This is a genomic window from Rubrivirga marina (assembly GCF_002283365.1).
GTDB classification, from domain to species: Bacteria; Bacteroidota; Rhodothermia; order Rhodothermales; family Rubricoccaceae; genus Rubrivirga; species Rubrivirga marina.
The window spans coordinates 3,099,793-3,281,279 of record NZ_MQWD01000001.1; the positions used below are offsets into that span (position 1 = coordinate 3,099,793).

Here is a 181,487-nt window from a genome sequence, read left to right on the forward strand (position 1 = left end):
CTGCGGAGGTAGAAGATGTGCTCGGGCTCGATGGCGCCGGTCGTCGAGCCGTGCGAGCACTTGACGTCGTCGGCGTAGATCTCGAGCTCCGGTTTCGAGTAGTGGTGCGCGTCGGGGCTGAGGACGACGCCCTGGCTCTGCTGGTAGGCGTTCGTCTGCTGGCCCTCGCGCTGGACGAACACCTTGCCGTTGAAGACGCCCGTGCCCTGGTCGTAGATGATGCCCTTGAACAGCTCGTTCGACTCGCAGCCCGGGGCCACGTGGTCGATCAGCGTGTTCGTGTCGACGTGCTCGGCGCCGTGGCAGATGTAGAGTCCGCCGATCGTCGCGTTGCCGCCCTGGCCGGCCGGCACCATCACGGAGTTGTTCCGGACCGTCCCGGCCGCGAACGTGAACGTCAGCGTGGAGACCGTCGAGTCGCGCTCCTGGTAGCTCTGGACGTGGGTGACCGCGTTGGCGTCGTCGCCCTCGTCCTGGATCCGGACGTGCGTGACGTTCGACGCAGGGCCGGCCACGATCTCCGTGAGGTCGTTGCGGAACGTCGGCGCGTCGCCGCGGACGACGTAGGTCTCGATCACCTTGACCTCGGCGGTCTCGCCGACCACGAGGAGGTTGCGGCCCTGCACGAACGTCGGCCCGTCGGCCGTGAGGACGTTCACCACGTGGATCGGCCGCTCGACGGCGACGCCGCGTGGGACGTGGAGGTAGACGCCGTCCAGCGAGAGCGCGGCGTTGAGGGCCGCGAACGCGTCGCGCTCGACGCGGACGTGGGCGCCGAACGTGTCGGCGAGGGCGTCGGGCGACTGGCGAGCCGTCTGGGCCAGCGACGCGACCGTCACGCCCTCCGGCAGCCCGCCGAGGTCCGAGGCCTCCGCGTCGAACCGGCCGTTGACGATCACGACTCGGACCGCGTCGAGCCCGTCGATCCGGGCCGCGGCCAGGTCCGCCTCGGTCGCCGAGGCGGGGGGGGCGGGGGCGTAGTCGGGCTTGAGGGCCGGGCGGAGGTCGGTGTACTTCCACGCCTCGTCGCGCGTCGACGGCAGGCCGGCGGCCTCGAACGCGTTCTTCGCGGCGGTGCGGCGGACGGCGAACGGGTCGGGCGCGCCGTCGCCGGAGAACGCGCCCTCCAGCGCCTCCGTCGCGTGGCGGAGCAGGGCGGGGGCCTTTTCGAGGTCGATCATGGGGTGGGGGATGGGGTAAGGGTGAAGAGCGAGGGGCTCGTCGCCCCCCACGCGTCACTCGTTACGCCGCGGGGGCAGCTTCCTCGATGAGCCAGTCGTAGCCCTTCACTTCGAGCTCCTCGGCCAGCTCCGGACCGCCGGACCGGACGATGCGGCCGTCGACGAGGACGTGCACCTTGTCCGGCGTGATGTAGTCGAGGAGGCGCTGGTAGTGCGTGATGAGCACGAACGCGCGGTCCTCCGAGCGGAGCTTGTTGACGCCGTCGGAGACGACCCGGAGCGCGTCGATGTCGAGGCCGGAGTCGGTCTCGTCGAGGATCGCGAGGCGCGGGTCGAGCATGGCCATCTGGAAGATCTCGGCCCGCTTCTTCTCGCCGCCCGAGAACCCCTCGTTCACCGACCGCTGCGTGAGCTTCGGGTCGAGGTTGACGAATGCGGCCTTCTCGCGCATCAGCTTGATGAAGTCGCCGACCGGCAGCGGCTCCTGCTTCCGGTGCTCGCGGACCGAGTTGACGGCCGTCCGGAGAAACTGGTGCGTGCTCACGCCGGGGAGCTCGACCGGGTACTGGAACGCCAGGAAGAGGCCCTCGCGGGTCCGCTCCTCCGGGTCCATCTCGAGGAGGTCCTCGCCGTCGAACTCGACGGAGCCCTCGGTGATCTCGTAGTCGTCGCGGCCGGCGAGGACGCTGGCGAGCGTCGACTTGCCGGACCCGTTCGGGCCCATGATGGCGTGGACCTCGCCCGAGTTGACGTCGAGCGAGAGCCCCTTGAGGATCTCGTGGTCCTCGACGGAGACGTGGAGGTTGTGGACGGAGAGGAGAGACATGCGTCGTTCGGAGTGCGGCGCCCGCGTCGGGCGCTCGTTCGGGAGAGTCGTTGAGTCGGTCCGCCTCGGCGTCGAGGCGGACGGGGTCGGCTAGCCGACGGAGCCTTCGAGCTGGACCGAGAGCAGCTTCTGGGCCTCGACGGCGAACTCCATCGGCAGCTTGGCCAGGATCTCCTTGGCGTAGCCGTTGACGATGAGGTTCAGGGCGTCCTGCTCCGAGATCCCGCGGGCCTGGCAGTAGAACATCTGGTCCTCGCCGACCTTCGAGGTGGTCGCCTCGTGTTCGACCTGGGCCGTCTCGTTGTGGATCTCGATGTACGGGAACGTGTGGGCCCCGCACTGGTCGCCGATGAGGAGCGAGTCGCACTGGCTGAAGTTCCGCGCGTTCGCCGCCTTCTTGTTCACGCGGACGAGCCCGCGATACGAGTTGTTGGACCGGCCCGCCGAGATGCCCTTCGAGATGATCGTGCTCCGGGTGTTCTTGCCCAGGTGGATCATCTTGGTGCCGGTGTCGGCCTGCTGGAAGTCCTTCGTGAAGGCGACCGAGTAGAACTCGCCGACGGACCCGTCGCCCTTGAGGATGCAGGACGGGTACTTCCAGGTGATGGCCGAGCCGGTCTCGAGCTGGGTCCAGGTGACCTTCGAGTTGCGGCCGGAGCAGAGGGCCCGCTTGGTCACGAAGTTGTAGACGCCGCCCTTGCCCTCGGCCGAGCCGGGGTACCAGTTCTGGACCGTCGAGTACTTCACCTCGGCGTCGTCGTGGGCGATGATCTCGACGATGGCCGCGTGGAGCTGGTACTCCTCGCGCATCGGGGCCGTGCAGCCCTCCATGTACGAGACGTAGCCGCCGTCCTCGCAGACGATCAGCGTCCGCTCGAACTGGCCCGTGTTGGCCTCGTTGATCCGGAAGTAGGTCGAGAGCTCCATCGGGCAACGGACGCCCTTCGGGATGTAGCAGAAGCTCCCGTCGGAAAACACGGCCGAGTTGAGCGCGGCGTAGAGGTTGTCCGTGTAGGGGACCACCTTGCCCATGTTGGCCTTGACCAGCTCGGGGTGCTCCTGGACGGCCTCGGAGAAGGAGCAGAAGATGATGCCCTGCTCGGCGAGCTCCTTCTTGAACGTGGTCCCGACCGAGACGGAGTCCATCACGGCGTCGACGGCGACGCCGGCGAGGGCGGCCTGCTCCCGGAGCGGGATGCCGAGCTTCTCGAAGTCCGCCAGGATCTCCTCCGGCACATCGTCGAGCGAGTCGTACTTGGCCTTCGAGCCCGGCGCGGCGTAGTAGTACGCGTTCTGGTAGTCGATCTCCGGGACGTTGAGGTGGGCCCAGTTGGGCTCCTTGCCCTCGTCGAGGAGCTTGAAGAAGTGCCGGAGCGCCTTCAGCCGGAACTCCAGGAGCCACTCGGGCTCCTCCTTCTTCATCGAGATGAACCGGACGATGTCCTCCGAGAGGCCCTTCGGGGCCTTCTCGGACTCGACGTTCGTGGTGAAGCCGTACTTGTAGCCCTGCTCGGCGACGTCCTCGAAGAAATCGTGCTCTGTGTAGGTCGGCATGGGCGGTAGATCGTGTCCGGAGCGAACCGGGCGTAGAGGGGGCTGTTCCACCAAGACGGGGCGAACCGGGCCAGTCGCACGTCGGTCCCGATGAACCCCGTCCGAAGTCGGATCGGGGGGGGAGGTACGAAGTTCGGGTCACTCGCCGTCTCCTGCCCGGCTGAGGGGTGAAACGTCCCCGAAGGCCTGGTGTCACAGCCCCCCTTCACTATGACCGAGTCTCTCCCGTTCGCCATCACCGAGCGCGCCCGCCAGCGGCTGGCATCCGTCGCCGTCGCCGAGGGCGTCGACCTTGGTGAAACGTTCCTCCGGGTCGCCGTGGTACCCGGCGGCTGCTCGGGCCTGACCTACGACCTCGGCTGGGACACCGTCGCCGGCCCGGCCGACGAGACCGTCGAGGTCGACGGGCTCCGCCTCGTGCTCGACCCGCGTTCGCTTGTGACCGTCGAGGGCACGACGCTCGACTTCACGGATGGCCTCGAGGGCAAGGGCTTCCACTTCGACAACCCCCAGGCTGTTCGGACGTGCGCTTGCGGCGAGTCGTTCTCGCTGTGAGAGGACCGCTCGTCGTCGTCGTCCTCGTCGGCCTCGGTGCCTGCGCCGATGACCCCGGTGCGTCGGCCCCGACCGTCCCGAACCCGACGGCTTCCGAGACGGTCAACCCCGCACCCGGCCTCGAGGCCGACGCGATGGCGCCGGCCGTCCAGGCCTCCGACCCGACGAGCGCCGACGCGGCGACCGACCGGCTCCTCGCCTACATCGGCGCCCACGCCGAGGGCTCTGCCGAGGCGGACACCTTCTGGGCGCCCGAGGGGCTCCCAACGGGCGCCGACGTCTCGACCGAACCCTTCCGCCAGTCGGGTCAGCGCGTGGCGGGAGCGACCGTCGACGAGCCGAGCCGGCCGGAGGGCGCAGCGGGATCGGTCTACGTGACGGTGCCCGCGACGCTCGTCGTCCGCACCGAGGAGGGGGCGACGGAGACGGTCCGTCTGGCGTACACACTCCGCAGAGTCAACGACATACCCGGTGCGGAGCCGTGGTCGCTCCGGTGGCACATCGATCGCGTCGAGGCCGTCCGGCCCTAGAAGCCGTCGCTACAAAGAAGCCCGCTGGCCTTACGGGGCCAGCGGGCTCAAGGGTGGGACGTGGGACGGCACGTCATCACCTGTGCCCAATGAACGGCAGATACGGGAAACGTGTGCCCCGTCTGTCACGCTTTGGACCGTCTTCACGACACGTGTAGGGAATCCCTGATCAGGGGGTGTCGTGAACCACTAAAACAACGGCGCAGTGAACGGCTTCGGTCACTATCTGGAGATAGTGTGAACTGGGCGGGCTCGGTATCCTCTCGGCCCTAACCAGGCATCGCCGGGTCGTTCATTCATCGAGTGGTCCACGTGATCCTGTCGCCGGGGACGAGTCCGATCCGACGGGAGTAGCCCGCCGGGACCTCGACGACGAACTGGGCGGGACCCTCGGAGAGCACGTTGTCGAAGGAGTACGGTGTCGTGTTCTCCACCACGTTGAGGAGCGTCGAATCGGCCCCGTAGAACTGGATGTCGAGCGACCGCGGCGTGTTCGCCATGTAAAACGCCTGGTCCTCCGCGGCGGGGAAGACGAACAGCATCCCCGTGTCGTCAGGAATCTCGCTCCGCTGCATCAGCCCTCGGCTCCGGGTCGAGTCGGTGTCGGCGATCTCGATGTCGATCGTACGGAGCGTGTCGGTGCCGCGAACGAAGCTCAGGGTGCCCTCGATGTCGAACGGAATCGAGGCCCGAGAGCTGGGCGCTGGCTGCGGCTCGTCGGGCTCGGGACAGCCACACAGGACGAAGGCCAATACGAGAAACGGGATGGCGCGCATGGACTCAGGGGGGGACACCCGAAAACTAGCCCACGAGCCGCAAGGCCACGGCGTCGGCGACCGCGGCGCCCTCGACGGTGAGGCGGACCCGCCCGGGGCGGACGTCGACGAGGCCTGCGCCTTCGAGCGCCGCCAGTTCCGCGCGGCGGTCGGTGAGGAGGTCGACGCCGTAGTCTCGTTCGAGGACGTCGAGGTCGAGCCCGTCCACGAGGCGGCGGAGGCCGAGGAGGACGGCCTCGTCGGCGAGTTCGTCGGGGCCGATCTGCTCGCGCCACTCGATGGGGCTCTCGCCCCCGAGGAGGAGACCCTGCCAGCGCCCGAGGTGGGCGACGTCGGCCCAGCGCCAGCCGCGGCTTCGCGTCTCGCGCCAGAACGAGTGCGCGCTCGGCCCGAGCCCGAGGACCGTCTCGTGCGCCCAGTAGCTCTGGTTGTGCTGGCTCCGGTGGCCGGGTCGGGCGAACGAGGAGATCTCGTAGTGCTCGAAGCCCTGGCCGAGGAGGTACTCGTGCGTGAACAGGTAGCGCTCACGGAGCGTCTCGTCGCCCTCGGGGACGACGCGGCCGAGCGCCACCATCTTGTGGAGGGGGGTCCGCTCTTCGACCGTGAGGCTGTAGGTCGAGACGTGAGCCGCGCCGAGGCGGACGGCCTTCTGGAGGTTGGCGCCCCAGTGCTCGAACGGCTGATCGGGCACGCCGAAGATGAGGTCGACGGAGACCTCCCCGATCGCGGCCACGGCCGCCTCGACGCCGGCCTCGGCCTGCGCGGCGTCGTGGGCCCGGTTCATGAACACGAGGTCGTCGTCGAAGAACGACTGGACCCCGAGCGAGAGCCGCGTCACGCCGAGGGCGCGAGCCGCACGGAGCCAGTCGGCGCCCTCCGGTCCGACCAGGTCTTCCGGGTTGGCCTCGACGGTCACCTCCTCGAGGGCCTTCGTGTCGAAGTGGCCGTGCGCCGCGCCGACGACGGCCGCCAGCGCGTCGGGCGTGAGGAGCGACGGCGTCCCGCCGCCGAGGTAGAGCGTCCGTAGCGGTGCCTTCCCCTGGTACTCATGGCCGAGGCGCTCGGCCTCGACTTCGATCGCCCGAGTGAACGGCCCCTCGTCGCGGCGCGTCGTGGTAAAGTAGAAGTCGCAGTAGACGCAGCGCTGCGAGCAGAAAGGGACGTGGATGTAAAGGCCAGCCAAGGCATGCTCGATATTCAGGGCCCCCTGTACCGCCGACCCCCACCATGGGTGCCCTCGCCGACCGAGTCATCGTCGCCGCCGAACGTCAGACCGGCTGCGAGATGCCGTACCTCCGCACGCTCGCGGACGCCTCCGGCGGCGCCTTCGCCCGGTGGATGCTGGCCATGCCCGCGGCCCAGTTCCGCCAGCGGGCGCCCCGCGACGCCTGGCACCTCGCCCGCCTCGGCGCGACCGTCGCCCAAGACTGCGGGACGTGCGTCCAGATCGTCGTGACGGTCGCCCAGCGGGACGGCATGTCGGTGACGACGCTCCGCCAGGCCCTCGATGACCCCGGCGCGCTGTACGACGACGCGCGTGCCGCGTACGCGTTCGGCTTCTCCATCTCCTCCCAGGCCGACGACGTGGCCGACCGGGTCGCCGAGGTGGAGGCCCTGTTCGGCCACGAAGCCCACGTCGAGCTAGCGATGGCCGTCGCCACCTGCCAGCTGTTCCCAGTCCTCAAGCGAGGGCTCGGCCAGTCCTTGGCGTGTTCACTGGTGACGATCGAGATGGAGTGAGGGCGCGCGAATCGGGCGGATTGCGGGGCGCGGAGTCCTTACCCTGAGGCGTCCCCCCGACCGATCTCGTGCTCGACTTCGCCCGCCTCGCCGGTCAGATCTCCGACTTCGCGACGTACCGCGTGCAAGAGGACCGCGCCCACGCCGGCCGCCTCGACCGTGCGCTCGCCGCCCTCGACGACTGCGCGCCGACGTGGGAAGCCCTTCGCGACCGCGCCACGCACGCGACGGGCGGCCCGCTCCGGGCGCTCCCCCGGACCCGCCCCGACGAGAGCCATGCCTGCGGCCCCCGTCCGGCGACCGTGACCGTGGTCGCGACGGATGGCTCCCAGATCTTCCCGGACCGCCACGTCGACCCGGCGTGCTACCTCCTCAACGTCGGGCGCGTCGCGATCCACTACGGCACGCTCGACCCGCCGCTCATCCGCGCCGAGCCGACGCTCCGCTACCGCCAGCAGGACCTGGCCGATCTTGCGGACGATGACGCCGAGGCGTCCCCGCTCGACCTCACGTCCGAAGTCGTGTCCGCGCTCCGCGACGAGCTCGAACTCCGCTGGCTCTTCGACACGGCCGACGAAGAGCGCCGCAGCGGCCGCGACGTCGTCGCGATGGCCGACGGGACGCTGATCCGGTGGATGCTCCGCGGGATGAAGAACCGCCGCCTCGAGACCCAGCTCCTGAGCCGCTACGTGGCCGAGCTGGACCGCTTCCGCGGGGCCGGCATCCCCGTGTGCTCGTACGTCTCGCGCCCGGCCAACGCCGAGGTCGTCAACCTCCTCCGCCTCCACCGCGACGAGCCCGACTGGGACGTCTCACCGGACTCGATCCGCGGGGTGCAGGACCGGCACGTGTTCGCGTCACGGCTCGAGGTCGGCGAGCGGTCCGCGGTGTTCCTCTCGCGGAGCGAGGTGCTCAAGCAGTACGGCGATCACCGGATCGTCGCGTTCTACGTCCACGGGTGCGCCGAGGTGGGCCGGGTCGAGATGCCGGAATGGGTGGCCGACGTGCCCGGCTGGCTGGACCTGATCCATGCCGTCGTGCTCGACCAGTGCGAGAAGGGGGGAGGGTACCCGATCATCCTGCAGGAAGCCCACGAGCGGGCCGTCGTGCGGGCCCGCGAAAAGGACGTGTTCTACCGGATCCTCGCGCGGCAGGCTCGGGGCGCGGGCGCCGAGGCGGGGACGTACTCCGGCAAGGCGGCCTCGAAGCGCGCGCCGCGCGTCTGACCGTCCGTACGTCCCGATCTTCTGAGGGCGTGCGCCTCGGGCGTCCAGTTCTGTCCTCCACCTCCCGCCCCATGTCCGTTCCCGTCGCCGAAGTCATCGCGTCCAGCACGCGCGAGATCGTGGCCGAGGTCTACGCCGAGGCGGAGACGCCCGCGTTCGGGTCGTGGGTCGAGATCGAGACCGACGACGGGACGGTGCTGTACGGCCTCGTCAGCCACGCCGAGACGGGCAGCGTCGAGCCCGGCCGCCAGGCCGTCGCCCTCGGCGCCGACTACGACCGCGACCGGATCCGCCGCGAGATGCCCCAGATCCTGGAGCTCGTCCGCACGACGGTGCGCGCCCAGGTCCTCGCGTATTGGGACGGCCAAGCGCGGGTCGACGGCCGGCCCCACGTGCGGCAGACGCTCCCGCCGCGGCCGGCGGCGCTCCACGACCGCGTCCGCCCGTGCGGCCCCGACGCCGTGGCCGCGCTGGCAGCGCCCTTCGACGTGCTCCGGACGCTCGCGCGGCACCCCGACCCCGCGGTGCCCGCCGACGACCTCCTCGCCGCCGTGCTCCGCAACCTCCACGCCGCGCACGGGGGAGGGGACGACGGGGAGACCATCCTCGTCGAGGCCGGCCGCGCGCTCGCCCGGCTGCTCGACGACGACCACGAGCGGCTCCAGTCGATCCTCCGGCGCGTCCGATGACCGCGGCCCCCTCCGCCTCGGCACCGAGGCGGGGGTAAGAGTCGGATGGCCCGTTATTGCAACCTAGAAAATCACCCCACTGCGAAGCGCGATCACGGGAACGGCCTCCCGCTCTCCGACCACCAGCGACGGGTTGATCTCCACGAACAGCGACGTCTCCGTCAGCGGGATCGCCCAGCCGTAGCCGGCGTGGAGCGAGGGGCCGCCGCCGCCGTCCGAGAGCGGGATGAACCCGCCGAACCCGCCCAGCACGTACCGCGCCGAGTGCCGCGACGGGAGCGTGACGATGACCGACGCCTGTGGGTTGAGCACGTAGCGCGCCTGGTCGGCCCCCTCGAACAGGTGCGCGCCGATGCCGAGGCTGGCGGCGACCGACACGTCGGCGTTGACCGGGAGCGCGACGCGGCCGCGGACGCCCAGCGAGGGCCCATTCGGGATCACGTTCTGGTCGAGGACGGCCGTCGCGACGTCGAAGCTGGCGCCGATCCGCGGCTCGACGACGTCGTAGCGCTGGGCGAGGGCGGCGGGCGCGAGGAGCAGGGCGAGGAGAAGAACGCGCATGGGGGGAGGAGAGAGGGGCGTAGCTTGGGCGGACACGAGTCAGCCGCCCCGAGCGCCGCCAAAGTAGCGTCCGTCATGTCCCAGTCCCCCGACGTCATCCGTACCCCCGAGCTCGCCGCCGCCGGTGACGGCGCGCCGACCCACGATCGCCAGGATGCGGGTCAGTCCGGCGACCCCGCCGCGTTCCGCCCGCTCGGCCACACGCCGGCCGGCATCGACAACGGGCGCTACGACCCCGCCGCGTTCTCGGCGCTGGACTTCTACCGCATCGACGACCTCCTCACGGACGACGAGAAGGCCCACCGCGACCGCGTTCGCGCGTACGTCACGGCCGAGGTCTTGCCGGTCATCGAGCAGCACGCACAGGCGCTGACGTTCCCGGTCGAGGTCGGGCGCGAGCTGGCCGCGCTCGGCGTCATCGGGCCGACGATCCCGACCGAGTACGGCGGCCTCGGCGCCTCCTCGGTGACCTACGGCCTGATGATGCAGGAGGTCGAGCGGGCCGACAGTGGGCTCAGGTCGTTCTGCTCCGTGATGGGCTCACTCGTGATGTACCCCATCCACACGTACGGTTCCGAGGAGCAGAAGCGCCGCTGGCTCCCGAAGCTGGCCACGGCCGAGGCCATCGGGTGCTTTGCGCTCACGGAGCCCAACGTCGGCTCGGATCCGGGGTCGATGCAGACGCTCGCGACCCGCGACGGCGACGGGTTCGTGATCACGGGTCACAAGCGGTGGAGCACGAACGCCTCGATCGCCGACGTCGCCGTGGTGTGGGCCAAGGACGACGATGGCGACGTCCGGGGCTTCCTCGTCGAGACCGACCGGGAGGGCGTCTCGACGCCGCGGATCATGGACAAGTGGTCGCTCCGGGCGGCCGTGACCAGCGAGGTCGTCCTCGACGAGGTGCGCGTGCCGGCCTCGGCGATGCTGCCGAACGTGAAGGGGCTCAAGGGGCCACTGTCCTGTCTCACCCAGGCGCGCTACGGGATCGCGTGGGGCGTCCTCGGCGCCGCCCTCGCGTGCTACGACGCCGCCATCCAGCACACGACCTCGCGCGAGCAGTTCGGCCGGCCCGTCGCCGGCTTCCAGCTCGTCCAGAACCACATCGCCGACATGCTGGCCGACATCACGAAGGCGCAGCTCGTGGCATGGCGGCTCGGCCGGATGAAGGACGAGGGCACGATGCGGCCCCAGCACGTCTCGCTCGCCAAGCGCGACAACGTCCGCACGGCGCTGGCCGTCGCGCGCCAGAGCCGCCAGCTGCTCGGGGGCAACGGCGTCCTCGGCATCTACCCCGTGATGCGCCACATGGCCAACCTCGAGTCGGTGGTCACCTACGAGGGGACCGACGAGGTCCACACGCTCGTTCTCGGGCAGGAGGCGACCGGCATCAACGCGTTCTCGTAGGCGCAACGTCCGACGCCGTCACGCGTATTCGAGCCCTCACCACCCGACACCTTACCGCCATGGGACCCGGAGAGGTCATCGCCGCACTCGCTCTCTTCGTGGGCATGCCCTGGGCCGTGTTCTCGGGGATCGCCAAGATCAAGGCCGCCAGCCACGGCGGCGGGGGGAGCCGCGAGGGGGCGAGCCTCCGCAAGAGCGAGCTGGAGGCGATCATCGGAACGGCCGTGGAGGACGCGACCGCGCCGCTCATCCGCCGCGTCGAGACGCTCGAGGCCATCGTCACGCAGGAGGAGGCCGCGATGGACCGGATCGACCCGGCCGTCCTGGCCGACGCGCTCGATCACGACGCCGAGGCGGACGCCCCCGCGGGGGCCCGGCGCCGGACGCGCGAGTAGTGGCCTCCGTCCGACCGGAGCACGACGACGCGTTCTGGGAGGCCCTCGCAGATCGGGACTGGCGGCGCGTCCGCTGGCGCCGCTCGCGGTCGCCCGACGTCCCGCCCGAGGGGGCCGTGTGTGCCGCGTACGGCACGCCGATCCACCGGCGCGGCACCTACTACGTCCGCCCCGCCTACACGGACGGGACGGATTGGCTCAGCCAGCAGGCGTACGACACGATGGTCCGCAAGACGCGTGGGCGCCGGGCCTCCAGGCGCTCGGGCACGCGCTGACCCCGCCCGCCTCGGTCTATTCCCCGAGGCCGAAGGGGAGGTCGAGGCGGGCCCCGCGGCGGAGCGGGACGTCGGCCTCGTAGACGAGCCGCCGGTCCTCGTCGTAGCCCTGGACCGTCATCCGGCTCCGCGTCATGGAGACGGCCATGAACCCGGGCACGCGGAGGGCGAACAGCGTATTCGGCGTCTCGACGACCTCGCGCGTGAGCGATCCGGCGCCGGAGACGAAGTAGTCGACCGTCGATCCCTCGGGGCGGTGGTGCTGGAGGTTGTGGTCGTGGCCGGCGAAGTAGGCCTGGACGCCGTACTGCTCGAAGAGCGGCACGAGGCGCTCGACGAGGCGCTCGTTGTCTGAGTAGGCCGTCGAGCCGACGTAGATCGGGTGGTGGCCCACGACGATTTTCCACGCCGCGTCCGAGTTCTCCAGCGTCCGCTCGAGCCACTCGAGTTGACCGTCGTGGTCCCAGTCCCCCGTGTCGGAAAAGCGGCGGCGGTAGTCCTCGGGGTAGGCGAGGGGGTTCGTGTCGAGGAACACGAAGAGGGCCCGGGTCTCGTCGTCGACGGCCAGCGTCTCGGCGTAGTACTGGGCCGGCAGGTACCACCGGTCGCTCGTCTCGGTGTAGGCGATCTGGGCCGGCACGTTGCCCTGCCAGTCGTGGTTGCCGAGCGTGACGTACCAGCGGCTCTGGAGCGCCGGGGCGGTGTAGATCCGCTCGAACGACCGGTCCCACTTGACGTCGTCCACGCCGGTGACGCCCGAGAGGTAGAAGTTGTCGCCGGTCGAGATGGTGAACTTGCTCCGGACCCGCTCGCCGATGACGCCCATCGACTCGGCGACCTCGGCTTGGTTGAAGAACCCGTTCCGCCCCCAGTCGCCGACGATGAGGTAGTTGAGCGCGGTCGAGTCGAACGGGGCGGGCTCGCCGGACGCGAGGGCCTCGTAGTCCGGGACCCGCTGGCCAACGGGCTGGGGCGTCCCGCAAGCCCAGAGGAGGGCGAGCGCGGAGAGGAGGGCGAGCGGGAGGCGGAGAGACGTCACGCCAGGCCCAACGCGCGAGGGCCTGACCCGCGTTCCCTCGGCCGCCGTCTCACCGGAGGATTTCGATCGAGGCGCCCACCGGGACGCGGAACCGCGCGGATCCGTCCCACACCACCTCGATCTCCTCGCCGACGGCCGCGACCCGGGCGGGCGCGGCACCGAGGCCGTGGACCTCGACGTCCCAGGCGGTCCATTCGGGCGTGTGGGCGCCCGATACGGCACACCCGATGTGGACCGCCTCCCCGTCGTCCTCGAGGTCGAGGCGGCCGAGCCAGGCGTCGCCATCGCCGTCGCCCGCGTCCTCGTAGAGCCACGACGTGTGGCGCCCGGGCGCGGGGTACACGTGGAGCGTCAGCCGGTCGACCGGCTCGCCGGTGTGCTGGCGGACCGGTCCGAGCGGCAGCACGGAGCCGCCGCGGACGTAGAGCGGGACGTGGTCGAGCGGGGTCTTCGTCCGGATCGTCTGCCGCCCCTCGAAGGGCTCGCCCGTCCAGAAATCGAACCAGCCCGCCTCGGCGTCCGGGAGGTACACCTCGCGCTCGGTCTGGCCCTCCTCGAGGACGGGCTGCGCGAGGAGCGTGTCGCCGACATAGAACCCGAGCGGGCTCGCCCGGCGGACCGTCTGGTCGCCGGGGTGGACGAGTGGGAGCGGGCGGAGGATCGGCGTGCCGTGCGTGGCGGCCTGCCAGAGCGCCGTGTAGAGGACCGGGAGAAGGCGGTACCGGAGCTCGATGGCTTCGCGGCACACGCGCTCGACCTCGTCACCGAACAGCCACGGCTCCTGGCGCGGCGTGTCGACGGCCGAGTGGTTACGGAAGAGCGGCGTGAGCGCGCCGACCTGGGTCCACCGCGCGAGCAACTCGCCCGTCGGCTCCCCGACGAACCCGCCCACATCGGACCCCGTGAACGTCATGCCCGAGACGCCGAGCGAGAGGCACGTCTGGACGGCCAGCGTGAGGTGGTCCCACGTCGCCGAGTTGTCGCCGGTCCAACTCGTCCCGAACCGCTGCGCCCCGGCGTACGAGGCCCGCGTGATGGTGAACGGCCGTCGTCCGGGCGCGATCTCACGCAGGCCCTCGAACGTCGCGCGCTGCATCTGCATCCCGTAGACGTTGTGCGCCTCGGCGTGCGAGCCGCCCTCGCCCTCGAACGCGTGCCGCGCCTCGTCGGGGATCGTCCCGACGCCCTCCTCGGCCTCCATCGAGCCCTCGACGTGCTTGACCTCGAAGATGGCCGGCTCGTTCATGTCGTTCCACACCCCGTCGATGCCGTCGCGGACTAACTCGTCGTGGAGCGATCCCCACCACGCGCGGACGTCGGCGTCGGTGAAGTCGGGGAAGGCGCACGGGCCGGGCCAGACGTCGCCGTGGACTTCGGAGCCGTCCGGGTACAGGACGTAGGCGTCGCGCTCTTCGCCCTGACGGTAGACGTCGTAGTCCGGGTCGTCGGCCTTGACGCCGGGGTCGATGATGACGACCGACTTGAACCCGTCGCGTTTCAGGTCGGCGAGCAGGCCGGGTGGATCGGGGAACCGCTCGCGGTCCCACGTAAAGACCCGGTACCCGTCCATGTAGTGGATGTCGAAGTACAACGCGTCGCACGGGATGCCGCGGTCGCGGAAGCCGGCGGCGACGTCGCGGATCTCGCCCTCGTCCATGTACGAGTACCGGCACTGGTGGTAGCCGAGCGCCCACCGCGGCAGCATCGGCGTCCGCCCCGTGAGCCGGGCGTAGGTCTCGACCACGCCGAGGGGCGTAAGGCTGTGGAGGACGTAGAGGTCGAGCACGCCGCCGTCGGCCGACCACGTCATCCGGTCGCTCTCGGCGGCGCCGAGGTCGAAGCGGCTTCGGAACGTGTTGTCGTAGAACAGCCCGACGGCGCCGTCGGTGCCCTGCTTGAGCACGAACGGGACCGACTTGTAGAGCGGGTCTGTTCCCCGGCCGTACTTGAAGGCGTCGGTGTTCCAGAGCTCGACGGCGTGGCCGCGGCGGTCGAGCGCGAGCGCCTTGTCGCCTAGCCCGAACAGCCGGTCCTCGGGCTCGAGCGCGACGGCGTGGGCGACGCCCTTCGTAGGGAGGGCCTCCGCCTCGGCGAGCACGCGGCCGTGCCGGCGGTCGGTGACGACGAACGCGCCCGTCGCGACCGTGACGCGGATCCGGAGCGCCGCCGTCTCGACCTCGACGACCTCGTCGGCGTCACGGACGCGCCAGTGCGACGGGCCGCCCCACCGGGCGTCGGGGTCGAGGGCGTACGACGGGCGCTCGCGCGGCGCCTCGCCATCGCGAAGGAGCCGGACGCGGACGACCTCGTCGGCGAGCGCGTCGAGGCGGAGGGTGCCGGCGTGGGTCGGAAACGTCAGCACGCCGGCCGTGATGGCCGGCGCGTCGGGGAGGGGGGACGACATGAACGATCGGGTATGCTGGCGGACCTCAAGGCGCTCCACGTCTGCGCGGGCCCGGACCACGACCACGCGCCGCCTCCGGGCGCAGCGGTCTCGGCCTTGCCGGGGTCGCCGGAGAGCGGGATCTCCGTGCCGTCGACCACAACGGTGTGGGGGTTAGCCGAGCCCGACGACGGGGATCTGCATTCAAGACGATGGTGCGGCACGCCGTGCGACCCCCCGCGGCGGACCGTCGCCGTGGCGTCCAGGTCGCGGTCGGCGGGGCTCTGGCGCGCGCGGAGCATCATCGGGTTTGACACGACGAGCTCCGTGTCACTGTCTGCGGCGAGCGCGGAGGAGCGAACGGGTGCGGGAGGGTGGGGCGGGAGCAGGTGCGGGAGCTCATGGGGCGTAAGCGCTTACCTGGCCCGCATTGTAACCCATCGCGGGGGCTACGGACGCCACCGTGTCGGCCGTCTCCGCCGACGCTCCTCAACTCGAGACGGCCTGGCGGATCCGCTCGGCAACCTCCTCGCTGGGCGTCACCGCCGAGAAGATCATGGCCCGCTGGCGCCACGTGACCACGAACTGGCCGTCGACCACGCGGGAGTCGACCGGCGTGGGCTCGCTGAGCGCGGCGTAGGACCCTTCGGGAAGGTCGAAGGAGGACCGGACCCGGTCGAGCAGGATGTAGTCGTACGCAAAGACCGTCGCGCGCTCGCCGTCGGTCCCCTCGAACCGGAACGCGGGCACCTGGACCTCCGACGGCGACGTGTTGGCCGAGGGCTGGACGGTCCCGATCGTCGGGATGCCGACGCCGACGATCGCGAGGGCCGGCAGGTCCGGCGGGGCGACGTGCCAGCCGAGCGCGTCGAGGACGAGCGCCTGGGCCTCCTCGGGCTGCGTCGTCCCGAGGTCCGGCACGAAGGCGTCGGCTGTCGTGACGAGGTGCTGGAGCACGCTGTCGGGGTCGGACTCGTCGGGCAGCACGCCCCACACCAGGAACGCGACGCCGGCGATCACAGCGAGGATGACCGCCAGGAGGCCGGGGCGGAGGCGGCGCGGCGGCTCGGGCGTCGGGCCCGGCCGGTCCTGGACGCGGTCGAAGGCGGGGAGATCGGTGACCCGCTCCGCCTCGGCAGAGAGCTCGGCCATCAGGCGTTGGTGGCGACCGTCGCGTCGCGCGACGGCGTGCGGGCCAGCGCGTCGAAGACGAGGTGGACAGTGTCGCCGCGCTCCACGGACAGGAGCTCGGAGGCGTGGCCGCGATTCACGGCGATCTCCAGCAGCCCGGCGCTGCCGAAGAGCGTGAGCGGGTCGCCCGCGCCGACCTCGGCGTACGTCCGGGCGTGGTTGCGGAAGACGGTCGAGCCGGCGAAGCACTTGAAGGCCCGGCCGGCGCGCTGGCCCTCGACGTCGTCCCGCGTGATGTTCGTCACGCAGTTGCCGAAGTGGTCGACGTGGAGGACCATCCCGAACACGCCCTGCTCGTCGACGCGCGGGAGCGGCCAGTGGAGCGGTGTGAGCTTGTGGACCGGCTCGCCGAGGTCGGCGAGGTCGGCGCCGGCGGCGAGGCGCGCGGCGGCGGGCCCGAACACGTCGCGGCCGTGGAACGTGGCGCTGGCCGCGTCGTCGGTCGGAAGCGCGACGGCCTCTACGACGGCCTCGGACCCGACCACGAGCGGCAGGAGCCCGTTGTCGGCGCCGACGAACATGTGGGGCGCCCCGTCCACGTCGAACCGCGCGGCAAGGGCTTGGCGCTCAGTCCCGACCGTCGGGTCGACCACGACGAGGTGGACCGTCTCGGCGGGAAAGTGTGGGACGACCTGGCGGAGCGTGAACGCGGCCGTCATCACGTCCTGCGCCGGGATCTCGTGGGTCACGTCGATCAGGCGCACCGCGGGCTCGGCGCGCAGCATCGCGCCTTTCATGGCCGCGACGTAGCCATCGCGGAGGCCGAAGTCGGTGGTGAGCGTGACGATCACGGCGGGGGGAGGCGACATGTGCAAGGTACGGCGGCCCGCTTCGCCCGCCCTCTCCGCTATCTTCGCCGATCCCGACCGTCCGCCCGTGCCACCGAACGACTCCCCCCATTCCGACGACGCGCTGAGCGACCGCGGCCGACGCGCGCTCGACGAGTTCGTCCTCCTCTGGGGCGAGATGGCCTCGCACTGGGGCATCAACCGGACGATGGCGCAGATCCACGCGCTGCTCTACGCGACGGCCCGGCCGCTCGACACGGACGAGATCATGGAGCAGCTCCAGATCAGCCGCGGCAACGCCAACATGAACCTCCGGGCCCTCGTGGACTGGAACCTCGTCCGCAAGACCCACCAGATCGGCTCGCGGAAGGACTTCTTCGTCGCCGAGGAGGACGTCTGGACCATCACGACCACGATCATCGAGGAGCGCCAGCGGCGCGAGATCAAGCCGGTCCAGCGGGCGCTCGACGGCGTCGCCAGCGGCCTCCGCGAGGGCGGCGAATACGGGGAGGACGCCGCCCTCGCGGACCGCGTCGAGGCTTTGGTCGAAATCATGGAGGTGTTCGACGCGTTCACCCAGGCGCTCCTCCCGCTCGTCCGGGGTCGGAGCACCGAGAAGGTCCGCCGGGTCGCCACGTTTGCGTCGAAGCTCCGCCGGCAGCGGGGCGAGGGGAACTCCTGATGGCGTCGCCGGCCGAGATCGGGCGCCGCGGCGAGGATCTCGCCGTCGAACACCTCGAAGCGAAGGGCTACCGCGTCCTCGAGCGGAACTACCGGTTCGGGCGCGAGGAGGTCGACATTGTCGCCTTCCAACCGACGCCGAAGGACGACGGTGGGATGATCGTGTTCGTCGAGGTCAAGGCCCGCAGCGGCGCCGGCTTCGGCCCGCCGGAGGCCGCGGTCGACAAGCCGAAGCAGCAGGCCATCCTGCGCGTCGCGGAGGCCTACCTCCACGAGCGCCGCCTCATCCCGTCGCCGACCCGGTTCGACGTGGTCGCGGTCCAGTTCGATGGCGGCGAGGCCGAGCTGACCCACTTCGAGAACGCGTTTGGCTATTTCGTCTAGCGTCGTCGCCGGCCGCGTCCCGGGCGACGGCCCGCTCGTTCTCGTCCACGGTGGCGCGTGGGACATCCCCCAGGACGAGACCGAGGCGCACCTCGACGGGCTGGACCGCGCGCTCCGCATCGGCCAGCGGGCCCTCGAGCGCGGCCTCGCCAGCCTCGACGTGGTCGTGGAGGTGGTCGCGGCGCTCGAGGACCACCCGGCATTCGACGCCGGACGCGGCGCCGTCCTCGACCGCGACGGGCAGCCGCAGCTGGACGCCGGGGTGATGGACGGGGGGGACCTGACCTGGGGTGCCGTCGCCAACGTCCGACGGTTGAAGAACCCCATCCGCACGGCCCGCGCGCTCGTCGACGAGGACGGCCAGGCGCGGCTTCTGGTGGCCGACGGCGCCGAGCGGTTCGCGGCGGAACTCGGCCACGCAGCGGTGTCGCCCTCGTCGCTCGTGGTGGAGCGGGAGGTCGCGCGCCACCGGCGAATCGCGGAGCACGCGGCGTTTCATACGAGCGCGGCGTTCGCGGGAGCGATGGACGTGCCGCGCGGGACCGTCGGCTGCGTCGTCCGCGACGGGGCCGGTCGTCTGGCGGCCGCGACGTCGACCGGCGGGGCGCCCTACACGCGCGCCGGCCGCGTGGGCGACTCGCCGATCCCCGGGGCGGGGTTTTTCGCGGACGCCTACGGTGCGGCGTCGGCGACGGGCTGGGGAGAGGCGATCCTCACGACGCAGCTCGCCGCGCGGGCCGTCGCCGCCGTCGAGCGGGGGGAGTCCCCCGACCGAGCCGCCGAGGCGGCGGTCCTCGACCTCGGGGCCCGCGTGAGGTGGGCGGAGGCGTCGCGTGCGACCGCCGGCCTCATCCTCGTGGGCGCCGACGGGACAGCCGGGTGGGCCTTCTCGACGCCGCGGATGGCCCGGGGCTGGTGGCGGCCCGGGGAGGAACGGGTCGCGACGCTCGACCGCTAGCCTACCAAGCGGTGCGACGAGCCGATGTCCGCCCCGCGGCCGGCGTGTCCGGGGTGGGTGCCGGGGTAGGCATCACCGTCGAACCCGACGGCGGAGGGAACGTCGCCGGGCGCTCGGCGCGGACGTCCGCTTCGCGGGCGATGTGGCGCGGCGTGGGCCAGCGGCGGGCGGTGGCCGGGTGGTAGCGGGTCCGCAGGGCCGAGGGCTCGCGCGGTACCGCGGCGGCACGGGTGCCGGCCTGAGGCGGTGCGTGGGACGCTACGAGGACCGGGGCTACAAGCCCGCCGTTCGAGGTCCGCACCTCGGTCCCGACGAAGTAGTAGGCCAGGATCTCGCGGTAGGTCCGCCCGGCGCGGGCCTGTCCGAGCGCGCCGTACTGGCTCATCCCGACGCCGTGCCCGTAGCCGCTCCCGCGGAACACGTACTGGTCGCCCTCGACGGAGACGTCGAACCGCGTGCTCCGCACGGTCCGCGCCCCTGCGACGGCGTTAACGGCATTCCTGAACTGGACGCCCGTGATCCTCCGCGATCCGCCGATCAACTCGATGTCGAGGACGCGGCCGGAGCGTGACCGGCGCAGGATCTCGATGCCCTCGACGCGTCCGCCGTACTGGCGCGAGAGGGCGTCGAGCACGGCCGTGCGGGACGCTGAGGTGCGCCACGAGTGGTCCGGAGCGGCACTGTCGTACGGGTCCGGCACGCCACGCAGGTAGGGGACCGGGTCGCCATCCCACACCAGGTCGTTGTCCGCCGTGTGGCCGCCCGACGACGAGAAGTAGTACGCGTCGGCCAACTCGCCTCGGTACATGAGCACTTCGCCCTGCGTGTCGAGCGCGGCCCGAAGGCTCACGTCACGGGTGACGCCGGAACCCTTGTAGACCTGCGCACTCGTGTCGTCGTCGAGGTCGTAGGTGGCGTGTGACCCGACTCGACGGAGGGCGTACGTGCGGGCAAGAATCGCCTGCGCCTTGGCGCCCTCTGGCGAGGCGAACCCGAATTCCGCCTGGACGACGCTCGCGACGTACGGCTCTAGCGGGGCGTGATTGACGAGTTCCATCTGCCCCCCTGCGATGCGGGCGGAGAGGTCGCCGGGGTACACCCGGTCGATGCGGCCGGCGCGGAGACGGAACTCGGCGCCGTCGAGGCGGAGGGACCGGGCCGAAACGTCGGCCCCGCCGAAACGGGCGCGGACATCGGCGCCGATGCGCGTCAGCGTCATGCTCTCACCCGTCTGCAGCGCGCCCGATTCGACCCCGTCCAGCACGATTCGGACCGGCCCGTCGGTCGCCTCGATGCGAACCTCGGCGGGGCTCTCACGATTCAGAATCCGGATCCGTACGTCGGAGTCGACGGGCTGTGCGAGGACTGGAGCCGCAAACAGAACGGCAAGCAGACCGTAGCGAAGGGTCGTCATGTGGTGGGACGGGAGAGTCAGGGCTGCATCGGGTCTCCGGTGCCCACTCGTCAAACGGATCCCCAGAATGGCTACCAATCGTTACAGGGCCAGCCGGCTGCGGAGCTCCCGAGAACGCGCCCGGCTGGCCGTCACTTCGTGCCCCGTCGTCAGGACCAGCTTGTAGCGGCCGGAGAACCAGGGGATCATCTCGCGGATGGCCGAGAGGTTGACGAGCGCGTTCCTGTGAACCCGCATGAACAGGTCGGGGTCCAGCCGGCTCTCCAGCGCGTCGAGCGTGAAGCTTACGATGTGCCGCTGCGCCGTCTTCCCCTCGCTGACGACGTAGAGGCTCGTGATCCCGTCGTGGACCTCAGCGGCGATGACCTCGGCCGCCTCGACGACGAGGAGCCGGTCGCGGCCCTGGACCGTGAACCGTTCGATCGGCGGCCCGTCGGCGGCGGGTGTCGGGACGACCTCGTCGAGCGTGTCGAGAAGGTCGGCGAGGCGGGCGTCCGGGTCCTCATCCCGGCGGTCCTCGACCCGCGAGACGGCTTTTTCGAGTCGCTCCGCGTTGATCGGCTTGAGGAGGTAGTCGGTCGCGTTGGCCTCGAACGCCTGGATGGCGTACTCGTCGTAGGCCGTCGTGAACACGACGTCGGGTCGGCGGCCGGGGGGGATCCGCTCGATCACACCGAACCCGTCGAGCTCGGGCATCCGGACGTCGAGGAACGCGAGGTCGTAGTCGGTCTCGCTGAGGGTCTCGACGGCCTCGACGCCGTCGGCGGCCTCGTCCACGGGTCCGAGGCGGCCGGCCTCGACGAAGGGGTCGAGCAGACGGCGGAGGCGGGAGCGGGCGGGCGATTCGTCGTCGACGATGAGGACGCGGAGGGAGCTCATGGAGCGGGAGGGGGGAGGAGAAGGGTGGCGCGCGCGCCGTCGGGGGTCGGTTTGACCGTCAGCGAGGCCGAGGGGCCGTAGAGGAGCCGGAGGCGGTCGGCGACGTTGCTGAGGCCGACGCCGTAGACCGCGCCGCCGGGTGGGAGGCCGGCGCCCGTGTCTTCGACGGCGATCTCGACCCCGTCGGCCGCGCGTCGGGCGCGGACCGTCACGGTGCCGCCGCCGCGTTTGCGCTCGACCCCGTGTTTGACGGCGTTCTCGACGAGCGTTTGAACGGCGAACGCGGGCACAGGCGTGTCCTCGACGCCGTCCTCCACCTCGAGTTCGACCCCGAGCGCGTCGCCGAACCGGGCCTCCTCGACGTGGAGGTAGCGGCGGACGAGGCGGAGCTCGTCGCGGAGCGGGACGAGGGCCTCGCCGCTCGCGTTGAGGACGTCGCGGAAGAGGGCCGCGAGGTGTTCGACCGTCGCCTCGGCCCGGTCCGGCGTGTCGCGAATCAGCGCGGCGACCGTGTTGAGCGCGTTGAACAGGAAGTGCGGGTTGATCTGCGCCCGGAGGGCGGCCATCTCCGCCTCCGACGTCTGGCGGATGAGGGCCCGCTCGCGGTCGATCAGCCGCAGCCGCTCGACCGCGAGCGCGAGCTGGCCGGCGAGGGCCCGCAGCTCGGCCACGTCCTCCGTGTTGTAGACGGCGAGCCGCCGTGCCTTCCGCCCGAGCACGAGGAGGCCGACCGGCGTCCCCCGGCCCGTCGTCACCGGGACCGCCAGCGCGGCGCCGAGGCGGGCGAGCCGGTCCGACACGCCGCGCGGCAGGTCGGCCTCGTTGAGCTCCTCGTTCCGCGACCACACCCGGCCTTCAGTCCGGAGCCGGTCCCACACGCGGTCGAGCTCGACCTGGGTGAACGACGGCGGCTCCGGGCGGAACGTCGCCCGGGCCCACCGCTCGTCGGGCGTGCCGTGGGCCGCGTGGAGAAAGACGACGGCCGAGCGGACCCCGAGCGCCTCGCCGATCGCCGCCGCCGCCCCCTCGGCGAGCGTGTCGACGTCGAGGAACGACCCGAGCTCGTCCCCGAACCGGTCGAGCCGCTGGCGGGCGCGCTGGCGGCGCGTTCGGAACGCGCGCTGGACGCTGTCGCGGAGCGCCGGCGCCGCGCGCTCCGCCAGCAGGAGAAGGGTGACGACCAGGAGGCCGAGCGCGAGCGGGTGCGACCCGCCTGGGAGAACCGCGTCGAGCAGCGCCGACCCGAGGACGATGACGGCAAACGCCAGCGCGAGCATCGATACCGTCGTGAGGCCCTTGAGCAGGAGCGCGTCGAACGGCCCGTACCGGAGCGTGGCGTACGAGACGAGGGCGACGGGGAGCAACGAGAGGAGCTGGAACGCGACTACGAACCACGCAGTGACCACCTCCGCCTCACGCGGCCCCGGCCCGAGGCGCGTCAGGACGAGCCCGGCGCCGAGGACCGCGACCCCGCAGACGAGCGCGCTACCGACGCGGCTCCATCGCTGGGGCGCCGCCCCTGGTTCGGCGAGGGCCTCGGGGGGCTGTGCCGCCACGAGGCCCGTCGCCGCCGCGACGTACACGCAGACGTAGAACAGGATCGGGACGGCGAATCCGTCCGCGGGGAGTGGGCCGGCGTGGCCGGTGAGGGTGGCCGTGAGGACGCCGAGGCCGAGGACGACGGCCGGGACGGCCAACAGCCACCGGCTCCGTCCGAGCGCGACGATGGCGTCCCGGGTGCGGAGGCTTTGGTCGAGGAGGAGCGCGGGGTACGTGATCCACCCCGCGAGCGCGGCCAGCGTGAGGATGTCGAAGGCCACGCGTTCGAGCGTCGCGTCGGCGGGCGGGGCGCCGAAGAGCGACGCCCACACCCACCGCACGAGGTTGACCCCGACCCACGTGAACGCGGCGCCGATGAGCCGGCGGGACCGCCGGGCCCGGGGGCTTCGGGGCGCGAGCGGGGCGACCGTCAGGTACGCCAGGAGGTGGAAGAAGGCGACGACCCCGAACCCCCACCCGGTCGCCAGCCAGATCGACGTGCTGAGCGGGTAGAGAAACGTCGGGTACCGCTCGATGCGGACCTCCGTCGTCTCCTCGACGCCGCCGCGGTCCAGCACGTAGGTCAGCACCGCGCCGGTCGCCCTCTCGATCTGCGTCCGCGCCTCGGCCGAAGTCCGGACCTCCAGGTAGTCGATCGCCTCGAGCCGGTCGCCCTCGCGGATGCCGGCGCGACTGGCCGAGGCGCGGGGCAGAACGTAGGCGGCCACGACCCCTCCGTCGGCGTCAGCCCAGCGGACCCCGTCGTAGCCGGGCGCGGTCGTCTGGGTGAGCGGAAGGCCGACGTCGCGGAGGTATTCGGCCCAACTGAGGGCGAGCGACGCGAGCGGGAGGAGGGCCAGCCCGGCGAGGGCCAGGGCCAGCCCGCGGGCGAGCCACTGGCGCGACGGTCGGGTCATGTTCGGAATCTAGAGCGGCGCCGAAGCGTGGCAGGGGCATGACTCCTGCCCTCGTCGACACCCACGTCCACCTCTACGCCGACGCCTACGACGCCGACCGCGACGCCGTCGTGGCCCGCGCCCGCGCCGCGGGCGTCGCCCAGATGATCCTGCCCGCCGTCGACCTCGCCTCGGTCGACGACGTGCTCGCGCTGTGCGATCGTCACGTCGGCGTGTTCGGGATGGCGGGTCTCCACCCGACCTACCTCGGCGACGCGCCGGAGGAAGCGGCCGAACGGATCGGTCCGTTATTGCAAGACCGACACATCATCGCCGTGGGCGAGACCGGCCTCGACTATTACTGGAGCCGCGAGCACGAGGAGCGACAGCGTGCCTCGCTCGCCGCGCACGCCCGCCTGGCCGCTGCCCACCGCCTGCCGCTCTCGCTCCACAACCGCGACAAGAAGGACAGCGACGACGCTTCGCGCGACCTCGTCGCCATCCTTCGCGAGGTCAAGGCCGAGGCCGGGGACGCGCTGACGGGCGTGTTCCACTGCTTCGGCGGGCCGACGTGGCTGGCCCACGAGGTCCTCGACCTCGGGTTCTTCGTCGGACTAGGCGGCACGCTGACGTTCAAGAACGCGGGTGTGCCCGACGCCATCGCGGACGTCCCGCTCGATCGGATCGTGCTCGAAACCGACGGCCCCTACCTCGCGCCCACACCGCACCGCGGCTCCCGGAACGAGCCCGCCTACGTCGCGCTCGTCGCCCAGACGCTCGCCAGAGTTCGCGGGCTGACAGTCGGGGAGGTCGCCGAGGCGACCACGGCCAACGCCCGCCGGCTGTTCGGGCTGCCGGACTCCTGACTCAGTCGAAGTCGCTGCAGGACATGAAATAGCCGCACCGCGGGTCCGGGCACCGGCGCTTGCAGCGATGGTTGTAGAGCCGACAGCCGCAGTTCGGGCAGTAGTTCCAGTGGTCGGCGGCCTGCTTGGTCTCTCTGGTGCCGTTATTGCACACAGGGTTCCCAACTCCCTGGGCCTCCGGGAAGGGGAGGGAGGGCTCCGTCAGCTTGGGGCGGCGCGACGGGTTCATGGCTCCGAGATCTCCAACAACCGGTGGCCCTCTGCGGCGGACGCCCGGAACGCGGCGACGAGCGCGTCGAAGTCGGGCCAGTCGGCCGGCTCGAAGGTGACGACGGTGTCACCGAGGCCGACCGTCAGCTCGCCGTGCTGGAGCCGGGCCGACGACACGGGCGCGAGCGCGCCCTCGGGCGGCGTCGCCGCGGCCTGCCACACGGAGTGGACGGCCGCGAACGGACCGCGGACGTCGACCTGCGCCTGGGTCGAGAGCAGCCGGCCCTGCCCCACGATCACGGCCACGCCGTAGGCCACGGCCGTGCCGCCGACGAACGGCCACAGGATGTCCTCCCCCTGCATCGCCGCCGCCAGCCCGACCGTCATCACGGCGAGCAGGGCGAGGGCGACCGGCCGCGCCTGCGCCTGGAGGGCCAGCCACGGGCGTGACGTGTCGCCGGGGTGATGGACGCTCTTGAACGTCATCGGCAGTCGGGGGGACGCCTCAGGTTACGCCTCGTCGTCTGAACCCAGGAACGGGTACGTGAAGTGCGTGGCCGGGACGAACGTCTCCTTGAGCGAGCGGAGGCTGGCCCAGCGGAGGAGGTTCAGCTTCGAGCCGGCCTTGTCGTTCGTGCCGGACCCGCGGGCCCCGCCGAACGGCTGCTGCCCGACGACGGCGCCGGTCGGCTTGTCGTTGAGGTAGAAGTTGCCGGCGGCGTCGGCGAGGCGGTCGGTGGCGTGGGCGAGGACGGCCCGGTCGCGGGCGAAGACGGCGCCGGTCAGCGCGTACGGGCTGGTCGAGTCCACGAGGTCGAGGAGGTCGTCGAACGACCGGTCCGAGACGAACACCGAGGCGACGGGGCCGAAGATCTCCTGCTCCATCGTCTCGTAGCTCGGGTCGTCCGTGAGGAGGACTGTCGGGTCGACGAAGTAGCCGTCCTCCTTCGAGTGAGTCCCGCCGTGGACTACCTCCACGTTGTCGGCTTGGGCGGCGCGGTCGACGTAGCCGGTGATCTTGTCGTACGCCTTCTCGTCGATGACGGCGTTGACGAAGTGCGAGAAGTCCTCGACCGGCCCGACCGTGATCTCGGCCAGCTGGGCCTCGAGGGACTCGCGGACGGCCGGCCAGAGCGCCTCCTCGACGTAGATCCGGCTCGCGGCCGAGCACTTCTGCCCCTGGTACTCGAACGACCCGCGCACGATGGCCGTCGCGACCGCCTCCGGGTCGGCGCTCTCGTGGGCGACGATGAAATCCTTCCCGCCCGTCTCCCCGACGATCCGCGGGTAGGCGTTGTAGTGGTCCAGGTTGTTGCCGATCTCGCGCCAGAGGTGGTTGAAGGTCTGCGTCGAGCCGGTGAAGTGGAGCCCGGCGAGGTGCTCGCTGGCGAGGACCGGGTCCCCCACGTCCGGCCCGTCGCCTGGGAGGAACTGGATCACGCCCGGCGGGAGGCCGGCGGCTTGCAGCAGCTCGACGATGACCTGCGCCGAGTACGTCTGCGTCGGCGCGGGCTTCCAGAGGACCGTGTTGCCGAGGAGTGCCGGCGCCGTGGGGAGGTTCGCGGCGATCGACGTGAAGTTGAACGGCGAGACGGCGAACACGAAGCCCTCGAGTGGCCGGTACTCGGTCCGGTTCCAGACGCCGGCCGGGCTTTGAGGCTGCTCCTCCATCATCTCGCGGTAGAACGCGACGTTGAACCGGAAAAAGTCGACCATCTCGCAGGCCGCGTCGATCTCGGCCTGGTACGGGTTCTTCGACTGGCCGAGCATCGTGGCCGCGTTCATCCGGTCGCGGAACGGGCCGGCCAGCAGCTCGGCGGCCTTCAGGAAGATGGCCGCGCGGTCCGACCAGTCCATCCGGCTCCAGTCGTGGCGCGCGTCGAGGGCGCCCCGGATGGCCCGCTCGACGTCCTCCGTCCGGGCCTTGTGGAACGTGCCGAGGGTGTGGCCCAGGTCGTGCGGCGGGCGAATCGTCTCGGTTCGCCCGGTCTCAACGCGCTCGCCGTTGACGACGGGCAGGACCATCATCTCCTCGCCGCGCATCGCGGTAAGCGTCTCGCGGAGCGACGCGCGCTCGGGGCTGCCGGGAGCGTAGTCACGGACGGGCTCGTTTCGGGGCGGTGGCGGGGTGGCGATCGCGTTGTGCATGGCGGGGTCGGATCCGAGAAACTGGGGACGGGCAGAGAGGGGTGCCTGCCGAAAGCTAGGGAGCCGGCGGCGAGCGTTCGAAGGGCTTCCGGTCAACTTCCCGATGGCTCGCCACGAACGGAGCGACCTTTCGGCCTCCGGCGTAGGCGTCGGCCCGCCCGCCTCGGCACCGAGGCGGAGGAGGCCGGCTCCTGGATCCCCTTTCCCCGCTCTCGATGATCGGCCCCTTCGAACGCACGCTCGCGCTCCGCTACCTCCGTGGGGCCGAGGGCCGCGACGAGCGGCGCGGGTTCCTGCGGTTCGTCGTCGTCGCGGCCATCGGAGGCGTGGCGGTCGGCACGGGCGCGCTGCTGCTCGCGCTGATGATCGTCCGCGGGTTCAGCCGCGAGATCGAGGCCAAGATCGTCGGGTTCGGCCAGCACGTGCAGGTCGAGACGTACCTCGGCGAGCCGATCCAGAACGTCGACAGCGTGGCGGCAGCCGTGGCCGGCCTCGAGCATGTCGAGAACGTCGCGCCCGCCATCGTCGACTTCGCCCTCCTCAGCAGCCGCGGGTCGGGCAACGAGTCGGTGGAGGGCGTGCTGCTGTGGGGCACCGAGGCGGAGGACCAGCCGTTCGTCGCGGAGCGTACCGAGGCCGGCGCCTTCGACCTCGGGGAGGACGCCGAGGGGCGGCCCGGGGTCGTCCTCGGGCTCCGGCTGGCGGAGCGGCTCGGGCTGTCGGTCGGCGACCGAATCACGGCGTACTCGACCCGGGGCCTCGGCGCCGGTCAGATCCAGTCGCGCCCGCGGGTCCGTCAGTACCACGTGGCTGGCGTCTTCGAGACCGGACTCGGCGACTTCGACGAGCGGTTCGCATTCGTCGGCCTCGACGCGGCGGCGCAGTTGTTTGCGTACCCACCCGGTCAGGTCTCCCGCCTCGACGTCACGCTCGACGACCGGATGAACGCTCGGGCCGTGTCGGACGCGGTGACCGACAAGATCGGGCCGCCGCTCTTCGCGCGGTCGATCGAGGAGGTGTACCGCGGGCTCTTCGCCTGGGTCGAGCTCCAGCAGAGCATCGTCCCCCTCGTGATCTCGATCCTCGTGGTCGTCGCGGCGTTCAACATCGTCGGGGCCCTGCTGATGGTGGTGCTCGAGAAGGCCCGCGAGATCGGAACGGTGCTGGCGATGGGCGCCAGCCGGGCGTCCGTGCGGCGGCTGTTCTTGGTGTTCGGGTTGATGGTGGGCGTGATCGGCGCTGCGATCGGGACGGCCGTGGCGGTCGCGTTTGGCGCGATCCAGGCGCGGTTCGCGATCATCCGGTTGCCGCAGGACGCGTACTACCTCGACCGGGCGCCGGTGGAGATGAGCGGGGTCGACATCATAGCGACCGTTATTGCAACTGTACTTATCTGCACCCTGGCTGCTTACCTCCCCGCCCGCGCCGCAGCGAGCGTCGAGCCCGTCCGTACGATCCGGTTCGGGGGGTAGGAGGAGGGGAGGGGCACCCTTCCACGCGTTCTCGAGACGAGGGGAATTCAGCGGATTCGAGCGGCTCCGCCCCGCGGGTCGTCGGTCTTCCGTCCGGGTCCCGCGAACCGCGCACGGGCACGGTCGTAGCCCGAAGCCCTCCGTCCCCCCAAACCTTCCCATGGCCCTCTCCGCCGGCGACGCCGCCCCCGATTTCTCGCTCTACGACGACGCCACTGACGAATTCTCTCTCGCCGAGGCGCGTGAGGACGGCCCGGTCGTCCTCCTGTTCTTCCCTGGCGCGTTCACCAGCGTCTGCACGACCGAGCTCAACACCGTCGGCAACGACTACGACCGGTACACCGACCTCGGCGCGCAGGTCGTCGGCATCTCGACGGACTCGCCGTTCGCCCTCGCCGAGTTCAAAAGCGTCAACGGCTTCCCGTTCCGGCTCCTCTCCGACCACGACGGCGAGGTCTCGGCCGCCTACGGCGCGAAGTATGACAACGATTTTACCCCGATGGGCCTCGACCGGATCTCGAAGCGCGCGGCGTTCGTGGTCCGGCCCGACGGGACGCTCGCCTACACCGAAGTCCTCGAGAACGCCGGCGAGCAGCCCGACTTCGACGCGATCCTCAACGCCCTCCATGGAGCCTCCGAGTGACCGCGATTGGTGGTCGGCGCTGACCGAGGAGCCCCTCGACGTCGGCGCCGTCCACGCGTTTCTGGCCGACGAGCGTGCGGGTGGGACCTGCGTGTTCGTCGGCACCAGCCGGCGGTGGACCGATGGCGCCGAGACGGACCTTCTGACGTACGAGGCGTACCCCGATATGGCCGAGGCGGAGCTCGCCCGGCTCGCCGTCGTCGCAGCCGAGCGGTGGGACGCCGTGAAGGTCGCCGTCCTGCACCGGACGGGCGCCGTGCCGCCCCCCGAGGCCAGCGTCGCCGTCGGCGTCGCGTGCCCGCATCGGGCCGAGGCGTTCGAGGCCGCGCGCTGGCTCATCGACACCCTCAAGGAGTCCGTCCCCATCTGGAAGACCGAACACGCCGACCGTGATGCCTGACCGCTTTTCGTTTTCCGACCTCCATGACCGTGCGCGCGCGCTCAAGAAGCGGATCGCGCTGCCCGAAGGCGAGGACCCCCGCACGATCCGCGCGGCGGCGTGGCTAGCCGAGCACGAGGTCGTCCGCCCCCTCCTGATCGGCCGGGAGGCTCAGATCCGCGCCGAGGCCGACCGCCTCGGCGTCTCGCTGCCCCACTCCGTCCCGATCGTCGACCCGGCCCAGAGCGAGCGGTCTCAGACCTATGCGCAGGCCCTCTTCCAGAAGAGGAAGCACAAGGGGCTGACGTACGAGCAGGCCGGCGAGTGGACGCAGGACGTCCTCTACTTCGGCGACCTCATGGTCGACGCGGGCGACGCCGACGGCTGCGTGGCCGGCGCGGCCCACCCGTCGCCCGACGTGATCCGCGCGGCGATCCACGTGCTGGGCGTGGCCGAGGGCTCGGCGCTCGTCTCGTCGTTCTTCCTGATGGTGCTCCCCGACGGTCGCCCGCTCACGTACGCCGACTGCGGGGTCAACGCCGACCCGTCGGCGGAGCAACTCGCATCCATCGGCCTCGACGCGGCGGCGAACCATCGGTTTCTGACCGGACAGGAGCCAGTCGTCGCGTTCCTGTCCTTCTCGACGAAGGGCTCGGCCGATCACCCGGATGTCGACAAGGTCCGGGAGGCCGTCGAGATCGCGCGGAGGAAGAAGCCGGACCTCGCCCTCGACGGCGAGTTCCAGTTCGACGCGGCCTTCGACGCGGGCGTGGGCGAACGGAAGGCGCCAGGAAGTCCGGTCGCCGGGAAGGCCAACGTGTACGTCTTCCCCGATCTCGGCGCGGGCAACATCGGCTACAAGATCACCCAGCGCGTCGGCGGGGCCGAGGCGTTCGGGCCTGTGCTCCAGGGGCTCCGGTTGCCGGCGAACGACCTGTCGCGAGGGGCCGACTGGGAGGACATCGCGAACGTGGCGACGATCACGGCGATTCAGGCCGGAGCCGTATAGCTGTTATTGCAATGATCATCTCTTGCATTCAGACCGGGCCAACAAAAGGCCACACGCAGGCCAACAAGGATGCTGTGGAGGAGAGGGTCCTCGCTGCCGACGCTGACCTCGTCGTCCTGCCCGAGCTGTTCGCGAGCGGATATTTCTTCGACTCGACGGAGCAGGCCGCCGCACTCGCCGAGTCGGTCCCGGACGGGCCGACGACGCATCGGCTCCACTCGTGGGCGCGAGCGACGGGCGCGACGATCGTGGCTGGGCTCCCGGAACGCGATGGCGACGCCCTCTACAACAGCGCCGTCGTCGTGACCCCGAACGGCTGGCTCGGGACGTACCGAAAGACGCACCTGTTCTACGAGGAGACCCTGCACTTCGAGCCTGGGGCGGACGGCTTCAAGGTGTGGACCGTCACGGACCGGAACCGCCGGAGCTACCGGCTCGGCGTCATGATCTGCTTCGACTGGTTCTTCCCGGAGTCGGCGCGGACGCTCGCGCTGAACGGCGCGGACGTCATCGCGCACCCGTCGAACCTCGTCCTGCCGCACTGCCCAACCGCCATGCCGATCCGCGCCCTCGAGAACGGCGTGTTCACGGCCACGGCCAACCGCGTCGGGACCGAGTCGAACGGCGCGGAGTCGCTGACGTTCATCGGCCGCAGTGTGATCTGCTCGCCGTCGGCCGACGTGCTCGCCTCGGCGCCCGAGGCGGAGGAGGCCGTGATCCGGGCGGAGATCGACCCGCACGCAGCGCGGGAGACGGCGCTCAACCCCTACAACGACCGGCACCGGGACCGCCGGCCACAGCTGTACGTCCGCTAATGCAACCCGTCAACTCAACGCCTCCAGCGCGTACCGGATGCGCGCTTCCGGCTCCGGGCTGAGGTCCGGCTCGAAGCTCTCTCCCGTAACCGTCTCGTAGAGTTCGACATAGCGCGCGCTGACCTCTTCGACGAACGAGGGGGGCAGATCAGGGAGCGCCTCGCCGCTTCGTCCTTGGAAGCCGTGGTCCATCAGCCACTCGCGCACGAACTCTTTCGAGAGCTGACGCTGCGGCTCACCAGCTGACAGGCGCTCTTCGTACCCCTCGGCGTAGTAATACCGGGACGAGTCGGGGGTGTGGACCTCGTCGATCACGTGGAGGCGACCGTCCGGGGCGCGACCGAACTCGTACTTGGTGTCGACGAGAAGCAGGCCTCGCTCGGTCGCGATCTCGGTTCCCCGCTGGAACAGCGCCAGTGCGAGAGCCGCTGCCTCGTCCAGGGTCTCCTGATCGAGGAGCCCGCGAGCGACGATGTCGGCTCGGCGGATGTCCTCGTCATGGCCCTCCTCGGCCTTCGTCGCCGGCGTCAGGATCGGCGCCGGGAGCCGTTCGGACTCGCGGAGGCCGTCGGGCAGCGCCTCGCCACAGAGCTCACGCCCTCCGCCTCGGTAGACGCGCCAGGCGTGTCCGGCGAGGTAGCCGCGGACGACGAACTCGATCGGCAGGGCCTCGCACTTCACCCCAACCGTCACGTTCGGGTCGGGGACGCTCAGGACGTGGTTCGGCGCGACATCGCCCGTCCGCTCGAACCAGTGCGCGGCGAGTCGGTTGAGCACCTGGCCCTTGAGTGGGATCGCCTGACGGAGGACGTGGTCGAACGCCGAGATCCGATCGGTCGTGACGAGCACGAGCCGGCCATCGCCGAGGTCGTAGGTGTCGCGGACCTTGCCCTGGTACTTCGGACCGAGGTCGAGGTCGGTCGTCGCGAGCGGCGGCGGGAGCGTCACGTCGAGGGCACGGCGCCGGTGGAGCCGCGGACGGCGAGCGACAGCGGGAGCTGGATGTCGATCCGGTCGGCAACGTCGCGAGAACGGAGCCGCGTCAGGAGGCGCTTCGTGGCGTCGAATCCGGCCTGCTGCATCCCCTGCGTGACGGTCGTGAGGTCGAGGAAGCGGCTGAGCTTGAGGTCGTCGTAGCCCACGATCGAGACGTCGCGAGGGACGACGAGGCCGTGGTCACGCGCCCACGACCAGGCGCCATAGGCCTGGACGTCGGCCGACGCGAAGACGGCCGTGGGCCGGTCGTCCAAGCCCATGAGCTCTTCCATCGCTTCGGAGCCGGATTCCTCCGAATAGCCAGCGTGCTTGGTCGTCTGGCCGGTGACGACGAGGTCCGGATCGTACGGGATGCCGGCCTCTTCGAGCGCGGCCTTGTAGCCGTCGAGGCGGGGGCTCGCGTTGTAGCTCCAGGCCTGCGCCGTGACGAGACCGATCCGTCGGTGCCCCTGTTCGATGAGGTACGTCGTCGCCATCTGGGATCCCTCGCGGTCGTCCCACCAGTAGGCGTCGAGCCCCGTGCAGCGGCTCCCCAAGAGGACGACCGGCGCCTGGAACGAGAGGAGCTGCTCGGCGATGTCGCCCTCGACGGGAAGCGACATCAGTAGGAGCCCGTCGACGGCCCCGCGGTTGAGGAACCGCTGGAGCGTCGGGTAGGGCTGGCCCGAACCGAGGTTGCACAGGAGGAGGTCGATGTCCTCGTCCCGGAGCGCGTCCTTGACGCCCTTCAGCATCTCCACGAAGAACATCGAGGTGGCCGAGGGCAGCGCGACGGCGATCGAGGTCGTCGACTGCTGGGCGAGCTTCCGGGCGATCCGCTGGGGCTGGAACTGGAGCTTGCGGATGGCGGCCTGGACGCGGCTCCGGGTCGCGTCGGAGACCTCGTTGGACCCGTTGAGAACCCGGGAGACCGTGGAGATGGCGACGCCGGCCTCGTCGGCGACGTCGTAGATCGTGGGCCGCGTGTTCGGGGAACGATCGGGCATGGCGGGGGGCGCTGGGAACCCTAAAACTACGGGAGCGCGCCCGGACTGGTATTACGAATGTGAAGAGGGCCCGACGTGCAGCCGAGGCGCGTGTCCCTCCACCTCGGTCGCGTGCCGGACCGCGTCGGTCGCGAACCGCTTCGCGAGTTGGAGCGCCTCCTCGACCGGTCGGCCGGAGACGAGGCCTGACAGCGCCGCGAGCGCGAACGCGCTGGACGCGCCGTCGGGGTGGGCGTCGAGCAACGGTGCCTCGAAGAGCGCGAAGTCCTCGCCGTCGTAGTAGAGGTCGGCGAAGAACGGACGCCCGGCGTCGGAGCCGGGGTCGTCGGCGGCGTCGTAAAAGCGATAGGGAAGACTCCCACACCGGATCACGACGGCCGCCGCGCCGCGGTTGTGGAGCCGCTGGGCCGCGACTTGAGCGTCGTCCAGCGACTCGATCTGCGTGTTCGTGACCAGCTCGGCGTCCGCCTTCGAGAGCGTCACGAGCGTCGCCGCACCGAGGCGGTCGGCGACGGCGTCGATTCCGCGCGCTTCCAGGACGGTCTCCCCACTCGGCCCCGAGGCGACCACGTCCAGAACGACCGGCACGTCCATGCTCCGGACCCGGTCGAGGACCGCGGCCGCTGTTTTGTCGCTGCCGAGCACGCCGATCTTGACGCCCCGCACCGGGCCGGCCGCCTCGAGGTGTTCGAGTTGCGCGATCACGGTGTCGACCGGGACGTCCGTGACGTCGGTCACCCGTCCCCCGCTGGCGACGACGATCGACGTGCAGATCGGGAGGGGAGCGAGACCGAGCGCCCGGGCGGCGAGCACGTCGGCCGCGAGGCCGCGTTCGCTGACGGTGTAGGTGGCGCCGACGACGGCGACGGGGGAGAGGGGCATGAGCTCGGAAGGGGGAGGCCGAAAGCTACCGGGAGGTCGGGCAGCGATCCGTCTATCTTCCGCCAACCCTTCATCCCCGCCGATGGCCCGCGTCACGCTCGACAAGCTCCGAAAGGTCTACGACAACGGCTACGAGGCCGTCCACGACGTGAGTCTCGACATCGACGATGGCGAGTTCGTCGTCCTCGTCGGCCCCTCGGGCTGCGGCAAGAGCACCACCCTCCGGATGGTGGCCGGCCTTGAGTCGATCTCATCGGGCACGCTCCAGATCGGGGACCGCGTCGTGAACGACGTCGCGCCGAAGGACCGGGACATCGCGATGGTCTTCCAGAACTACGCGCTCTACCCGCACATGGACGTATTCGACAACATGGCGTTCGGGCTGAAGCTTCGGAAGCTCCCGAAGCCAGAGATCCGCCAGCGCGTGGAGTCCGCAGCGGCGACGCTCGGTCTCGAGGGCGTCCTCGACCGGAAGCCGAAAGCCCTCTCGGGCGGTCAGCGCCAGCGCGTCGCCCTCGGCCGCGCCATCGTCCGTGACCCGGCGGTCTTCCTGTTCGACGAGCCGCTGTCGAACCTGGACGCCAAGCTCCGGGTCCAAACGCGGACGGAGATCTCGAAGCTCCACCGTGACCTCGGCGCGACCATGCTGTACGTCACGCACGACCAGGTCGAGGCGATGACGATGGGCGACCGGATCGTCGTGCTCCACGACGGGTTCGTGCAGCAGGTCGCGCCGCCGTTGGAGCTGTACAACCACCCGGCCAACATGTTCGTCGCGGGTTTCATCGGGAGCCCCGCGATGAACTTCGTCTCCGGGGCACTCGATGGCTCGCGTTTCACGTCCGACTCAGGGACCGTTATTGTTGATGTCGGCCCCAACCCGCCCATTCAGGGACCCGTGACGCTCGGAATCCGGCCCGAAGACCTCTACACACCCGAGGTCTCGCCCGCGGCGAAGCGCCTGTCGGACCCGTTCAGGGGGACCGTCGAGGTCGAGGAGCCAATGGGCAACGAGGTGGTCGCGTATGTGCGGCTCGATCCCGATAATCGCTTGGTCGCCAGGCTAGAGCCCCAGCAACTACCGGGCGGAGATCGCGCGGCTGAACTCCGGATGGACCTCGACAAGATTCACCTCTTCGACCCGGAGACCGGGCAGGCACTCTCGGCGTAGAAGGCGCTCACCGCCTGCGACTGTCATGGCCAACGCCTCGACGCCAGCCCGTCTCCTTGCCGTTCTCCTCGCGCTCGCCGTTCTGTTCTCTGGTCAACTCGTCCTGTCCGGATGCGAGGTCGACCACGAGACCGAGGCCGACGGAGACAAGTCCGTGCGCGTGACGGTCGACGGTGAGGCCGTCGACCGGGCGCGTGACAATGTGGAGGCTGCCGGCGAGGCCATCGAAGACGCGGCCTCGGACGCCGCCGAGACGATCGATCAGAACGTCGACGTCGGAGAGAACGCCCGAGATGGGGATGGCTGAGCTCGATCGGAGGCGGCTGCGGCCTGGCCGCAGCGTCCGTCCGAGGGTCTCACTCACGATAACAGTAATTATCGAACCGACCTGGAGCGAGCTCTGTCGCCTCGATCCGTCGACGCCCGAGGCCGGCCGTTCGTAACGTGCCATTCCCCCGGACCTGACGATGGACTCTCACGATCGCGCCCTCCCGGCGAGCGTCGACGCCGGAACCCACGCTAAGCTGGGCCGCGCCTTCACGGCCCAGTCCGACCTCGTTCCGCTGTACCTGTTGCGCTACGACCGGGAGAACACCCGGCGCGCGTATGCCAAAGACCTAGAGACTTTCTTCGGGTGCGAAACGGTCACGCTGGAGATGGCGGCGTCCGTCACGTTTACGGACGTAAACGAAGCGCTGCAGACTCTAGAATCTGACGGCAAGAGCCCCGCGACACAGAGGCGATTCCTCGCGTCGCTCCGGGGGTTCTTTGGCTGGCTGGCCGCGCTGGGATTCATCGACTTGAATCCGGCCGACCGGCACCTGGTCCGCCGCATTCCCAAAACGTCCGATGCGGACCAGCTCGTGACGGTGCTGACGCGCGAACAGGCGGCGCGAATGCTCGGTGCGATCGACATGACGAAGCCTTCGGGTGCCCGCAATTTCGCTCTCGTGACGACGCTGCTTCACTGCGTACTGCGTCGTTCGGAGGCCTCGGACATGGATGTTGAGGATATCGGCATGGCTGGCGAGCACACAATTCTTCGGCTCAAGCGTGCCAAGGGCGGCGCGAACCAGACGGTCAAGGTTCCGGACCACGTAGCCGGAGTGCTGCGTGACTTTATACGGTCAAGTGGATACCACAGTGGACCGGTGTGGCGCTCGTTGTCAACAAACCATAGTCACGGCAAACGCCTGTCTGGATCTGCCATCTATAAGATTGTCCGGTCGCTCGGCCGGCAGGCTGGGATCCAGGAACGAGTCGGTGCTCACACCCTCCGTCACACGGGCTGCACGCTCGCCATTGAGGGCGGCGCATCTCTGCAGCAAGTTCAGGCTCACGCTCGCCACAAAAACATAGAGACCACCATGCGCTACGTTCATCAACGGGACCGGCTGGCGAACAGCGCCGCGGACTTCATCGACCTTTAGATGGACTACGACCTGATCGTCGTTGGCGCCGGCCACAACGCGCTCATCTCCGCAGCCTATGCGGCGAAGGCGGGCTACCGGGTCGGCGTCTTCGAACGGCGGTACATCGTCGGCGGCGCCGTCTCGACCGTCGAGCAGGTGCCTGGGTACCAGTTCGACCTCGGCGGTTCTGCTCACATCCTCATTCGCCTGACCCCGATCGTCGAGGAGCTGGGCCTCGACGAGTACGGACTCGAGTACCTCGAGCTCGACCCGCTGTTCTTCGCTCCGTACGAAGACGGGTCGTCACTCTTCATCTATCGAGACGTCGACCGGACCTGCGAGCACATCGAGGCGCAGTTCCCCGGAGAAGGCGATCGCTACCGGCGGTTCGTCGAGACGTGGGCGCCGTTTTCCCAAACCGTGCGAGACGTTTTTCTGTCGACGCCCAGCCCACTCGAGCTTGGGAAGCGGTTCGCGTTCGGGAGTTCGGCCCAAGTCGACTGGCAGAACGCGTTGTCTGTGATCATGCGGCCATACGGTGAAGTCGTCGATCAGTACTTCACGGAGGAGAAGGTGAAGGCGCCGCTCGTGTGGATGGCTGCGCAGAGCGGCCCCCCTCCTACCGAGGCCATGAGTGCGCCCTTCCTCTTGTGGCACCCCTTGTATCACGAGAGCGGGATCGCCCGGCCTCGGGGCGGATCTGGAGGGCTCACGAAAGCGCTGGCGGCGATGATCCGTGCTCACGGGGGTGAGGTCCGTACGTCGTCCCCAGTGGACCGTCTTCTCGTTCGCAACGGGCGTGCCGAGGGCGTGGAGGTCGCTGGCGAATGCATTACCGCTCGTGCCGTTCTATCGGGGACCCACATCCTCGAGACGCTCGACCGGCTCCTGCCGAGCGAGCACCGTCCCGCCGAGGCCGACCAGATGCGGGTTGGAAACGGGTTCGGGGCCATCCTTCGCCTCGCGCTCGACAAACCTGTGGAGTACGCGGCGGCGCCGGGTATCGAGTCGCGGACGGCGCTCCAACTCATCTGCCGAGACCGCCAGCAGATCCATGACGCCTACGCCGATTACCTCAAGGGCCAGCCGGCCGAGGATCCTCCGATCGTCGGGATGAGCTTCTCCGCAGTCGACCCGACGCTGGCGCCGCCGGGCGGGGAGGTGTTGTGGCTCTGGGCCCAGTACTTCCCTTATGAAATGACCGGCGGTCGGACGTGGGACGCCATCGAGGAGGAGGTGGCCGATCGGATCCTGGACACGTTCGAACCCTACGCACCCGGCACCAAGGCGTCGGTGGTCGGTTCCCTCTTCCAGCACCCCCTCTGGCTGGAGCGCGAGCTCGGGCTGTTCCGCGGGAACGTGATGCACCTCGAGATGACGATCGACCAGATGTTTGCGCTGCGCCCCTCGATGAATCTTAGCGACTATCGGGGCCCCGTCGACGGGCTCTTCCTCACCGGGGCCAGCATGCACCCGGGAGGTGGCATAATGGGGGCATCTGGACGGAATGCCGCCCGGGTGGTTCTTAACTTTCTCGAGTCGAAGCGATGAGTTCCACAGACTCCCTGCGCTACTCGCGACAGATCCGCCTCCCGGACGTAGGCCTCGAGGGTCAGAAACGGCTCGCCAAGGCCGCCGTCCTCGTCGTCGGCGCCGGCGGGCTGGGCGCGCCGGCGTTGCACCAACTGGCGGCATCCGGCGTCGGGCGTGTGGGGTTCGCCGAGTTCGACCACGTCGACGTCACGAACCTCCACCGACAGACGCTCTACTCGACGAGCGACGTGGGCCGTGCGAAAGCGGACGCGGCCCGGGAGCGGTTGGAGGCCATCAACCCGGAGGTCACCATCGAGGCCCACTCCCTCCGCCTCGGCACCGACAACGCCGAGGCGCTCCTCGCGGGGTACGACCTCGTCCTCGACGGCTCGGACACGTTCGCGACACGCTACGTCGTGAACGACGCCTCGGTGCGGACGCAGACGCCCAACGTGTTCGCCTCGGTCAGCCAGTTTTCGGGGCAGATCTCCGTCTTCGGGACGGAAACCGGGCCGTGCTACCGGTGCCTGTTTCCGGAGCCGCCCCCTCCAGACCTGATCCCCAACTGCGAAGAAGGCGGGGTCTTGGGCGTCGTGCCGTCTCTTTTCGGGACGCTTCAGGCGGCGGAGGCGCTAAAGTGGATCCTTGGAATTGGGGACCCGCTGGTGGGCCGCCTGCTCATGATCGACGCTCTGGCGATGGAGGTCCGAGAGATCGTGGTAGACCGCGATCCCGAGTGCTCCGCTTGTGGCTCCCCGCAGCACCGCCGCACGTCGGTGGCAGCAGATCCGGGCCCTGCAGAGATCACGGTCCCAGAACTTCGGTCCCTTCTCGACTCGGCGCCCCCCGTCCTCGTTGATGTGCGCGAGGCAACCGAACACCACGCAGGCAACATCGGCGGCCGACTGATCCCACTCGGTCAGCTCGACGTCCGCGCATTTGAGCTCGACGACGTACGTGACAGCGACATCGTGGTGTACTGCGCCTCCGGGGGGCGCTCTGCGGTCGGGGCCCGGATGCTCAGGGAGCGCGGCCTTCGTGCACGATCGCTCCGTGGCGGTATGGAGGCGTGGAACGCCCTCTCGTGACTCAGGCAAGGAGTCTCGTCATCGCCGGCCCCACTGCCGTCGGCAAGTCCTCGCTGGCTCACCGGCTGGCCCAGCGAGTTGGGGGCGAGATCGTTTCTGCCGATAGCCGTCAAGTCTACCGCGGCCTCGACATCGGGACGGCGAAACCGACGGAGAAGGAACGGGGGGAAGTTCGCTACCACCTGTTGGATCGGCTGGACCTTGGGGCTCGTTGTTCTGCCGGGCGATTTTTCCGATGGGCCTTAAACGCGATAACGGACATCCAGTCGCGAGGAGCACCTGCCATCGTCGTGGGCGGGTCAACGCTCTACGTCCACGCTCTCGTCGAGGGGATGCCCGATGTGCCTCCGATCCCTGAGGAGCTCGAAGGGGAGCTCCTGCGTGAGGCCAGGACTCCAGACGGCGCGGCGCGCCTGTTCCGAGAGCTGACAGCCGTAGACCCTGAGGCGGCCGCGACGCTGGACCCAACGAAGACGCATCGGCTCGTGCGCTGGGTCGGTGTGTTGCGCCACACGGGGCGTCGCCCGTCTGAGGTCTGGACCGACCGCCCCTCGGCTCTACCCCTGACCTGCCTAGTGGTGCTCGAGCGGCCCAGGCCTGAGCTTTACTCGCGAATCGAGGCCCGGGTCGACCAGATGATGGCGGAGGGCCTGCTCGACGAGGCGGCTGGCCTCGCGGCGCGTAGTGCCGAGGCTAAGAGGACGCTAGAGGCGACCATCGGCTACCGGGAGCTGCTCCCGGTCCTCGCCGGCGACCGATCCCTCGAGGAGGGCATTCGGCTCATCAAACGGAACACGCGCCGCTACGCCAAGCGACAACTCACGTGGTACCGACGCTATGACGACGCGCTCTGGCTGCCGGCTGCCTCGACGGATCTCGATGACCTGCTTGGAGGCGTCGCTCCCTGGCCGTGATGCGAGGCGTGGCGGTTCCTCGAATGGCGAAACAGGAGGAGGGCAGCTCCCCCCCATCCGATCAGGGTGGCGACGTCGAAGAACGCATGCCACTCGTACCCGAGGTACGTGGTTGTGCAGAGTGCTGCCAACCACAGGAGCCAATTGGGAGAATCCAATAACGGAATCAAAAACAGGAGCGGGAGCCCGTACCACGGGTGGAAGGTCGCAGTGACGAGACCGAACCCAACCACCACGACCAGCACCACCCGGTGGAGCCCACGGGGTGTCCCGTCGTCCACTGAGAAGGCCCGTGCGACCGCGGCACCGTACCCGACGGTCAGGGTAACGCTGGCCGCCTGCCCGGCCTCCTCCCCGAGAACCGGGTATGCGACCGCTTTGAGCAGGCGATACGGTCCAGCGTAGACATCAAACGTGCCGAAGAACAACTCCAGAGACTCCCCGGCGTTCGCCGCAGCGCCGGGCGTCCAGACCAGAGCGGACAGCGCTCCCCCCAGAAGCACCGAGGCCGCCACCCCTGCCCACCCCTCCCGCCGCCACGTCGCCGGCAGAAGCGCGAGCGGGTAGAGCTTGGCCAGCCCTGCCACCGTCGCGCCGATCGATCGCAGCGGAAACCGGGACCCAGCGGTCGCGATGACGAGCCCGATCCCCCCGACCACCAGCGCCTCGGTGTGTCCCTGGCCGGCGACCTCCACCACGGCGAGTGGGCTCCACGCGTAAAGCGCCGCCCCGTGCGCCCCTACCACGCGGGCCAGCAGGATCACGCCCCCGAGTTCGACGATGACGAGCAGGGTCTTTAGAAGCCACCAGCTACCCGTCCACCCGAGCTCGCGGTAGACCGACGCCGCCACCCGGAACACCGACTGGGAGGCCGGGGGATACACCGAGTAGTAGCCCGGAGAGTTCATTCGCGCGTACACCCTCTCGTCCTGCCACGCACGCAGGGCTGGATCGTTTGGGCGGAGCGCGTAGGGGGACACGCTGGCCTCGGCTGCGATCACCCCGTCCCAGATGTACCGGTACCCGTCGTCCGAGAGGGACGGAAGCATCGGCAGCGCGGCGAGACGAAACAGAACGGCGCCGAGTAAGAGACGGCGCGTGGAGACCTGGGCGCGACGGAGGTAGGCGATGAGGAGGACGAAGCCGAGCCCGTAGGCACCGACAAACGCGAGGCGCCACTCCAGCCCGCTGCCTGCCGGACGCGCCGCCCAGACCATCGCGACGACCACCCCGATCCCGACGACGATCGGGAAGGCGCGGCGGATCACCCCGTTGGCCGGATGATGAAACGCAGGGCCCCCGACGCGTCCACGTCGACGTCATCGGTGACGTGCTGGAGGATGAACAGGCCCCGGCCACACGTCGCCGCCGGATCATCGGGGAGCGCCGCGCGGTCGAGTCGCTCGGGGGCAAGCCCAGGGCCGCCGTCGGCGACCCGAACCGCCAACCGTCGCGCGTCGGCGTCGAACTCGACGAGGACCTCGTCCCCCCCGCCGTGTTCGACGGCGTTGGCGACCGCCTCCCCGATCGCCAGCGCCACCCGCGTGACGTCGTGCTCCGCCCACCCCGCCTCGCGGACGAGCTCGACCGCGGCCTCACACAGGTCGGCCACGGACTCGATGTGCCGGGGGCGGCGAAGCTCAGGCACGGTGTGCGGCTCGGAGGGCGGTGGCAGCCAGAAGGTACCGTACGGCTCGACGGCGAAGGGCTCCACGGGGCAGGACCGAAATCGCCGATGCCAGAACCCATGGAGCCGCCGCCGCGGCCCGCCCCACCCACGTCGGTGCTCGGACGCGGTCGACGGCGCCGCCCGGGCACGGTTCGTCGAACGACGCTGCCGCGGCGCCGAACTGTCGGGCGTGGCCGACTGCCCGGGCGAGGTCTCCGAGGTCATGCAGCCGGACCACGGTCCGGGCGAGTCGCAAGCCGTCGGGTGCAACACGCGCGAGCCGGCACCCGAACGCCACGTCCTCGCCGTAGGGCACCGCCTCGGGGAACCCGCCGACCCGTTCGAACGCCTCGCGCCGTACGGCGCTCGCGCCAGACAGGAAGTACCGCCAGTCGATCGGCTCGCCAGGCTCGACGGCCGCCGCCGGGCCCCGGGGGTGGTTCGCCACGTAGTCCTGGTACGGGTCCCCAGGGTCGGTCACGACCGGCTTGAGGCGGGCGACGCTGGCGACCGCGCCGGGCGCTCCGAGCCCAGCCGCAAGCGCTCGGGCAGCGCCGGGCGGAGGCTCGACGTCGGCGTCGAAGAACGCGAGGACGTCGCCCGTCGCGGTGGCGACACCGGCGTTCCGTGCGGCTGCCCGGCCGGCGTTCTCGCCGAGAGTGATGACCCTGGCGCGCTCCTGGCCAGCCGTGGCGTCCGCCAGCAGCCGCGGCGTGGCATCGCGGGAACCGTCGTCGACCCACAAGATCTCGTCCGCGTCCAGCGCGAGGACCGCCGGGATCGTCGTCGGCAGGATCGCGGCGCCGTTGTAGACCGGGATGATGACGGAGGTCACACCGGTCGCTGACTCGTGAGGATCGATTCGAGGCGGGCCGTCGACTCGTCCCACGAGAACCGAGCGACGTCGACTTGGGCCGCCTCGGCGAGACGAGCGCGGCGTTCGACGTCCCGGAGCACCGACTCTGCGGCATCGGCAAGCGCGGCGGCGTCTCCAACGGCGACTTCCATCATCGATCGCTCTGGCTCGAGAAACTCCCGGGGCCCGCGGCTCGCCGTCGCGACGACCACGGCCCCGCAGGCGGCGGCCTCCATCGGGACGAGCCCCCACCCCTCGACCCGGCTCGTGTGGAGGCAAACCGCTGCCCCGTCGTAGAGCGCCCGGAGCGTCTCGCGGGAGGGCCGGATCGAGACCTCCACCCAGTCCGGCAGCCGGTGGCTGGGCGGGCGAGCGGCGAAGACGGACGCCTCGAGCGTGGGGATCCGCTTGCGGAGCCGACTCAGCGCGTCGATCAGCACCTCCGGTCCCTTGACCGGATGGCGATGGTAGAGCGCGACGACTCGCGCAGGCCGGTCCCTCGGCGGCGTGGTCGCGAACAGCTCCGACGGGTCGACGGCATTGGGGACGACGCCCTCGACAGGGTGCCCCGCCGAGGCCAAGAGTTCTGCGAGCCATCCGGCGACCGTGAACCGACGGAGGGGGAGCGCCCAGGTCGCCTCCGCCCGTTCGCTGAGGGAGCGCTCATCGCCCTGGATAAAGTAGAACGGGTTCGGATGGCTACCGTGGTGGACCCAGGGGGCAGTTTGATGGCCAGTTGCAATAACGGCATCGAAAAAAGAGAGGTCAATCGACTGGAGGGTCGGGGGCTCCAGGGTCTCGACAAGCCTACCCGCCTCGGGGCCGTGCCCGAGAACCCCGTGGACGGCGTCGCGTGCGAAGACCGCCCACTCGCGAACACGCGGCCACAGTCCCGGCGCCCGCCGCGGGGCGATCACCGACACGTCGTGCCCGCGGTTGACCAGCCCCTCAGCGTGCCGCATGACCACCGACACGCCGCCCATCGGCACGCGGGCCGGCGCCGGGAGCACGAACGCGATGCGCACTACAGCACCACGAGTTCCGTCAGCAGCGGCGTCAGGTTCTCGCAGCCCCCTTCGCGAAGCACGATCACGTCCTCGATCCGGATGCCGAACCGCTCGGGGAGGTACACGCCCGGCTCGATGGTGACCGTCGCCCCGGGCGGAAGCACGTGCGCGACCTGCTGCGAGAGACGGGGCCACTCGTGGACCTCGATCCCGACGCCGTGCCCGAGGCTGTGGGTGAAGTACTCGCCCAGCCCGTCCGCTTCGATCACGGATCGGGCCGCGGCGTCGAGGTTCCGCCCGGTCATGCCGGCCTCGGCGGCGTCGATCGCCGTCCGCTGCGCCGTGCGGACGGTTTCGTAGGCCGCTCGCTCGACCTCCCCCGGCTCACCGATCGCGACCGTCCGGGTGAGGTCGGAGCAGAACCCGTCGAGCACGCCGCCCATGTCGATCACCACGAGGTCGCCCGGGTTGAGCGTCCGCGACGAGGGGCGCGCGTGCGGGAGGGCCCCGTGCGGCCCAGCCGCGACGATGGGCTCGAACGACATCGCCGAGGCGCCCCGCTTGAGGTGCTGGTAGACGATCTCGGCCGCGATGTCCTGCTCCGACATCCCCGGCGCGAGGTAGGGCAGGATGGCGTCGAACACCTCGCACGTCAGCGCCTGCGCTCGGCGGACCGCCTCGATCTCCGCTTCAGTCTTCGACGCCACGGCCTCGGACAACAGGTCCCGGACCGCCACCAGGTCGACATGAAACGCCTTCCGCAGGTCGTCCGAGGCGGCCAGGGTCACGTGCTCGGCCTGAACGACCGCTCGCGAGGCGTCCTCGAACAGGCCGTGCTCGCCGGCCCACGCCGCGAGGGCGCCATCAGCCACGTGGACGTCGGCCCCGTCGACCTCGGCGCGGGCCTGCGACGTGTAGCGGCCGTCCGTGACGAAGTGCGCCGCCGATTCCGTCACCAGCAGCAGCCCGTTCGAGCCCGTGAAGCCGACCGCCCACCGGAGGTTGGGGGGGTGCGCCAGGATCGCGGCATCGGCGCCGCACGTGGCGGCCAGTTCGCGGAGCGTGTCGACGCGCGAGATCACGAGCGCGTCGAGTAGTTGGGCGACTCCTGCGTGATCGTCACGTCGTGGGGGTGGCTCTCGCGGAGGCCGGCGCCGGTGATCCGGACGAACTGGCCGCGCTGTTGGAGCGCCTCGACCGAGTCACAGCCGCAGTAGCCCATCGCCGCGCGGAGGCCGCCGACCATCTGGTAGGTGATCTCGGAGAGCGTGCCCTTGTACGGGACGCGGCCCTCGATGCCCTCCGGCACGAGCTTCTTGAGGTCGTCCTCCGCGTCCTGGAAATAGCGGTCCTTGGAGCCGGCCTCCATGGCGCCGAGCGAGCCCATGCCGCGGTAGTTCTTGTAGCGGCGGCCCTCGTAGAGCACCGTCTCGCCCGGGCTCTCGTCCACGCCCGCGAACAAGCTGCCGATCATGACGGTCGAGGCCCCGGCCGCAAGCGCCTTCGGGATGTCGCCTGTCTGTTTGATCCCGCCATCTGCGATCAGGGGCACGTCGTAGCGGCGGGCGGCCTCGGCGCACTGAAGGATCGCCGTGAGTTGGGGCACGCCGACGCCGGCGACGACGCGGGTCGTGCAGATCGAGCCCGGCCCGATCCCGATCTTGACGGCGTCTGCGCCCGCGAGGATGAGGTCCTCGGTCCCCTGCGGCGTCGCGACGTTGCCCGCGACGACCTCGAGGCCGTCGAAGTCGGCCTTGATCCGCTCGACCATCCGGAGCACGCCCTCCGAGTGCCCGTGCGCCGTATCGACCACGACGAAGTCAGTCCCGGCCTCGGCCAGCGCTGACACCCGGTCGTGCGTGTCCGGCGTCACGCCGACGGCCGCCCCGACGAGCAGCCGCCCGAACTCGTCCTTGGCGGCGTCCGGATGCCGCTTCTTTTTCTGGATGTCCTTGAACGTGATGAGTCCCTTGAGAAAGCCGGCCTCGTCGGTCACGGGGAGCTTCTCGATCTTGTGCTCTTGGAGCGTCGCCTCGGCTTGCTCGAGCGTCGTTCCGACCGGCGCCGTGATGAGGCCCTCGGTCGTCATGATGTCCTGCAGGAAGACGGCGTTGTCGGGTTGGAACCGGAGGTCGCGGTTCGTGACGATCCCCACCAACCGACGCTCGTGGTCGACAACGGGGATCCCGCCGATCGAGTAGCGCGCCATCCGCTCCCGCGCGTCGCCGACCGTGTCGCCGGGCCGAAGCACGATCGGGTCGAGGATCATTCCGGACTCGCTCCGCTTGACCCGCCGGGCCTCCCGCGCCTGCAACTCGGCCGGCATGTTCTTGTGGAGCACGCCGACGCCCCCCTCCCGCGCGATCGCGATCGCCAGGTCGGCCTCGGTGACGGTGTCCATGGCCGCGGCCACGAGCGGGATGTTGATCGTGAGGTTCCGCGTCAGCCGCGTCTGCGTCCGGACCTCCCGCGGCATGACGTTGCTGCGGGCTGGGACCAGCAGCACGTCGTCGTATGTGAGGCCCTCGTAGGCGATTTTGTTCATGGGGTTCGGGGTTCGCAGTTCAGGGTGCTGGGGTCGCTGGGTCGGGGCTCCCGTCAGGCCGGCGAGCTCTGAACTCCGATTCAAAAGACCACGGGCTTGAGCTTGACGGAACGGCGGAGGGTGTTGACCTCGTGCGGTTCGAGGCGGCGCCAACGGCCGCGACGGAGCCCATCGAGGTCGAGGCCCGCGTAGCCGACGCGGTCGAGGGAGACGACGCGTCGACCGAGCGCCTCGACCATCCGGCGGACCTGACGGTTGCGGCCCTCGTGGAGTTGGAGCCCGAACCGGCGGTGGTCGTCGTCGACGAAGGACGCGTTGTCGGCCGAGGCCCGACCGTCGTCGAGATCCACGCCCCTTTTGAGTCGCTCGATGTCCGCCTCGGTGAGCGGCTGGTCAGCCTCGACGAGGTAGAGCTTGACCGCGCCGTGGCTCGGGTGCATCAGCCGATGGGCCAACTCCCCGTCGGTCGTCAGGAGGAGCGCGCCTGTGGTGTCTTTGTCCAGGCGGCCGACCGGGAAGAGGGCGTCCTTGAGGCGCTTCGGAATCGTGACGAGGTCGAGGACGGTCTTCCGCCCGCGGTCGTCGGAGACGGTCGTGAGCGTGTCGACCGGCTTGTTGAGGAGGACGTAGGCGAGGTCGGTCGGCTGGATCGGCTGGCCGTCGACCTCGACCGCGTCGTGGTCGGACACCTTGACGCCCATCTCGGTTGTGACCGCGCCGTTGACCTTGACGCGGCCCGCGGCGATGATCTCGTCGGCGTCGCGACGCGAGGCGACGCCGGCCCGCGCCAGGTAGCGGTTGAGCCGCATCGGCCCCGCGTCGTCCGGCCGGGACGCCGTCTCCAGCGAGTCCGACTGGCGCTGCTTCCGCTCGGCCTGGTGGCGCCGGCGGACCGAGTCATTCTTGGTCCGTTTCGACATCGTCGGGATCGGTTGCGGGCGTGACGAGGGAAGGGGCGGTCATCTCGGCGAGGAGCTTCGCCCGCTCCCGATTGAACGCGGGATCGGCGAGGAGGTCCTCGATCTCGCGCGGAGTGGGCAGCGCGTCGAGCGCGTCGAGGCCGAACTGCTCCAAGAAACGGTCGGTCGTGGCGTAGAGCAGCGGCCGGCCGATCCCCTCTCCCCTGCCCGCGATCGTCACGAAGTCGCGCTCCAACAACTGGCGGAGCGCGTAGTCCGAGCTGACGCCGCGGACGTGGTCGACTTCGGGCCGGGTGACGGGTTGCTTGTATGCAATAACGGCCAACGTTTCCAGGAGCGAGCGCGACAGCCGCTTGGCCTCGTCGTCTTCATACAGGGCGCTCACGAACGGGTGGACCTCCTCGACGGTCGCCATCCGCAGCCCGCCCGCCCAGCGCTGGATCCGGAAGGCCCGCCCCCCCGTCCGGTAGGCCGCGTTCAGCCGGCCGACGGCCTCCTCCACCTCAGCAACCGTGTGCTCCGTGCCGGTCACCTCGCCGTAGGCGCGCGCCACGTCCTCGGGCCGGAGCGGCACGTCGCTCGCGAAGATCAGCGCCTCCACGGCCTGATCGAACGGGTCGGCGGTGAGGACGGGCTCCATCACGCGGCGGCAGAAAGCGATTCGTCGGACCGCGTGTCGTCGACGGACGTAACGGCCTCGACGGGCTCGACGGCGAAGTCCTGCGGGTCGAGCCCGAAGACGAGGCGGATCGCCTGACGCTGCGCGAGGTCGAGCACAGCAAGGAACGTGACGATCACAAATGACTTGCTACGGCGGGCGACCAGCGCCTGAAACGAGGCGCCTCCCCCCTCCACCCGACTCAGCACCCAGGACCTCTGCACGTCGATGGCGAACGACTCGCGGGCCACCTCGTGCCGGATGATCTCGGACTCGGCCGCGGCCCGCTCCACAGCCGCTCCCAGAGCCGCGACGAGGTCGAAGATGGTCGCGCGGTACGTCTGTTCGACCGGTGGTGCCAGCTCGTCGCGTTGATCCGCCGCCTGGCCCCGGGTGCGGAGACGCTGACGCGCCTCGAATCTCCCCTCCAGGTTCCCGGCGGCCTCCTTGTAACGGACGTACTCGATCAGCCGCTCGACGAGCTCCTTCCGTGGGTCGATGGGCTCGCCCTCGTCGTCCAGCTCGGGCCGCGGCATCAGCATCCGGGCCTTGATCTGGATCAGCAGCGCGGCCGTGTAGATGAAGTCGGCCGCGGCGTCGAGGTCGACGTGCTCCAGCACACGGACCGCCTCGAGGTACTCGTCCGCGATCCGCGCGATCGGGATGTCGTGGACGTCGATCTCGTCCCGCCGGATAAAGAAGAGCAGGAGGTCGAGCGGCCCTTCGAACTGGTCGAGCTGGACGCGGTGCATGCGGGGGGACGGCTTTGCCAAAGCTACGGCCGTCCCGCCCCGCCTCGCGCGCTGGCCGCGGGTTTTTCCCGTGTCCCTACGCCGCGGCCTCGCGCTCCTTGAACCACTCGACGGTCCGCCCGAGGCCGGCCTCCACGTCCACCTCGGGCCGCCAGTCGAGCGACTCGGATGTGTGGGAGATGTCGAGGACGCTCCGCTGCTGCTCGCCCGGCTTGGCCGGCCCGTGGACCTCCTCGGCGTCGGCGCCGGTGAAGCGGTTGATGTGACGGAACAGCGCGTTCACGTCGGTCTCGACACCCGTGCCCACGTTGTAGACGCCCGAGCCCTCGCGGGCGAGCGCGGCCACGAACGCGCGGACGACGTCGCCTACGAAGACGTAGTCTCGGGTCTGCGTGCCCTCGCCGTTGATCGTGACCGGCTCGCCGCGGAGGAGCCGCTGCGCGAAGATGGCGACCACGCCGGCCTCGCCGTGCGGGTTCTGCCGCGGGCCGTACACGTTGCCGAACCGGAGCGCGGCGTAGTCGAGCCCGTAGGTCTGGCTGTAGAACCGGAGGTAGTGCTCGCTGACGAGCTTCGTGATCCCGTAGGGCGACATCGGCCGCGTGGGGTGGCTCTCCGGCTGGGGGCCGCCGTCGTTGACGGTCGGGTCCGGCTCGCCGTAGATCGCGCCGCCCGTGGAGGCGAACGCAACCTTCTCAAGGCCCGTCTGGCGCCCGGCCTCGAGGAGGTTCAGGAACCCGAGGACATTGACGTCGGCGTCGAACCGCGGGTCGGCCACGGACCTACGAACGTCCATCTGGGCCGCGAGGTGGCACAGGGCGGCGAACTCGTGCTCGGCGAACAGCGCGGCGGCCTCCGGCGACCGGATGTCGACTTCGTGGAAGACGGCGCCGTCCGGCACGTTCTCCCGCACCCCGCCGGTGAGGTCGTCCATGACGTGGACCTCGCAGCCCTCCGCGAGCAGCCGATCCGCGACGTGGGAGCCGATGAACCCGGCGCCGCCGGTGACGAGGACGGGACGGCCAGCGAACGGGAAAGCCATGAAGGCGGGAGTCGAGAGGACGGTCGGAAGGAGGCCAGCGATGGCCAGTGGGATCGGAAGATCGGGCCGACGCTGCGAACAGACGGTGAGATCCGACGCTGAATCAGCTACGCGTCGGACGGGAGAATCAGCGCGGACGAGAAGCGGCCGGGCGCGAAGAGCTCGGCGGCCAGGTCTCGGACGCCGTCGGCCGTGACGGCGTCGATCTCGGCCACCACCTCGTCGACCGGCACGATCCGCCCCGTCGTCAGCTCGACGCGACCGAGGCGCTGCATCCGGTTCGTCGTGCTCTCCAGACCGAGGACGATGGAGCCCTTCAGCTGATGCTTGGCCCGCGACAACATCCGGTCGCTCACCGAGCTCTCCGCCAGCTTGCCGAGCTCGCGCTCGATGAGCGTGCGGGAGCGGTCCACCCGCGAGGCGTCCGTGCCGATGTACACGCCGAGGTCGCCAGAGTCGGTCTGGACGTTGACGAACGAGTAGACCGAGTAGCACCACCCGTACTTCTCGCGGATGTTCTGGTTGAGCCGGCTCGACATCCCCCCACCGAGGATCGTGTTGAGGACCGACAGGGTCGTCCGCCTCGGGTCGTTCGCCCCGAAGGCCCGCGTGCCGAGGACGAGGTGGGCCTGCTGGATCGGGCGCTCGACCGTGAAGTCGACCGGTGAGTAGGCCTCCGAGGGGACCCGCTCAGCCGGCTGCGGCGCGCGCTCGAACCCGGCCAGCAGCCGGTCGACGTGGCGGACCACGTCGGCGTGCTGCACGTTGCCGGCCACGGAGATGACGAGCCGGTTCGGCACGTAGTGCCGGCCGATGTACCGTTCCAGGTCGTCGCGCGTGAACGAGCGGACCGACTCGGGCGTCCCGATCACCGGCCGCCCGAGCGGGTGGTCGGGGTAGAGCGCGGCCTCGTAGTGGTCGAAGACGTGGTCCTCGGGGGCGTCCTCGTACATCTTGATCTCCTCGACCACGACGTCCTTCTCCTTCTCGATCTCCCGCGGCGGCAGCGTCGGTTGGGTGACGAGGTCGAGAACCGACTCGAGGCCGCGGCCGAGGTGCTCGCTCAGTCCACGCGCGTAGAAGCACGTGTGCTCCTTCGAGGTGAACGCGTTGAGGTAGCCGCCGACGGATTCCATCCGCTGGTTGATGAGGTACCCGCGGCGGCGGCGGGTCCCCTTGAACACCATGTGCTCGATGAAGTGCGTGATGCCGCCCTCGGCGGGCGTCTCGTCGCGGCTCCCGGCGTCCACCCACGCCCCGACGGCGACGGAGCCGACGGACGGGATGGTCTCGGACAGAACGCGGACGCCCGAGTCGAGGTCGGTGCGATCGATGGAAGGAGTCAAAGAGATCTGATCGTTGATAACCGGCGGCCCGTATCCCGAGCCGCGGAGACGGTTCCGCCTGGTCGTGCGATTCGCCACGTCTCCGCTACCGGCTGTCCCCGGCCTCCTGCGCCGCGCGCTCCACCGCACGCTGCGCCCGCTCCAGACCGTACGCCGACTGGCGCCGATTGGGCGCGCGCGACAGCGACGTGCGATAGGCCTCGGCCGCCTCGGCGGGGTCGTCGCCGTACTCGAGGAGGAGCAGGCCGAGGAACTCGTGCGCGGGCGTCGTCGGCGTCGGCGGGCCGAAGGTGAGCGGTGCCGCCGCCTCGAGCGCGGCGGCCTCGCGGACGAGGTCGAGCGCGCGGTCGGGGTCGCCGTCGAGGAGGTCGAGGTAGGCCTCGAGTTGGAGCGCGGACGCGCGGGCCTGCCAGCCGGGGTCGTCGTCGGCTGCGATGGCCGCCTGGAGCGCGGCGAGGACGGGCCGGGCGGCAGCGCTCCCCTCCGTGTCCGCCAGCCGCTCCCCGCGGGCGAGCGCGTCGATGGCGAGCGTGCTCAAGCTCTGGGTGTCCGGCGGCTCGTGGCTGAGGATGGGGTCGGCCTCGTTTGACGGCTGCTGCTGGGCCCGGATGCGGACGACGTGCGCGAGCGGGGTGTAGGAAGCCGAGTCCTCGGCGTAGTGCGCCTCGGCGAGGGCGTAGAGGCTGTCGGCGAGCGGCTGGTCCTGAAGCTGGTCCGCGGCGTAGTGCCACCACCAGAGGGCGTGCCATCCGTGGCCGTTGAGCGGCTCGCCGCGGCGGTCGGTGCCGGCCTTGGCGGCGGCGTAGCTCCGCCGGTTCATCCGCTCCACGTCCTCCCACATCCCGAGCGCGAGGTAGATGTGCGACGGCATGTGGAGCGCGTGGCTGGCGGCCGGGGCCACCTCGGCGTACACGCGGGCCGGGCGGAGCCCGAGCGGGGCGTGGACCGGGTCGTCATAGGCGTGGATGAGGTAGTGGGCCGCGCCCGGGTGCTGGGGGTTCTCGTCGAACACCTCCTCGGCGACGGCCGCCGCCGTCATGTAGGTCGTGAAGTCGCGCCCCTCGTGGGCCGTCCCCAAGACCGAGAGCGCGTGGAAGGCGCGGGCGTCGAGGTCGTCGGGATAGGCCGCGGCCAGCTGGCGCATGGCCTCGGCGTATGCGTCGTCGCGGTCCTCCTTCGACGCGTCGCCCCGGTAGAGGGCGTCGAGCGTCGCCAGGTAGGCCCGCTCGCGTGCCGAGGCCGGCATGGCGTCGACACCGTCGAGCGCTTCGAGCGCGGCGTCGCGGTCCTGCTGCATCCACACCGGGTGGTTGTGGGTCATCGCCTCGCCCCAGGCCGCCATCGCGAAGTCGGGGTCGATCCGGCGGGCTTCCTGGAAGGCCTCGCGGGCGTCGTCGTACTCGAACGAGTGGAGCAGGAGGAGCCCGCGGAGAAACGGCTCCTGGGCCTCTTCGGCTCCGGTATTGGCGAACTCGGTCTCGCCGAGGTCCTGCGCCGCGACCGGCACGACGGCGACGAGGAGGAGCAGGACGAGCGTGCGCATGGCGGCGGGGGCTGGCGGTCTCGGAAGGTGCTACGGCCGTGCCGCCGACGCCAGCCGATGACATGGATCCGCGCGGAATACCGCCTCCCACGCCCGCCCGGCCCGAACGTGCCGCGCCCCCGCCCGCCTCGGCGTCGAGGCGGGCGGGGGCGCTCGGGGGTCCCTCGGAGCCTAGGCCTTCACCGGCTTGGCCGCCTTCACGGCGCCGTCGCCCGTCGGTGCGGCGCCGTCGGGGCGCGGGGTGTACGGCGCGCCGTCCTCTGGGAACTGCTTGATGTAGGCCTCTTGGATCGGGTGGCCCGTCCCCTTCGCGATCGGCGACGACTCGTGGATGTAGTAGTCCTCGTTCGGGAGCGTCTCGACCCAGTTGAGCGCGGCCTCGGCGGCCCGGAGCATCGAGTCGTCCGAGTTCTTGTGGAGCCCGCGGACGTTGGCCTCGATCCGCTCGTGGGCGAGGTGCATGAAGTGGAGCCCGGCGAGCTTGTCGCGCTCCCACTCGGCGTCGTGGGCGCCGCGCGCCAGCTGCTGGTCGAGCTTCGAGAGGACGCAGCTCCAAGCGAACATCAGCACCGCGTTGTCGGCGAGGCGGGCCTGGACGGCCTGCCGCGACACGATGGCCTCCTCCAGTTCCTTCGAGGCCAGCTTGAATTCGCGCGTGTGCGTCTGGACGTGCGACGCGAGCCGCTCGGCGAACGACCGGAGCGACGGGTGGACCCGCGTGACGTCCGGCTTCGCCTTCTTGACGCCGAGGAAAATCTCCGTCGCGAGGGGCGTGCCCTGGCGGATCGTCGACGGCGTGAAGGCGCCCTTGAGGATGCGGGAGACGTTCTCCCCGACCGTCTCGTCGTCGCTCCACTCGACCGTATTGAGCACGCCGAGCATGTACTCCGCGAGTTGCTTGCCGCCGTAGGCGAAGATGAACGACTGCATCACCTCGTTCGAGCCCTCGACGATCCGGTGGATCCGGTTGTCGCGCCAGAGCCGCTCGAACTCGTTCTCGGTCACGTAGCCCTCGCCCCCATAGATCTGCATGGCCGAGTCGATGACGTTCCAGCCCTCCTCCGAGCAGAAGTACTTGCAGGCCGCCGTCTCGACCATGATGTCCGGGTCGTGCCGGTCGAGCATGCCGCAGACGGCGTAGAGCATCGAGTCCATGGCGAAGCAGAACGCGTGCATCTCCGCGACCCGCTTCTGGACGAGTTCGAAGTCGGCCAGAGGGCGCTGGAACTGGTACCGCGTCTGGACCCACTTCGTGGCCTGCTCGGCGGCCTGCTTGGCCGCGCCGGTGACGCCGGCCGAGAGCGTGCACCGCCCGTAGTTCAGGCACGTAAGGGCCACCTTGAGTCCCTGGCCCTCGCGGTGGAGCAAGTTCTCCTTCGGCACCTTCACGTTCTCGAACCGAATGCGGGCCTGCCACGTCCCGCGGATGCCGGCCTTCGAGCGGTTCTTCTGGAAGAACGAGACGCCCTCCATGTCCGGCGTCACGATGAGTGCGGAGACGCCCTTCTTGACCTTCCCCGTCTTCGGGTCCGTCACCTCCTGGTTGGCCATCACCGTGAGGAGGCCGGAGAGCGCGCCCGAGGTGATCCACTTTTTCTCCCCGTTGAGGATGTAGACGCCCTCGTCCTCATTCCACTCGCAGGTGGTCTCCTGGCCGGCGGCGTCGGACCCGACCTGGGGCTCGCTCAGGCAGAAGCCGGAGAGCTTCTCCCGGGCCACCATGTGGAGGAAGCGGGCCTTCTGGTCGTCCGTGCCGAACAGCATGAGCGCCTTGCACCCGATCGACTGGTGGGCCGAGACCATCACGGCGGTCGACCCGCACCGCCGGCCGATCGCCTCCAGCACGCGGTTGTAGGACGCCACGCCGAGGCCGAGGCCGCCGTACTCCTCGGGGACCGTCATCCCCATCACGCCCATGTCGAACAGGCGCTGGATGACCCAGTCCGGGATCACCTGCTCCTGATCGATCTGGATCGAGGGGTGCTCGGTGTCGAGGTACGTCTCGAGCTCCTCGAGGAGCGCGTCGGCCTTGGCCTTCTCGTCGGGCGAGGCCTCTGGGTACGGGAAGACGAGCTCCTCACGGATGCGCCCCCAGAAGAGGTTCTTGATGAACCCCATCTCGTCGGGCTCCGGACCGAACATCGTTTCGGTCTCGCGGATCATCTGCTGGTCTCGGGCGGAAACGCCCTTCATCGAAGAAAGGAGGGACATGGGGGAAGGGTGGGTTGGAAGCGCTTTTCTGACAGCTCAAGGTAGGTCCCGGGCCGTCGGTCTCGGTTGGCGTGCGTGCGAAGGCGGGGCGAGATTCCCGCCATGCCCGACCTGAACGCGCCCGCCCCGTTTTCCGTTCGCCTCCGCGACGCGGTCGCCGAGGCCGGCGCGCCCCTGTGCGTCGGCCTCGACCCGGACCCGGACCGTCTCCCCCCCCGGTTCGCCCGAGGTGGAGCGGCTGGCGCTGTTGCGTTTTGCCTTGCAATAACGGATTCGACCCAAGCCGTCACCGCGGCCTACAAGCCCAACCTCGCCTTCTTCGAGGCGTACGGGCCGGACGGCTGGGACGCGCTGGCGACCGTCTGCGACGCCGTCCGTCGGTCGGGCCGGCTCCTCGTGCTCGACGGGAAGCGCGGCGACATCGGCAACACGGGCCGGCGCTACGCCGCCGCCCTCTACGACCGCCTCGGCGGCGACGCGGCCACGGTGGCCCCGTACATGGGCACCGACAGCGTCGCCCCGTTCCTCGAGCACGCCAGGCGCTGCGCGTTCGTCCTCGTGTCCACCTCGAACCCCGGCGCGGCCGACCTCCAACACCTCGACGTCGGCGGGATGCCACTGTATCGCCACGCCGCTCGACTGGCGGCCGACGCCGCGCGCGACCTCCCAGGCGAGGCCGGGTTCGTCGTCGGCGCTACGCGTCCTCAGTTGCTCGCCGATCTCAGGGAGGAACACCCGGAGGTGCCGTTCCTCGTGCCGGGCGTCGGCGCGCAGGGCGGCTCTGTAAACGACACGCTCCGTGCGAATGCGGGCGGCCCCATCCTGGTCAACTCGAGCCGCGGGATCCTGTACGCCTCGTCGGGCGACGACTTCGCCGAGGCGGCCCGGGACGCAGCCGAGCGGCTCGCATCGTCGCTCGCCGACTCGGCGATCCGCTCGGCCGGCTCGATCTGACACGAGCAGACCGTGGCGGGGCGCGTCGGGTCTCTAAGGCTCCGCAACACGCGGTCAACCGAGGATGAGGTGGAACCGCTGACGGTCGCGGCGGCCGGTGTCGACGTCGCCTGCTGAGACCCGCTACCCGCCGACGACCTCGCCACCGTTGACGTGGATCGTCTGGCCGAGCACGTACGACGAGTCGGCCGCGGAGGCGAGGTAGACGTAGGCCGGCGCGACCTCCTCGGGCTGGCCGGGGCGCTCGAGCGGAACGTCCTTCCCGAACTGACTCACCTTCTCCTCATCGAAGGACGACGGGATGAAGGGTGTCCAGATCGGGCCGGGGGCGACGCAGTTGACGCGGATCTTCTTGTCGAGAACCTCCTCGTTCTGAGCGAGCGACCGGGTGAACGCCAGGATGGCCCCCTTCGTCGAGGCGTAGTCCAGGAGACCCGGGCTGCCCCGAAACGCGGTCACGGACGTCGTGTTGATGATGGCGCCGCCCTCCGAAAGGCGCCCCAGCGCCGCCTTCGTCATGAAGAACTGGCTGTAGATGTTGGTCCGGAACGTCCGGTCGAGTTGCTCCGCGGTGATGTCGCCGATCCGCTCCTGGGGGACCTGGACGGCCGCGTTGTTCACGAGCACGTCGAGGCGGCCGAACGCGTCGACGGTCCGCTGTACGGCGTCGTGGCAGGCCGACTCGTCTCGGACGTCGGCGCGGATGGCGAGGCAGCGCTGGCCCTCGGCCTCGACCGCCTCGACGGTCGTCTGGGCGTCCTCGTCCTCGTCGAGGTAGACGATGGCGACGTCGGCGCCTTCGCGGGCGTAGAGGACGGCCACGGCGCGGCCGATGCCGCTGTCGCCGCCCGTGATGAGAGCCGCCTGCCCGTCGAGCTTGCCGCTGCCGCGGTAGTCCGGGGCGTCGAAGTCGGGCTCCGGCGTCATCTCGTGCTCGTCGCCCGGGTGCTCGTCTTGATGCTGCGCGGGGAGGTCGTCGGGGTAGTCGCGCGGGCCGGTCGTCATGGGAGGGGTGGAGAAGAAGGGAGTCGGCCAACGAGATGAATGGAGGCCGGTTCGGGCGCCTGTAACCTTTGGGGGATCGCCCGCGTCGTCGGGATGAATCGCCCCCGACCATGTCTCCCGACGCCCTCGTCCGTCAACACGCCGACCTCGTCTACCGCGTCGCCCTCCGGGTGACCGGGACGCCCGACGACGCGGCCGACGCGGCGCAGGACGCGCTCGTGAAGGTGTGGAAGGGGATCGCCGAGATCGACGCCGAGCGCCGGCGCGCCTGGGCCGCCCGCGTGGCCCGCAACGCCGCGCTCGACCTGATCCGCCGACGGAAGGTCCGCCCGGAGCCCGGCCGCGGCGAGCCGGTCCTCGAGCCGGCCTGCGCGTCCCCGCTCCCCGACGACCACGCCGAGGCGGGCGACCTCCGCGCCGAGCTCGCTCGCGCCGTCGGGACGCTCGACGACCCCTACCGCACGATCCTCCTCCTCCGCGACGTCGAAGGCCTCGCCTACGCCGAGATCGCCGACGCGCTCGACCTCCCGCTCAACACGCTCAAGGTCTACCTCCACCGCGCCCGGCGCCGCGCCCGCGCCGCTCTCACCGCCTCGGCCCCCGAGCTGGTCCCATGACTGCCCCGTGCTCCCGTCTCGACGACTACCTCGACGGCCGGCTCTCCGACGCTGACGCCGAGGCCTTCGAGACCCATACCCTCTCCTGCTCCACCTGCGACGCCGCGCTCGACGAGGCCGCGCTCGACCTTTCGGCACTGGGTGCCGTGGCGTGCCCGCCCGAGGTCGTCGAGGCCGCGCTCCGCACCGCTCGGCGGGCGCCAACGCTCGCCCCCGACCGGGCGCCCGCCATCCGTCAACGGGCGCGCCGTCGGTTCTCGGTGGTCCCGCTCGCCCTCGTCGCGGCCGTCGCGATCGCCATCGGGGTAACCTGGGACCGCGGAGAAGACGGCCCGGTCGCACCGATCGCCGAGGCCGTCGTTCCCGCCGACGAGCCGGACGCGCTGCCGGCCGAGGTCGCCCCCTCCGACCCAGCGGTGTCCGCCTCGGACACAACGGTCGAGGCGGAGCCCCTCATCCCGACGCCGCAACCGGCGACGCCGGCTCCGCGCCGCTCCGCGCCCCCCCCGGCGCCCGAGCCCACCGCTCTGCCCTCGGACGACCTCGTTGCGCAGGCCGACCCTACGCCCGAGCCCGCAGAGGCCGAGCCTGCAGAGGCCGAGCCCACACCCGCCGAGATCGAAGCCGCGCGGGACGACCTCGCGCTCGCCTTCCATCTCGTCGCCGACGCGCAGACGCAGGCCCGCGCCGCCGTCCGCGCCGAGGCGACCCCCCTGTCGCACACCATCGACCGAGCTCTCCCCTTCTAGTCCCCCACGACCATGAGATCGCTGATTCTGAGCGCGCTCGCCGCGCTCGCCCTCCCCCTGGCCGTCCAGGCCCAACCGCGCCCCTTCGTGGTGGCCGACCTGGACGCCCTGTTCGACTCGGAGCCCCGCGTGGAAGTCAACCTCCGCGGCGCGCTCCTCCGCCTCGCCGCCGAGGCCACGCGCTCCGACGAGCCGGAGACGGCCGCGCTCATCGACGGGCTCCGCGGCGTCACCGTCCGCATCTACCCGGCCCCCCCGGCCGATCGGATCGCAATCGTTTCCCGACTCTCCGACATCGGTCGCCAGTTCGAGGCGGACGGTTGGCTCACGCTCGTCCGCGTCCGCTCGCTCCCCGACGACCCCGACAACGAGGGCGACGTCTGGGTCTACGTCCGCGAGGCCGGTGACCTCTTCGACGGGCTGGCCGTCCTCGCCGTCGACGAGGACGAGGAGAACGCCGTGTTCGTCCACATCGACGGGACCATCAGCCCCTCCGACATCGGCTCGCTCACCCGCCGCTTCGGCGACGTGGACATCGACGTCGACGCGGACATCGACCGGGACGTCGACATCGACGATGAGTAGCCGAGTCCTTGCCCTCGGCCTCGCGGCGGTGCTCGTGCTCCCGGGCTGCGTCTCGCTCGAGATGGGCCGGATGAAGCGGGAGATCGAGCGAGACGTTGAGGCCGCCGGGACCGCCGAGGTCGGCCGCGGCTTCGCCGTCGCACTCGGCCGCGGGACCATCGGGTCGAGCCGGTTCCTCACCCGGCTGTTCGCCCCGAGCGCGACGGAGCCGTACCGCGCGCTCTCGCGCCACGTCCGCCAGGTGAAGGTGGCGCGGTACGACGTGACCGGGTCGTTCGACGGCCGCGACGTCGGTCGTCCGTCGGCGCTCGACCGGTACGAGGCCGACGGGTGGGTGTCGCTCGTGACGGTCCGAGACCCCGAACAGGCCGTCTGGGTCCTCTACCGGGAGGACGCCCGACGGCTCGCGCTCACCGACCTGCTGGCGATCGCCCTGACCGACGAGGACCTCGTGCTGACGCGGCTTCGCGGCGACCTCTCGTCGCTCGTGCTCGACGCGGCCGCGATGGGCGCAGAGGGCGACCTGTTCGGCGGCGCGTTCGACGAGACGGGCGTCTTCGGCCCGCGCGACGACGAGGAGGCCGATCGTGAGGATTCGACCGTCGACGCCGCCCCGTGACCAATTCGCTCTTCGACCCGATCCTCGACTCGGCCCGCTCGATCCCCGGGCTCGCCGTAGGCCTTCTCGCAGCGAGGTTCGAACGGCCGCTGGCGGAAACGCCGACGACGCCCTCGATCACGGACTCCCTCCGCCTCGACGCCGAGGCGGTCCCCCTCGAACGGGACGAGGCCGTGCGGGCAGCCGTCCGCGACCTCCTCCGCCGCGACGGCTACAAGCCGACCGGCCGCGGCAAGCCCGCGTCGGAGTACCTCGTGAAGGCCGCTGAGGGCGGATTTCTACGCCCGATCAACGCGGCCGTCGACGCCTGCAACGTGGTGTCCCTCCACAGCGGCCTCCCGATCTCGGTCGTGGATCTCGACCGTGTCCGCCTGCCGCTCTCGGTTGGCGTCGGTGGGCCGGATGATGCGTACGTGTTCAACACGAGTGGGCAGGAGATCCGACTGGCCGGCCTCCTGGGCCTCCGCGACGCCGACGGGTTCTGCGCCAACCCGGTGCGCGACAGCCAGCGGACCAAAACGCACGACGGCACCACGCAGGCGCTCTCCGTGATCTGGGCACCCGACCAGCTGTCAGGTCGACTCGAGGCCGCGCTCGCCTGGTACGCCGACCTCGGCCGAGCGGCGGGCGCCGTCGTGGCCGTCGTGACGTCCGACGATTGAGGCCGCCGCGATAGCTTCCCGGCCATCCCCCTCTCGCCGCTATGCGCCGCCCCTCCCTCCTCTTCGCTGCCGTGCTACTCGCTGCCTGCGGCGGCGCCTCCGACGACGCCCCGCCAGCCGACGCCATCGCACCCGCTGACACCGCCGGCCCCGAGACCACACGCCACGGTGGATCGCTCGAGGACGGTGACGAGACCCTCCAGACGGGCGAATACCTCGAGCGGTTCGAGGTCGTCGCCCGCGCGGGCCAGTGGATCCGCGCCGAGGTCGTCTCCGGCGACTTCGACCCGTACCTCCTCATCCTCAGCCCGTCCGGCGAGCAGACCGACGTGGACGACTCCGTCGAGGGCAACACGTCGATGACGGAAGCGGTCCTCGCGGTCGCCGAGGGGGGCGAGTGGACCGTCGTCGTGACGACCTACGAGCCCGGAGAGACCGGAGACTTCGACCTCACGATCGAGGTGTGGGACGAGCAGCCGCCGGGCGCCGTGCCCACGGAGACGCCGGCCGACACGACCTCGACGGTCTAGAACGCGAGCACCCGGCGCGCGGCGCCCAGCAGACGCGCCTGGGCCGAGTACACGTCCGCCTCGATCGCCTTCGAAAAGGGGATCGGCAGGTCCGCGCCGCCGACCCGGACCGGCGGGGCGTCGAGGTGGACGAAGGCGGCCTCCGCGACCTCGGCGGCGACCTCGCCCCCGAACCCGCCCGTCCGCCCGGCCTCGTGGAGCACGAGGAGCCGGTTCGTCTTGCGGACCGACGCGAGCACCCTCTCGCGGTCCCACGGCACGAGCGTGCGGAGGTCGACCACCTCGACCTCGGCTCCCTCGTCGGCGAGGACGCCGGCCAGGTCGAGGGCCCATTGGACGCCGACGCCCCACGTCACGAGCGTCAGGTCGGCACCCTCCCGGACGACGCGTGCGTGCCCGAGCTCGACCCAGTGCTCGCCGGTCGGCACGGGGCCGCGGAGCGAGCGGTAGAGCGCCTTGTGCTCGAACACGAGGACCGGGTTGTCGTCCTCGATCGCGCTCCGGATGAGGCCCTTCGCGTCGGCCGGCGTGGCCGGGACGACGACCTTGAGGCCGGGCACGTGGCAGAACCACGCCTCCGGGCTCTGGCTGTGGAACGGCCCGGCGCCGATGCCGCCGCCGAACGGCGCGCGGATCGTGACCGGCACCGGCACGCCCCACCGGTAGTGCGTCGTCGCGAGGTTGTTGACGATCTGGTTGAACCCGCATGTGATGAAGTCGGCGTACTGCATCTCGACCACGGGCCGGTAGCCGTCGACGGCGAGGCCGAGGGCGCACCCGAGCGCGCCGCTCTCGATGATGGGGGTGTTCCGGACCCGGTCGGCGCCGAACCGCTCGGCGAAGCCGGCCGTGACCTTGAACACGCCGCCGTAGTCGGCCACGTCCTGGCCCATGAGGAGCGTGGTGTCATCGGCGTCAAGGGCGTCGGCGAGGCCCGCGCTGAGGGCGTCGATAAAGCGGACGTCGTCCTCGACCAGCGTTCGCCCGGCCGGCGAGGGCGCCGGCTTCGAGGGAGCGAACACGTCGGCCGCCTCGCGCTCCGGAGTCGACGTGACCTCGGGTTGGGTCAGGGCCCACTCGGCCACCTCCTCGATCTCCGCGGCCACCTCGGCGTCAATCCGGTCGAGGCCGGCGGGGTCGACGCCCGACTCGACGAGTCGCTCGCGGTAGCGGTCGATGGGATCGCGGCGGCTCCACTCCGTGATGAGGCCGTCCGGGACGTACCGCGTGCCCGAGGCCTCCTCGTGGCCGCGGACGCGGAACGTCTTCATCTCGAGGAGGGTCGGCCCCTCCCCTCTCCTGGCGCGGCGGATGGCGTCGTCGACGACTGCAATAACGGTGTCCAGATCGTTCCCATCCACGACCTCCCCAGGCATCCCGTACCCCGCCGCAGCGTCGGCGATGTCTTCGACCGGGAGCGCGTCGGCGGTCGGCGTCGAGAGCCCATAGCCGTTGTTCTCGACCACGAACACGACGGGAAGCGTCCAGACGGCCGCGAGGTTCAGCGCCTCGTGGAAGTCGCCCTCCCGCGTCGCCCCCTCGCCCGTGAACGCGATCGCGACGGCGTCGTCGCCGCGAAGCTGCGCGGCCAGCCCGAGGCCGTCGGCGACTGGGAGCATCGCCGCGAGGTGCGAGATCATCCCGACGATCCGCTTCTCAGGCAGGCCAAAGTGGAAGGTCCGGTCGCGGCCCTTGGTGAAGCCGCCCTCCCGTCCCATAAGCTGGCAGAAGAGCGGCCGGAGCGGCACGCCACGCGTCGTCCACAGGCCGAGGTTCCGGTGCATGGGGAGGAGCCAGTCGCGCTCCTCGGCCGCCAGGGCGCACCCGACCGCGATGGCCTCCTGTCCGTAGCCGCTGAACCACTTCGAGAGCCGGTTCTGGCGGATCAGCCGGAGCATCTTGTCCTCGACCGCGCGCGGCACGCGGAGGGCGCGGTACCGCGCGAGTCGGTCGGCCTCGGTGAGAGGACGGGGCATGGCGGCAGACGGGGCGACGGGCATCGGTCCGGAGAGGGGGGCCGAAAGCTACCCCGCCCTCCGCCCCGAGGCGGGCCTACTGCCCCTCGCCGGCGAGGGCCGTCCGGACCGTCCGGAACAGGATCTTCGCGTCGAGCCCGAGGCTCATCGTCTCGATGTAGAACAGGTCGTACTTCAGCTTCTGACGGACGTCGTCGAGGTCGGTGTCGTAGCGCCACTTGACCTGGGCGAGGCCCGTCACGCCGGGCTGTACGCGGTGCCGGCGGCTGTAGAGCGGGATCCGGTCAACCAGCTGCTCCACGAAATAGGGGCGCTCGGGGCGCGGCCCGACGAGGCTCATCTGCCCGACGAGGACGTTCCACATCTGGGGGATCTCGTCGAGGCGGAGCTTGCGGAGCCACCGCCCGACGGGCGTGATCCGCTTGTCGCCGTGCTCGGCCCAGACCGGCCCCGTGTGGCGCTCGGCGTCGTCGACCATCGTCCGGAACTTGAGCATCGTGAACGGCTTGCCATGCCTCCCGACGCGCGTCTGGCGGAAGATGGCCGGGCCGGGCGAGGTGGCCCGCACGAGGCCCGCGAGGGCCAGCCAGACCGGCGCGCCGACGACGAGCACGAGCGCGCTCACGACCGCGTCGACGATCCGCTTGGTCCGCCGCTCCCACGCCGGCATCGGCTCCGGGAGGACTTCGATGAGTGGGAGGCCATACGTGTGCTCCGTCCGCGCCATCCCGCCGACGGCGGCGTAGAAGTCGGGGACCAGCTTCAGGGTGACCGGCTTGCCATCACAGACGCGGAGGACCTCGTCGAGCGTGTCGTGGTCCTCCGTGCCCAGCGCGATGATGACGTCCTGTACGCGGAGCCGATCGATGAGGCCGGGGAGCTCCGCGACGGCCGCGCGCGGGGCGCCGGCGGCCGTCACCTCGATGGCGCCGGCCGGGAGCGCATCCCCGCCGGGGAAGCGCGCGGAGATGTGGACGGGCGCGTCCTCGAGGTCGTCGTAGCCCGCCTCGGCGAGGACGGGGACTGAGGTGGGCGCAGTCAGGCGGACCGCCCCGACGATCTCGATGTTGGCCGCCGGATACCGCGCGAGGTCGTGGTAGAGCGTCTCGACGCGGTCCGACCATCCGACGACGACGGCCCTGTGTCGCCCGTAGCCGCGAACGACGAGGGCCCGCTGGACGGCGCGGACCACCATCCGAGCGCTCCCGACCGCCACGAACTGCGCGAGCGCGTAGCCGCCGATGGCGACGCGCAACTCGCGGGCCTCCAGCTGATCGACGACCAGGCCGAAAAGGAGCGCGAGGCAGCCGAATACGACGACCTTGGCGAGCGTCCCGAGTTCGTCGAGTCGGCCGCGGGCGTAGCGCTCGGCATAAAGGCCCGAGAAGGCGAACAGCAACAGCCACGACACGACCAGCAGCGCACCCGTGACGAAACGGGTGCCGGCGACGGCCGGGAGCCAGTTCCAGGCCGGTTCTCCGCCCACAACCACGGCGAGCGCGGCGGCGGTGGCGAGGGCGTCCCCCAGGACGAGGGCGAGGATCTCAATGCGACGAGACAAGCGCGGGGAGCGAGGTGCGCGTAACGGAAAGAGTCTCGGGGCACTGGGGGCGTGTGACAGGGCGAAAGTAGGCGCCCTCACTAGACGGCGCAAGCCGGGACTGGAGGGGCGGTAGTTTTGCACCATGCGCTGGACCGCCGCGGTCGCCCTGCTCCTCCTCCCGCTCGCCGCGCGCGCTCAGCCCGAGATCGTCCCCGCCGAGCACCGCGTGTACGACTGGCTAGCGGACCAGCGCGCGGCCGGCGCCCTCCCCGAGTACCGCCACGAGACGCTGCCATTCGACCGGGCCGAGGTCCGCCGCCATCTCGACAGCCTCGCGGCCCACCCCGCCCGCCTCGGGGCCTCGGGCCGGTTCTGGCTCGACGAGTTCCGCCGCGAGTTCTTCGAGCCACTCGACCGCGTCCACAGCTACGCCGGCGACGGGCGGGCCGCGTTCCTCGACCCCGACGCCGAGCGGACGTTCGGCTTCTTCCGGGACTCGACGTGGCGCGTGTCGATCTGGGGGGAAGGTGTCGTCGAAGGCCGGGCGGCGGACGACGACCTCACGCCCGGCGGGCTCGCCCGCAGCGCCCAACTCACGTTCGAGGCGAGCTACATGAATCGCGTCGGACTCTACACGAGCACGCTCTCGGGCACGCAGATGACCGGGAGCGCGCAGGTCCTGGCGTCCGACCCGGTCCTCGCCCCCCTGTATTACGTCTCACGGGACCCGACCAACATCGCCGGGCCGTTCGACCGGACGACGGCGTCGCTCCGCGTGGTCGGAGGCCCGTTCTCGGCCGAGATCGCCAACGAGCGCCTCCGCTACGGAGCCTCCGTCGACGCGCCCGTGGTGCTGGCCGATGGGGCCGACTACCTCCCGTTCGTCCGCCTCGGACTGATGGGGCGGAGCGTGACGGTCCAGGCCGTGCACGCCGCGCTGAGCAGCCCGTCTCGCTTTGTGGTCGACGATCCCGTCGAGGGCGACGTGTTCCTCGACGCCCCGCAGCGCTACCTCGCGCTCCACCGTCTGGAGGTCCAGCCGACCGGCTGGTGGACGTGGGCCTACACCGACATGGCCGTCTACGGCCGCCGGGGGCCGGAGCTCGCCTACCTCAACCCCCTGTTCCCCGCGAAGGCCGCCGAGCACGCGCTCTACGACCGCGACAACACGCTCTTCTCGCTCGAGACCACCGTCCGCCCCATCCGTGGCCTTGAGGGCAACTTCACCTGGCTCGTGGACGACCTCGCGACGGCCACACTCGGCGACGGCGACTACGGTAACAAGTGGGCGATCCAGACGGGCCTCAAGCTGGCGTTGCCGCGAACCGGTGCCACTCTATTCGGAGAGTACGTCCGGATCGAGCCGTACACGTACAGCCACCGGTTTCAGGAAGACGGGTTCTATTTCAACTCGTACATCCATAATGGCTTCGGGCTGGGCCACCCGCTGGGTCCCAACGCCGATCAATGGCTCGTCGGCCTCAGCGCGTGGATGCCGTACCGGGCCCGGCTCCGCCTGTCGGGCCGCTACGTCCGGAAGGGCGAGAACTTCCTGGCGGACGACGGGACCCTCGTCAACGTCGGCGGGGACGTCCGGATCGGGGAGCCGCCCGAGGACGGCCGGAAGGCGTTCCTGGCGGGCGAGCTCTACCGAGGACCCGGGATCCGGGCCGCCGTCGAGCTCGAGCCCGCGCGGGGCGTCGCCCTTCGGTTCTACGGCGACGTCCAGTACTGGGACGAGCAGCCGACGGAGCTCTTCCTCCGCCTCGGCCTCGCCGTTCGCCCCTGATGCCCGGCCTCGCGACCTGGCGGAGCGAGTGGGGCGCCGAGGTCGAGTACGGGGAAGTCCGGTCCTGGGGCCGCGTCCGCGTCGCCGCCGGGGCGCCGTCCGGACCGGTCGAGCGGCGTCCAGAGGCGGCCGACGCGTTCGAGCGGGACGCGAACCACGCCGGCGCGCGGGTGCTGTGGTTCGCGGTTGGAGACCCGGCCGACGTCGGGCCGGACAAACCGTCCGTCGTGATCGGAGCCGAGCCGGTGTGGGACGCCGGCCGGTGGCCGGAGGTGATCCAGGGCAAAGCCTCGGTCCGCGCCCAGGTCAACCGGGCGCGCAACAAGGGGCTGATGGCCGAGGCGTGGCCGACGGCGCAGGTGCGCGCCTCGGCGGAGCTCCGGGCCGTCCTGGCCGACTGGCTCGACCGCCGCGGCCTCCCCCCGCTCGCCTTCCTCGCCGACCCGTTCGTGCTCGACGACCCCGGAGACCGCCAGTTCGTGGTCGCGACGCGGGACGGTCGGGTCGCCGGCTACCTCGTGCTCCGGCCCGGGGACGAGACGTTCATCGAGTGGATCATCCGGACTCGCGACGCGCCCAACGGGACCGCAGCGTTTCTGCTCGACGCCGCCATCCGCCGGTTCTCTCCGGACGTCCCCTTCACCCTCGGCCTCGTCCCCCTCTCGACGTTCGCGCCGCTGTCTGAACACGCGCCGGACCTCCTCGTCCGCGCGCTGCTGAAGTGGACGCGCGCCCACGCGACGCGCTTCTACAACTTCGACGGGCTCCAGCGCTTCAAGGCCAAGTTCGTCCCGGACCACTGGCGACCGCTCTACCTCGTCACCGACGGCCGGCCGATCACCGTGTTCACGTTCCACGACGTGGCGGCGGCGTTCGCGCTCCCCCGCGGCCCGACGCGATTCGTGGCGAGGGCGCTGCTGGACGCCGCCGTCGACGAGGTTCAGACCGCTCGGCGGTGGCTCCGAGAGCGCGTCAGCGGCCGGCCCTGAAGACGAACGTCGCCTGCGTCGTCTGCGGCACCTGGAGCGCGTTCGACGGCAGCGGTTGGGCCCGGCAGCGCGAGATGACCTGGCTGACGGCGCTGTTGAGCGCCGCGACGCGCGTCACCGGCCGGTCGGCGAGGTACTGGCCGTTCGGGGCGAACGTCACGCGGTGGACGACTTGGCCCTCGACGCCGCCGAAGGGGGGCGTCGGGCAGTCGAACGTCCGGTTGCCGAACTGGAAGCCGACCTCGGCGGGCGCGTCGCCGCCGGAGCCCGTGCCCGGGCCGTCGTTGTTGCCCGCCGTGGGAGAGTCGCCCTGGGAGGTGCCGGTGCCCTGCGTTGGACGCGGCTGCGTGGGCGAAGTCGGGTTGGGCTCGGGTCGGGTCGCGCGGGACGGCGGGTTGGGACGGGCTGGACGGGCCTCGTCGCTCTGAACGGGCCGGGGCAGCGGGCGCTCCGGCCGAGGCGGAGTGGGCTGGCGCTCGGGGACGCGGGCGCGCGTCGGCGCCGGCGGCGCCGGCCGCTCGGGCTCCGGCTGCGTCATCGCCTCCGACGACGCACCGGCCTCGGCACGCTCCGGCGGGCCGGTCTGGACCGGGACCGTCGGGGCCGGGCCGAACTCGATCTCCGTCAGCTGCGGCGGGTAGTCCGGGTCCGTGGCCTCGGGCGGGATGGAGATCGCGACGGCCAGCAGGAAGAGCACGACGATGTGGACCGTCACGCTGAGGAGGATTCCGTCGCGGTCGTCCGAAGAGAACACGGCTAGGGGGCGGGGGGAGCGGGCGTACCGAAACGATACGCCAGCGAGACGCGGTGTGCGTAGCCCAGTTCGCTCGCCAGGCCGCCAAAATCGCCGAATCCGTAGTCGACCGCGAGCGGCCCCAGCTTGACGCCGGCGCCGACGGCCGGCGTGATCTGCGTCCCGAAGTCCTCGCTCGTCGCCACGTCGGCGATGCCGGCGCGGAAGGCGAGGATGTCCCGGAAGGTGAGCTCGGCGCCGAGGCGCGGGCGGAACGAGACGGCGCCGTCGCCGAGGTCCAGCACGTTCGCGGACTGCCCGTCGAACCCGAGGTCGACGTCCGCGGCGAGGGTCAGGCCGACGTCGTCCGACAGCGGGGCGACCGTCGCGGCCCCGAGGCGGGCGACGGGGAGCACCCGTTCCGTCAGCCCGACCGGCCGGCTCTCCTCGTCCACCTCGGCGAACCGGTCGACGTCGACGGACCACGACTGGATCATGCCCGGGGCGTCCTGCACGTTGAGCCCGAGGCGGACGCGGCCGAGGTCGAGCTGCGCGCCGACGTCGAGCGAGTAGCCCCACGCACTGGCGAAGTCGCCCACCCCGCGGCGGATGACCTTGGCGGAGGCGCCGATGGACAGCTTGTCGCTGATCCCGCGGGCGTACGACACGAACAGCGCGTTGTCGGCCGCCGAGAAGTACGTGACGTCGTCCGGGTTGATCTGGCCCGTCGCCGGGTCGTACGCGTCGAGCGTGTTGGCGATGTCGTCGACGGCCGAGCGGACGAACGAGACGCCGATCGTGGACCGCGACGAGAGCGGGTAGGCCACCGCGGCGTAGTCGAACGCGACGGCGCCGTCGAACCGCTCCGCGTGCATGTAGGCGGCCTCTGGGGCGGCGATCCCGTCGAGGCCGGCGACGTTCCAGTAGCCGGCCGTCACGTCATTGGCATGCGCCACGTAGGCGCCACCCATGCCGAGAGCCCGGGCGCCAACACCCGAAGCGAGAAAGTCGGCGCCGTACTTGACGGTCGTCTGCGCGGACGGTGCCGCGGCGAGACTGAGGGCGACGACGGCGAGCACGCCGAGGCGCGAGAATGCGATCATGGAGTCTAGAGGGGACGACGTACCAGGATGCAGACGCGCGCGGGGTGGGGTGCAGAGTCGGGAGGGGAACGGCGTGAAAGATCCGTCATTGCCGGGCCCCGTGGCAAGGCGCTCTCAGGCGCCCCTCGTCGCGGCCACGGCGCGCTCCGCTTGGAGGACGTGACGGAGGCTGTGCTGCCCCATCGCGTCGAGAAACGCGCCGAGCGGGAGTCGAAGGAGCGACAGGAACGGCGACGCGATCTTGATCCGCCCCAGGTCGAGCCCCTCGCTCGCGTCGATCACCGCGAGGTACCGATCGACGTCGGCGTCGAACCGCTCGACGGCGCGCGCGCGGTCGATGTCCGAGCGGAGGCCGGCCGCCTCGGGCGGCTTCATGGCCCCGGCCGTCGGGAGGTTGCGCGAGCCCGGCCTGACGGAGGCGATGAACCGGCGGCTCAGCCAGCCGTAGCGGAACGGCCCCTCCCCTCTCGGCGCGCTCGGATCGGCGACGGCCGCCTCCATCACCGGGAGGTACCCCTTCGCAATTTTGTTGAGGTGGACAACGCACTCCCCAGCCGACCAGCTCTTCTCGGACGGCCTCGCATTGAACGCGTCGTCCGACAGCCCATCGATCAGCGCGTGCAGCCGGTCTCGGGACTCGACGTAGGGGGCCTTGAGATCGGGCATCAGTCGGGGGATCGGCGGAGGCGGGCGGCGAACGCGCCGTCGGTCCCATGGACGTGCGGCAGCGCGCGGTAGAGGACGTCGTCCACGAGGGCGTCCGGCACGAGGCCCTCGACGGATTCGAGCCGGAACTCGTTTCGCCGACTCAGAAAAGCCGCGACCCGGTCGTCGTTCTCCTCGGCCTCGACGGAGCAGGTCGAGTAGACGAGCAGCCCGCCCGGGCGAACGTGGCGAGCGGCTGCGTCGAGGAGCGCGTCCTGGAGCTCGGCGAGCTCGTCCAGCCCCTCCGGGCTCCGCCGCCAGCGGAGGTCCGCTCGCTTGGCCAGGACGCCCGAGCCGGAGCACGGCGCGTCGAGGAGCACCCGGTCGAAGCGGGCGTCGCTCTCCCACGTCGTCAAGTCGGCCTTGACGGGGCGAACGATGGACAGCCCGTGCCGACGGGCGGCCCCTGCGATCAGCCCGACCTTCGCTTCGCTGACGTCGAGCGCGGCGACCTCTCCGCGGTCGTGCATCCGCAGCGCGGCGTACACGGCCTTGCCTCCGGGCGCGGCGGCCGCATCGAGGATCCTCTCCTCGGGCTGCGGGTCGAGCACGTGGACCACGAGCCCGGCCGCGACGTCCTGCACCGCGACCGTTCCCTCGTCCAGGAGACCGGACCGGAGGATCGGCTGGAGCCGGTCGACGGCCAGGAAGTCGTCGGTCCATTCGGACGGCTCCGCCTCGACACCGAGGTCGGCCAACTCACGGATGACGCCCGGCACCGCCTCAGCGCCCCCCGTGACCCGGAGGGTGAAGTGCCCTGGCTCGTTGCTCGCAGCGAGGAAGGCGCGCGTGGCCTCTTCGCCCCAGCGGTCGAGCCAGCGGCGGACCGGCCACGTCGGGTGGGAATACCGGACGGCGAGGTCGTTCGCGAGGTCGCCCGTGTCGGGGTCGGGAAGCGCCCCGGCGCGGTGGGCGCGGTCGAGGGCCCGGAGGACCCCGTTCGTCAAGCCGGCGGCGCCACGGTGCAGAAGCGCTTTCGCCGTCTCGACGGCTTCGTTGACGGCCGCGTGCGGCGCGACCTCCCGCTCGATCAACTCATACGTGCCGATGCGAAGGATCTGCCGGAGCTCAGGGTCCAGTCCCTCCACGTCTCCGCGGTAGAACTCCGCGATCAGAAAGTCGAGCCACCGCTTCTGCCGCGTGACGCCCGAGACGTAGTCGACCGCGCGGCGCGAGACGTCGGGCGGGTGCGCGCCGTCGGCGAGACGGGCGACGTGGGCGCCTTCGGCCTCGACGCGGAGGAGGCGCTGGACGGCGAGGACACGAGCGGTGGGGTCGGCCATGCGGCAAGCTACCGGCCCGAACCGCCCGACGGCTCGGCCGTTCAGAGCGTCCCCTCTCCCGTTCTCCCTCCTCTCATGGCGACCTGCGAAACCTGCGGCAACGACTACCACAAGGCGTTCACCGTCACGCTCCACTCCGGCGAGACGCTCACCTTCGACTCCGTCGAGTGCGCGGCCCAGCGGATCGCGCCGACGTGCGAGGTCTGCGGCGTGAGGATCCTCGGACACGGCCTCGAAGCCGGCGAGCGGATCTTCTGCTGCGACCACTGCGCCAAGAAGGCCGGCGTCGAGGAGCTCCAGGACAGCGTTTGACCCGGCCCGCCTCGACGCCGAGGCGGGCCGGGTCAAAGTCCGACCTGCAGCCCGACGTGGACCTTGCCGCGCGACGGCCCGAGGTCCGGGTTGAGCGCGTAGCTCACGGTCGCCACACCGAGGCCGGTCGCGAGCCTCAGGCCCGCACCGTAGCCGACGAGACCACGCCGTTCGGCCGCGAATCCCGGCACGGCCGGGCGGTCGAAGCCGCCGGCGTCGACGAATGCGAACGCGAACGAGACGTCGTCCAGCAGGAGCCGATATTCCGCGAGGCCGCGGACGTACGAGCGGGCGAGGAACGCGTCTTCGTCGTAGCCGCGGAAGGAGGCCGCGCCGCCGAGGCGGACGAGGTCGCCCTCGTCCACGAGCCCGTCCAGGCCGGGCTGCTGCTGCGTCACGGTCGCGTCGGCGCCGAGGACGAGGGCTTGCCGGGCGAACGTCGGGGCGAACCACCGGGAGCGGACGGTCAGGCGGCGGCGACTCCCAGGCGCCGACTCAACGATCTCGCCGCCGCGACGGCCCTGCTCCGCGAGCACGTCGAGGGCCAGGCCGCGGCGCGGGTTCCGCGGCCGGTCGAGCCGCGCGTACACGATCCCCACGCCCACAAGCACGTCGTCCGTCCGCCGCACACGGGGCCGCCCCTCGACCAGCTGCGCGCCGAACACGCCGGGGCGGACGGACTCTCCGGCCACCGTCGCCACGAGCGCGAGCGACGGGTCGAGTGCGTATTGTAGGTCCACCGCCAGCCGCTGGCGGGAGAGGGTCGAGTCGCGCGACGTCCCTTCGAATGAGAGCCCCGCGCCGAGCGGGCTCCCGAGCACGAACGGATCCGACACGGCAGCTGCGAACGCCGACGCGAGGCCCGGCGTGCGCTCCAGCGACACGGACGCCGCTCGTCCTCCGCCGAACAGATTGCGCAGATCCACCCGACCGCTCCCGACGAGCCCGCCCGGCGCGCCGCCGTTCGGTGGGAGGTAGCCGAGCACGACGTCGAACGCGCCCGGCGGGGCCTCGACGACGGGCACCTGCAGCACGAGGTCCCCGGACGCGTCGCGCGCGAGGACGGGGTCGCCCACCTCGGTGTAGAGGCCGGACGCCTCGAGCCGAGCCCGCACGTCGGCCGGGCGGAGGCGTGAGGGCGGCGTCGGCTCCGTCACGCCGGCCTGACGCGACGCGAACGCCCGCGCCGGCGACGCCGCTCCCGCCAGTTCGACCCCGACGACGGGAGCCTCCGGACCCGCGTCGATCCGAATCGTGACGTCGACGGATCGACCCGCGTCCGCGACCGCCACCTCGGGGACGAGCCGGGCGTCCGCATACCCGAGCCGAGCGAACCGGTCCGCCGTCTTGGCCAGATCCGATTCGAGGTCCCGCGCTCGAAACCGATTCCCCTCACGCGTCCGCCAGCCCCGGGCGGGTTCGTCGACGCCCGCCCCGCCCACGACCTCGAGGGACCGGACGATCGCGGGCAGACCGGGCGTGACAAACGCCGTGTCCGAGCGCGCCGAGTCGAGGCGGGCCAGCAGATAGCCGTCCGCGGCGAGCGAGTCGACGAGGGCGTCGGCCGTGGGCGCCGCGCGCGACACGGTCGAGTCGGGGAACGAGACGGTCCACGACTGGGCCGAGGCGGAGGCGGCCACGAGGAAACCGGCGAGCCCGAGGGCCCGTGCTACCTTTCGCCACACCGTCCCCCTGAATCGTGCCTGCATTGCGTCTGGGTCTCCTGATCTGTGCCCTCGGCCTCACGCAGGCCGCCTCCGCGGAACGCGCGCCGGCCCCGCCGCCGTATGGCGCCGCCGAAGCTAGCGCCGACACCCTCCGGTACTCGGTCCGCGCGGGCGAGACGCTGATCGTCGCGCTCCCTGGCCGCGTGGCGGGCGCGGACGTCTCGTACGAGGTGATCCAGGCTCCGGCCCTGTCCTGGCTCGTCGACCGCTCGTTCATGTGGCGGACGCTCGCCCGTGAGCGCGGGACGCTCCCCGTCCGCCTCCGCCGGATCGGCGGGGGCCGCGCGGCCGAGGAGGTCGTCCTGCTCGTCGAGATCACGGGGTAGCATGGCCGACGACGGCCTCGCCGAGGCTCTCCGCGAGGCGGCCCGCTCCCCGGTGCGGGCCGCGTTCCGCGAGGCGTTGCCGGCGTGGTTCGACGGCGCCCGCCGCCCGATGCCCTGGCGTGAGCCCGGGCCCGACGGCCGTCGCGACCCGTACCGCGTCTGGGTCTCGGAGGTGATGCTCCAGCAGACGCGCGTCGAGACGGCCACGCCGTACTTCCGCCGCTTCACCGAGCGCTTCCCGACCGTCCGCGACCTCGCCGAGGCGGGCCAGGACGAGGTGCTGAAGCTCTGGGAAGGGCTGGGCTACTACAGCCGCGCCCGAAACCTCCACCGCGCCGCCCAGCAGGTCGTCGCCGACCACGACGGCGAGGTCCCGTCGGACGAGGAGGCGTTCCGGGCGCTGCCCGGCGCCGGCCCGTACACGGCCGCCGCCGTCCTCTCGCTCGCCTTCGACACGCCGCTCGCGGTCCTCGACGGCAACGTGATCCGCGTGCTCACGCGCGTCTTCGCCATCGACGCCGACGCGCGGTCCGGCCGCACGCGCCGCCAGTTGCAGGACCTGGCCGACGTGCTCCTCGACCCGGCCCATCCCGGACGGTGGAACGAGAGTGTCATGGAACTAGGCGCGACGGTGTGCACTCCGCGATCCCCGGCCTGCCCACGGTGCCCGCTCAACGACGTCTGCCAAGCCTACGCCCGGGGGGCCCCGGAGGCCTTCCCGGTCGTCTCGAAACGGGCGCCCGTGCCCCATCACACGATCGCGGTCGGGCTCGTCATCGACGACGCGAGCCGCGTCCTCATCCAGCGGCGCCCCGAAGACGCGATGCTCGGCGGGCTGTGGGAGTTTCCCGGCGGGAAGGTCGAAGACGGCGAGACGCCCGGCGAGGCGTGCGTACGCGAGCTCCGCGAAGAACTGGCGGTCGAGGTCGAGGTCAGCGCGCCGATCGCCCGTGTTGAGCACGCGTATTCCCACTTCCGCATCACGATGCACGCGTTCCGGTGCCGGCTCGTGTCGGGGGAGCCCGCGTCCGAGACCGGCGAGCCCATCGCGTGGGTGCCCATTGACGCGCTCGACGACTACGCCTTCCCTCGTGCCAACCGCCGCGTCATCGAGGCGCTGATTGAAGAGGCCCGCGCCCCGCGGCTCCTGTAGCGCATCTCGCCCCCTCGTCCGGCGTACGTTGGAGGCAAGCCCCCGACGCCGTGGAGAACCTCGTCGACCTCCTCCCGCTCCTCTTTATCGCCGCCTACTACCTCCTCTCGGGGCGGCGGAAGGCCCAACAGCGCAAGGCCGCGCGCGAGCGGACCGAGGCCCCGCAGGAAGCGCTCGTCCCGTCGAGCGGCGACGGCGCAAGGGAACGCAGCCCCACCCCGTTCGAGTCGTTCCTCTCGCAGTTGGAGACCGCGATGGCCGAGGCGAGTGGGGTCGCTGCCGAGGAGCGCGAGGTCGAGGTCAAGACCACGCCGGTCCCTCCCGCCGCCCTGGAGAGCACGCCAGCCCGCGAGTTCAAATCCGTCCCCGGCTCGTTCGACGCGCCGGACGCGGTCGACCACGGAGCCCACGGGTTCGGGACCGAGAACCCGCTCTCCGAGGAGGTCTTCGAGACCGCGCCGGCCTTCGCAGCTCGGCCGACCTCGGGCCGTCGTGACTACGACCCCCATGGCCTTCGCCCGAAGCCGACGCCGCCCATGGGGGCCTCCCCGAACTGGCGGCGCCGACTCGGCGACCCGCAGACGGCCCGCGACGCGTTCGTGCTCCAGACCATCTTCGGCCCCCGCGGCGGAATCCGCGGGGACCGACAGGGACGCAAGCGCTAGACGGCGTCGAGTTCGTCGACGGCGGCGCCCTTCTTGAACACCGACGCCGCGATCGCCCCCGCGACGGCGCCAATCAGCGCGGCGATGACCAGGTTGAGGAGGGCGCCGCCGACGCCTTGGAACATCTCACCCATCTGCATCGCCTGCTCGATCTGCTCGGGCTCGAGCCCCTGCGTGATGAGCTGCTCCCGCTGGCGGTCCATCAGCTCTGTGTCGGACGGGTACACATTGATGGCCTGGAGCAAGAGCGTGATCCCGTAGCTCACGATCCCGCCGAGGGCGATGGCCGCGGCCCCCATCCCGGCGCCGGTCCCAGCCGGGATCGTCAGCCGGTTCGTTGAGGTGTAGTGCCAGACGGCGACGAACGGGCCGAGCAGCGCCGAGACGCAGCAGAGCGCGCTGGCGAGGTACCCGCCGGCGGTCCCGCCGTTGATGGCGATGAACCCTGTGATCAGAGCGGCGACGGTGTAGACCGCGGCGCCGAGGAGGACGGATTGGGACTTGCTGGGCATCAGGTCGTGAGCGAGGGTGAGAGGGAGCGCGGCACGCGCGGGGTGAGCAGGTTGGCCGCGAGGATGCCGCCGGCGACGACGCCGAACAGGACCCCCGTCAGCGTCCGCGAGGCGGGCGTGTTGGCCCAGAGGCCGAGCGCGCCGAGCGCCCAGTCGACGGCCGTCGGGACGCCGGCGAGAATCAGCCAGCCGATCTGGCCCGAGCGCTGGATCCGGCGGAGGAGTCGGGGGCCGACGAGGGGTGCGAGCGCGAGCCCGGCGAGGAGGCCGAGCAAAATGCCCGAACACCGGTGGCAGAGGGCGATCGCCTCCCCAGCCAGGTGCGGAGAGCGGTGCGGCAACTGGTGACAGACGGTCGAGAACGCCCCGCGGACGAGGGCCCCCGGCTCGCCGCCGAGGACGGGCGGGAGCACGGCGAGCACGGCGAGCGTACCGACCGCGCCGAGCGCGACCGACCAGCCGACGGAGAGCCGAGCGGGACGTGCCATGGCCCGAACCTACGGCGGGCCTCCGGCGAGGATGCGCCACGCTTGACGACGACTTAACGCGGCGCGCGGGACCCTCCGGCAGAACCCGAGGTTGGAACCCTAGCACTCTCGCGGGGAGAGTGCTAATCTCACTCGCCGCGGCTCGACCGCACCCTCTGTACCCCCCCTTCCAATCCACACCATGGCAGCTTCCATCAAGCCGCTCGGCGACCGCGTCGTCGTCAAGCCCCAGGACGCCGAGACCCAGACGGCCGGCGGCCTCTACATCCCTGACACCGCCAAGGAGAAGCCCCAGCGCGGGACCGTCCTGGCCGTCGGCCCGGGCAAGGTCGAGAACGGGACGAAGGTCGACATGACCGTCTCCGAGAACGACACCGTCCTTTACGGCAAGTACGCCGGGACCGAGATCCAGCTCGACGGCGAGGACGTCCTCATCATGCGCGAGTCCGACATCCTCGGCATCGTCAACGGCTAGCCTTCGCGCTCGCCCGGCCGCCTCGGTACCGAGGCGGACACCCCCAACTCTAGAACCAACCAACCACAATGGCTAAGCAGATCACATTCGACGCGGACGCCCGGAACCAGCTGAAGGAGGGCGTCGACGCGCTCGCCAACGCCGTCAAGGTGACGCTGGGACCCAAGGGCCGCAACGTCATCATCGAGAAGAAGTTCGGCGCCCCGACTGTCACCAAGGACGGCGTGACCGTCGCCAAGGAGATCGAGCTCGAGGACAAGATTGCCAACGTCGGCGCGCAGATGGTCAAGGAGGTCGCCTCCAAGACCTCCGACGTCGCCGGTGACGGGACGACGACCGCCACGGTCCTCGCCCAGGCGATCATGAACCAGGGCCTCCGCTCGGTCAACTCGGGCGCAAACCCGATGGACCTCAAGCGCGGCATCGACAAGGCCGTCACCGCCGTCGTCGAGGAGCTCAAGGGCCTCTCGCGCGAGGTCGGCGGCAAGGACGAGATCGCCCAGGTCGGCACCATCTCCGCCAACAGCGACGAGGAGATCGGCAACCTCATCGCGGAGGCGATGGAGAAGGTCGGCAAGGACGGCGTCATCACGGTCGAGGAGGCCAAGGGCACCGACACCTCCCTCGAGACCGTCGAGGGCATGCAGTTCGACCGCGGCTACCTCAGCCCGTACTTCGTGACCGACCCGGACGCGATGGAGGTCGTGCTCGAGGACGCGCTCGTCCTCATCCACGACAAGAAGATCTCGGCGATGAAGGACCTCCTCCCGGTCCTCGAGAAGGTCGCCCAGATGGGCAAGCCGCTCCTCCTCGTCGCCGAGGACATCGACGGCGAGGCCCTCGCGACGCTCGTCGTGAACAAGCTCCGCGGGACACTCCGCGTGGCCGCCGTCAAGGCCCCGGGCTTCGGCGACCGCCGGAAGGCCATGCTCGGCGACATCGCGACGCTCACGGGCGGCACGCTCCTCTCCGAGGAGATGGGCTACAAGCTCGAGAACGCGACGCTCGACAGCCTCGGCAGCGTCCAGCGCGTCGTCATCACGAAGGACAACACGACGCTCGTCGACGGCGCCGGCACGCAGGAGGACATCTCGGGCCGGATCGGCCAGATCCGCAGCCAGATCGAGAACACGACCTCGGACTACGACCGCGAGAAGCTCCAGGAGCGGCTCGCCAAGCTGTCCGGCGGCGTGGCCGTCCTGAAGATCGGCGCCGCTACGGAGCCGGAGATGAAGGAAAAGAAGGCCCGCGTCGAGGACGCGCTCCACGCGACCCGCGCGGCCGTCGAGGAGGGCATCGTCCCCGGCGGCGGCGTCGCCCTCGTGCGCGCCATCTCGGCCCTCGACGACTTCCAGGTCGAGAACGAGGACCAGCAGATCGGCGTCAAGATCGTGCGTCGCGCGCTCGAGGAGCCGCTCCGCCAGATCGTCAACAACGCCGGCCTCGAGGGCTCGGTCGTGGTCCAGAAGGTCAAGGATGGCGAGGCCGACTTCGGCTTCAACGCCCGGACCGAGGAGTACGGCAACCTCCTGAGCATGGGCGTCGTCGACCCGACGAAGGTCACCCGCACCGCGCTCGAGAACGCCGCTTCGGTGGCCGGCCTGCTCCTCACGACCCAGACGGTCGTTGTGGACAAGCCCGAGCAGGAGCCGGCGATGCCCGCCGGCGGCGGGATGGGCGGCATGGGCGGCGGCATGGACTTCTAGTCCAGCCCGGCACCCCCGCCTCGGTCTCCCCACGGAGGTCCCGAGGCGGGCACCGCCACGGGGCGGCTCTCTTCGGAGGGCCGCCCCTTTTTTTGGTCGGCCTCGGAGCCGAGGACGAGAGGACGGGCCTCATCCTTCACGCGAACTCCGGCGCCGTCGGCCTACACTGACCGCCCGATGACCGTTGGCCCCTCATGCGCTGGTTGACACTCCTCTGCCTCCTCACCGGCTGCGTCCTCCCGACGCCCGAGGCGGACCGTGGAGCCCGTGCACCGGGCCGAGCGGACGACCGGCCCGACCTCGGTGGCCTCGCGGACGAGGTCCATCAGGAGGCGAACGCGGCCCGCCGATCGAGCAGCGAGGCGCCGCTGCGGTGGTCCGACGCCCTCGCGGCCGTGGCCCGGGATCACAGCCGGGACATGGCGTCCCGCGGCTACTTCGACCACGTCTCGCCAGAGGGCGCCACCGCACAGGACCGGGCTCTGGCCCGGGGCGTCGACTGCCGAGTCGATCTACGCGGCGGGCGGTCCCGGGTCGGGGTGTCTGAGAACCTGTACCAGGGCTGGCGTTACGGCCGGGTCTGGACTCGCCAGACGGCCGACGGCGCGACGCGCACCTACGAGTGGCTGTCCGCCAACGAGATCGCCCGCCAGACCGTCGGCGGGTGGCTCGACAGCCCGGGCCACCGTCGCAATCTCCTCGACCGCGTCTCGACCGCCCACGGCATCGGCGTCGCCGTGGACCGCGAGGACCGCATCTACGTCACCCAGGTTTTATGCTGAACGTCTCCTCCCGTACCGTCTCTCGCGTCGCCTGGGGTGTGCTCGGGTACACCGTCCTGGTGATCCTCTGGGGCGCGTTCGTGCGTGCGTCGGGCTCCGGCGCCGGCTGCGGCGACCACTGGCCGCTGTGCAACGGCGAGGTCGTCCCGACGGCACCGACGATGAACACGATCGTCGAGTTCGGGCACCGGATCACGAGCGCTCTGGCTGGGATTGCCGCCCTCGGGCTCGTCGCCGTCGTGTTTCGAGGCACCGCGAAGGGGTCGCCGGTCCGGAAGGCGGCCGTCGCGTCGCTCGTGTTCATGATCACGGAGGGCGCCATCGGGGCCGGTCTCGTCCTGTTCGAGTACGTCGCCTACAACCCATCGATCGGCCGGGCGGTGTGGATGGCGGCACACCTCACGAACACCTTCTTCCTCCTCGGCGCGCTCACGCTCACCGCGTGGTGGTCGGAAGGCGCCGACACGCCCCGCCTCGGAATGCGCGCCGAGGCGGGCTGGGTCGGAGCCGCGCTGCTAGCCGTACTCGTGCTCGGGGCTGGCGGGGCGATCACGGCGCTCGGCGACACCCTCGTGCTCGGCGGTGGCCTCGACCCCGAGACCGACCCGATCGTCGCAGCCATCCTCGGCGCGCGCGTGTTCCACCCGACGATGGCGTTCGTCGCCCTCGCGATCCTCGGCGCTGCCGTGTTCGCGACGCGGACCGGCGCCCGACCCACGACCCTGGGCATGACGATCCTCGGCGTGTTCCTCGGCCAGATGGCCCTGGGCGCCCTCAACGTGGCGCTGATGGCGCCGATCTGGCTCCAGATCGTCCACCTGCTGATCACCGACCTGATCTGGATCGCCATGATCGTTTGGGCCTCCGAGACGCTGGCGGCCCCCGCTTTGGAGCCGGTCGAGTCGGCTGCCGTCGCCGCCTGACCGCTCCCCCGATCTGCCCCCGAACGCCCTCCTCCTGTGTGCCTCGTCGCCTTCGCCCTCGACGTCCATCCCCAGCACCGGCTGGTGCTCATCGGGAATCGTGACGAGGCGTTCGCGCGGCCCGCCGCTCCGCTCGCATGGTGGAACGACGCTCCCGGCGTCCTCGCCGGCCGGGACCTCGAGGCCGGCGGCACGTGGCTCGGCGTGACGGATACGGGCCGGTGGGGCGTGTTGACGAACGTCCGCGACCCGCATCATCCGCGGCCGAGCACGCGGTCGCGCGGCGCCCTCGTCGCCGACTTCCTCCGCCTCGACGGCACTGCCCGCAGCTACGCCGAGGCGGTGCACGCGGAGCGCGACACGTACGACGGCTTCAACCTCGTCGTCGGCGATCCCGACTCGGTCCACGTGGTCTCGACGCGGCACGACGAAATGTTGGAGCTGGAACGGGGGGTCTACGGGATCTCGAACGACCGGCTCGACACGCCGTGGCCGAAGGTCGTCCGAGCCCGTCAGCGGCTCCGCGACGCGCTCCGGTCCGACCCGGTCGATCCGGCTGACCTGCTGCCGATCCTCGACGACCGCGAACCCGCCCCGGACGACGCCCTGCCGGACACCGGGGTCGGGCTCGAGTGGGAGCGCCGCCTCTCCCCCGTCCGCATTGTCGCCGACGGGTACGGGACGCGCGTCTCGACGGCGCTCGCGCTCGACCGCGACGGCGGCGGGCGCGTGGTCGAGCGGACGTGGCTTCCCGACGGCTCAGCCGGCACGACCACCGAGGCGGAGGTCACGCCACCGGCAGCGACCTGAACACGACGGCGGCGAACGCCAGACCGGCGGCGGTCCCGATGAGAACGGCCCGCGCCGTGACCTCCGAGATCGAGTCGAGCCACCGGCTCTCGGTGTCATCCGGCGCCGCGATCCAGCCGGTCCGGCGGTCCCACTCGGCCTCGTCGGCCTGCTGCCAGACGAGCCACAGTGCGAGGGCCGCGTAGAGGAGCAGGAGCCAGAGCGTCGGCTCGGCGTCGATCCACCCTGCGACGGCGAGGAAGAGGGCGACGGCGCCGACCGACGCGGCGGCCTGCATCGCGACCGTCAGCGCCACCCACAGCGGGACGCTCACCGCCCACGCCGGGACGAATCCGAACGCGAGGTGCTGCACGACGCGGGCGGCCCACGTCGAGAGCAGGAAGAGCGGGACCGCGATGAGGCCCAGAATCATCCGTCGAGGAGCTCGGCCTTGAAGCGCTCCGCGAGGGCGTCGGCGGCCTCGGGGGTGCCCGCCTCGGTGTAGACGCGGAGGATCGGCTCGGTGTTGGACTTGCGGACGTGCGCCCAGCCCTCGTCGAGGTCCACCTTGACCCCGTCGACGGTGGACACGCGGCCCTCGTACCTCCCCGCGAGCGCGTCGAGGAGCGCGTCGGCGTCGAGGTCGTCGGTGAGCGGCAGCTTGTGCTTGGCGATGGCGTAGGTGGGGTACCCGGCGCGGAGGTCGCTGAGCGACTGGCCCGTCTCAGCGAGGTGCTGGAGCACGAGCGCCACGCCCACGAGCGCGTCGCGGCCGTAGTGGAGGTCCGGCAGGATCACCCCCCCGTTTCCCTCCCCGCCGATGACTGCCCCCGCCTCCTGCATCGCCCGGACGACGTGGATCTCACCCACGGCCGACCGCACCACCTCTTGCCCGTGCTTGCTCGCGATGTCCTCGATGGCTCGCGACGACGACAGGTTCGTTCCGACGGGCCCGGCCTTCTTGCCGAGCAGGAAGTCGGCGGCGACGACCTGCGTGAGCTCCTCCCCGAAGAACCGGCCGCCGTCCTCGACGAACGCCAGCCGGTCGGCGTCCGGGTCCACGACCACGCCGAGGTCGGCGCCGGTCTCGGCCACACGGCTCGTGATGCCGTCGAGGTGGGCCGGAAGCGGCTCCGGGTTGTGGGCGAAGCGGCCCGTCACGTCGCCGTTGAGGACCTCGACGTCGTCCACGCCGAGCGCCTCCAGCATCGCCGGGATGGCGAACGCGCCGACCGAGTTGATCCCGTCGACCACCACCTTGAAGCCGCGCTGGCGGATCGCATCGGGGTCGACGTACGGCAGCTCGAGGATCTTCTGGACGTGGTACGGGAGGAGATCGTCGGTTTCGTAGTCGCCGAGGTCTTCGTAGCCGACCGTGTGGGCGGAGACGTCCTCGTCGGCGAGCGCCAGCACCTCGGCGCCCTCGTCGGGACCGAGGAACTCGCCGTTCCGGTCGAGGAGCTTGAGCGCGTTCCACTCGGCCGGGTTGTGCGAGGCGGAGAGGATGACGGCGCCGTCGGCCTCGTGCTTGAGCACGCCCATCGCCACGCTCGGCGTCGTCGCCAGCCCGGCGTCGACGACGTCGCAGCCGGCGGCCTGGAGCGTGGCCGTCACGAGGCGGGCGCAGACGTCGCCCGTCACCCGCCCGTCGCGCCCCACCACGACGAGGGGGCGCGCCTCGGTCTGCCGGCGGAGCCAGGCGCCGAAAGCGGAGGCGTAGCGGACGAGCGCGGCCGGGTCGAGGCCGTCGCCGAAGACGCCGCGGATGCCAGAGACGGAAGCGATGAGGGGCATGGAGATCGGGGGGCGGTCGGGTTGGAGGTCGAGGGTGACAGCCGGGGCGGCCCGGTGCGTCGGTGTCGGGAACGAGCGAAACCCTCATCCGGTCCGGGACGCGGCTCTATCCTGGAGATGCGTTCAGATCGCGCGGCGTCCTGCCCGTTTTTTGACGGAACGGTGCGGCCGTCGCGCGTTGATTCTCCGCACCCGCCCCCCACGATCGCATGAGGCCCCGTCCCTCGTCCGCCGTGGCCGTCGCCGTCGAGGCTCCGACCGCGTTCACCCTGCTCTCGGACTACAAGGAGCTCCTGAAGCCCGGGATCACGGCGTTCGTGGTCGTCATGGCCGCCGCCGGCTACCTCCTCGGCGCGACCGGTCCGATCGACTGGGTCGTCCTCCTCGGGCTGATGGCGGGCACGGCGCTGACCGGTGGCGGGGCGGCCGCGCTCAACCACGTCGCCGAGCGCCAGTTCGACGCCCGGATGGCCCGGACGGCCACGCGGCCGCTCCCGTCCGGACGCATGGGCTCGGTCCACGCGACAGTCTACGCGGCCCTCTGCGTCGTCGTCGGGGCCATCGTTCTGGCGGCCACCACCAATGTGCTGACGACGGGCCTCGCGCTCGCGACGGTCGCCCTCTACGTCGGCGTGTACACCCCGCTGAAGCGGCGGACGGTCCACAACACCCTGGTCGGCGCAATCCCCGGCGCGATCCCGGCGCTGGGCGGCGCCGCCGCGGCGACGGGCGCGCTCGACGCGACCGGCTGGGCCCTCTTCGCGATCCTCTACCTCTGGCAGCTCCCGCATTTCTACGCGCTCGCCTGGCTGCTTCGGGAGGACTACCGGCGCGGGGGCTTTCGCATGCTGCCGAGCGCGGCCGACGGCGAGCGCACGCTGGCCACGCTCGTGCTCGGCGCCACCCTCGCGCTCCTCGTGGCCGGTGTGCTCCCCGCGGCCGTCGGGCAGGCCGGGATGCTGTTCCTCGTCGGGATGATGGGCGTCGGGACGGCCTTCGCGATCCCGGCCTTCTCGTTCTTCTCGGAGCCCACCGACGACCGCGCGCGGCGGCTGCTCCTCGCCTCGATCGCCTACGTGCCGGCCTTCTTCGTGCTGGTCGTCGCCGACTTCCTCCTCCGCTAGTGGCCGCGCCCGTCGCCGCCCTCGACGCGCGCGACCTGGCCCACCGCTTCGGCGACGTCCAGGCACTCGACGGCGTCGACCTGGTGGTCAGACCGACGGAACGAGTCGCCCTCCTGGGCCCCAACGGGAGCGGCAAGACGACGCTCCTCCGCATCGCCTCCACCCGCCTCGCGCCCGAGGCGGGCCGGGTCGCGGTCGCCGGGCACGACGTGGTCGCCGCGCCCGACGCCGTCCGCCAGCGCGTCGGCGTCGTGTTCCAGAGCCCCGCCCTCGACGACGCCATCACCGCGCGCGAGGCGCTCCGCTTCCAGGCCGCGCTCGTGCGGATCCCTCGCTCGGAGATCGCCGCCCGCGTCGGCGCCGCCCTCGACGACGCCGGACTGGCGGATCGGGCCGACAGCCGCGTCGGGACGCTCTCGGGCGGCCTCGCCCGACGCCTCGACCTCGCCCGCGGGCTAATGCACCGCCCCGCCCTCGCACTCCTCGACGAGCCGACGACCGGGCTCGACCCGCTCGCTCGTGACGCGTTCTGGTCCGTCCTCGATCGCCGCCGGGCCGACGGCGCTCAGCTGATCGCAACGCACCTCATGGACGAGGCCGCGCGGTGCGACCGCGTCGTGATCCTCGACGGCGGCCGCGTCGTCGCCGACGGGACGCCCGACGCGCTCACCGCTGCCCTCGGCCCCGACGCGCTCTGGCTCGACGCTGACGACGCCGAATCCCTCGCCGCCGCGCTTCGGACCGACGCGCTTCACGCCCGCGTGGTCGGGGACCGCGTGCTCGTCCGGAGCGATCGGGCCCGGGATCTCGTGGCCTCGCTGTACGAGCGCCCCGACGTCCGCGGCGTCTCGATCCAGCCCCCGACGCTGGCCGATGTGTTCGCGACGCGCGTCGGGCGCGCACCCGAGCCGACATGACCGCGGCCGTCCTCGCCCTGTGGTCCCGCGAGATCCGCGTGTTCGTGCGCGACCGCGCCCGCGTCGTCGGCGTGCTCGCCCAGCCCGTCCTGTTCTGGGTCGTCTTCGGGTTCGGCTTCGCCGACAGCGTCTCCGTCCCCGGTTCCGACGCCGGCTACCTCCAGTACCTCCTGCCCGGGATGGTCGCGCTGACCGTCCTGTTCACCGCCATCTACTCGACGCTCTCCGTCGTCGAAGACCGCCAGTCGGGGGTGCTCCAGGCCGTGCTCGTGGCGCCGCAGCCGCGGTCCGCGCTCGTCTTGGGCATCGTGCTCGGCGGCGTGACGCTCGCCGTCGGGCAGGCTGCACTCATCGGCGCGTTCGCCCCGCTCGTCGGCTTCCGCCCCGGCCTCGGCGGCGCCGCGGTGGCCCTCGTCGCAGGCGTGCTGCTGGCCGTCACGTTCTGCGCGTTCGGGTTCGTGATGGCGTGGCGGCTCAAGAGCGGGCGGGCGTACCACGCCGTGATGAACGTCGTCCTGATCCCGGTGTGGCTGCTGTCCGGCGCGTTCTTCCCCGAGGCCGGCGCGTCCGAGGCCGTCGCGTTCGCCATGCGCCTGAATCCTGCGACCTACGGCGTCGGCCTTCTTCGATACGGGCTGGGTGGGCTGCCGGCGTCCATCCCCGGGACGTCGCTGTCGTTCGGGACCTGCCTGATCGTGAGTGTCGCCGTGGCCGCGCTCGCGTTCGCCTGGGCCGCCGGGACCGCGCGGCGGACGCCGTAGCCAAACCGTGCCGGACGTCGGGCGTTGGGCAGGCATGGCCTCCCCCTCCCGCCACCGCCTGCTGGCCGTTCTCGCGACGGTCGCCGTGATCTGGTTCGTCCGCGCCGCGGCGGTCGTGCTGATGCCCCTCGCGTTCGCGCTCTTCCTCGTCGTTCTGTTCGACCCGCTCCGGGAGTGGTTGTGCGAGCGGATGCCCGACCGGGTGGCCGTCGGCGTCGCCTTCCTCGTCGCGGCCGGGGTGCTCGGGGTCTTTGGGTGGGCGCTGTCGGAAACGTTGTCGTATGCAATAACGGGCCTTGAGGCTTACGGCCCCCAGTTCGAGTCCCTCCGCCAGCGCGCCGAGGCCCTCCCGGGACGGCTCCCCGACGAGTCCGACCTCCAGGGGCCGCTCCGCCGCGCCCTCTCGAGCGTGTGGTCGGTCGCCGGGGCCATCGTCCTCGTCTACGCCCTGTTCGCCCTCGCGCTCGCCGAGGTCCCCCACTGGGGGCGGAAGCTTCGCGACCGGTTCGACGACCCGGTCTCCACGGCGGCTGTTGACACGACCAAGCGGGTGGCCCGGCAGGTCCAGCGGTTCGTCGTCGTCCAGACGGCCACGAGCGTGGCGACCGGCGTCCTGACCGGCCTGTTCTGCTGGGCCATGGGCCTCGACCTCGCGCTCCTGTGGGGCCTCCTCGCTGGCATCCTCAACTTTATCCCGACGATCGGGAGCATCGTGTCGGTCGTCCCCCCCGTCGTCTTCGCGATCCTCCAGTTCGGCGTGGGCTGGCAGGCGCCCGTGGTCCTCGTCGGGATCGGGCTGATCCAGATCGTCCTCGGCGCCTACGTCGACCCGAAGCTACAGGGACGCTACCTCGAGCTCTCGGCGTTCGTCGTGCTCGTGTCGATCACGTTCTGGGGCTGGGCCTGGGGGATTGCTGGCGCGTTCATCGCGGTCCCTCTGACGGCCGCCATCGTCGTGGCGCTCGGCGAGTTCGAGGAGACCGAGTGGGTCGCCCGGCTCCTCACGCGCGACGCGCCGCCGGCCGAGCGGTGAGCCCGGAGTTCGTCGAGTGGGTGCAGGCCTACGGCGCGTGGGGTCTGTGTGCGGCGGCGTTCGTCGGGGCGACGCTCGTCCCCGTCTCGTCCGAGGCCGCCTTCGTCGCCGCCGTCGCGGCCGGGCTGGCCCCCGCGACCGCCCTCGGGTGGGCCAGCCTCGGCAACACGGCGGGCTGCCTCGCCAACTACGCGCTCGGCCGCTGGGCCCGCGAGGGCGTCGGCGACCGGCTGGCGGGGTCGAGAAGCGGCCGGGCGGCGCTCCGGTGGACCGACCGCTACGGCACCCCGGCCCTCCTCCTGTCGTGGCTGCCCGTCATCGGCGACCCGCTGACGCTGGCGGCCGGCGTCGGGCGCGTGCCGCTGGCGTGGTTCCTCCCGCTCGTCGCGGGCCTCCGCGTGGCGCGGTACGCCGCGCTCCTGTGGCTCGTCTAGCTACAGGCAGAACGACTCGCGCGGTGCCACCCCCGCCTGCGCCGTGTTGATCCACGATGCCGGCCGCTCGGCGTCGTGTTCGATCAGCCGGACCCACAGCTCCGTCACGGGCTGGCGAATCACCTCGACCTCGGGTCCCCCGTAGAAGCCGGGGACGAAGCCCGCGTAGATGGCCGTCCCGAAGGCGAAGTAGACCGACTCCTCGGGCCCGGCGGCCAAGACCGTCAACTCGTCGCCGCGCGACAGGCGGATGGCCTCCGACCGACCGGTCCCGAGCTGCGCACCCTGAAACCGGACGTCCTGCCGTGCGCGGACGAGCCCCGGCTCGAGGACGGCCGTGAGCGACTCGGAGTAGTCGTTGGCGTCGATCCGCCGCTCGGCGTCGATCGTCCGAAGCCGCGTGCTCACCGTTGTGGGCGCGCTGTAGGCGTGGACGGCCGAACGCGTCGACCACTGCGCGTAGCAGCCCTCAGCCCCCGCGCCGCCGGGCAGGAACGTCACGGGGAGCGGGCTGGCCGCCTGCGCGAGCGTGACGACGGGGACTACGAGGAGGGCGAGGGAGACGATTCGGCGCATGACGACGGGGGATCTGACAAAAGGTAGACGGATTCACCGTTCTGACGCGGCGCCTTCACCCCGCGTCCCGGCGCCCGTGCGCGCTCGGCCCGCGAGCGCCGTTTCTTTGGGCATGGAGACCACGCGCCCCGACCTCCGCTCGCTCGACGAGCCCGCCCTCGAAGCCCTCGCCGTCGCGATGGGCGAGCCGCGCTTCCGCGGGCGCCAGCTGTTCAAGTGGGTCCACGAGAAGGGCGCGACCTCGTTCGAGGCGATGACCGACCTCCCGGCCGCCTTCCGCGAGCGGCTCGCCGAGGCGGCCCACCTCGGGACGCTCGCCGAGGTCCGCCGCCAGCAGGCCACCGACCGGACCATCAAGAGCCTGTTCCGGCTGCCCTCTGGGCGCCACGTCGAGGCTGTCCTCATCCCCGACTTCGACGACGAGCACCAGGCGAAGCGGCTGACGGTCTGCGTGTCGTCGCAGGTCGGCTGCGCGATGGCGTGCTCGTTCTGCGCGACGGGCCTGATGGGGTTTCAGGAGAACCTCACGGCCGGCCAGATCGCCGAGCAGGTCCACGCCATGGACCGGATCGCGAAGGACACGTTCGGGAAGGGCGTGACGAACGTGGTCTACATGGGGATGGGCGAGCCGATGCAGAACTACCGCGCCGTCGCCGACAGCCTCGACCTCCTGTGCGACGGCCTCGGCCTCTCGCCCAAGCGGATCACCGTCTCGACCGTCGGCCTCGCCCGCCGCATCCGCCAGTTCGCCGACGACCAGGCCGAGGGGACGGTCCGACCGGCCGGCCTCGCCATCTCGCTCCACGCGCCGACCGACGCCCAGCGGAGCGCGATCATGCCGGTCAACCGGTCGGAGAAGACGGACCTCAAGGCGCTCGGGCAGGCCGTCCGCCACTACTACGCCGTGACGGGCCGGCCCGTGACCTACGAGTACTGCCTGTTCGCGGGCGTCAACGACACACCGGCGGACGCCGACAACCTCGCGCGGATCGCGAGTTGGGCGCCGTGCAAGGTCAACCTGATCATGTACAACCCCGTCGAGGGCACCGACTTCCGGTCGTCGGACGAGGCGACGCTCGACGCGTTCATCGCCGAGCTCGTAAAGCGGCGCGTCCGCGTGACGGTCCGCCGGAGCCGGGGACAGGACATCGACGCGGCGTGTGGCCAGCTGGCGGTCGCCGAGGGCGAGGCCTAGCTCCGTCCGCCTCGCGCGTCGCGTCACCGAGGCGGGGCAGCCCGGTGGGACGGAACCGCTTCCGTCGCTCGCGGCCTCCGCGTATCCTGCGGCGCTCCCCGCTCGCGCCATGGCCCCCCGCCCCTTCCCCGTCTCGCCGCCGGACTCGGCGTGGCTCCGCATGGAGCAGCCGACGAACCCGATGACCATCACCGGCGTCGTCGGCTTCGGGGCCGAGCTTTCGCTCGACAAGCTCCGCCGGTTCGTGGAGGAGCGGCTGTCGCGGTTCGACCGGTTCCGAATGCGGATCGAGGGCGTCGGGGCGGCCCGGCCGCGGTGGGTACCCGACGAGCGGTTCAGTCTCGACCACCACGTCTACGAGACGGAGGTGCCCGCACCGGGCGGCAAGGAGGGGCTTCAGGCTCTCGTGAGCGACCTGATGAGCCAGCCGCTCTCGTTCGCCCACTCGCCCTGGACGTTCCACCTCGTCCACGGCGTCGACCACGGCGACGGGACGTCGGGCAGCGCCCTCGTCGTCCGCGTCCACCACGTCATCGGGGACGGGCTCGCGCTGATGCACGTGCTCGTCCACGCCGTCGACGAGTACTTCGACGCGGACGTGCCGACGGGGCGCGCGCGCCGACCCAGGCGGCCGGTGTCGGAGCGCGCGCTCTCGACCCTGAAGAACGCCGGCGCGGAGGCGCTCGACCTGATCACGAAGCCGCGGCACCTCGGCGGACGGCTCAAGGCCGCGGGTGGCGGGGCCGCCAGCCTCGCCCACCTCCTGGCCATGCCCGCGGACAGCGACACGGTCCTCAAGCGAGGGACGTCGCCCGTGAAGCAGGCGGCGTGGACCGGCCCGATCCCGCTCGAGACCATCCGGGCGGTCGGCCGGTCTCTCGACGCGAAGGTCAACGACGTGCTCATGTCGTCGGCCGCGGGCGCGCTCCGGCGGTACCTCGAAGCGCGGGGGGAGCCCGTCGACGGCGTGACGGTCCGGACGGCGACGCCGTTCAACGTCCGGCCGCTCGAGAAGGCCCACGAGCTCGGCAACTCGTTCGGCCTCGTGTTCGTCGCGCTCCCGGTCGGCGAACCGACGGCCGAGGGCCGGCTGCGCCTGACGAAGGAGCGGATGGACACCGTGAAGGACACGTACGAGCCGGCGGTCGTCTACGGCATCCTCCAGTCCATCGGCCGGGCGCCGATGTGGGCCCACCGGTTCGTGGTCCGGCTCTTCCAGCAGAAGGCGAGCGGCGTCCTGACGAACGTGCCCGGCCCCACGGAGACGCTCCACATCGAGGGCGCGCCCATCACCACGCTGATGTTCTGGGTGCCCCAGGCCGGCGACCTCGGTCTCGGCATCAGCATCCTCAGCCTCGACGGAGTCGTCCGCGTCGGCATCGCGGCAGACGCGGCGATCGTGGACGACCCCGCGGAGCTGGCGCACGCGTTCGAGGACGAGTTCGCGGCGCTGGCGGAGGCGTTTGGCGCGGCAGGGTGAGGCGGCCCACCTCGGCGGCGAGGCGGACGCACCCGGAGCGACGCTACGCTTGGTCGTACGCCGTCTCGTCCGACACCTCGCCGTCGGCCTTGTAGACGATGAGGCGGCTCGGCGCGTGAGCGCGGGCCGTCTGACGGGCGTCGACCAGCGCCTCCTTCTTGGTCGGGTGGACTGCCGAGGCGCGCTCGGCGCCGACGCGCTGGACGGCCCAGCCCCGGTCGTGCTTCGTGACCTGGTACACCGTCGGGGCCTCGGGGACGAGGCCGCCCGCCCCAGCCGCCTCGGCGACCGGCTCGGCGGCCTCCGCCAGCAGCGACGCCACACGGGCCTGGAGCGCGTCGACCTGCGAGCGGAGGGCGAGGACCTCGTCACGGCCCGGCACGCCGAGCCTCCCGAGAGCGGCCTCGACCAACCCCTCGACCGTGTCCGCGACGGTGCCGACGGCGCCGCTGGCGACCCCCTTGGCCGTCGACGTCAGCGAGGAGGCCGCGTGCTCCACCTGCCCGACGGCCGACCTCGCAGCGCCCGTCCCCTTCTCGACGACCGTCGACCCGAGCGAGACGAGGGCGTCGAACGACTCGCCGCCCGTCTTCCGAGCCTGCGCCAGCGCGCCGACGCCGGCGGCCCACACGTCCTCGACCGGCTGCGGCAGGTCGCCCGTGCGGAGCGTCTTCGGGATGGCGGGCGTGGCCTTCTTCTTCGAGCCCTTGGTCTTCTTCGACTTGGCCATGGCGGACGGGGGTTGGGAGCGCCTGCTACCGCGCGTGCCCCCCGCTTCGTTCCCCGTGCCGGAAACGTGCCGCTGCCCTCCCGAGTACGAGCCCGGCCCCTCTCTCCCGTCCGATGGCTCGTTCCACCTCCAGCACCCGGTCCCTCCTCGAAGTCGTCCTCGGCTTCCTCGGCGCGCTCCTGATCGTCCCCCTCCTGTTCAAGACGGTCAGCGGGTTGCTGCGCGGGATCTTCCGCCTCGGCACGACGAGGCGGCTCGTCGGTGACCTCGTGATCGCGGGGATCACGGCGCTCCTGACCCGCGAGGACGTGCTCGACACCCTGTTCGGCCAGAAGGGGAAGAAGGGCGACGGCTTGCTCAAGCCGCCGGTCGATTAGGTCCGCCTCGGCGCCGAGGCGGGAGGAGCGGGTCGGCGGTCACCGCTAGCTTCCAGGCGGTCCCCCCTCCCGCCCCATGTCCAAGCGTGCCCGCGTCGGCGTCCTCACCCACGGCTCCCTGGCCGGCGGCGTCGAGATGAAGCTCTCGCCGGCCCGGTCGGTCGAGAGCGTGACGGCCGGGACGTTCGTCGTGATTGAAGGCGAGGCGTACGACTTCTTCTCGCTCATCACCGACCTGAAGATCGACGCGGCCAACGAGGGCATCCTGCTCCGTCCGCCCGGCGAGGACGAGGACCTGCTCCGGCGCGTGCTCCAGGGCTCTGGGACGTACGCGACCGTCTCGCTCCGGCCTCAGCTGATGGTCCAAAAGGGGCTCGACGACAACGCCCCGCTCCCCGTCAAGACGATCCCGGCCCACTTCTCCGCCGTCGGTGAGGCGACCGACGACGACGTGGCCCGCGTGTTCGGGTCCGAGGCCTCCGACGGCGGCGACCGGTTCCTCCACGTCGGCTCGCCGCTGGGGATGGACTCGCCCGTGTGCCTCGACCTCGCGCGGTTCGTGGAACGCTCGAACGCAGTCTTCGGAAAGACCGGGACGGGCAAGAGCTTCCTGACGCGCCTCCTCTTGGCGGGGACGATCGCGACGGGCCGCGCGGCGTCGCTCGTGTTCGACATGCACGGCGAGTACGGGTACGCCGTCCGCCAGGAGTCGGGCGAAGGCGAAGGCGCCTTTGTGAAGGGACTCAAGGACCTCTTCCCCACGCGCGTCCAGCTGTTCACACTCGACCCGCAAGCCCTCCGCCGTCGCAGCCAGTCGGCTGACGTCGAGCTCCACCTCTACGCCGACCAGGTCGAGCCCGAGGACGTGCTCCCGCTCCGTGAGACTCTCAACCTCAACGCGACGGCGACCGAGAGCACGTACGGCCTCAAGAAGCAGTACGGCAAGAACTGGCTCGCCCGCCTCCTCCAGGCCGAGCCCTCTGAGGTCGAGCGGATGGCCGAGGAGACCGGCGCCCACCCCGGCGCGCTCTCCGCCCTCAAGCGGAAGCTCGACCGGCTCGACGGCCTCCCGTTCTTCCACACCGAGTCGTCCGGGGGCAAGCGCGACGCGATCGACGAGCTGTTCGAGTCCCTCGACCGCGGCCGGTCGGTCGTGCTCCAGTTCGGGCGCTACAAGTCGTTGCTCGTCTACCTCCTCGTGGCCAACGTCATCACGCGGCGGCTCCGCGACCGCTACGAGCGGAAGATGGAGGACTACGAGGCGACGAAGTCCGAGGCCGACAAGCCGCAGCAGCTTCTCATCACGATCGAAGAGGCCCACAACTTCCTCGGCCCCGAGACCGCCCGCGAGACGCCGTTCGGGAAGATCGCCCGCGAGATGCGGAAGTTCTTCGTGTCGCTCCTGATCGTCGACCAGCGGCCGAGCGGGATCGACGAGGAGGTGCTCTCCCAGATCGGGACGAAGCTCGTCGCCCAGCTCAACGACGAGAAGGACATCGCGGCCGCGCTCGTGGGGACGCCCGGCGCGAGCGGGCTCCGGCAGATCCTCGCCTCGCTCGACTCGAAGCAGCAGGCGCTCCTGCTCGGCCACGCCGTCCCGATGCCGATCACGATCCGCACCCGCGACTACGGCCCCGAGTTTTTCGACGACGTCCGCGCCCGCCTCGGGGGCCCGGTGGCCGAGACTGCCGGCGCGCTCCAGTCCGAGATGGGGACGCTCTTTTAGGGCGCCCCGGCGCGGAAGCGGACCCCGTCGCCGTCGGCCGAGCGAACTATGAGCGTCGAATCGGCCACCTCGAACCGGTCGGCCTGTTGGAGCTCGGACAGCAGAATTATGGACAGACGGGCCCGCTCCTCGTACTCGCCGATGAGCGTCGTCGCGAGGCTGCCGATCGCGAGTGATCCGTCGTCGCCGGCCTCGTAGTCGCCGCCGTAGCGGTTGGCAGACGTCCTTCCACTGACGTTCCCATCGTTGGAGAACGTCGCAGTGAACAGGCTGTCCGGGAAGCGGACCGTCGCGCCGTCCGACACGGCCGCGACGGCGACCCACCGGTCGACCGCCCGGAGGGCTGCGACCTCGGTCGAGACCGCTCCGGGCCGAGGGAGCGCGTCGTCGGGTCCGAACGTGTCGCATCCGACGAGAACTGCGAGGGCGAGGAGGACGGGCAGTCGGCGCATGTGCGGTGGAACGAGTAGGTCGCCCAATCTGACGCGCCCCTTGCCGCCGGTGCGAGTCCCATCGCCCCCCCCCTTCTCCCATCGTCAAACCACAGCCGGTTCCGGATCGAGCTCCCCCACATCGGCCGCGTCGAGGACGATTTTGAACGTCGTCCCCTCACCCGGGGCGGAGGTGTCGACGGTGATCTGCCCGGCGTGGTACTCGTCGATGATCCGGCGGGCGAGGCTGAGGCCCAGGCCCCAGCCGCGGCGCTTGGTCGAAAACCCCGGGCGGAAGACGTGGCGGGCCGTCGCACGGTCCATCCCCTTGCCCGTGTCGCGGACGAGCAGCACGACCTCGCCGCTCAGCTCCGTCCCCGTCAGCGTGATCTCGTGCGGGCCGGGCACGCCCTCCATCGCGTCGAGCGCATTCTTGAGCAGGTTCTCGATGACCCACTCGAACAGCTCCACGTTGAGCCGCGCCGTGAGCCAGTCGGGTACGTCGACGTCGATGGCGACGGGCGGGCCGCTCGTGGGGACGCGGCGGCGGATGTAGTCGGCCACGGCGTCGAGGACGGGACGGACGGGCGTCGGAACGAGGGCCGGGACCGAGCCGATTTTTTCGAAGCGGTCCGCCACGCGGCGGAGGCGATCGACGTCTGCCTCCAGTTCGTCGGCGATCATCTCCGGGTCCGCGGCGTCGCCGAGGCGGAGGAGCTCGACCCACCCGATCATCGACGACAGCGGCGTCCCGAGCTGGTGCGCGGCCTCCTTCGCCATACCGACCCACAAGCTCGACTGCTCGCTCCGGCGGACGTACGAGAACCCGAGGTAGCCTACGAACACGAACAACGCGACGACCCCGAGCTGGACGTACGGGAACAGGCGGATCATCCGGGCCAGCGGGCTCTCGCCATAGTGGACGAGCTGCTCGCCAAACCCGGCGCCCTCGATCCGGATGGGCTCGTGGACGTCGTCCATCTCTCGCGCCAGCCGCAGGAAGTCGGCGTCGTCCGGCACGTTGCGCCAGAGCGAAGCCGCCGTCATGGCCGTGTCGGTGATGACGGCCGGGATCGAGAACCGGTCGGGCTCGACGATCTCCGAGAACACGAAGTCGAGCCCGTCCGACGGCGGTCCGTCCCGGAGCGTGTCGACGGCGGCGAGGAGCGAGTCTCGGCGCGACGGCGCCAAGTCCGCGGCTCGGACCGCCTCGGCGATCCCGTCCCACACCTCGGGCCCCGGACCGGCCGCCTGCGCCGAGACCTGGAACTGGAACTCGATGGCCCGCGCCCACAGCTCGACCGCCTGCTCGTCCTGGGCCTCGAGCCGGTCGGCCAGCCGCTGGGTGAACGCCAGCGACGCCACGCCGATGGCGACGGCGGCCAGGATGAGGCCGAGCTTGAGCTTCGTGCTCGTGCGGTAGGCCGACACGGTCAGGTCGGAGGGTGGGGGTCAGCGTTCGGAGCAGAAGGAAACTCCGAACGCCGAGCCGAACACTCCGAACTCGTCACGCGGCGACGAGCGTCTCCTCACGCTTCGGGCCGGTCCCGATGACCGTAATGGGCACGCCGAGGTGGTCGCTCACGAACTGGAGATAGTCGCGGGCGGCGGCCGGGAGGTCGTCCATCGACCGGGCCTCCGAGAGGTCGCCGGAGAAGCCCGGCAGGGCCTCGTAGACCGGCGTCGCGCGGCTGAGGGTGCGGAGGTCGGTCGGGAAGCGCGTCGTCGTCTTGCCGTCGACCTCGTAGGTCGTGCAGACCTGGAGCTCGTCGAGCCCGGCCAGCACGTCGAGCTTCGTGACCGCCAGCTCCGTGAACCCGTTGAGACGCGACGTGTAGCTCAGCGCGACGAGGTCGAGCCACCCGCACCGCCTCGGGCGGCCCGTCGTCGCCCCGAACTCGTGGCCCTCGGCCCGGAGCCGCTCGCCCAACTCGTCGTCGAGCTCCGTCGGGAAGGGCCCGTTGCCGACGCGCGTCGAGTACGCCTTGACGATGCCGATGACGCGGTCGATGCTCGTCGGCGGGATGCCCAGCCCGGTGCACGCGCCGCCCGAGGTCGGGTGGCTCGACGTCACGTACGGGTACGTCCCGTGGTCGACGTCGAGGAGCGAGCCCTGCGCGCCCTCGGCCAGCACGTGCTGGCCCTCCGCGAGCGCGTCGTTGAGGAAGGCGGACGTATCGGTGACGTAGGGATCGATCTGCTGGTCGAACTCGACGTACTCCTCGACGATGGCCTCCACGTCGAGCTTGGCCGACTGGTAGACCGACGAGAGGATCTCGTTCTTCTCCGCCATCGCGTCGCGGAGCTTCTTGGCGAGCCCGTCGCGGTCGAGGAGGTCGACCACCCGGATGCCGCTCCGCGCGAACTTGTCGACGTAGGCCGGCCCGATGCCGCGGCCGGTCGTCCCGATGGCCTCGGCGTCGCGCCACCGCTCCTTGGCCTCGTCGAGCGCCTTGTGGTACGGCATGATGAGATGGGCGTTGTGGCTGATCTTCAGCCGGCCCTCGACGGGGTAGCCCAGCGCCTCGATCTGGCGGATCTCCTCCATGAGCGCCACCGGGTCGATCACGACGCCGTTGCCGATCACGCACGTCGTGCCGTCGTGGAAGATGCCCGACGGGATGAGGTGGAGCACGAACGTCTCGTCGCCCCACTTGATGGTGTGGCCGGCGTTGGCCCCGCCCTGGTAGCGGGCGACGACGTCCATGGTCGGGGCGAGGAGGTCGACGACCTTCCCCTTCCCCTCGTCGCCCCACTGGGCGCCGATGACGACGGAAACTGGCATGACTGCGTAAGGGACTGGGGGACTCGGGGGACGGGCGACTAGGGTGGCGACGCGTCAGCCGGTCCCTAGTCCCGATTGTCCCTAGTCCTTGAACGAGGCGACGGCGGCGTCGACGGAGTCGAAGCGCTGGAAGACGCCGTCGAGCTGGGTGACCTGGAGGATGGCGAGGACGCGCTCGGCGACGGCGGAGAGGCGGAGGTCCCCGCCCGTGTTGCGGGCCGACGTGAGGGCGCCGACGAGCATGCCGAGGCCGGACGAGTTCATGAACCGGACGCCGGACAGGTCGACGACGGCCTTGAGGGGTCCGTCCCCGCGCGCCTCGGCGAGCGCGTCGTGGAGGGCCGAGCCGTCGGGGCCGCCGAGGACGTCGCCGTCGAGGGTGAGGACGGCGACGCCGTTCTGACTGGTGCTCTGGATCTGCATGAAAGGGAGAGGGGCGGGCCGCCCAAGCTACGGGCGCCCGCCCCTCCCGACGGCCCCGCGGGGCCGCCCGTTCCGTGAAGCGTGGGGCGGCGGGGGTTACGCGCTCGCCGTCACCACGCGCCGGGCCGGCGCGTACTTCTCACGCAGCGCCACGACGATCGGGCTCGCCACGAAGATCGACGAGTACGTCCCGACCCCGATGCCCACGAGGAGCGCCAGCGAGAAGCCCTTGAGGACCTCGCCGCCGATGAGGAACAGGATGAGCACCGCGAGGAGCGTCGTGCCCGACGTGAGGACCGTCCGCGACAGCGTCGTGTTGATCGCGCGGTTGGCCGTCTCGGCGTACGGCTCCGTCTTGAAGAGGAGCGCGTACTCGCGGATTCGGTCGAACACGACCACCGTGTCGTTGATCGAGTAGCCGACGATCGTGAGCAGCGCCGCAATGATGACCTGGTCGATCTGGAGCGAGAACGGGGTCAGGTTGTGGAACAACGCGAACAGCCCGAGCACGATGATCACGTCGTGAGCCAGCGTCAGGACGGCCGCCACGGCGTAGCGCCAGTCGAACCGGACGAAGATGTAGAGCAGGATCACGAAGAGGGCGCCGAGCACGAGCACGATCGCCTTCTCCTTGAGGTCGGAGGCGATCCGGGGCCCCACGGAGTACGTCCCCTCGATCTCCGGGTTGGAGCCGGCGAACGCGCTCGACAGCGTGTTGACGACCGACGTCCGGAGCGCGTCGGCGTCGCCGCCGGCGGCCGTCCGAACGATCAGGGTCTCGGGGTTGCCGAACTCCTTGACCTCGTAGATCTCGCCGGTCGCGTCGCCGAGGGCGGAGGCGGCCTGCGTCGAGGGGATGGCGGTGTCGGTGCCGACGATGAACTCGGTGCCGCCCTTGAAGTCGATCCCGGCCTCGAGACCGGGGTAGATGAGGGAGACCACGGCGACCAGGAGCAGGATGCCCGAGATGATGTAGCTCGACCGGAAGCTGCTCAGGAAGTCGAAGTGGGTGTTTTCGAAGATGCGCATGTCAGTGTTGGATTCAGGGTACGTGGTACGAGGTACGGGGCGGGCGCGACGCGGGGTGAGACCCCGAGCGCGCACCCAGTACCCTGACTCAGCCGAAGGCGACGTTGACGCCGCGCTCCTGGACGAGGTAGTCGATGATGAGGCGGGTCACGACGAGGGCCGTGAACAGCGACGTGAGGATGCCCGCCATCAGCGTCACGGCGAAGCCCTGGATCGGCCCGACGCCGAACGAGAACAGGATCACGCCGATCAGGAACGTCGTGATGTTGGCGTCGGCGATGGCCGAGAGGGCCTTGGAGAAGCCGCCGTCGACGGCCGCCTTGAGCGTCTTGCCGCTCTCCATCTCCTCCCGGATGCGCTCGAAGATGAGCACGTTGGCGTCGACCGCCATGCCGATCGTGAGGAGGATGCCGGCCATACCCGGCAGCGTCAGCGTGGCGCCGAAGCTGGCGAGGACGCCGAAGATGAACAGTACGTTCAGCAGGAGCGCCACGTTGGCCACGAGGCCCGCGCCGCGGTAGTAGATGGCCATGAACACGCACACGAGCACGAGGCCCACGAGCAGCGCCCGCGTGCCGGCCTTGATCGAGGCCTCGCCCAGGCTCGGCCCGACCGTCCGCTCCTCCACGATCGAGACCGGGGCCGGGAGCGCGCCCGACTTGAGGACGGTCACGATGTCGTCGACCTCCTGGCGGCTGAAGTTGCCCGTGATCTGCGTCCGCCCGTTCGGGATCCGCTCGTTGATCGTCGGGAACGTGTAGACGAGGTCGTCGAGGACGATGACGACGGGCTTGCCGCGGTTGGCGCCCGTGATCTGGCTCCACCGGCTCGCGCCGACGCCGTCCATCGTGATCGAGACCTGCGGGGCGTTCGTGTACGGGTCGAAGTCCGGGCCCGCGTCCGTGATCACCTCGCCCTGGAGCTCGACGCGCTGGTTGACGGCCACGAGGTAGTGGACGCCGTCGCCGTCGGCCGTCACGCCGGCGTCGGGGCCGGCCGTGAACAGGAACTCGACGCCCGGCGGGATGAGCCGGGCCGCGCCCGGCGCCGCGAGGAGCCGCGAGACCTCGGCCGTGTCGCTCTCGGCGACCTGCCCGACGATCGGCGAGTTCGACGACGGGTCGACCTGGATCCGCTGGAGGACGGCCGCGAGCGGGTTGCCGCCGGCCTCCTCGGACGGGTCGGCCCCGGCCGTGATGTCCCCGAGGTCGAGGACGTCGGCCGAGTCGGCGTCGCTGTCGGCGGTCGAGTCGGCCGAGGCGACCTGCGTGGCCGTCGTGTCGGCGTCGGCGGTCGCCGTCGGGTCCGCCTCGGCGTCCTCGCCGCCGTCCTCGTAGTAGGCGAACAGGTTGGCCGCGGCCTGCTGGACCTCGGCCGTCGGCGGCGTGAGGTGGAACGTGAGGCGGGCCGTGCCCTTCAGCAGCTCGCGGACGCGCTCCTCGTCGTCGACGCCCGGCAGCTCGACCACGATGCGGGACGTGCCCTGGCGCTGGATGAGCGGCTCGGTCACGCCGAACCGGTCGATCCGCTGCCGGATGATCTCCTCCGCGCGGACGAGCGCCTCCTCGACCTCCTCCTGGAGGTACGCCACGACGGCGTCGTTCTCGGAGCGGGCCGTGATGTCGGCGTCGGCGTTGCGGAAGTAGCGGGCCAGGCGCGTGCCGGGCCGCTCGGCCTCGACGGCGTTGGCGAAGAGCGTGACGAAGTTCTCGTCGGAGGTCACGGCCTGCTCGCTGGCCGCCGTGAGCGCGGCGTCGAACGTGTCGTCGGTCCGGTTGCCGGCCAGCTCGCGGAGGAGCGCGCCGGTCCCGACCTCGAGCGTCACGTGCATGCCGCCCTGGAGGTCGAGCCCGAGCTTGAGGGCCTCCTCCGACGTGGCCTGGAGGTCGTCCGCGTTCTCAGCCTCGTAGGCCTCGCGCTCGGCGGGGTCCATGGACGCGAGGTCGCGGTTGTTGAGGGAGTTCTGAATCGTCGGGAAGAGCTGCCACAGGGAGATGACGAGCAGCGCGCCGACGGCGAATAGCTTGAAGCCGTTGCCTTGCATAGGGATCGGGCGCCCATACGGACGCCGGGTTGGGTCTGGAGACACGCTCGTCCCCTTCGGACGAGCGCAAAAGCGAAAGTCGGATCGGGTCGGCCGTGAGGCCGGCGGCGCTAGGGCGCGCGCGGGCGCGACGACGGCGCCAGCGGGCGCGGCGGCGCGAGGTCGGCGGCCTCGGCGATCTCACCGACGGCCGCGATCGGGGCGACGACATCGGCGGCTGCGCCCAGAGCGGCCGCGGACGTCGAGGCGGGCGTGGCTAGCTTGGACGAGACGAACGCCTCGTCGTGGGCCGGCGGGAGGACGCCCGACATCGACGACTGGCCCAGCAGGTGGACCAGCGCCTCGACCGACACGTCGCCGACGGCGGCGGCGTAGGCCTCGGCGAAGACGACGAGCGGATCGGTACCGGCCTCGGCGTCGTGCGCCGCAGCGAGGGCGAGCTCGAACGCCTCTGCGTCGTCGATGACGACGGCCAGCGACGGCGCCCCGCCCTGTGCCCCCACGGCGGGCACCAACGGCACACCCAGCGCCGCGACGAGGGTCGCGGCGACGAGACGGCGGACAAAAGCGAGACGGTACGGGCGCACGGTGCCGAAGGCGACAGCGTGCAAACTAACGCAGGCCCCGTCCGGGCCGGGGTTCCCCCGGTGGGGAGTTCGCGGGAACTCCGTTCGCGAGACCTTCGACGACGGGCCTACGGGGTGACGTCGACGCCCTTCCAGAACGCCACGTGGTCCCGGATCTGGGCCGCCGCGTCCTTCGGCTCGCGGTAGATCCAGGCCGCCTTCTGGTTCACCTCGCCGTCTACGACCACGTCGAAGTAGCCGGCCGTCCCCTTCCACGGGCAAACCGACGTGTGGTCGGACTCACGGAGGTACTGCCGATCGAGTGCCGCTGGCGGGAAGTAGTGGTTGCCTTCCACCACGACGGTGTCGTCACTCTCGGCGATCGTGGCGCCGTTCCAGATGGCTTTCATGGGTCGCAGTTCGCTCGGGGGAGAGGGTCTCGACACCGGCCGGCCGCACCGGGATCCCCCACCTCGACGCCGAGGCGGACCGAGTCGGCACGGTCACCCCTCGTCTCGCTCCGCCCGGACGCCGGCCGAGACGTCGCGGGGCGGCGGGACCACGCAGAGGCGCCCGCCGCGGAACGGGTCCACGACGACCGGCACCCACTGGTACTGCCCGAGGTCGGCCCGCTCGCGGCCGAACCGCTCGGCGACGGCCGTTTTGAGGACCTCGTAGGCCTCGGGCCCGACCAGGATCGCGTGCGGCTCGCCCCCGGCGTCCTGGAGGTCGCGGACCTGCTGGTCGAGCGTGGCGAGGAAATCGGCGGGGTCGGGCGACGAGTCGAAGACGGTCATGAGGGGGAGATACCTTGCGGGACGCCCCTGGCGATCCATGACCCACGAGATCGGTTCCCTCATCGCGCCCGACGACGTGACGCTGTTCACGCGCCGCTGGACCCCCGACGGGCCCGTCCGGGGCGTCGTCGCCCTCGTCCACGGCATCCACGAGCACAGCGGACGGTACGCCTACGTCGCCAGCGCGCTCATGCGGCGGGGGTTCGCCGTCCACGCGCTCGACCTCCGCGGGCACGGCCGGTCGCACGGCACCCGCGGCCACGTCGACGACTTCGGCGAGTACGTCGACGACGTGCAGGCCCACCTCCTCGACGTCCGCAAACGGGTCGGCAGCGTGCCCCTCTTCCTCATGGGCCATTCGATGGGTGGGCTCGTGGTGGCCTCCTACGTCGTATCGAAGGGGACGGATGGGCTCGAGGGCGTAATCCTGTCCTCGCCCGCGATTCAGCTCCCCGACGACACGCCAGCCGTCCTCCAGAAGCTGGCGCCGCTCGTCGCCCGCTGGCTTCCGGCGGTCCCGGTGTCGAAGGTGGATCTGTCGCAGCTGTCGCACGACCCGACGGTGGCCCGGGCGTACGAGGAGGACCCGCTCAACACCGTCCGTGGCGTCCGGGCACGGACCGGGTACGAGATCCTCCGCGCCGGCGAGCGCGTCCGCCAGCACCCCGAGGCGTTCGACGTCCCGCTCTTTCTGTTCCACGGCACGGCCGACGCGATCACGGACCCGGCGGGGACGACGTGGCTCGCCGAGCACGCCGCCTCGGACGACGTGACGCTCCGCCTCTGGGCCGACCTCTTCCACGAGACGCTCAACGAGGTCGAGCGCGACGACGTCATCGCAGCCCTCGCCGACTGGCTCGAGGCCCACATGCCCGCCGAGGCGACCTGACCCGGCCCGCCTCGGGAGTCAGTCGGTGGGCCCCGGGAAGCTGTCGACGTACTCGATCTTGACGTCCGGGAAGCTCTCCACGAACGTGACCGTGTAGTCGGGGAAGTTCTCGACCATCTGGCATTCCCCGGGGTCGTCGGCGAAGCTGTCGACGAGTTGGACGCGGAGGTCGGGAAACGACTCGACAGCCTGGACCTCGCAGTCGGCGAAGCTTTCGACGACCTCAATCCTGCCGTACAGCTTCGCAGCTCCGGGGCAGTCGTCGCTCTCGGCGAACGGGCTGAGGAGGGCGATGATGAGCCAGAACGGGGTCATGGCGGTGCGGCTGGCGGCGCGTGTGCCCACGGCTGGAATCGAACCAGCGACCTGCGGTTTAGGAAACCGACGCTCTATCCCCTGAGCTACGTGGGCGTCCCGAAAAGATAGTCTGGCCGCATCAGGGGCGTCTCGGGGGCGCCCGGTAGCTTCCGGCGAATCCCCGCTCCCCGAATGCCCGAGCCCTCCCCCCCCGCCGACAAAAAGGCCATCTGGGCCTGGTCGCTCTACGACTTCGCCAACTCGTCGTTCACGACGCTCGTCATCACGTTCATCTACGCGACGTTTTTCGTGAAGGGCATCGCGCCGGACGAGACGACAGGCTCGGTGCTGTGGTCGTGGGGCGTCGTGACGCCGACGGCGGTCGCGGTCGCCCTCCTCTCCCCACTCCTCGGCGCCCTCGCAGACCGGACGGCGACCCGGAAGCGGGCCTTGTTCATCACGACGACGATCACGGTCCTCGGGACCGCCCTCCTGTTCTTCCCCCAGCGTGGGGACGTAGTCGGGGCCATCCTGCTCGTCGTCGTCGCCAACATCGCGTTCGAGATCGGGCAGGTCTTCTACAACGCGTTCCTTCCCGAGATCGCCCCACCCGACATGATCGGGCGCGTCTCGGGCTGGGGCTGGGCGCTTGGGTACGTCGGCGGGCTGCTGTGCATGGGGCTCGCCCTCGCGTTCGTGATGCCCGAGACGGCGCCGTTCGGGCTCGACAAGGCGACCGGCGAGCACGTCCGCGTGACGAACCTGATCGTGGCCGGATGGTTCGCGCTCTTCGCGATCCCGGCGTTCCTCGTGCTCCGCGAGCCGCCTGCGGCCGAGCCGCCTGCCAAGAACTTGATCCGCGCGACGTTCGGCGAGCTCGGCGAGACGTTCCGCCAGATCCGCGACTACCGGCAGATCGTGCGGCTCCTCGTCGCCCGGCTGTTCTACAACGACGGCCTCGTGACCATCTTCGCGATGGGCGGCATCTTCGCGGCGACCGCCTACGGGTTCGACGAGACCGAAATCCTCTTGTTCGGGATCGTGCTCAACGTCGCGGCCGGGATCGGGGCGTTCGGGTTCTCGTTCCTCGACGACGCCATCGGCGGGAAGCGGACCATCTTCATCTCGCTGGGCCTGCTCGCGATTGCCACACTCGTCGCCGTGTTCGGGCCGACGAAGACGTGGCTCTGGGGCGCGGGCGTCCTCATCGGCATCGCGTCGGGGCCGAACCAGGCGGCGAGCCGGTCGCTCCTCGGGCGGTTCGTGCCGGAGGACAAGGAGACAGAGTTCTACGGCTTCTTCGCCTTCTCGGGCAAGGCTACCGCCTTCATCGGGCCGGTCATGTTCGGGCTGCTGACGGCCGTGTTCGGAACCGAGCGGGCCGGCGTGGGCTTCGTGCTCGTGCTGTTCGCCCTCGGCGCCTTCTTCCTCACCCGCGTCGACGAAGCCGAGGGCCGGGCCACCCGCCTCGCCTCCCAGACCGCCGCATGACCGTCGCCGACGTCGTTTCGACCCTCCACGCCTGGGCCCCGCCCGGCCAGAAAGCCGACTTCGACCGCGTTGGGCTCCAGGTCGGCGACCCGGCCGCCTACGTAGATCGGGTCCTCGTCGCGCTCGACCTCACGCCGCAGGTCGTCGACGAGGCCGCCGAGGCGGGCGCGCAGCTCATCGTCACGCACCACCCGTTGCTGTTCAAGCCCGTCGGGCGCGTGACGGCCAACGACCCGGTGGGCTCGCTGGCGTGGCGGCTCGGCCGGGCCGGCATCAGCTACGTCGCGATCCACACGAACCTCGACGCGGCACGTGGCGGCGTGTCGTTCGCCCTCGCAGAGCAACTCGGGATCCGAGACTCTCAGATCCTGGCCCCACTCGACGGCGTGATGCGGAAGGTCGTCGTGTTCGCCCCGCGAGAGGCCGCCGACGCGGTTCGGCAGGCGCTGACGGAGGCCGGGGCCGGCGAGATCGGCGACTACCGCGCGTGCTCGTTCACGGGCGACGGGACGGGCCGCTTCCGTCCGGAGGCCGGCGCCTCCCCCCACCTCGGCATGGTCGGCGAGGACACCGAGGCGGACGAGGTGCGGATCGAGGCGGTCGTGCCCCAGTGGGCCGTCGGTGCTGTCCGGCGTGCCGTGGCGGCGGCGCACCCCTACGAGGAGCCCGCGCTCGACATCTACCCGTTGGAGGGCCGCGCGACGCGGCAGGGCTACGGCGTGGTCGGCCGCCTCGACGCGCCCGAGCGCCTCCCCGCGTTCCTCGCCCGCGTCCGCGACGCGCTCGGCGCCGGAGCGCTCCGCTATGTCGGCGACGACGACCAGACGGTCGAACGCGTGGCCGTCTGTGGCGGCGCCGGCCTGTCCTTCCTCCCCGCCGCCCTCGCGGCCGGCGCCGACGCCTACGTCACGGCCGACGTGACCTACCACCGCTTTTTCGAAGCACTCGACACCGAGGGGCGTCCGAGAATGGCGCTCGTCGACGCCGGCCACTACGAGACCGAGGCGATCACCGAACGGCTGATCGCCGACCGGCTCCGCGCCGAGCACCCCGAGTTGGCGGTCGACGTCACGGCGACGCGGACGTCGCCGATGCGGACGTTCACGGGGGCGTAACGCCCACAATTCGCCTCCCTCTCAAAACCGGGCGCCCGTTGGGGAGGTACCCTACCGGACTCCCAACGCGCACGCACCTCATGGCGACCGACACCACGACGATCGAGGACCAGCTCCGAGCCCTCGTCCGTCTCCAGATCATCGACACCAAGATCGACCAGCTCACGAAGCTCCGGGGCGACCTCCCCGAGGAGATCCAGGACCTGGAGGACGAGCGGGCGGGCCTCAACACGCGCCTCAATAAGATCGACCAGGACAAGAAGGAGGCCGAGGTCCAGAAGAAGAAGCTGAAGCTCGACATCGCCGAGAGCGAGGGGCTGATCCGGAAGTACGAGGAGCAGCAGCTCCAGGTGCGCAACAACCGCGAGTACGACGCGCTCACGAAGGAGATCGAGGCCCACCGCCAGCGGATCCAGACGGCCTACGAGGAGATCGAGCGGTACGACAACCTCGACGAGAACACGGCCGAGACGGTCGAGGGCGCCGACGACACGCTGAAGGAGCTCGAGGCGCGGATCGCGGAGAAGCGCGTGGAGCTCGACCGGGTGGTCGAGGAGACGAAGACCGAGCAGGACCAGTACGAGGAGCAGCGCGCCGAGGCCGCCGAGGCCATCGACGAGCGCTACCTCCGCGCCTACGAGCGGCTCCGGACGCGCGTCCGCGACGGCCGCGCCGTGGTCCCGATCGAGCGCGGCGCCGCCGCCGGGTTCATGATCCCGCCGCAGCGCCAGGTCGAGGTCCGCCAGCGGGACCGGATCATCGTCTCGGAGCACGACGGGCGGATCGTGGTCGATGAGGCGCTCTTCGACGAGGTCTCCGCCGAGGCCTAACCCCCTCCGCCTCGACGCCGAGGCGAGCGAACTCACGAGATCCCCGAGCGGGCGCTGGCGCGAAGGCCGGCGCCCGCTCGTTTCTTAGGGGCGCGCCGGCCGGGCCGCCGCCCCGGGAGCGGTTCTTCGGAATCGGGTCCCGGGGAGGAACGTCCGGACACCGCAGGGCACCGTGCTTCCTAACAGGAAGGCGCTGACGCTTCGGCGTCGGTGACGGCACGTGCAACAGAAAACAGACCAGCCGATGGCTGACGGCTCGCGCCGCCGGCACAGGTGATGGGTGAAACGGTGGGGTAAGAGCCCACCAGCGCGGGCGGCGACGTCCGCGGCTGGGCAAACCCCACGGGGTGCAAGGCCACGCAGCGTCCGCCCCGGCTCCGGCCGGGAAAGGGTGCCCGCCCGAGGACGCGGGTAGGCCGCTCGAGGCCGCCGGCGACGGCGGTCCCAGATAGATGGCGGCACAGCGCCGCGGCTCCGACGGCCGCGGCGCGGACAGAATCCGGCGTACAGGCCGGCGCGCAGTCGGCACGAAGCCTCGCCTCCGGGCGGGGCTTCGTCGTTCCAGGCCTGTCCCTTCCGAGCCCGAGGTCGCCAGCCTCGTCGGTCGAGCGGACACAAAAAAGCCGCCCGGCGTGTCTGCCGGGCGGCTTCGGTCGGGAACGCGGAGGCTACTCCTGCGTCGGCGGGACGTCGGGGGCCGTCGGCGTGGCCGGGTTCGCCGTCGGGAGCTCGCCGCCCTGGGCCGGGGCCTCGATCGGCGCCGGGGCCGCCGAGGGGAGCTCGCCCGCCCGCTCCTGAAGGATCGACCCGCCGCCGCCCGCTCGCGGGATGAAGAACGTCGTGATGAGGCAGAGCGCGAGGAAGGTCCAGCCGAGCGACCACGTGGCCTTCTCGAGGAAGTCGGGCGCCTGCCGCGCGCCGAGGATCTGGGTCGTCTGGCCGCCGCTGGCGATACCGGCGAGCCCGCCGCCCTTGCCGCTCTGCAGCAGGACGGTGATGCCCATCAGGATGGCGATGATGAGGATCAGGACGATCAGGAAGTAGAACACGGCGTCGGTCGCGTGTGGAGGGTCGGAACGGCCAAACTAGCGCCCTGCACCGGGGCCGCCCACGCCGACGCCGCCCAACTCCTGTGAAGACGGCGTCACCCCTCCCGCCTCGGCGCCGAGGCGGGCTCAGTCGAGATCCCGCGCGTCGACCACAGCGGCCGCCAGGAGGAGCGCCACGCACGACTTGGCGTCCTCGATCTCGCCCCGCCGCGCCATCGCGGCGGCTTCGGCGAACGGCATCCGAAACGGCTCGACGAACTCGTCGTCGTCGACGTGCTCCTCCGTTCGCGACAGGCCCTCGGCGAGGAACAGGTGGATCGTCTCGTCGGAATAGCCGATCGCGGGGAACGTCTGCCCGAGGCGGGTCCACGCGGCGGCCTCGACGCCCGCCTCCTCCGCCAGCTCGCGCTTCGCCACGTCCAGCGCTTCCTCACCGTCGGAGTCGAACTTCCCGGCGGGGACCTCCCAGAACTCGCGCCCCGGGCCGAACCGGTACTGCCGCAGCAGGATCACCCGGCCCTCGTCGTCGATCGGCACGACGGCCGAGGCGCCCGGGTGTTTGATCCACTCTCGGCCGGAGGTCTCGCCGTTCGGCAGGCGGACCTCGTCTCGGCGGACGTCCAGCAGGACGCCGTCGTAGACCTGTTCGGAGCGGAGCGAGCGTTCGGTGAGGTCCATGCTAGAGCGAGCGGAGCGCCCGGCTGGCGGCGACTTTCAGGGGGTCGACGGCCGGCGCGACGGGGGGGTTGTAGACGAGGTCGAGGTCTTCGGCCAGCTCGCGGACGGTGCTGCCGCGGATGACGAGCGGGACGAGGACGTTGGCCCGGAGCGCGGCGCCCTCGGCCCCGACGACCTGGCCGCCGAGGATCCGGCCGGTCCGCCGCTCGACCACGAGGCGGACGTCGATGGGCGAGGCGCCCGGGAAGGCCTTCGTCCGGCTCACGTGCCGGATGTCGGTCGCGAACGCGTCGAGGCCGGCGCCTTTCGCGCGCTGCATCGACAGACCGACCGACCCGACCTCGACGCCGAACGCGCGGACGGCAACGGCGCCCGCGAACGGCCGGAATCGGTCGCTGCCGGGTTTCGCCACGTTGCGCGCCGCGACACGTGCGGTCCGCCGCGCCGTGGTGGCGAGGGGCCAGAGGACGCGGCGGCCGTCGGGGGCGCGGGGAATCTGGACGAGGTCGCCGCAGGCCCAGACGTGGCGGTGCGACGTCCGCATCTCGTCGTCGACCGTCACGCCGCCCATGTCGCCGAGCCGGAGGCCGGCCGCCTCGGCGAGCTCGGCGCGAGGCTCGACGCCGACCGACACGATCAGCATCTGGCACCCGACGATCTCGCCGCGGTCGGTGCGCACGGCGCGGACGCGGCCCCGGTCGTCGGTCAGCACCTCAGTCGCACGCTCCGGCCGAACGAGCACGCCGGCCCCGCGGACGGCTCGGTCCATGAGGTCACTCGCCTCGCACGCGACGGCGCCCCCAAGCACGCGGCCCTTCGGGTCGAGGATCGTCGCCCGGAGGCCGCGCTCGCGCATCGCCTCCGCCATCTCCAGCCCGATGTAGCCGCCCCCCGCGACCACGACGTGGCGGACGTCCTCGGTGTCGAGCCACCGTCGGATCTGCTCGGTGTCGACGAGGTCGCGGACCGTGAACACGCCTGCGGCCTCCTCCCCGTCGACGCCGAGGCGGCGGGCCCGGGCGCCGGTCGCGAGGACGAACCGGTCGAACGCCTCCTCCCTCGTGGACCCGAAGTCGAGCGCCTCGACCGTCAGCCGGCCGCGCGCGGGGTCAAGCGCGGTCACGCGGTGGCGGATGCGGACCTCGACCCCGCGCGTCCGCTCCATCTCCGCGGGCGAGACGACGACCAGGTCCACCGACGGGTCGATGACCCCGCCGATGAGGTACGGCATCTCGCAGGTCCCGACTGAGATGTTCGGCCCCTCCTCGAACAGGACGACCTCGGCGTCGGGTGCTCGGCGCTTGGCCTCGGCGGCGGCGGCCGGGCCCGCGGCGAGGCCTCCGATGATGGCGATCCGCATGGCTACCGCGGCTCGGGCCAGCGCACGCGTCGTCGGCAGGCGGGTCGTCTCGTCATGCGGTCGGTCCAGGGGGCGGGAGGTCCCGCGTGGGACCCGTCGGGCGGTGGCGGGTTTCGTCGGGGCTCAGGCCGAGGCCGGATCGAAGGCCTCGCCCCGCTCCTGGCTCTCGACGTCGAACGTCCGGTAGTCACACGTCAACTCCTCTCCCGCCGCGATGTCGCGGTTGGCGACGGTCTGCCCGTCGGGCTCGTCGCAGTTCGGGTGGTCGGAGTGGTTCATGAACTTGGCCGTGTCGCCGCAGAGGACGTAGCGGCCGTCGACGTCGAGGTAGGTCCAGGCGCGGAGCCTCGACTGGTACGGCTCCGGGAACGCCGCGAGGTCGTCCGCCTCGATGCGCCAGTCGACGCCCTCGGTGAACTCCCACAGGACGGTGCCAGCCGGGATCGGGTCGACGGCGAACACGCCCGTGCCGTGGATGGCGCTGGGCTTGAGCTGGGTTGGAATCAGAAACATGGTGGGGTGAGGAAAGGCGGCGGAACGTACTGCGCGCCAGCCGGCCGGCCCGCCCCGGCGACGCCCTATTTCGAGGCCCCCTCGGACCGCTCCAAGACGTACTGAAAAATGAGCGGGGCGACGATCGTGGCGTCGCTCTCGATGAGGAACCGCGGGGTGTCCTCCGCCAGCTTGCCCCAGGTGATCTTCTCGTTCGGGACCGCGCCGGAGTACGAGCCGTAGCTCGTGGTCGAGTCGGAGATCTGGGCGAAGTAGCTCCACAGCGGCGTCCGCCGGTCCATGTCCTGCTCCAGCATCGGGACGACGCAGATCGGGAAGTCGCCCGCGATGCCGCCCCCGATCTGGAAGAACCCGATGCCCGGTCCGTCACTGTTGTCCGTGTACCAGTCGGCGAGCCACGTCATGAACTCGATCCCGTGCTTGACGAGGTGAGGGCTCGACACGTCGCCCTGGAGCACGTGCGCGGCGAAGATGTTGCCCGTCGTCGAGTCCTCCCAGCCCGGCGTGACGATGGGCAGGTCGCGCTCGGCGGCGGCCGCGAGCCACGAGTCCTCGGGGTCGATCTGGTAGTGCTCCTCCAGGCGGCCGGACCGGAGGATCCGGTAGAGCACCTGGTGCGGGAAGAGGCGCTCGCCCTCGGCCTCCATCCGCCGCCACTCGTCGAGGAGCGCGTCTTCGAGACGCCGGAACGCCTCCTCCTCGGGGATGCACGTGTCCGTCACGCGGTTCATGCCCCGCTCGAGGAGGGCCTGCTCGTCGGCCGGCGTGAGGTCGCGCCAGTTCGGGATCCGCTCGTAGTGGTCGTGCGCCACGAGGTTGAACAGGTCCTCTTCGAGGTTGGCGCCCGTGCACGAGATGATGTCGACGTGGCCCCGTCGGATCATCTCGGCGAGCGACAGGCCCAGCTCGGCCGTGCTCATGGCGCCCGCGAGGGCGACGAGCATCTTGCCCCCGCCGTCGACGTGGGCCCGGTACCCCTCGGCGGCGTCGACGAGCGCGGCGGCGTTGAAGTGGCGGTAGTGGTGGCGGACGAAGTCCGAGATCGGGCGGCTCATAGGGAGGGGTGCGGGACCGTGCGAGGACTTGCCCGGGTGCCGACTCGTTCCGCCTCGGGCCCGAGGCGGGCGTGCGCGCGGCGGGATTCCCACAGACTTGGGCGCCGCGAAGGGCCGCGGGCGGGACCTTCCGCGCCTCCGATTCGTCGGCCCTTTTGCACGCCGTCCCCCACCCTGTGTCCGACCTCGCCCCCTCCCCCCTCTCCGACGCCGTCGAGGACCTCGACGCCCCCGACGCCTGGACGCCGGCCGACGCCGAGGCGCTGTATCACATGCCGGCCTGGGGCGAGGGCTTCTTCGGCGTCAACGACGACGGGAACGTCTGCGCCCGCCCCGACGCCGCGCGCGACGGCCACATCGACCTCGCGGCCGTCGTCGACGAAGTCGTCGCGGGCGGGCTCCCGCTCCCGGCCGTCATCCGCTTCCAGGACATCCTCGCGGCGCGCGTCCAGGCGCTGAACGCCGCGTTCCGACAGGCCGCCGAGGACGCCGAGTACGGCGGCGGCTACACGTCGGTCTACCCGGTCAAGGTGAACCAGCTCCGCGAGGTGGTCGACGAGATCGTCGAGGCGGGGCGGCCGTTCGGGAGCGGGATCGAGTGCGGCTCCAAGGCCGAGCTCGTCGCGACGCTCCCGCGGCTGGAGTCCGACGACATGCTGTGCCTCGTCAACGGCTACAAGGACGCGGCGATGCTCCGCCTCATCCTGACCTTCCAGCGACTCGGCCGAAAGGTGCTGCCGATCGTCGAGAAGGCGTCCGAGTTCGAGCAGATCTTGAAGCTCTCGGACGACGCGGGGCAGGCGCCGGCGTTCGGCGTCCGCGTCAAGCTGGCGGCCGTCGCGCCGGGGCCGTGGACGAAGTCGGGCGGGAGCCTCTCGAAGTTCGGCGTGAGCTTGCCCGAGTTGGTGGCGCTCGCGGACCGCCTGATCGAGGAGGGGCGGCCGGAGGCGCTCCGGCTCCTCCACTTCCACCTCGGCAGCCAGATCGGCGACGTCGCGGCCCTCAAGCACGCAGTCCGCGAGATCGCCCGCGTCTACGCCGGGCTCGTCCGGCGCGGGCTGACGCCCGAGTACCTCGACGTCGGCGGCGGGCTCGGCGTCAACTACGACGCGCTCCCGCTCGGCGCCGGCGCCGGCGGCGTCGACTACTCCGTCCAGGAGTATGCCAACGCCGTCGTCTACGCCGCCAAAGAGGTGTGCGACGCCGAGGGCGTGCCCGAGCCCCGCCTCGTGACCGAGAACGGCCGCGCCGTGACGGCCCACCACTCCGTCCTCGTGGTCGACGTCCTCGGCGCGACGCGCAAGCCGGACGTGGCCGACGACTTCGAGCTCCCGAAGGGCGCCCACCCGGTCGCAGGCGAGCTCGACGCGCTCCGCGAGACGGCGGCCTCGGCACGCGGATTGGGCGAGCTGCTGGAGGTGCTCCACGACGCGAACGAGTCGCGCGAGAAGGCCCACGCCCTCTTCCAGTACGGCTACCTCGACCTCGACGCCGCCGCCCTCGCTGAGCGCCTCTACTGGGCCGTCTGCCGCCTCATCCACGAGCGCGTCGAGGCGGCCGGACCGGAGTGGGCGCCGCCCGAGCTCGACGCCCTCGGCGACGCCCTCGCCGACCAGCTCCTGTGCGACTTCTCGGTGTTCCAGTCGCTCATGGACCACTGGGCCCTCGGCCAGCGCTTCCCCATCATGCCCATCGCCGGGCTCGACCAGGAACCCACGCGCCGCGCCCGACTCGTCGACATCACGTGCGACTCGGACGGCGAGATCGCCAAGTTCGTCGCGCCGGAGGGCGCGCGACGCGCGCTCGAAGTCCACGACCTCCCGACCGGTCCGCCGGACGAGCCGTACCGCCTCGGCGTGTTTCTGGTGGGGGCGTATCAGGACATCCTCGGCGACGCGCACAACCTGTTCGGTGGGGTCAGTGAGGCGCACGTGTACCTCGACGAGGACGAGCCCTCGGGCTACTACGTCGAGGAAACGATCCGCGGGACGACCGTCGAGGAGATGCTGGCGCGGGTCCAGTACTTCCCGTCCGACCTCCAGGCGCGCGTCCAGACGCTCCTCCGCGAGAAGGCCCGCGCGGGCGTGGTCCGCCCGAAGGAGGCCCAGGCCATCCTCGCCGACTACCGCGCGTTCTTCCCCCAGACGACGTACCTCGACCCGACGTGAGCTCGGAGTCCAAGGGTTCTCCTGCCGAACCCGAGACGCCGAATCCCGACCGCTGACCCCATGCCCGACACCGTTTCCCTCGGCCTCGTCCAGATGGCGATGTCGACCGACCGCGACGCCAACCTCGCCCGAGCGAAGGAGCTGGTCCGCGAGTGCGCCGCCGAAGGCGCGCAGGTCGTCTGCCTGCCCGAGTTGTTCCTCTCGCCGTACTTCTGCAAGACGGAGAGCACGGAGCCGTTCGGCTGGGCCGAGCCGATCCCCGGCCCGACGACGGAGGCGCTGGAGCCCCTGGCGAAGGAGCTCGACGTCGTGATCGTGGCGTCCCTGTTCGAGAAGCGCGCCCGGGGCCTCTACCACAACACGGCGGCCGTCATCGACGGGCCGCACGGGTATGCGGGCAAGTACCGGAAGATGCACATCCCGGACGACCCGCTCTACTACGAGAAGTACTACTTCGCGCCCGGCGACCTCGGGTTCAAGTCGTGGCGGACGACGCGCGGCGACCTCGGCGTGCTCGTCTGCTGGGACCAGTGGTACCCCGAGGCGGCCCGGGCCACGGCGCTCCAGGGCGCCGACGTCCTGTTCTACCCGACGGCCATCGGCTGGCACCCGAGCGAGAAGGACTCGCACGGGGACGCGCAGCGCGAGGCGTGGATCACCATCCAGCGGTCGCACGCCGTCGCCAACGGCGTCTACGTCGTCGCCGTCAACCGGACCGGGTTCGAGCCGGTGACGCTCGACGACCCCGACGCCGAGCGCGAGGGGCGCGGCATCCAGTTCTGGGGCTCGTCGTTCATCGTCGGGCCCGACGGCCAGATCCTCAGCCAGCTCGGCGAGGAGGACGAGGGCGTGCTCGTGGTCGAGGCCGACCTCGGCGCCATCGACGAGCAGCGCCACGGGTGGCCGTTCCTCCGGGACCGCCGTGTGGACGCCTACGGCGACATCGGCCAGCGCTACGGGAGCTGATGGCCGAGCGCACCCCGACGCTGGGCTCGCCGGCCGCCCGCGGCTTCCGCCGCCGCGCCGAGTGGGAGCCCCACGACTGCACGTGGCTCGTGTGGCCCCACTGCGAGGACACGTGGCCGGGCTACGTCCTCGACGAGCGCGTCGCGCCGTCGTACGTGGCCATGGTCGACGCCCTCCGCCTCGGCGAGACCGTGCGCGTGATCGTGCAGAGCGAGGACCACGCCGAGGAAGTCCGCCAGCGGCTGGCGGCGTCGGGCATCGCGGCGGTCCGCGAGTCGCCCGAGGCGGACGCGGCCGTGCGGCTCCACGTCTGGCCGACCGACGACGAGTGGATCCGCGACTTCGGCGCGCTCGTCGTGCGGAACGCGGCCGGCGACCGGCTCGCGACCGACTGGGTCTTCAACGCCTGGGGCGGGAAGTACGACCGGACGGAGCAGAACAACACGGTGCCGGTGCTCATGGCGGAGGCGCACTGCCTCGAACGGGAGCCGTACGACGTGGTGCTCGAAGGTGGGTCCGTCGACGTCAACGGCGCCGGGCTGGCGCTGACGACAGAGAGCTGCCTCCTCAACCCGAACCGGAACCCGGAGTTGAGCCGTGACGAGGTCGAGCAGTTGCTCCTCAACGGCCTGGGCATCCAGGAAACCATCTGGCTCGGCGACGGCATCGCCGGCGACGACACGGACGGCCACGTCGACGACTTCGCCCGGTTCGTCGGCGAGCGGACCGTCGTGGTGGCGCAGGAGCCGGATGCGGGCGACGTCAACCACGAGCCGCTGGAGGAGGCCGTCGGCCGGCTCCGCGCCTGGCGCGGGCGCGATGGCCGCGGCCTCGAGGTGGTCGAGCTCCCAATGCCGCCCGCGCTCTTCGAAGGCGACGAGCGGCTGCCGGCGAGCTACGCCAACTTCCTGATCGCCAACGCCGCCGTGCTGATGCCGTCGTTCGACGTCCCGCAGGACGACGCGGCGGCGGCCGTCCTGGAGCGCGTGACCGGCCGGCCCGTCGCGCGGATCCCGGCGCGGGCGCTCGTCTGGGGCCTCGGCGCGTGCCACTGCCTCAGCCAGGACGTGCCCGCGTAGTCCGGGCCGCGGCGTGACGGACCGCCGTCACTGCCGGGCACGACGTTGCCCGGCTGGCGTACGACCGCCCCCGCCTCGACGACATGACCGACGCCCTCGCCGACAAGCTCGCCCACCTCCCGACCCAGCCCGGCGTCTACCAGCACAAGGACGCCGACGGGACGGTCATCTACGTCGGGAAGGCCAAGAACCTCCGCAGCCGCGTCCGGAGCTACTTCCAGGAGGGCCGCCCGCGCGAGGCCAAGACGGAGGCGCTCGTCAAGAAGATCGCCGACGTCGAGGTCATCGTGACCGACACCGAGGCGGAGTCGCTCCTCCTCGAGGACAACCTCATCAAGCGGCTCAAGCCCCGCTACAACGTCCTGCTGAAGGACGACAAGAGCTACCCCTTCATCTGCGTCAAGAACGAGCGGTTCCCTCGCGTCTTCCCCACCCGGAAGGTGCGGAAGGACGGCTCGCTCTACTTCGGCCCGTACACGGACGCGAAGGCCATGAAGCTGGTGCTCAAGACGATCAAGGACCTGTTCAAGCTGCGGTCGTGCTCGCTCAACCTCAACCCGGCGGCCATCGAGGCGGGCAAGTACCAGCCCTGCCTCGACTACCACATCCAGCGGTGCGCCGCGCCGTGCGTCGGGTACGAGACCGAGGCGCACTACAACGGCACCATCGAGCAGATCAAGACGCTCCTCAACGGCAAGACGCGCGAGCTCACGGACCTCTTGAAGGACGAGATGCAGCGGCTCGCGGCCGAGAAGAAGTTCGAGGAGGCCGCCGAGTACCGCGACCGGCTCCGCGCGATCGAGACGTACGCCCAGAAGCAGAAGGTCGTGACCGACCCCGAGGTCGACCGCGACCTGTTCGCGCTCGCCCTCGACCGCGAGGCCGACGCCGGCGTGGGCGTCCTGTTCAAGGTCCGCGAGGGCAAGATCATCGGGCGGACCCACAAGATCCTCCGCGGCATCGAGGGCGTCGAGGACGGCGAGCTCCTCCAGCGGACCGTCGAGGCCTACTACGCCAACGCCCAGTTCTATCCCAACGAGGTGTACCTCGCGAGCGAGCTGGCAGAGCCGTCGGCCGTCGAGGAGCTGCTGCGCGACAAGAAGGGCCGGAAGGTCGAGGTCCGCACGCCCCAGCGCGGCGAGAAGGTGGACCTGATGAACATGGTCGAGGCCAACGCGAGGCTCCTTCTCAGCGAGTGGAAGCTGCAGCAGGAGAAGCGCGAGGAGGACCGGATCCCGCGGAGCGTGCTCAGCCTCCAACGCGACCTCCGCCTCAAGAACCCGCCCCGGCGGATCGAGTGCTTCGACATCTCCCACCTCGGCGGGACCGGGACCGTGGCCAGCTGCGTCGTCTTCCAGGACGGCCGCCCGCGCAAGAGTGACTACCGGACCTACAAGATCCGGACGGTCGAGAGCGGCAAGCCGGACGACTTCCAGTCGATGCGCGAGGTCGTCGAGCGGCGCTACGCGCGGCTGCTCGAGGAGAACGGGCCGTGGCCGGACCTCGTGATCATCGACGGCGGGAAGGGCCAGCTCTCGTCGGCCGTCGAGTCGCTGCGGCGGGTGGACGTGTACGGCAAGTTCCCGGTCGTCGGGCTGGCGAAGCGGCTCGAGGAGGTGTTCGTCCCCGGCGAGAGTGGGTCGACGATGATCCCGCGAACGTCGTCGTCGCTCCGCCTGATCCAGCGTGTCCGCGACGAGGCCCACCGGTTCGCCGTTACGGCCCAGCGGAAGCAGCGGCGGATCAAGGACCTCCGGAGCGAGCTCCTCGACATCCCGGGCGTCGGGGCGAAGACGGCCAAGAAGCTCCTCACGCAGCTCGGCAGCGTGAAGGCGGTGAAGGCGGCGAGCGAGGACGAGATCGCCGCGGTCACGGGACCCGCGGTCGCGCGCGCCATCCGCCAGCACTACGACACGCCAGACGAAAAGCCCGAGGCGGACTGATCCGTCGCCGGATCTCCCCGCCTCGGCGGAACGCTGGGGTCACTCGACGCGGCGACAGAACGGTCTCGTTCCGCATCGGCACGGCGTTGAGAGGACGGTGCGACAGACATCCGGTCTTCCCCATGCGCCGCCGCCTGATCGCCGTCTTCGTCGCCCTCGACGGGCTCTGTGCCCTGGCCTCGCCCCTGCTGGCGCCGGCCCTCCTGCCGAGCCCCCAGCCAGAGTCGACGTACGTGGAGATCGCCGGGATGTGCGTCGAGGAAGCACCGGACCTCGGCGCCGGCCTGGGGGGCCGACTCGTCGACATGTCGTTCTGCGCGGGGGCGTAGACCGACAGAGTTCGCACCGGGAGCGCCCCGGGCCGCTTGTGGTGGGCGGCCCGGGGCGTTCTTCTTTTGGTTGCGCTCGTCGGGGGAGGCGGCGACCTTGCCGGCCCCTCTCCCGCCCTTCATGCTCAACTACATCTGGGCCGGCCTCATCATCATCAGCCTCGTGTTCGCGCTGGCCGCCGACACGCGCGACCTGCTGCAGGACACGTACCGGAACGACGCGCCGCTGCCGGTCCGCGTCGAGTTCGACCGGCCGTACGACGCCGAGGCCCCCCGCCAGCCCGCGCGCCTCGTCATCGACTCGACGGCGTTCCAGGCGTTCTACGGGCTCGACGAGGGGGCGCCGGAGGCCAGCTACGAGGCGCGCGTCCGCCGGACGGAAAGCGGAGGGCTTGAGCTCGTCCTCGCCGACGCCGAGGCCGCGCTGCCCGCACCGCTCGACGCGATCCGGGACGCGACGAACCCCGGCGAGGGCATCCTCCAGGGCGAGCTCGTCGGGCTCCGGCTCGCGCCAGACGGGGCGGCGGCCACCGGCGGACTCCGCTTCCTGCCGGTCCGGTTCGTCAAGCTCGGCGCCATCACGGCGGCGGCCATCGAGTTCGCCGAGGTCGCCGTGACCATCGCCATCGGCCTGATCGGGGTGCTGGTCCTGTTCCTCGGGCTGAGCCGGATCGCCGAGGATGCCGGCATCATCCACGCGCTCGTGAAGCTGGTCCGGCCCGTGCTCGGGCCCCTCTTCCCCGAGATCCCCAAGGACCACCCGGCCATGGGGATGATCGCGCTCAACATGGCCGCGAACATGTTCGGGTTGGGGAATGCCGCGACGCCGTTCGGCATCAAGGCCATGGAGGAGATGCAGGAGCTGAACCAGACCCCGGACACGGCGACCAACTCGATGGCCATGTTCCTGGCGATCAACACGGCGAGCGTCCAGCTCATCCCGCCGGTCACGCTCATCGCCATCATCGGGCTCGAGACGAACAACGTCTACTTCCCGATCCTCTTCACGACGGCCGGCTCCCTCGCGATTGCCATCGTCGCGACGAAGCTGCTGCAGCGGCTCCCGCGCTACCGCGCGACCGACCCCGCCCGCCTCGACGCCGACGCGGCCCCCACCCCCGACGCCGCCTGACCCATGGACGTCTTCCGCGAGTTCATCAGCGCCGCCTCCGTCTTCGTGCTCCCGGCGATGATCGTCGGGATCCCACTCTACGGGCTGTTCAAAAAGGTCCCCGTCTACGAGTCGTTCGTCGAGGGCGGCAAGGAGGGGTTCGGCCTCGCCGTCCGCATCATCCCGTACCTCGTGGCCATCCTGTTCGCGATCGGGATGTTCCGGGCGTCCGGCGCGATGGAGGCCCTCTCCAGCTTCTTGAGCCCCGTGCTCGCGCTCATCGGGATGCCGGCCGAGGTCTTGCCGATGGCCATCGTCCGCCCGCTGACGGGCTCGGGCTCGGTCGCCATCGTGGCCGACCTCGCGGCCCGCTTCGGCGAGTCGTCGATGATCACCCGGATGGCCTCGACCATGTTCGGCTCGACGGAGACGACGTTCTACGTGATCGCCGTCTACTTCGGGGCCGTCAACGTGAGCAAGACGCGCCACGCGCTCCCCGCCGGCCTCATCGCCGACGTGGCGGCCATGCTGCTGGCGGTCTGGATGTGCCTCCTCTTCTTCGGCGGCTGACGCTCACGCGACGACGCCCCGGATCGCCAACTCCAGCGTCGCGAGGTGGACGCGGACGGCGTCCGCCAACGGCACGCAGCGGAGGCCGAGGTCGTCCACGAGCGGCCCGAGGTCGGCGCCCTCGGCGGCGGCCTCGACGAGGGCGGGCGTCCGCTCTCTCCACGTGTGAAGGAGGGCGGGCACGCCGGGCTCGTGCTCGTAGTCGGCGGCGAGTTGGAAGAGCGGGAGCTCGGTGACGATGCGGAGCGGGTCGCCGCCGGCCTCGGCGGCCTGGTCCATCGACGCGTTGTGAAACCGCGCCGCCGTCTCCGGATCGCCGGACCGCTCGAAGTGGGCGCGCATCGCGGCGCCGGACGGCGTCGTCCAGAACCCGGGACCCGCGTAGTCGAAGCCCTTGTCGTCGTCGCGGTCGTGGTCGTGGAGCCGGAGGCCGACGGCTCCGGCCGCCTCGGCGAGTCCGTGGCGGAGCGCATCGGTCTCGGGCCGGTCGAGCCAGCCCCGCTCAACGAGGAGGAGTGCCCCCTCTGAAAACCCCATGCCGTGTAGGCTCGCGTGGAGCGCGACGGGACCGTCGCCGAAGAGGAACGCCGTCGCCGCGGCGTTCTCGGGGCGCATCGCGGGATACCCATACTCGACGTCGCGCCCCGGCAACTCCCGGCGGCGTCCGCGCAGGAACGCCGCCAGCGTCTCGTGCGGGCGCCCCACGTCCCACGCCTCGATCCACGGCCAATTGCGCGCCTCGCCGTCCGGGTTGACGTGTGGGACGATGCGGAACGTGACCTCGCCCCAGAGCTCTTCGAGGCCTCCCCCCTCGGCGCCCCAGTCGCGGGCGGCCAGCCCTTCCAATACGAGCGTCCGCAGCGTCTCCGGGCCCACGGGCTCGTCGGCGTGCGCGCCGGCGACGAGGGTGACGAGTCGCGGGCCGTAGCCGAGCGCGACGCCCGCGATCGGCCGCCCCTCCTCGCTCTCACCGATCGTCTCGAACGTCGCGAGGTCGGGGTTCTGCTCACAGGCCGACCGGAGGTCGTCGAACACGTCGGCGGACGTGCGGAAGCGGAGGTCGTCGGTGTCGAGGTCGGCGAGCGTCATGGCGGCTGAACCCGCCGGGGCGGCGTGGGGTTCAGGTCTGCCCTCTCCCCGCTGCCATGTCTGAGATCCCCCCCGAGGCGGACGCCCCCGCCGAGCCCGAGAGCAAAAAGGACCAGATCGTCGCGCTCTACCTGTCCGGCGTCGAGACCGTCGAGGAGCTCGCGCTCCTCACGCAGTCGCGCCCGAGCTACGTCGGGACCGTCCTCCAGGAGGCCGGCCTCGGCCCCGGCTACTTCGACCTCTACACGTCGACGTCGCAGCCGATGAACGTGTACTCGAAGTACTTCGCCGGGGCGCTCGGCTACCGCGACGTCGAGGCCGCCCGGCGGAGCGTCGCCGTCATCGACCGGCGCTACCGGCAGTTCGAACTGGCCGGCGACCGGGCCGGGCAGCACCACGCGCTGCTGATGGCACTGACGATGTTCGACCGCGCGCGATGGACCGGGAAGGACGCCGAGGCCGATCCGTTTCGCCGGTGGCTCGTCGCCCACCTGACCGATCAGGAGGCGGACTGAGCGAACGCCTCCGCGCAGCGGACGGCCCACGCGACGGCGCCGGCCACGTCCGCCTCGGTCGGCCCGCCGTCGATGTCGTGGAGGCCCTGCGCCTCGGTCGCGCCGCCCGCGCGCAGGAGGCCGACCAGCTTCTCGGCCGCCGTCTGGTAGTACGGGTCGTAGTCGCGGTCGCCCAGCCCGCAGACGCCGAACTGGAGTCCCGAGAGGTCCGGCGACACGGCCTCCAGTGACTCCACGAAGTCGACGGCGTTGTCGGGGAACGTGCCGTCGGACCACGTGCACGTGACCGCGATCAGTTGGTGGTACTCCTCGAGCATCTCGGGGTACGCCTCGGCCATGTCGAGCAGGTGGACGGCGAACCCGAGCTCGCCGAGGGCCTCAGCCACGGCGTCGGCCACGACCTCCGAGTTGCCGGTCTGCGTGCCGACCAGGATCAGGACGTCGGGCTGGGCGGCGTGGAGATCGAGCATGGCAGGCGATGGGTCAAGGGGGATGGGTGAGACGCCTTCGCCCCTCACCCATCCCCCTTCACTCGTTGCTCAGTCCTCCGGGTCCAGGATGGTCTCGATGCGCGCCTGGAGGTCGAGGAGGTGGTACCGCTCGGCGCGCTCGTTCTGGGCGCGATAGCGCGGGAGCGCCGCCTCGATCGACTCCTCCAGCGTCAGGAGCGCGCCCCGGGCGAGGGGCCGGACGTCCGAGCGCTCGATGTCCTGCGGGCGATAGTCGTAGGCCCGCTCGAAGAGCGGCTCCGGGATCGCCGTCGGGTTCTCGTTGAGGAGCTCGCCGAGCCGGTCGACGTAGGCGCGCTGGAGCGAGCGCCGCGCCGGGTCGATGCTCCGGCCGGGGCCGATCTCCGAGAAGATGCCGGCCTGGAGGTCGTCCATCATCTCGGCCGCCGGGTACGCGTCGTCCGTGAGCCACTCCGCCTCGGCGAGCCGCCCGAGGCGGACGGGCTCGAGCAGCCGCGTCAGGGCCGACTCCTGGAGCCGCTGGACGCGGTCGGCCGTCCCGCCCGGCTCGATCCGGCCGAGGAGGTCGGTGTCGAGGAGCCAGTCCGGCGTCGAGAACGCCTCGTCGACGAGGAAGGCGACGGCGGCCCGCTGGCGCTCGGCCGGGACCGGCTGGTACACCGGGCCCTCCTCGCCCACCAGCTTCGGGTCGATCGTCACGCCGCCGACCTGCCGGCCGACGTGGCCGAGGTAGCGGCCCCACTGGCCGACGACCTGGCCGTAGAGCTCTTCGAGGTCGTCGTAGCTCTCGCCCTCCTGCGTGGTCCATTCCTGAAGGCGCGGGACGATCCGCTTGAGGTTGGCGAGGCCGAGCTCGGACGCGTAGACGGCGTCGTCGCCGAGGTCCTCGCTCTGCGAGCGCGGGTCGACCGGGTCGAACGTCTGGGCGCCGTAGCGGAGCGCGGGGTCGTCGCGGATCTCAGCGACCATGGCCTGGAGCCGCTGGCGCTCCTCCTCCTCGCTGTCGGCATCGGGGAAGTAGGTGTAGCCCCACTTGATGGCCCAGATGTCGTACTCGCCGATCCGCGGCATGAGCTGCGTCACGCCGTCCCCGGGCTGGGCGACGTAGTTGAACCGCGCGTAGTCCATGATCGATGGCGCCGTCCCGCGCTCGGCCGTGAACGTCGGGCTGCGGAGGCTGTCGACCGGATACGCGGTCGACGAGATCCAGTTGTGCGGGAGCCCGAGCGTGTGGCCGACCTCGTGGGCCGAGACGAACCGGACGAGTTCGCCCATCACGGCCTCGCGGAACTTCGGCGCGCGGGCGTCCGGGTTCACGGCGGCCGTCTGGACGAAGAACCAGTTCCGCAGCAGGTTCATCACGTTGTGGTACCACCCGATGTCGGACTCGAGGATCTGCCCGGTGCGGGGGTCGTGGACGTGCGGCCCGTAGGCGTTCTGCGTCTCCGACGGGAAGTACCGCACGACCGAGTAGCGCGCGTCCTCCGGGCTCCAGTCGGGGTCGTCGACGGGCGCGTCGGCAGCGCGGATGGCGTTGCGGAAGCCGGCGGCCTCGAAGGCCACGTTCCAGTCCTCAATCCCCTGCTTGATCGGCTCGCGCCACTCGGCCGGCGTCGCGGGGTCGACGTAGTACACGATGGGCTCGACGGGCTCGACGAGCTCGCCGCGGGCGTAAGCCTCGGGGTCACTGGGGACCAGCTTCCACCGCGTGATGTACTCGCGCTCCTCGGCGCGCTGGGCCGGGAGGCCGTAGTCGGTCTGCTCGATCGAGAAGTAGCCGACGCGCGGGTCCGCCCGCCTCGGGCGCATCGGCTCGGCCGGGAGGAGGATCATCGAGTGCGACATCTCGACCGACAGCGTGTTCGTCGACGCGTTCTCCGGCGGCTCGCCGGCGTCGTAGGTCAGGACCGAGCGGATCTCGACGTTCTCGGGGTAGGAAGCGGCCCGGGCGAGGAACGAGCGGTCCTCGTCGAGGCGGCGGACCTTGAACTCCTCGCGGGCGCCGGACGGGATCCCGAACACGCGCGTGTCGCCCGTGAACGTGTCGGTCATGTCGACCACGACCGACGTCGAGTCCGGCCCGAGCGCCTCGATCGCGACGCGGGCGATGATGGGCTCGAACTGGGCCGCGCGCACGGCGCGGTAGATCGGGAGGCTGTCGGGGGCCACGCTCTGGTACTGGACCGTCCGGAGCAGGACGTGGTCGCCCTGGCGCTCCCAGCGGACGGCCTGCGTGTTGACCTTCGAGCCGCCGTACTGGAAGCCCTCGGTCGTCTTCGCGAGGCGGGACACGACGAGCATCTCGCGGCCGAAGAGCGAGTCCGGGATCTCGACGAGCAGCTTCTCGCCCTCGTCGAAGAGGTGGACGTCGAAGAGGCCCTCGTCCGTGGCGGCGTCGTCCGTGACGACCTCGTCGTAGGGCTTGAACGTGTCGTCGTCCTCCGACTCCGCCGACTCGCCGCCCGAGGCGACGGGGGCCGTGGACGAGCAGCCGGCGACGAACGCGAGCGCGAACAGGAACGTGAACCAACGGGACATGAGGACGGGGGTGGGTGGGACTACTGGGCGACGCCGCTGCGCACGGCGATGAGGCGGTCGGTGAAGCGGCGCGGGTCGGCGAGGTAGACGTAGGCCGTGAAGAGCGAGGCCGCGCTGAGGCCGGGCGTCTCGACGGCGACGCCCTGGTAGCCATAAACGTAGCGCCCCTGCTTGAGGAGGAGCGTGGCCGCGTAGCGACCCTCCGCCTCGACCCACGTCATCTCGGACTCCGGCGTCCGCTGCCAGCCGTTGAACGAGCCGACGACGTAGACGCGGCGCGGCGACTGGCGACTCTGCGGGGGGACGTACTGGAACTTGACCTCGACGTACTGCCCGTCGACGTCCGCCCGACCGACGTCGCGGTAGACGCTCCCGACGAGGGGGATAGAGGCGATGACGGCCTGACGGACGTCGCCGCCGAACTCGGCGTAGTCGAGGTCGAGGAGAGCCGTCGGCGGCGTCGTCGTCCGGTCGACCTCGAGCACCTCAGTGTTGACGCCGAGGAAGCCGAGGTCGAGTTCGAACAGGGCCTGCTGTTCCGGGAAGGCGGCCGTCCGCGGGAGGTAGAACTGGTAGAGGGCGAGGTCGACGAGCGACGGCTCGGGCGCGCAGCGGAAGTCGTCGGTCCGCCCGTTCCGCCCGAAGCAGACGGTGTAGCGCGAGCCGTCGAACTCCTGGAGCCGAGGATCCGGCCGGAGCCGGGCCGCGGGCTGGACGGCGAACCCGACCGACCCGTCCTGCACCGTCGCGCCGAATGCGAGTTCGACCTGGGCCAGCTGCTCGCTGACGAAGAACGGCACGTCGAACAGGAGCCGGCCGTCGCCGTCCCGAACGATGGCCCGGTAGTTCCCGCTGACCTTGAACCCGATGTTGGCGTTCGGGAAGTCGTAGCTGTAGTGGACGTACGGGACCTGGACCGACGACGTCGAGCGCTCGTAGTCGAGGATCTGGTCGCTCTCAAAGCCTGTGAGGTACTCGCTCGGCAGGAGCTGCGACCGCCCCTGCCGGTCGGTGTGCACGAACCGGATCTCGAGCGGCGCGCCAGCCTCTTGCCCCACGAGGTCGAACTCGAGCCGGAGCGACTGCTGGGCGTCCAGCGTCACGACCGGGAGCGTCGCCTCGTCGCCCGTCTGGTGGAGTTGGAGCGCGCCGACGCGCGGGTCCGAGATGATCGTCTCGCCGACCCGGGCCGGCGGCGCGGTCTCGGTCGTCCCCGACGTCGCCGCCTCCTCAGGGAGCGCGCAGCCCGCCACGACGAACAGGGCGGCGAGCGTCAGAACACGGGGCGAGAGCATCAGGGGCGGGCGTCGGATCGACGAAGATAGGCGGAGGCTCCGCCAGCGACCGGCGCCACGCGACGCGGCGGGCGCGGTCGCGGACGAGGGCGGCGAGGCTGCGAGGCCCCCCGTCGGCGAACGCCACGTCGAGGCCGTCGTAGAGACGCGCGCTCGCCGTCCGGGCTCCGGCCCGGTACGCCGTTGTGCCCTGAATCAGGCGGAGCCCCCGTCCGGCCTCGGCCGCCTCCGCCGAGTCGAGGCCCGCGAGGAGACGTTCCGGGCACCACGTCCGCGCGAGGGCCCACGCCTCCAGCGGGCGGTCGGCGGCCGACAGCCGGAGCGCGGCGAGGACCGGCGCCTCGACACGGAGACGGTCGGGGACGGAGTCGGGCGGCGTCGCAAGCCAGAGGCGGAGCCCGTCTCGAGTCAGCGCGGCCCGCTGCCGAAGGATGAGACGGCCGAGAGCATCGACCGGCGCCAGCGAGTCGGCGGCGGCCCGGTACGCCGCCTCGGCATCTCGGCCGAGGAGGCGGCGGACGTCACCGAGGTGGACCAGGGCGGCGGCGTCGGGGAGGCTGTCGACGATGGCCTCGGCGCGGCGGAAGTCGTCGGGCGTCGCGCGCCCCCCCGTTGCCAGCCGGGTCCGCAGGGCGCCGTCGAGGGCGGAGACGCGGAAGGGGTTTGCCATAACGGCCCGTTCGTACGCGGCCCGAGCCGTCCCGACCTCCCCGGCCTCCCACGCCTCGGCGCCCGCGCGGGCGAAGCGGACGTCGGCCGGCACGTGGTGCGGGCAGCGGACCTCGAACAGCGACGGCCGCGAGAACAACCACTGCGCAACCGCCACGGCCTCCGGGTCGACCGGCAGGCGCGCCAGGTCGCGGTTCCACTCCGTCGCCAGCGCCGCCAGCGACTGGCCGAATGACCGGTCGAACCGTCCGGTCCGGTAGGCCTCCCGGACGGGCGCCGCGCCGAACCGATCGAGCAGCCAGCCGACGAACGCCCCGTTCGCCGTGTACGCCACGCCCGCCCGCGCCGTCCAGAACCCGCCCGGCGACATCGTCGCCCGGACCGCCTCGGCCGGGTCGCCCAGGCCGTCGCCCTCGACCGCCCGCCCCGCCGTGACCAGCGCCGCCGGCGACGGCAGCCCGTCGGGCGGCTCGAGCGCGACGGCCAGCCCCTCCACCAACCCGACGGCCGGCGACGCCTTGATCACCGGCATCCCGAACTCCCGCGCCAGCACGTGGACCATTTCGTGCCCGAGCGACGCCTCCACCTCGTCGGCCAGCATGTGGATCTGCGGCGTCGGCAGCCAGACCGGGACGACGCTCGTAATCCGGGACCCGATGAGCGCGGCCTTCGTGTCGGCGTCCGGGTAGAGGTAGACGGCGACCGGGACGTCCGGCCGCACCCCGAGGTGCTCCGACAGCGTCTCGAACCGGTACAGCGCCTCGTCGGCGAGCCGTCGCCGTTCCGCCCCGGGCGTCTCGGGGTCGAGGTGGAGCACGACCGGCCCGAGGTCGACGGTCTCCGACAACACGCGCTGGATCCCCCGCTCGGTCTGCACGATGCCGAGCGGCTGGGCGGCCAGGATCGACACGCCCAGCGCGACGAGCGACGCCCCCCCGAGCCACGTCTCCCTGCGCCCTCCTCCCCGCCGCCACGCGCCGAGCGCGACGAGCGCGAGCGCCCACAGTACCGTCTGTGCCTTCGCCGCGAAGAGGCCGGGGCGCACGGCCAGTTCCTCGTCGTAGATCGGCCCGAGGACGCCGCCGAACACGTGGCTGTAGGTGAACAGCTGCGGATGGAGCCCGAGGTCGAACGCCACGCCGACGCCCGCGATCGCCAGCACCGCCAGCGCGAGCGTCACGCGCGGCATCCGTACGCCGAGCCCCGTCGCCGCGTACGCCAGACCGAGCCCGAACAGCACGCTCGGCGGGACGACCGTCAGGAAGAGCGCGAGCCCGAGCGCGTACCCGCAGTTCGGCCGCCACACGAGAGAGAGCGTCAGCAGCGCGACCGGGACAAGGAGCGCCCCGAGGTGGACACGGGCGAGCGCGCGGACCCCAGCTCCCGAGCGAAACGGGCCGACGGCGCCGACCGCAGCCGTCAGGCAGCCGACGCCGGCGAGCACCGCGCTCGCCTCGGCGTGGAGGATCCCGAAGACGGGGACCGGCCAGAGCGCGACGGCCGCGAGCCCGTAGACGCCAGCGACCCGCCACAGGTGCGGCCGGCTAGAGAATGGGGACGGAGACACCGAGGGCGAGCACCTCGCGCAGTTGGACGTCCGCGCTCACGTCCGCGTCGTAGGCGACCGCCGCGTCGACACGGACGTTGAGGAGGCTGTTCACCTTTAGCAGCAGGACGGTCTCGAACAGCACGTCCGGGGCCTGGTTGGCCACCTGCCCGAACGCCTGGAACATCGACAGACGCGATTGGAGGCGGACGTTGTCCATGATCTTGCGGTCGATGCCGGCTTCCCCATCCACCCCCGCCTGGACGCGGACGGGCTGGTCGAGCGCGTTGCCGTGCACGGGCCGAAGCCGCTCGATCCCCACGACCGTCTCTTTCAGTGCCACCCCCATCCGGAGAAAGGCCCCGCCACCGGGCCGGACGGCGAGGCCGAGGGACTGGCTCATGACGAGCGGCGCGAACGCGTCGGACACCTTGAGTTCCTCGCCCGGAACGACGACGAGCGACGGGTACTCCTCGGCCGTCGGCGTGTAGTCGAAGCCAGGGGCGAACTGGGTACGGAACAGGACCGCCAGCGCCGGCCGGAAGACCCGTTCGGATATCACCTCGGCGGACGCCTCGTATCGCGCCACGTCGATGGCCTTGCGGACGTCAAGCGTGTCTTGCTTCTGGACACCGATCACCAGCCGGAGGGTCTGCTCCGTCAGGAAGTCGCCCACCACGCGGTCGAACGTCCCATCGACCGACGCCGTCCCGGAGAGCGCGTCGACGCCGCCCTCCTGCCAGTTCGAGAACGAGGCCTGGTTGCCCGCAAGGGTGGCCACGAGCGAGGACCGCCAGCCGTCGGCGGCGGTGAGCGTGTCGGCCTCCTGAGCGCGGGGCGCGAGGGCGACCAGGAGCGCGAGGAGCGGGACGAGGCGCATGAGCGGGCGGGCCGAAATACGAGACGAGGCCGCATCACCGGGTGACGCGGCCTCGTGACGTCATGACGTCAGGACGCAAGAGTTAGTCCGCGTTCTTCTTGTCCTGGACGTCGACGCGGATGTCCTGAGCGAGCTGCTTGAGCTCCTGCATGCCCTTACGGACACGGGTGCCGGCAGCCTTGTTGCCCTTATCGTAGAACTTGCTGAAGTCGTCCTCCAGGGAAGCGACGTGGTCCTGGAGCTTGCTGAACATGTTGGCCATGATGTGGCAGAAGGGTTGGGGAAATGTGGGTGCGGGCCAGCCGGCAACCGGCTTCCTGGGCCCGCCAGGGCGGTCAACATAGCCCCGCAGGGCGGGCCGATCAACCCGAAGCCGCCCAAATTGAGCCGTATGGGGCGATTCGAAGAGACCGCGAAGTAGTCAACCCGTTGTCACTATGGCGGATGACCCCTCGGCTTGGCGGAGCGTCACGCGGAGACCGGCGCGCGCGCGGCCTGGAACCGCTACCGCTCGGGCCGCCGCCGAGGGGTCTGGGAACGCCTCCGCCAGCGTCTCGACAGCTCCCCCGCCCTCGACCGACCTCGTGGTGAGAACGGCCAGCGGCACCCCGAGCGCTTCCGCGAGGACGCCCGACGACTCGGCGGCGTCCACCTCCGCCGGCCCCTCCGCTCCTTCCACCAGGGCGGCCACGACCGCCACGACGCCTTGCCCGACGAGGTCACCGAGCCACCCCGTACGCCCCGCGACGAGCGCGCCGTTCGGGCTCTTCAGGAGACCCCGATCCGCGCCCATCACGCGGATGGCAGACACGCCCGCCTCGTTGAGCTCGTGGACGATCTCGCGGTTGAGGTCCCGGATCGCTCGCTCGATGGTCTCGCGGCTCTCCGCGTCGTCCGTCTGCCACACGCCGTCGACCGCCGTCGGCATCCGGCCCAGCGACTCGAGCGCGCGCTCCCCCCGCTCGCCGCTGCCGTGGACGAGGACGAGCCCGCCTTCCCGCGCGGCCAGGTCCTGAGCGAGTCCCGGCACGAACAGCGGGTCGCCGAGGAAGTAGGGGTCGAGGTAGACGACGAGCATGGGGAGTCGAGGCGATCGGTGTGCGAGTGACCAACGCCGCGCTAGCGGTCGGGCTCCGCCCCGCGCATCACCCCTGTGTACGAGCGTCATCCTGAGCGAGTCGAAGGATCGCTTCGCGTGACCCGACCTCCAGCGGGCGCCGGGCGCGTTGACCAGGGATCGTGCTCGCCAGAGATCCTTCGGGTGCGCAGTTCCGCACAGAACGACACCGCGAGGGCGATGCGCCAAGTCATGTCCGAGTCCGCCCGCCTCGGCGTCGAGGCGGGGCGATTCGGAGGACGGACTCGACGGCTGGGTCCGACGACCACGGCCTGTCGAGCCCCGCGAAGTGGAGCCCAAGTTCTCCACACACCTTGCTCATATCAGCTACGTCCCGTGATCTTGGCGGCGGTCCCCCTGCCCCGCCCGATGCCCGAGTTCTGCCACCTCCACTGTCACACGCAGTACTCGCTCCTCGACGGCGCCGCCCGCATCGACAAGCTCATCGGCCGCGCGGCGGAGCTCGGGCACCCGGCCGTCGCCATCACGGACCACGGGAATCTGTACGGCGTCCCGGAGTTCTACACGAAGGCGCAGCGGGCCGGCGTCCAGCCCATCGTCGGCTGCGAGTTCTACGTCACGCCGACCGGGATGGACGACAAGTCCGACCGGACGCGGTACCACCAGGTGCTGCTGGCGAAAAACCTCGGGGGCTACAAGAACCTCATCAAGCTCTCGTCGCTGAGCTACACCGACGGCTACTACTACAAGCCGCGGATCGATCGCGACACGCTGCGGGCCCACTCGGCCGGCCTCGTCGCCACGACGTGCTGTCTACAGGGCGAGGTCCTGCAGACGATCCTCAAGAAGAGCGAGGCGGAGGCCCGGAAGGTGTTCGAGGAGTACCTCGACATCTTCGGCGACGACTACTACATCGAGGTCCAGGACCACGCGATCCCGGAGCAGCGGACGTGCAACGCCGTGCTGATGCGGTGGGCCGAGGAGTACGACGTGACGGTCGTCGCCACGAACGACGTTCACTACGTGGCGCAGGCCGACGCCGAGGCGCAGGACGTGCTCCTCTGCCTCCAGACCGGCAAGGACCTCCACGACCCGAACCGGATGCGGTTCGAGAACGACCAGTTCTTCCTCAAGTCGGCCGACGAGATGCGGACGGCGTTTGGGGCGGGGCTCCAGCAGGGCGTCTTTTCGAGCGCCGCGGCCGTCGACGCCGCGCTCGACGCGAGCCGCGAGATCGCCGACAAGTGCAAGCTGGAGCTGCCGATGGGCGAACTCCTCATGCCCCACTTCCCGATCCCGGCGGCGTTCAACAACGACACGGGCGCCTACCTCCGGCACCTGACGTACGAGGGCGCCAAGCGGCGGTGGCCGGAGATCACGGAGGAGATCCGCGAGCGGCTGGATCTGGAGCTCGGCGTGATCAACTCGATGGGGTTCGACGGGTACTTCCTCATCGTGCAGGACTTTACGACGGCCGCCCGCGACCTCGGCGTGAGCGTGGGGCCGGGGCGTGGGTCGGCGGCGGGGTCGGCGGTGGCGTACTGCCTCGGGATCACGAACATCGACCCGCTCCACTACGACCTCCTCTTCGAGCGTTTTCTGAACCCGGAGCGCGTGTCGATGCCGGACATCGACATCGACTTCGACGACCGCGGCCGGGGCAAGGTCATCGACTACGTCGTCGAGAAGTACGGGCGCGAGTCGGTCTGCCAAATCGTGACGTTCGGGACGATGGGCTCGAAGTCCGTCATCCGCGACGTCTCGCGCGTCCTCGGCGTGCCGCTGCCCGAGGCGGACCGGATCGCGAAGCTGATCCCGGACGGCGTCAAGGTGTCGCTCGACAGCGCCAAGAGCGAGGTCAAGGAGTTCGCCGAGCTGTACCAGCACCAGGACCCCCAGATCCGGAAGCTGATGCACTACGCGACGGTCCTCGAAGGGAGCGCGCGGCACACGGGCGTCCACGCGGCCGGCGTCATCATCGCGCCGGGCGACGTGAGCCAGTACGTGCCGGTGGCGATCCAGAAGGGCAAAGGCGGGGCCGGCGACGCGGTCGTGACGCAGTACGACGGGAAGTACATCGAGGACTTCGGTCTGCTCAAGATGGACTTCCTGGGGCTGAAGACCCTCACCATCCTCGACGACGCGCTCGCGCTCATCCAGGAGAACCACGGCGTCGAGATCGACCTCGACCAGGTGCCGCTCGACGACCCCGACACCTACCGGCTGTTCCAGAAGGGCGACACGGTCGCCATCTTCCAGTTCGAGTCGTCGGGCATGCGGGAGTGGATGCGGAAGCTGAAGCCGACGTCGCTGGACGACCTCATCGCGATGAACGCGCTCTACCGGCCGGGGCCGATGGACCTCATCCCGACCTACATCGACCGGAAGCACGGGCGCGAGCCGGTCGAGTACCCGCACGAAATGCTCCGCGGCATCCTGGAGCCGACCTACGGCATCCCGGTGTACCAGGAGCAGGTCATGCAGATGGCCCAGGTCATGGGCGGCTACACGCTCGGCGGCGCCGACCTCCTCCGACGGGCGATGGGCAAGAAGAAGCAGGAGGAGATGGACAAGCAACGCGTGACGTTCGTCGACGGCGCGCGCGAGAAGGGCGTGCCGGAGGCGAAGGCCAACGAGGTCTTCGACATGATGGCCAAGTTCGCTGGGTACGGGTTCAACAAGTCCCACTCGGCGGCCTACTCGGTCGTGGCCTACCACACGGCCTACCTCAAGGCGCACTACCCGGCCGAGTTCATGGCGGCCGTGCTGACGACGGAAATGGCGTCGTCGGACAAGCTGGCGATCGCGCTCGACGCCACGCGGGCGGCCGGCATCGAGATCCTGCCCCCATGCGTGAACCGCTCGTCGGCCCACTTCACCGTCGAGCACGGGCGGGTCCGGTTCGGGCTGGCGGCCATCAAGGGGGTCGGGCAGGGGGCCATCGAGGCCATCGTCGAGGCGCGCGACACGCACGGCGGGGCGTTCGACGACCTGTTCCACCTCGCCAAGGACCTCGACCTCCGGACGGTCGGCAAGAAGACGCTGGAGGCGCTCGCCTCGGCCGGCGCGTTCGACTGCTTCGAGGGCCACCGCCGGCAGTTCGTCGACGCCGTCGACCTCGCGTGGAGCTACGCGCAGAAGCACCAGGCCGACAAGGCGGCGGGCCAGTTCTCGATGTTCGGCGGGGCCGAGCAGGCGGGGTCGTCGTTCGTCCCGGCCCTCCCCCACGCCGAGCCGTGGACGAAGGGCGAGACGCTCCGCTACGAGCGCGACCTCATGGGGTTCTACGTCTCGGGCCACCCGCTCGACGACTTCGCCGCCGAGGCCCGCGCCTTCGCCTCCGTCCGCCTCGGCGACACGGAGCACGTGATGCACGAGAGCGACCAGACGGCCATCGGCATCGTGACGGAGGTCACGCGGCGGACGACCAAGAGCGGCCGGCCCATCGCGTTCGTGACGATCGAGGACACGACGGGCCAGGCGGAGGTTGTGCTGTTCGCGCAGGTCCTGGAGCGGTGCGGGCACATGCTCCGGGTGGACGAGGTGATGATGGTCAAGGGCAAGGCGGAGACCTCGCGCGGCGACCTCAAGCTGGTGGCGAAGGACGTCCTCCCGATGTGGCGCGTCCGCGAGCAGCTGGTCAAGGCGGTCACACTGCGGATCGACGTGGACGAGGCGACCGAGGCGGACGTGGCCGCGCTCGCCGACCTCTGCCGCCAGCACCCGGGCGCGTGCAAGGTCTACTTCGAGGTGACGAGCCGGGCGATCCCCCGGCCGGTGCGCCTCCACGCGCGGACGGCGGTGGTGGATCTGACGCCGGACCTGATGAAGGGGCTGAGCCGAAGGTTTGGCGCCGACTCGCTCATTCTGGAAAGCGAGGCCTAGCCGACTCCGCCCGCCTCGGCGGCACCACCGAGGCGGACGAGGTGACCGCGCGCACCGATCTTCTGTAGACACCCTTCCTCCGTCTTAACTCTCGATGGCCCCGACCGAACCCCTCGTCACCGACCTCTACACCGCCGACCCCCGTGCCCACGTGTTCGACGGGCGGATCTACGTCTACCCCTCGCACGACATCGACGCCGGCATCCCCGAGAACGACTTCGGCGACCACTTCGCGATGGAGGACTACCACGTCTTCTCGATGGACCGCGTCGGCGGCGAGGTCGTCGACCATGGCGTGGCGCTCCACCTGAAGGACGTCCCGTGGGCCGAGCGCCAGCTCTGGTCCGGCGACGCGGCCGAGAAGGACGGCCGGTACTACCTCTACTTCCCGGCCAAAGACAAAGACGGCGTCTTCCGCATCGGCGTCGCCGTGAGCGACGACCCCGGCGGCCCGTTCACGCCGCAGCCGGAGCCCATGGAGGGCAGCTTCTCCATCGACCAGAGCACGTTCCGAGACGACGACGGGACGCACTACCTCTACTGGGGCGGCATCTGGGGCGGCCAGCTCCAGCGCTGGACCACAGGCTCGTACGACCCCGACGCCCCCGAAGAACGCGACGAGGACGTCCCCGCGATTGGCCCGCGCGTGGCCCGGCTGAGCGACGACATGCTCCAGTTTGGCGAGGCGCCCCGCGAGATCCAGATCCTCGACGAGAACGGCGACCCGATCCTCCAGACCGACCACGAGCGTCGCTTTTTCGAGGCCTGCTGGATGCACAAGCACGAGGGCACGTACTACCTCTCGTACTCGACCGGCGACACGCACCTCATCGTCTACGCCACCGGCGACAACCCGTACGGCCCGTTCACCTACCAGGGCGTCGTCCTTACCCCCGTCCTCGGCTGGACGACGCACCACTCGATTGTCGAGCACGAGGGCCAGTGGTACCTGTTCTACCACGACTCGTCGCTGTCGGGTGGGAGGACGCATCTTCGCAGCATGAAGGTGGCCGAGCTCACGCACCGCCCCGACGGCTCCATCGAGACGATCCCGGGCGACCGATAGGGACCGGAGCCCGCCCCTCGATCCGCGTCATCCTGAGCGGAGCGAAGGATCTCGGCTCCCGCGGACGAGCCCGAGCCGGCGCTGGCAACGGCCTGCAACGCCGAGTTGAGATCCTTCACTGCGTTCAGGATGACGTGTGGGGCAGGATGACGTGTGGGGACGACGGGGGCGACCGGACACCCGCTCGCCGGCTCCCCCCGAACTCGCACCGAGGCGGGCGGTTGGAGGGGCCCCTCCCCCACCGCCATGTCCCGCCATGTCCTCCGCCTCGGTGCGGCGCTCGGCCTGCTCGCCGTCGCCGGGTGCGGCGACACGGCCCGCCTGAGCGTCGCCGCCGGCACCGGCCCCGACCCGACGCTCCCCCCTCCGACCTCGTCGCTCATTCCGACCGTCGGCATCGCCGACGCCGAGCCGTGGCCCGACGGGCGCCAGCCGACGCCCGCGCCGGGCCTGGCCGTGAACGCCTTCGCGTCGGGGTTCGAGCACCCGCGCTGGCTGCACGTCCTGCCCAATGGCGACGTGCTCGTGGCCGAGTCGAACGCCCCGCCGAAGGCCGGCACGAACGGGTTCGTCGGCCGCATCCGGCGCCACTTCATGAAGAAGGCCGGCTCGGCCGGCCCGAGCGCCGACCGGATCTCCCTCGTCCGCGACACCGACGGCGACGGCGTCGCCGACGTCCGCTCCGCCCTCCTCGACGGCCTCGCGTCGCCGTTCGGGATGGCGCTCGTCGACGGCCAGCTCTACGTCGCCAATAGCGCGTCGCTCGTCCGCTTCCCCTACGCGGAGGGCGACACCGCAATCACGGCGCCGGCCGACACCGTCGCGCACTTCCCGGCCGGGACGTACAACCAACATTGGACGCGGAGCCTCCTCGCCTCCCCCGACGGGAAGACGCTCTGGGTCGGCGTCGGCTCGGCGAGCAACGTCGGCGAGCACGGGCTGGACGAGGAGGTCGGCCGCGCGGCGATCTGGGCGATCGACGTGGCGACGGGCGACACGAGCCTCTACGCGACCGGCCTCCGCAACCCCGTCGGCCTCGCGGTCGAGCCCACGACGGGCGCGCTGTGGACGGCCGTCAACGAGCGCGACGAGCTGGGCAGCGACCTCGTCCCCGACTACATGACGGCGGTGCGCGAGGGCGCCTTCTATGGCTGGCCGTGGAGCTACTTCGGCGACCACGTCGACACGCGCGTCGAGCCCCGCCGTCCCGACCTCGTGGGCCAGGCCGTCGTGCCCGACTACGCACTCGGCCCGCACACGGCGTCGCTCGGCCTCGCGTGGGTCGAGGCGGGCCAGGTCGCCCCCGAGGCGGGCATGGTCGTCGGCCAGCACGGCTCGTGGAATCGGCGGCCGAAGAGCGGCTACAAGGTCGTGTTCGTGCCGTTCGCCGACGGCGAGCCCGCCGGCCCGCCGCGCGACGTCCTGACCGGCTTCCTCTCGGCGGACGAGGACGAGGCGTACGGCCGCCCCGTCGGCGTCGTGGTCGCGGCCGACGGATCGCTCCTCGTGGCCGACGACGTCGGCGACGTGATCTGGCGCGTGTCGCGCGCCGAGTAGGCCGAGGAGTCAGGCGCTCCGGCACGGAATTCCCCCTTGCGGCCGGCCGGTCCATCCCCTACTCTTGAAGCGCTTCGCCCCGCCGGCGTCGACCGCCGGTGGATCGCCATGACGCACCGCTCTCTGGCTCTGCTCGGCGTCTCGACCGCCCTCGCCCTCGGGTGCGCCTCGACGTCGCCGAACGTCGTCCCGGCCTTCACCTTCGACCTCGACGGGCACAGATACGGCATCGCCCTGGCCGAATCCGGCGCCGAGCGCGCCAACGACCTCGTCCTGCTGGAGGACGGGCGCCTGCGGCTTCGCGTCCGGGACCGCGACCAGGACGGCCGCCTCGACACGCTTTTGGTCGGAGCCATCCGGCTCGAGGAGGCGGACGCAATCTACGCCCACGGGATCGCCGAGGCCCGCGCCGCCGGCGCCTACAAGGAGCGGGAGCCGGCGCGGACGTTCTCCGTCCGCCACCTGTACCGCACGCTCGTCGTGTGGTCCGTGGCCTCGGGCGGCTCGGACTGGGAGAACCGGTTCGTGGTGTACGAGAATGCTCGCCGCGGACCCGTCGCCTCCGACGTCGACTCCGACGGGACGCTGGACGATCATCCGGAGCTCCAGGACGACTACGTCCGCGCGCTCGAAGCCGCCCGCCGGGAAGGCCGTATCGAGACGCTCGAGGACCGGGTCCGGATCTCGCTCTTGGAGGAGCGACCGCGCCGGTAAGCGCGGGCCGAGCGCGGTTTCGATCGGAGGGGTGTCCGTAAACTCCACGCGACACCCTCCCGGACTCCATGCGTCTCGCCCTCGCCGCCCTCGCGCTCGTCCCCCTGGCGGCCGCCCCCGCCGCCCAACAGCAGCTCACCACGCCCCGCGTCAGCCCTCACGCCGAGGTGAGCCAGACGGTCGGCCTGACCGAGTTGCGGGTCGACTACCACCGCCCGGCCGTGAACGACCGGCGGATCTGGGGCGACCTCGTGCCCTACGGTGAGGTCTGGCGCGCGGGCGCCAACGAGAACACCGTCTTCGAGGCGTCGACCGACGTGATGGTCGAGGGCCAGACGCTCCCCGCTGGCCGCTACGGGTTCCACACAATCCCCGGCGAGGACGAGTGGACGATCATCTTTTCGACCATCTCCTCGGCCTGGGGGTCGTACTCCTACGACCCCGCCGAGGACACCCTCCGCGTGATGGTCACCCCGCGGGAGGGCCCGGCGACGGAGCGCCTGAGCTTCCGGTTCGACGCGCCGGACGAGACGTCCGCGACGCTGGTCCTGGCGTGGGACGACCTCGAAGTGCCGGTCCGCCTGACCGTCGACACGCCCGCCGTGGTGCTGGCGAACATGGAGAGCGAGCTCCGCGGCGTCGCCGGGTTCTACTGGGAGGGCTGGGACCAGATCGCCCGCTACGCCCTCGACGCCGGCCGCCGTCCCGAGGCCGCCCTCGCCTGGGCCGAGCGGTCGCGAGAGATCCGGCCGACGTTCGGCAACACGATGACGATCGCGGCCGCCCTGGAGGCCCTCGGCCGCGCCGACGAGGCCGACGAGGCCCGCGCCGCCGCCTTCGGGCTGGCGACCGAGGACGAGGTGCGCGCCTACGCCCGCGAGCGCCGCCGCGCCGGCCGTCCCGACGAGGCCGAGGCCGCGCTCGCTCGCCTCGACGAGATCCCGTAGCCGGGTCCGGGTCGGCCCGCCTCGGCGCCGAGGCGGGGCGGGCTGAGAGCGCCTGCGACCCCACCGTCCACTCCCTGTGACACGCGGCTGACACCGCCGCCCGTCATCTTGCCGCCGCACCTCCGCAGCCGGCGATGACCCGCTCGCAGATCCCCGCCCTCCAGCGCGCCTTCGACACGTTCGAGGCGGCCCCCACGGACCGCCGCAACGCGCACCTCGCGGACTACTCGTTCCGCTTCGACGCCGACGCGCCCCGGCCGGCCGTCACGCGCCCCGACGGCCCCGGCGACTCGTGGACGCTGGCTCAGACGCTCCAGGAGATCCGGTTCCGCAACGCCCGGCTCGTCCGGACCACGCGCGGCCTCCGCGTCCGCCACGCGCACCGGATGCTCGAGCTGTCGGCGGCCGTCCGCCGCCACGCCGAGGCCGTGGATCTCTGGCTCGACCTCGACCAGCCGGCGCCCGCCCACGACTGGGACGACGAGGTCACGCTCCAGGCCGCGTGGCTCCGCGCCCGCCTCGCCTCGCCGCAGACCCCGCTCGTGCTCCGTCCCGGCGTCTCCATCACCGACTGGCCGACCTTCTCGGCGTCGGTGGAGGGCCGCCTCGTGGAGGGGCCAGACGCGCCCTGCGCCGACGGGCTCCGTCGCGACCTTCGCGACCTCTACGAGCGCTACGCCCAGACGGACGTGCGGCCGTTCGTCCGCCGCGCCGCGGCCAAGGCCGCGTGACATTCGGGGCGTCTCCTCACGGGGGCGCCCGGAGCGTGGCGCCAGTCGGCGGTAGTTTGGCGGCCCAATCTCCCTGGATCCCGCCATGTCTGCCCTTCCGACACTCGACCTCCACGCGCTGCCCGAGAAGCAGCGGCTGATGTTTTACGGCGCCCTCTTCGCCATGTCCGCCGCCGACCGCGACATGGACGAGAGCGAGGACGACCGGATCTTCGAGTCCCTCGACCTCGGCGACCTCTCGGGCGACGCGCGCAAGCAGGTGTTCCAGCTCGCCATCCAGCCGCCCCCGCTCGAGCGCTGCCTCCTCCAGTTCAAGGACGAGGACCTCGAGCTCCGGCGGGCGCTGATGCTGAATCTCATCGACGTGGTCCTGGCCGACGGTCTGATCGAGCCGGCCGAGCACGTCGGGCTCCACGAGGCCCGCGAGGTGCTCAAGCTGGACCGCGACGACATGGCCCACCTCCACGACATCGCGTTCTCGGCGCAGGGCGCCGACGTCCAGCGTCCCATCTGCCCCGCCCCGCTCTCGCAGGGCGACGCCTAGCGGTCCCCGCTCGGCATCGCACTGGGGCGGACGGGCTCAGGCCGAGGCCGCGTCCTCGCTTGCGGGCGTGCGGCCCGAGTACGGCGCCGGATCGCGCTCGACCGCGATCGGGTGCACCTCCTCGGACGGCTCGCCGACGGTCGGCGTCGTGTCCCTGTGGCCCGGTGGGTCCTCGCGGATGCCGCCGCCGACCTTCTCCGCCCAGGCCTGCGTGAACTCCGCGCCGACGAGCACGATGAGCGCGGAGTAGTAGATCCAGACGAGGAGGAGCGCCAGCGACCCGGCCGCGCCGAACGCCGACCCCGGCTCGGCCCGGCCGAGGTAGAATCCGATCGCCGTCTTGCCGATCGTGAACAGCACGGCGGTCACGATGGCACCGACGGCCACGTCGCGCCACGAGATCTCGGCGTCGGGCAGCACGCGGAAGAGGACGGCGAAGAGTGCCGCCGTCACGCCGAAGCTGACGACGAGGTTGAGGATCTGGACGCCCGTCCCGACGACGCCCTCCCCCGCGACCGACGCCGCGGCGTCACCGAGGGCGGCCAGCACCGAGCTAATCGCGAGCGACACGAGGAGTAGGAACGCGACGGTCAGCACCATCCCGAACGACAGGACCCGCTTGAAGACGAGGGAGAGGATCGGCCCGCGCTCGTCGGCGGCCTCGACCTCCCAGGCGCGGTTCAGCGCCTTCTGGAGCTGCCCGAACGCCCCGGTCGCGCCGAACAAGAGCGCCGCGATCCCGGCCAGCTTGGCGCCGAGGCCGGCGCCCAGCGTGCTCGCGTTCTCGATCATCGTCCGGACGGCGTCTGCGGCGTCGCTACCGACGGCCGACCCGACCTGTGACGTGAGCATTTCCGTCACCTCCGCTGGCCCGATGAACGCGCCGGCGAGGGCCACGATGAGCACCAGCAGGGGGGGCAGCGAGAAAACCGTGTAGTACGCGATCGCGGCGGCCAGCGAGGTCACGTCGTCGTCGCCCACCTCGCGGACGGTCGTGGTGACGAGGTCTTTTGTGAGGGGCCAGGACAGCGCCATGAGGTGGAGGCAGAGACGGGAGGCAGAAGAGAGGGGCACAGTCGGAACGCCCCGGGCGTGCTCCCGTTCGCCCCACCCCACGACTCCGGATGTGCCCCACCCCCGTCTCGACGACGACGGCCAGACCGTTATACTCGACCTCCACGGCGCTCGGATTGACGAGGCCCTCCGCCTCGCGCAGTCCCTCGTCGTGCAGGCCGCCCGGTACGGACGCTCGACGGTCCGCCTCGTCCACGGCAGTTCGACGGCCGACCGCGGCGCCGACCGCACCATCAAGGGCACGCTCCACGCCGCGCTCGACCGCGGCGACTTCGACCAGCACGTCACGTCCGACTTCCGCCAGGACTCCGTCCTGATCCTCGGCATCGCGCCGGCCCCCTCCCCCCGCCCCGGCCGCCTCCGACTGGCGGACCTCCGCTAGATGGACCGACCCCGCATCGGCGTCACGACGTCGCTCAACCCCACCGACACCGGCGCCCGTGAACAGCGCCTCGACCTCGCCTACGTCCGTGCGGTCGAGCGCGCTGGCGGGCTCCCCCTCATCGTCCCGATGCTCGCGACCGACGAGGCTGCGGAAGCGTTCGCCGCCCTCCTCGATGGCCTCGTCGTGACCGGCGGCCCCGCCGTCACCGACGGGCTCGTGGGCGACCTCCCCGACGACATCGACGAGACCGACCCCGACCGGGTCGCGTCCGACGTCCGCGTCCTCCGCGCCTTCCTCGACGCCCGCCGGCCGACGCTCGGCATCTGCTACGGGATGCAGCTCGCGAGCGCCCTTCGGGGCGGCACGATCTACGCGGACGTCGAGCGCCAGGTCGAGGGGACGGCCGTCCACAGCCGGGGACGGGGCGGGACGGTCCATCCCACGCAGGTCATCGAGGGCACGCGGCTGCGGCAGATCGTCGGGCGGGACGAGATCGAGGTCAACACGCGCCACGTGCAGGCCGTGGCGGAGCCGGGCCACGGGCTCGTCGTCTCGGCTCGGGCTCCCGACGGGACCATCGAGGCGATCGAAAGCGCCGACGGGACGTTCATCGGCCTCCAGTTCCATCCCGAAGCGATGGAGCCCCCCCTGGACGCGGTGTTCGAGGATCTGGTCGCACGTGCGCGCGAGGCCCGGCGCTAGTCCTACACCGGGCTTCCGTGAGGAACCGTCGGGGTCTCGGCCCGGTTTTTGAAGGAACAGAGAGCGACTGAATCCTACTTCTTGCACATGTCCATCCCGCCCGATCCCTTCCGCCCGATCCCGAACGACGACGACCACCTCGTCGACGCAGAAGGCGCTCCCGTCGACGAGCACGATGACCTTTCTGTGGGAGGCGCGAGCGGCCGGCGTCGGTTCCGCGAGGCCGCGCTGATCCCGCTCGTCGCCCTCGCTGGGATGGTGGCGATCGCGGTCGTGGCCTTTGCCGCCTCGGGCGGGGAGATGCGCCCCGCCCAGTCCGCCGAGCGGCCCCAGTCCGAGACCGAGGTGGAGGACCCCGTCGTCCCGTTCAGCCCGGACGACCCGTATACGTTCCGCGGGCTCGACATCCACCCCGACCGGCTCTACGGCCAGTACTTCGCCGGCGCCTTCGCCGCGCTCCCGGCCGACGCCAGCGCGGAGAGCAACCACCTCGCTGACTTCCGCTGGCGCCTCGACATGTACCGCAAGGCGTACGGCGTCGACGACAACTTCACCGTGCGCGTCCTCGACGACCGGACGGGCGAGACCTTGGAGGTCTACCAGCTCCGCGACGTCAAGGACCGTTTCGACGGCCGCGGCCAGGCCGACTGGGACGCCGTCAACCGCGAGCGCCGGACGGCCACGACGCGGCTCCGCGACAAGTGGAAGTCCTACGGCATCCCGGAGGACGCCATCGTCATCCGCTGGGGCTACGCCGACCAGACGCTCGAGGCCCGCGAGCGCGACGCCCGCTACCTGACCTACGAGGTGAACCTCGCCCGGCGTCTCGGCCTCAGCGTGCTCGCCACGGAGATCGGGACCGTCGAGACGTTCAACCAGGACCAGCTCGTGTCGTCGGTCGGCGCGCGGAGCCGGTACCAGATGATGCCGGACATCCTGCAGATGTTCGACGTCGAGCAGTACCGCGTGCCCGTGGCGTCGGGTGGAAGCGTCGAGGTCCGCGAGGAGCGACACCCGCTCCTGGCGATGGAGCCGTACATGATGCTCGTCCGTGCGTATTCGAACTCCGTCGGTCACGAGCTCCCCGGCATCTCGGCGTACCACACGGGCCCCGGAAACATCTTCAAGCTGTACCGGGAGTACATCCGCGCCAACCCCGGCCGGGCCCGCGGCGAGCACGTTTCCGACGCCTACATGTGGGGCGTGACGGACGGGTTCGAACAGGTCGACGCCGTGTCGAGCTTCGGGCCGCAGTCGCGGGTCTACCTCCTCAAGGCGTACGGCGCCCTCCGCGCGACCGAGGACCGGGTGATCGACCCGGCCGCCTCGATCCACGCCGAGCGGGTCCGGATCAAGCCGGGCACGACGGTCAGCCTGTCGCAGATCCTGACGGCCCTCGAGCCGCACCAGCGCCGCCTCGAGTGGGGCCCGATTGACGGCTCGACGATGTACGAGCGGTTCCGCGACCTGAACAAGCACATCGACCTGCCGATGTCGCCGTCCGGCGGGGTGCCCGCCTCGGGCGACCTCCGCCTGTCCTCGTCCTCGCGCGACGGGAAGCCGGTCCGGTTCTTCCTTCCCGAAGGCGCGACCGCCGTGCTCCGCGGCGTCGGCCTCGACGTGATCGGCGAGGTCGACGTGTTCGACGAGCGGACGCACCTGCTCGACGAGGACGAGGTGACCTCCGCCGACCGCGCCTACCAGCGGCTCGTGGCCGACGCCGGCCGGTTCGGCTTCACGCGCTCGGCCCAGCAGCGCCTCGAGACGATCCACGATCAGCTGCAGGAGCTCGCGGCCCAGAACCCGGACTCTCGGTACCGCCAGACCCAGGCGAAGGTGGCCCGCATCCACCGCTCGATCTGGCGGACGTCGTCGTTCCGCGACCTCGTCGCCACGACCGAGACGCTGCTCTCCGTCGACCCCCGCGTCAACCTCGGCCGCCAGCCGGTCGCCGACCTCACGCCGGACTCGACCCCCACGCCCCGTCCGCGGACCCAGGTCGACCCCATCCCGGCCAAGCCGCCGACGATGGAGGACGACGTCCGGTACGAGTAGACCCCCGAGGCCGGCCCGGTCGGCCGGCCTCGGTCAGTCGGCCGGCGTCGAGACGAGGGTGCCCTGCATGAACCGGAAGTGGCCGGGGTAGGTGCAGAGGAACGGGTAGCGCCCCGGCGGCGGCATCGTAAACACGACGGCCGTCCGTTGCCCCGGCCGCGCGAGGGGCGTGTAGAACAGGATGGCCTCGTCCTCCGGGATGTTGTCGGGCGCCCCGGCGGCCTCTCGACCGACCCGCTCGACGGCCGCCTCGGACTGGACCACGACGACGTTGTGGACCATCGCCGGGCTCGTCGTCGTGGAGTTGTCCATGACGAGGCGGACCGTCGCTCCGGCCGGCGCTGTGACCTCGCCAACCGCATAGCTCATCGCGTTCCGGACGGCCGGCACGACGAGCTCCTGATCGACCTCCTGCGCGAAGATCGCCTGCTGTTCCGGCGACGGACCGGGCGGCTCGGCGCACCCCGCGCCCAGCCACACGAGGGCGGCCGCGACGACGCCGAGGCGGCCGACCCTGACGGCCGCACTCGGGGACCCAGCGCTCCTCATCCGTCCCGTCACACCTAGAAGGACCACGCCGCGTCGTCTTCTTCGGTCCGCCGGCGGGCACGGCGCATGAGCGTGTCGTGGAAGGCGCGCACCTTCTCGTTCTCCCCCGGCCAGCGGAGCGAGTAGCGGCCGTCTGCCCCGAGGTCCCACGCCTGGCGGTTGTCTTCGAGACAGAATTTGAGCGTCCGCTTGAGCCGAGCCCGGGCCGTCTCGTCCTCGACGGGTGCGACCACCTCAACGCGGTCGTCCAGGTTGCGACGCATCCAGTCGGCCGAGCCGATGTAGGTCTCGTCGTCGCCGCCGTTGTGGAAGTAGTAGATCCGGCTGTGCTCAAGGAAGCGGCCGACGATCGACACGATGCGGACGTTCTCAGAGTAGCCCTCGACCCCGGGCCGCATCCGGGTGTGGCCGCGGACGATGAGGTCGATCTGGACGCCGGCCCGGCTCGCGCAGTACAGCTCCTGGATGATCCCGACGTCGTCGAGCGCGTTCATCTTGGCGATGATCCGCGCCTTGCGCCCGGCCTTCGCGTGGGCCACCTCGCGGCGGATGAGGGACACGAACCGGGAGCGGAGGTCGCGAGGAGCGACCGCCAGCGTCTGGTACTCCTGCTCCGGCGCGTAGCCGGTCAGGAAGTGGAACAGGCCGACGAGGTCCTCGCCGATGTCCTCGCGGCACGTGAACAGGCCGAAGTCGGTGTAGAAGCGGGCCGTCGTGGGGTTGTAGTTGCCCGTGCCGAGGTGGCAGTACGTGCGGAGCCCGCCGGGCTCCTCGCGGACGATGAGCGTCGTCTTGGCGTGCGTCTTCAGGCCGACGAGGCCGTACGCGACGTGCGCCCCCGTCCGCTCCAGCCGCTGCGCCCACTCGATGTTGTTCTCCTCGTCGAACCGGGCCTTGAGCTCGACGAGAGCCGCGACCTGTTTGCCCGCCTCGGCCGCTCGGATGAGGGACCGAACGATGGGACTGTCCTGACTGGTCCGGTAGAGCGTCAGCTTGATGGCGAGGACGCGGGGGTCCTCGGCGGCCTCCTCGATGAACCGCTGGGTCGAGGCGGCGAAGCTCTCGTACGGGTGGTGGACGAGCAGATCGCCCTTCCGGATGACGGAGAACATGTCGTCGTCGTCCTCCATCACCATGTGGCGCAGACGGATCGGGACGACGGGCTCCCACGGGAGATCCTTCAGGTCGGACCGGTCGACCTTGTAGAGGGCCTCGAGGCCGGCGAGGTCGAGCAGGCCGTCGACCTCGACGACGTCCTCGGGCTCGGTGAGGTTGAGCTCGCGGCGGAGCAGCTCGCGGACGCGGTCGGGCATCTCGGCCTCGACCTCGAGGCGGACGACCTCGGAGAACTTCCGCTCGCGGAGCTCCTCGGAGATCATCGACAGGAGGTCGTCGGCCTCCTCCTCGCTCCGGTCGACGCTCGCGTTGCGCGTGACGCGGAAGGCGTAGACGCCCTCGACGTCCATGCCGCGGAAGAGCTCCTCGGCGTTGTTGGCGATCAGGTCCTCGATGGCCACGAACTCGCCCTCGGACCCGTCGACGGGCATGAACCGAGCGCGGCCCGTGGGGACCTTCAGTCGGGCGAAGTGCTCGGTCCCGCGCGTCGGGTGGCGGAGCGTGACCGCCAGCGACAGCGACAGGTTCGAGATGAACGGGAACGGGTGGCCCGAGTCGACCGCGAGCGGCGTGAGGATCGGGAAGATGGTGCCGCGGAAGACCCGGTCGAGCTCGGCCTGCTCGTCGTCCTCCAGGCTGTCGTACTCGCGGACGACGACGCCGGCGGCGGCCAGTTCGGGGCGGAGCTCGTCCTCCCACACGCGCGAGAGCTCGGCCTGCATATCGAGCACGGCGGCCGTCGTGAGCTCGAGCTGCTCGCGCGGCGTCCGCCCGTCGGGCGAGAGCGCGCGGACGCCAGCGCCGAGCTGGCGCTTGAGACCCCCGATTCGCTTGCGGTAAAACTCGTCGAGGTTGTTGGCCGTGATCGCCACGAACCGGACGCGCTCCAGCAGCGGCACCCGCTCGTCGAGGGCCTGAAAAAAGACGCGCCAGTTGAAGTCGATCCAGCTCAGCTCGCGGTTGAAATAGAGCGCGGGGTGGTCGAGCGGGGCGCCGTCGGGCACCTCGACGGGCTCCACGGCGAGCGCGAGCTCCTGGTCGAGCGTCGGCTCCGGGGGCACGGCAGCGGTCTCGAGGGCAGGCGCCGCGTCGTCCGCGTCGGCCTCAGGCGTTGCGGCGGGCAGGTCGGGGAGGCCGTCGCCGGGCGTCGGCGTCGTCTCGGCGGTGGGTTCGTCGGCCATGGGTCTGGGGGGGGCGGCAAGGTAGAACGGGCGAGCCGTCCCCGCGCTCCCGAGGCGGGCGGAGTCCTCGCGGAAGCGTCGTTCCGTTGTCCGGGCCCGATCTGGCCGGGAGGCCAACCGATCCGACCGGCCCTCGCCGATCTCGCCGCTCGCGTCGCCCTGCTCGTTCAGACCGAGGCCGACCCGATCCTCGGCGCCCCGCGCGGAGGCCCCTGCCTCGGGAGGCCGTCGGGCCGGGTCAGCCCTCCCACTCCATGAACTCGCCTCGGTCGATCGTCCTCCGCAGCGCGTTCAGTTCGTTCACCTGGGCCTGGAGGTCGGCGATGTCCTCGCCGGCCCGCTCGCGCGACTGGATCTCCGCCATCGTCGCCGTGATCGCCTCTTGGACGCGATCGAGCTTGAGGAGCCGCATCGACGACGTCGCGGTCTCGAACGGCGCGCTGTCCCGCCCCTTGACGGTCGTCCCGACCTTCGCCTTCCAGTTGTCGGTGCTGAGGCCGTGCCGCTCGGCGAGGGCCTCGGCGACGAGCACACGCGCGGACTCGCCGTGCTCGCCGCGAACGAACGGGCCCGCGTCGATGGCGCCGGCCTCGAACTGGGCGATCAGGGCCTGGACGATCTCCCGCGGCGCCCCGGGCGTGAACTCGTCGACGCCCATCCGGGTGAGGACGTGCTCGACCATCGGCGTGCCGTGTTCGAGCATGAGCCGGATCAAGGACTCCTCCTCCGGTCGGAGCTCCGGAAGAGGGGGCGGCGTGCTCTCCTGGAACTCCGCGGTCTCAGGCTCGGGCCGAGGGCGCAACCGAGGCGGGGCCTGTCCCTCGAACTGGCGGCGGAGGTCGGTCTCGTAGACGTCGAGGAGCGCGGCGGCGCGGCGGAGGTACTCACCCGACTGGATCGGGTCGCCGAGCCGCTTGATCGTGCGGAGCACCTCGCGGACGGCGTCGCTCTTGCCCTCGGGCGTGGCGAGCGCGCCGGACTGGCGGGCCTGCAGCACGAGGAACTCGACGAAGTCCAGCCGCTCGTCGCGGAGGATGCCCCGGAACGCGTCGGCGCCGAACTGGCGGACGAACGAGTCGGGGTCGGCGCCGTCCGGCAGCGAGACGGCGTACGGCGCCAGGCCAGCGTCGAGGGCGACGTCGACCCCCTTCCGTGCGGCGCCCTGCCCCGCCGCGTCGGCGTCGAAGAGCAGAACGAGGCGCTGGACGTCGAGCTTCTTCAGGAGGTCCATCTGCTGCGGCGTCAGCGCCGTGCCGCTGGCGGCGACGACGTTGCGGACGCCGGCGTCCCACAGCGACACCACATCGGCGTAGCCCTCGACCACAACGGCCTCGCGCTCCGTCCGGATCGACCGCTTGGCCTGCTTCATCCCGTACAGCACGCGGGACTTGTGGTAGACCTCGGTCTCGGGCGAGTTGACGTACTTGGCCGGCGTGTAGTCGTCGCTGCCCGTCTGGGTGTCCGGTAGGATCCGCCCGCCGAAGCCGAGCACCTTCCCGATGGGCGACAGGATCGGGAACATGAGCCGGTCGCGGAACACGTCGTAGTGGCCGCCGCCATTCCGCTCCTTCGCCAGCCCGACGGCCTCCAGAACCTCCGGCTTGTACCCCGCCTCGGTGGCCGTGCGGACGAGGCCGTCCCAGGCGGGCGTCGCGACGCCGATGCCGAACTCGCGGACGGCGTCCTTCGAGAACCCCCGCTTGCGGAGGTACTCGACGCCGCGCTCACCGTCCGGCGTCCCGAGCGTCGTGTAGAAGTAGCCCGCCGCAAACCGGAGCGCGGCGTGCATCGCGCCGCGGCGGTCGGCCTCCGGGCTCGTGCCCTCCTCCCGGATCTCGATGCCCGCTCGGTCGGCCAAGAGCCGGACGGCGTCCAGGAACCCGACGCCCTCGATCTCCTCCACGAACTTGAACACGTCGCCACCGCGCCGGCAGCCAAAGCAGTAGTACAGGTTCTGCGACGGGTCGACCGAGAACGACGGGGACTTCTCGTTGTGGAACGGGCAGAGGCCCATGAACCGCTGGCCCTGCTTTTTGAGGCGCACGCGGTCGCTCACGACGTCAACGAGGTCGGAGGCCGCGCGGACCTCGTCGATGGTGGCGTCTGGGATTCCGGGCATGGGCGTGGCGGGGGCCGGCAGTTTACCCCGGGAGCGTCGGGCGGCGCGCGACGTCGGCGGGGTCCCACGTGACGGCGTCGCCCACCGCGAGGGTCCCCGACGACACCACCGAGGCGCGGAGGCCGCCGCGCCGGACGAGCGCGTCGAAGATCCGGTCCTGCCCCGTCACGCGGACGAGGTACTTGCACGGCGCGCACAGGCGGACGCCTTCGAACCGCGCGCCGCCGATGGCGAAGGGGACCCCGCGGAGGTCGTCGAGCGGCACGCCCTCGACGACGAGGTTGCGGCGGTGCTGGCCCTCGGCGATCGCGACGCCGAACTCGGCCTCGGCCGCCTCGATGGCCTCGGCGGCGATGAGCGTCACGTCGCGCCCCTTGCCGGGCCAGCGGCTGAACGACCCCTCGCCGGCGGCATACCGATCGCCTTCCAGCCCGCGCCCTGCGACCGCCTCGGCGCGGCCGACGCGGCGGACGGGGGCGCCCGCAGCCGGGGCCAGATAAATGTCAAGGAGACCACCAGGCATGGGACGGAACGGGGGCGAGGGCTCGTCGGTCAACGCCCTCCCCTCTCCCAGGTCCCATGTCCGAAACGCCCACCTCCCCCCAGGACGCCGAGCCGACCGACGACGACATCACTCAGGTAGACCAGGAAATCCCGCCCACGCCGCAGGGCCGGGCCGACGACGACACGGACGTCCGTGACGACGACGGCGACACCGACGTCTCCCCCACCGACTAGCGCCGTGCCCCTCGCCGCCACCGCCACCGACCTCGGCGCCCGATTCGCCGAGGTCCGCGCCTTTACCGAGTCGCTCTGCGACGGTCTCGCTACCGAGGACTTCGTCGTCCAGTCGATGGAGGACGTCTCCCCCACCAAGTGGCACCTCGCCCACACGACGTGGTTCTGGGAGACCTTCGTTCTCACGCCGTTCGCCGACGGCTACCAACTCTACGACGAGCGCTACCCGTTCCTCTTCAACAGCTACTACGTCCAGGCCGGCGAGCGCCATTGCCGCGCCCAGCGCGGCTACCTCTCGCGCCCGACGGTCGAGGAGGTGTTCGCCTACCGTCGCCACGTCGATGAGGCGATGGCTGAGTTCCTCGACGGCTTCGCCGAGGCGGACCGGCCCGAGGTGGCCGACGTGATCGAAGTCGGGCTCCACCACGAGCAGCAGCACCAGGAGCTGATGCTGACCGACCTCAAGCACGTGTTCGCCGTCAACCCGCTGCGGCCGGCATTCCGTGAGCCCGTCGACGTGCCGTCGGTCGACCCCGGTCCTCTCGGGTGGCGCCCTTTCGAGGCAGGGCTCCACGAGGTCGGGTTCGAGTCGCAGGACGCGACCACGAGCCGCGGGCGGTTCCACTTCGATAACGAGCGCCCGCGGCACCGCCAGTTCGTGGAGGCCTTCGAGATCGCCGACCGCCTCGTGACGTGCGGGGAGTACCTCGCGTTCATGGCCGACGGCGGCTACGACGACACGCCGCTGTGGCTGTCGCTCGGCTGGGCGTCGCGCGTCGAGAACGAGTGGACCGAGCCGTTCTACTGGGAACGCGACGAGGCCTCGCCGACCGGCTACTCCGTGTTCACGCTGTCGGGGATGAAGCCGGTCGACCCGAACGAGCCGGTCTCCCACCTCAGCTGCTTCGAGGCCGACGCGTTCGCCCGCTGGGCCGGCGCCCGGCTGCCGAGCGAGTTCGAGTGGGAGGTCGCCGCTCGGACGGTCTGGGACGGCACCGGTGACGCCCCCGGCCCCTTCGCCGACGCCGGCCGCTTCCACCCCACCCCGGCCGTGCCGGTCGGTGGCGACGGGACGCCCGCCGAGAGCCCCGCGCTCCGCCAGATGTACGGCGAGGTGTGGCAGTGGACGCACAGCCAGTACACGCCCTACCCTGGCTACAAGCCCGTCGAGGGCGCCCTCGGAGAGTACAACGGCAAGTTCATGGCGAACCAGTTCGTGCTCCGCGGCGGGAGCGTCGCCACGAGCCGGAGCCACATCCGCCCGACCTACCGCAACTTCTTCCCCCCCGACGCAACGTGGCAGTTCACCGGCCTCCGCCTCGCCCGCTCGTGACGCCGCCGTCCCTGCCGGAGGAGCCCGAACTGGAGACGGACGCGCCCGCCTCGGCCTTCGGCCGGGACGTGCTGGCGGGCCTCGCCGAGCGGCCCCGCGCGATACCGGCCAAGTACTTCTACGACGAGCGCGGCTCGCGCCTCTTCGACGCCATCACGCGGCTCGACGCCTACTACCCCACCCGGACCGAGCGCCAGATCCTGCTCGACCACGCCGACGAGATGGTCGAGGCCATCGGCAAAAACGCGGCGCTGGTCGAATACGGGAGCGGGTCGAGCGAGAAGACGCGCATCCTTCTCGACGCCCTCCACGCGCGCCGGACGCTCGCGGCCTACGTCCCCATCGACATCTCGGCGGCGTTCCTGGAACAGACCGCCGTGTCGCTCCGAGAAGCCTACCCCGGGCTTCCGGTCCTCCCCGTCGCGGCCGACTACACGCGGGCCTTCGACCTCCCGGAGCTCCCGTCCGAGACCTCCCGCGTCGTCGTGTTCTTCCCCGGCTCGACGGTCGGCAACTTTACCCAGCCGGAGGCGCGCGACTTCCTCCGCCACGTCGCCGAGGTGGCCGGGCCCGACGGCGCGCTCCTCATTGGCGTCGACCAGTGGAAGGACGAGGACGTCCTCCGCCGTGCCTACGACGACCCCGAGGGCGTCACGGCCGAGTTCAACCTGAACGTACTCCGCCGCATCAACCGCGAACTCGACGGGGACGCCGATCTCGACGCGTGGGCGCACGAGGTCCGCCTCGACGACGACCCGCCGCGGGTGGAGATGCACCTCCGGTCCTTGGTAGACCAGACGCTGACCGTGCTGGGGGAGCGCTTCAGGTTCGAGGCCGGCGAGTCGATCCACACGGAGGACTCCCACAAGTTCGGCCCCGACGGGCTGGCCTCTCTCGCCGAGGACGCCGGCCTCGTGCGGCGCCGGCGGTGGACCGACCCCAGGGGCTGGTTCGCCGTCGAGCTCTACGAAACAGCCGACGCCCGACCGCACTAGCTTCCCCTATGGGCAAGAAGAAAAAGAAGGTCCCCCGCAAGATCCTCGGCGTCGACATCGGCGGGTCAGGGATCAAGGGGGCGCCGGTCCACACTAAGAAGGGCATCCTCCTCGAAGAGCGGCACCGGATCCCGACGCCGCAGCCGGCCACGCCGAAGGCCGTCGCCGAGACGATGCGGCAGGTGATGGAGGCTCACGGGTGGAAGAAGGCGCTCGGCTGCACGGTCCCGGGCCGCGTGGTTCGGGGCATCGTCCAGACCGCGGCCAACATCGACGACTCGTGGATCGGGACCGATGCGCAGAAGCTGTTCAGCGACACCTGCGGCGTCCCCGTCGCCGTCCTCAACGACGCCGACGCGGCCGGACTGGCCGAGATGACGTTCGGCGCCGGCAAGGGGGCGAATGGCACCGTGCTCCTCCTGACGTTCGGGACGGGCATCGGCAGCGCGCTCTTCACCGACGGCCACCTCGTGCCCAACACGGAGTTCGGCCACATAAAGTTCGACAAGCGGATCGCCGAGCACGTCGCGGCGGACTCGATCCGCTCGAAGGAGCACCTGTCGTGGGAGCGCTGGGCGAAAAAGCGCGTGCGACCCGTGCTGGCGATGTACGAGTTCATCCTCTCCCCCGACCTCATCATCGTCGGCGGTGGCGTCAGTCGACCCGACCGGTGGGAGCAGTTCGGGAAGTTCTTGGACACGAAGGCCCGGATCGTCCCCGCCGCCCTCGGTAACGAGGCGGGCATCGTCGGCGCGGCGCTCGCGGCCCGGCGCATGCTGAAGGGGTAGGGCTCGCGGGGACGGGGGTCCAGGGAAATGGGAATCGGGCAGATGGCGGCGCCAGTCGGCGCGATCATGTCCTGCCTCTCCGTTGGCTCTGCCGGTTCCCATCTCCTCCCCCCGCTATCCGTGATCGAGCTTGACCGCGACGCCCCGCTTCCCCTCGCCGAGCAGCTCGTCGAGGCCATGCGGTACGAGATCGCCTCGGGCCGGTACCGGCCGGGGGCCCGGCTGCCCTCGACACGGCAGCTCGGGGACCAGCTCGGGATCTCGTTCCACACGGTCCGCAAGGGGTACCAGCGACTGGCCGAGGAGGGCATCGTCGACGTCCGGCGGGGCGGCGGGTACATCGTCGTCGAGCGCCAGGCGCTGTCCCGGGCCGAGCGGCTGGAGCGGGGGGCCGGCGTCGTCGAGGAGGCGCTACACAAGCTGGTCGGCCTCGGGCTCAGCGACGACGAGGTGGACTACGTCGTCCAGGAGGGGCTGCAGTTTTTCGAGCGGCCGGGGCCGAGGCGGACGCTCGTGTTCGCGGCGGGCTACCGGGAGCTGGCGGAGAGCGGAGCGGAACAGGCCGGGGCCGCGCTCCAAGAGCGGGTGACGCCGTCGTTGCTCACGGAGCTCACCGCGCTCGATGCGCTCGACGGGCTCGTCGTCGCCCTCCCCGATCTCCGCGCAGCCCGCCGCGCACGCCCGCAGGCCGAGATCGTCGGCGCGGCGGTCGAGTACCCGCTCGACGTGTTGGAGCAGATCGCGCGGCTGGGGCCCGGCGAGTCGCTCGGGCTCGTCACGCGGCACGCCGACGCCGTCGCGCCGCTCTCCGACGAGCTCCGCCAGCGGACGGGGTTTGCCGGCCCGCTCCTCGGCCTGCCCGTCGACGCCGACCGGCGGCAGCTCGAGACGGTCGTCCGCCAGTCGGCGTTCGTGGCGTTCACGCCGCAGGCCCGCCGGCGCGTCCGCCCCGTGCTGACGGCGCTCGACACGCCCAACGCCGAGCTGGCGCCGACGCTGGCGCCGGCCTCGCTCGCCCGCCTCCGCGACGCCCTGGCGGTGTGAGGGAGACAAGGAGCGGTCCCTGTCGAGACGGCGGAACGCGTCCGACGGCCGGACCGCCTCCCCCGACGACCGGGCCCCGGGGGCTTCCCGACTCCCGCACACGGGACGGGCCCCTCACCCCAACGTCGACCGTTCCTCGGTGGTGGGCCTCTCCTCGTTGGCGTCCGGGGCCGCGTCGGCGGCCACCTCGAGCTCGTCGGACGCGGCGTCGGTCGCGGCGCCGTCGCCGGAGGGCGCCTCCTCTTCCGCCTGGTCGGGGTAGCGGACGCGGAAATGGTAGATGCCGCAGAGGAGCCCGTGGAACGCCTCCTTGATCCGCGCGAGGTCCGCGAACGTGAGCGCGGACTCGTCGAGCTGGCCGTCGGCGACCCGGGCCGCGACGATGGCGTCGATGAGCGACTCCAGCCGCCTCGGCGTCGGCTTCGAGAGGCTCCGCGAGGCGGCCTCGACCGAGTCGGCCAGCATGACGATGGCCTGCTCGTTCGTCTGCGGCCGCGGGCCCGGGTACCGATAGTCCGACTCGTCGACGACCGACGGGTCCTCCTCGGCCTCCTGCGCCTTCCGGTAGAAGTACTCGATGAGTCCCGTCCCGTGGTGGCTCGCGATAAAGTCGATGACGACCTCCGGGAGGTTCTGCTCCCGACCGAGTTGGACGCCCTCCTTGACGTGCGCCGCGATGACAAGCGCGCTCATCGACGGCTTCAGCTTCTCGTGCGGGTTGTCGCCGGGCTGCTGGTTCTCGATGAAGTACTCCGGCTTCAGCATCTTGCCGATGTCGTGGTACAGCGCGCCGACGCGAGCCCGGAGCGCGTTCGCGCCGACCGCGTCCGCGGCGGCCTCAGCGAGGTTGGCGACCTGGAGCGAGTGGTTGAACGTGCCCGGCGCCTGCATCGACAGCTTCTTCAGGAGCGGCCGGTTCGTGTCGGAGAGCTCGAGGAGGGTCATGTCGGTCGTCACGCCAAAGACGCGTTCCATGCCCCAAAGGACGGGCGCCGCGAGCAGGATGAGCGCGGCGTTGACGGCGACGGCGACGAGGTCCGCCCAGAAGTCGGACGTGAACGGGTCGGCGCGGAGCAGCTCGTGGCCCAGCAGGACGAGGGCGTACGCGAGGAGCACGAGGCCGGCCGAGGCGAGGATCTGACTCCGGTTCTTAACGTCGCGGACAGAGAACACGGCCAGCACGCCGACAATGAGCGTGGCGAACGTGAACGGGAAGTTGTACCCAAACGCGAGCCCGCCGATCGCCGCCAGCGTCAGGGTCGCGAAGCTCCCCACGCGGCTGTCGAACACGATCGTCAGCAGGATCGAGGCCAGCGAGACCGGCACCACGTAGATCGCGCCCCCCCACTCCACGGCCCCCGCGACGAGGTACCCGAAGATGACCGCGCCAAGGACGATGCACGCCAGGGTGAACTGGCGGAGGTCGGCGAAGAGGGTCGGGCGGAGGAGGTACGTGTAGAGGAAGAACAGGGCGATCGCCGAGAACACGAGGATCGTCCGGCCGAGGACCGTCACGATCCACTTCTTGTCGCCGCTCCGCTCGCGCTGCGCGTAGTCCAGCGACTGGAGCATCTCCCAGCGCTCCTGCGTGACCTCGTCGTAGCGCCGGATGATGATCTGGTTCTCCCGCACGCGCCCGCGCGTGGGGAGGACCGACTGGAGCGTCTGCTCGCGCATCCGCTGCGTAGCCTCCGCGTCGTAGACCAGCGACGGGTCGAGCACCGAGGCGAACAGGGCCGCGCCGATCGCGACGGTGTCCGGCTTCTGCGGGAACGCTGCGAAGAGGCTCCTTCGAGCCAGCGTCGACGCCTGGTTGTAGCCGACGACGTCGCTCCGCTGTCGCTCCGTCTCGCTCCGCTCCTCGATGTCCTGCACGAGCAGCGTCGGGGCGCGCACGGAATCGATCGGGACGTCGAGGACGCCGCGGGCCAGCAACTCGCGCGCGATCCGGCCGGCCTCGCCGAGCAGACGGTCGTCGAGCGTCGGCCCACCGGCCCGGCCCGTCGCCACGTCGTAGGCGGAGGCCAGGAGGAGCTGCCACTGGCGCGGGCTGAGGCTCAGCGTCAGCGCCTCCCGCTGCGTCAGGTACTGGACCGAGTCGCGGCGGACGGCCGCGCGGAGCGCGTCGATGTCGGGCGGCGTCTCGCGGTCGGGGTCCGCCTCGCGGGCGTCGGCGAGGCGCGCGCCCGCCTGACGCCAGTCGACGTAGGCCACGAAGGCCGAGTCGAGCCGGGCGTCGACCGAGTCGAGCCGGGCGAGCGTCTGCGCTAGGGCCTCCGGCCGCTCCCGGAAGATGGGGGACTCCGAGCGGAGGACCGAGTCGCGGCGCGACGCGAACGTCGAGTCGGGCAGCCGGATCGAGAAGTCGAACGGCGCGACGACGTCGTCCTGCTGCCACACGTCGCCGGGCTCGGCGGTCCCGTCGTACACCGTGACGTTGGGGAACGCGAGGAGGGCGAGCGTCGCGAGCGCGAGGAAGAGGCCGACGCGAGAGAGCACCTCCTGCCGCGACATCCTGGGCGTTTCGCGCTCAGGGCGACGGTCCGCACGGAGCCCCGCCCGGCGGGAGTACCGGCCGGGCTTGGGCGAGAGACCGAGGCGGTCGAGGAAGCTCATGGGCTCGTGGGACGCTCCGCCGCCGCATCGGCTCCCGCGTGGCGGAGCGCGAGCAGGCTGCCGAGCACGACCATGAACACGCTGCCGATCACGGGGTAGAGCGGCCACGCGACGGCCCGGAGCCCCAGCGTGTCGCGAATGGCCGCCGACGGGCGCCAGTCGAGCGTCCACGAGCTGGTCTCGGTGCTCCACCAGAGCCCGAAGATCAGGAGCACCATCGCCGCGATCGTGACCACGAACGCGACCATCGCGTCCGTCTGGCGGGCGCGGCGGGACAGGAGGCCCAGGGCGAACGCCCCGAGCAGGCCGCCGTACGTGAACCCGGCGATCCCGAGGCCTAGCTCGACGACCGGGTTGTCGAGGCCGGTGAACAGCATCGCGAAGCCGACGAACACGCCGGCCCACACGAGCGTGAGCACGCGGCTGAGCGCGAGCGCCTTCTCCGGCGTCTCGGGCGCGTGGCCGAACCGCTCCAACAAGTCCATGAGCGTCGAGCCCGCGAGCGCATTGAGCGACGACGACAAGGTGCTCATGGCCGCGGCCACGATGCCGGCCAGCAGCAGCCCCCGAAGCCCGGGCGGCATCTCGTTGAGGATGTACATCGGGAACACCTCGTCGCCGCGCGTCAGGCCGAGGTCGGCGAGGGGGGCACCGCCGTAGTGGACCCACAGCATCAGCCCGACCAGCAAGAACAGGGCGAACTGGACCGCGACGACGATCCCGCTCCAGACCATCGCCTTCCGGCCCTCCTCGAGGGTGCGGCACGCCAGGATCCGCTGGACGATGAGTTGGTCGGTCCCATGCGAGGCCATCGAGAACACGGCGCCGCCGAGGACGGCGACCGGCAACGCGTACGGCGAGGTGAGCATGACCCCGAGGCCGTCGGCCATCCCGAGGTCGAGGAGCTGGAGCTTGCCCGCCTCGGCGGCCGCGGCCCAGGACCCGGCCATCGGGGATACGGCCAGGAGGACGACCGCCAGGACGGCTCCGCCGACGTAGATCCCCATCTGGACCACGTCCATCCACACCACCGCCTTGAGGCCGCCGACGTACGTGTAGGCCGCCGTCACGACGCCGATCGCGAGGATCACCGTCGGGTACCCGACCTCGAACCCGGCCGCGCGGGCGACCACCTGGATCGGGATCGCCGTCGCGAACAGGCGCACGCCGTCGGCCAGCAGCCGCGTGACGAGGAACGTGACCGACGCGAGCCCCCGCATCCCGTCGCCGAAGCGGTCGCCGAGGAACGCGTAGGCCGTCTGGAGCTCCCCACGGAAATACCGAGGCAGGAGAACGTAGGCCACCACGACGCGCCCGATTACGTAGCCGATCGTGAGTTGGAGGAACGTCAGCGCGCCCCCGTACGCCACGGCAGGGACACCGATGACGGTCAGCGTGCTGGTCTCCGTCGCGACGACCGAGAAGCAGACGGCCCACCACGGGAGGTCGCGGCCGCCGAGGAAGTAGTCCCGCGTCGAGGTCTGCCGCCCGCCGGCCTTGAGGCCGAAGGCGACGATGCCGACGGCGTAAAGCACGAGGACGGCGAAGTCGAGCGGCGTGAGCACGGGCTAGCGGGCGGGGAGGACCGGCGGGTCGAGACGGGCGAGGAGCCGGCGGAGAGCGCCGGCGGCGGAGGCTGCGTTGGGCTCGCCCTGGATCATGAGGTCGTAGAACGCCTCGCGGTCGGGGTGATGGCGGCCGATGCGGACGGCGGCGGGCGAGCCGCCCGCCAGCAGTGCGGCCCCAAGATCGCCCGGATCGGCGAGGTTGAGGGCCACGTCCGGAGGGGGCGTCCAGAGCTTGGCGCGGACCGCCGCCGTCGGGAGGCGCCGCCAGTCGCGGTCGTCGTCGCCCAGGATCTTCACGTCGGGCGCGAACGGGCCTGGCGGATCGGTCCGCAAACTGCCGAGGAGCACCGGACGAACGCGATGCGCGGGCACGTCGAGCCCCGCGAGGAGGTCCCACGTCGCGCGTTGGCCGTCGGCGTCGTTGGGCAGGACGACGAGCACGCGGCGATCGGCCAGGGGCGGCAGCGGGCGCGGCTGGCGAGCCGAAAGGGCCGAGCGGACCGCGCGCTGGGCGAAGCCCTGTCGGACGGCCTCGATCACGACCCGAAGAGGTCGCCCTGCCCCGCCTCGGCGTCGCGGCGGACGACCTCCATGTCGAACCCACCTGTCGCAGCGGAGCCCACCGCCCCTGCCGAGGTGGACTCGGCCAGCACGTCGGCGTCGGCGGCGACCGGGTTCTCGACCGGCTCGATCTCGTCCGTAGGCGGCTCGTCGCCTGGGATCGGAGCGCCGTCGAGGATCGCCCGGAGGCCGTCCTCATCGACGCGGGCGACGCCGAGTTCCTCAGCCTTGGCCAGCTTGGAGCCGGCCGACTCGCCGTAGACCACTAGGTCGGTCTTTTTCGACACGCTGCCGGTCACCTTCCCGCCGGCCTCCTCGACGAGCGCCTTGGCCTGAGGCCGCGTGAGCGTGGGGAAGGTGCCCGTGAGGACCACCGTTTTGCCCGCCAGCGGCGCGGAATCGTCGGCGGCGACGGCCACGCGCTCGCCCGGCTGGCGCAGCGTGTTGACGCCCAGTTCGCGGAGCCGCGCGACCGTCGCCTGGTTGGCCTCGTCCTCGAACCACTCGACCACGCTCTCCGCCACGATCGGGCCGATGCCGTCGATGGCCTCCAGATCCTCGCCGGAGGCGGCGGCCAGTTCGTCGAGACTCGCGTGGTGCGCCACGAGCTCCCGCGCGACGGTCTCCCCGACGTGCCGGATCCCCAGACCGAACAGGAGCCGTGCGAGCGGACGAGACTTCGACGTCTCCAGCCCCGCCAGCACCTTGTCCGCCTTCTTTTCTTTGAAGCCCTCGAGCGCCAACAAGTCGTCGCGGTCGAGCTCATAGAGGTCGGGCAGGTCCTCGATCAGTTCGACGTCGACGAGGAGCGCGGCCCCCTTCGATCCGATCCCGTCGATGTCCATCGCGTTGCGGGCGACGAAGTGCTCGACGGCGCGCTTGAGCTGGGCGGGGCAGCCACCCTCCGTATGGCGGATGTCGACCTCGCCCACAGGCCGCGCCACGGGCTTCCCACACACGGGGCAGACCGTCGGCGGCTCGTAGACCGCCCGGTCCCGGTCCGGTTCGGCGCCGACGGGCCCGACGACGGCCGGGATCACGTCGCCGGCCCGCTTCACCACGACGTCGTCGCCCACGCGTATGTCGCGCGACGTGATGTAGTCGGCGTTGTGGAGCGTGGCCTTCGAGACCGTCACCCCGCCCACCTCGACGGGCTCGAGGATGGCCAGCGGCTTGATGACGCCCGTCCGCCCCACGTTGTGCTCGATGTCGAGGAGCCGCGTCGTGGCCTCCCGGGCCGGAAACTTGAAGGCGATCGCCCAACGCGGTTCCGTCGCGCGAAAGCCCAGGACCTCCTGATAGTCGAGCCGGTCGACCTTGACCACGACGCCGTCGATCTCGTAGTCGAGCGTGTCGCGGTGGTGGGCCCACTCCTCGCAGAACGCCGCGAGCGCGTTCACGTCATCGAACGTCTTCCGCTCTGGCCCCGTGGGGATGCCGAGCGACTGGAGCCAGTCGAGCACGGCCGACTGCCGCTCGGGCACTCCGTCACCCTCGACCGGCCCGATGCCGTACGAATAGAACGCGAGCCCGCGCGAGGCCGTGACCGTCGGATCGAGTTGACGGAGGCTCCCGACGGCGCCGTTCCGCGGGTTGGCGAGCGTCTTCTCGCCGGCCACGACGAGCCGCTCGTTGAGGGCCTCGAACGTCGAGCGCGCCATGTACGCCTCGCCCCGGACCTCGACCGAGGCGGGCGCCCCCGCGGCGAGCCGGAGTGGAATCGCCCGAACGGTCCGCACGTTCGGCGTCACGTCCTCTCCGACGCGGCCGTTGCCGCGCGTGGCGGCGCGCTCCAACACGCCGTCGCGGTACGTGAGGGCGAGCGCGAGGCCGTCGATCTTGAGCTCCGCCACGAACGTCGGCCGCTCGCCCTCCGCCAGCACGCCCTCGAGGCCCTTGAGGACGCGGTCGACCCACGCGCGGAGGTCGTCGACGTCGAAGGCGTTGCCGAGCGAGAGGAGCGGGACCGGGTGCTCAACCTTCCGGAACGCGTCGAGCGGCGCGCCCCCCACGCGGTGGGTCGGCGAGTCGGGCGTGACGAGGTCGGGATGGGCCGCCTCGACGGCGCGGAGCGCGTGGTAGAGCCGGTCGTACTGCGTGTCGCCGACGAGGCTCTCGCCATCGGTGTAGTACGCGCGGCTGAGGCCGCGGACGACCGGGCGGAGCTCGTCCGCGAGCGCAGCGGCGGCGTCTCGATCGAGGGCGTCGAGCGCGGTGTCGTCGAGGCGGGCGAGGAGGTCGAGCGCGGGGCCGACGAGGTCCATCTACTCGAACGCGGTCGGGTCCTCGGCCGGCGGGGCTGCGCCCTCAGCGGGCGTCGGCGGAGCTGCCGCACTGGCCGTCGCGAGGGAGTCGAGGATCCGCTGGCCCGTCTGCCGATCGATGCGGAGCGGTCGCCCGCTCTGGGGCGTGAACCGCTGGCCCTGGAACTCGACGGTCGCCTCGGAAAAGTCCTGGCTCGGGTCCTCGCCCCAGAGGACGAGCGAGGAATCCGCCTCGTAGGTCTCCGAGTTGCCAGACTCGATCCAGTACGGCCGCCGGTCACCGTTGTCGACGGTCACGCGGAACGACTGGAGCCCGTCGCCGCCCGCCGTGACCGCGGCGCGGATCGGGAACTGGAGGCGCGGCCCGCCCGCGGCGGCGCCCGCCCCGATGCCGGACGAGTCGATGGCGACCGGCTCGGCGTCCGCGTCGGCGCTGACCGCGACCGTATCGGCGGCGTCCTCGCCGTCGTCGTCTCCCGCAAAGATGAGGAAGTAGAACGCAAGACCCAGGGCCACCACCACGATGCCGAAGAGGGCCAGGATGGTCGTCCAGTTCTTGTCGAACGAGTGGCGGGCCGTCGGGACCGCCGGCCGGTTGACGCGGGCCTGCGCGAGCGTCTTCGGGGGCTCCGGAGCGGGACGGCTCTCGGGCGAGGGCGCCTGGCGGAGCGCCTGGACGGCTGGGGGCGACGCGGCCGCGCCGGCCGCGCGGCCGCGGTCCTGGGACGCTGGGTCCTCCGGCGCCGGTTCTGAGGGCTCGCGGCGAGGCGCCGAGGCGGGCGGGGCGGGCCGGGGGGCGTCCGCCTCAGACGATCCGGCGGACCGCTGTGGAGGCGGCTCGGAGCCGGGCTCGTAGTCCGGGTGGAGGCTGCCTCGGTAGCTCCCCGACTTCTGCTCCCCGTAGGCCGCGACGACCGCGCTCGGCGCCAGCCCGACGGCCTTCGCATACGACTGGAGCAGGTTCTTGAGGTAGACCTCCCCGTAGGTCGGGTCGCCGACGAGGTCGCCGTCCTCGAACCGACGGAGCACGTCGACGGGGATCCGCGTCTGCTGTTGGATGTCACTCAGCGAGAGGCCCTTGGCATCGCGGGTGGCGCGGAGGTCGGCTTCGAACGATCCGGAGGGCACGGGCGGGGTGGCGGGGCGGACGGAAGGTAGCGATGTCGGCCCCACGTGACGGGCAGCCCTGCGGTTCCCCGGCGGCTCCAAACGACGCGCGGCCCGGCTCATGGTGAGCCGGGCCGCGCCGGGTCGGGTAGGCGGGATTTGAACCCACGACCCCCAAGCCCCCAGCTTGGTGCGCTACCTGGCTGCGCCACTACCCGGGGTCCGCGTCTGCGGGGCGCCAAAACTAGGGCCCCGCTCAAAGGCGTCGCAACACGTCCGCCAAAAACGCACGCAGGTCTTCCAGCGACTCCCGCGGCAGCTCGGCCAGGGCCTCGCGGGTGACCGCCTCCCCCTCGGCATCGCGCTCGAGCACTTGGCGGGCGCCCTCGAGCGTGTACTTCTCTTCGTGGACGAGGTGCTGGATGCGCCGGACGAGCTCGATGTCCGGCTCGGTGTAGGCCCGGTTGCCGGCCCGGTTCTTCTTGGGCTGGAGGTCGGGGAACTCGCTCTCCCAGTAGCGGAGGACGTGGGGCTTGAGGCCCGTCATCTCGCTCACCTCGCGGATGGAGTAATACAGCTTGCGGATGCCGGACGCCATGGTGAGGATCGCGTGCGGACCAACGGCGGAGGGCAGGGGCGTCGGGCGACGCGGTACGTTCGGCGGGTCTCCCCCCGCTGCCGTGTCGCGTCCGTCGCTCGCCCCCGAGGTCGGCCTGCTGGCCGTGGTCCTGGTGTGGGGAGTCAACTTCGCGATCATTAAAGTACCACTCGAGGTCGCCCCGCCCTTCACGGTCAACCTGCTCCGGTTCGGCGTGTCGTTCGCGGTGCTCGGAGGGCTTCATCTCCGCCAGTGCCACGTCCGGGGGGTCCCGACGACCGTGACCTTCGTCGCCGGTGGGCCAGCGGTGGTCGGCCTCGGGCTCCTCGGGATCCTCCTCTACCAGGCAGGTTTCATCCTCGGAATCGACCGCGTCTCGGCGAGCACGGGGGCCCTCGTCATCGCGTCGAGCCCCGGATGGACGTCCCTCACGGCGCACCTGCTTCGGCACGAACGGCTCCTTGCGCTCGGCTGGGTCGGGATTGTCGTCAGCCTGCTCGGCGTGGGGCTCGTGATCGCGGGCAACCCCGGCGCGGCGTTCGAGGGCGACGGGTCCGGCCTGGCCCTCATGCTGTTCGCGGCGCTCGCGTGGGGCGTCTACACGGCGCTCGCCCGACCGCTCCTGCAACGCGGGGCCACGGCGGTCGGCCTCACGTTCTGGGGCATTGTCGTGTCGGCCCCGGGCCTCGTCGCCCTCGCCATCCCGGAGTTCGGTGGCGTCGACTGGCGGGCGTTCGGCCCGGCCGAGATCGCGGCCCTCGTGTTCTCCGGCGGCCTCTCGACCGGCCTCGCGTACGCGATCTGGAACCACTCGGTGCTCCGCGCCGGCGCGTCGCGGACGGCGGCGTTCTCGAACCTCGTCCCGGTCGTCGGCGTGATTGCCGGCATCGTGCTCCGGGGCGAGACGGTGACGTGGCCCCAGGCGGTGGGCGGGGGGCTCGTCGTGGTCGGCGTCATCGTAGTTCGTCGCCTCGGCGTGGCGCCACTGGTCTCGGCTGAAGCGACTGAAGCAGCCGACCGTGCGGTCCACGCGTCGTAGGTTGGCGGCATGCGCGCGCTCCTCCTTCTGACCGTCGGCCTCGTCGTGGCGACGCCGGCCGGCGAAGCTCAGGGCGTGCCAACGGATTCGGCTCGGTCCGTCGTTCCCTACGGACTCGCCACGACGTACGGCGAGCTTCAGGCCGAGCGCCGTCAGCTCCGCCGCCTCCCGCCGGATCCCGCCGAGGCGGAGCAGACCGGCGACCCGATGCTCGGCATCGGCCAGCTCGTCGTGGACGAGACGGTCTCCCGGTCCGGGAGCTACTTCTACGACGTCTTCTACCGGCTTTGGAGCCCGCCCGAGGACTCCAGGTTCATGAGCGTCGTCCTCTCGGAGCAACCGCTGCCGGGCCAGGGGACGCTCGTCGCGATCCGTCTCGACGGCGAGCTCGTGTTCCAGGCCCGCCTCTCCCCCCGAGAGGAAGAAGCGGAGCAGTTGGCCCGCCAAGCCGTCGTGTTCGTGCTCCGCCGCCTGCCTCGAGGCGAGGAGTAGCTCCCGCCCCGGCTTGCCCCTTTTGATCCGCCCGACGTAACGTCTGGCGCCCCCCTGACGCCCCGATGCGCCGCCTGATCGCCCTTCCGTTCGCCCTCGCGCTGTTCGCCGCCGCCCCGGCCGGGGCCCAGCAGCTCCTCTACCAGCCGACGAACCCGGCCTTTGGCGGCTTCACAACCAACTACAGCTGGCTCGTCCAATCCGCCCAGCTTCAGAACCGGTTCGAGGACGAGGACGCCGGAATCGGGCGCGACCCTCTGGCGGATTTCGAGACCACCCTCCAGCGGCAGATCCTCAACCAGCTCTCCCGCGAGCTCATCGCGGATCGGTTCGGCGACCTCGACCTGTCGCAACCCGGCACGTTCAGCTTCGGCGACTTCCAAGTCGAGGTCATCCCCGGCCTCGACGGGGTCTCCGTCCGCGTCTTCAACCTGTTGACCGGGGAAGAGACCATCGTCACGATCCCGAACAGCTTCTAGTCCCCCGCCCCGTGCGTCTTGTCCTCCTCGGCCTCGTCTTGGCCGCCCTCTCCGGCTGCACCGCCCGCTACCTCCAGCCGTTCGAGGTGGAGTCGCCGAGGACCGCCGCGCCGCGGACGGCCGTCACCGACATCCTCGAATCGGTCCCCACTCCGGCCGACCCCGTCGTCGTGGCGGTCTATCGGTTCCGAGACCAGACCGGCCAGTACCGCGCGCTCGCCAACGTCTCGACCTTCTCCACCTCGGTGACGCAGGGGGCCACGAGCATTCTCATGCGCGCGTTGGAGGACTCCCAGTTCTTCGTCCCGATCGAGCGGGAGGGCCTGTCCAACCTCCTCAACGAGCGGCAGATTATCTCCTCGACGCGGCAGCAGTACTCGGGTCCCGAGGGCGAGGGGCTCGGGCCGCTCCCGCCGCTTCTCTACGCGGGCGTGCTCCTCGAGGGCGGGATCATCGGGTACGACTCGAACCTCATCACGGGCGGCGCCGGCGTGCGCCTGCTCGGCGCGGGCGGTAGCGGCGAGTTCCGTCAGGATCAGATCACGGTGTACCTCCGTGCCGTCTCGGTCCAGACCGGTCGCGTGCTCAAGACGGTCCACACGACCAAAACGATCGTCTCCCAGAAACTGGATGGCGGCGTGTTCCAGTTCGTCGACACGCAGACGCTCCTCGAGTCCGAGGTCGGGTACTCGACCAACGAGCCGCCCGTCTTGGCGGTGACCGCAGCGATCGAGGAAGCCGTCGTGTCGCTGGTGGTCGAGGGGGCTCGCGACGGGCTGTGGGCCTTCCAGGGTCCCAACGACTCAAACACCCGCGACTTCTTGTCGGCCTACGACGCCCGGGTCACAGCCGATGCTCGGCGTGACGTGTTTGACCGCGAGCCCTTGGACCGCGAGCGCGAGGCGGTCGCGATCGGGCTCGGCGCTGGCCTTGGCCAGATCGAGAGCGACTACGCCGGTCCCAGCCCCCAGCCCGTCGGCTCGCTCACCATCGATTTCCCCGTCCTGGGCGGCGCCTCGTTCGGCGTCCGCGGGGAGGGCGGGCTCATTGACGTGAACGACGAGGCCGTCTTCTTCGGCGCGGCCTCAGCCCTCCTTCGGACCCGCCTCCTCCCTTCCGCCCAGACCACGCCGACCCTCTCATTCGGGCTCGGCGCTCTGTTCGCCCCCGACGTCCCGAACGTCACTGGCCCGTTCATCTACGGCTCAGCATTGGCCGGGATCGAATCGCGGCTCTCCCCAAGCGTTGGCCTGTTCGTGGAGGGCGGCGTCGATTACCCCTTCAGGGAAGGCCTCGACGGCCTCAAGGGCTCCGGTGGGATCAACGACAACATCTGGATCGGCCGTGGAGGATTCGTCTTCTATACGTCGTTCTGAACGGCCTCTCATATTGAGACGGATGCCTGGGCCAGCCTAGGCAGCATGTGCCAACATGCGTGTTGAACGGGCGCGAGCAGCGTCAACGGCCGGTGACCCGTCCCGGCGGTGGAGGAGACCCTGCGATGGGCCACCCGAGGGGCGACGCGTCACAGTCGAAGTGTCTCACGGTGAGATCCCGGGACACGATGTGAGAGGGGAATACGGCCCGAGGGATTCATTTCCTCTCGATGGGCTTGATTGTTTCCCTACCTGACCGCTATCTACTGCCGTGCCTCGAACGGTTAGTCCTTCTCCGGGAAAGTGACCCAACAGGCACGTTTCGCTGGCCCAACTCCAGAGCGGTCCGACCGCCCCCACCACCTGAGGCACCGGCGAGTCGCCCCCGGCGACCCCATCCCCTTCCCCAGGCCTCCGGTTTTATGCGCACATGTCCGCCTGTCGGCGCCGTCTCGGCTCCGGCACGATCCGCCCCACTCATCGGTGGCGCTCGCGAGCATGCGAACACGGCAGGGACGGGCACGTCGTCGGTGCACTCGTCACGGATCGGTACGGCCGCAGACCCGTCGCGGACGGCTCCTCGACCCGAGCGAACATCCGCCCCCGGTAGCGCTTTCGCCCGTGGTGCCCGCCTCGTTGCTCTGGTCGTCGGGCTTTCCGTTGGGACGTCGGCGTTCGGGCAGGCTGGCGTGTCGGTCGACCAAGAGGGCGGATTCAACGAGGCTCTCGTCAGCCAGACTGGCGCCAAGCACGTGGCGACGATCTCGACCCTCAGCGCCGCTACGCGCGCCGAGCGGGGCAACGCGGCGCGAATCCTCCAGACGGGCACCGAGGCCGATGAGGCCATCATCCGCCAGGGTCTTGGCACCCGGACCAACGGCGCCGACGCCACGATTGAGCAGGCGGGTGGGGGAGGCAACTTCGCCCTGATCGACCAGAACGTGACGTTCGGGGCCACGCGCGTCGCTTCCGTCATCCTTCAGGACGGGATCGGCAACAGCGCCTCGACCTACCTGGTCTCTGAGCTCAGCTTGGACGACGCAACGCGGATCGTCCAGTTTGGCACGAACAACTCCGCCACGCAGTCGAAGGAGAGCGCGCGCGGCGGCTCCCTCACGATTGAGCAGGACAACTCGCTGTCGGGGTCGAGTGACGGCAACGTCGCGTCGCAGCGAGCCCATGGCTCCACCTCCGCGGTCCTCCTGATCCGCCAGGTCGGTGCAGGGAACGAGGCGATCCAGGACATCCTCGACGCGACGACGGCGACCACGCTTCAGCACGGCAGCGACAACCTCGCGACGATCCGGACGCTCTCCGGCACGCTCAACGACCTCCGAATCGAGCAGGGCTCAGCCCTCTCCCCCGCGGATGGGAACGTCGCCCACCTCCTCGCCAGCGGCTCCGGCAACATGGCCGTTGTCCTCCAGGCGTCGGACGGGAACTGGGTGAACGCCGAGCTCTCCGCGGGCGCCTCGCTGTCGGTGACCCAGGACGGGCTCGTTGGGAGCCAACTGGTCGGGATCACCGGCGGCAGCCTCGATCCGAGCGCGGCAGCCCGGCTCACAGACGGCAGCATCCTCACCCTCGTCCAGACCGGCGGCGGCGCGAACGTCGCGGCCGTCGACCTCTCGGCCGGAGGGATCGCCACGATCACGCAGGACGGGTACAACAACACAGCCCTCGTCATCCAACGCTAGGCGCCCTGCGCCGAGCAGGCGGTCGGTAAGACGACCGCCCGCTCTTCCCAGACACGGCGTGTACGCCGGAGGGGCTCACCGCCCCGCGGGACTCGCGGCTCCGCCGCACCCAATGCCCAACCGGGCTTCTCTTCCCCACACATCCCCAGGAACATGCGCATCCTACTCACTCTCGCACTCGCCGTCGGCTTGACCGCCGCGGTTAGTGCGCAGAATACCTCGTCTACGACGCAGACTGGCACGGGCCACACGTCGAACATCAACCAGGTTGGGGCCAACGATGCCACCGTCGTCCAGGCCGGCATGGACAACGTCTCCGACATCAACCAGGACGGCTCGAACATCGCCTTGGTCGACCAGGACGGCTCCAATGAGACCGCCGACATCGACCAGATCGGCGCCGGCAACGAGGCCGAGGCCCTCCTCGGCACGTTCACCTCTGGCAGCGACGGCAACGACGCCGTCATCGTCCAGGACGGCGATGGCAACTACGGCCTCGTGTTCAACGACGGGACCAACAACGACGCTACCATCACGCAGACCGGCAACGACAACGAGGCCGGAGTGATCGCTGGCCTCGTCGTCGCCGACGCTGACAACGTGGCGACGACAACCCAGACCGGCGACAGCAACAGCTCGCTCGTCTTCCAGGCCGGACTCCGCAACACGTCGAGCATCAACCAGACGGGCAACGGCAACACGGCCGACGCCGATCAAGGTGGGGAGGACAACATCGCCACGACCGACCAGACTGGCGATGGGAACTCGGCCAGCGCCAACCAGGGCGGCCTGACTAACAACTCGGACATCGACCAGGACGGCAACGGGAACAGCGCGACGACGCTTCTCGCGACATTCTTCGGCGCCAACAACGACGCCATCGTGGACCAAGACGGCGACGACCACTCGGCGTTCGTCTTCAACGACGGTGAGAACAACGACGCCTTCATCACGCAGACGGGCACGAACAACGACGCGACGGTGATCGCCGGCTTTGCCTCAACCGACGCCAACAGCGTCGCCGAGATCGACCAGTCGAACACGGGCAACACCGCGACGGTCTTCCAGGGCGGCGAGAGCCAGTATGCCGACGTCAACCAGGGGGGCGACTCCGACACGGCCACCGTCGATCAGTCCGGCGACAGCAATGAGGCCTACGTCGACCAGGGCGCGACCTTCTCGCCGAACAGCAACAGCGACGCCACGATCACCCAGACGGGCTCGACCGGCGTCGCCATCATCTTCCAGGGTGGCCCCGGCGACCTCATGACCAGCGACATCACGCAAGGTGGCGGCGCGGACAACTTCGCGGTCTCCGACCAGTACGGCGCGGGCCACTCGGCCAGCCAGACGCAGGACGGTGGCGACAACTACTCGGAGGTTCTCCAGTTCGGCGGCTCCGACAACACGGCGACGGTCTCGCAGACCGGCGACCTCAACTTCTCGGCGGTCTTCGACTCCGGTTCGACCAACACGGCGGACGTGACCCAGAACGGCACCTCCAACGCCGCGAACGTCAACCTCGCCACCTCGGGCAACAGCGCGACGGCGACTCAGACGGGCAGCCTCAACGTGGTCGACCACGACATGGGCACCATCTTCGGGAGCGGCAACGACGTGACCTCCACGCAGACCGGCTCCGAGAACTACGCCCGTGCGTTCAACGACGGCACGAACAACGACGCGTCGATGACCCAGCAGGGCAACGACAACTTCGCCTACGTCATCGCTGGCTTCGCCCTCAGCGACGCCGACAACTTCGCGCTCTTCCACCAGAAGGGCGACGGCAACACCGCCGACGTCCTCCAGACGGGGAGCGACAACGTCGCCCACGTCCGCCAGTTCGGCGACGGCAACACGACCACCGTCACCCAATCCGGCTCGGGCAACACCGCCCGTGAGCGGACGGCCACTGGCGTCGACAACACCGTCGCGTTCACGCAGAGCGGCTCGGACAACTTCGCCCGCTGGCGCGTCTGGGGCGACAACAACGACGTCGACATCAACCAGGTCACGTCGGGCAACACCGTCAGCCTCGACGGCCGTGGCAGCGCGCCCACAGCGCCGGTCGTCGGCGTCGACGGCAACATCATCGACGTCGATCAGATCGGTGGCGACGGCAACTACATCGACGGGTTCTTCGTCGATGGGTCCTCGGGCAACACGATCACGATCCTGCAGGACGGGACCGGCAACTCGGTCGTCGGCGGGACGAACGGCTACGGCCTCTGGATGGTCGGCGACGGCAACAGCCTCACGATCACGCAGACCGGCAACGGCCACACGGCCGATCACACGGCGCTCGGCGACGGCAACACGACCGTCATCACGCAGAACTAGCGTCCGCGCCTCTGTGGGGCGGCCTGGTCCGCCTCGCTGGGCCGGCGGTCGGTAACACGGCCGCCGGCTCTTTCCCTCCCAGTCCTCCCGATGCGCCTGCTTCTCCTCGCCGCGTTCTTCGCGGTCCCGCTCGCCCACGCACAGTCAGGCGAAGCGTTCGTCCAGCAGGCCGACATCGTCCTCTCGGCCGAGGTCGACGAAGCAATCGCCTCCGGCGCCACGGCCGACGAGGCGCTCGCCCGGGCGCTCGTCGGCGCACCGGAGTCCTCGAACGTCGCCGTCGTCGACCAGCGCGGTGCGGGCAACGTCGTCCGGATGCTCCAGGACGGCACGGGCAACCTCGCCAGCGTGGTCCTCGCTGGTGCGTTCAATCAGCTCGACCTCGTGCAGGCCGGCCGCGACAACGTGTTCGTCGGTGACATCGTCGGGGACGGCAACCGGCTGGTAAACTCCTCCCAGCTCGGGGACGGCAACTCCTACTCTCTCTTTCTAGAGGGCGTCAACGGCACGACTCACTCTTTGTATCAGGTGGGGGACGACAATGCGGCCGTGCAGTACGTCGGGCCAGGGCTCCTGCCCGCGTCGATCGAGCAGCGCGGGGGCGCGGAGGTCACGATCGTCCGTCGATGACCGATGCCCGTTTGGGTCCCGGGCGCTAGTTTGCGACGTCTTCCCCCCGCCCCGATGCCCGCCCGTTTTTTCGCGCTCCTCGTTCTCGTCGCCGTCACCCTGACGGCTTGTAAAGACGGCCTCGTCGAGCCCGAGCGCTTCGGGACGGTGCAGGGGATCGTCCAGGACTTCGAAACGGGCGCGCCGATCGTGGGCGCCAGCATCACGACCAGTCCCGCGACCAGCTCCATCACCACAAATCAGGACGGCGGCTTCTCGTTTGACGACATCATGACGGGGTCGTACACGATCTCGGCGTCGCGCAACGGGTACGACTCGGGGACCACGACGGTCTCGGTTCGAGAGGACCGTGTGACGCAGGCGACGGTCTTCCTACGCCCCGACACCGACGGGGGGCCGGACGTCCTCTTCGGCGCCGAGGTCCTCAACTTCACGAATGAGACGTTTACGGCCGACAGCTCGTTTGTGACCGTCGAGTACCGCGCGCTCAACAACGGCAACGACGTCGTCGACGCGTACGAGGTGTACTTCCGCATCGACACGGACCGCGGGCCATTCTATCAGGAGATCGGGGGGACCGACCTCGGCGCGGGTGAACAGGACGTCGGGTCGTTCCGGAAGCGACTGCTCGGCGCCGTCGCCCAGGTCGTCGTGGTTGAGGACACGAACATTGACGTCGAGGAGACGACCACGGGCGGCACGACGCGCTAGGCCCCGACCACTTCGAAGGTGGAGCCCGTCACGGGCTCCTTCCGCACCTCGATCCGGACGGGGAACGCGTCCTTGATCTCGTCGAGGTGCGTGATCACGAGGATCGTCTCGAAGTCGTCTTGAATGGCCCGGATCGCCCCGATTAGTCGCTGGAGGCCTTCCGCGTCCTGCGTCCCGAAGCCCTCGTCGATCACGAGCGTCCGGATCTGCGTGCCCGACCTCTCGGCGAGCATCTGGCTGAGCGCAATTCGGAGCGCGAAGTTGACCCGGAACGCCTCGCCGCCGGAGAACGTCTCGTAGGATCTGGAGACGCCCTGGTCATCCGTGATCCGAATGTCGAGGGTTTCTTTGGTGCCACCGCCCGTCTTTTTGTCCTTCAGGGTTTCGAGGGCCACGCGGGTGCGGCCGCGAGTGAGGCGGTCCAAGAGCGTGTTGGCGCGTGCCTCGATCTCGGGCAGCGTCTCCTCGATGATGAGCGACGGGATTCCGTTCTTGCCGAACGCTCGGCGGAGATGACCGTAGAGCGCTCGCTGCCTCTTGACCTCGCGGAGCTCGGACTTGACGTCGGCCCGCCGCTGACGGTCCCGCTCCGCACGGTCGAGGCGTTCGGTGAGCGCACCGAGGCGGCCTTGGGCGTCGGCGAGTCGCCCCGCCGCGGCCTGCCGCTCGACTTCGGCGGCGTCGCGGTCTCGCTCGGCGCTGGCACGCTCCGAAAGCCGCCCTTGGAGCGCGTCGAGGGCGTCCTGGCGAGACGTCCGCTCGGCGCCCAGGGAGCGTCTCTCCTCGGCCAGCGTCGCACGACGCTCGGCAAACTCGGCGCGCTGGCGGCGCGCGTCGAGGAGGCGTGAGAGTCGGCTCGGCGCGTCGGAGAGCGCGTCGAGCGCCTTCCCGACACGCTCATGCTCGGCGGGGTCGAAGCCGAGGGTTCGGACCTGCTCGTCGAGCGCGTTCATTCGCTTCCCTGCCTCGGCGTTGTGAGCGCCTCGATCGAGCGCCGACCGGCGCTGGTCGAGGGCAGCGGCCTTGAGGTCTCGGTCGGAACGAGACTGGGTGAGACGCTCGGAGGCGACAGTGAGGGCTCGGAGCTGCGTGGCCCAGTGCTCGCGGAGCGCGGCGTCGGCCCGAGACCGGGCGTGGGCCTCCGCATCGTAGGCCGTCTCTTGGAGGTCGTCGGTGAGGGAGGCCCGCTCGGCACGGAGGTCGGGATTGAACGCCTCGACCTCGATCGTCCGCTTCAGCGACCGCACCTCCTCGCGGAGTGCATCGAGCCGGGCCCGCTTGGCCTCGGCGGTGGCCGCGCGATCGCGCGCCGCGGCCAGGGTCCGTGCGGCGGCCTCCCCCGCCTCGACGGCGGCACCGAGGCGGACGAACTCGGCCCGGAGCGCGTCCCGCTTCGCGACCACCTCGTCTCGCTCCGCCGTCACTGACCGGACGACCTCAGCGTTCTCGCAGAGCTCGGCGTCGTAGCCGGCGAGAACCTCAGCGCGATGGGCCTCGGTAAGCTCCGTTCCACACGTCGGGCACGCGTCGTCGTCCGACGTCTCCAGCTTCCGCCGCCGCGCGTCGACCCGCTGGCGGTCCGCAGCGAGCGCCTGGAGCCGACCGTCGAGGGCACCGACATGTCGCGAGGCCTCCGTGCCCTCGGTCTGCAGCGCCTCCCGACGCTCGGCCGCGGCGCGCCCGTCACGAATCGTCGCCTCCAGCGCTTCCGTGTCGACGGCGTCCGAAGCCTTGACCTCCTCCGCGAGACGCTTCCCCTCCTCCACGATCCGGGCGAGCGATCCTTCGAGCGCCCCCTTGTCGGCCGCCAGTTGCTTGTCGATGGCCTCGATCCGCCGCTCGATCGACTGGCGACGGGTCGCGGTGGCGTCGAGTTGTTGAAGGCGCTCGGCGGCGGCGACCGCCGCAGCGTGGGCCGCCTCCGCTTCGGCCTGCCCCTTCAGCGCCTCCCGGTCGGCCTCGATCTGTCGCTCGAGCGACGCGAGAGCGCTCTCCAGGGCGACGATCTCGGCCCGCGCCTCGGCCGTCCGCTGCTGCATCTCGAGACGGAGCGCATGGCGCTGGCCATCGATCCCGCGGAACAGGCCGGCCTTCTCGTCGAGCTCCGCCCGCTGCGTGCGGAGCGCCTCGTAGCGCTCGTGGTCGGCCTCGATCTGCTCGGCCTGCGCGAGGAGCGCATCGGCAGACTCGATCTTGCCCGCGAGAGCCGCGTCATCGGCATCCAGCTTCCGACGCCGGGCTTCCAGGTCGGCGAGCGCCGAGGTCAACGACTCCGCCTCACGGGCGGCGGCATCGAGCGCGCTCAGACGGGACGCCGCCTCTGCGACCCGCGCCGCGGCTCGGTCCAGGTCGGCTTTGCCCGACGCGACGGCGTCGCCGACGGCGGCCTTCTCGGCCTCCCACTCGCCGACCGGTTCGAGCGCGGCGTCGAGGCGGCCGACCTCGGCCTCGAGGGCCGTCGCCCGCTCGCGGAGCCGGCTCCACCGCTGCCCGGCCTTCGACGCCATCGCCTCGTACCGGCCGAGGGCGAGGATCTTGCCGAGGATCTCCTTCCGTTCGCCGGGCTTCTTCTTGGTGAACTCGTCGCTGCGCCCCTGGAGCAGGAACGTCGAGTTGATGAACGTCTCGTAGTCGATCCCGACCCGCTCGTCGATCACGGCCTGCGTCGCGCGGATCGACTCGGCCGTCAGCGCCCGCCAGTCGTCGCCGTCGCGGACCTGGAATTCGAGCCCCGGCTTCGACGTCTTCCCACTCGCCGACTGCATGTAGCTCCGCAGGATGCGGTGGTCGACGGCACCGATCCGGAACGTGAAGTCGACCTCCATCGCCCGCGTGCCGATGCGGAGGAGCTCCTCGTCGGGCTTCCGGGACTCGCCCGACTTGCGGGCCTCGCCCCAGACCGCCCACGTCATGGCGTCGAGGAGCGCGCTCTTCCCCTGCCCATTCCCTCCGGACAGGCACGCGACGTGGATCCCCTCGAGGTCGAGGACGGGCGCGCTCTCGCCGTACGAGAGGAAGTTGGAGAGCCGGAGCTGGAGGGGGATCATGGGATTGCAATAACAGCCGTCAAGCTAGCGCGAGGGAGCGTCGGCCCCGTGTCAGGGGCCTCGAGCGTGCCGCCCCTCAGCCGATCGGTCCAGACCGTCTACTCCAATGGCTCCTCGCCCGTCACGGACTCCGGCTCCCCCACCTGCCACGAGTTGAACTTGTCCACGAGCGCCTCCTGCAATCCCGGCGTGACCGTCCGGGCGATCGACCAGACCTCCGGGGCGAGCGCCTCGACCGGTTCGTACAGGACGGATCCGTCCCGGGTCTCGGCGTCGATCAAGAGCGGACCGGAGCCAGGCAGTGGCGAAAACGAGGTGGTAATCAGCAACACGCTCAGCCCGAACGCCGACCGGAGCGCCCCGAGGCCGCCGCCCGCGAGCGTGTCGACCCCGCCGAGCTTGACGGCCTTGAGGGTCTTGCGGAGCGCGTGGGCGATCGCCATCAGTCCCCCCAGCACGGCCCCGAGCACGACAACGAAACCGACGACCGGCGCGACCCGGGGGCTGACGCCGAGGCTGGCGACCACGAAGTCGCCCACGGGTCCCATCAGCGCCGTCGCGACGAGGAAGCCGACCAGCCACCCGGCCGTCCCGACGACCTGAAGGAGCGCGCCGGTCCGGAGACCGCGCCACAGGCCGAACGCGATGACGACCGCGAGGAACCCGTCGAGACCGTTCACCCGCCGCTCAGGAGCTCGCGGACCACGGCCTGCACGCGCGAGCCCTCGGCGACGCCCTTGAGCACGCTCATCGCCTCCCCCATCACGCGGCCCATGTCCTTCATGGACGACGCCCCGGTCCGCTGGACGATCGCGTGGATGGTCCGGTGGATGTCCTCGTCCGACGCCTGGGCCGGCAGGTACTGCTCGATGTAGCCGAGTTCGGCGGCCTCGCGCTCGGCGAGGTCGTCGCGCCCGGCCTCCTGGTACTGGGCGATCGAGTCGCGCCGCTGCTTCGCCTGCTTCGCGACGACGGCCACGACGGCGTCCTCATCGAGCGGGCCGCCGCCCGACTTCTCCTTTTCGGTGATGGCGGCGCGGACCATGCGGATGGCGGACAGGCGGACGGTGTCCTTCTGCCGCATGGCGTCCTTCTGGTCACGGGCGAGGGTCTCTTTGAGCATGTCGGAGGCTGCGTTCGGGAGGGAGAGGGTACGCACGCGCACGACCTGCCATGGGCTCCCGGACGCGTGCGTCCCGTCGATCGGCTCCGCCCGCCTCGCCGTCGAGGCCGGGCGGGCCGGTGTCCGAGCGAGGCGACCGGGCAGGCGCTAGCGGAGGACGAACCGGAGCGCGAGCGCGCCGATCCCCACCTGCATCGCGCCCAGCGCGACCGCCGAGTACCGGTCCAGCCGGAGCGCCTCCGACCGGAGCGCCTCGTCCCCGAAGTCGGCAGTGCCCTCGGTCCGGTAGCGGTCGTCGACGGCGTCCGCGCGGAACTTGTAGTGGACGGCGACCGCGCCCGCCGCCAGCGAGGCGGCGCCGATGCCGAAGTCGACGAGCGTCCGCCGGAGCGTCGAGCGTTGGGTCGGGAGGAGCGCGGCCTCGGGGACGGTGTCGTCGCCGAGCGGGAGCACGAGCGTGACCGCCTGGGCATCCGGTTCGACGGTCTGGCGCACGGACTCGTAGCCGTCGAGCGACGCCACGAGGACGATGGGGGCCGCGCCGTCGGTCTCGAGCGTGAGCGGGGAAACCCCGAGCGTGTCCCGCCCGCTGGCGGTCTCCCGGACGACCACGGCACGGATCGGCAGCGTCTCGACGCGAAGCCGGAGCGGCAGCGCGAGTGCGACCGTCACGGAGTCGCCGTCGGCCAGCGTCACGGCCCGCTCTGCGCGGCGCGGATTCCACGCATCCAGGTCGTCGACGAGGGCGACGACCCGCTCGCCCGGCGCGACGCCGATCCAGGCCCCCGCCTCCCCCTCGCGCTGGCCGTCGACGACGACCTCCCCCTCGGGGGCGTCGACGCGGACGTGCGCCGTCTGTGCGGCGACCGGCACCGCGAGGACGAGCGCGAGCAGAACGGCGAGCCGGCTCACGGGGCCGTGTGGAAGGCGACCACGTGCCGCGGCTCCACGAGCGCGACGAGGAGCCCGCCTCCCACCGCCAGCGCGCTCTTGACGCGCCCCCGGAGCTCGGTCGACCACTCCTCCCCCCCCGTTGCTCCGTCGATGACGACGAGCCGCTTGTCGAGTGTCCCGACCGCGACGCGATCGCCGATCCACACGGGCGCGGCGGTGACGCTCCCCTCGCCGCGGTACCGCCACTGCTCGGCACCGGTCGCGACGTCGATCCCCCGCACGGTCCCGTCGCTGAAGCCGACCGCGAGGACGTCGCCCCCGATGGCCGCCGTCGACACGCGGAGGGCCTGCTCATCCTGAATCGACCACACGGCACTCCCGGTCTCCGCGTCGAGGCGGACCACGCCGCCGCGCGTCGTGGAGACGTAGACGGCGCCGTCGGCGACGGCGGGCGCCGCATACACGGGTCCGCCCGCCTCGGCGCGCCAGCGCTCCGTCCCGGTGGCGCCGTCGATTCGGACGACGCGGCCCCGGTCATCGGCCACGAGCACGTCGCCACCGAGGCGGACCGGGGCGGACTGATACTGGGCCGTCCCCGAGGTCGGGCGCTCCCACGCGACGGCGCCGTCATCGGCCGTCAGCGCGACGACGCGACCGTCGAGCGTCGTCAGAACCACGGTCGACTCCAGGCGGACCACGCCGCCCTGGATCCCACCGTCGAGCCACCGCCAGACGCGGCGTCCGCGGCGCACGTCGTAGGCGACCACGCCGCCGTCCTGCTCCGCCGTGGGCACGTAGATCGTCTCACCGTCGGGGGAGACCGCCAGTTGCCCCTCGACGCTGTCGCCAAACTCCCCCGTCCCCTCGATCCGTCCCGACTCCCGGTCGATGACCACGACCTCGCCATTCCGTGTCCCGACGACCACGTACCGATCGGTCACCTGCGCGGGCGACGGACCGAACGCGCCGTCGGCGTCCCGTTCCCAGAGTAGGTCGAGCGGGAGCGTGGGCGCCGTCGCGTTCGGGTCGCCGAGCGTCTCGCCGAGTTGGATCGTCGAGCACCCCGCGAGCGCGACCAGGAGCAGGAGGGCGACCGGGCGCATCAGAAGTCGTAGCCGAAGAAGAACTGCCCGAACGGCGTCCGCTCCGACCAGTCGAAGCCGTCGGTGAAGCGGTAGCCCACGTCGTAGCGGAGCACGATCGCACCGAGGAGGCTTGTCCGTACGCCGACTCCGACCGAGCCCTTCGTCGTGCCGACGAGGAGTTCCTCGTCCGGGCCGAGGAGCGAGTAGTCGGGGTCCCGGAAGACGTCGTTGTAGCCGTCGGTCCAGTTGTGCGCCGCGTCGACGAAGGCCGCGCCCCGGAGGCCGGCGATGATCGGGAAGAGCGGCGGCCGGCGCAGGATCGGGAAGCGGAGCTCGTGGGTCGTGAACCACATCTTCGAGCCGCGGACGCGCAGGAACGGGAAGCCGCGCAGCGACCACGACCCGCCGAGCAGGTTGAGACGCGCCCGGCGCCCCACGTTCGCTCGGACGAGCCCCCACGACGCGAACGTCACCTCGTCCGAGATCCGGACGTAATTGCGGACGTCGGCGCCGAGCGAGTAGTAGCTCTCATTCGACAGCCAGAGGTCGGTGGTGTAGCCGACGCTGAGGTTCGCGCGGAACCCCTGGACCGGTCCCCAGGCACTGTAGAGCGCGTGGTCCTCGACGAGCGTCAGCGAATTGGACAGCGTCGCGGTGCGGAGCGTGTCGAACGACGTCCCGCCCGTCGCAGCCCGGAGCAGGCCCGTCTTCTGCCCCACCGCGAACGACGTCTCGACGTCGAACCGGCGGAAGTACGATAGCGGGTAGCTCACGAGGCCGAGCACCCCCACCCGCTGCTCGTACGACGGGATCCGCGAGGCCTGGTCCGGGTCGGTCCGGTCGTAGCGGGGGCCGGCGAGGCGGAAGGCGCCATACCCGACGTTGGCGCGGCGGCCGAGGTGGAGCCGCGTGACCGCCACGTTGAGCCCGTCGAGGAACGACCGGCCGCCCTGGATCGAGTTGGAGGAGTAGGCCGTGACGTAGATCCGCTCGTTGCCGAGCATGTCGGAGAACGCGATCGTCGCGCCGCCGGCCTGCGCGCTGGCCGTCGTCGTCGTGGCGAAGCCGCCCTGGGCGATGTCGAGCTGGTAGCTCGTCGAGTACGGCTCGCCGGGGTCGCCCTCGACGTCGTAGCGGGCGTAGTCCCAGGGCGCGGCGATCGGCGCCGTGCCGCCCTCCACGATCTGCTCCGGCGCCGCTGCGAGCGAGTCGAGGTCCAGGGCGCGGACCGTGAACCGGAAGTCCTCGAACGCCGCGAACACGAGCGCGTCCTCGCCAGCCCAGTAGGGGTCGAACGCGGCGCTGGCGAACCGCGTGAGCTGGCGGAGCTCGACGCCGGGCTCGTCCGCCTCGGGAGGGCCGCCGAGGTCGTCGGGGTCGGCGCCGCCGGGGACGGCCGGGGGCGCCGGCCGGTCGTCGGCGAGGAGGCGGGGCGTGCCGAGGTCGGCGAGCCAGAGGTCCTGGGCGCTGTACTTGCCGTCGGCCTCGCGGCGCGCGCTGGCGAAGGCGAGGCGCCGGCCGTCGGGGCTCCACCGCGGCGAGAGGTCGACCTGCGGGCCGGCCGTGACGTGCCGGATGGCGCCCGTCTCGAGGTCGAACGTGAACAGGTTCTGCGCGCCCTCCCGCCCCCACGCGGTCCGGTCCGACGAGAACGCGACCGTCCGCCCGTCCGGGCTGAGGTCCGGGCCGCTGTCGTTGTAGACGTCGTTCGTGAGCTGGCGGAGCGCGCCCACGTCGCGGTCGTAGAGGTAGAGATCCGCCTGCCCGCCGCGGTCGATGCCCGAGAACACGACGCGCCGCCCGCCCTCGCTCACGGTCGGCGAGTAGATCGCCACCAGCTCGTCGAAGCCGAGCATCGCCAGCCGCTCGTCCGTCTTCAGGTCCACGAGGTGGACCACGTCGGTCGCGCCCCGCTTCGACACCACGGCGAGGACGCCGTCCTCGCTCACGTCGAGGCGGCTCTCGAACAGGTGGAACGCCTCGAAGTCGAGCGTCCGCCCGGCCCGGAGCACCGTGCGCGGCTCCCCGGTCGGCTCGAGGTCGTCGTCGACGCGTTGGGCGAGCACGGCCGAGTAGCTCCCGCGGTTCGAGTAGAACAGTACCTCGCGGACGCCGTCGGGCCGCACCCACGAAATCGGCTTCGCGTTGAACCCGCGCGCGCCGATGGGCTCCGTCGTGAGCGACGCCACGTCGGCGCCGACGAGCTTCGGCGTGTACTGCGCGCGGATCCACGCCTCCCACCGATCGGAGACGGCGTAGCCGTCCTCCCCGAGGACGACCTCGATGACGTGGTCGAAATCCGTGCTCCGCCACGTCTCATCGATCAGGTCGAGCAGGCGCTCTTCCCCGTAGGTCTCGGCCACGAATCGGCAGAACGCCTCACCCTCCTTGTACATCACGTACGAGCCCGAAATCCGGTCCATGTCGTGGAGCGGCACGAAGAAGTTCGAGGCGACGGCGTCGCGCAGGATCATCTCGTGCTGGAAGTCGGGCTCGCCGCTCCAGTACTCCGCGAGGCCCTCCGTGAACCACAGCGGCAGGAACTGGTCGGTCGGCCGGCGGTGGTCGCGGAGGACGCGAGACAGCTTGTTGTAGGTGAACACGTGGACCAGCTCGTGGCGGATCACGCGCTGGAACCGCCCGAGGTCGCCGTCGGCCGGGATCACGACGCGGCCCTTGAGGAACTCAAAGAAGCCGCCGACGCCGTCGGGGATGAACCCGGGCGTGACGTTCGTCTGCTTGAAGTGGAGGTTCGAGGCGTAGAAGATGAGCGGGACGCGGTGCGTCAGCGAGAGGTCGAAGCGCGTCTCGAGCACCTCGTACCAGTCCTCCGCCGTCTCGGCGCCGATCGCCGCGAGGTCCTCCGCCTCGGGGTAGTAGTAGACGTCGAAGTGCTCGGTCTCGAGCACGTGCCAGTCGAATCCGTCGTACTGGATCTTATTCCGCCCGAACGCCTGCGCCTGCGCGGACGGCGCCAGCGCTGCCGCCAGCCCGACGAGGGCGGCGGCCGCGCAGAGGAGTCGGAGTCCGCCCGGAAGGTGTCGTGTCATGGTGGGGTGCCGCGCCTGCGGCCCCGCACGCTAGGCACGCGGGCGGGCGCGCGCAAGGGCAGATCGCCCGACCTGGCCGTCGGACAGGCTCTGGTTGTACCCCCAGCCATCGCGGTGCCCGGCGAGCCCCGACCGCCGCGGACGCCGAACAGAACGGGCTTCAGAGCGCGCACCACTCCCGATCGCAGCGGTCTCCGGGGACCGGCCGCGCCTCAGCGGCGGTAACCATGGGCCCGACGGCGAGCAGACCGAGGCGGTCTCTGTCGACGTGAAGGAGTCACCGAGTCGATCGGCATCTCGCGTCGGGCCAGGCTCGCTCGCGCGTCCCTACGCCAGCTGCTTCTTCAGGGACTGGATCGTCTCGACCGGCGTGGGGTCGACGCCCTTGAGCATCGCGAGCCAGAACGAGGCCGCGTCGCCGAGCTGGACGAGGCCGAGCGCGCGGTCGAGGCGGGAGTCCCCGCCGGACGCGATCTCGAGCCAGCCGCCGATCCGGGGCTCGATCAGCTCTCGGGTGGCGGCGAACCGCTTGAGCACCTGGGCGTGGTCGTCCTCGTCCTTCAGCGCGACGACCCGCATCCGCGAGAGGATCTCTTCCGGGCCGGACTCGAACCCCATGATTTCGTTGTGGTCGAGTTCAGGGAGCACGTTGCCGACGGCCGGGTGCTTCGCGTTCTCGTGGATCTGTGTCCGCCACCGGAGCCCGACCGGCTCCAGCAGCCCCGTGCCGGTGTAGACCACGGGCAGCGCCCCGTCGAACGCCGCGGCGAGCGCGCGGGCCGGGTTCGACGCGTCGTCCTCGTCGTGGCGCGTGGCCCGCTGGCGGGCCGCGAGGAGCGCAGTCGCCATCTCGGCGTCGGAGAGCTCCGCCAGCCCGAGCGTCTGCGCGAGGCGGAGCACGACGCCGAGCGAGAAGCCGAGCGCCGCGCGCGGCTGGAGGCCGCCCGGGATGAGGACGTGGTCGAGGCCGTCCGCCTCGGCGATTCCCTGGAGGGTCCCGCCGGACGTGATCGCGAGGCGGCGGGCGCCCCGCGCTCTGGCGTCGGCGAACGCGGCGAGCGTCTCCTCCGTCCCGCCCGAGTAGCTGGAGGCGATCACGAGCGTCCGCTCCCCCACCCAGCCCGGCAGCGCGTAGCCCCGGTTGACCACGAACGGGAGCGGCGACGTCGGCTCGACGATGCCACGCACGAGGTCACCGCCGATGGCGGAGCCGCCCATCCCGCACAGGACGATCCCGTCGAGGTCCGACGGGTCGAGCTCGAAGTCGTCGGCGGCGCCGCCGCGGCGCCAGCCCTCGGCGAGGTGCTCGGGGAAGGCGCGGACGGCGCCGCGCATGTCGCCGGGGTCGAGATCGGCGTCGTAGAGGGTGTCGGCCATCAGGCGGTGTGGGATCGGGGGTGGGTCAGTCGGCCGGTTCGTCGGCCATCCGGTCGGCGATGCGACGGGCGAGGCCGCCGTCGGGCTCGTCGAGGCCGAGGAGCTCGGCGAGGTCCTGGTTGTGGCAGGCGAGGAAGTAGTCGAGCAGGCGGCGGACCGCATCGGCGTCGGGCTGGCGGAGCGCGCGGCGCGCGAGGTCCTCCGCCTCGTCCATCGTGAACGCCCGAACGACGCGCTTGACGAGCGTGAGGTAGGCCGGCGACGCGCTGAGCGTGTCGACGCCGAGGCCGACGAGGAGCGGCGTCACGCGCGGATCCGCGGCGACCTCGCCGCACACGGAGACCGGGATGCCCGCCACCTTCGCCGCCTCGATCGTCTGCGCGATGAGGCCGAGCACGGCCGGGTGGAGCTCGCGGTAGAGGTCTGCGACGAGGTCGTTGCCGCGGTCGACCGCGAGCGTGAACTGTGTCAGGTCGTTCGTCCCGATCGAAAAGAAATCGACGTTGCGGGCGAACAGGCCTGCCTGGAGGGCCACGGACGGGACCTCGACCATGATGCCGATCGGAATGTCGGGCCGGTGCGGCAGGCCCTCGTCTCCTAGCTCGGCGCAGACGGCGCGGAACGCGCGGCGGAACGCGCGGACCTCCTCGATGCCGGACACCATCGGCAGGAGCACCTTGGGCGGGGCGTCATCGGGCGCGGCGGACGCGGCCCGGAGGACCGCCCGGAGCTGGGGCCGGAGGAGGTCGGGCTTGTCGAGCAGGATCCGCAGGCCTCGCCAGCCGAGAAACGGGTTCGCCTCGCGGCGGGACATCGGGAGCACCTTGTCGCCGCCGAGGTCGAGGAGACGGAACGTCACGGGGTGCGGCGCGGCGGCCACGACGGCGTCACGATACACCTCGTACTGCTGGTCCTCGTCGAGCGCGCGGCCCTGCGTGAGGAACAGCATCTCGGTCCGGAACAGCCCGACGCCCTCGGCGCCGTACTCGTGGAGAAGCGGGAATTCCTCCCGGAACTCGACGTTGGCCTGGAGCCCGACGGCGTGCCCGTCGCGGGTCTCCGACGGCGCCTCGCGCAGCGCGTCGCGGTCGGCCGTGATGACGTCGAACCGGGCCGCTTTGAGCTCGGCCCGCTCCAGCGTCTCGGCGCTCGGGTTGACGATGACCCGACCCGAGAACCCGTCGACGACCAGCATGTCGTCGGGCTGGACGTGCTCGGCGAGCCCGTGAAGGCTCACGACCGCCGGCACGCCGAGCGCGCGGGCCATGATCGAGACGTGGCTCGTCGGCCCGCCGAAGTCGAGGACGACGCCGAGCACGCCCCGACGGCTGAACAGGAGGACGTCGGCCGCGGTCAGGTTCTCGGCCACGACCACCCGGTTCGGGTCGATCCTCGAGACCGCCCTCCCCTGCTGGAGGTTGCGGAGGACGCGGTTCTGGACGTCGAGAAAGTCGGCCGCACGCTCGCGGAGGGCCGCGTTCGGGCTGCCCTCCAGCCGGCGCCGGTGTTCTTGCAGCACGGTCTG

172 protein-coding genes, 2 tRNA genes and 1 other RNA gene (1 of these 175 running past the window's edge) are annotated in these 181,487 nt (G+C 71.1%); 86 read left to right on the forward strand and 89 right to left on the reverse strand.

Annotation, left to right across the window (positions count from 1 at the left end; translation table 11 throughout):
- The 3 genes from sufD to sufB all read right to left on the reverse strand — a co-directional run.
- Positions 1-1,181, reverse strand: partial view of a Fe-S cluster assembly protein SufD gene (sufD, locus tag BSZ37_RS13015; protein ID WP_095510964.1) — the 5' portion only. The gene continues 130 nt to the left of window position 1, outside the view; the window shows 1,181 of its 1,311 coding nt (coding positions 1-1,181); its start codon is at positions 1,179-1,181; its stop codon lies off the left edge, out of view.
- Between the two features lie 61 nt (positions 1,182-1,242).
- Positions 1,243-2,007 (reverse strand): Fe-S cluster assembly ATPase SufC, encoded by a 765-nt coding sequence (gene sufC / locus BSZ37_RS13020; RefSeq protein WP_095510965.1) that lies wholly within the window; start codon positions 2,005-2,007, stop codon positions 1,243-1,245.
- A gap of 90 nt (positions 2,008-2,097) precedes the next feature.
- A complete protein-coding gene (gene sufB / locus BSZ37_RS13025; protein ID WP_095510966.1) occupies positions 2,098-3,561 on the reverse strand; it encodes a Fe-S cluster assembly protein SufB in 1,464 nt (487 codons plus the stop codon).
- Between the two features lie 210 nt (positions 3,562-3,771).
- Between sufB and BSZ37_RS13030 the strand changes: the two genes are divergently transcribed.
- Together BSZ37_RS13030 and BSZ37_RS13035 are read left to right on the forward strand one after the other, a co-directional pair.
- Positions 3,772-4,116, forward strand: a complete 345-nt coding sequence (locus BSZ37_RS13030) for a HesB/IscA family protein (protein ID WP_095510967.1) — start codon at positions 3,772-3,774, stop codon at positions 4,114-4,116.
- Positions 4,113-4,646, forward strand: coding sequence for a hypothetical protein (locus BSZ37_RS13035; protein ID WP_095510968.1), 534 nt, complete (start codon positions 4,113-4,115; stop codon positions 4,644-4,646). Before BSZ37_RS13030 ends, BSZ37_RS13035 begins: the two co-directional genes overlap by 4 nt.
- A gap of 296 nt (positions 4,647-4,942) precedes the next feature.
- On the opposite strand, the gene BSZ37_RS13040 is transcribed toward BSZ37_RS13035, so the two are convergent.
- Together BSZ37_RS13040 and hemW are read right to left on the reverse strand one after the other, a co-directional pair.
- On the reverse strand, positions 4,943-5,422 hold the full coding sequence (locus BSZ37_RS13040; RefSeq protein WP_095510969.1) for a DUF192 domain-containing protein: 480 nt from the start codon (positions 5,420-5,422) through the stop codon (positions 4,943-4,945).
- A gap of 25 nt (positions 5,423-5,447) precedes the next feature.
- Positions 5,448-6,605, reverse strand: a complete 1,158-nt coding sequence (gene hemW / locus BSZ37_RS13045) for a radical SAM family heme chaperone HemW (RefSeq protein WP_095510970.1) — start codon at positions 6,603-6,605, stop codon at positions 5,448-5,450.
- Between the two features lie 44 nt (positions 6,606-6,649).
- Between hemW and BSZ37_RS13050 the strand changes: the two genes are divergently transcribed.
- From BSZ37_RS13050 to BSZ37_RS13060, 3 genes are all read left to right on the forward strand, one after another.
- Complete coding sequence (locus BSZ37_RS13050; RefSeq protein ID WP_095510971.1) at positions 6,650-7,162, forward strand: hypothetical protein; 513 nt, start codon at positions 6,650-6,652, stop codon at positions 7,160-7,162.
- A gap of 68 nt (positions 7,163-7,230) precedes the next feature.
- Positions 7,231-8,388 (forward strand): DNA double-strand break repair nuclease NurA, encoded by a 1,158-nt coding sequence (locus BSZ37_RS13055; protein WP_095510972.1) that lies wholly within the window; start codon positions 7,231-7,233, stop codon positions 8,386-8,388.
- 71 nt (positions 8,389-8,459) lie between these two features.
- A complete protein-coding gene (locus BSZ37_RS13060; RefSeq protein ID WP_095510973.1) occupies positions 8,460-9,077 on the forward strand; it encodes a hypothetical protein in 618 nt (205 codons plus the stop codon).
- 63 nt (positions 9,078-9,140) lie between these two features.
- Here the strand turns inward: BSZ37_RS13060 and BSZ37_RS13065 are convergent, their stop codons facing one another.
- Positions 9,141-9,638: a hypothetical protein gene (locus BSZ37_RS13065; protein WP_095510974.1), complete on the reverse strand. Its 498-nt coding sequence runs from the start codon at positions 9,636-9,638 to the stop codon at positions 9,141-9,143.
- Between the two features lie 75 nt (positions 9,639-9,713).
- Here BSZ37_RS13065 and BSZ37_RS13070 point away from each other — a divergent pair, with 75 nt between their 5' ends.
- The 3 genes from BSZ37_RS13070 to BSZ37_RS13080 are packed head-to-tail and all read left to right on the forward strand — an operon-like array spanning position 9,714 to position 11,715.
- On the forward strand, positions 9,714-11,045 hold the full coding sequence (locus BSZ37_RS13070; RefSeq protein ID WP_095510975.1) for an acyl-CoA dehydrogenase family protein: 1,332 nt from the start codon (positions 9,714-9,716) through the stop codon (positions 11,043-11,045).
- Between the two features lie 59 nt (positions 11,046-11,104).
- On the forward strand, positions 11,105-11,440 hold the full coding sequence (locus BSZ37_RS13075) for a hypothetical protein (protein ID WP_095510976.1): 336 nt from the start codon (positions 11,105-11,107) through the stop codon (positions 11,438-11,440).
- Complete coding sequence (locus tag BSZ37_RS13080; protein ID WP_095510977.1) at positions 11,440-11,715, forward strand: hypothetical protein; 276 nt, start codon at positions 11,440-11,442, stop codon at positions 11,713-11,715. Before BSZ37_RS13075 ends, BSZ37_RS13080 begins: the two co-directional genes overlap by 1 nt.
- A 16-nt stretch (positions 11,716-11,731) precedes the next feature.
- On the opposite strand, the gene BSZ37_RS13085 is transcribed toward BSZ37_RS13080, so the two are convergent.
- The 4 genes from BSZ37_RS13085 to BSZ37_RS13100 all read right to left on the reverse strand — a co-directional run bounded on the left by BSZ37_RS13085 (position 11,732) and on the right by BSZ37_RS13100 (position 17,137).
- Entirely contained in the window at positions 11,732-12,754 is a 1,023-nt protein-coding gene (locus BSZ37_RS13085) for a purple acid phosphatase family protein (protein WP_179299630.1), read from the reverse strand.
- Between the two features lie 49 nt (positions 12,755-12,803).
- On the reverse strand, positions 12,804-15,158 hold the full coding sequence (locus BSZ37_RS13090) for a glycoside hydrolase family 31 protein (RefSeq protein WP_095510979.1): 2,355 nt from the start codon (positions 15,156-15,158) through the stop codon (positions 12,804-12,806).
- A 468-nt stretch (positions 15,159-15,626) separates the two neighbouring features.
- Positions 15,627-16,289, reverse strand: coding sequence for a hypothetical protein (locus tag BSZ37_RS13095; protein WP_095510980.1), 663 nt, complete (start codon positions 16,287-16,289; stop codon positions 15,627-15,629).
- Positions 16,289-17,137, reverse strand: a complete 849-nt coding sequence (locus BSZ37_RS13100; protein ID WP_095510981.1) for an SAM hydrolase/SAM-dependent halogenase family protein — start codon at positions 17,135-17,137, stop codon at positions 16,289-16,291. The genes BSZ37_RS13095 and BSZ37_RS13100 overlap by 1 nt, the downstream gene beginning before the upstream one ends.
- A gap of 67 nt (positions 17,138-17,204) precedes the next feature.
- Between BSZ37_RS13100 and BSZ37_RS13105 the strand changes: the two genes are divergently transcribed.
- From BSZ37_RS13105 to BSZ37_RS13115, 3 genes are read left to right on the forward strand one after another with little or no spacing between them, the layout of a single operon-like run.
- The gene (locus BSZ37_RS13105; RefSeq protein ID WP_095510982.1) at positions 17,205-17,798 is read left to right on the forward strand and encodes a GbsR/MarR family transcriptional regulator; all 594 of its coding nucleotides are present in this window, start codon (positions 17,205-17,207) and stop codon (positions 17,796-17,798) included.
- Positions 17,798-18,181, forward strand: coding sequence for a YraN family protein (locus BSZ37_RS13110; RefSeq protein ID WP_095510983.1), 384 nt, complete (start codon positions 17,798-17,800; stop codon positions 18,179-18,181). Before BSZ37_RS13105 ends, BSZ37_RS13110 begins: the two co-directional genes overlap by 1 nt.
- Positions 18,165-19,139: an isoaspartyl peptidase/L-asparaginase family protein gene (locus BSZ37_RS13115; RefSeq protein ID WP_095510984.1), complete on the forward strand. Its 975-nt coding sequence runs from the start codon at positions 18,165-18,167 to the stop codon at positions 19,137-19,139. Before BSZ37_RS13110 ends, BSZ37_RS13115 begins: the two co-directional genes overlap by 17 nt.
- 1 nt (position 19,140) lies before the next feature.
- Here BSZ37_RS13115 and BSZ37_RS13120 read toward each other — a convergent pair whose 3' ends face one another.
- The 3 genes from BSZ37_RS13120 to BSZ37_RS13130 all read right to left on the reverse strand — a co-directional run bounded on the left by BSZ37_RS13120 (position 19,141) and on the right by BSZ37_RS13130 (position 23,888).
- A complete protein-coding gene (locus BSZ37_RS13120; protein ID WP_095510985.1) occupies positions 19,141-20,553 on the reverse strand; it encodes a SpoIID/LytB domain-containing protein in 1,413 nt (470 codons plus the stop codon).
- 81 nt (positions 20,554-20,634) lie between these two features.
- The gene (locus BSZ37_RS13125) at positions 20,635-21,432 is read right to left on the reverse strand and encodes a LytR/AlgR family response regulator transcription factor (RefSeq protein WP_095510986.1); all 798 of its coding nucleotides are present in this window, start codon (positions 21,430-21,432) and stop codon (positions 20,635-20,637) included.
- Positions 21,429-23,888, reverse strand: coding sequence for a histidine kinase (locus BSZ37_RS13130; protein WP_095510987.1), 2,460 nt, complete (start codon positions 23,886-23,888; stop codon positions 21,429-21,431). Before BSZ37_RS13130 ends, BSZ37_RS13125 begins: the two co-directional genes overlap by 4 nt.
- A gap of 38 nt (positions 23,889-23,926) precedes the next feature.
- Here BSZ37_RS13130 and BSZ37_RS13135 point away from each other — a divergent pair, with 38 nt between their 5' ends.
- Complete coding sequence (locus BSZ37_RS13135; RefSeq protein WP_095510988.1) at positions 23,927-24,733, forward strand: TatD family hydrolase; 807 nt, start codon at positions 23,927-23,929, stop codon at positions 24,731-24,733.
- Between the two features lie 225 nt (positions 24,734-24,958).
- Here BSZ37_RS13135 and BSZ37_RS13140 read toward each other — a convergent pair whose 3' ends face one another.
- Positions 24,959-25,429, reverse strand: a complete 471-nt coding sequence (locus BSZ37_RS13140) for a hypothetical protein (protein WP_095510989.1) — start codon at positions 25,427-25,429, stop codon at positions 24,959-24,961.
- 24 nt (positions 25,430-25,453) lie between these two features.
- Positions 25,454-27,091 (reverse strand): L-glutamate gamma-semialdehyde dehydrogenase, encoded by a 1,638-nt coding sequence (gene pruA, locus BSZ37_RS13145; RefSeq protein ID WP_095510990.1) that lies wholly within the window; start codon positions 27,089-27,091, stop codon positions 25,454-25,456.
- 215 nt (positions 27,092-27,306) lie between these two features.
- Between pruA and BSZ37_RS13150 the strand changes: the two genes are divergently transcribed.
- The 5 genes from BSZ37_RS13150 (at position 27,307) to BSZ37_RS13170 (ending at position 31,409) form a co-directional block, all read left to right on the forward strand.
- Positions 27,307-28,563: an ABC transporter permease gene (locus tag BSZ37_RS13150; protein ID WP_095510991.1), complete on the forward strand. Its 1,257-nt coding sequence runs from the start codon at positions 27,307-27,309 to the stop codon at positions 28,561-28,563.
- A 160-nt stretch (positions 28,564-28,723) separates the two neighbouring features.
- Positions 28,724-29,206, forward strand: coding sequence for a redoxin domain-containing protein (locus BSZ37_RS13155; RefSeq protein ID WP_095510992.1), 483 nt, complete (start codon positions 28,724-28,726; stop codon positions 29,204-29,206).
- A complete protein-coding gene (locus tag BSZ37_RS13160) occupies positions 29,190-29,606 on the forward strand; it encodes a molybdenum cofactor biosynthesis protein MoaE (RefSeq protein WP_095510993.1) in 417 nt (138 codons plus the stop codon). The genes BSZ37_RS13155 and BSZ37_RS13160 overlap by 17 nt, the downstream gene beginning before the upstream one ends.
- Positions 29,599-30,594 (forward strand): phosphate acetyltransferase, encoded by a 996-nt coding sequence (gene pta / locus BSZ37_RS13165; protein ID WP_095510994.1) that lies wholly within the window; start codon positions 29,599-29,601, stop codon positions 30,592-30,594. Before BSZ37_RS13160 ends, pta begins: the two co-directional genes overlap by 8 nt.
- An 11-nt stretch (positions 30,595-30,605) precedes the next feature.
- The gene (locus BSZ37_RS13170) at positions 30,606-31,409 is read left to right on the forward strand and encodes a nitrilase-related carbon-nitrogen hydrolase (protein WP_095510995.1); all 804 of its coding nucleotides are present in this window, start codon (positions 30,606-30,608) and stop codon (positions 31,407-31,409) included.
- Positions 31,410-31,418: 9 nt separating this feature from the next.
- Here the strand turns inward: BSZ37_RS13170 and BSZ37_RS13175 are convergent, their stop codons facing one another.
- Genes BSZ37_RS13175 through BSZ37_RS13185 form a run of 3 tightly spaced genes read right to left on the reverse strand, consistent with a single transcriptional unit; the run spans position 31,419 to position 34,273 of the window.
- Entirely contained in the window at positions 31,419-32,357 is a 939-nt protein-coding gene (locus BSZ37_RS13175; protein ID WP_095510996.1) for a phosphoribosylaminoimidazolesuccinocarboxamide synthase, read from the reverse strand.
- Complete coding sequence (locus BSZ37_RS13180) at positions 32,354-33,391, reverse strand: LacI family DNA-binding transcriptional regulator (protein WP_095510997.1); 1,038 nt, start codon at positions 33,389-33,391, stop codon at positions 32,354-32,356. Before BSZ37_RS13180 ends, BSZ37_RS13175 begins: the two co-directional genes overlap by 4 nt.
- A gap of 51 nt (positions 33,392-33,442) precedes the next feature.
- The gene (locus BSZ37_RS13185; protein ID WP_095510998.1) at positions 33,443-34,273 is read right to left on the reverse strand and encodes a bifunctional hydroxymethylpyrimidine kinase/phosphomethylpyrimidine kinase; all 831 of its coding nucleotides are present in this window, start codon (positions 34,271-34,273) and stop codon (positions 33,443-33,445) included.
- 82 nt (positions 34,274-34,355) lie between these two features.
- Here BSZ37_RS13185 and BSZ37_RS13190 point away from each other — a divergent pair, with 82 nt between their 5' ends.
- The 6 genes from BSZ37_RS13190 to miaA all read left to right on the forward strand — a co-directional run bounded on the left by BSZ37_RS13190 (position 34,356) and on the right by miaA (position 40,391).
- Complete coding sequence (locus BSZ37_RS13190) at positions 34,356-35,444, forward strand: ABC transporter ATP-binding protein (RefSeq protein ID WP_095510999.1); 1,089 nt, start codon at positions 34,356-34,358, stop codon at positions 35,442-35,444.
- A gap of 25 nt (positions 35,445-35,469) precedes the next feature.
- Positions 35,470-35,751, forward strand: coding sequence for a hypothetical protein (locus BSZ37_RS13195; RefSeq protein WP_095511000.1), 282 nt, complete (start codon positions 35,470-35,472; stop codon positions 35,749-35,751).
- A 160-nt stretch (positions 35,752-35,911) separates the two neighbouring features.
- Entirely contained in the window at positions 35,912-36,874 is a 963-nt protein-coding gene (locus BSZ37_RS13200) for a tyrosine-type recombinase/integrase (RefSeq protein WP_095511001.1), read from the forward strand.
- Positions 36,875-38,407 (forward strand): phytoene desaturase family protein, encoded by a 1,533-nt coding sequence (locus BSZ37_RS13205; protein WP_095511002.1) that lies wholly within the window; start codon positions 36,875-36,877, stop codon positions 38,405-38,407.
- Positions 38,404-39,477, forward strand: coding sequence for a molybdopterin-synthase adenylyltransferase MoeB (moeB, locus tag BSZ37_RS13210; protein ID WP_095511003.1), 1,074 nt, complete (start codon positions 38,404-38,406; stop codon positions 39,475-39,477). Before BSZ37_RS13205 ends, moeB begins: the two co-directional genes overlap by 4 nt.
- Positions 39,459-40,391 carry a tRNA (adenosine(37)-N6)-dimethylallyltransferase MiaA gene (gene miaA, locus BSZ37_RS13215; protein WP_179299631.1) on the forward strand — a complete coding sequence of 311 codons (933 nt, stop codon included), beginning with the start codon at positions 39,459-39,461 and terminating at the stop codon, positions 40,389-40,391. Before moeB ends, miaA begins: the two co-directional genes overlap by 19 nt.
- Here the strand turns inward: miaA and BSZ37_RS13220 are convergent.
- From BSZ37_RS13220 to BSZ37_RS13280, 13 genes are all read right to left on the reverse strand, one after another.
- Positions 40,313-41,659: a hypothetical protein gene (locus BSZ37_RS13220; RefSeq protein ID WP_095511005.1), complete on the reverse strand. Its 1,347-nt coding sequence runs from the start codon at positions 41,657-41,659 to the stop codon at positions 40,313-40,315. The two genes, miaA and BSZ37_RS13220, sit on opposite strands and share 79 nt — an antisense overlap.
- On the reverse strand, positions 41,656-42,003 hold the full coding sequence (locus BSZ37_RS22065; RefSeq protein ID WP_179299632.1) for an ATP-binding protein: 348 nt from the start codon (positions 42,001-42,003) through the stop codon (positions 41,656-41,658). The genes BSZ37_RS13220 and BSZ37_RS22065 overlap by 4 nt, the downstream gene beginning before the upstream one ends.
- 28 nt (positions 42,004-42,031) lie before the next feature.
- Positions 42,032-42,895: a glycosyltransferase gene (locus BSZ37_RS13230; protein ID WP_179299633.1), complete on the reverse strand. Its 864-nt coding sequence runs from the start codon at positions 42,893-42,895 to the stop codon at positions 42,032-42,034.
- On the reverse strand, positions 42,892-43,941 hold the full coding sequence (locus tag BSZ37_RS13235) for a glycosyltransferase family 4 protein (protein WP_095511008.1): 1,050 nt from the start codon (positions 43,939-43,941) through the stop codon (positions 42,892-42,894). The genes BSZ37_RS13230 and BSZ37_RS13235 overlap by 4 nt, the downstream gene beginning before the upstream one ends.
- Positions 43,941-45,005: an aminopeptidase P family protein gene (locus BSZ37_RS13240; protein WP_095511009.1), complete on the reverse strand. Its 1,065-nt coding sequence runs from the start codon at positions 45,003-45,005 to the stop codon at positions 43,941-43,943. The genes BSZ37_RS13235 and BSZ37_RS13240 overlap by 1 nt, the downstream gene beginning before the upstream one ends.
- A complete protein-coding gene (guaB, locus tag BSZ37_RS13245) occupies positions 45,002-46,468 on the reverse strand; it encodes an IMP dehydrogenase (RefSeq protein WP_095511010.1) in 1,467 nt (488 codons plus the stop codon). The genes BSZ37_RS13240 and guaB overlap by 4 nt, the downstream gene beginning before the upstream one ends.
- A gap of 80 nt (positions 46,469-46,548) precedes the next feature.
- Positions 46,549-47,388: a pseudouridine synthase gene (locus BSZ37_RS13250; RefSeq protein ID WP_095511011.1), complete on the reverse strand. Its 840-nt coding sequence runs from the start codon at positions 47,386-47,388 to the stop codon at positions 46,549-46,551.
- The gene (gene scpB, locus BSZ37_RS13255; RefSeq protein ID WP_095511012.1) at positions 47,366-48,028 is read right to left on the reverse strand and encodes an SMC-Scp complex subunit ScpB; all 663 of its coding nucleotides are present in this window, start codon (positions 48,026-48,028) and stop codon (positions 47,366-47,368) included. The genes BSZ37_RS13250 and scpB overlap by 23 nt, the downstream gene beginning before the upstream one ends.
- The gene (locus BSZ37_RS13260) at positions 48,028-48,798 is read right to left on the reverse strand and encodes a segregation and condensation protein A (RefSeq protein ID WP_095511013.1); all 771 of its coding nucleotides are present in this window, start codon (positions 48,796-48,798) and stop codon (positions 48,028-48,030) included. The genes scpB and BSZ37_RS13260 overlap by 1 nt, the downstream gene beginning before the upstream one ends.
- Before the next feature lie 76 nt (positions 48,799-48,874).
- Entirely contained in the window at positions 48,875-49,840 is a 966-nt protein-coding gene (locus tag BSZ37_RS13265) for an NAD-dependent epimerase/dehydratase family protein (RefSeq protein ID WP_095511014.1), read from the reverse strand.
- 107 nt (positions 49,841-49,947) lie between these two features.
- On the reverse strand, positions 49,948-51,186 hold the full coding sequence (locus BSZ37_RS13270) for a M16 family metallopeptidase (protein ID WP_218830497.1): 1,239 nt from the start codon (positions 51,184-51,186) through the stop codon (positions 49,948-49,950).
- A gap of 85 nt (positions 51,187-51,271) precedes the next feature.
- A complete protein-coding gene (locus tag BSZ37_RS13275) occupies positions 51,272-52,729 on the reverse strand; it encodes a hypothetical protein (protein WP_095511015.1) in 1,458 nt (485 codons plus the stop codon).
- Between the two features lie 171 nt (positions 52,730-52,900).
- Positions 52,901-54,940 (reverse strand): acyl-CoA dehydrogenase family protein, encoded by a 2,040-nt coding sequence (locus BSZ37_RS13280; protein ID WP_095511016.1) that lies wholly within the window; start codon positions 54,938-54,940, stop codon positions 52,901-52,903.
- Between the two features lie 102 nt (positions 54,941-55,042).
- Here BSZ37_RS13280 and pyrF point away from each other — a divergent pair, with 102 nt between their 5' ends.
- Positions 55,043-55,894, forward strand: a complete 852-nt coding sequence (pyrF, locus tag BSZ37_RS13285) for an orotidine-5'-phosphate decarboxylase (RefSeq protein ID WP_095511017.1) — start codon at positions 55,043-55,045, stop codon at positions 55,892-55,894.
- Positions 55,895-56,017: 123 nt separating this feature from the next.
- Here the strand turns inward: pyrF and BSZ37_RS13290 are convergent, their stop codons facing one another.
- Entirely contained in the window at positions 56,018-56,899 is an 882-nt protein-coding gene (locus BSZ37_RS13290; RefSeq protein ID WP_095511018.1) for an SDR family oxidoreductase, read from the reverse strand.
- A 110-nt stretch (positions 56,900-57,009) separates the two neighbouring features.
- Between BSZ37_RS13290 and BSZ37_RS13295 the strand changes: the two genes are divergently transcribed.
- Genes BSZ37_RS13295 through BSZ37_RS13320 form a run of 6 tightly spaced genes read left to right on the forward strand, consistent with a single transcriptional unit; the run spans position 57,010 to position 60,661 of the window.
- Positions 57,010-57,516 carry an RNA polymerase sigma factor gene (locus BSZ37_RS13295; RefSeq protein WP_095511019.1) on the forward strand — a complete coding sequence of 169 codons (507 nt, stop codon included), beginning with the start codon at positions 57,010-57,012 and terminating at the stop codon, positions 57,514-57,516.
- Positions 57,513-58,265 carry a zf-HC2 domain-containing protein gene (locus tag BSZ37_RS13300; RefSeq protein WP_095511020.1) on the forward strand — a complete coding sequence of 251 codons (753 nt, stop codon included), beginning with the start codon at positions 57,513-57,515 and terminating at the stop codon, positions 58,263-58,265. Before BSZ37_RS13295 ends, BSZ37_RS13300 begins: the two co-directional genes overlap by 4 nt.
- A gap of 12 nt (positions 58,266-58,277) precedes the next feature.
- Complete coding sequence (locus tag BSZ37_RS13305; protein WP_095511021.1) at positions 58,278-58,850, forward strand: DUF4252 domain-containing protein; 573 nt, start codon at positions 58,278-58,280, stop codon at positions 58,848-58,850.
- On the forward strand, positions 58,843-59,469 hold the full coding sequence (locus BSZ37_RS13310; protein ID WP_143537660.1) for a DUF4252 domain-containing protein: 627 nt from the start codon (positions 58,843-58,845) through the stop codon (positions 59,467-59,469). Before BSZ37_RS13305 ends, BSZ37_RS13310 begins: the two co-directional genes overlap by 8 nt.
- Positions 59,466-60,131: a phenylalanine--tRNA ligase beta subunit-related protein gene (locus BSZ37_RS13315; RefSeq protein WP_218830498.1), complete on the forward strand. Its 666-nt coding sequence runs from the start codon at positions 59,466-59,468 to the stop codon at positions 60,129-60,131. Before BSZ37_RS13310 ends, BSZ37_RS13315 begins: the two co-directional genes overlap by 4 nt.
- A 41-nt stretch (positions 60,132-60,172) precedes the next feature.
- Positions 60,173-60,661 carry a hypothetical protein gene (locus BSZ37_RS13320; protein WP_095511023.1) on the forward strand — a complete coding sequence of 163 codons (489 nt, stop codon included), beginning with the start codon at positions 60,173-60,175 and terminating at the stop codon, positions 60,659-60,661.
- Here BSZ37_RS13320 and BSZ37_RS13325 read toward each other — a convergent pair.
- Positions 60,658-62,637: an alpha-ketoacid dehydrogenase subunit alpha/beta gene (locus BSZ37_RS13325; RefSeq protein WP_095512394.1), complete on the reverse strand. Its 1,980-nt coding sequence runs from the start codon at positions 62,635-62,637 to the stop codon at positions 60,658-60,660. The genes BSZ37_RS13320 and BSZ37_RS13325 overlap by 4 nt on opposite strands.
- A gap of 76 nt (positions 62,638-62,713) precedes the next feature.
- On the reverse strand, positions 62,714-64,198 hold the full coding sequence (locus tag BSZ37_RS13330; RefSeq protein WP_095511024.1) for a sugar transferase: 1,485 nt from the start codon (positions 64,196-64,198) through the stop codon (positions 62,714-62,716).
- A 124-nt stretch (positions 64,199-64,322) separates the two neighbouring features.
- Between BSZ37_RS13330 and BSZ37_RS21565 the strand changes: the two genes are divergently transcribed.
- Both BSZ37_RS21565 and BSZ37_RS13335 read left to right on the forward strand, forming a co-directional pair.
- Entirely contained in the window at positions 64,323-65,969 is a 1,647-nt protein-coding gene (locus BSZ37_RS21565) for a capsule assembly Wzi family protein (protein ID WP_143537661.1), read from the forward strand.
- Positions 65,969-66,958 carry a DUF2156 domain-containing protein gene (locus BSZ37_RS13335; protein WP_179299634.1) on the forward strand — a complete coding sequence of 330 codons (990 nt, stop codon included), beginning with the start codon at positions 65,969-65,971 and terminating at the stop codon, positions 66,956-66,958. Before BSZ37_RS21565 ends, BSZ37_RS13335 begins: the two co-directional genes overlap by 1 nt.
- On the opposite strand, the gene BSZ37_RS13340 is transcribed toward BSZ37_RS13335, so the two are convergent.
- The 4 genes from BSZ37_RS13340 to rsmB form a co-directional block, all read right to left on the reverse strand.
- Positions 66,942-67,712: a hypothetical protein gene (locus BSZ37_RS13340; protein WP_095511026.1), complete on the reverse strand. Its 771-nt coding sequence runs from the start codon at positions 67,710-67,712 to the stop codon at positions 66,942-66,944. The genes BSZ37_RS13335 and BSZ37_RS13340 overlap by 17 nt on opposite strands.
- A 2-nt stretch (positions 67,713-67,714) precedes the next feature.
- Complete coding sequence (locus BSZ37_RS13345; protein ID WP_218830499.1) at positions 67,715-68,794, reverse strand: PorV/PorQ family protein; 1,080 nt, start codon at positions 68,792-68,794, stop codon at positions 67,715-67,717.
- A 114-nt stretch (positions 68,795-68,908) separates the two neighbouring features.
- A complete protein-coding gene (locus BSZ37_RS13350; RefSeq protein ID WP_095511027.1) occupies positions 68,909-69,460 on the reverse strand; it encodes a DinB family protein in 552 nt (183 codons plus the stop codon).
- Positions 69,460-70,782, reverse strand: coding sequence for a 16S rRNA (cytosine(967)-C(5))-methyltransferase RsmB (rsmB, locus tag BSZ37_RS13355; protein WP_095511028.1), 1,323 nt, complete (start codon positions 70,780-70,782; stop codon positions 69,460-69,462). Before rsmB ends, BSZ37_RS13350 begins: the two co-directional genes overlap by 1 nt.
- A gap of 75 nt (positions 70,783-70,857) precedes the next feature.
- Here rsmB and BSZ37_RS13360 point away from each other — a divergent pair, with 75 nt between their 5' ends.
- Positions 70,858-71,094, forward strand: coding sequence for a hypothetical protein (locus BSZ37_RS13360; protein WP_095511029.1), 237 nt, complete (start codon positions 70,858-70,860; stop codon positions 71,092-71,094).
- Between the two features lie 32 nt (positions 71,095-71,126).
- Here BSZ37_RS13360 and BSZ37_RS13365 read toward each other — a convergent pair whose 3' ends face one another.
- Entirely contained in the window at positions 71,127-72,734 is a 1,608-nt protein-coding gene (locus BSZ37_RS13365) for a BamA/TamA family outer membrane protein (protein ID WP_179299635.1), read from the reverse strand.
- Between the two features lie 59 nt (positions 72,735-72,793).
- On the opposite strand from BSZ37_RS13365, the gene BSZ37_RS13370 reads away from it, so the two are divergent.
- Genes BSZ37_RS13370 through BSZ37_RS13380 form a run of 3 tightly spaced genes read left to right on the forward strand, consistent with a single transcriptional unit; the run spans position 72,794 to position 74,965 of the window.
- Positions 72,794-73,147 (forward strand): hypothetical protein, encoded by a 354-nt coding sequence (locus BSZ37_RS13370; protein ID WP_143537662.1) that lies wholly within the window; start codon positions 72,794-72,796, stop codon positions 73,145-73,147.
- Position 73,148: 1 nt separating this feature from the next.
- Positions 73,149-74,300, forward strand: a complete 1,152-nt coding sequence (gene mutY / locus BSZ37_RS13375; RefSeq protein ID WP_179299636.1) for an A/G-specific adenine glycosylase — start codon at positions 73,149-73,151, stop codon at positions 74,298-74,300.
- A gap of 50 nt (positions 74,301-74,350) precedes the next feature.
- On the forward strand, positions 74,351-74,965 hold the full coding sequence (locus tag BSZ37_RS13380) for a hypothetical protein (protein ID WP_095511032.1): 615 nt from the start codon (positions 74,351-74,353) through the stop codon (positions 74,963-74,965).
- Here the strand turns inward: BSZ37_RS13380 and BSZ37_RS13385 are convergent.
- Positions 74,962-75,477 carry a DUF4199 family protein gene (locus tag BSZ37_RS13385; protein WP_095511033.1) on the reverse strand — a complete coding sequence of 172 codons (516 nt, stop codon included), beginning with the start codon at positions 75,475-75,477 and terminating at the stop codon, positions 74,962-74,964. The two genes, BSZ37_RS13380 and BSZ37_RS13385, sit on opposite strands and share 4 nt — an antisense overlap.
- Entirely contained in the window at positions 75,477-75,965 is a 489-nt protein-coding gene (locus BSZ37_RS13390; protein ID WP_095511034.1) for a DUF2085 domain-containing protein, read from the reverse strand. Before BSZ37_RS13390 ends, BSZ37_RS13385 begins: the two co-directional genes overlap by 1 nt.
- A 181-nt stretch (positions 75,966-76,146) precedes the next feature.
- On the opposite strand from BSZ37_RS13390, the gene groES reads away from it, so the two are divergent.
- The 5 genes from groES to BSZ37_RS13415 all read left to right on the forward strand — a co-directional run bounded on the left by groES (position 76,147) and on the right by BSZ37_RS13415 (position 80,661).
- A complete protein-coding gene (groES, locus tag BSZ37_RS13395) occupies positions 76,147-76,440 on the forward strand; it encodes a co-chaperone GroES (RefSeq protein ID WP_095511035.1) in 294 nt (97 codons plus the stop codon).
- 68 nt (positions 76,441-76,508) lie between these two features.
- Entirely contained in the window at positions 76,509-78,146 is a 1,638-nt protein-coding gene (gene groL / locus BSZ37_RS13400; RefSeq protein ID WP_095511036.1) for a chaperonin GroEL, read from the forward strand.
- Between the two features lie 194 nt (positions 78,147-78,340).
- Positions 78,341-78,928 (forward strand): CAP domain-containing protein, encoded by a 588-nt coding sequence (locus tag BSZ37_RS13405; RefSeq protein WP_095511037.1) that lies wholly within the window; start codon positions 78,341-78,343, stop codon positions 78,926-78,928.
- Entirely contained in the window at positions 78,922-79,851 is a 930-nt protein-coding gene (locus BSZ37_RS13410; RefSeq protein ID WP_095511038.1) for a COX15/CtaA family protein, read from the forward strand. Before BSZ37_RS13405 ends, BSZ37_RS13410 begins: the two co-directional genes overlap by 7 nt.
- A gap of 36 nt (positions 79,852-79,887) precedes the next feature.
- Positions 79,888-80,661 carry an NRDE family protein gene (locus tag BSZ37_RS13415; RefSeq protein WP_095511039.1) on the forward strand — a complete coding sequence of 258 codons (774 nt, stop codon included), beginning with the start codon at positions 79,888-79,890 and terminating at the stop codon, positions 80,659-80,661.
- Here BSZ37_RS13415 and BSZ37_RS13420 read toward each other — a convergent pair.
- Both BSZ37_RS13420 and glmM read right to left on the reverse strand, forming a co-directional pair.
- Complete coding sequence (locus BSZ37_RS13420) at positions 80,639-81,073, reverse strand: hypothetical protein (protein WP_095511040.1); 435 nt, start codon at positions 81,071-81,073, stop codon at positions 80,639-80,641. The two genes, BSZ37_RS13415 and BSZ37_RS13420, sit on opposite strands and share 23 nt — an antisense overlap.
- Complete coding sequence (gene glmM, locus BSZ37_RS13425) at positions 81,070-82,434, reverse strand: phosphoglucosamine mutase (RefSeq protein WP_095511041.1); 1,365 nt, start codon at positions 82,432-82,434, stop codon at positions 81,070-81,072. Before glmM ends, BSZ37_RS13420 begins: the two co-directional genes overlap by 4 nt.
- A gap of 209 nt (positions 82,435-82,643) precedes the next feature.
- On the opposite strand from glmM, the gene cyoE reads away from it, so the two are divergent.
- Genes cyoE through BSZ37_RS13450 form a run of 5 tightly spaced genes read left to right on the forward strand, consistent with a single transcriptional unit; the run spans position 82,644 to position 86,703 of the window.
- On the forward strand, positions 82,644-83,558 hold the full coding sequence (cyoE, locus tag BSZ37_RS13430; RefSeq protein WP_095511042.1) for a heme o synthase: 915 nt from the start codon (positions 82,644-82,646) through the stop codon (positions 83,556-83,558).
- A complete protein-coding gene (locus BSZ37_RS13435) occupies positions 83,558-84,475 on the forward strand; it encodes an ABC transporter ATP-binding protein (RefSeq protein ID WP_095511043.1) in 918 nt (305 codons plus the stop codon). The genes cyoE and BSZ37_RS13435 overlap by 1 nt, the downstream gene beginning before the upstream one ends.
- A complete protein-coding gene (locus BSZ37_RS13440) occupies positions 84,472-85,236 on the forward strand; it encodes an ABC transporter permease (protein ID WP_095511044.1) in 765 nt (254 codons plus the stop codon). Before BSZ37_RS13435 ends, BSZ37_RS13440 begins: the two co-directional genes overlap by 4 nt.
- A gap of 34 nt (positions 85,237-85,270) precedes the next feature.
- A complete protein-coding gene (locus tag BSZ37_RS13445; protein WP_095511045.1) occupies positions 85,271-86,269 on the forward strand; it encodes an AI-2E family transporter in 999 nt (332 codons plus the stop codon).
- The gene (locus BSZ37_RS13450) at positions 86,266-86,703 is read left to right on the forward strand and encodes a YqaA family protein (RefSeq protein WP_218830500.1); all 438 of its coding nucleotides are present in this window, start codon (positions 86,266-86,268) and stop codon (positions 86,701-86,703) included. Before BSZ37_RS13445 ends, BSZ37_RS13450 begins: the two co-directional genes overlap by 4 nt.
- Here the strand turns inward: BSZ37_RS13450 and BSZ37_RS13455 are convergent, their stop codons facing one another.
- Entirely contained in the window at positions 86,704-87,279 is a 576-nt protein-coding gene (locus BSZ37_RS13455; protein WP_095511046.1) for a hypothetical protein, read from the reverse strand.
- A 112-nt stretch (positions 87,280-87,391) separates the two neighbouring features.
- Between BSZ37_RS13455 and rlmN the strand changes: the two genes are divergently transcribed.
- The gene (gene rlmN, locus BSZ37_RS13460; RefSeq protein WP_095511047.1) at positions 87,392-88,474 is read left to right on the forward strand and encodes a dual-specificity RNA methyltransferase RlmN; all 1,083 of its coding nucleotides are present in this window, start codon (positions 87,392-87,394) and stop codon (positions 88,472-88,474) included.
- Between the two features lie 109 nt (positions 88,475-88,583).
- Positions 88,584-89,954: a wax ester/triacylglycerol synthase family O-acyltransferase gene (locus BSZ37_RS13465; RefSeq protein ID WP_095511048.1), complete on the forward strand. Its 1,371-nt coding sequence runs from the start codon at positions 88,584-88,586 to the stop codon at positions 89,952-89,954.
- A 43-nt stretch (positions 89,955-89,997) separates the two neighbouring features.
- Here BSZ37_RS13465 and BSZ37_RS13470 read toward each other — a convergent pair whose 3' ends face one another.
- A complete protein-coding gene (locus BSZ37_RS13470) occupies positions 89,998-90,684 on the reverse strand; it encodes a phasin family protein (RefSeq protein WP_095511049.1) in 687 nt (228 codons plus the stop codon).
- Between the two features lie 113 nt (positions 90,685-90,797).
- On the opposite strand from BSZ37_RS13470, the gene BSZ37_RS13475 reads away from it, so the two are divergent.
- The gene (locus tag BSZ37_RS13475; protein ID WP_095511050.1) at positions 90,798-91,061 is read left to right on the forward strand and encodes a hypothetical protein; all 264 of its coding nucleotides are present in this window, start codon (positions 90,798-90,800) and stop codon (positions 91,059-91,061) included.
- Between the two features lie 76 nt (positions 91,062-91,137).
- On the forward strand, positions 91,138-92,787 hold the full coding sequence (locus BSZ37_RS13480; protein WP_095511051.1) for an ATP-binding protein: 1,650 nt from the start codon (positions 91,138-91,140) through the stop codon (positions 92,785-92,787).
- Here the strand turns inward: BSZ37_RS13480 and BSZ37_RS13485 are convergent.
- The 9 genes from BSZ37_RS13485 to BSZ37_RS13525 form a co-directional block, all read right to left on the reverse strand.
- Positions 92,784-93,239 carry an META domain-containing protein gene (locus BSZ37_RS13485; protein WP_095511052.1) on the reverse strand — a complete coding sequence of 152 codons (456 nt, stop codon included), beginning with the start codon at positions 93,237-93,239 and terminating at the stop codon, positions 92,784-92,786. The genes BSZ37_RS13480 and BSZ37_RS13485 overlap by 4 nt on opposite strands.
- 84 nt (positions 93,240-93,323) lie before the next feature.
- Positions 93,324-94,649 carry a sensor histidine kinase gene (locus BSZ37_RS13490; RefSeq protein WP_095511053.1) on the reverse strand — a complete coding sequence of 442 codons (1,326 nt, stop codon included), beginning with the start codon at positions 94,647-94,649 and terminating at the stop codon, positions 93,324-93,326.
- Positions 94,650-94,725: 76 nt separating this feature from the next.
- Complete coding sequence (locus BSZ37_RS13495) at positions 94,726-96,003, reverse strand: adenylosuccinate synthase (RefSeq protein ID WP_095511054.1); 1,278 nt, start codon at positions 96,001-96,003, stop codon at positions 94,726-94,728.
- A gap of 81 nt (positions 96,004-96,084) precedes the next feature.
- A complete protein-coding gene (locus tag BSZ37_RS13500) occupies positions 96,085-96,426 on the reverse strand; it encodes an STAS domain-containing protein (protein WP_095511055.1) in 342 nt (113 codons plus the stop codon).
- 96 nt (positions 96,427-96,522) lie between these two features.
- On the reverse strand, positions 96,523-97,455 hold the full coding sequence (gene secF / locus BSZ37_RS13505) for a protein translocase subunit SecF (protein ID WP_095511056.1): 933 nt from the start codon (positions 97,453-97,455) through the stop codon (positions 96,523-96,525).
- Positions 97,456-97,543: 88 nt separating this feature from the next.
- Positions 97,544-99,499 (reverse strand): protein translocase subunit SecD, encoded by a 1,956-nt coding sequence (gene secD / locus BSZ37_RS13510; RefSeq protein ID WP_095511057.1) that lies wholly within the window; start codon positions 99,497-99,499, stop codon positions 97,544-97,546.
- 110 nt (positions 99,500-99,609) lie between these two features.
- Positions 99,610-100,086, reverse strand: a complete 477-nt coding sequence (locus BSZ37_RS13515) for a hypothetical protein (RefSeq protein WP_095511058.1) — start codon at positions 100,084-100,086, stop codon at positions 99,610-99,612.
- 107 nt (positions 100,087-100,193) lie between these two features.
- Positions 100,194-100,475 (reverse strand): DUF427 domain-containing protein, encoded by a 282-nt coding sequence (locus tag BSZ37_RS13520; RefSeq protein WP_095511059.1) that lies wholly within the window; start codon positions 100,473-100,475, stop codon positions 100,194-100,196.
- Positions 100,476-100,568: 93 nt separating this feature from the next.
- Positions 100,569-100,862: a family 4C encapsulin nanocompartment shell protein gene (locus BSZ37_RS13525; protein ID WP_095511060.1), complete on the reverse strand. Its 294-nt coding sequence runs from the start codon at positions 100,860-100,862 to the stop codon at positions 100,569-100,571.
- 37 nt (positions 100,863-100,899) lie between these two features.
- On the opposite strand from BSZ37_RS13525, the gene BSZ37_RS13530 reads away from it, so the two are divergent.
- Positions 100,900-101,751 (forward strand): alpha/beta hydrolase, encoded by an 852-nt coding sequence (locus tag BSZ37_RS13530; RefSeq protein WP_179299637.1) that lies wholly within the window; start codon positions 100,900-100,902, stop codon positions 101,749-101,751.
- A gap of 18 nt (positions 101,752-101,769) precedes the next feature.
- Here the strand turns inward: BSZ37_RS13530 and BSZ37_RS13535 are convergent, their stop codons facing one another.
- Complete coding sequence (locus tag BSZ37_RS13535; protein WP_143537663.1) at positions 101,770-102,066, reverse strand: 7(1) septoil knot domain-containing protein; 297 nt, start codon at positions 102,064-102,066, stop codon at positions 101,770-101,772.
- Positions 102,067-102,089: 23 nt separating this feature from the next.
- Positions 102,090-102,162: transfer RNA gene (locus BSZ37_RS13540), tRNA-Arg, on the reverse strand.
- Between the two features lie 78 nt (positions 102,163-102,240).
- Here BSZ37_RS13540 and BSZ37_RS13545 point away from each other — a divergent pair.
- From BSZ37_RS13545 to rnpB, 4 genes are all read left to right on the forward strand, one after another.
- On the forward strand, positions 102,241-103,539 hold the full coding sequence (locus BSZ37_RS13545; protein ID WP_095511063.1) for an MFS transporter: 1,299 nt from the start codon (positions 102,241-102,243) through the stop codon (positions 103,537-103,539).
- A complete protein-coding gene (locus BSZ37_RS13550; protein WP_095511064.1) occupies positions 103,536-104,654 on the forward strand; it encodes a Nif3-like dinuclear metal center hexameric protein in 1,119 nt (372 codons plus the stop codon). Before BSZ37_RS13545 ends, BSZ37_RS13550 begins: the two co-directional genes overlap by 4 nt.
- A gap of 80 nt (positions 104,655-104,734) precedes the next feature.
- Positions 104,735-105,484 (forward strand): zinc ribbon domain-containing protein, encoded by a 750-nt coding sequence (locus BSZ37_RS13555; RefSeq protein ID WP_095511065.1) that lies wholly within the window; start codon positions 104,735-104,737, stop codon positions 105,482-105,484.
- 91 nt (positions 105,485-105,575) lie between these two features.
- Positions 105,576-106,007, forward strand: an RNA gene (gene rnpB, locus BSZ37_RS13560) — RNase P RNA component class A.
- Between the two features lie 145 nt (positions 106,008-106,152).
- Here rnpB and secG read toward each other — a convergent pair.
- From secG to BSZ37_RS13585, 5 genes are all read right to left on the reverse strand, one after another.
- Complete coding sequence (gene secG / locus BSZ37_RS13565; RefSeq protein WP_095511066.1) at positions 106,153-106,533, reverse strand: preprotein translocase subunit SecG; 381 nt, start codon at positions 106,531-106,533, stop codon at positions 106,153-106,155.
- Between the two features lie 126 nt (positions 106,534-106,659).
- Entirely contained in the window at positions 106,660-107,211 is a 552-nt protein-coding gene (locus tag BSZ37_RS13570) for an NUDIX domain-containing protein (RefSeq protein WP_095511067.1), read from the reverse strand.
- Between the two features lies 1 nt (position 107,212).
- Complete coding sequence (locus BSZ37_RS13575) at positions 107,213-108,571, reverse strand: FAD-dependent oxidoreductase (RefSeq protein ID WP_095511068.1); 1,359 nt, start codon at positions 108,569-108,571, stop codon at positions 107,213-107,215.
- A gap of 123 nt (positions 108,572-108,694) precedes the next feature.
- On the reverse strand, positions 108,695-109,084 hold the full coding sequence (locus tag BSZ37_RS13580; RefSeq protein ID WP_095511069.1) for an SET domain-containing protein: 390 nt from the start codon (positions 109,082-109,084) through the stop codon (positions 108,695-108,697).
- Between the two features lie 65 nt (positions 109,085-109,149).
- Positions 109,150-110,139, reverse strand: a complete 990-nt coding sequence (locus tag BSZ37_RS13585) for a deoxyhypusine synthase family protein (RefSeq protein WP_095511070.1) — start codon at positions 110,137-110,139, stop codon at positions 109,150-109,152.
- Between the two features lie 176 nt (positions 110,140-110,315).
- Between BSZ37_RS13585 and speA the strand changes: the two genes are divergently transcribed.
- From speA to BSZ37_RS13620, 7 genes are all read left to right on the forward strand, one after another.
- Complete coding sequence (gene speA / locus BSZ37_RS13590; RefSeq protein WP_218830501.1) at positions 110,316-112,307, forward strand: biosynthetic arginine decarboxylase; 1,992 nt, start codon at positions 110,316-110,318, stop codon at positions 112,305-112,307.
- 60 nt (positions 112,308-112,367) lie between these two features.
- Complete coding sequence (locus BSZ37_RS13595) at positions 112,368-113,273, forward strand: carbon-nitrogen hydrolase (protein WP_095511071.1); 906 nt, start codon at positions 112,368-112,370, stop codon at positions 113,271-113,273.
- Positions 113,273-114,352 carry an agmatine deiminase family protein gene (locus BSZ37_RS13600; RefSeq protein ID WP_095511072.1) on the forward strand — a complete coding sequence of 360 codons (1,080 nt, stop codon included), beginning with the start codon at positions 113,273-113,275 and terminating at the stop codon, positions 114,350-114,352. Before BSZ37_RS13595 ends, BSZ37_RS13600 begins: the two co-directional genes overlap by 1 nt.
- A gap of 83 nt (positions 114,353-114,435) precedes the next feature.
- On the forward strand, positions 114,436-116,295 hold the full coding sequence (uvrC, locus tag BSZ37_RS13605; RefSeq protein ID WP_095511073.1) for an excinuclease ABC subunit UvrC: 1,860 nt from the start codon (positions 114,436-114,438) through the stop codon (positions 116,293-116,295).
- Between the two features lie 122 nt (positions 116,296-116,417).
- Positions 116,418-116,624: a hypothetical protein gene (locus BSZ37_RS22070; RefSeq protein ID WP_095511074.1), complete on the forward strand. Its 207-nt coding sequence runs from the start codon at positions 116,418-116,420 to the stop codon at positions 116,622-116,624.
- Between the two features lie 121 nt (positions 116,625-116,745).
- Positions 116,746-117,756 carry a nucleoside recognition domain-containing protein gene (locus BSZ37_RS22670; protein ID WP_095511075.1) on the forward strand — a complete coding sequence of 337 codons (1,011 nt, stop codon included), beginning with the start codon at positions 116,746-116,748 and terminating at the stop codon, positions 117,754-117,756.
- A 3-nt stretch (positions 117,757-117,759) separates the two neighbouring features.
- Entirely contained in the window at positions 117,760-118,305 is a 546-nt protein-coding gene (locus BSZ37_RS13620) for a spore maturation protein (protein ID WP_095511076.1), read from the forward strand.
- A 3-nt stretch (positions 118,306-118,308) separates the two neighbouring features.
- Here BSZ37_RS13620 and BSZ37_RS13625 read toward each other — a convergent pair whose 3' ends face one another.
- Positions 118,309-119,394: a M14 family zinc carboxypeptidase gene (locus BSZ37_RS13625; protein ID WP_095511077.1), complete on the reverse strand. Its 1,086-nt coding sequence runs from the start codon at positions 119,392-119,394 to the stop codon at positions 118,309-118,311.
- 56 nt (positions 119,395-119,450) lie between these two features.
- Between BSZ37_RS13625 and BSZ37_RS13630 the strand changes: the two genes are divergently transcribed.
- Entirely contained in the window at positions 119,451-119,909 is a 459-nt protein-coding gene (locus BSZ37_RS13630; RefSeq protein WP_095511078.1) for a hypothetical protein, read from the forward strand.
- Here BSZ37_RS13630 and BSZ37_RS13635 read toward each other — a convergent pair.
- From BSZ37_RS13635 to BSZ37_RS13665, 7 genes are all read right to left on the reverse strand, one after another.
- A complete protein-coding gene (locus BSZ37_RS13635) occupies positions 119,894-120,379 on the reverse strand; it encodes a flavodoxin domain-containing protein (RefSeq protein ID WP_095511079.1) in 486 nt (161 codons plus the stop codon). The genes BSZ37_RS13630 and BSZ37_RS13635 overlap by 16 nt on opposite strands.
- 69 nt (positions 120,380-120,448) lie before the next feature.
- On the reverse strand, positions 120,449-122,917 hold the full coding sequence (locus BSZ37_RS13640) for a zinc-dependent metalloprotease (RefSeq protein ID WP_095511080.1): 2,469 nt from the start codon (positions 122,915-122,917) through the stop codon (positions 120,449-120,451).
- 20 nt (positions 122,918-122,937) lie between these two features.
- Positions 122,938-124,212, reverse strand: a complete 1,275-nt coding sequence (locus tag BSZ37_RS13645) for a type IX secretion system plug protein domain-containing protein (RefSeq protein WP_095511081.1) — start codon at positions 124,210-124,212, stop codon at positions 122,938-122,940.
- Complete coding sequence (locus BSZ37_RS13650; protein ID WP_095511082.1) at positions 124,148-126,448, reverse strand: thioesterase domain-containing protein; 2,301 nt, start codon at positions 126,446-126,448, stop codon at positions 124,148-124,150. Before BSZ37_RS13650 ends, BSZ37_RS13645 begins: the two co-directional genes overlap by 65 nt.
- The gene (locus tag BSZ37_RS13655; RefSeq protein ID WP_095511083.1) at positions 126,426-127,307 is read right to left on the reverse strand and encodes a DUF3078 domain-containing protein; all 882 of its coding nucleotides are present in this window, start codon (positions 127,305-127,307) and stop codon (positions 126,426-126,428) included. Before BSZ37_RS13655 ends, BSZ37_RS13650 begins: the two co-directional genes overlap by 23 nt.
- Before the next feature lie 82 nt (positions 127,308-127,389).
- Positions 127,390-127,569, reverse strand: coding sequence for a histone H1 (locus tag BSZ37_RS13660; protein ID WP_095511084.1), 180 nt, complete (start codon positions 127,567-127,569; stop codon positions 127,390-127,392).
- Between the two features lie 159 nt (positions 127,570-127,728).
- Positions 127,729-128,385 (reverse strand): amino acid kinase family protein, encoded by a 657-nt coding sequence (locus BSZ37_RS13665; RefSeq protein WP_095511085.1) that lies wholly within the window; start codon positions 128,383-128,385, stop codon positions 127,729-127,731.
- Between the two features lie 408 nt (positions 128,386-128,793).
- Between BSZ37_RS13665 and dnaE the strand changes: the two genes are divergently transcribed.
- From dnaE to BSZ37_RS13700, 7 genes are all read left to right on the forward strand, one after another.
- Positions 128,794-132,270: a DNA polymerase III subunit alpha gene (dnaE, locus tag BSZ37_RS13670; protein ID WP_095511086.1), complete on the forward strand. Its 3,477-nt coding sequence runs from the start codon at positions 128,794-128,796 to the stop codon at positions 132,268-132,270.
- Positions 132,271-132,364: 94 nt separating this feature from the next.
- Complete coding sequence (locus tag BSZ37_RS13675; RefSeq protein ID WP_095511087.1) at positions 132,365-133,336, forward strand: glycoside hydrolase family 43 protein; 972 nt, start codon at positions 132,365-132,367, stop codon at positions 133,334-133,336.
- A gap of 246 nt (positions 133,337-133,582) precedes the next feature.
- The gene (locus BSZ37_RS13680) at positions 133,583-134,893 is read left to right on the forward strand and encodes a PQQ-dependent sugar dehydrogenase (RefSeq protein WP_095511088.1); all 1,311 of its coding nucleotides are present in this window, start codon (positions 133,583-133,585) and stop codon (positions 134,891-134,893) included.
- A 108-nt stretch (positions 134,894-135,001) separates the two neighbouring features.
- Positions 135,002-135,607, forward strand: a complete 606-nt coding sequence (locus tag BSZ37_RS13685) for a hypothetical protein (protein WP_095511089.1) — start codon at positions 135,002-135,004, stop codon at positions 135,605-135,607.
- A gap of 68 nt (positions 135,608-135,675) precedes the next feature.
- Positions 135,676-136,554: a DUF2911 domain-containing protein gene (locus tag BSZ37_RS22380; RefSeq protein WP_218830502.1), complete on the forward strand. Its 879-nt coding sequence runs from the start codon at positions 135,676-135,678 to the stop codon at positions 136,552-136,554.
- 134 nt (positions 136,555-136,688) lie between these two features.
- Positions 136,689-137,285 carry a hypothetical protein gene (locus tag BSZ37_RS22075; RefSeq protein WP_095511090.1) on the forward strand — a complete coding sequence of 199 codons (597 nt, stop codon included), beginning with the start codon at positions 136,689-136,691 and terminating at the stop codon, positions 137,283-137,285.
- A gap of 85 nt (positions 137,286-137,370) precedes the next feature.
- Entirely contained in the window at positions 137,371-137,829 is a 459-nt protein-coding gene (locus BSZ37_RS13700; RefSeq protein ID WP_095511091.1) for a TerB family tellurite resistance protein, read from the forward strand.
- A gap of 36 nt (positions 137,830-137,865) precedes the next feature.
- Here BSZ37_RS13700 and BSZ37_RS13705 read toward each other — a convergent pair whose 3' ends face one another.
- Positions 137,866-138,864 (reverse strand): YihY/virulence factor BrkB family protein, encoded by a 999-nt coding sequence (locus BSZ37_RS13705; protein WP_143537665.1) that lies wholly within the window; start codon positions 138,862-138,864, stop codon positions 137,866-137,868.
- Between the two features lie 91 nt (positions 138,865-138,955).
- Here BSZ37_RS13705 and BSZ37_RS21580 point away from each other — a divergent pair, with 91 nt between their 5' ends.
- The 3 genes from BSZ37_RS21580 to BSZ37_RS13715 all read left to right on the forward strand — a co-directional run bounded on the left by BSZ37_RS21580 (position 138,956) and on the right by BSZ37_RS13715 (position 142,045).
- A complete protein-coding gene (locus BSZ37_RS21580) occupies positions 138,956-139,285 on the forward strand; it encodes a Smr/MutS family protein (protein WP_179299638.1) in 330 nt (109 codons plus the stop codon).
- Entirely contained in the window at positions 139,286-139,990 is a 705-nt protein-coding gene (locus BSZ37_RS13710; RefSeq protein WP_095511093.1) for a gamma-glutamyl-gamma-aminobutyrate hydrolase family protein, read from the forward strand.
- An 87-nt stretch (positions 139,991-140,077) separates the two neighbouring features.
- Positions 140,078-142,045, forward strand: coding sequence for a hypothetical protein (locus BSZ37_RS13715; RefSeq protein WP_095511094.1), 1,968 nt, complete (start codon positions 140,078-140,080; stop codon positions 142,043-142,045).
- A gap of 33 nt (positions 142,046-142,078) precedes the next feature.
- Here BSZ37_RS13715 and BSZ37_RS13720 read toward each other — a convergent pair whose 3' ends face one another.
- From BSZ37_RS13720 to BSZ37_RS13735, 4 genes are all read right to left on the reverse strand, one after another.
- On the reverse strand, positions 142,079-142,594 hold the full coding sequence (locus BSZ37_RS13720; protein ID WP_095511095.1) for a cupredoxin domain-containing protein: 516 nt from the start codon (positions 142,592-142,594) through the stop codon (positions 142,079-142,081).
- A gap of 14 nt (positions 142,595-142,608) precedes the next feature.
- Complete coding sequence (gene ppk1, locus BSZ37_RS13725; RefSeq protein WP_095511096.1) at positions 142,609-144,891, reverse strand: polyphosphate kinase 1; 2,283 nt, start codon at positions 144,889-144,891, stop codon at positions 142,609-142,611.
- Between the two features lie 238 nt (positions 144,892-145,129).
- The gene (gene dnaG / locus BSZ37_RS13730; RefSeq protein ID WP_095511097.1) at positions 145,130-147,010 is read right to left on the reverse strand and encodes a DNA primase; all 1,881 of its coding nucleotides are present in this window, start codon (positions 147,008-147,010) and stop codon (positions 145,130-145,132) included.
- Between the two features lie 22 nt (positions 147,011-147,032).
- Positions 147,033-147,533, reverse strand: coding sequence for an MOSC domain-containing protein (locus BSZ37_RS13735; protein WP_095511098.1), 501 nt, complete (start codon positions 147,531-147,533; stop codon positions 147,033-147,035).
- A gap of 56 nt (positions 147,534-147,589) precedes the next feature.
- Between BSZ37_RS13735 and BSZ37_RS22080 the strand changes: the two genes are divergently transcribed.
- From BSZ37_RS22080 to BSZ37_RS13755, 5 genes are all read left to right on the forward strand, one after another.
- On the forward strand, positions 147,590-147,748 hold the full coding sequence (locus BSZ37_RS22080; protein WP_179299639.1) for a hypothetical protein: 159 nt from the start codon (positions 147,590-147,592) through the stop codon (positions 147,746-147,748).
- Positions 147,749-147,752: 4 nt separating this feature from the next.
- Positions 147,753-149,081: an ergothioneine biosynthesis protein EgtB gene (egtB, locus tag BSZ37_RS13740; RefSeq protein ID WP_095511099.1), complete on the forward strand. Its 1,329-nt coding sequence runs from the start codon at positions 147,753-147,755 to the stop codon at positions 149,079-149,081.
- Complete coding sequence (gene egtD, locus BSZ37_RS13745; RefSeq protein ID WP_218830503.1) at positions 149,078-150,076, forward strand: L-histidine N(alpha)-methyltransferase; 999 nt, start codon at positions 149,078-149,080, stop codon at positions 150,074-150,076. The genes egtB and egtD overlap by 4 nt, the downstream gene beginning before the upstream one ends.
- A gap of 8 nt (positions 150,077-150,084) precedes the next feature.
- Positions 150,085-150,864 (forward strand): polyphosphate--glucose phosphotransferase, encoded by a 780-nt coding sequence (gene ppgK / locus BSZ37_RS13750; protein WP_095511100.1) that lies wholly within the window; start codon positions 150,085-150,087, stop codon positions 150,862-150,864.
- Positions 150,865-150,984: 120 nt separating this feature from the next.
- Positions 150,985-151,908: a GntR family transcriptional regulator gene (locus tag BSZ37_RS13755; RefSeq protein ID WP_179299640.1), complete on the forward strand. Its 924-nt coding sequence runs from the start codon at positions 150,985-150,987 to the stop codon at positions 151,906-151,908.
- A 114-nt stretch (positions 151,909-152,022) separates the two neighbouring features.
- Here BSZ37_RS13755 and BSZ37_RS13760 read toward each other — a convergent pair whose 3' ends face one another.
- The 7 genes from BSZ37_RS13760 to BSZ37_RS13790 form a co-directional block, all read right to left on the reverse strand.
- Positions 152,023-154,524 carry an HD family phosphohydrolase gene (locus tag BSZ37_RS13760; RefSeq protein WP_095511102.1) on the reverse strand — a complete coding sequence of 834 codons (2,502 nt, stop codon included), beginning with the start codon at positions 154,522-154,524 and terminating at the stop codon, positions 152,023-152,025.
- Entirely contained in the window at positions 154,521-156,089 is a 1,569-nt protein-coding gene (locus BSZ37_RS13765) for a sodium:solute symporter (RefSeq protein WP_095511103.1), read from the reverse strand. Before BSZ37_RS13765 ends, BSZ37_RS13760 begins: the two co-directional genes overlap by 4 nt.
- Before the next feature lie 3 nt (positions 156,090-156,092).
- Positions 156,093-156,632 carry a hypothetical protein gene (locus tag BSZ37_RS13770; RefSeq protein WP_095511104.1) on the reverse strand — a complete coding sequence of 180 codons (540 nt, stop codon included), beginning with the start codon at positions 156,630-156,632 and terminating at the stop codon, positions 156,093-156,095.
- The gene (gene ligA, locus BSZ37_RS13775; protein WP_095511105.1) at positions 156,629-158,917 is read right to left on the reverse strand and encodes an NAD-dependent DNA ligase LigA; all 2,289 of its coding nucleotides are present in this window, start codon (positions 158,915-158,917) and stop codon (positions 156,629-156,631) included. Before ligA ends, BSZ37_RS13770 begins: the two co-directional genes overlap by 4 nt.
- Entirely contained in the window at positions 158,918-160,045 is a 1,128-nt protein-coding gene (locus BSZ37_RS13780; protein ID WP_179299641.1) for a helix-turn-helix domain-containing protein, read from the reverse strand.
- Positions 160,046-160,168: 123 nt separating this feature from the next.
- Positions 160,169-160,242 (reverse strand) — tRNA-Pro (locus tag BSZ37_RS13785).
- A gap of 38 nt (positions 160,243-160,280) precedes the next feature.
- Complete coding sequence (locus tag BSZ37_RS13790; protein WP_095511107.1) at positions 160,281-160,622, reverse strand: MerR family transcriptional regulator; 342 nt, start codon at positions 160,620-160,622, stop codon at positions 160,281-160,283.
- A gap of 82 nt (positions 160,623-160,704) precedes the next feature.
- On the opposite strand from BSZ37_RS13790, the gene BSZ37_RS13795 reads away from it, so the two are divergent.
- The 8 genes from BSZ37_RS13795 to BSZ37_RS13830 all read left to right on the forward strand — a co-directional run bounded on the left by BSZ37_RS13795 (position 160,705) and on the right by BSZ37_RS13830 (position 169,386).
- Entirely contained in the window at positions 160,705-161,661 is a 957-nt protein-coding gene (locus tag BSZ37_RS13795) for a DMT family transporter (RefSeq protein WP_179299642.1), read from the forward strand.
- A gap of 9 nt (positions 161,662-161,670) precedes the next feature.
- The gene (locus BSZ37_RS13800) at positions 161,671-162,153 is read left to right on the forward strand and encodes a CsgE family curli-type amyloid fiber assembly protein (RefSeq protein ID WP_095511109.1); all 483 of its coding nucleotides are present in this window, start codon (positions 161,671-161,673) and stop codon (positions 162,151-162,153) included.
- Positions 162,154-162,218: 65 nt separating this feature from the next.
- On the forward strand, positions 162,219-162,632 hold the full coding sequence (locus tag BSZ37_RS13805; RefSeq protein WP_095511110.1) for a curli production assembly/transport component CsgF: 414 nt from the start codon (positions 162,219-162,221) through the stop codon (positions 162,630-162,632).
- 11 nt (positions 162,633-162,643) lie between these two features.
- Positions 162,644-164,008: a CsgG/HfaB family protein gene (locus BSZ37_RS13810; protein ID WP_095511111.1), complete on the forward strand. Its 1,365-nt coding sequence runs from the start codon at positions 162,644-162,646 to the stop codon at positions 164,006-164,008.
- 689 nt (positions 164,009-164,697) lie between these two features.
- Positions 164,698-165,705: a hypothetical protein gene (locus BSZ37_RS13815; RefSeq protein ID WP_095511112.1), complete on the forward strand. Its 1,008-nt coding sequence runs from the start codon at positions 164,698-164,700 to the stop codon at positions 165,703-165,705.
- A 153-nt stretch (positions 165,706-165,858) separates the two neighbouring features.
- Positions 165,859-168,045: a beta strand repeat-containing protein gene (locus BSZ37_RS13820; protein ID WP_095511113.1), complete on the forward strand. Its 2,187-nt coding sequence runs from the start codon at positions 165,859-165,861 to the stop codon at positions 168,043-168,045.
- A gap of 90 nt (positions 168,046-168,135) precedes the next feature.
- Positions 168,136-168,675, forward strand: coding sequence for a hypothetical protein (locus tag BSZ37_RS13825; RefSeq protein ID WP_095511114.1), 540 nt, complete (start codon positions 168,136-168,138; stop codon positions 168,673-168,675).
- A 54-nt stretch (positions 168,676-168,729) separates the two neighbouring features.
- Positions 168,730-169,386, forward strand: coding sequence for a carboxypeptidase-like regulatory domain-containing protein (locus BSZ37_RS13830; protein ID WP_179299643.1), 657 nt, complete (start codon positions 168,730-168,732; stop codon positions 169,384-169,386).
- On the opposite strand, the gene BSZ37_RS13835 is transcribed toward BSZ37_RS13830, so the two are convergent.
- The 8 genes from BSZ37_RS13835 to ptsP form a co-directional block, all read right to left on the reverse strand.
- Positions 169,383-172,433 (reverse strand): AAA family ATPase, encoded by a 3,051-nt coding sequence (locus tag BSZ37_RS13835; protein ID WP_095511116.1) that lies wholly within the window; start codon positions 172,431-172,433, stop codon positions 169,383-169,385. The two genes, BSZ37_RS13830 and BSZ37_RS13835, sit on opposite strands and share 4 nt — an antisense overlap.
- A 98-nt stretch (positions 172,434-172,531) precedes the next feature.
- A complete protein-coding gene (locus tag BSZ37_RS13840; protein ID WP_095511117.1) occupies positions 172,532-173,113 on the reverse strand; it encodes a CvpA family protein in 582 nt (193 codons plus the stop codon).
- Positions 173,110-173,556, reverse strand: coding sequence for a GatB/YqeY domain-containing protein (locus tag BSZ37_RS13845; RefSeq protein ID WP_095511118.1), 447 nt, complete (start codon positions 173,554-173,556; stop codon positions 173,110-173,112). The genes BSZ37_RS13840 and BSZ37_RS13845 overlap by 4 nt, the downstream gene beginning before the upstream one ends.
- Before the next feature lie 147 nt (positions 173,557-173,703).
- Positions 173,704-174,468, reverse strand: a complete 765-nt coding sequence (locus tag BSZ37_RS13850; RefSeq protein WP_095511119.1) for a hypothetical protein — start codon at positions 174,466-174,468, stop codon at positions 173,704-173,706.
- Positions 174,465-175,553 carry a PQQ-binding-like beta-propeller repeat protein gene (locus BSZ37_RS13855; protein ID WP_095511120.1) on the reverse strand — a complete coding sequence of 363 codons (1,089 nt, stop codon included), beginning with the start codon at positions 175,551-175,553 and terminating at the stop codon, positions 174,465-174,467. Before BSZ37_RS13855 ends, BSZ37_RS13850 begins: the two co-directional genes overlap by 4 nt.
- Positions 175,553-178,585, reverse strand: coding sequence for a peptidase MA family metallohydrolase (locus BSZ37_RS13860; RefSeq protein WP_095511121.1), 3,033 nt, complete (start codon positions 178,583-178,585; stop codon positions 175,553-175,555). The genes BSZ37_RS13855 and BSZ37_RS13860 overlap by 1 nt, the downstream gene beginning before the upstream one ends.
- 327 nt (positions 178,586-178,912) lie before the next feature.
- Positions 178,913-179,962: a bifunctional phosphoglucose/phosphomannose isomerase gene (locus BSZ37_RS13865; protein ID WP_095511122.1), complete on the reverse strand. Its 1,050-nt coding sequence runs from the start codon at positions 179,960-179,962 to the stop codon at positions 178,913-178,915.
- Positions 179,963-179,987: 25 nt separating this feature from the next.
- A partial coding sequence (gene ptsP / locus BSZ37_RS13870; RefSeq protein ID WP_095511123.1) for a phosphoenolpyruvate--protein phosphotransferase occupies positions 179,988-181,487 on the reverse strand: 1,500 nt, incomplete at its 5' end.

Excerpts from the sequence above, each read along its gene's own strand:
- BSZ37_RS13040 (WP_095510969.1), bottom strand. The coding sequence starts at position 5,422 with ATGCGCGCCATCCCGTTTCTCGTATTGGCCTTCGTCCTGTGTGGCTGT.
- BSZ37_RS13735 (WP_095511098.1), bottom strand. The coding sequence starts at position 147,533 with ATGCCTGGTGGTCTCCTTGACATTTATCTGGCCCCGGCTGCGGGCGCC.
- BSZ37_RS13190 (WP_095510999.1), top strand. The coding sequence starts at position 34,356 with ATGGCCCGCGTCACGCTCGACAAGCTCCGAAAGGTCTACGACAACGGC.
- groES (WP_095511035.1), top strand. The coding sequence starts at position 76,147 with ATGGCAGCTTCCATCAAGCCGCTCGGCGACCGCGTCGTCGTCAAGCCC.
- BSZ37_RS13570 (WP_095511067.1), bottom strand. The coding sequence starts at position 107,211 with ATGGACCTCACCGAACGCTCGCTCCGCTCCGAACAGGTCTACGACGGC.
- BSZ37_RS13295 (WP_095511019.1), top strand. The coding sequence starts at position 57,010 with ATGTCTCCCGACGCCCTCGTCCGTCAACACGCCGACCTCGTCTACCGC.
- BSZ37_RS13700 (WP_095511091.1), top strand. The coding sequence starts at position 137,371 with ATGTCTGCCCTTCCGACACTCGACCTCCACGCGCTGCCCGAGAAGCAG.
- BSZ37_RS13100 (WP_095510981.1), bottom strand. The coding sequence starts at position 17,137 with ATGTCGCCTCCCCCCGCCGTGATCGTCACGCTCACCACCGACTTCGGC.
- BSZ37_RS13470 (WP_095511049.1), bottom strand. The coding sequence starts at position 90,684 with ATGGCCAAGTCGAAGAAGACCAAGGGCTCGAAGAAGAAGGCCACGCCC.
- BSZ37_RS13665 (WP_095511085.1), bottom strand. The coding sequence starts at position 128,385 with ATGCTCGTCGTCTACCTCGACCCCTACTTCCTCGGCGACCCGCTGTTC.
- rsmB (WP_095511028.1), bottom strand. The coding sequence starts at position 70,782 with ATGGCCGACCCCACCGCTCGTGTCCTCGCCGTCCAGCGCCTCCTCCGC.
- rlmN (WP_095511047.1), top strand. The coding sequence starts at position 87,392 with ATGGAGACCACGCGCCCCGACCTCCGCTCGCTCGACGAGCCCGCCCTC.
- BSZ37_RS13800 (WP_095511109.1), top strand. The coding sequence starts at position 161,671 with ATGCGCGCGCTCCTCCTTCTGACCGTCGGCCTCGTCGTGGCGACGCCG.
- BSZ37_RS13325 (WP_095512394.1), bottom strand. The coding sequence starts at position 62,637 with ATGCCCCGTCCTCTCACCGAGGCCGACCGACTCGCGCGGTACCGCGCC.
- ligA (WP_095511105.1), bottom strand. The coding sequence starts at position 158,917 with ATGGACCTCGTCGGCCCCGCGCTCGACCTCCTCGCCCGCCTCGACGAC.
- sufB (WP_095510966.1), bottom strand. The coding sequence starts at position 3,561 with ATGCCGACCTACACAGAGCACGATTTCTTCGAGGACGTCGCCGAGCAG.
- BSZ37_RS13110 (WP_095510983.1), top strand. The coding sequence starts at position 17,798 with ATGGCGTCGCCGGCCGAGATCGGGCGCCGCGGCGAGGATCTCGCCGTC.
- BSZ37_RS13480 (WP_095511051.1), top strand. The coding sequence starts at position 91,138 with ATGTCCAAGCGTGCCCGCGTCGGCGTCCTCACCCACGGCTCCCTGGCC.
- BSZ37_RS13575 (WP_095511068.1), bottom strand. The coding sequence starts at position 108,571 with ATGCGGATCGCCATCATCGGAGGCCTCGCCGCGGGCCCGGCCGCCGCC.
- BSZ37_RS13555 (WP_095511065.1), top strand. The coding sequence starts at position 104,735 with ATGGCGACCGACACCACGACGATCGAGGACCAGCTCCGAGCCCTCGTC.
- dnaG (WP_095511097.1), bottom strand. The coding sequence starts at position 147,010 with ATGCCCGGAATCCCAGACGCCACCATCGACGAGGTCCGCGCGGCCTCC.
- BSZ37_RS13420 (WP_095511040.1), bottom strand. The coding sequence starts at position 81,073 with ATGATTCTGGGCCTCATCGCGGTCCCGCTCTTCCTGCTCTCGACGTGG.
- moeB (WP_095511003.1), top strand. The coding sequence starts at position 38,404 with ATGAGTTCCACAGACTCCCTGCGCTACTCGCGACAGATCCGCCTCCCG.
- BSZ37_RS13345 (WP_218830499.1), bottom strand. The coding sequence starts at position 68,794 with ATGATCGCATTCTCGCGCCTCGGCGTGCTCGCCGTCGTCGCCCTCAGT.
- BSZ37_RS13195 (WP_095511000.1), top strand. The coding sequence starts at position 35,470 with ATGGCCAACGCCTCGACGCCAGCCCGTCTCCTTGCCGTTCTCCTCGCG.
- BSZ37_RS13635 (WP_095511079.1), bottom strand. The coding sequence starts at position 120,379 with ATGCTCGATCTCCACGCCGCCCAGCCCGACGTCCTGATCCTGGTCGGC.
- BSZ37_RS13845 (WP_095511118.1), bottom strand. The coding sequence starts at position 173,556 with ATGCTCAAAGAGACCCTCGCCCGTGACCAGAAGGACGCCATGCGGCAG.
- BSZ37_RS13710 (WP_095511093.1), top strand. The coding sequence starts at position 139,286 with ATGGACCGACCCCGCATCGGCGTCACGACGTCGCTCAACCCCACCGAC.
- BSZ37_RS13125 (WP_095510986.1), bottom strand. The coding sequence starts at position 21,432 with ATGAGCTCCCTCCGCGTCCTCATCGTCGACGACGAATCGCCCGCCCGC.
- BSZ37_RS22075 (WP_095511090.1), top strand. The coding sequence starts at position 136,689 with ATGACCCGCTCGCAGATCCCCGCCCTCCAGCGCGCCTTCGACACGTTC.
- groL (WP_095511036.1), top strand. The coding sequence starts at position 76,509 with ATGGCTAAGCAGATCACATTCGACGCGGACGCCCGGAACCAGCTGAAG.
- BSZ37_RS13835 (WP_095511116.1), bottom strand. The coding sequence starts at position 172,433 with ATGATCCCCCTCCAGCTCCGGCTCTCCAACTTCCTCTCGTACGGCGAG.
- BSZ37_RS13500 (WP_095511055.1), bottom strand. The coding sequence starts at position 96,426 with ATGCAGATCCAGAGCACCAGTCAGAACGGCGTCGCCGTCCTCACCCTC.
- BSZ37_RS13825 (WP_095511114.1), top strand. The coding sequence starts at position 168,136 with ATGCGCCTGCTTCTCCTCGCCGCGTTCTTCGCGGTCCCGCTCGCCCAC.
- uvrC (WP_095511073.1), top strand. The coding sequence starts at position 114,436 with ATGACCGACGCCCTCGCCGACAAGCTCGCCCACCTCCCGACCCAGCCC.
- BSZ37_RS13545 (WP_095511063.1), top strand. The coding sequence starts at position 102,241 with ATGCCCGAGCCCTCCCCCCCCGCCGACAAAAAGGCCATCTGGGCCTGG.
- BSZ37_RS13335 (WP_179299634.1), top strand. The coding sequence starts at position 65,969 with ATGCCCGGCCTCGCGACCTGGCGGAGCGAGTGGGGCGCCGAGGTCGAG.
- BSZ37_RS13185 (WP_095510998.1), bottom strand. The coding sequence starts at position 34,273 with ATGCCCCTCTCCCCCGTCGCCGTCGTCGGCGCCACCTACACCGTCAGC.
- BSZ37_RS13715 (WP_095511094.1), top strand. The coding sequence starts at position 140,078 with ATGTCCATCCCGCCCGATCCCTTCCGCCCGATCCCGAACGACGACGAC.
- BSZ37_RS13280 (WP_095511016.1), bottom strand. The coding sequence starts at position 54,940 with ATGTCCCTCCTTTCTTCGATGAAGGGCGTTTCCGCCCGAGACCAGCAG.
- ppgK (WP_095511100.1), top strand. The coding sequence starts at position 150,085 with ATGGGCAAGAAGAAAAAGAAGGTCCCCCGCAAGATCCTCGGCGTCGAC.
- secF (WP_095511056.1), bottom strand. The coding sequence starts at position 97,455 with ATGCGCATCTTCGAAAACACCCACTTCGACTTCCTGAGCAGCTTCCGG.
- pruA (WP_095510990.1), bottom strand. The coding sequence starts at position 27,091 with ATGCACAACGCGATCGCCACCCCGCCACCGCCCCGAAACGAGCCCGTC.
- scpB (WP_095511012.1), bottom strand. The coding sequence starts at position 48,028 with ATGGAGCCCGTCCTCACCGCCGACCCGTTCGATCAGGCCGTGGAGGCG.
- BSZ37_RS13620 (WP_095511076.1), top strand. The coding sequence starts at position 117,760 with ATGGACGTCTTCCGCGAGTTCATCAGCGCCGCCTCCGTCTTCGTGCTC.
- BSZ37_RS13830 (WP_179299643.1), top strand. The coding sequence starts at position 168,730 with ATGCCCGCCCGTTTTTTCGCGCTCCTCGTTCTCGTCGCCGTCACCCTG.
- BSZ37_RS13390 (WP_095511034.1), bottom strand. The coding sequence starts at position 75,965 with ATGGCACGTCCCGCTCGGCTCTCCGTCGGCTGGTCGGTCGCGCTCGGC.
- BSZ37_RS13030 (WP_095510967.1), top strand. The coding sequence starts at position 3,772 with ATGACCGAGTCTCTCCCGTTCGCCATCACCGAGCGCGCCCGCCAGCGG.
- BSZ37_RS13455 (WP_095511046.1), bottom strand. The coding sequence starts at position 87,279 with ATGCGCCGAATCGTCTCCCTCGCCCTCCTCGTAGTCCCCGTCGTCACG.
- BSZ37_RS13720 (WP_095511095.1), bottom strand. The coding sequence starts at position 142,594 with ATGAGGAGCGCTGGGTCCCCGAGTGCGGCCGTCAGGGTCGGCCGCCTC.
- BSZ37_RS13265 (WP_095511014.1), bottom strand. The coding sequence starts at position 49,840 with ATGGCTTTCCCGTTCGCTGGCCGTCCCGTCCTCGTCACCGGCGGCGCC.
- BSZ37_RS13645 (WP_095511081.1), bottom strand. The coding sequence starts at position 124,212 with ATGCTCTCGCCCCGTGTTCTGACGCTCGCCGCCCTGTTCGTCGTGGCG.
- BSZ37_RS21565 (WP_143537661.1), top strand. The coding sequence starts at position 64,323 with ATGCGCTGGACCGCCGCGGTCGCCCTGCTCCTCCTCCCGCTCGCCGCG.
- BSZ37_RS13130 (WP_095510987.1), bottom strand. The coding sequence starts at position 23,888 with ATGACCCGACCGTCGCGCCAGTGGCTCGCCCGCGGGCTGGCCCTGGCC.
- BSZ37_RS13385 (WP_095511033.1), bottom strand. The coding sequence starts at position 75,477 with ATGCCCAGCAAGTCCCAATCCGTCCTCCTCGGCGCCGCGGTCTACACC.
- BSZ37_RS13065 (WP_095510974.1), bottom strand. The coding sequence starts at position 9,638 with ATGCGCGTTCTTCTCCTCGCCCTGCTCCTCGCGCCCGCCGCCCTCGCC.
- BSZ37_RS22070 (WP_095511074.1), top strand. The coding sequence starts at position 116,418 with ATGCGCCGCCGCCTGATCGCCGTCTTCGTCGCCCTCGACGGGCTCTGT.
- BSZ37_RS13180 (WP_095510997.1), bottom strand. The coding sequence starts at position 33,391 with ATGCCCGATCGTTCCCCGAACACGCGGCCCACGATCTACGACGTCGCC.
- BSZ37_RS13060 (WP_095510973.1), top strand. The coding sequence starts at position 8,460 with ATGTCCGTTCCCGTCGCCGAAGTCATCGCGTCCAGCACGCGCGAGATC.
- guaB (WP_095511010.1), bottom strand. The coding sequence starts at position 46,468 with ATGAACAAAATCGCCTACGAGGGCCTCACATACGACGACGTGCTGCTG.
- BSZ37_RS13300 (WP_095511020.1), top strand. The coding sequence starts at position 57,513 with ATGACTGCCCCGTGCTCCCGTCTCGACGACTACCTCGACGGCCGGCTC.
- cyoE (WP_095511042.1), top strand. The coding sequence starts at position 82,644 with ATGAGGCCCCGTCCCTCGTCCGCCGTGGCCGTCGCCGTCGAGGCTCCG.
- BSZ37_RS13305 (WP_095511021.1), top strand. The coding sequence starts at position 58,278 with ATGAGATCGCTGATTCTGAGCGCGCTCGCCGCGCTCGCCCTCCCCCTG.
- BSZ37_RS13630 (WP_095511078.1), top strand. The coding sequence starts at position 119,451 with ATGTCTGAGATCCCCCCCGAGGCGGACGCCCCCGCCGAGCCCGAGAGC.
- BSZ37_RS13050 (WP_095510971.1), top strand. The coding sequence starts at position 6,650 with ATGGGTGCCCTCGCCGACCGAGTCATCGTCGCCGCCGAACGTCAGACC.
- BSZ37_RS13440 (WP_095511044.1), top strand. The coding sequence starts at position 84,472 with ATGACCGCGGCCGTCCTCGCCCTGTGGTCCCGCGAGATCCGCGTGTTC.
- BSZ37_RS13070 (WP_095510975.1), top strand. The coding sequence starts at position 9,714 with ATGTCCCAGTCCCCCGACGTCATCCGTACCCCCGAGCTCGCCGCCGCC.
- BSZ37_RS13465 (WP_095511048.1), top strand. The coding sequence starts at position 88,584 with ATGGCCCCCCGCCCCTTCCCCGTCTCGCCGCCGGACTCGGCGTGGCTC.
- BSZ37_RS13860 (WP_095511121.1), bottom strand. The coding sequence starts at position 178,585 with ATGACACGACACCTTCCGGGCGGACTCCGACTCCTCTGCGCGGCCGCC.
- BSZ37_RS13600 (WP_095511072.1), top strand. The coding sequence starts at position 113,273 with ATGGCCGAGCGCACCCCGACGCTGGGCTCGCCGGCCGCCCGCGGCTTC.
- BSZ37_RS13095 (WP_095510980.1), bottom strand. The coding sequence starts at position 16,289 with ATGGCCGAGCTCTCTGCCGAGGCGGAGCGGGTCACCGATCTCCCCGCC.
- BSZ37_RS22080 (WP_179299639.1), top strand. The coding sequence starts at position 147,590 with ATGTCCGAAACGCCCACCTCCCCCCAGGACGCCGAGCCGACCGACGAC.
- BSZ37_RS13140 (WP_095510989.1), bottom strand. The coding sequence starts at position 25,429 with ATGACGTTCAAGAGCGTCCATCACCCCGGCGACACGTCACGCCCGTGG.
- BSZ37_RS13855 (WP_095511120.1), bottom strand. The coding sequence starts at position 175,553 with ATGCGCCCGGTCGCCCTCCTGCTCCTGGTCGCGCTCGCGGGGTGCTCG.
- BSZ37_RS13685 (WP_095511089.1), top strand. The coding sequence starts at position 135,002 with ATGACGCACCGCTCTCTGGCTCTGCTCGGCGTCTCGACCGCCCTCGCC.
- BSZ37_RS22670 (WP_095511075.1), top strand. The coding sequence starts at position 116,746 with ATGCTCAACTACATCTGGGCCGGCCTCATCATCATCAGCCTCGTGTTC.
- BSZ37_RS13120 (WP_095510985.1), bottom strand. The coding sequence starts at position 20,553 with ATGACGACCCTTCGCTACGGTCTGCTTGCCGTTCTGTTTGCGGCTCCA.
- BSZ37_RS13865 (WP_095511122.1), bottom strand. The coding sequence starts at position 179,962 with ATGGCCGACACCCTCTACGACGCCGATCTCGACCCCGGCGACATGCGC.
- BSZ37_RS13350 (WP_095511027.1), bottom strand. The coding sequence starts at position 69,460 with ATGCCCGATCTCAAGGCCCCCTACGTCGAGTCCCGAGACCGGCTGCAC.
- BSZ37_RS13535 (WP_143537663.1), bottom strand. The coding sequence starts at position 102,066 with ATGACCCCGTTCTGGCTCATCATCGCCCTCCTCAGCCCGTTCGCCGAG.
- BSZ37_RS13445 (WP_095511045.1), top strand. The coding sequence starts at position 85,271 with ATGGCCTCCCCCTCCCGCCACCGCCTGCTGGCCGTTCTCGCGACGGTC.
- BSZ37_RS13585 (WP_095511070.1), bottom strand. The coding sequence starts at position 110,139 with ATGAGCCGCCCGATCTCGGACTTCGTCCGCCACCACTACCGCCACTTC.
- sufC (WP_095510965.1), bottom strand. The coding sequence starts at position 2,007 with ATGTCTCTCCTCTCCGTCCACAACCTCCACGTCTCCGTCGAGGACCAC.
- BSZ37_RS13260 (WP_095511013.1), bottom strand. The coding sequence starts at position 48,798 with ATGCACCGCGTCCAGCTCGACCAGTTCGAAGGGCCGCTCGACCTCCTG.
- BSZ37_RS13520 (WP_095511059.1), bottom strand. The coding sequence starts at position 100,475 with ATGAAAGCCATCTGGAACGGCGCCACGATCGCCGAGAGTGACGACACC.
- BSZ37_RS13595 (WP_095511071.1), top strand. The coding sequence starts at position 112,368 with ATGCCCGACACCGTTTCCCTCGGCCTCGTCCAGATGGCGATGTCGACC.
- dnaE (WP_095511086.1), top strand. The coding sequence starts at position 128,794 with ATGCCCGAGTTCTGCCACCTCCACTGTCACACGCAGTACTCGCTCCTC.
- BSZ37_RS13525 (WP_095511060.1), bottom strand. The coding sequence starts at position 100,862 with ATGACCGTCTTCGACTCGTCGCCCGACCCCGCCGATTTCCTCGCCACG.
- BSZ37_RS13405 (WP_095511037.1), top strand. The coding sequence starts at position 78,341 with ATGCGCTGGTTGACACTCCTCTGCCTCCTCACCGGCTGCGTCCTCCCG.
- BSZ37_RS13660 (WP_095511084.1), bottom strand. The coding sequence starts at position 127,569 with ATGGCCAACATGTTCAGCAAGCTCCAGGACCACGTCGCTTCCCTGGAG.
- BSZ37_RS13075 (WP_095510976.1), top strand. The coding sequence starts at position 11,105 with ATGGGACCCGGAGAGGTCATCGCCGCACTCGCTCTCTTCGTGGGCATG.
- BSZ37_RS13495 (WP_095511054.1), bottom strand. The coding sequence starts at position 96,003 with ATGCCAGTTTCCGTCGTCATCGGCGCCCAGTGGGGCGACGAGGGGAAG.
- BSZ37_RS13530 (WP_179299637.1), top strand. The coding sequence starts at position 100,900 with ATGACCCACGAGATCGGTTCCCTCATCGCGCCCGACGACGTGACGCTG.
- BSZ37_RS13790 (WP_095511107.1), bottom strand. The coding sequence starts at position 160,622 with ATGGCGTCCGGCATCCGCAAGCTGTATTACTCCATCCGCGAGGTGAGC.
- BSZ37_RS13625 (WP_095511077.1), bottom strand. The coding sequence starts at position 119,394 with ATGACGCTCGCCGACCTCGACACCGACGACCTCCGCTTCCGCACGTCC.
- BSZ37_RS13200 (WP_095511001.1), top strand. The coding sequence starts at position 35,912 with ATGGACTCTCACGATCGCGCCCTCCCGGCGAGCGTCGACGCCGGAACC.
- BSZ37_RS13320 (WP_095511023.1), top strand. The coding sequence starts at position 60,173 with ATGCGCCGCCCCTCCCTCCTCTTCGCTGCCGTGCTACTCGCTGCCTGC.
- BSZ37_RS13275 (WP_095511015.1), bottom strand. The coding sequence starts at position 52,729 with ATGCGCACGCTCGTCCTGCTCCTCCTCGTCGCCGTCGTGCCGGTCGCG.
- BSZ37_RS13155 (WP_095510992.1), top strand. The coding sequence starts at position 28,724 with ATGGCCCTCTCCGCCGGCGACGCCGCCCCCGATTTCTCGCTCTACGAC.
- glmM (WP_095511041.1), bottom strand. The coding sequence starts at position 82,434 with ATGCCCCTCATCGCTTCCGTCTCTGGCATCCGCGGCGTCTTCGGCGAC.
- BSZ37_RS13160 (WP_095510993.1), top strand. The coding sequence starts at position 29,190 with ATGGAGCCTCCGAGTGACCGCGATTGGTGGTCGGCGCTGACCGAGGAG.
- BSZ37_RS13705 (WP_143537665.1), bottom strand. The coding sequence starts at position 138,864 with ATGGCGCTGTCCTGGCCCCTCACAAAAGACCTCGTCACCACGACCGTC.
- BSZ37_RS13550 (WP_095511064.1), top strand. The coding sequence starts at position 103,536 with ATGACCGTCGCCGACGTCGTTTCGACCCTCCACGCCTGGGCCCCGCCC.
- BSZ37_RS13290 (WP_095511018.1), bottom strand. The coding sequence starts at position 56,899 with ATGACGACCGGCCCGCGCGACTACCCCGACGACCTCCCCGCGCAGCAT.
- BSZ37_RS13640 (WP_095511080.1), bottom strand. The coding sequence starts at position 122,917 with ATGTCCCGTTGGTTCACGTTCCTGTTCGCGCTCGCGTTCGTCGCCGGC.
- BSZ37_RS13655 (WP_095511083.1), bottom strand. The coding sequence starts at position 127,307 with ATGCGCCTCGTCCCGCTCCTCGCGCTCCTGGTCGCCCTCGCGCCCCGC.
- BSZ37_RS22380 (WP_218830502.1), top strand. The coding sequence starts at position 135,676 with ATGCGTCTCGCCCTCGCCGCCCTCGCGCTCGTCCCCCTGGCGGCCGCC.
- BSZ37_RS13485 (WP_095511052.1), bottom strand. The coding sequence starts at position 93,239 with ATGCGCCGACTGCCCGTCCTCCTCGCCCTCGCAGTTCTCGTCGGATGC.
- BSZ37_RS13205 (WP_095511002.1), top strand. The coding sequence starts at position 36,875 with ATGGACTACGACCTGATCGTCGTTGGCGCCGGCCACAACGCGCTCATC.
- BSZ37_RS13170 (WP_095510995.1), top strand. The coding sequence starts at position 30,606 with ATGATCATCTCTTGCATTCAGACCGGGCCAACAAAAGGCCACACGCAG.
- pyrF (WP_095511017.1), top strand. The coding sequence starts at position 55,043 with ATGCCCGACCTGAACGCGCCCGCCCCGTTTTCCGTTCGCCTCCGCGAC.
- BSZ37_RS13675 (WP_095511087.1), top strand. The coding sequence starts at position 132,365 with ATGGCCCCGACCGAACCCCTCGTCACCGACCTCTACACCGCCGACCCC.
- ppk1 (WP_095511096.1), bottom strand. The coding sequence starts at position 144,891 with ATGGCCGACGAACCCACCGCCGAGACGACGCCGACGCCCGGCGACGGC.
- BSZ37_RS13410 (WP_095511038.1), top strand. The coding sequence starts at position 78,922 with ATGCTGAACGTCTCCTCCCGTACCGTCTCTCGCGTCGCCTGGGGTGTG.
- mutY (WP_179299636.1), top strand. The coding sequence starts at position 73,149 with ATGGCCGACGACGGCCTCGCCGAGGCTCTCCGCGAGGCGGCCCGCTCC.
- pta (WP_095510994.1), top strand. The coding sequence starts at position 29,599 with ATGCCTGACCGCTTTTCGTTTTCCGACCTCCATGACCGTGCGCGCGCG.
- BSZ37_RS13360 (WP_095511029.1), top strand. The coding sequence starts at position 70,858 with ATGGCGACCTGCGAAACCTGCGGCAACGACTACCACAAGGCGTTCACC.
- BSZ37_RS13820 (WP_095511113.1), top strand. The coding sequence starts at position 165,859 with ATGCGCATCCTACTCACTCTCGCACTCGCCGTCGGCTTGACCGCCGCG.
- BSZ37_RS13680 (WP_095511088.1), top strand. The coding sequence starts at position 133,583 with ATGTCCCGCCATGTCCTCCGCCTCGGTGCGGCGCTCGGCCTGCTCGCC.
- secD (WP_095511057.1), bottom strand. The coding sequence starts at position 99,499 with ATGCAAGGCAACGGCTTCAAGCTATTCGCCGTCGGCGCGCTGCTCGTC.
- BSZ37_RS13805 (WP_095511110.1), top strand. The coding sequence starts at position 162,219 with ATGCGCCGCCTGATCGCCCTTCCGTTCGCCCTCGCGCTGTTCGCCGCC.
- BSZ37_RS13310 (WP_143537660.1), top strand. The coding sequence starts at position 58,843 with ATGAGTAGCCGAGTCCTTGCCCTCGGCCTCGCGGCGGTGCTCGTGCTC.
- BSZ37_RS13760 (WP_095511102.1), bottom strand. The coding sequence starts at position 154,524 with ATGAGCTTCCTCGACCGCCTCGGTCTCTCGCCCAAGCCCGGCCGGTAC.
- BSZ37_RS13135 (WP_095510988.1), top strand. The coding sequence starts at position 23,927 with ATGACTCCTGCCCTCGTCGACACCCACGTCCACCTCTACGCCGACGCC.
- BSZ37_RS13580 (WP_095511069.1), bottom strand. The coding sequence starts at position 109,084 with ATGTTTCTGATTCCAACCCAGCTCAAGCCCAGCGCCATCCACGGCACG.
- BSZ37_RS13475 (WP_095511050.1), top strand. The coding sequence starts at position 90,798 with ATGGCTCGTTCCACCTCCAGCACCCGGTCCCTCCTCGAAGTCGTCCTC.
- BSZ37_RS13250 (WP_095511011.1), bottom strand. The coding sequence starts at position 47,388 with ATGTCGAAACGGACCAAGAATGACTCGGTCCGCCGGCGCCACCAGGCC.
- BSZ37_RS13150 (WP_095510991.1), top strand. The coding sequence starts at position 27,307 with ATGATCGGCCCCTTCGAACGCACGCTCGCGCTCCGCTACCTCCGTGGG.
- BSZ37_RS13090 (WP_095510979.1), bottom strand. The coding sequence starts at position 15,158 with ATGTCGTCCCCCCTCCCCGACGCGCCGGCCATCACGGCCGGCGTGCTG.